Source organism: Alphaproteobacteria bacterium (genome assembly GCA_005883305.1).
Taxonomy (GTDB): domain Bacteria; phylum Pseudomonadota; class Alphaproteobacteria; order Sphingomonadales; family Sphingomonadaceae; genus Allosphingosinicella.
In genome coordinates this window covers 1,556,624-1,783,326 of record VBAC01000001.1, presented here as the reverse complement: position 1 = coordinate 1,783,326, position 226,703 = coordinate 1,556,624, and the positions used below count along the sequence as shown (strand labels likewise).

215 protein-coding genes, 1 tRNA gene and 2 pseudogenes (2 of these 218 running past the window's edge) are annotated in these 226,703 nt (G+C 67.6%); 134 read left to right on the top strand and 84 right to left on the bottom strand.

Going from position 1 to position 226,703, the window contains the following annotated elements; translation table 11 throughout:
- Together kduD and E6G92_08945 are read left to right on the top strand one after the other, a co-directional pair.
- Nucleotides 1–142: the end of a 2-dehydro-3-deoxy-D-gluconate 5-dehydrogenase KduD gene (kduD, locus tag E6G92_08950; protein ID TMJ19877.1), read on the top strand. Its footprint begins 614 nt before the window's first position; only the last 142 of its 756 coding nucleotides appear in the window; its start codon lies beyond the left edge, outside the window; the stop codon is at nt 140–142.
- The gene (locus tag E6G92_08945) at nt 127–1,575 is read left to right on the top strand and encodes a carboxylesterase/lipase family protein (protein TMJ19876.1); all 1,449 of its coding nucleotides are present in this window, start codon (nt 127–129) and stop codon (nt 1,573–1,575) included. The genes kduD and E6G92_08945 overlap by 16 nt, the downstream gene beginning before the upstream one ends.
- On the opposite strand, the gene E6G92_08940 is transcribed toward E6G92_08945, so the two are convergent.
- Nucleotides 1,572–2,918, bottom strand: a complete 1,347-nt coding sequence (locus E6G92_08940) for a pectate lyase (GenBank protein ID TMJ19875.1) — start codon at nt 2,916–2,918, stop codon at nt 1,572–1,574. The genes E6G92_08945 and E6G92_08940 overlap by 4 nt on opposite strands.
- 251 nt (nt 2,919–3,169) lie before the next feature.
- Here E6G92_08940 and E6G92_08935 point away from each other — a divergent pair, with 251 nt between their 5' ends.
- The 7 genes from E6G92_08935 to E6G92_08905 all read left to right on the top strand — a co-directional run bounded on the left by E6G92_08935 (nt 3,170) and on the right by E6G92_08905 (nt 13,653).
- Nucleotides 3,170–6,184, top strand: a complete 3,015-nt coding sequence (locus tag E6G92_08935) for a TonB-dependent receptor (protein ID TMJ19874.1) — start codon at nt 3,170–3,172, stop codon at nt 6,182–6,184.
- Nucleotides 6,185–6,206: 22 nt separating this feature from the next.
- Nucleotides 6,207–7,532, top strand: coding sequence for a pectate lyase (locus E6G92_08930; GenBank protein ID TMJ19873.1), 1,326 nt, complete (start codon nt 6,207–6,209; stop codon nt 7,530–7,532).
- Nucleotides 7,529–8,521, top strand: coding sequence for an alpha/beta hydrolase (locus E6G92_08925; protein TMJ19872.1), 993 nt, complete (start codon nt 7,529–7,531; stop codon nt 8,519–8,521). Before E6G92_08930 ends, E6G92_08925 begins: the two co-directional genes overlap by 4 nt.
- Nucleotides 8,518–10,086, top strand: coding sequence for a pectate lyase (locus tag E6G92_08920; protein TMJ19871.1), 1,569 nt, complete (start codon nt 8,518–8,520; stop codon nt 10,084–10,086). Before E6G92_08925 ends, E6G92_08920 begins: the two co-directional genes overlap by 4 nt.
- A 307-nt stretch (nt 10,087–10,393) precedes the next feature.
- Nucleotides 10,394–11,044 carry a porin family protein gene (locus E6G92_08915; GenBank protein TMJ19870.1) on the top strand — a complete coding sequence of 217 codons (651 nt, stop codon included), beginning with the start codon at nt 10,394–10,396 and terminating at the stop codon, nt 11,042–11,044.
- A 54-nt stretch (nt 11,045–11,098) separates the two neighbouring features.
- The gene (locus tag E6G92_08910) at nt 11,099–12,106 is read left to right on the top strand and encodes a sugar kinase (protein TMJ19869.1); all 1,008 of its coding nucleotides are present in this window, start codon (nt 11,099–11,101) and stop codon (nt 12,104–12,106) included.
- Nucleotides 12,107–12,282: 176 nt separating this feature from the next.
- Complete coding sequence (locus E6G92_08905; protein ID TMJ19868.1) at nt 12,283–13,653, top strand: DUF839 domain-containing protein; 1,371 nt, start codon at nt 12,283–12,285, stop codon at nt 13,651–13,653.
- A gap of 6 nt (nt 13,654–13,659) precedes the next feature.
- Here the strand turns inward: E6G92_08905 and E6G92_08900 are convergent, their stop codons facing one another.
- Complete coding sequence (locus tag E6G92_08900) at nt 13,660–14,301, bottom strand: VUT family protein (GenBank protein TMJ19867.1); 642 nt, start codon at nt 14,299–14,301, stop codon at nt 13,660–13,662.
- A gap of 2 nt (nt 14,302–14,303) precedes the next feature.
- Here E6G92_08900 and E6G92_08895 point away from each other — a divergent pair, with 2 nt between their 5' ends.
- From E6G92_08895 to E6G92_08880, 4 genes are read left to right on the top strand one after another with little or no spacing between them, the layout of a single operon-like run.
- Entirely contained in the window at nt 14,304–15,368 is a 1,065-nt protein-coding gene (locus tag E6G92_08895) for an adenosine kinase (GenBank protein ID TMJ19866.1), read from the top strand.
- Between the two features lie 25 nt (nt 15,369–15,393).
- The gene (locus E6G92_08890; GenBank protein ID TMJ19865.1) at nt 15,394–15,963 is read left to right on the top strand and encodes a TIGR00730 family Rossman fold protein; all 570 of its coding nucleotides are present in this window, start codon (nt 15,394–15,396) and stop codon (nt 15,961–15,963) included.
- Between the two features lie 55 nt (nt 15,964–16,018).
- Nucleotides 16,019–17,338, top strand: coding sequence for a NupC/NupG family nucleoside CNT transporter (locus tag E6G92_08885; GenBank protein ID TMJ19864.1), 1,320 nt, complete (start codon nt 16,019–16,021; stop codon nt 17,336–17,338).
- A gap of 52 nt (nt 17,339–17,390) precedes the next feature.
- A complete protein-coding gene (locus tag E6G92_08880; GenBank protein ID TMJ19863.1) occupies nt 17,391–18,341 on the top strand; it encodes an isopenicillin N synthase family oxygenase in 951 nt (316 codons plus the stop codon).
- Here the strand turns inward: E6G92_08880 and E6G92_08875 are convergent.
- The 4 genes from E6G92_08875 to E6G92_08860 form a co-directional block, all read right to left on the bottom strand.
- The gene (locus E6G92_08875) at nt 18,338–18,832 is read right to left on the bottom strand and encodes a cytidine deaminase (protein TMJ19862.1); all 495 of its coding nucleotides are present in this window, start codon (nt 18,830–18,832) and stop codon (nt 18,338–18,340) included. The two genes, E6G92_08880 and E6G92_08875, sit on opposite strands and share 4 nt — an antisense overlap.
- 38 nt (nt 18,833–18,870) lie before the next feature.
- Nucleotides 18,871–21,660, bottom strand: coding sequence for a TonB-dependent receptor (locus E6G92_08870; GenBank protein ID TMJ19861.1), 2,790 nt, complete (start codon nt 21,658–21,660; stop codon nt 18,871–18,873).
- A 166-nt stretch (nt 21,661–21,826) separates the two neighbouring features.
- Complete coding sequence (locus tag E6G92_08865) at nt 21,827–23,302, bottom strand: AMP nucleosidase (protein TMJ19860.1); 1,476 nt, start codon at nt 23,300–23,302, stop codon at nt 21,827–21,829.
- A 57-nt stretch (nt 23,303–23,359) separates the two neighbouring features.
- Nucleotides 23,360–23,866: a hypothetical protein gene (locus E6G92_08860; GenBank protein TMJ19859.1), complete on the bottom strand. Its 507-nt coding sequence runs from the start codon at nt 23,864–23,866 to the stop codon at nt 23,360–23,362.
- Between the two features lie 177 nt (nt 23,867–24,043).
- Here E6G92_08860 and E6G92_08855 point away from each other — a divergent pair, with 177 nt between their 5' ends.
- From E6G92_08855 to E6G92_08760, 20 genes are all read left to right on the top strand, one after another.
- Nucleotides 24,044–24,733 carry a DUF1013 domain-containing protein gene (locus E6G92_08855; protein ID TMJ19858.1) on the top strand — a complete coding sequence of 230 codons (690 nt, stop codon included), beginning with the start codon at nt 24,044–24,046 and terminating at the stop codon, nt 24,731–24,733.
- Nucleotides 24,708–25,811 carry an MBL fold metallo-hydrolase gene (locus E6G92_08850; protein ID TMJ19857.1) on the top strand — a complete coding sequence of 368 codons (1,104 nt, stop codon included), beginning with the start codon at nt 24,708–24,710 and terminating at the stop codon, nt 25,809–25,811. Before E6G92_08855 ends, E6G92_08850 begins: the two co-directional genes overlap by 26 nt.
- Before the next feature lie 33 nt (nt 25,812–25,844).
- Nucleotides 25,845–26,090, top strand: a complete 246-nt coding sequence (locus E6G92_08845; GenBank protein ID TMJ19856.1) for an exodeoxyribonuclease VII small subunit — start codon at nt 25,845–25,847, stop codon at nt 26,088–26,090.
- A complete protein-coding gene (locus E6G92_08840) occupies nt 26,087–26,971 on the top strand; it encodes a polyprenyl synthetase family protein (GenBank protein TMJ19855.1) in 885 nt (294 codons plus the stop codon). Before E6G92_08845 ends, E6G92_08840 begins: the two co-directional genes overlap by 4 nt.
- Nucleotides 26,972–26,990: 19 nt before the next feature.
- Nucleotides 26,991–27,503, top strand: coding sequence for a pantetheine-phosphate adenylyltransferase (coaD, locus tag E6G92_08835; GenBank protein ID TMJ19854.1), 513 nt, complete (start codon nt 26,991–26,993; stop codon nt 27,501–27,503).
- Nucleotides 27,504–27,605: 102 nt separating this feature from the next.
- Nucleotides 27,606–28,376: a peptidylprolyl isomerase gene (locus tag E6G92_08830; GenBank protein ID TMJ19853.1), complete on the top strand. Its 771-nt coding sequence runs from the start codon at nt 27,606–27,608 to the stop codon at nt 28,374–28,376.
- Between the two features lie 169 nt (nt 28,377–28,545).
- Nucleotides 28,546–28,770, top strand: a complete 225-nt coding sequence (locus tag E6G92_08825; protein ID TMJ19852.1) for a hypothetical protein — start codon at nt 28,546–28,548, stop codon at nt 28,768–28,770.
- 54 nt (nt 28,771–28,824) lie between these two features.
- Nucleotides 28,825–33,048, top strand: coding sequence for an RHS repeat-associated core domain-containing protein (locus E6G92_08820; GenBank protein ID TMJ19851.1), 4,224 nt, complete (start codon nt 28,825–28,827; stop codon nt 33,046–33,048).
- Nucleotides 33,049–33,627: 579 nt separating this feature from the next.
- Nucleotides 33,628–34,497 carry an RHS repeat-associated core domain-containing protein gene (locus E6G92_08815; GenBank protein TMJ20768.1) on the top strand — a complete coding sequence of 290 codons (870 nt, stop codon included), beginning with the start codon at nt 33,628–33,630 and terminating at the stop codon, nt 34,495–34,497.
- Complete coding sequence (locus E6G92_08810) at nt 34,494–34,766, top strand: hypothetical protein (protein TMJ19850.1); 273 nt, start codon at nt 34,494–34,496, stop codon at nt 34,764–34,766. Before E6G92_08815 ends, E6G92_08810 begins: the two co-directional genes overlap by 4 nt.
- A gap of 1,266 nt (nt 34,767–36,032) precedes the next feature.
- On the top strand, nt 36,033–36,257 hold the full coding sequence (locus E6G92_08805; protein ID TMJ19849.1) for a hypothetical protein: 225 nt from the start codon (nt 36,033–36,035) through the stop codon (nt 36,255–36,257).
- Between the two features lie 69 nt (nt 36,258–36,326).
- Nucleotides 36,327–38,279 (top strand): hypothetical protein, encoded by a 1,953-nt coding sequence (locus E6G92_08800; protein ID TMJ19848.1) that lies wholly within the window; start codon nt 36,327–36,329, stop codon nt 38,277–38,279.
- Nucleotides 38,276–40,849: an RHS repeat-associated core domain-containing protein gene (locus tag E6G92_08795; protein TMJ19847.1), complete on the top strand. Its 2,574-nt coding sequence runs from the start codon at nt 38,276–38,278 to the stop codon at nt 40,847–40,849. Before E6G92_08800 ends, E6G92_08795 begins: the two co-directional genes overlap by 4 nt.
- Before the next feature lie 5 nt (nt 40,850–40,854).
- The gene (locus E6G92_08790) at nt 40,855–41,211 is read left to right on the top strand and encodes a hypothetical protein (protein TMJ19846.1); all 357 of its coding nucleotides are present in this window, start codon (nt 40,855–40,857) and stop codon (nt 41,209–41,211) included.
- Nucleotides 41,212–41,265: 54 nt separating this feature from the next.
- On the top strand, nt 41,266–41,553 hold the full coding sequence (locus E6G92_08785; GenBank protein TMJ19845.1) for a hypothetical protein: 288 nt from the start codon (nt 41,266–41,268) through the stop codon (nt 41,551–41,553).
- Nucleotides 41,550–41,954: a hypothetical protein gene (locus E6G92_08780; protein TMJ19844.1), complete on the top strand. Its 405-nt coding sequence runs from the start codon at nt 41,550–41,552 to the stop codon at nt 41,952–41,954. The genes E6G92_08785 and E6G92_08780 overlap by 4 nt, the downstream gene beginning before the upstream one ends.
- Nucleotides 41,945–42,376 carry a hypothetical protein gene (locus tag E6G92_08775; protein ID TMJ19843.1) on the top strand — a complete coding sequence of 144 codons (432 nt, stop codon included), beginning with the start codon at nt 41,945–41,947 and terminating at the stop codon, nt 42,374–42,376. Before E6G92_08780 ends, E6G92_08775 begins: the two co-directional genes overlap by 10 nt.
- Nucleotides 42,366–43,394: a tRNA preQ1(34) S-adenosylmethionine ribosyltransferase-isomerase QueA gene (queA, locus tag E6G92_08770; GenBank protein TMJ19842.1), complete on the top strand. Its 1,029-nt coding sequence runs from the start codon at nt 42,366–42,368 to the stop codon at nt 43,392–43,394. Before E6G92_08775 ends, queA begins: the two co-directional genes overlap by 11 nt.
- Before the next feature lie 69 nt (nt 43,395–43,463).
- Nucleotides 43,464–43,712 (top strand): AbrB/MazE/SpoVT family DNA-binding domain-containing protein, encoded by a 249-nt coding sequence (locus E6G92_08765; protein ID TMJ19841.1) that lies wholly within the window; start codon nt 43,464–43,466, stop codon nt 43,710–43,712.
- A complete protein-coding gene (locus E6G92_08760; GenBank protein ID TMJ19840.1) occupies nt 43,705–44,091 on the top strand; it encodes a type II toxin-antitoxin system VapC family toxin in 387 nt (128 codons plus the stop codon). Before E6G92_08765 ends, E6G92_08760 begins: the two co-directional genes overlap by 8 nt.
- A gap of 57 nt (nt 44,092–44,148) precedes the next feature.
- On the opposite strand, the gene E6G92_08755 is transcribed toward E6G92_08760, so the two are convergent.
- Nucleotides 44,149–44,493, bottom strand: a complete 345-nt coding sequence (locus tag E6G92_08755; GenBank protein ID TMJ19839.1) for a hypothetical protein — start codon at nt 44,491–44,493, stop codon at nt 44,149–44,151.
- 246 nt (nt 44,494–44,739) lie between these two features.
- Between E6G92_08755 and E6G92_08750 the strand changes: the two genes are divergently transcribed.
- The 8 genes from E6G92_08750 to E6G92_08715 all read left to right on the top strand — a co-directional run bounded on the left by E6G92_08750 (nt 44,740) and on the right by E6G92_08715 (nt 52,383).
- The gene (locus E6G92_08750; GenBank protein ID TMJ19838.1) at nt 44,740–45,027 is read left to right on the top strand and encodes a hypothetical protein; all 288 of its coding nucleotides are present in this window, start codon (nt 44,740–44,742) and stop codon (nt 45,025–45,027) included.
- Between the two features lie 105 nt (nt 45,028–45,132).
- Nucleotides 45,133–45,555 carry an aldehyde-activating protein gene (locus E6G92_08745; GenBank protein ID TMJ19837.1) on the top strand — a complete coding sequence of 141 codons (423 nt, stop codon included), beginning with the start codon at nt 45,133–45,135 and terminating at the stop codon, nt 45,553–45,555.
- 158 nt (nt 45,556–45,713) lie between these two features.
- Nucleotides 45,714–46,676, top strand: a complete 963-nt coding sequence (locus E6G92_08740) for a hypothetical protein (GenBank protein ID TMJ19836.1) — start codon at nt 45,714–45,716, stop codon at nt 46,674–46,676.
- 177 nt (nt 46,677–46,853) lie between these two features.
- On the top strand, nt 46,854–47,999 hold the full coding sequence (locus tag E6G92_08735) for an ATP-binding protein (protein TMJ20767.1): 1,146 nt from the start codon (nt 46,854–46,856) through the stop codon (nt 47,997–47,999).
- A 63-nt stretch (nt 48,000–48,062) separates the two neighbouring features.
- A complete protein-coding gene (locus tag E6G92_08730; GenBank protein TMJ19835.1) occupies nt 48,063–49,418 on the top strand; it encodes an NAD(P)/FAD-dependent oxidoreductase in 1,356 nt (451 codons plus the stop codon).
- A 223-nt stretch (nt 49,419–49,641) separates the two neighbouring features.
- The gene (tgt, locus tag E6G92_08725; GenBank protein TMJ19834.1) at nt 49,642–50,769 is read left to right on the top strand and encodes a tRNA guanosine(34) transglycosylase Tgt; all 1,128 of its coding nucleotides are present in this window, start codon (nt 49,642–49,644) and stop codon (nt 50,767–50,769) included.
- Nucleotides 50,770–50,896: 127 nt separating this feature from the next.
- The gene (locus E6G92_08720; GenBank protein ID TMJ19833.1) at nt 50,897–51,853 is read left to right on the top strand and encodes a hypothetical protein; all 957 of its coding nucleotides are present in this window, start codon (nt 50,897–50,899) and stop codon (nt 51,851–51,853) included.
- Nucleotides 51,850–52,383 (top strand): hypothetical protein, encoded by a 534-nt coding sequence (locus tag E6G92_08715; GenBank protein ID TMJ19832.1) that lies wholly within the window; start codon nt 51,850–51,852, stop codon nt 52,381–52,383. The genes E6G92_08720 and E6G92_08715 overlap by 4 nt, the downstream gene beginning before the upstream one ends.
- Before the next feature lie 231 nt (nt 52,384–52,614).
- Here E6G92_08715 and E6G92_08710 read toward each other — a convergent pair whose 3' ends face one another.
- Nucleotides 52,615–54,009, bottom strand: coding sequence for a DEAD/DEAH box helicase (locus tag E6G92_08710; protein ID TMJ19831.1), 1,395 nt, complete (start codon nt 54,007–54,009; stop codon nt 52,615–52,617).
- Nucleotides 54,010–54,146: 137 nt separating this feature from the next.
- On the opposite strand from E6G92_08710, the gene E6G92_08705 reads away from it, so the two are divergent.
- Together E6G92_08705 and E6G92_08700 are read left to right on the top strand one after the other, a co-directional pair.
- The gene (locus tag E6G92_08705; GenBank protein TMJ19830.1) at nt 54,147–54,413 is read left to right on the top strand and encodes a hypothetical protein; all 267 of its coding nucleotides are present in this window, start codon (nt 54,147–54,149) and stop codon (nt 54,411–54,413) included.
- A complete protein-coding gene (locus E6G92_08700) occupies nt 54,410–54,802 on the top strand; it encodes a type II toxin-antitoxin system VapC family toxin (GenBank protein ID TMJ19829.1) in 393 nt (130 codons plus the stop codon). The genes E6G92_08705 and E6G92_08700 overlap by 4 nt, the downstream gene beginning before the upstream one ends.
- Before the next feature lie 5 nt (nt 54,803–54,807).
- On the opposite strand, the gene E6G92_08695 is transcribed toward E6G92_08700, so the two are convergent.
- A complete protein-coding gene (locus E6G92_08695; protein ID TMJ19828.1) occupies nt 54,808–55,257 on the bottom strand; it encodes a hypothetical protein in 450 nt (149 codons plus the stop codon).
- Nucleotides 55,258–55,349: 92 nt separating this feature from the next.
- On the opposite strand from E6G92_08695, the gene E6G92_08690 reads away from it, so the two are divergent.
- The 4 genes from E6G92_08690 (at nt 55,350) to E6G92_08675 (ending at nt 58,203) form a co-directional block, all read left to right on the top strand.
- Nucleotides 55,350–56,789: an FAD-binding oxidoreductase gene (locus E6G92_08690; protein ID TMJ19827.1), complete on the top strand. Its 1,440-nt coding sequence runs from the start codon at nt 55,350–55,352 to the stop codon at nt 56,787–56,789.
- Between the two features lie 64 nt (nt 56,790–56,853).
- Complete coding sequence (locus tag E6G92_08685) at nt 56,854–57,642, top strand: SapC family protein (protein ID TMJ20766.1); 789 nt, start codon at nt 56,854–56,856, stop codon at nt 57,640–57,642.
- Between the two features lie 100 nt (nt 57,643–57,742).
- Complete coding sequence (locus E6G92_08680) at nt 57,743–57,994, top strand: hypothetical protein (GenBank protein ID TMJ19826.1); 252 nt, start codon at nt 57,743–57,745, stop codon at nt 57,992–57,994.
- Nucleotides 57,991–58,203 (top strand): DUF2283 domain-containing protein, encoded by a 213-nt coding sequence (locus E6G92_08675; protein TMJ19825.1) that lies wholly within the window; start codon nt 57,991–57,993, stop codon nt 58,201–58,203. Before E6G92_08680 ends, E6G92_08675 begins: the two co-directional genes overlap by 4 nt.
- Nucleotides 58,204–58,391: 188 nt before the next feature.
- Here the strand turns inward: E6G92_08675 and E6G92_08670 are convergent, their stop codons facing one another.
- Together E6G92_08670 and E6G92_08665 are read right to left on the bottom strand one after the other, a co-directional pair.
- A complete protein-coding gene (locus E6G92_08670; GenBank protein TMJ19824.1) occupies nt 58,392–58,610 on the bottom strand; it encodes a hypothetical protein in 219 nt (72 codons plus the stop codon).
- Between the two features lie 20 nt (nt 58,611–58,630).
- Nucleotides 58,631–59,593, bottom strand: coding sequence for an N-formylglutamate amidohydrolase (locus E6G92_08665; GenBank protein ID TMJ19823.1), 963 nt, complete (start codon nt 59,591–59,593; stop codon nt 58,631–58,633).
- A gap of 11 nt (nt 59,594–59,604) precedes the next feature.
- Here E6G92_08665 and E6G92_08660 point away from each other — a divergent pair, with 11 nt between their 5' ends.
- From E6G92_08660 to E6G92_08650, 3 genes are all read left to right on the top strand, one after another.
- The gene (locus E6G92_08660) at nt 59,605–59,982 is read left to right on the top strand and encodes a response regulator (protein TMJ19822.1); all 378 of its coding nucleotides are present in this window, start codon (nt 59,605–59,607) and stop codon (nt 59,980–59,982) included.
- A 356-nt stretch (nt 59,983–60,338) separates the two neighbouring features.
- Nucleotides 60,339–61,214 carry a serine hydrolase gene (locus E6G92_08655; protein ID TMJ20765.1) on the top strand — a complete coding sequence of 292 codons (876 nt, stop codon included), beginning with the start codon at nt 60,339–60,341 and terminating at the stop codon, nt 61,212–61,214.
- A gap of 359 nt (nt 61,215–61,573) precedes the next feature.
- Nucleotides 61,574–61,930 carry a hypothetical protein gene (locus E6G92_08650; GenBank protein ID TMJ19821.1) on the top strand — a complete coding sequence of 119 codons (357 nt, stop codon included), beginning with the start codon at nt 61,574–61,576 and terminating at the stop codon, nt 61,928–61,930.
- 9 nt (nt 61,931–61,939) lie between these two features.
- Here the strand turns inward: E6G92_08650 and E6G92_08645 are convergent, their stop codons facing one another.
- Together E6G92_08645 and ygiD are read right to left on the bottom strand one after the other, a co-directional pair.
- Nucleotides 61,940–62,941: a hypothetical protein gene (locus E6G92_08645; GenBank protein ID TMJ19820.1), complete on the bottom strand. Its 1,002-nt coding sequence runs from the start codon at nt 62,939–62,941 to the stop codon at nt 61,940–61,942.
- Nucleotides 62,942–63,020: 79 nt separating this feature from the next.
- Nucleotides 63,021–63,872, bottom strand: coding sequence for a 4,5-DOPA dioxygenase extradiol (gene ygiD, locus E6G92_08640; GenBank protein TMJ19819.1), 852 nt, complete (start codon nt 63,870–63,872; stop codon nt 63,021–63,023).
- 217 nt (nt 63,873–64,089) lie between these two features.
- Here ygiD and E6G92_08635 point away from each other — a divergent pair.
- The 3 genes from E6G92_08635 (at nt 64,090) to E6G92_08625 (ending at nt 66,851) form a co-directional block, all read left to right on the top strand.
- Nucleotides 64,090–64,164 (top strand) — tRNA-Val (locus tag E6G92_08635).
- Nucleotides 64,165–64,282: 118 nt separating this feature from the next.
- Nucleotides 64,283–66,322: a 3-hydroxyacyl-CoA dehydrogenase gene (locus E6G92_08630; protein TMJ19818.1), complete on the top strand. Its 2,040-nt coding sequence runs from the start codon at nt 64,283–64,285 to the stop codon at nt 66,320–66,322.
- Nucleotides 66,323–66,452: 130 nt separating this feature from the next.
- Nucleotides 66,453–66,851: a nuclear transport factor 2 family protein gene (locus tag E6G92_08625; GenBank protein ID TMJ20764.1), complete on the top strand. Its 399-nt coding sequence runs from the start codon at nt 66,453–66,455 to the stop codon at nt 66,849–66,851.
- Here E6G92_08625 and E6G92_08620 read toward each other — a convergent pair.
- From E6G92_08620 to E6G92_08580, 9 genes are all read right to left on the bottom strand, one after another.
- Nucleotides 66,763–68,688 (bottom strand): acyltransferase, encoded by a 1,926-nt coding sequence (locus tag E6G92_08620; GenBank protein TMJ19817.1) that lies wholly within the window; start codon nt 68,686–68,688, stop codon nt 66,763–66,765. The two genes, E6G92_08625 and E6G92_08620, sit on opposite strands and share 89 nt — an antisense overlap.
- Nucleotides 68,689–68,818: 130 nt before the next feature.
- Entirely contained in the window at nt 68,819–69,874 is a 1,056-nt protein-coding gene (locus E6G92_08615) for an alpha/beta fold hydrolase (protein TMJ20763.1), read from the bottom strand.
- A gap of 52 nt (nt 69,875–69,926) precedes the next feature.
- Nucleotides 69,927–73,292 carry a PAS domain S-box protein gene (locus tag E6G92_08610; GenBank protein TMJ19816.1) on the bottom strand — a complete coding sequence of 1,122 codons (3,366 nt, stop codon included), beginning with the start codon at nt 73,290–73,292 and terminating at the stop codon, nt 69,927–69,929.
- A gap of 122 nt (nt 73,293–73,414) precedes the next feature.
- A complete protein-coding gene (locus tag E6G92_08605; GenBank protein ID TMJ19815.1) occupies nt 73,415–73,786 on the bottom strand; it encodes an ArsC family reductase in 372 nt (123 codons plus the stop codon).
- Nucleotides 73,780–74,181, bottom strand: a complete 402-nt coding sequence (locus E6G92_08600; protein ID TMJ19814.1) for a type II toxin-antitoxin system VapC family toxin — start codon at nt 74,179–74,181, stop codon at nt 73,780–73,782. Before E6G92_08600 ends, E6G92_08605 begins: the two co-directional genes overlap by 7 nt.
- Nucleotides 74,138–74,440, bottom strand: a complete 303-nt coding sequence (locus tag E6G92_08595; protein TMJ19813.1) for a type II toxin-antitoxin system prevent-host-death family antitoxin — start codon at nt 74,438–74,440, stop codon at nt 74,138–74,140. Before E6G92_08595 ends, E6G92_08600 begins: the two co-directional genes overlap by 44 nt.
- A 49-nt stretch (nt 74,441–74,489) precedes the next feature.
- Nucleotides 74,490–75,065: a hypothetical protein gene (locus tag E6G92_08590; GenBank protein ID TMJ19812.1), complete on the bottom strand. Its 576-nt coding sequence runs from the start codon at nt 75,063–75,065 to the stop codon at nt 74,490–74,492.
- A 20-nt stretch (nt 75,066–75,085) separates the two neighbouring features.
- Nucleotides 75,086–76,645, bottom strand: a complete 1,560-nt coding sequence (gene guaA / locus E6G92_08585; protein TMJ19811.1) for a glutamine-hydrolyzing GMP synthase — start codon at nt 76,643–76,645, stop codon at nt 75,086–75,088.
- Nucleotides 76,646–76,814: 169 nt separating this feature from the next.
- Nucleotides 76,815–77,450, bottom strand: a complete 636-nt coding sequence (locus E6G92_08580) for a DUF4337 domain-containing protein (GenBank protein TMJ19810.1) — start codon at nt 77,448–77,450, stop codon at nt 76,815–76,817.
- A gap of 121 nt (nt 77,451–77,571) precedes the next feature.
- On the opposite strand from E6G92_08580, the gene E6G92_08575 reads away from it, so the two are divergent.
- Genes E6G92_08575 through E6G92_08565 form a run of 3 tightly spaced genes read left to right on the top strand, consistent with a single transcriptional unit; the run spans nt 77,572 to nt 78,820 of the window.
- Complete coding sequence (locus E6G92_08575; GenBank protein TMJ19809.1) at nt 77,572–77,916, top strand: winged helix-turn-helix transcriptional regulator; 345 nt, start codon at nt 77,572–77,574, stop codon at nt 77,914–77,916.
- Nucleotides 77,913–78,404 (top strand): polyketide cyclase, encoded by a 492-nt coding sequence (locus E6G92_08570; protein TMJ19808.1) that lies wholly within the window; start codon nt 77,913–77,915, stop codon nt 78,402–78,404. Before E6G92_08575 ends, E6G92_08570 begins: the two co-directional genes overlap by 4 nt.
- Nucleotides 78,401–78,820 carry an SRPBCC domain-containing protein gene (locus tag E6G92_08565; protein TMJ19807.1) on the top strand — a complete coding sequence of 140 codons (420 nt, stop codon included), beginning with the start codon at nt 78,401–78,403 and terminating at the stop codon, nt 78,818–78,820. Before E6G92_08570 ends, E6G92_08565 begins: the two co-directional genes overlap by 4 nt.
- Before the next feature lie 342 nt (nt 78,821–79,162).
- Here the strand turns inward: E6G92_08565 and E6G92_08560 are convergent.
- Nucleotides 79,163–79,480 (bottom strand): annotated as a pseudogene (locus E6G92_08560) (hypothetical protein).
- A gap of 153 nt (nt 79,481–79,633) precedes the next feature.
- Nucleotides 79,634–81,766 carry a S9 family peptidase gene (locus E6G92_08555; protein TMJ19806.1) on the bottom strand — a complete coding sequence of 711 codons (2,133 nt, stop codon included), beginning with the start codon at nt 81,764–81,766 and terminating at the stop codon, nt 79,634–79,636.
- Between the two features lie 425 nt (nt 81,767–82,191).
- On the opposite strand from E6G92_08555, the gene E6G92_08550 reads away from it, so the two are divergent.
- The 15 genes from E6G92_08550 to fghA all read left to right on the top strand — a co-directional run bounded on the left by E6G92_08550 (nt 82,192) and on the right by fghA (nt 95,472).
- A complete protein-coding gene (locus E6G92_08550; GenBank protein ID TMJ20762.1) occupies nt 82,192–82,425 on the top strand; it encodes an AbrB/MazE/SpoVT family DNA-binding domain-containing protein in 234 nt (77 codons plus the stop codon).
- Nucleotides 82,422–82,829 (top strand): type II toxin-antitoxin system VapC family toxin, encoded by a 408-nt coding sequence (locus tag E6G92_08545; GenBank protein TMJ19805.1) that lies wholly within the window; start codon nt 82,422–82,424, stop codon nt 82,827–82,829. The genes E6G92_08550 and E6G92_08545 overlap by 4 nt, the downstream gene beginning before the upstream one ends.
- A 212-nt stretch (nt 82,830–83,041) precedes the next feature.
- Nucleotides 83,042–84,721, top strand: coding sequence for a M28 family peptidase (locus E6G92_08540; GenBank protein TMJ19804.1), 1,680 nt, complete (start codon nt 83,042–83,044; stop codon nt 84,719–84,721).
- Between the two features lie 231 nt (nt 84,722–84,952).
- On the top strand, nt 84,953–85,207 hold the full coding sequence (locus tag E6G92_08535) for a hypothetical protein (protein TMJ19803.1): 255 nt from the start codon (nt 84,953–84,955) through the stop codon (nt 85,205–85,207).
- Nucleotides 85,208–85,296: 89 nt separating this feature from the next.
- The gene (argC, locus tag E6G92_08530) at nt 85,297–86,316 is read left to right on the top strand and encodes an N-acetyl-gamma-glutamyl-phosphate reductase (protein TMJ19802.1); all 1,020 of its coding nucleotides are present in this window, start codon (nt 85,297–85,299) and stop codon (nt 86,314–86,316) included.
- On the top strand, nt 86,313–87,473 hold the full coding sequence (gene argJ, locus E6G92_08525) for a bifunctional glutamate N-acetyltransferase/amino-acid acetyltransferase ArgJ (protein ID TMJ19801.1): 1,161 nt from the start codon (nt 86,313–86,315) through the stop codon (nt 87,471–87,473). Before argC ends, argJ begins: the two co-directional genes overlap by 4 nt.
- Complete coding sequence (gene argB / locus E6G92_08520) at nt 87,470–88,336, top strand: acetylglutamate kinase (GenBank protein TMJ19800.1); 867 nt, start codon at nt 87,470–87,472, stop codon at nt 88,334–88,336. Before argJ ends, argB begins: the two co-directional genes overlap by 4 nt.
- Before the next feature lie 163 nt (nt 88,337–88,499).
- Nucleotides 88,500–89,366, top strand: coding sequence for an ornithine carbamoyltransferase (argF, locus tag E6G92_08515; protein TMJ19799.1), 867 nt, complete (start codon nt 88,500–88,502; stop codon nt 89,364–89,366).
- A gap of 99 nt (nt 89,367–89,465) precedes the next feature.
- On the top strand, nt 89,466–89,999 hold the full coding sequence (gene argR, locus E6G92_08510; protein ID TMJ19798.1) for an arginine repressor: 534 nt from the start codon (nt 89,466–89,468) through the stop codon (nt 89,997–89,999).
- Nucleotides 90,000–90,106: 107 nt separating this feature from the next.
- Complete coding sequence (locus E6G92_08505) at nt 90,107–91,336, top strand: argininosuccinate synthase (GenBank protein TMJ19797.1); 1,230 nt, start codon at nt 90,107–90,109, stop codon at nt 91,334–91,336.
- Nucleotides 91,337–91,483: 147 nt separating this feature from the next.
- The gene (locus E6G92_08500; protein TMJ19796.1) at nt 91,484–92,158 is read left to right on the top strand and encodes a type 1 glutamine amidotransferase; all 675 of its coding nucleotides are present in this window, start codon (nt 91,484–91,486) and stop codon (nt 92,156–92,158) included.
- Entirely contained in the window at nt 92,134–92,919 is a 786-nt protein-coding gene (locus tag E6G92_08495; protein ID TMJ19795.1) for a 7-carboxy-7-deazaguanine synthase QueE, read from the top strand. Before E6G92_08500 ends, E6G92_08495 begins: the two co-directional genes overlap by 25 nt.
- Before the next feature lie 53 nt (nt 92,920–92,972).
- On the top strand, nt 92,973–94,085 hold the full coding sequence (locus tag E6G92_08490) for an S-(hydroxymethyl)glutathione dehydrogenase/class III alcohol dehydrogenase (protein TMJ19794.1): 1,113 nt from the start codon (nt 92,973–92,975) through the stop codon (nt 94,083–94,085).
- A gap of 12 nt (nt 94,086–94,097) precedes the next feature.
- Complete coding sequence (locus E6G92_08485) at nt 94,098–94,472, top strand: VOC family protein (GenBank protein ID TMJ19793.1); 375 nt, start codon at nt 94,098–94,100, stop codon at nt 94,470–94,472.
- A 166-nt stretch (nt 94,473–94,638) separates the two neighbouring features.
- Complete coding sequence (gene fghA / locus E6G92_08480) at nt 94,639–95,472, top strand: S-formylglutathione hydrolase (GenBank protein TMJ20761.1); 834 nt, start codon at nt 94,639–94,641, stop codon at nt 95,470–95,472.
- Here the strand turns inward: fghA and E6G92_08475 are convergent.
- Nucleotides 95,469–96,623 (bottom strand): acetyl-CoA C-acyltransferase, encoded by a 1,155-nt coding sequence (locus tag E6G92_08475; protein TMJ19792.1) that lies wholly within the window; start codon nt 96,621–96,623, stop codon nt 95,469–95,471. The two genes, fghA and E6G92_08475, sit on opposite strands and share 4 nt — an antisense overlap.
- A gap of 11 nt (nt 96,624–96,634) precedes the next feature.
- Nucleotides 96,635–97,390 carry an SDR family oxidoreductase gene (locus E6G92_08470; protein TMJ19791.1) on the bottom strand — a complete coding sequence of 252 codons (756 nt, stop codon included), beginning with the start codon at nt 97,388–97,390 and terminating at the stop codon, nt 96,635–96,637.
- Here E6G92_08470 and E6G92_08465 point away from each other — a divergent pair.
- Complete coding sequence (locus E6G92_08465; protein ID TMJ19790.1) at nt 97,379–97,558, top strand: hypothetical protein; 180 nt, start codon at nt 97,379–97,381, stop codon at nt 97,556–97,558. The genes E6G92_08470 and E6G92_08465 overlap by 12 nt on opposite strands.
- Here the strand turns inward: E6G92_08465 and E6G92_08460 are convergent.
- From E6G92_08460 to E6G92_08450, 3 genes are all read right to left on the bottom strand, one after another.
- On the bottom strand, nt 97,500–98,276 hold the full coding sequence (locus E6G92_08460; GenBank protein ID TMJ19789.1) for an SDR family oxidoreductase: 777 nt from the start codon (nt 98,274–98,276) through the stop codon (nt 97,500–97,502). The genes E6G92_08465 and E6G92_08460 overlap by 59 nt on opposite strands.
- A 159-nt stretch (nt 98,277–98,435) precedes the next feature.
- Nucleotides 98,436–99,680, bottom strand: a complete 1,245-nt coding sequence (locus E6G92_08455; GenBank protein TMJ19788.1) for an acyl-CoA dehydrogenase — start codon at nt 99,678–99,680, stop codon at nt 98,436–98,438.
- A 204-nt stretch (nt 99,681–99,884) separates the two neighbouring features.
- Nucleotides 99,885–100,106, bottom strand: coding sequence for a hypothetical protein (locus tag E6G92_08450; protein ID TMJ19787.1), 222 nt, complete (start codon nt 100,104–100,106; stop codon nt 99,885–99,887).
- Nucleotides 100,107–100,329: 223 nt separating this feature from the next.
- Here E6G92_08450 and E6G92_08445 point away from each other — a divergent pair, with 223 nt between their 5' ends.
- Nucleotides 100,330–100,749 carry a 50S ribosomal protein L17 gene (locus E6G92_08445; protein ID TMJ19786.1) on the top strand — a complete coding sequence of 140 codons (420 nt, stop codon included), beginning with the start codon at nt 100,330–100,332 and terminating at the stop codon, nt 100,747–100,749.
- Nucleotides 100,750–100,801: 52 nt separating this feature from the next.
- Here the strand turns inward: E6G92_08445 and E6G92_08440 are convergent, their stop codons facing one another.
- Genes E6G92_08440 through E6G92_08430 form a run of 3 tightly spaced genes read right to left on the bottom strand, consistent with a single transcriptional unit; the run spans nt 100,802 to nt 103,113 of the window.
- Entirely contained in the window at nt 100,802–101,293 is a 492-nt protein-coding gene (locus E6G92_08440) for a hypothetical protein (GenBank protein ID TMJ19785.1), read from the bottom strand.
- Complete coding sequence (locus tag E6G92_08435) at nt 101,290–101,661, bottom strand: hypothetical protein (GenBank protein ID TMJ19784.1); 372 nt, start codon at nt 101,659–101,661, stop codon at nt 101,290–101,292. The genes E6G92_08440 and E6G92_08435 overlap by 4 nt, the downstream gene beginning before the upstream one ends.
- Nucleotides 101,662–101,667: 6 nt before the next feature.
- Nucleotides 101,668–103,113 (bottom strand): glycerol-3-phosphate dehydrogenase, encoded by a 1,446-nt coding sequence (locus E6G92_08430; GenBank protein TMJ19783.1) that lies wholly within the window; start codon nt 103,111–103,113, stop codon nt 101,668–101,670.
- Between the two features lie 125 nt (nt 103,114–103,238).
- Here E6G92_08430 and glpK point away from each other — a divergent pair, with 125 nt between their 5' ends.
- Nucleotides 103,239–104,750, top strand: a complete 1,512-nt coding sequence (glpK, locus tag E6G92_08425) for a glycerol kinase GlpK (protein TMJ19782.1) — start codon at nt 103,239–103,241, stop codon at nt 104,748–104,750.
- A gap of 19 nt (nt 104,751–104,769) precedes the next feature.
- Nucleotides 104,770–105,150, top strand: a complete 381-nt coding sequence (locus E6G92_08420) for a hypothetical protein (protein TMJ19781.1) — start codon at nt 104,770–104,772, stop codon at nt 105,148–105,150.
- Between the two features lie 104 nt (nt 105,151–105,254).
- On the opposite strand, the gene mmsB is transcribed toward E6G92_08420, so the two are convergent.
- From mmsB to E6G92_08385, 7 genes are all read right to left on the bottom strand, one after another.
- A complete protein-coding gene (mmsB, locus tag E6G92_08415; GenBank protein TMJ19780.1) occupies nt 105,255–106,202 on the bottom strand; it encodes a 3-hydroxyisobutyrate dehydrogenase in 948 nt (315 codons plus the stop codon).
- Between the two features lie 108 nt (nt 106,203–106,310).
- Nucleotides 106,311–107,084, bottom strand: coding sequence for an enoyl-CoA hydratase (locus E6G92_08410; GenBank protein ID TMJ19779.1), 774 nt, complete (start codon nt 107,082–107,084; stop codon nt 106,311–106,313).
- A gap of 44 nt (nt 107,085–107,128) precedes the next feature.
- Nucleotides 107,129–108,193 (bottom strand): enoyl-CoA hydratase/isomerase family protein, encoded by a 1,065-nt coding sequence (locus E6G92_08405; GenBank protein TMJ19778.1) that lies wholly within the window; start codon nt 108,191–108,193, stop codon nt 107,129–107,131.
- A 153-nt stretch (nt 108,194–108,346) separates the two neighbouring features.
- Nucleotides 108,347–110,083 carry a class I poly(R)-hydroxyalkanoic acid synthase gene (locus E6G92_08400; protein ID TMJ19777.1) on the bottom strand — a complete coding sequence of 579 codons (1,737 nt, stop codon included), beginning with the start codon at nt 110,081–110,083 and terminating at the stop codon, nt 108,347–108,349.
- Entirely contained in the window at nt 110,080–111,222 is a 1,143-nt protein-coding gene (locus E6G92_08395; protein ID TMJ19776.1) for an acyl-CoA dehydrogenase, read from the bottom strand. Before E6G92_08395 ends, E6G92_08400 begins: the two co-directional genes overlap by 4 nt.
- Nucleotides 111,223–111,277: 55 nt before the next feature.
- The gene (gene gstA, locus E6G92_08390; GenBank protein ID TMJ19775.1) at nt 111,278–111,883 is read right to left on the bottom strand and encodes a glutathione transferase GstA; all 606 of its coding nucleotides are present in this window, start codon (nt 111,881–111,883) and stop codon (nt 111,278–111,280) included.
- 6 nt (nt 111,884–111,889) lie between these two features.
- Nucleotides 111,890–113,386 (bottom strand): CoA-acylating methylmalonate-semialdehyde dehydrogenase, encoded by a 1,497-nt coding sequence (locus E6G92_08385; GenBank protein ID TMJ19774.1) that lies wholly within the window; start codon nt 113,384–113,386, stop codon nt 111,890–111,892.
- Between the two features lie 165 nt (nt 113,387–113,551).
- Here E6G92_08385 and E6G92_08380 point away from each other — a divergent pair, with 165 nt between their 5' ends.
- On the top strand, nt 113,552–114,559 hold the full coding sequence (locus tag E6G92_08380) for a fumarylacetoacetate hydrolase family protein (protein ID TMJ19773.1): 1,008 nt from the start codon (nt 113,552–113,554) through the stop codon (nt 114,557–114,559).
- 110 nt (nt 114,560–114,669) lie between these two features.
- Here E6G92_08380 and E6G92_08375 read toward each other — a convergent pair whose 3' ends face one another.
- Nucleotides 114,670–115,557, bottom strand: coding sequence for a nuclear transport factor 2 family protein (locus E6G92_08375; protein TMJ19772.1), 888 nt, complete (start codon nt 115,555–115,557; stop codon nt 114,670–114,672).
- A 140-nt stretch (nt 115,558–115,697) separates the two neighbouring features.
- Here E6G92_08375 and E6G92_08370 point away from each other — a divergent pair, with 140 nt between their 5' ends.
- The 5 genes and pseudogenes from E6G92_08370 (at nt 115,698) to E6G92_08350 (ending at nt 120,619) form a co-directional block, all read left to right on the top strand.
- Nucleotides 115,698–117,128 carry a M28 family peptidase gene (locus tag E6G92_08370; protein ID TMJ19771.1) on the top strand — a complete coding sequence of 477 codons (1,431 nt, stop codon included), beginning with the start codon at nt 115,698–115,700 and terminating at the stop codon, nt 117,126–117,128.
- 92 nt (nt 117,129–117,220) lie between these two features.
- Nucleotides 117,221–118,918, top strand: a pseudogene (locus tag E6G92_08365) (RNB domain-containing ribonuclease).
- A gap of 156 nt (nt 118,919–119,074) precedes the next feature.
- Entirely contained in the window at nt 119,075–119,734 is a 660-nt protein-coding gene (locus tag E6G92_08360; protein TMJ20760.1) for an RNB domain-containing ribonuclease, read from the top strand.
- A 33-nt stretch (nt 119,735–119,767) separates the two neighbouring features.
- Nucleotides 119,768–119,995: a hypothetical protein gene (locus E6G92_08355; GenBank protein ID TMJ19770.1), complete on the top strand. Its 228-nt coding sequence runs from the start codon at nt 119,768–119,770 to the stop codon at nt 119,993–119,995.
- A gap of 39 nt (nt 119,996–120,034) precedes the next feature.
- Nucleotides 120,035–120,619, top strand: coding sequence for an NAD(P)H-dependent oxidoreductase (locus E6G92_08350; protein TMJ19769.1), 585 nt, complete (start codon nt 120,035–120,037; stop codon nt 120,617–120,619).
- Nucleotides 120,620–120,773: 154 nt separating this feature from the next.
- Here the strand turns inward: E6G92_08350 and E6G92_08345 are convergent, their stop codons facing one another.
- Entirely contained in the window at nt 120,774–121,328 is a 555-nt protein-coding gene (locus E6G92_08345; GenBank protein ID TMJ19768.1) for a dCTP deaminase, read from the bottom strand.
- Between the two features lie 60 nt (nt 121,329–121,388).
- Nucleotides 121,389–121,892, bottom strand: a complete 504-nt coding sequence (locus tag E6G92_08340; protein ID TMJ19767.1) for a UPF0262 family protein — start codon at nt 121,890–121,892, stop codon at nt 121,389–121,391.
- Nucleotides 121,893–122,153: 261 nt separating this feature from the next.
- On the opposite strand from E6G92_08340, the gene E6G92_08335 reads away from it, so the two are divergent.
- Both E6G92_08335 and E6G92_08330 read left to right on the top strand, forming a co-directional pair.
- Nucleotides 122,154–123,641, top strand: coding sequence for a replicative DNA helicase (locus E6G92_08335; GenBank protein ID TMJ19766.1), 1,488 nt, complete (start codon nt 122,154–122,156; stop codon nt 123,639–123,641).
- The gene (locus E6G92_08330; GenBank protein ID TMJ19765.1) at nt 123,610–125,769 is read left to right on the top strand and encodes a S9 family peptidase; all 2,160 of its coding nucleotides are present in this window, start codon (nt 123,610–123,612) and stop codon (nt 125,767–125,769) included. Before E6G92_08335 ends, E6G92_08330 begins: the two co-directional genes overlap by 32 nt.
- A gap of 131 nt (nt 125,770–125,900) precedes the next feature.
- On the opposite strand, the gene astD is transcribed toward E6G92_08330, so the two are convergent.
- Both astD and E6G92_08320 read right to left on the bottom strand, forming a co-directional pair.
- Nucleotides 125,901–127,340, bottom strand: coding sequence for a succinylglutamate-semialdehyde dehydrogenase (gene astD, locus E6G92_08325; protein TMJ19764.1), 1,440 nt, complete (start codon nt 127,338–127,340; stop codon nt 125,901–125,903).
- A 33-nt stretch (nt 127,341–127,373) separates the two neighbouring features.
- Nucleotides 127,374–128,738, bottom strand: a complete 1,365-nt coding sequence (locus E6G92_08320; GenBank protein TMJ19763.1) for a YdiU family protein — start codon at nt 128,736–128,738, stop codon at nt 127,374–127,376.
- Between the two features lie 36 nt (nt 128,739–128,774).
- Here E6G92_08320 and E6G92_08315 point away from each other — a divergent pair, with 36 nt between their 5' ends.
- Genes E6G92_08315 through E6G92_08295 form a run of 5 tightly spaced genes read left to right on the top strand, consistent with a single transcriptional unit; the run spans nt 128,775 to nt 133,033 of the window.
- Nucleotides 128,775–129,644: an alpha/beta hydrolase gene (locus E6G92_08315; GenBank protein ID TMJ19762.1), complete on the top strand. Its 870-nt coding sequence runs from the start codon at nt 128,775–128,777 to the stop codon at nt 129,642–129,644.
- 14 nt (nt 129,645–129,658) lie between these two features.
- A complete protein-coding gene (locus E6G92_08310; GenBank protein ID TMJ19761.1) occupies nt 129,659–130,783 on the top strand; it encodes a glycosyltransferase family 4 protein in 1,125 nt (374 codons plus the stop codon).
- A 52-nt stretch (nt 130,784–130,835) separates the two neighbouring features.
- A complete protein-coding gene (locus E6G92_08305) occupies nt 130,836–132,242 on the top strand; it encodes a nitronate monooxygenase (protein TMJ19760.1) in 1,407 nt (468 codons plus the stop codon).
- A gap of 15 nt (nt 132,243–132,257) precedes the next feature.
- The gene (locus E6G92_08300; protein ID TMJ19759.1) at nt 132,258–132,743 is read left to right on the top strand and encodes a hypothetical protein; all 486 of its coding nucleotides are present in this window, start codon (nt 132,258–132,260) and stop codon (nt 132,741–132,743) included.
- Nucleotides 132,740–133,033 carry a hypothetical protein gene (locus E6G92_08295; protein ID TMJ19758.1) on the top strand — a complete coding sequence of 98 codons (294 nt, stop codon included), beginning with the start codon at nt 132,740–132,742 and terminating at the stop codon, nt 133,031–133,033. Before E6G92_08300 ends, E6G92_08295 begins: the two co-directional genes overlap by 4 nt.
- Nucleotides 133,034–133,196: 163 nt before the next feature.
- Here E6G92_08295 and E6G92_08290 read toward each other — a convergent pair whose 3' ends face one another.
- Together E6G92_08290 and E6G92_08285 are read right to left on the bottom strand one after the other, a co-directional pair.
- Complete coding sequence (locus E6G92_08290; protein ID TMJ20759.1) at nt 133,197–133,652, bottom strand: GNAT family N-acetyltransferase; 456 nt, start codon at nt 133,650–133,652, stop codon at nt 133,197–133,199.
- A gap of 55 nt (nt 133,653–133,707) precedes the next feature.
- Nucleotides 133,708–134,166, bottom strand: a complete 459-nt coding sequence (locus E6G92_08285; protein ID TMJ19757.1) for a hypothetical protein — start codon at nt 134,164–134,166, stop codon at nt 133,708–133,710.
- Between the two features lie 185 nt (nt 134,167–134,351).
- Here E6G92_08285 and otsB point away from each other — a divergent pair, with 185 nt between their 5' ends.
- From otsB to otsA, 3 genes are read left to right on the top strand one after another with little or no spacing between them, the layout of a single operon-like run.
- The gene (gene otsB, locus E6G92_08280) at nt 134,352–135,077 is read left to right on the top strand and encodes a trehalose-phosphatase (protein ID TMJ19756.1); all 726 of its coding nucleotides are present in this window, start codon (nt 134,352–134,354) and stop codon (nt 135,075–135,077) included.
- Nucleotides 135,074–136,852, top strand: coding sequence for a glycoside hydrolase family 15 protein (locus E6G92_08275; GenBank protein TMJ19755.1), 1,779 nt, complete (start codon nt 135,074–135,076; stop codon nt 136,850–136,852). Before otsB ends, E6G92_08275 begins: the two co-directional genes overlap by 4 nt.
- Nucleotides 136,853–138,259, top strand: a complete 1,407-nt coding sequence (gene otsA, locus E6G92_08270) for an alpha,alpha-trehalose-phosphate synthase (UDP-forming) (GenBank protein TMJ19754.1) — start codon at nt 136,853–136,855, stop codon at nt 138,257–138,259.
- A 37-nt stretch (nt 138,260–138,296) separates the two neighbouring features.
- On the opposite strand, the gene E6G92_08265 is transcribed toward otsA, so the two are convergent.
- Nucleotides 138,297–138,851, bottom strand: a complete 555-nt coding sequence (locus E6G92_08265; GenBank protein TMJ19753.1) for a glycine zipper 2TM domain-containing protein — start codon at nt 138,849–138,851, stop codon at nt 138,297–138,299.
- A 163-nt stretch (nt 138,852–139,014) separates the two neighbouring features.
- On the opposite strand from E6G92_08265, the gene E6G92_08260 reads away from it, so the two are divergent.
- Entirely contained in the window at nt 139,015–140,466 is a 1,452-nt protein-coding gene (locus tag E6G92_08260; GenBank protein ID TMJ19752.1) for a serine 3-dehydrogenase, read from the top strand.
- 260 nt (nt 140,467–140,726) lie between these two features.
- Here E6G92_08260 and E6G92_08255 read toward each other — a convergent pair whose 3' ends face one another.
- The gene (locus E6G92_08255; protein TMJ19751.1) at nt 140,727–141,635 is read right to left on the bottom strand and encodes a hypothetical protein; all 909 of its coding nucleotides are present in this window, start codon (nt 141,633–141,635) and stop codon (nt 140,727–140,729) included.
- Nucleotides 141,636–141,802: 167 nt separating this feature from the next.
- Here E6G92_08255 and E6G92_08250 point away from each other — a divergent pair, with 167 nt between their 5' ends.
- Nucleotides 141,803–142,654: an FRG domain-containing protein gene (locus tag E6G92_08250; protein TMJ19750.1), complete on the top strand. Its 852-nt coding sequence runs from the start codon at nt 141,803–141,805 to the stop codon at nt 142,652–142,654.
- 45 nt (nt 142,655–142,699) lie between these two features.
- Here the strand turns inward: E6G92_08250 and aac(3)-I are convergent, their stop codons facing one another.
- Nucleotides 142,700–143,167 (bottom strand): AAC(3)-I family aminoglycoside N-acetyltransferase, encoded by a 468-nt coding sequence (gene aac(3)-I, locus E6G92_08245; GenBank protein ID TMJ19749.1) that lies wholly within the window; start codon nt 143,165–143,167, stop codon nt 142,700–142,702.
- 365 nt (nt 143,168–143,532) lie between these two features.
- Nucleotides 143,533–144,732, bottom strand: coding sequence for an acetyl-CoA C-acyltransferase (locus E6G92_08240; protein TMJ19748.1), 1,200 nt, complete (start codon nt 144,730–144,732; stop codon nt 143,533–143,535).
- Between the two features lie 213 nt (nt 144,733–144,945).
- Here E6G92_08240 and E6G92_08235 point away from each other — a divergent pair, with 213 nt between their 5' ends.
- Nucleotides 144,946–146,097, top strand: a complete 1,152-nt coding sequence (locus E6G92_08235; GenBank protein ID TMJ19747.1) for an isovaleryl-CoA dehydrogenase — start codon at nt 144,946–144,948, stop codon at nt 146,095–146,097.
- A 117-nt stretch (nt 146,098–146,214) separates the two neighbouring features.
- On the opposite strand, the gene E6G92_08230 is transcribed toward E6G92_08235, so the two are convergent.
- Entirely contained in the window at nt 146,215–148,263 is a 2,049-nt protein-coding gene (locus E6G92_08230) for a M13 family metallopeptidase (protein TMJ19746.1), read from the bottom strand.
- 143 nt (nt 148,264–148,406) lie between these two features.
- On the opposite strand from E6G92_08230, the gene E6G92_08225 reads away from it, so the two are divergent.
- The 9 genes from E6G92_08225 (at nt 148,407) to E6G92_08185 (ending at nt 156,248) form a co-directional block, all read left to right on the top strand.
- Complete coding sequence (locus E6G92_08225; protein ID TMJ19745.1) at nt 148,407–148,685, top strand: hypothetical protein; 279 nt, start codon at nt 148,407–148,409, stop codon at nt 148,683–148,685.
- A gap of 151 nt (nt 148,686–148,836) precedes the next feature.
- A complete protein-coding gene (locus E6G92_08220) occupies nt 148,837–150,432 on the top strand; it encodes a methylcrotonoyl-CoA carboxylase (GenBank protein TMJ19744.1) in 1,596 nt (531 codons plus the stop codon).
- A complete protein-coding gene (locus tag E6G92_08215) occupies nt 150,429–150,920 on the top strand; it encodes an endonuclease domain-containing protein (GenBank protein TMJ19743.1) in 492 nt (163 codons plus the stop codon). Before E6G92_08220 ends, E6G92_08215 begins: the two co-directional genes overlap by 4 nt.
- Nucleotides 150,917–151,312 carry a hypothetical protein gene (locus E6G92_08210; GenBank protein ID TMJ19742.1) on the top strand — a complete coding sequence of 132 codons (396 nt, stop codon included), beginning with the start codon at nt 150,917–150,919 and terminating at the stop codon, nt 151,310–151,312. Before E6G92_08215 ends, E6G92_08210 begins: the two co-directional genes overlap by 4 nt.
- Nucleotides 151,281–151,772 (top strand): nuclear transport factor 2 family protein, encoded by a 492-nt coding sequence (locus tag E6G92_08205; GenBank protein TMJ19741.1) that lies wholly within the window; start codon nt 151,281–151,283, stop codon nt 151,770–151,772. Before E6G92_08210 ends, E6G92_08205 begins: the two co-directional genes overlap by 32 nt.
- Complete coding sequence (locus tag E6G92_08200; protein ID TMJ19740.1) at nt 151,769–153,655, top strand: acetyl/propionyl/methylcrotonyl-CoA carboxylase subunit alpha; 1,887 nt, start codon at nt 151,769–151,771, stop codon at nt 153,653–153,655. Before E6G92_08205 ends, E6G92_08200 begins: the two co-directional genes overlap by 4 nt.
- A 171-nt stretch (nt 153,656–153,826) precedes the next feature.
- Complete coding sequence (locus E6G92_08195) at nt 153,827–154,279, top strand: MaoC family dehydratase (GenBank protein TMJ19739.1); 453 nt, start codon at nt 153,827–153,829, stop codon at nt 154,277–154,279.
- Nucleotides 154,280–154,424: 145 nt separating this feature from the next.
- Nucleotides 154,425–155,276 carry a CoA ester lyase gene (locus E6G92_08190; GenBank protein ID TMJ19738.1) on the top strand — a complete coding sequence of 284 codons (852 nt, stop codon included), beginning with the start codon at nt 154,425–154,427 and terminating at the stop codon, nt 155,274–155,276.
- A 282-nt stretch (nt 155,277–155,558) separates the two neighbouring features.
- A complete protein-coding gene (locus E6G92_08185) occupies nt 155,559–156,248 on the top strand; it encodes a hypothetical protein (protein ID TMJ19737.1) in 690 nt (229 codons plus the stop codon).
- A 154-nt stretch (nt 156,249–156,402) separates the two neighbouring features.
- On the opposite strand, the gene E6G92_08180 is transcribed toward E6G92_08185, so the two are convergent.
- Nucleotides 156,403–156,882: a hypothetical protein gene (locus tag E6G92_08180; GenBank protein TMJ19736.1), complete on the bottom strand. Its 480-nt coding sequence runs from the start codon at nt 156,880–156,882 to the stop codon at nt 156,403–156,405.
- Between the two features lie 59 nt (nt 156,883–156,941).
- On the opposite strand from E6G92_08180, the gene E6G92_08175 reads away from it, so the two are divergent.
- The 4 genes from E6G92_08175 to E6G92_08160 all read left to right on the top strand — a co-directional run bounded on the left by E6G92_08175 (nt 156,942) and on the right by E6G92_08160 (nt 163,466).
- Nucleotides 156,942–160,652 carry a 5-oxoprolinase gene (locus E6G92_08175; protein TMJ19735.1) on the top strand — a complete coding sequence of 1,237 codons (3,711 nt, stop codon included), beginning with the start codon at nt 156,942–156,944 and terminating at the stop codon, nt 160,650–160,652.
- A 129-nt stretch (nt 160,653–160,781) separates the two neighbouring features.
- A complete protein-coding gene (locus E6G92_08170) occupies nt 160,782–161,522 on the top strand; it encodes a DUF969 domain-containing protein (GenBank protein ID TMJ19734.1) in 741 nt (246 codons plus the stop codon).
- Entirely contained in the window at nt 161,519–162,469 is a 951-nt protein-coding gene (locus E6G92_08165) for a DUF979 domain-containing protein (GenBank protein TMJ19733.1), read from the top strand. The genes E6G92_08170 and E6G92_08165 overlap by 4 nt, the downstream gene beginning before the upstream one ends.
- A gap of 1 nt (nt 162,470) precedes the next feature.
- A complete protein-coding gene (locus tag E6G92_08160; protein TMJ19732.1) occupies nt 162,471–163,466 on the top strand; it encodes a DUF2891 domain-containing protein in 996 nt (331 codons plus the stop codon).
- A 60-nt stretch (nt 163,467–163,526) separates the two neighbouring features.
- Here the strand turns inward: E6G92_08160 and E6G92_08155 are convergent, their stop codons facing one another.
- On the bottom strand, nt 163,527–163,814 hold the full coding sequence (locus E6G92_08155) for a hypothetical protein (GenBank protein ID TMJ19731.1): 288 nt from the start codon (nt 163,812–163,814) through the stop codon (nt 163,527–163,529).
- Nucleotides 163,815–164,145: 331 nt separating this feature from the next.
- Between E6G92_08155 and E6G92_08150 the strand changes: the two genes are divergently transcribed.
- The 7 genes from E6G92_08150 to E6G92_08120 all read left to right on the top strand — a co-directional run bounded on the left by E6G92_08150 (nt 164,146) and on the right by E6G92_08120 (nt 169,069).
- Nucleotides 164,146–164,466, top strand: coding sequence for a hypothetical protein (locus E6G92_08150; GenBank protein ID TMJ19730.1), 321 nt, complete (start codon nt 164,146–164,148; stop codon nt 164,464–164,466).
- Between the two features lie 88 nt (nt 164,467–164,554).
- The gene (locus E6G92_08145; GenBank protein TMJ19729.1) at nt 164,555–166,693 is read left to right on the top strand and encodes a TonB-dependent receptor; all 2,139 of its coding nucleotides are present in this window, start codon (nt 164,555–164,557) and stop codon (nt 166,691–166,693) included.
- A gap of 106 nt (nt 166,694–166,799) precedes the next feature.
- Nucleotides 166,800–167,051 (top strand): hypothetical protein, encoded by a 252-nt coding sequence (locus E6G92_08140; protein TMJ19728.1) that lies wholly within the window; start codon nt 166,800–166,802, stop codon nt 167,049–167,051.
- A 389-nt stretch (nt 167,052–167,440) separates the two neighbouring features.
- Nucleotides 167,441–168,103 carry a phage shock protein PspA gene (locus E6G92_08135; GenBank protein ID TMJ19727.1) on the top strand — a complete coding sequence of 221 codons (663 nt, stop codon included), beginning with the start codon at nt 167,441–167,443 and terminating at the stop codon, nt 168,101–168,103.
- Complete coding sequence (locus E6G92_08130; GenBank protein TMJ19726.1) at nt 168,100–168,447, top strand: hypothetical protein; 348 nt, start codon at nt 168,100–168,102, stop codon at nt 168,445–168,447. The genes E6G92_08135 and E6G92_08130 overlap by 4 nt, the downstream gene beginning before the upstream one ends.
- On the top strand, nt 168,444–168,794 hold the full coding sequence (locus E6G92_08125; GenBank protein ID TMJ19725.1) for a PspC domain-containing protein: 351 nt from the start codon (nt 168,444–168,446) through the stop codon (nt 168,792–168,794). Before E6G92_08130 ends, E6G92_08125 begins: the two co-directional genes overlap by 4 nt.
- Nucleotides 168,795–168,835: 41 nt before the next feature.
- Nucleotides 168,836–169,069: a hypothetical protein gene (locus E6G92_08120; GenBank protein TMJ19724.1), complete on the top strand. Its 234-nt coding sequence runs from the start codon at nt 168,836–168,838 to the stop codon at nt 169,067–169,069.
- Between the two features lie 118 nt (nt 169,070–169,187).
- Here E6G92_08120 and E6G92_08115 read toward each other — a convergent pair whose 3' ends face one another.
- From E6G92_08115 to E6G92_08105, 3 genes are all read right to left on the bottom strand, one after another.
- Entirely contained in the window at nt 169,188–172,370 is a 3,183-nt protein-coding gene (locus tag E6G92_08115) for a hypothetical protein (GenBank protein TMJ19723.1), read from the bottom strand.
- Nucleotides 172,370–173,587 carry a cytochrome P450 gene (locus E6G92_08110; protein ID TMJ19722.1) on the bottom strand — a complete coding sequence of 406 codons (1,218 nt, stop codon included), beginning with the start codon at nt 173,585–173,587 and terminating at the stop codon, nt 172,370–172,372. Before E6G92_08110 ends, E6G92_08115 begins: the two co-directional genes overlap by 1 nt.
- A gap of 115 nt (nt 173,588–173,702) precedes the next feature.
- Nucleotides 173,703–174,263, bottom strand: a complete 561-nt coding sequence (locus tag E6G92_08105) for a histidine phosphatase family protein (GenBank protein TMJ19721.1) — start codon at nt 174,261–174,263, stop codon at nt 173,703–173,705.
- A 39-nt stretch (nt 174,264–174,302) separates the two neighbouring features.
- Here E6G92_08105 and E6G92_08100 point away from each other — a divergent pair, with 39 nt between their 5' ends.
- The 3 genes from E6G92_08100 (at nt 174,303) to E6G92_08090 (ending at nt 178,148) form a co-directional block, all read left to right on the top strand.
- On the top strand, nt 174,303–175,571 hold the full coding sequence (locus tag E6G92_08100; GenBank protein TMJ19720.1) for a 3-methyl-2-oxobutanoate dehydrogenase (2-methylpropanoyl-transferring) subunit alpha: 1,269 nt from the start codon (nt 174,303–174,305) through the stop codon (nt 175,569–175,571).
- A 5-nt stretch (nt 175,572–175,576) separates the two neighbouring features.
- Complete coding sequence (locus E6G92_08095; protein TMJ20758.1) at nt 175,577–176,581, top strand: alpha-ketoacid dehydrogenase subunit beta; 1,005 nt, start codon at nt 175,577–175,579, stop codon at nt 176,579–176,581.
- A 121-nt stretch (nt 176,582–176,702) separates the two neighbouring features.
- Nucleotides 176,703–178,148 (top strand): 2-oxo acid dehydrogenase subunit E2, encoded by a 1,446-nt coding sequence (locus E6G92_08090; protein TMJ19719.1) that lies wholly within the window; start codon nt 176,703–176,705, stop codon nt 178,146–178,148.
- A 202-nt stretch (nt 178,149–178,350) separates the two neighbouring features.
- On the opposite strand, the gene E6G92_08085 is transcribed toward E6G92_08090, so the two are convergent.
- The 3 genes from E6G92_08085 to E6G92_08075 all read right to left on the bottom strand — a co-directional run bounded on the left by E6G92_08085 (nt 178,351) and on the right by E6G92_08075 (nt 183,729).
- The gene (locus E6G92_08085) at nt 178,351–179,826 is read right to left on the bottom strand and encodes a hypothetical protein (GenBank protein ID TMJ19718.1); all 1,476 of its coding nucleotides are present in this window, start codon (nt 179,824–179,826) and stop codon (nt 178,351–178,353) included.
- A 79-nt stretch (nt 179,827–179,905) separates the two neighbouring features.
- The gene (locus E6G92_08080; protein TMJ19717.1) at nt 179,906–181,687 is read right to left on the bottom strand and encodes a hypothetical protein; all 1,782 of its coding nucleotides are present in this window, start codon (nt 181,685–181,687) and stop codon (nt 179,906–179,908) included.
- A 233-nt stretch (nt 181,688–181,920) separates the two neighbouring features.
- Complete coding sequence (locus E6G92_08075) at nt 181,921–183,729, bottom strand: calcium-binding protein (protein ID TMJ19716.1); 1,809 nt, start codon at nt 183,727–183,729, stop codon at nt 181,921–181,923.
- A gap of 245 nt (nt 183,730–183,974) precedes the next feature.
- Between E6G92_08075 and E6G92_08070 the strand changes: the two genes are divergently transcribed.
- The 3 genes from E6G92_08070 to E6G92_08060 all read left to right on the top strand — a co-directional run bounded on the left by E6G92_08070 (nt 183,975) and on the right by E6G92_08060 (nt 187,219).
- Nucleotides 183,975–184,448: a hypothetical protein gene (locus E6G92_08070; protein TMJ19715.1), complete on the top strand. Its 474-nt coding sequence runs from the start codon at nt 183,975–183,977 to the stop codon at nt 184,446–184,448.
- A 31-nt stretch (nt 184,449–184,479) separates the two neighbouring features.
- Complete coding sequence (locus E6G92_08065) at nt 184,480–186,810, top strand: transketolase (GenBank protein TMJ20757.1); 2,331 nt, start codon at nt 184,480–184,482, stop codon at nt 186,808–186,810.
- 172 nt (nt 186,811–186,982) lie between these two features.
- Entirely contained in the window at nt 186,983–187,219 is a 237-nt protein-coding gene (locus E6G92_08060) for a hypothetical protein (protein TMJ19714.1), read from the top strand.
- Here the strand turns inward: E6G92_08060 and E6G92_08055 are convergent.
- The 5 genes from E6G92_08055 to E6G92_08035 form a co-directional block, all read right to left on the bottom strand.
- Nucleotides 187,179–189,188 (bottom strand): penicillin-binding protein, encoded by a 2,010-nt coding sequence (locus E6G92_08055; protein ID TMJ19713.1) that lies wholly within the window; start codon nt 189,186–189,188, stop codon nt 187,179–187,181. The genes E6G92_08060 and E6G92_08055 overlap by 41 nt on opposite strands.
- Complete coding sequence (locus E6G92_08050; GenBank protein TMJ20756.1) at nt 189,122–191,233, bottom strand: penicillin-binding protein; 2,112 nt, start codon at nt 191,231–191,233, stop codon at nt 189,122–189,124. The genes E6G92_08055 and E6G92_08050 overlap by 67 nt, the downstream gene beginning before the upstream one ends.
- Nucleotides 191,234–191,318: 85 nt before the next feature.
- Nucleotides 191,319–192,491 (bottom strand): FAD-binding oxidoreductase, encoded by a 1,173-nt coding sequence (locus tag E6G92_08045; protein ID TMJ19712.1) that lies wholly within the window; start codon nt 192,489–192,491, stop codon nt 191,319–191,321.
- On the bottom strand, nt 192,415–193,524 hold the full coding sequence (locus E6G92_08040; protein ID TMJ19711.1) for a UDP-N-acetylglucosamine 2-epimerase (non-hydrolyzing): 1,110 nt from the start codon (nt 193,522–193,524) through the stop codon (nt 192,415–192,417). Before E6G92_08040 ends, E6G92_08045 begins: the two co-directional genes overlap by 77 nt.
- A 58-nt stretch (nt 193,525–193,582) precedes the next feature.
- Nucleotides 193,583–193,939 (bottom strand): hypothetical protein, encoded by a 357-nt coding sequence (locus tag E6G92_08035; protein ID TMJ19710.1) that lies wholly within the window; start codon nt 193,937–193,939, stop codon nt 193,583–193,585.
- Between the two features lie 113 nt (nt 193,940–194,052).
- On the opposite strand from E6G92_08035, the gene E6G92_08030 reads away from it, so the two are divergent.
- On the top strand, nt 194,053–194,781 hold the full coding sequence (locus E6G92_08030) for a 3'(2'),5'-bisphosphate nucleotidase CysQ (protein ID TMJ19709.1): 729 nt from the start codon (nt 194,053–194,055) through the stop codon (nt 194,779–194,781).
- On the opposite strand, the gene E6G92_08025 is transcribed toward E6G92_08030, so the two are convergent.
- Nucleotides 194,772–195,266, bottom strand: a complete 495-nt coding sequence (locus E6G92_08025) for a DNA-deoxyinosine glycosylase (GenBank protein ID TMJ19708.1) — start codon at nt 195,264–195,266, stop codon at nt 194,772–194,774. The two genes, E6G92_08030 and E6G92_08025, sit on opposite strands and share 10 nt — an antisense overlap.
- Nucleotides 195,267–195,268: 2 nt before the next feature.
- Here E6G92_08025 and E6G92_08020 point away from each other — a divergent pair, with 2 nt between their 5' ends.
- Nucleotides 195,269–195,658: a GFA family protein gene (locus E6G92_08020; GenBank protein ID TMJ19707.1), complete on the top strand. Its 390-nt coding sequence runs from the start codon at nt 195,269–195,271 to the stop codon at nt 195,656–195,658.
- Nucleotides 195,659–195,820: 162 nt separating this feature from the next.
- Here E6G92_08020 and E6G92_08015 read toward each other — a convergent pair whose 3' ends face one another.
- The gene (locus E6G92_08015) at nt 195,821–196,303 is read right to left on the bottom strand and encodes a DUF4281 domain-containing protein (GenBank protein ID TMJ19706.1); all 483 of its coding nucleotides are present in this window, start codon (nt 196,301–196,303) and stop codon (nt 195,821–195,823) included.
- Nucleotides 196,304–196,451: 148 nt separating this feature from the next.
- Here E6G92_08015 and E6G92_08010 point away from each other — a divergent pair, with 148 nt between their 5' ends.
- The 3 genes from E6G92_08010 (at nt 196,452) to E6G92_08000 (ending at nt 200,143) form a co-directional block, all read left to right on the top strand.
- On the top strand, nt 196,452–198,053 hold the full coding sequence (locus E6G92_08010; protein TMJ19705.1) for an MHS family MFS transporter: 1,602 nt from the start codon (nt 196,452–196,454) through the stop codon (nt 198,051–198,053).
- Nucleotides 198,054–198,238: 185 nt separating this feature from the next.
- On the top strand, nt 198,239–199,273 hold the full coding sequence (gene alr, locus E6G92_08005; protein TMJ19704.1) for an alanine racemase: 1,035 nt from the start codon (nt 198,239–198,241) through the stop codon (nt 199,271–199,273).
- A gap of 30 nt (nt 199,274–199,303) precedes the next feature.
- Nucleotides 199,304–200,143, top strand: coding sequence for a metallophosphoesterase (locus E6G92_08000; protein ID TMJ19703.1), 840 nt, complete (start codon nt 199,304–199,306; stop codon nt 200,141–200,143).
- On the opposite strand, the gene E6G92_07995 is transcribed toward E6G92_08000, so the two are convergent.
- From E6G92_07995 to E6G92_07980, 4 genes are all read right to left on the bottom strand, one after another.
- A complete protein-coding gene (locus E6G92_07995; protein ID TMJ19702.1) occupies nt 200,140–200,436 on the bottom strand; it encodes a hypothetical protein in 297 nt (98 codons plus the stop codon). The genes E6G92_08000 and E6G92_07995 overlap by 4 nt on opposite strands.
- 77 nt (nt 200,437–200,513) lie before the next feature.
- The gene (locus tag E6G92_07990; protein ID TMJ19701.1) at nt 200,514–201,296 is read right to left on the bottom strand and encodes a DUF1206 domain-containing protein; all 783 of its coding nucleotides are present in this window, start codon (nt 201,294–201,296) and stop codon (nt 200,514–200,516) included.
- A gap of 238 nt (nt 201,297–201,534) precedes the next feature.
- A complete protein-coding gene (locus E6G92_07985; protein ID TMJ19700.1) occupies nt 201,535–202,710 on the bottom strand; it encodes an acetyl-CoA C-acetyltransferase in 1,176 nt (391 codons plus the stop codon).
- A 201-nt stretch (nt 202,711–202,911) separates the two neighbouring features.
- A complete protein-coding gene (locus E6G92_07980) occupies nt 202,912–203,988 on the bottom strand; it encodes an alpha/beta hydrolase (GenBank protein TMJ19699.1) in 1,077 nt (358 codons plus the stop codon).
- On the opposite strand from E6G92_07980, the gene phaR reads away from it, so the two are divergent.
- Nucleotides 203,987–204,529 (top strand): polyhydroxyalkanoate synthesis repressor PhaR, encoded by a 543-nt coding sequence (gene phaR / locus E6G92_07975; protein TMJ19698.1) that lies wholly within the window; start codon nt 203,987–203,989, stop codon nt 204,527–204,529. The two genes, E6G92_07980 and phaR, sit on opposite strands and share 2 nt — an antisense overlap.
- Before the next feature lie 21 nt (nt 204,530–204,550).
- Here the strand turns inward: phaR and E6G92_07970 are convergent, their stop codons facing one another.
- Nucleotides 204,551–205,390, bottom strand: a complete 840-nt coding sequence (locus tag E6G92_07970) for a class I SAM-dependent methyltransferase (GenBank protein TMJ19697.1) — start codon at nt 205,388–205,390, stop codon at nt 204,551–204,553.
- A gap of 50 nt (nt 205,391–205,440) precedes the next feature.
- Between E6G92_07970 and E6G92_07965 the strand changes: the two genes are divergently transcribed.
- A complete protein-coding gene (locus tag E6G92_07965) occupies nt 205,441–205,632 on the top strand; it encodes a hypothetical protein (protein ID TMJ19696.1) in 192 nt (63 codons plus the stop codon).
- Between the two features lie 28 nt (nt 205,633–205,660).
- On the opposite strand, the gene E6G92_07960 is transcribed toward E6G92_07965, so the two are convergent.
- Nucleotides 205,661–207,196, bottom strand: a complete 1,536-nt coding sequence (locus E6G92_07960) for a CpaF family protein (GenBank protein TMJ19695.1) — start codon at nt 207,194–207,196, stop codon at nt 205,661–205,663.
- A 170-nt stretch (nt 207,197–207,366) separates the two neighbouring features.
- Here E6G92_07960 and E6G92_07955 point away from each other — a divergent pair, with 170 nt between their 5' ends.
- Nucleotides 207,367–207,711, top strand: coding sequence for a hypothetical protein (locus tag E6G92_07955; protein TMJ19694.1), 345 nt, complete (start codon nt 207,367–207,369; stop codon nt 207,709–207,711).
- 42 nt (nt 207,712–207,753) lie between these two features.
- Here the strand turns inward: E6G92_07955 and E6G92_07950 are convergent, their stop codons facing one another.
- The 6 genes from E6G92_07950 to E6G92_07925 all read right to left on the bottom strand — a co-directional run bounded on the left by E6G92_07950 (nt 207,754) and on the right by E6G92_07925 (nt 213,382).
- Nucleotides 207,754–208,011 (bottom strand): ATP synthase F1 subunit epsilon, encoded by a 258-nt coding sequence (locus E6G92_07950; GenBank protein TMJ19693.1) that lies wholly within the window; start codon nt 208,009–208,011, stop codon nt 207,754–207,756.
- 5 nt (nt 208,012–208,016) lie between these two features.
- Nucleotides 208,017–209,465 (bottom strand): F0F1 ATP synthase subunit beta, encoded by a 1,449-nt coding sequence (gene atpD / locus E6G92_07945; GenBank protein TMJ19692.1) that lies wholly within the window; start codon nt 209,463–209,465, stop codon nt 208,017–208,019.
- A 95-nt stretch (nt 209,466–209,560) separates the two neighbouring features.
- On the bottom strand, nt 209,561–210,439 hold the full coding sequence (locus tag E6G92_07940) for a F0F1 ATP synthase subunit gamma (GenBank protein TMJ19691.1): 879 nt from the start codon (nt 210,437–210,439) through the stop codon (nt 209,561–209,563).
- Between the two features lie 151 nt (nt 210,440–210,590).
- Nucleotides 210,591–212,120 (bottom strand): F0F1 ATP synthase subunit alpha, encoded by a 1,530-nt coding sequence (locus E6G92_07935; protein TMJ19690.1) that lies wholly within the window; start codon nt 212,118–212,120, stop codon nt 210,591–210,593.
- Between the two features lie 13 nt (nt 212,121–212,133).
- Nucleotides 212,134–212,688 (bottom strand): F0F1 ATP synthase subunit delta, encoded by a 555-nt coding sequence (locus tag E6G92_07930; GenBank protein ID TMJ19689.1) that lies wholly within the window; start codon nt 212,686–212,688, stop codon nt 212,134–212,136.
- A gap of 121 nt (nt 212,689–212,809) precedes the next feature.
- The gene (locus E6G92_07925) at nt 212,810–213,382 is read right to left on the bottom strand and encodes a hypothetical protein (GenBank protein TMJ19688.1); all 573 of its coding nucleotides are present in this window, start codon (nt 213,380–213,382) and stop codon (nt 212,810–212,812) included.
- Between E6G92_07925 and E6G92_07920 the strand changes: the two genes are divergently transcribed.
- Nucleotides 213,381–213,842: a DUF1203 domain-containing protein gene (locus E6G92_07920; protein TMJ19687.1), complete on the top strand. Its 462-nt coding sequence runs from the start codon at nt 213,381–213,383 to the stop codon at nt 213,840–213,842. The genes E6G92_07925 and E6G92_07920 overlap by 2 nt on opposite strands.
- Nucleotides 213,843–213,844: 2 nt before the next feature.
- Nucleotides 213,845–214,933 (top strand): bifunctional DNA-binding transcriptional regulator/O6-methylguanine-DNA methyltransferase Ada, encoded by a 1,089-nt coding sequence (ada, locus tag E6G92_07915; GenBank protein ID TMJ19686.1) that lies wholly within the window; start codon nt 213,845–213,847, stop codon nt 214,931–214,933.
- Here the strand turns inward: ada and E6G92_07910 are convergent.
- From E6G92_07910 to E6G92_07900, 3 genes are read right to left on the bottom strand one after another with little or no spacing between them, the layout of a single operon-like run.
- The gene (locus E6G92_07910; GenBank protein TMJ19685.1) at nt 214,930–216,513 is read right to left on the bottom strand and encodes a hypothetical protein; all 1,584 of its coding nucleotides are present in this window, start codon (nt 216,511–216,513) and stop codon (nt 214,930–214,932) included. The genes ada and E6G92_07910 overlap by 4 nt on opposite strands.
- Nucleotides 216,514–216,568: 55 nt before the next feature.
- Nucleotides 216,569–218,083 (bottom strand): trypsin-like peptidase domain-containing protein, encoded by a 1,515-nt coding sequence (locus E6G92_07905; GenBank protein ID TMJ19684.1) that lies wholly within the window; start codon nt 218,081–218,083, stop codon nt 216,569–216,571.
- Nucleotides 218,084–218,092: 9 nt separating this feature from the next.
- Nucleotides 218,093–218,569 (bottom strand): hypothetical protein, encoded by a 477-nt coding sequence (locus E6G92_07900; GenBank protein TMJ19683.1) that lies wholly within the window; start codon nt 218,567–218,569, stop codon nt 218,093–218,095.
- A 214-nt stretch (nt 218,570–218,783) separates the two neighbouring features.
- Here E6G92_07900 and E6G92_07895 point away from each other — a divergent pair, with 214 nt between their 5' ends.
- From E6G92_07895 to E6G92_07885, 3 genes are read left to right on the top strand one after another with little or no spacing between them, the layout of a single operon-like run.
- A complete protein-coding gene (locus E6G92_07895; GenBank protein ID TMJ19682.1) occupies nt 218,784–219,782 on the top strand; it encodes a hypothetical protein in 999 nt (332 codons plus the stop codon).
- The gene (locus tag E6G92_07890) at nt 219,779–220,222 is read left to right on the top strand and encodes a hypothetical protein (protein ID TMJ19681.1); all 444 of its coding nucleotides are present in this window, start codon (nt 219,779–219,781) and stop codon (nt 220,220–220,222) included. Before E6G92_07895 ends, E6G92_07890 begins: the two co-directional genes overlap by 4 nt.
- Before the next feature lie 4 nt (nt 220,223–220,226).
- Nucleotides 220,227–220,724 (top strand): hypothetical protein, encoded by a 498-nt coding sequence (locus tag E6G92_07885; GenBank protein TMJ19680.1) that lies wholly within the window; start codon nt 220,227–220,229, stop codon nt 220,722–220,724.
- A gap of 19 nt (nt 220,725–220,743) precedes the next feature.
- Here the strand turns inward: E6G92_07885 and E6G92_07880 are convergent, their stop codons facing one another.
- The 3 genes from E6G92_07880 to E6G92_07870 all read right to left on the bottom strand — a co-directional run bounded on the left by E6G92_07880 (nt 220,744) and on the right by E6G92_07870 (nt 226,136).
- Nucleotides 220,744–222,924, bottom strand: a complete 2,181-nt coding sequence (locus E6G92_07880) for a primosomal protein N' (GenBank protein ID TMJ19679.1) — start codon at nt 222,922–222,924, stop codon at nt 220,744–220,746.
- A gap of 53 nt (nt 222,925–222,977) precedes the next feature.
- Nucleotides 222,978–224,489, bottom strand: a complete 1,512-nt coding sequence (locus tag E6G92_07875; GenBank protein TMJ19678.1) for a hypothetical protein — start codon at nt 224,487–224,489, stop codon at nt 222,978–222,980.
- Nucleotides 224,490–224,621: 132 nt separating this feature from the next.
- Entirely contained in the window at nt 224,622–226,136 is a 1,515-nt protein-coding gene (locus tag E6G92_07870) for a hypothetical protein (GenBank protein ID TMJ19677.1), read from the bottom strand.
- 216 nt (nt 226,137–226,352) lie between these two features.
- Between E6G92_07870 and E6G92_07865 the strand changes: the two genes are divergently transcribed.
- On the top strand, nt 226,353–226,703 hold the 5' portion of the coding sequence (locus E6G92_07865) for a DUF1801 domain-containing protein (protein ID TMJ19676.1). Its footprint extends 120 nt past the window's final position; the window shows 351 of its 471 coding nt (coding positions 1–351); it begins with the start codon at nt 226,353–226,355; the stop codon falls past the right edge of the window.

Below are 226,703 nucleotides of genomic sequence, written 5' to 3'. Positions count from 1 at the left end.
CCAGATCCTCGAGCGAATCCCGGCCGGACGCTGGGGCGATCCCAAGGACATTGCCGGCGCCGCGGTGTTCCTCGCCTCCCCGGCGGCGGACTATGTGAACGGCCATATCCTCGCGGTGGACGGGGGATGGCTGGGCCGCTGATCGACCGGCGCTCGGCGATCGCCGGGCTTGCCGCGGCGCCGCTGCTGATGGCGCAGCGCGCGCCTGGCGGGGTCGAGACGTTCCTCGGCATTCGCTATGGCCGGGCGGAGCGCTTCCGGGCGCCCCGACGCGTCTCCGATCCGCCGCTCGGCGCCTACGGCCCCTCCTCGCCGCAGCAAGGTCAGGCCGGAGGCGAGGATTGCCTGTTCCTCAACGTCTGGACTCCGGAAGGAGCGGCCGGATCACCGGCAAACGGCCGCGCCCCACGCGCCCGTTTACCGGTGATGGTCTACTTCCACGGCGGCGCCTATTCGAGCGGCAGCGCGAACAGCCCGTTGCTCGACGGCAGGCATCTCGCGGCGCGGGGCGATGTCGTTGTGGTCACGGTCGGGCACCGGCTCAACGTCTTCGGCTATCTCTATCTCGCCCGGCTCGATCCGCGCTTCCCCGACAGCGGCAATGCCGGGCAGCTCGACCTGATTCTGGCCCTGCAATGGGTGCGCGACAATATCGCCGCTTATGGCGGCGACCCGGGCAAGGTGACGGTGTTCGGCCAATCGGGCGGCGGCGCCAAGATCGCGACTCTGATGGGCACGCCGGCGGCGCGGGGCCTCTTCCATCGCGCGGCGACGATGAGCGGTCAGCAGGTGACGGCGTCGGGGCCGCTGCACGCAACCGAGCGGGCGCGCGTGTTCATGGCCGCCGTTGGCGCTCGGACCGCCGACGATCTGCTCGCCATGCCGGCCACACGCTTGGTCCAGGGGCTCGCCGCGACCGACCCCTATCTCGGCGGCGGCATCTACATGGGGCCGGTGCTCGACATGAAATGGCTGCTCCGCCATCCCTTCTGGCCGGACGCCAATCCGCAGGGCAACGCGATCCCGATGATGCTCGGCAACACGCATGACGAGACGCGCGCTTTCTATCGCCCGGATCACCCGAAGATCGCCGGCCTGTCGTGGGACAATATCGCCGAGCGCATCGGCCCGGAGCTGCGCATCGACGCGCTGCCGGAATGGGTGGTGGCCGAATATCGGCGCCTGTTTCCCGCCTATCGGCCGGAGGAGATCTTCTACGGGGCGACCACGGCGGGGCGGAGCTGGCGCGGGCAGGTGATCGAGGCCGAGGCGCGCGCCGAGGCGGGCGTCCCCGCTTATGTCTACCAGCTGGACGAGCCCTCGCCCGCGCCGCACGGCTCGGACATCCCGCTGGTCTTCGGCACTTATGCCGATCCGCGCGCCCGGCCGGTCAGCGAGGCGATGATGGCCGCTTTCCTGCGCTTCGCCCGGACCGGCAACCCGGGCTGGCCGGCCTACACCTTGCCGGCGCGGCGAACGATGATCTTCGGCCGCAATCCGCACGTCGCGGGCGACCCCCGCCGCGCCGAGCGCGAGCTGTTCGCGCGCATCCCCTACATCCAGCCCGGGACCTAGCGCCGCATCTCCGCGTCGCGCGCCGTGGTCGGCTGCTGGATGAAGTCGTCGCGCTGGCCTGGATAGCGGCCGGAGCGCGGCTCCATGGTGTCGAGGTTCCAGTCTGCCTCGACGAACGGGGCGCGCGTCACCTCCTGGTGCGGGTAGCCGCCGACCTCGCTGTCGTCGTCGATGATGTGCCCGCGGCCCTCGGCGACGTCGAAGATGATCCGGATGTCGTGCGCATCGCGGTCCCACGGGCGGGCGCCGGCGAAACGCAGCACGTGGGTCTCGACCTGGTTGGCGGGGAGGACGGCGAGGCCTTCAGGCCAGACCGGGGGCCGGGCCGTCTCGATGATCCGCGCCCTGCTGGTCGTGTAGCGCCCGATCATCGGCAGGGGCCGGCCCTGGCGGTCGACGGCGATGTTGTCGCGGCCGTGATAGATGAGGTCTCCGACTCCGCCGATGGTCAGGAAGGCGATGTCGTCGCGGGTCGAAAAACCGCCGCGCAGCACGTTGCCGACCGCGCTCAGCATCCCGTCCTGGTGCGGATGGTCGCCCCATTCGAGGTCCATCAGATTGTAGTGGATCGCCTGAGCGCCGGGATCGAAGATCAAATTGTTGACCACCGCCGCCTGGACTCCGCCCTTCAGCAGCGGGGAGCGCTCCATATTATGGGCGTAGACATTGCGGTAGATGAGGATTCCGGTCGCGTTGTCGTGGATCAGCGAGCCTTTGCTGTGCTCGCCCTTGGGATGGCTCGAATCGGCGAGGCCCTCGGCCAGCAGATTGTAGGAAAAGGTGATGTCGTGGCTGGTGCCGCGCCGCCATTCCTCCGGAGTCGCGCCGGTGAAGCGCGGACCCGAGGCGGAGAGGTTCTCGTCCAGCGCCCAAGTCATCGTGCAATGATCGACGATCACGTTCCACGCGCCGACCGTGGAGAGGGCGTCGGCCTCCCAGCCGCTGCGCCGGGCGCGGCCCGAGGCTCCGGTTCGGATTCGGATGTGGCGGACGACGACGTCGTGGGTGCGGATGTCCATGCCGCCGCGGATGAAGGTGATTCCGGGCGACGGCGCGGTCTGGCCTGCGATGGTGAGGAAGGGCTCGGTGATCTCCAGCGTGGCCAGCCCCATGTCGATCACCCCGCCGACCTCGAACACGACAATTCGCGGGCCCCGCGCCTCGACGGCGGCGCGGAACGAGCCGGGGCCGCTCGAATCGAGGTTGGTCACGCGGATGATGCGCCCCCCGCGGCCGCCCGCAGTTTGCGCAGCCCAGCCCGCGGCGCCGGGAAAGGCCTGGGCGAAGCATGGCGCGGCGCACAGCCCGCAAATGACCAGAATCAGGACTTGCAGGCGGGACATCGGAACCTCCGGATCGGCTGTCTTGACACGAGGATGACAAGCGCTCAAAGTCTTATGACACCGGTTACTCTACTGGGGAACCGAAAAGGCGACTGCGGCAAACGCGGCACCGGGGAGAGGGAAAAGGCGGGTCATCCGATCGGTTCACTCCTCACACGTGCTCTTTGTGCGCGGGCTTTTTTCGGCTCGTTTAGACACCGGTGTCAGACAATGGGGGGAGCGCCTCTGCGCTCTGTTTGGAAGGACCGGACATGACTTCGAGACTGGATATCACGCAGCGCAAGCGAATCATTGCCGGCCTGTTCGGCGCCGCATCCGTGCTCGCGATCGCCGGCGCGCCCCAAGCCGCTTCGGCCCAGGAGACGCTGGCCCAGAACGACAGCGCCCAGCCCTCAACGACCCCGCCCGCTCCGGACGCGCAGACCGCCGAGAACGAAGAGCCGGCGATCGTCGTCACCGGCTTCCGCCAGTCGCTTCAGGCCGCGCTCGGCGCCAAGCGCAACGACAACGGAATCGTCGACGTGATCGTCGCCGAGGACATCGCCGATTTCCCGGACACCAATTTGGCCGAGTCGCTCCAGCGCATCCCCGGCGTGGCGATCGACCGCGACGCGGGCGAGGGGCGCCAGATCACCGTGCGCGGCCTCGGCGGCGACTTCACCCGGGTCCGCCTCAATCAGCTCGAGGCTCTGGCGACGACCGGCGGCACCGACAGCTCGGGCGGCGCGAACCGAAGCCGCGCCTTCGATTTCAACATCTTCGCTTCCGAGCTGTTCAGCCGGCTGACGGTTCGCAAGAGCCCGTCGGCGGAGGTCGACGAAGGGTCGCTCGGAGCGACCGTCGACCTGCAGACCGGCCGCCCGTTCGACTATCGCGACGGCTTCGTCATGTCGATGAGCGGCCAGATGGGCTATAACGATTTGTCGAACAGCTGGGACCCGCGCGGCGCCTTTCTGATCGCGGACACCTTCATGGACGGCCGGCTCGGAGTCCTCTTCTCGGCCGCCTACAGCAAGCGCAGCCTGCTCGAGGAGGGATTCAGCTCGGTCCGCTGGGACGCCGGCACCAGCGTCGGCGGCTTCTGCTCGCCGGTCGGCCACGTTCCGCTCAACCCGACGACGGGCGGCGCCAATTGCGGCAACGCTCCCAACATTCCCGGCTTCACCGCCGGCACGCGCCTGCCCAACACGCCGACCAACCAGGCCGAATATGACGAGGCGAGCCTCGCCACCAACGTCCATCCGCGCCTCCCACGCTACGGCCGCCTGACTCACGAGCAGGAGCGGATCGGCCTCACCTTCGCTCTCCAGGCCGAGCCCTGGGAGGGCGGACGCTTCACCGCCGACGTCCTCTACGCCGATCTCAATTCGACCCGGCAGGAGGACTTCCTCGAGGCGATCTCGTTCAGCCGCACGGCGGCGCAGGGCGGCAAGCCCCAGACCAGCGTGGTCCAGGCGGAATATGATTCCAACGGCCAGCTGCTCTACGGCGTCTTCAACGGCGTCGACATCCGCTCCGAATCCCGCTTCGACGAGCTCGAGACGACCTTCTGGCAATATCAGCTTCAATGGGACCAGCAGCTCACGGACCGGCTGCGCTTTTCCTGGCTGGCCGGCCATTCGAGCTCCGACTTCAACAATCCGGTCCAGACGACGACGACGCTCGATGCGCCGAACGTCAACGGCTACACGATCGACTTCCGCCAGAGCCGCGGCCAACCGACCATCACCTATCCGTTCGATCCGACCAGCACGGGCGGGCCGCTGACGATCATCGGCACCCCGCCGGGAGTCACTCCGGCGCAGATCACGCCGTCGGAAATCCGGATCCGCCCGCAAGGGGCGAGGAACGAGTTTACCACCTTCCGCGGCGACGTGGCCTGGGATTTCGTTCCCGACCGGTTCACCGTGAAGGGCGGCTTCTTCTACCGCAATTACGATTTCAGCACGTTCGAATTCCGCCGCGTCAACCAGAGCGACACCATCCTGGCGCTTCCGGCGGGTACGTCGCTCGCTTCGGTGACCAGCCTGGTCACCGGCTTCGGCAGCGGTCTCGGCCTCCACGGCGGCACGCCGACCAGCTGGCTGATCCCGAACCTCCCGGCGATCGCCCAGCTCTACAACATCTACTGCAACTGCCTTCAGTCCGGCGCCGCCGGCGGCCCGGGCGATTTCACGCTGTCGAGCGTCACCAACGGCAATGCGCGCGGCAACAACCGCGCCGTCCGCGAGGAAGATACCGGCGCCTACGCCCAGTTCGACTTCCGCACCGAGCTGTTCGGCCGGCCGCTGCGCGGAAATCTCGGCCTGCGCTACGTCAGCACCGACGTTCGCGCCGCCGGCTACCAGGCGCTGGGCGGCGGCACGCTGACGGTCGTCAATCGCAGCTACGACGATTGGCTCCCGTCGGCGAACGTGGCGATGGACGTCACCCACGATTTCGTCATCCGCCTCGCCGCCGCCAAGGTGATGGCGCGCCCGCAGCTCGGCAACCTCTCGCCGGGCGGCTCGATCAACACCACCGGCCAGCTGTCGATCACCACCGGCAACCCGCTGCTCGATCCGTTCCGCGCGACCACGCTCGACGCCAATTTCGAATGGTATTTCGCTCCGGAATCTTTGCTGTCGGTCGGCCTCTTCTACAAGGATATCGGAACCTACATCCAAACGCTGAGGACCGAGATCCCCTTCAACCAGACCGGCCTGCCGCTGAGCCTGCTGCCGGCCAACTTCACCGGCAACGAGCTGTTCCTGGTCACCGCTCCGATCAACACCGACGGCGGACCGCTCAAGGGCTTCGAGGTCAATCTCCAGGCGCCCTTCCGCTTCCTTCCGGGCCTGCTTCACAATTTCGGGACGATCCTCAATTTCACCTATGTCGAATCGTCGATCGATTATGTCGCGTCGGCCACCAGCGCGACGATCATCCACGACGACCTCGTCAACCTGTCGCCGCGCAGCTGGAACGCCACGCTCTATTATGACGACGGCCGCTTCCAGATCCGCGGCTCGCTCGCCTATCGCAGCGACTATCTCCAGCGAGTGCCGGCGCAGAACGTCGTCAACGACGTCGAGGGCAAGAACTCGACGCTGAACGTCGACGCATCGGCCTCGTACCAGATCACCGACGCGATCACTCTGACGGCCGAGGCGATCAACCTGACCGACGAGTTCAATGACCAGTTCGTGGATCGCGACCGCAACAGCCCGTCGGTGATCCACCATACGGGCCGGCAATTCTACATCGGTGCGCGCGTCCGCTTCTAGGGCGGGCGCCGGGGGAGGGCGCATGCGCACCGCGTTCTCCCTCATACCCCTGCTTCTCGCCTGCGCGCCCGCGGCGGCGCAGACCCTTGCCTTTCCGGGGGCGGAAGGCGCGGGGCGCTTTTCCGCCGGGGGACGCGGCGGGGCGGTGCTTCGAGTCACCAGCCTCGACGACAGCGGGCCGGGGAGCCTGCGCGCGGCGGTGGAGGCGCACGGCCCCCGAACGATCCTGTTCGACGTCGCCGGCACGATTCGGCTCGCCTCGGACCTCGTCGTGCGCGAGCCGCGGGTCACCATCGCCGGCCAGAGCGCGCCGGGCGGCGGAGTCGCGATCGCCGACGCGACCCTGATCGTCGACGCCGACGACGTCGTCATCCGGCACCTGCGCGCCCGCCGCGGCGACCGGACGCCGGGCGAGGGCGATTCGATCTGGGTGCGCGGCGGGCGGCGGATCGTCCTCGATCACGTTTCGGCCAGCTGGTCGATCGACGAGACTCTCTCGGCCTCGGCGCGCTACGACAATGGCGGCGGCTATTACGATCTTACCGTGCAATGGTCGCTGATCGCCGAATCGCTTCGCCGCTCCCACCACGCCAAGGGCGATCACGGCTATGGCAGCCTGATCCGGGGAGGGCGCGGGGCGCGGATCAGCTTCCACCACAACCTTTGGGCGCACCATGTCGCGCGCATGCCGCGTCCGGGCAACTATGCCGGTCCGGAGGCCGACCCCGAAGGGCCGCTGATGGAGTTCCGATCGAACCTCTTCTACAATTGGGGCCGCGGCTTTTCCGGCTACAATGAGGACGAGGCGACGCTGATCCGCTATTCGTTCATCGACAATGCCTATGTCGCCGGGCCGGACAGCGCGGGCGCGCTCGCCTTCCGAGAGAACGACCGCCTGGCCCGCGCCTGGTTCGCCGGAAACAGCATGAACGGGACGATTCCCGCCGATCCCTGGTCGCTCGTCGGGGGCCATATTCCGGACGGCTATCGCCTCGATGGACCGGTCGACGTCGCGGCGGTCGCCTCCGATCCGGCCGCTTCGGCCTATGAGCATGTGCTGACCCAGGCCGGCGCCTGGCCGCGCGACGCCGCCGACGCGCGCGTCGTCGAGAGCGTTCGCAGCCGCTCGGGCCATCACATCGACAGCCAGGGGGAGGTCGGCGGCTGGCCCGTTCTCGCGCCAGGCCGCGCCGAGCCGGACGGCGACGGCGACGGCATGCCCGACGCCTGGGAGCGGGGCCACGGCCTGGATTCCGCCCGAGCCGACGGCAATGCCGACCGCGATGGCGACGGCATGACCAATATCGAGGACTGGCTCGCCGAGCGGGCGGCCATGGCGATGCGATGAGGCGGCGCGATCTGCTCCTGGGCACGCTCGCCGCCGGCTTCGCCGCGAGGGCCGCGGGGCAGACTCCGCCGCCGGTCGCGCCGCGCGGGCGCGGCCTCGTTTTTGCCGAACCCGATCTGACGATCGATCTTTGGCCGGGAGGAGCGCCCGGCGCGCCGGCGGTGCCGCTGGTCGAGGAGGTGCGCGAGCGAAGCGCCGATCCGGCCTATAACGATCGCCTCGTTCTCAAGATCGCGCGTCCACGCATGGCCGTCTTCCGGCCCGCCAGGCCCAATGGCGCGGCGGTGCTGATCACGCCCGGGGGCGGCTATTCGTGGGTGGTGGTCGACAAGGAGGGCTATGAGATGGCCCGCCTCCTCGCCGCTCAGGGCATTACCGCCTTCGTGCTTTTCTACCGGCTGCCGGGCGAGGGCTGGGCTTCCGGACCCGATACGCCGCTCGCCGACGCCCAGCGCGCGATGCGCCTGATCCGCTACGGCGCGAGCGCCTTCGGAGTCGATCCGGAGCGGATCTGCGCGATGGGCTTTTCCGCTGGCGGCCATGTCTGCGCCGATCTGCTGACTCGCTTCGCCGCCTTGGTCTATGCGCCGGTCGACGAGGCCGACCGCCTGACCGCGCGTCCTGATGCCGCCGCGCCCATCTATCCCGTCATCTCGATGAGCGCGCCGACGGCCCACGCGGGCTCGCGGCGCAACCTGATCGGCGAGAATGCGGCGCCGGAGCTGGAGCGCGCCCATTCGCCGCACCTCAACGTGCCGGCCGATGCGCCGCCCTGCTTCCTGCTCCACGCCGAGGACGACAATTCGGTTCCGGTCGCCAACACCCTGATGCTCCGCGACGCGCTCAGGGCACGGAGCATCGCCACCGAGACCCATCTCTTCCCCGACGGCGGCCACGGCTTCGGCCTCAGGCTGGCGCGCGGGAAATCCGTCGAACACTGGCCCGACCTCTTCCTCGCCTGGGGCCGCTACCGGGGACTGTGGACATGATCCTTCGCCTGCTCGCCTTGCTCGCAATGCTGCTTCCGGCCGCCGCGCAGGCTCAGGACCGCGCCGAGATCGAGCGGACGATGCACCGTGCGACCCGGTTCATGGTCGAGCGCGTCGCCAATCATGGCGGCTATGTCTGGTCCTATCTGCCGGACATGTCGCGGCGCTGGGGCGAGATCGAGGCGCGGCCGTCGATGGTCTGGGTCCAGCCGCCGGGCACGGCGACGATGGGCCACCTGTTCCTCGACGCCTATCATGCGACCGGCGACGATTATTACTACCGTGCCGCCGCTTCGGCCGCGGACGCGCTGATCCGCGGCCAGCACCGCAGCGGCGGCTGGAACTATTTCATCGACTTTGCAGGGCCCCGCGACGCGCAGCAATGGTACGCCACGGTCGGCCGCAACGCGTGGCGGATGGAGGAATTCCAGCATTATTCGGACAATGCGACGTTCGACGACGCCGGCTCGTCGGAAGCGATGCAATTGCTTCTGCGCATGTATCTCGAGCGGCGCGAGGCGAAGTATCGCGCCCCGCTCGACCGCGCCATCGGCTTCGTCCTCAACAGCCAATATCCGATCGGCGGCTGGCCGCAGCGCTGGCCGCACGACGACCGCTGGCCGGGCTATGGCGACTACATCACCTTCAACGACGACGTCGCCGCCGAGAATATCCGCTTCCTGCTGATGGTCTATCAATCGCTCGGCGGGACGCGGGTGAAGGATTCGATCGTCCGGGCGATGAACGTCTTCCTCGTCACCCAGCAGGGCCAGCCGCAGCCGGGCTGGGGCCTGCAATATACGCTGGACCTCAAGCCCGCCGCCGCGCGCAGCTACGAGCCGCTGGCGCTCGTCACGCATACGACGGCGGCCAACATTCGCCAGCTGATGAACTTCTACCGCCTGACCGGCGACACCAAGTTCCTCGCGCGGATTCCCGAGGCGCTGGACTGGCTGGAATCGTTGCGCCTTCCCCCCGATCCGGCGCGGCGGGGCCGCGATTTCCCGACCTTCATCGAGATCGGCACGAACCGGCCGCTCTACGTCCATCGCCGCGGTTCGAACGTCGTCAACGGCGCTTATTATGTGGATTACAGCCCGGCGGGGACACTCGGCCATTACTCGGCCTACCGCTCGATCGACATCCCGGCGCTCCGCCGCGAGCTGGCCCGGCTTCGGGCGACCGACGCCGCCGCGCTGCAGCGCGCCTCTCCGCTGAACGCTCCGGGCAACGCGCCGCTGCCGCGCTATTTCGTCACCGAGCTGGACGCAGGATCGGACCTGAACGCCGCGGGGGGAGGCACGCCGGCGGAGGTCATCCGCGCGCTCAACGCGGAGGGCTGGTGGCCGACGCCTTTGCGCGCGACGAGCAATCCCTATATCGGGCCCGGCCCCTCGACGCCTATGCCGGGCGACTTCCGCTCCACCCATGTCGGGGATTCGAGCGACACCTCGCCCTACACGACCGACCGTCCCGTCACCGGCATCTCGACCGCCACCTACATCGCCAACATGGCCCGGCTGATCCGCGCGCTGGGGGAGCCGGGTCGGGTCGGGGAGCACTAGCCCGCCACACCCGTTCCCCGGCGAAGGCCGGGGCCCAGGAGCCGGAGGCTCTTTGCGAGGCTTTCGCCGCCGCAACCCGGCGAGCGCCGGGCCTGGACCCCGGCCTTCGCCGGGGCACGGTCGCGTCCGGCCTGGCGCCGGCGCGTGTCTTTCCGGCAACACCGGCAATATCGAGCGACGAATCGTGGCTCGGCAGCGACGGCGGAGAGCGCCCCTAGGGAGTTTCGGCCGGGGCCTCGGGACATTCACCGATGCGCTTGCGCGCCGCCAGCGTGGATCACTGCCCCACCATTAGTGGGGAACACAGATGAAAACGATCCTTCTGGCTTCGGCCGCACTGACTGCCTTCGCCGCGACCCCGGCCGCCGCACAAAACAACTTTTCGGGTTTCCGCGTCGAAGGGCGCCTCATGTACGATACGGTCTCGATCGAAGGAGACTATGCCGACACCGCCGGCGCGCTCCACGGCGAGAATGACGAGGACGGCTTCGCCTTCGGCGGCGAGCTTGGCTACGACTTCGCGCTGGGCCCGAACTTCACGCTCGGCGCCTATGCCGGGGTCGACTTCTCCGACGCCGATTTCTGCCAGAGGTTCAACGCCTACGACCAGGCCTGCATGGAGCTGAAGCGCAATTTGTATGTCGGCGTGCGCGCAGGTTACCAAGTCGGCAGCAGCACTTTGATCTACGGCAGGACCGGCTGGTCGAACGGCTCGGCCCATTTCGAGTTCAACGACGTCGACAACATCATTCCCGACACGCGCGACTCCGACAGCCAGAACGGCTGGCACTTCGGGCTGGGCATCGAGCAGAATTTCGGGAGCATGTTCTACGGCAAGCTCGAATATAACCGCACGGTCTACAGCGACGCCGACTTCACCAGCACGGCGCCGCCCTTCGCCTTGACCATCGACGGTTCGCGTTCGCAGTTCATCGGCGGCGTCGGCCTGAGATTCTAGCTTTTGCCCGCCCTTCCGCTTGTCTGGCGCTCGTGCGCCGGGCAAGAGGGAGGGATGGGGCGGATCCTTTGCTTCGGGGAATTGCTGCTGCGGCTGACGGCGCCGGGGCGCGAGCTGCTGCTGCAGAGCGGGCGGCTCGACGTCCATGTCGGCGGCGCCGAGGCGAACGTGGCGGTGGCCCTCGCGCGCCTCGGCCACGAGACGGCGATGGCCGGCCGCCTGCCCGACAATGCGCTTGGGGAGGCCGCCGCCGGCTATCTGCGCCGCCACGGGGTCTCGACCGCCGGCATCTCCACCGGTCCCGGCCGCATGGGCCTCTATTTCCTCTCGCCGGGCGCCGGCCTCAGGCCCTCGGACATCGTCTACGACCGCGAGGGCAGCAGCTTCGCGCTCGCCGGCTCCGGCGACTTCGATTGGAACGCGCTGCTCGAGGGCGTGGACCTTCTCCACCTCTCCGGAATCACGCCTGCGCTGGGCGAGAACAGCGCGAAGGCGGCGATCGCCGCGGCCGAGGCGGCGAAGGGCAGGGGCGTCGCAATCTCGTTCGACGGCAATTACCGCGCCCAGCTTTGGCAGCGATGGGACAGCGACCCGCAAGGCACTCTGACCGAACTGGTGGAAAAGGCCGACATCCTGTTCGGCAACCACCGCGACATCTCCCTGCTGCTCGGCCGCGACTTCAGCGGCGAGGGCGAGGCTCGGCGGCGCGAAGCCGCCGACGCGATGTTCGACCGTTTCCCCGGCCTCGACCTGATCGCCTCGACCGCGCGCCACGTGGCCGATGCCGACACCCACCGGATCTCGGCGCGAATCGATGGGCGGGGTGGCTCGGCGCAGACCGAGGAAGTCGTGGTCGCCGGCATCGTCGACCGGATCGGGGCGGGCGACGCCTTCGCGGCCGGCATTTTGCACGGCATGCGCACCGGGCTCGATCTCGAGGCTACCGTGAGGTCCGGCCTCGCGCTGACTTGCCTCAAGCACAGCCTCGCCGGCGACGCGAGCCTGTTCGGCCAGCGCGACATCGACGCCTTCCTGGCCGGGGAGCTCGACGTCCGGCGCTAGGCTGGATCGAGCTCAGCTTTCCAACCCCTCCCCCTGAGGGGGAGGGTAGGGTGGGGGTTTACGGCATCCGTGATTGTTCGACCACGCCCGAACCCCTCACCCCAACCCTCATGGGAGAGGGAGCAGTAGCGCATCAGCCCATTGACCGCCGGGCCGCCGGGGAGCCATGTTCACCCATGATCGACAGACGGCAATTCGGCAGCGGCGCCGTGGCCCTCGCACTCCTGGGCCTCGCCAGGCGCGGCCTCGCGCAAGCGCCCGGGGGAATCCCTCCCTATCGCAGCGAAGTTCCGGGCTACGGGTCCCTGGTCCCTGACCCCGCGGGCTATTTCGATCTGCCCGCCGGCTTTCGCTATTCGGTCGTTTCGACGCAGGGCGAGACGATGGACGACGGCTATTTCACGCCCGGCAAGTTCGACGGCATGGCCTGCTTTCCTCTGTCCGCGGGGCGCGTCGCTCTGGTCCGCAATCACGAGCTTGGCGTCGACGACCATCCGATCGGCCCGGCCCGCGGCCTCGCCAGCCTCGGCGAGCGGCTGAGCCGGTCGGCCTTCTACGACCGCGGCATCGACGGCTGGGTCCTTCCCGGCGGCACGAGCACGATCGTCTACGACACGAGGCGCGGCCGGCGCGAGCGCCACCATCTCAGCCTGGCCGGGACCGCGGTGAACTGCGCGGGCGGTCCCACGCCCTGGGGGAGCTGGCTGAGCTGCGAGGAGATCGTGATCGGCCGCGATCGCGCCGGGCAAGAGCATGGCTGGGTGTTCGAGGTGCCGGCCGCCGGCCGCGGCCTCGCGGAGGCCCGGCCGATCCGGGCGCTCGGCCGCTTCAAGCACGAGGCCGCGGCGATCGATCCGGCGACGGGCATCGTCTACCTCACCGAGGACCAGCCGGACGGGCTCTTCTACCGAATGATCCCCGAAATTCCGGGCCAGCTTCATCGCGGCGGGCGCTTGCAGGCGCTCGCGCTTAGCGACCGGGCCGGCGCCGACACGCGCAACTGGACGGACCCCTGGTTCCGGCGGGGCGAAACGCTGGACGTCCGGTGGGTGGACCTGGAGGAGACGGAGAGCCCGAACGACGATCTTCGCCAGCGCGGCCACGCCGCCGGCGCCGCCATCTTCGCCCGGGCGGAGGGCGTCCATTTCGTGCGCGGCGAGATCTATTTCTGCTGCACCTCCGGCGGCGCCGCCCGGATCGGCCAGATCATGCGCTACCGGCCGGGCCAGGCCGACGGCTCCCGCGACCGGCTCGAGCTGTTCGTCGAATCGGCCGACCGGGCGCTGCTGGACTTCGCCGACAACCTCACCTCGACGCCCTGGGGCCATTTGATCGTCTGCGAGGACAAGGAGAGCCCGCCGCGGATCAATCATCTGAAGGGCGTGACTCCGGAGGGCCGACTCTACACTCTGGCGCGGCTCAACGCGCGGACCGAGCTTGCCGGCGTCTGCTTCTCGCCCGACGCGACCACCATGTTCGTCAACGTCTACAATCCGGGCCGGACCCTCGCGATCACCGGGCCCTGGCGCAGCTTCCGCAGCGCCTGAGCGCGCTTATGCGCGGTCAAGCCGGCGGCCGATGGCGACGCAGCCGACGATGATGAGCGGGACCAGTACGGCGGAGAGCACGACCTTGGCCAGCGCCTGCCCGAGCATCAGATCCCAAATCGGCCTCACGCCGTAGAAGGAGACGGTGATGAAGATCAGCGTGTCGACGATCTGCGACAAGGCCGCCGCGATGAAGCCGCGAAGGGCCGCGAAGCGCCCCGTCGCCGCGGTCAGCCTGGAGAAGATCCAGATGTTGAGCGAGACGGAGATGCCGTAGGCGACGATCCCCGCCGCCATCATCCGCCAGCTTTGGCCGAGGATGATCGGGAAAGCCTCCTTAGCGGGCGGATACATTCCCTCGTCGGTGGGAAGCTGGAGCACCAGGAAGCTCAGCGCGATCGCCCCGATCAGCGGCGCGAAGCCCCAGCGCACCAGCCGGTTGGCCGTGTCCTTGCCGTGAAGCTCCGCGACGGCGCTCGAAATCGCGACGAGGATCAGGAAGGGGAAGATGCCCGCCTCGACCGCGAGGCTGCCGAACAAGGCGACCTGCTTGGCCCCCAGGACTCCGGCGATGGTGACCATTCCGCCGTAGAAGACGGAAAAGGCGAAGAGGGAGCGGCTGATCGCCGGCGCGGGTGCGGTGCTCATGCATGACGCGTAACCGGTTTCCCGGCCTTCAAAAAGGGCTTTCCGCGCAGTCAATATCCCGCCATCAGACGGCGGTGTCTGAAACCCGCCTGGACGTGCTCGCGATCGGCGATGCGGTGGTCGACGTGATCGCCGAGGCCGAGGATTCGTTCCTCGAGCGGGAGGGCCTCGTGAAGGGCTCAATGCAGGTGCTCGACGCCGACGGCGCGACCGCGCTCTACGCGCAGATGGGCTCGGCGCGCGAGACGAGCGGAGGCTCGGCGGCGAACACGATGGCCGGGATCGCCGCCTTGGGCGGCCGCGCCGGCTTCGTCGGCCAGGTCTCCGACGACCAGCTCGGCGAGATTTTCGCCCACGACATCCGCGCCCACGGGGTCGAGTTCCTCACCCCGCCCAAGTCCGGCGGCGAGCCGACCGGGCGCTGCCTGATCCTCGTCACCCCCGACGCGCAGCGGACAATGAACACCTTCCGCGGCGCCGCGCACCAGCTCGACGCCGGAGCGCTGGACGCCGATCAGATCCGGGGCGCGGCGATCCTCTACCTCGAAGCCTATCTGTGGCGCTCGGCCGGCCCGCGCGCCGCGATGGAGCAGGCGATGGCCATCGCCCATGAGGCGGGCCGCAAGGTCGCCTTCACCCTGTCGGACATCGCCTGCATCAAGCCGCACCGCGCCGAAATGATGGCGATGATCGAGAAGGGCGCGATCGACCTTCTCTTCGCCAACGAGAACGAGATGTGCGCGCTGGCGAACGAGGCCGACCGCGACCGCGCGATCGCCGCGTTGCAGGACAAGGTTCCACTGATCGTCGTCACCTGCGGGGCGGAAGGGGCGCTTGCGGTCGAGAAGGGCGTGCGCACCGCGGTGCCGATCGCGCGCATCGGGCGCGGCGTGGTCGATACGACCGGAGCGGGCGACCTGTTCGCCGCGGGCTTCCTCGTCGGACAGGTCCAGGGACGAAGCATCGGGGAGTCCTTGCGGATCGGCTCGATCGCGGCCGCCGAGGTCATCTCCCATTTCGGCGCCCGCCCCGAGGCGGACCTCAGAGCGATGGTGGCAAAGCTGTGAAGCCTCTCCTCGCCGGGGAACGGAAGTGAAGCGCCTCGCGGTCTATTGCGGCGCGAGCATGGGCGCCGATCCGGCCTTCGCCGCGACCGCGAAGGCCTTGGGCGAGGAGATGGCGCGGCGCGGCATCGGCCTGGTCTATGGCGGCGGCCGGCTCGGGCTGATGGGGGTGGTCGCCGACGCGGTGATGTCGAACGGCGGCGAGGCCTATGGCGTGATCCCGCAGGCGCTGATCGACCTCGAGGTGGCGCATACCGGCCTTACCGAGCTCCACATCGTCGGCTCGATGCACGAGCGCAAGGCGAAGATGACCGAGCTGACCGACGCCTTCGTGGCCATTCCCGGCGGCATCGGAACGCTCGACGAATTGTTCGAGGCGTGGAGCTGGAACGCGCTCGGCTATCACGCCAAGCCCTTCGCCCTGCTCAACGTCTCCGGCTTCTGGGACGGGATGATCGCCTTCCTCGACAGCGTCACGGCGAGCGGCTTCATGTCGCCTGCGCGGCGCGGCCAATTGCTGGTCTCCGACACGATTGCCGACGCGATCGGCCGGCTCGACGCGGCGATCGAAGCGGCCGAGCCGAAAATGGTTTGGTGATTCCGCGCCGCCGCGCGATGGTGCGGCAAAACAAAGCGAATCCGGGGGGGACAGAATGAACTATCTGATCGGGATCGGCGGCATCGCCTTGATCCTCGCCATCGCCGTGGCCTTCTCCTCGAACCGTCGCTGGATTCGCCTGCGCGTCGTCGGCGCCGCCTTCGCGCTCCAGGCGGGGCTCGCCTTGCTCGTGCTCGGCACGCCCTGGGGCCGCGAAGGGATCGGCGCGATGTCGCGCGGAGTCTCGAATCTGCTCGGCTATGCCAAGGCGGGCACCGATTTCATCTTCGGGCCGCTCGCCTCGCCGGAGATGGGCGCGAACAGCTTCGCCATCGCCGCGCTTCCGGTCATCATCTTCTTCGCCTCGCTGATCTCGATCCTCTACTATCTCGGAATCATGCAGCTGGTCATCAAATGGGTGGGCGGCGCGATCCAGCTGATCACCGGAATCACCAAGGTGGAGTCGCTCGGATCGGCGGCGAACATCTTCGTCGGCCAGTCGGAAAGCCCGCTGGTGATCAAGCCCTATCTCGCGAACCTCACGCCCGCGCAGCTCTTCTGCATCATGACCGTCGGCATGGCCGGAGTCGCGGGCACGATCCTCGGCGCCTATGCGAGCATGATCGGCCAGCACCTGCTGCCCTATCTGCTCGCGGCGAGCTTCATGTCCGCGCCGGGCGGCATCCTGATGGCAAAGATCATCATGCCGGACGATCCGGCGGCCAAGGACATCGAGCCCGCGCCGATCGACGAGAGCGAGCATGGCGAGGAAAAGCCGGCCAACATCATCATGGCCGCCGCGCAAGGGGCGCAGACCGGCGTCAAGCTCGCGGTCGCGGTGGCGGCGATGGTGCTGGCGTTCGTGGCGCTGGTCGCGCTCGCCAACGGCATTTTGGGCGGGATCGGCGCCTGGTTCGGCTACCCGGATCTAAGCTTCCAGATGATTCTCGGAACGATTTTCCAGCCGGTCATGTTCATGCTCGGCATCCCCTGGAACGAAGCCGGCGTGGCGGGCGGACTGTTCGGCACCAAGGTGGTGCTGAACGAATTCGTCGCCTTCATCGACTTGAGCCAGGTCCAGGGAACCCTCGCTCCCGCCACGGTCGCGATCGTCACCTTCATGCTCTGCGGCTTCGCCAATTTCAGCTCGATCGCCATCCAGATGGCGGTGACCGGCGGACTCGCGCCCAACCAGCGGCCGACGATCGCCAGGCTCGGCCTCAAGGCGCTGCTCGCCGGCTCGCTGTCCAACCTGATGAGCGCGGCGCTCGCCGGACTCATCCTGGGCGCGACCGGGGCGCAGGTCGCGGCCCCTCCGCCGCCTGCTCCGGCCCCGATCACGGCGCCGGCGGCGGTCAACCAGACCGCGCCTTAAGGAATTTGCCCGCAATTTGTCGGCTTTGGCGAGTTCGGTTAAAGGCGTGCGCATGGATACGCTTTCACCCGCAAAGAAAGTCGCTTCGGTCTCGCTGACCGACGCCGATCGCGACTCCGAAGCCTTTTCGCAAAAGCTCGGCGCCTCGTTCGAGCGCTACGGATTCGCCATCGTCGCCGATCACGGCATTCCCGCCGACCTGATCGAGCGCGCCGAAGAGAAGGCCAGGGCCTTCTTCGCCCTGCCCGAGGCGGTGAAGCGCAAATACCATCTCGCCGGCAAGGGCGGCGCGCGCGGCTACACGCCGTTCGGGATTGAGACCGCCAAGGGCGAGGTCCATTACGACCTCAAGGAATTCTGGCACGTCGCGCGCGATCTGCCGCCGGGCCACAAATACGAAGATTCGATGCCGCCGAACGTCTGGCCGGAAGAGGTCGAGTCGTTCAGGTCCACCTTCCTCGAGCTGTTCGCCGCCTTCGACGCGACCGGCGCCAAGCTGCTGGAAGCGATCGCGCGCTATCTCGATCTGCCGCACGATTATTTCGTCGACACGGTCAAGGACGGCAATTCGATCTTGCGCCTGCTCCACTATCCGCCGATTCCCGGCGACGGGCCTAACGTGCGCGCCGGCGCTCACGAGGACATCAACACCATCACCCTGCTTCTGGGCGCCGAGGAGGCCGGCCTGCAGCTGCTCGACCGCGACGGCGACTGGGTGGCGGTGACTCCGCAGCCCGGCGAACTCGCCGTCAATATCGGCGACATGCTCCAGCGTCTGACCAACAACGTCATGCGCTCGACCACCCACCGCGTGGTCAATCCGCCGCCCGAACGGCGCGGCATCTCGCGCTATTCGATGCCCTTCTTCCTCCACTTCCGCTCGGATTTCTGCATCGAGACCCTGCCCAATTGCATCACTCCGGAGCGGCCGAACCTCTATCCGGAGCCGATCACCGCCGACGAATATCTCCAGCAGCGGCTGAGGGAGATCAAGCTGGTCTAGCCTGCGTCGGCGAGGCTCGCCGGGCCGAAGCCGTAGGGCAGCAATTCCCGGATGGTGCTCGTCACGGTTTCGGTGCCCTCGCCATTGGCCGAGGTCACCTCGACGTCGATCCCGGACAGGTCAGCCGCCTCGTAGATCGCCTGTCGGCAGCCGCCGCAGGGCGTCACCGGGCTCGTTCCCGCCAGCGTTCCGTCCGCGCCGACATGCCCGCCGGCGACCGCGATTCGCGCCACCCTGTCGAGCCCGAACGCCTGGCGGGCGGCGGTCAGCGCCGAAATCTCCGCGCAGATGCCGAGCCGGTGGCAGGCATTCTCCATGTTCGCGCCGAGGACGATCTCGCCGTCGACGGATTCGATCGCGCAGCCGACGCTGAACTTGGAATAGGGCGCGTAGGCCTTGAGCGCCGCGGCGCGCGCCTGCTCGACGAGGGGATTGCTGGTCATCGTTCGCTCATAGCCGAACGGAGGGCAAAAAGAAGGGCGCCGCGGCATTGCCGGGCGCCCTTCATTTCCGGCCGAAGCCGAGTCGCTTATCTGAAGCCGACCACCAAGGTACCGATGATCGCCCGCGGAGCGCCGAGGTTCACGAACGGAACGCTCGTGTTCAGCAACTGGCCGCCGAAATTGCCGACGTAGAATTCGTCGAACAGGTTCGTCACGTTGAGCTGGAAGTAGGTCTCGTCGTTGAGGCCGGCCCAGTTGAGCGGGACGCGGACGTCGAGGTTGACGATGTTGTAGGCCGGAGTCCTGGCACCATAGACCTGGAAGCGGGTCGCCGTCGCCGGGCAGTCGACGACGTTGACGTAGGCATTGCCGCCAGTGGCGTTGGTGCAGAGGTATAGCGGCTGGTTCATGTCGTTGACGTAGCGCCCGCCGGTTTGCTTGAACGACACGCCGATTTCGACCCACGGAAGGTTGTACTGGACGCGGCCGCCGAACGTGTAGATCGGCGCGCCCGATTCGCGATTGCCCGAGGTCGGCGCGAAGATTTGCGTGCCGACGCTTCCCGCCGGGCAGCTGGCGCTGACGGTTGCGCTGCACTCGCCGGCAAGCACGTTCTCGCCGATATCCGACCAGAGGTACGAGCCGTAGGCGTAGAGCTGGAGCTCCGGAGTCGCCTGCCAGGCGATGCTGGCGTCGATACCGTATTTGTCGACGGTACCGAGGTTGCGGAACACGTTCTGGTCGAGATCCGGATCGTAGGCCTGGGCGATACGGTTGTGGAAGATCGTGTACCAGAGCGACGCCTGGGCGACGATGTTGCTTGAGCGGTAGCGGACTCCGAGGTCGAAATTGTCGGTCGTCTCGGGCGTCGGGCTCGCGCGGTCGGAGCCCGCCGGGTAGAAGAAGCTGTTGTAGAGCAGATCGGTGCTTGGGACCTGCAGGCCGCGCGAATAGTTGAAGAAGATGCTGGTGCGCGGAGCGATGTCGTAGACCGCGCCGACGTTGGGCAGGATCTCGCTATAGTTGAACACGCGGCGCTGCGGGCCCTGTACGGGCGCGAGGACGCCGCCGCCGATGTTCACCGTCGGATTGTTGGCCATCCAGGCGGCCAGGCCGGCGGAATTGCTGCCGAAGCACTCGACGAAGCCGCTGGCGCTCGAGGTCGCGCAGAAGTTGTTGAGGTCGCGCTCGAAGAAGGGAGCGCGAATGCCGACGTTCACGGTCAGGCGGCTGTCGAAGAACTCGCCGCGATATTCGCCGGAGATCTGGTGCAGCAGGGCGACCGAGCGGCGATCGCGCTTCTGCAGGATGTTGGCGCCATTGTCGGCGAGCGCGATGTTCACCGGGAAGACGTCGAGCGGCTCGCCGTTGACGTTGAGCAGGCCGGTCTCGCCGGTCTGCCGGTGCTCGCCGCGATCGAAGCTGTAGTTCAGGCGCAGAGTGTGGAAATCGTTGATGTCCCAGCGCAGGCCGGCGATCACGCCGTAGCGGTCGGTCTGGGTCTGGCTCGGCGCGAGCAGGCGGACGGTGTCGAGCAGATCGCCGTCGCCGTTGAGGTCGCGGCCGAAATAGGGCGTGCCGCCGATATAGCCGGTCTGGCAGCTGCGACCCGCGGTGCCCGGGGATTGAACGCACTGTTGCGGCGTGGCGGTATTGGCCGGCCCGCCGACCACCGGACCAGCCGGATTGACGTCGCGGAAGCCTTCCTGGGCAACGACGGTGCCGCCGCCATTGGCCTTCACGTACTGGAAGCTCGGATCGACCGTGAGGACGAGATTGTCCATCAGCGTGAAGCGCGAATTGAGGCGGATGTTACCCGTGTTCGAGGGGTTGTAGCGCTCCTCGAACTCGCCGCCGCAGCCATTGGCGGCGTCGGGATCGACGTAGCCGGCCGCGGTGACCTGGGCGACGGTTTCAAAAACAGCGTTCCGGGTCTGGCAGCGCGCAATCGTGTAATCGCGCTCGTCCCCGTTGAGCGGGTAGCGATTGCCCGCGGCCGAGCCGACCACACGCGGCTGGCTGCACGTCAGGGCCTGAGCCGGGGTCTGGCCCGTAACGGGCTGGCAATTGACCGTATCCTGGCGCAGCGGCAGCGAGCCGCCGAAATTGTTGCGGTTCTGGTTGTAGTGGCCGGCGATCGAGATGAAGTCGCCGTTCGAACCGATCGGCTGAAAGATCATCCCGTTATACTGCTGCTTGTAGACGACGCCGCGGTGGCCGTAGACGAAATCGTTGGTCGCCATGCTGGCCGAGCCGAACGCCCGGGTGCCCCACGAGGTGAGCACGCCGGTATCGATCACCCCGAAGACGCGGAAGAAGTCGCCGCCGTCGAAATCGCCGTACGAACCCTGGATGCGCGCGGCGAAGGTCTCGAACGGGCGGCGGGTGCGGAAGTTGACGGTCGAGCCGGTCGCCGAGGCGGTCGGGCTGTCGACGTCGGTCGAGCCCAGGCTGACGTTGACCTGCTCGATGATCTCGGGATCGAGCATCTGGTTGGAGAAGATCGCGTAATTGCCGGTGTCATTCAGCGGGATGCCGTCGAACGTCTCCGAGATGCGGCTGTTGTCGAATCCGCGAATGATGAGGTTGCCGCCCGACGACCCGAACGGATCGTTGTTGGTGAAGCTGACGCCCGGCAGGTTGTTGATCGTGTCGTTGATCGACTGGCCCGGAACCTGGCGCTGAATGAACTCGGCGTTGAGCTGCTCGCGCGTCTTCGACGTGTCCGGCACGACGATGCCGCCGACTTCGGCGGTGCGGGTGCCGGTGACGACGATGGTGTCCTGTTCGGCTTCGACGGTGCCGGTCGACTGGGCGAATGCCACCCCGGGCATGACGAATGCAGTGGTGGCGCAAAGCAGTGCGATCTTCTTCATGATGATGAATCCCCCGAGGCAGACGTGCCTTCCGATGCCCGGGCTATAGCAAGCCGCATTTTACGGTTCAAAGACTCTTCACGATGTGGAAGAAGAATCTTGTGGATCGTGGCCCCGGCGCTTCAGGTCTCTCGTAAAATCGTCGAAAAGCAGGGCCTTGACGGGCCTAGCGGAACGGCGGCTCGTCGAAGCTGCGAAGCTTGCGCGAATGGAGCTGGGGGCCTTCGCGCTGCAGGATGCGCAGCGCCTCGATACCGATTCGCAGATGCTGGCTGATCGCCCGCTCGTAAAAGGCGTTGGCCTGCCCGGGCAGCTTGATCTCGCCGTGGAGCGGCTTGTCGGAGACGCAGAGCAAGGTGCCATAGGGCACTCGGAAGCGATAGCCCTGCGCGGCGACGGTCGCCGATTCCATGTCGATCGCGACCGCGCGCGACTGGTTGAAGCGCAACGCCGAGAGAGTCAGGCGGAGCTCCCAGTTGCGGTCGTCGGTGGTTACGACGGTGCCGGTCCTGAGCCGGGCCTTGAGGTCCTGCGGATCCTCGCCGGTCACCTGGACGGCCGCGGCGAACAGCGCCTGCTGAACCTCGGCGATCGCCGGCACCGGCACCTCGGTCGGAAGCACGTCGTCCATCACATGATCGTCGCGAAGGTAGGCGTGGGCGAGGACATAGTCGCCGATCGTCTGGCTCGGCCTCAGGCCCCCGCAATGGCCGATCATCAGCCAGGCCTCGGGGCGCATCACCGCCAGATGGTCGCAGATCGTCTTGGCGTTGGAGGGGCCGACGCCGATGTTGACCAGGGTGATCCCTTCGCCGTTCGGAGCGATCAAATGGTAGGCCGGCATCTGGTGCCGGCGCCAGCCGCCTTCGGAGACCATCGCCACCGCGTCGGGCGTGTCCCTGGTCACATAGACTCCGCCGGCCGCCGAGAGGCCCTCATAGGGGCTGTCCTCGGCCTTGAGCTCCTCGACCGCCCAGCGAACGAACTCGTCGACATAGCGGACATAGTTGGTGAACAGGATGTAGCGCTGCGTGTGCTGGGCGGGCGTGCCGGTATAGTGGCGCAGCCGCGCGAGGCTGAAATCGACCCGCGGCCCGTCAAACAGCGAGAGGGGGCGGGCCTCGCCAGGGCTCTGGACCCATTCGCCGTCGGCGACTTCGTCGCCGATATGGGCGAGTTCGGTGGTCGGGAACCACATCGCCAGGTCCGCGGCCTGGGCGCCGTCGAGCCGAAGGTCGTCCGTGCCGTCGAGCACGTAAGGGTAAGGGATTTCGTCCGCTGAACGCCCGACCGACACCTCGACATCATAGTCGCGAAGCAGGCATTCGAGTTGCTCGGTGATATATTTGCGGTGGAGATAGGGGCGCGCGACGCTCGTCGCGTAGCGGCCGGGCTGGTTCAGCCTCGCATAGGCCCGGGGCGGAAAATTGGGCGGGCTGCCGTAGGGATAGTCGAGTCGAAGCTCGGGATAAGCAAAGCGGCCCTCGGCGCGGGCGCCGGGATCGGGGCGCTCGCCGTTCTTGAGATAGCGCGCGAGCGCGGTGCGAAGATTGGCGACCGATTCGTCATATATCTCGCAGAGGCGATCGATGATTCCCGGAATGTCCGCGACCGCCGCTGCGGCATGCTTTTCTTGCTTCATGCCGGCCGTCATTCGGCTCCGGGGCGCTGCATGTCAAACCCGGTGGCGTGCCTGGCCCTATTCGCCGAGCACGCGCGGGTTCAGCCGCCTCGACCCGCACGTGTCGAGAAGCGTGGTAATCGCGCCGCGGGTCTCGCCGATGGCGAAGGCGCTGTCGAACGTGTGGTTCTCGACGTCGCGCGTGCGCAGGACGAGGCGCTGCGAGCGCATCAGCGCGATCAGGAAGGACACCACCCGCCCCTTGTCGTCGAAGCTCGCGGTGCGGTCGCGGACGTGCCACAGGCGGCGATAGGGGCGGCCTTCGTCGAAGCGGTAGGTGATCGGCTGCTGGCCGGTGAAGAGCTGGCCGCGTGCGAGCCAGCGGCGCGAGTGAAATTCGATTCTGACATCCCCCCAATTGGGCGATTCGCACCAGATCTCGATCCGCCCCTCGTCGCCGTGCAACGTCGCCGTCGCGCGCAGGTGGTCGGTGATCGCATCGCGGACGACGGCGATCTCCATCGGCTCGGGCGGCGGTTCGGGCGCCGCCTGCACTGCGAGCAGGGCCAAAGCGATCGGAAACATTCGAAAAAAACTCCTTGGCGCGCGGCATAAGGCGCGGCGCGGCGCGGGGCAACATCGCCGGCGATGCGCTTGCGCGGGGCTAGCTTTGGCTTGCCTTCAACGGCTTGCGGGACTAATGCCCCCGCCAACGCCGGCCGCTCCGTGAAGGGGCGGCCCTAATTGTTTCTGGAGGTCCCTTTGGCCCAGCCGCTCATGCCCCACGCGACCGCTTCCTGGCTGGTCGACAATACCGCTCTCACCTTCCAGCAGATCGCCGAATTTTGCGGCCTGCACATCCTCGAGGTCCAGGCGATCGCCGACGATACGGCCGCGACGAAGCTGACGGGCCGGGATCCGCTGCGCTCGGGCGAGCTCACCCAGGACGAGATCGAGCGCGGGCAGAACGATCCCGCCTACAAGCTGCAGATGCAGAAGGAGCCGGACCAGGCGGTGCGCACCAAGGGGCCGCGCTACACGCCGGTTTCCAAGCGCCAGGACAAGCCGGACGGAGTCGCATGGCTGATCCGCAACCATCCGGAGCTTTCGGACGGGCAGATCGGCAAGCTTATCGGCACCACCCGCTCGACCATCCAGGCACTCCGCGAGCGCAGCCACTGGAACATCGCCAACATCCAGCCCAAGGATCCGGTGACCCTCGGTCTCACCTCGCAGCGCGAGCTCGACGCGGCGGTCGCCAAGGCGGCCAAGGCGAAGGGCGCCGAAGCGCCGCGCGACATGACCTTCGACGAGGACCGCGAAGCGCTGATCAACGAGCTCCGCGCCGAGCGCGACGCCGCCGCGCGCGAGGCGGAAGCCGCGCTCGCCGCGGAGAGCGGTGAAACGCAGGCAGCCGCCGAGCCGAATGCCGAAACCCTCTTCAAGAGCTGAAGAACCCGCGGCGCCGGACGCGTCGCTGGCCGCCGAGCCTGTTTCGCATCGCGGCCTGACCTACCCGCTCGGACGCTCCGGGCCGGCTTATGGCGAGATCGTCCAGCTCGCCGACGGGATCGGCTGGACCCGGTCGCCGGTTCCAGGATCGCTGGGCCACATCAATCTGTGGCTGCTCGACGATTCGGACGGCCTGGCGATCGTCGACACCGGCCTCGACATCGCTCCGGCGCGCGAGGCGTGGGAGGGCCTCTTCGCCGGCGCCCTCGCGGGGCGCCCCGTCACCCGGGTGATCTGCACCCATTTCCATCCGGACCATCTCGGCCTCGCCGGATGGCTCTGCGAGCGCTTCGGCGTACGCCTGTGGATGACCCGCGGCGAATGGCTGTTCGCGCGGATGCTGACGACCGACGTGCGCGACGCGCCGCCGCCGCAAGCCGAGGCCTATCAGCGCGCCGCCGGCTGGAGCGAAGAGCGGATCGCGGAGGAAAAGGCCAAGGGCTGGGGCCGCTTCGCCTCGGTCGTCAGCCCGGTGCCCGTCAGCTACGTCCGGATGCGGGACGGCGATTCGATTCGGATCGGCCGCAGGACCTGGCGGATCGTCGTCGGCAGCGGCCATTCGCCCGAACATGCCTGTCTGGTCGACGACGAGGCCAGGCTGATGATCGCCGGCGACCAGGTGCTTCCGCGGATCACCTCCAACGTCTCGCTGAGCCTCTCCGAGCCCGAGGCCGACCCGCTCGGCGAATGGCTGGCGTCGATCGAAAAGCTGAAAGGGCTCCCTGAGGACCTGCTTGTCCTTCCTTCGCACGGCGAGCCCTTCACCGGCCTCCACACACGCCTCGACGCGCTCTCCGACGGCCACAAGGGCCGCCTCGACGCGCTCGAGGTCCATCTCGCCGAGCCTCGCCGGGCGACCGACTGCTTCATGATCCTGTTCGGACGCCGGATCGATGACGGCTCGTTCGGCCTGGCAACCGGCGAAGCGCTGGCCCATCTGCGGCATCTCGAAGTGGAGGGGCGCGCTGTCCGGGAGGAGCAAGACGGCGTCTTCTGGTATCGCTCCGCCTCGGCTTGACCGCGCGCGCGCCCCGGCTCATTGCACTTCGCCATGGCTCAGGAAGACGAAGTCGCCCAGCTTTCGTTCGAGGCGGCGCTGAAGCGGCTCGAGGAGATCGTGCGCAAGCTCGAAAGCGGCGAGGCGCCGCTCGACGAGGCGATCGATCTCTACAGCGAAGGCGACCGGCTGAAGCAGCAATGCGAGGCCCGGCTCGCGGCGGCGCAGGCGCGGATCGAGAAAATCCAGTTCGGGCCGGGCGGCGCTCCGGAAGGCACCGCCCCCTTCGACGGCGAATGAGCCTCAAGTCAGCGCTCGAAACGGTCGGGGCCGAGATCGACGCGGCCTTCGACCGCCTGCTGGTCATACCGGAAGATGGACGCGGCCGGCTCTACGAGGCCATGCGCTACGCGGCGATCGGCGGGGGCAAGAGAATTAGGCCGATGCTGGTCCTCGCCGCGTGCGACATATTCGCGGTAGATCGCGAGCGGGCGATGCGCGTCGCGCTCTCGGTGGAGTGCATCCACGTCTACTCGCTGATTCACGACGATCTGCCGAGCATGGACGACGACGATTTGAGGCGCGGCAAGCCCACCCTGCATCGCGCGTTCGAGGAATCCACCGCGATCCTCGCCGGCGATTCGCTCCACGCGCTGGCGTTCGAGATACTCGCCGACGAGGCGACTCACGAGGATCCGTTCGTCCGCGCGGAGCTGGTCGCCGAGCTTGCCCGGGCGGCGGGGCCGGCGGGCATGGCCGGCGGGCAGATGATGGACCTGATGGCGTCGGAGGCCGCGCTCGACCTCGCCGCCGTGACCCGGCTTCAGCAGCTCAAGACCGGCGCGCTGATCGGCTGGTGCGTCGAAGCGGGGGCGATCATGGGGCGGGTGCCGCCCGAGGGCCGCACCGGCCTGCGCGGCTATGCCCGCGACGTCGGCCTCGCCTTCCAGATCGTCGACGATCTGATCGACCATGAAGGACAAGAGGAGAAGGCCGGAAAGCGCGTCGGCAAGGATCTGGCCGCGGGCAAGCAGACCTTCGTCTCCCTGCTTGGGTCGGAGCGCGCGCGGCGCCAGGCCGATCTGTTGCTGAACCAGGCGATCGAGCATCTCCAGGGATTCGGCGAGGAGGCGGCGCTGCTCCGGGCCGTGGCGCGCTTTGCGGTGGAGCGCGATCATTGATCGCTCTATGGGGGAGGTCATGAGGACAGGCGTCTATCCCGGCACGTTCGATCCGATCACGCTCGGCCACATGGATATCATCCGCCGCGCGGCGCACCTCGTCGACCGGCTGGTGATCGGAGTGACCACCAATCCCTCCAAGTCGCCGATGTTCTCGGTCGAGGAGCGGCTGGCGACGGTCGGGCGCGAAGTCGCGGGCATTCGCGACGGCGCGGAAATCCGGGTCGTCGGCTTCGATTCGCTGCTGATGGACTTCGCGGTGCGCGAAAATGCCTCGATGATCATCCGCGGCCTGCGCGCCGTCGCCGATTTCGAATATGAGTTTCAGATGGCGGGGATGAACCAGCAGATCAACGACGAGATCGAGACGGTCTTCCTGATGGCGGGCGTGTCGCTGCAGCCGATCGCGTCCAAGCTGGTCAAGGAGATCGCGCGCTACGGCGGCGAGATTTCCCGCTTCGTCACGCCGGCGGTCGCCGCCGAGGTGCGGGCGCGGGTGGAGCGGGACGGGGGCGCCGCGGGCGCCGGTTAAGGCGCCAGTCATGGGGCGGGAGCGAAAGGCGCGATCGGCGCTTGAGGCCGCGGCGAAGCGGCTCTAGACACTTGCCGTTCAGCGAAAAATCGAGGGTTTCACATGCCGCGTCTGCCGTCCCTGTTCCTTGCCCTCGCCGGCCTGTTCTGGAGCGCGCTCGCCGCGGCTCAGAACGCGCCGCAGACCGTTCCGACCGAAGCCCAGGTGCCGCCGCCTCCGCCGCCGCTCGAGGCGGAGAACAGCTGGGTGCTCGATCTTTCGACCGGCGGCCGGGTCGTGATCCAGCTGAGGCCCGACGTCGCTCCGCACCATGTCGAGCGGATCAAGACCCTGACCCGCCAGGGCTTCTACAACGGCCTCACCTTCTTCCGAGTGATCGAAGGCTTCATGGCCCAGGGCGGAGACCCGGAGAATAGCGGCGTCGGCGGCTCGCCGCTGCCCAATCTCGAGGCGGAGATCAACGGCCTGCCGCACACCCGCGGAGCGATCGGCATGGCCCGCGCGCAGGAGCTGAACAGCGCCAACAGCCAGTTCTACATCATGTTCATGCCCAGGCTCCAGATGGACCGCCAGTATACCGTGCTCGGGCGCGTGGTTTCGGGCATGAACTTCGTCGACGCCATCGAGCGCGGCGAGCCGCCCGCGGCGCCGAGCCGGATCGTCCGCGCCTCCATCGGCTCCGACAACGTCCCGCCGATGACCGCCGAGCAGCTGCGCGCGGAAGCGGAGCGGATGGCCGCGGCAGCGCCCCGCGTCGCGGCCGCCAGCCAGACCGCCGGCCCCGCCGAGCCGCCGCCCGCGGCCGGCCCGCACCCGCTCGAGCCGGTGCGCTCGCCCAACGCGCCGCCGCGCCCGCGCCGGCCGCAGCGTTAGGCTTCATCCCCAGGCGACACCAGCAACAGTCGATGCGGCTACCGTGATCCCGCTACGGTAGTTGTACGCGGCAATTTGCCTGGCGATTAAGGACGAATTCCGCTTTCCACCGCCCTCCTTTGGTGATCTATTCGTGCCGCGGCTCGAGGAGCCGCATAAAGGGGGCATCATGCGAAGCAGAGACAAAGTCCTGCTCGGCCTGGCGGTCGCTGCGACCGCCGCCGCGGCGGTCGCTTCGGAGACGATCAGCTACACCTACGACGCGCGCGGCCGGCTGGTGAAGGTCGAGCGCAGCGGGAGCGTGAACAACAACGTCTCGGCCAGCTACGCATACGACAAGGCCGACAACCGCACCAACGTCAACGTCGTCTCGCCCAACTCGCCGCCGCCCTGATCCGGCCCGCCGCTCGCGCGTCGGATCGCACTTGGCAGGTTAAAGGGGGGCATCATGGGCTGCAGGAATTTACGGACGCGCGCGCTCGGCGCCGTCCTGCTGGGGACGACCGGGCTGACGGCGCCGGCGCTGGCGCAGACCGGCGAGCCCGCGCATCGCGCCCTGGACGCCAACGGAGTCGACCTGATCAGCGGCACCTATCCCTTCGTGCTGACCGAAGGAACGATCGGCTCCGGCCCCGGGGCGATCACCATCGAGCGCCACGGCACCGATCCGGGCGGCGTCGGCAACTGGCAGAACATGTGGGCCCACCAATCGATCTCGGGGGGGACGACGACCGTGGTCGTTGTCCTCGGGGACCGTTCGGAGACGTTCACCAGCACGGGCTCGGGCTTCACCCCCGCCCAGGCCAACGGCGCGACTCTGAGCGGAGGGGGCGGAAGCGCGTTCGTCTACACCGCCCCCGACGGCAGGGCGATCACCTTCGGCGCTCCGGCCGACGATCAATATGGCGCCTCCAACCTGTGCGCCCATACCAACGCCAATCAGAGCTCCTGCTGTGCGACCGCGCTCGGCATGGCTCAGCCGGACGGCATGACGGTGACGTTCGGCTGGACCGTGCACGCCAATTGCTCCTCGACGTTCAATTCGGACGGCAGCCTCGACTGCACCTACGCCTGGCGGCTCGACACGGTCGAGAACAGCTTCGGCTACTCCGTCGACTTCGCCTACGTGACGGATTTCGCCTCGCTTCACCAGAATCCGTCCCCCGACTGGTACAAGCGCAGCGGCGAGACGCTGAGCAACGGGACCACCACGCGCACGGTGAGCAACACGTTCGTCTCCTCGACCGTGACCGACATGACCGACGCCGACGGCCGCGTGTGGCGGGTCACCAACGGCACCAACTCGCTCGGCATCCGGCGCCCGGGCTCGTCGTCGGACGATATCACCGTCTCCTTCTCCGGATTCGCGGTGACCCAAATCGTGCGCGACGGCATCACCACGAACTATTCGCGCAGCGTCAGCGGCAACAATGCGACGACGACGATCACCGACGCGGCCAGCCAGGTGACCACAATCGTCGCCGACACCGCGATCGGCCAGATCACATCGGTGACCGATCCGCTGAGCCACACGACCAGCTACACCTATGACGGCAACGGGCGGCTGACGCGCATTACCCAGCCGGAGGGCAATTACACTAATTACACCCGCGACAGCCGCGGCAACGTCACCGAGGTGCGCCAGGTCGCGAAACCGAGCACCGGCCTCCCCGACGTCGTGACCAGCGCAACCTACATATCGAGCTGCATCGACTCGTCCTGCAACAGCCCGCTGACCACCACCGACGAGCGCGGGAACGTCACCGACTATGCGTACGACGGCACCCATGGCGGCGTGCTGACGGTCACCGGCCCGGCGCCGGGGGGCACGGGGACTCGGCCGCAGACGCGCTATTCCTACACGCCGGCCGACGGCGGATATCTGCTCACCGGAATCTCGGCCTGCGCCACCGGAAGCACCGCTTCCCCGACCTGCGTCGACACCGCGGACGAGATTCGCACCGTGATCGGCTATGACGACCAGGGCAATGCGACATCGGTCACCCGAAGGGACGGCGCCGGAACGCTCATCGCGACCAGCACGATGACCTACGACGATTTCGGCAACCTGCTCACCGTGGATGGGCCGATCTCCGGCACGGCGGACACCACGCGCTACCGCTACAATAGCGCCCGGCAGGTGATCGGCGAGATCGGCCCCGATCCGGACGGCGGCGGCGCGCTGCATCACAGGGCGATCCGGGTGACCTACGGTGCCGACGGCCAGGCGACCAAGGTCGAACGCGGCACGGTCGACAGCCAGTCGGATGCCGACTGGGCCTTGTTCAGCCCGCTTCAGGAGATGCAGGCCGAATATGACGCGCACCATCGCCTCGTCGTCCATCGGCTGGTTTCGGGAAGCACGACCTATTCCCTGACCCAGACCAGCTACGACAGCCTGGGCCGCGCCAATTGCGTGGCTCAGCGGATGAACCCCAGCGAGTTCGCCACCTCGTCGCTGCCGTCGGACGCCTGCACGCTCGACACGACCGGAAGCTACGGCCCCGACCGGATCGTCAGGACGAGCTTCGACAATGCCGGCCGGCCGAACCTGGTCCAGACCGGCTACGGCGTCAGCGGCGTGCAGGCCGACGAGGTGGCGACGACGTACACCGCCAACGGCCAGATCGAGAGGGTCACCGACGCCGAGGCCAACCGCACGACCTACGCCTATGACGGGCTCGACCGCCTGACGCGGACCTCCATGCCCTCCCCGACGACCGACAATACGAGCTCGACGTCGGATTACGAGGAGCTGACCTACGTTACCGCGGCGAGCGGCACGCGCTCCACTTCGCTGGTCGCGAGCCGGCGGCTGAGGGACAATAGCAGCGTCGCCTACAGCTACGACGCGCTCGGCCGGCTGACCGCCACGAACGTACCGAACACCGCCTATGCGGAATATGATTCCACTTACGATCACGACCTGCTCGGCCGCCTGACCGCCTCGTCGCACGTCGGCGCCCATTCCGTGAGCTTCACCTATGACGCGCTCGGGCGGAGGGTGGGGGAGACGAGCTACTTCGGCACCAAGACGATGCAATACGACCTCGCCGGCCGCCTGACCCGGCTCACCTGGCCGGACAGCTTCCAGGTCGGCTATTATTACAACGAGACCGACCTGACCGAAATCCGCGAAAGCCCGTCGGGCGCGAACCTGACCCTGGCGAGCTATACCTACGACGATCTCGGCCGGCGCACCTCGCTGACCAGAGGCAACAATGCCGTGACGAATTACACCTACGACGCGGTGGGACGGACGACCCAGATCTTCCACGACCTGGCCAGCACGGCGAGCGACCTGACGCTGGACCTCGGCTTCAACCCGGCCGGCCAGATCGCCAGCACCACGCGCAGCAACGACAGCTACGCCTGGGGCGGCCATTACGCGTTCAACCGAAGCTACATTACCGACGGCCTCAACCAGTACAGCCACAGCGGGCCGGCCGACCTTTCCTACGATGGCCGCGGCAATCTGTCGCAGTCCTCCGTGACGGGCCTGCCGACGTTGAACTTTACCTATACGTCGCAAAATCGCCTGTCGGCGGGGCCGTCCTCTTCCCTGATCGTCTACGATCCGTTCGGACGGTTCCTCCAGGTCTATCACGCCGATTCCGGCGGCGGGCATTACCAGCGCTTCGATTCCCTCGGCGGCACCCTGATCTCGGAGCTGGACACCAGCAACGTCATCACCCGCCGCTACGTCCCCGGCCCCGGCATGGACGAGCCGGTGGTCTGGTACGAGGGCTCGGGGACGAGCACGCGGCGCTATTACCATGCCGACGAGCGCGGCTCGATCGTCGCCGTCAGCGACGCCGGCGGCAATGCCTATGCCATCAACAGCTACGACGAATATGGCATACCGGGGGCGAGCAATTCAGGGCGGTTCCAATATACCGGCCAACTCTGGATGCCCGAGCTCGGCATGTATCACTACCGCGCCCGCTTGTACTCGCCGACGCTGGGGCGGTTCATGCAAACCGATCCGATCGGGTTCGGGGGCGGGATGAACATCTATGGCTATGCGAGGAACGATGCGATCAATTTGACCGACCCACTTGGTCTCGATCCGCCGGCGCCATCGCCCACAGCCGATGACGATGATACTATCACGGTCAACGGGAGGCGCCGCCCGAAGCGGACAAATGGGTGCGAACCCGGCGAGGTCCGGTTAGGCGGCTATTGCATTTCTGGGTTCGATCTGAGGAACATAACTTTAACTGACACGACGATGACGTTAATATCGCTTACTAATCCGAATCAATTGATTCCAGGCTGCAGCGCGAACGGAAGTGTAATTACCTGCCAGGTTAGAGAACCGGACAGTCCGCCTACAAACTACTGCGATAGTGCCTCGTACAAAATTGGCCGAATGTTGGATGACCTTGGTAGATTTGGTCAAAGGGCAGCAATCCTTGCTGCAGTAGTCGGTTTTACTATGGATGGCCCGGGAAGCGCCATGCCGGCATTAGCCGCTTATAGCATAGCGGGTGACGTGCGAATGGTGGGAACTTTGTTGGAATGGTATGGCGGCGCGCCCTTCCCGGCCTATGATATGGGCACCACGATTGCCAGCCGCGGACTTGGAGCGGACCTGGTTTTGCAAACCATCGCTGATATCGCGGGGGGCGCCGTCGGCAGCGTAACTCTTCGACCGGATTCCTGCCCATGAGCTTTCTCAAAGGACATTCTCTGGCAGTTGTTTATTTTGCGCTCTTGTTCGGCTTGATAAACGCCCTGTTTGACCAGAATCGCGTTGGATTCTTCAGCGCCGCCGCTCTGTTTGCGATATCCGCGGTCGCGGCATTTCTGAGCTTACGAAAATTGTCGCCGACAGGGCCTGCGCGCGTCTTTTGCATAACGGTAACCTGCTTATGTGGAATTTCAGGAATGCTTGGCCTTGTTGCGGGGCTCACTCATTCCTGACGACGAGCGATGTCCAGAACCCCTGCGGCAAACGATTGGCGAGCGGCAGCAGCTCGACGACGCCTGCGATCCGCTCGGCCGTCTTTCGCAGTCGTCCGTGACGGGCCTGCCGACGTTGAACTTTACCTATACGTCGCAAAATCGCCTGTCGGCGGGGCCGTCCTCTTCCCTGATCGTCTACGATCCGTTCGGGCGGTTCCTCCAGCTCTATTACGCCGATTCCGGCGGCGGGCATTACCAGCGCTTCGATTCCCTCGGCGGCACCCTGATCTCGGAGCTGGACACCAGCAACGTCATCACCCGCCGCTACGTCCCCGGCCCCGGCATGGACGAGCCGGTGGTCTGGTACGACGGCTCGGGGACGAGCACGCGGCGCTATTACCATGCCGACGAGCGCGGCTCGATCGTCGCCGTCAGCGACGCCGGCGGCAATGCCTATGCCATCAACAGCTACGACGAATATGGCATCCCCGCGGCGGGCAATTCAGGGCGGTTCCAATATACCGGGCAGCTCTGGATGCCCGACCTCGGGGTCTATTATTACAAGGCCCGGCTCTACTCGCCATACCTCGGGCGGTTCATGCAGACCGATCCGATCGGGTTCGAAGCAGGAATGAATATCTATGGGTACACGCAAAATGACCCGATAAATTTCGTGGACTCCACAGGACTTGAGCAGACTTGTTATACATTAACCTATATTGTTGGCAGGGAGGAATATTCCGACGGTGGAGGAGCGAATTTCTTCCGGGTGCAAAGAATTTGCTGGAATATTACGACCGTCGCAGACGTCGCCCATGCGCTGGGTAACATGCTAGATCGGTTTGCCGAAACCAACCTGCGTCCGCCAGAGCCTCGAAGAGAAACTGAGACGGAAGAGCAATGTCAAAACCGGGTTGTGGGGGGGATAGGCCGAGCAGCCGCTGGCAGTTCTTTGCTGGGCGCCGGAGCCCGACTGCTTCCCTATACACGTGGCACGCCCGGCGGTGCTGGGACTTCGCTCATCTCGACACTCGCTAGATCCGTCTTTGGTCCCAATCTTCGAATGGGGAGCACTCGAATTTTTGGGACCAATAGCGTGGGGGGGGCAGTCGGAAGGGGGGGCTCTATCGCATCCGTATACGCAGGATCTGCGATTCTGGGCTATGCCGTAGGAGAACAAATTGGAGCAAGGCAGATATGTCGGAGCCGATGAGCGATGAACTGAAATCAGTGCTGAAATGGGCTCGGTATTTTTCTGGTAAAACTTCAATAATGCCAAACATGTTGGTTTCACAAGATTTGGGCATCTATGGACAAGATTTCATCGATTTTGTCGAGCGACTTGAAGTAGAATTTTGCGTATCGCTCGAGGCGATTTGTCCCAGAGATAGTAATGAAGGATTTGACACATCTCTTGCAAACCTGGCTGGTCTCATCCGATTTGCAACTCCAGGAGCAATACTTGACGACAAGTCGGGGTGACGGCGTCACTTAGGCTGCACTCTGGCTCGCCCGGTGCGGCGGCTGCCGTGGTATCCTACGCCAAGCAGTGCTATTTGGGATGGTGAGGATCAAAGGAATGAATAAACGAGAATCTATAACAGAATTATTTGCCGTTGTCTTCTGCGGCACAATAATTTTCGATTTACTGCTGTCCTACACAATGCCCGGAATAAGAGCTTGGTCCGCGGCGGTATCGGCGTTCCTCTCGATGTCTTTATATTTCTGCTGGCTTTCCTTCAGAAGGAAATTTCGCGGCCGCGATCCGCAGTCTGCAATTCCGGGCAATTCCAAGGACGCAATGCCTCCCTCAGGTGACGCAAACCGCGCGCCGGACTCCCATTGACCGACCACGAATTCCGCGGCGGCAGCGGCGACCGCCGACGCGGCTAATTTTGCCGGGGGGCTTCGACCCGGCTCCTTTGCCACGACTGCGTCTGGGACGCCCATGACCGGGCAGCAGGCCCAAGCTCTTCTAGCGCTTCCCCCGCGCGCAACTGTTCCGGATGCTTATTATCCGGTATCCGTCGATGTCCTGCATCCAGTCGAGGGCCCAAATCCGGTTACGCCAGCAAACGGTCAGCCTGGGGGCGGCGTCGAATATGAGTTCCCTGAGGGTACCCCGCCGGGAAGCGTGGGTCCTCCCGTACCCATTCCTCCGTGTTAGGGCACCGGAAATGAAATGCGAAATAACCCCGATATATGGCAACGGGTGGACAAACGGTTTCCATACGATAGAGACGCCATCGCCATTTTGCCTAGTTAATTTCAAAAGCGAAAGTACGGAAATAGTCAACGGAAATATTGAGTCTGATGATCTTGACTTGAATGGCGCAAAGTTCCAAGCGTCATTGCGAGCACTTGGAGGAAGCACGTATAATTGCCAGATAAACATTAATTCATATAAGGAAGAACACACCAAAGACGGTAAACTGCACGGCTATTGCTACATAAAGGTGTCCTAGTCATTTCCTGAATTTACCTTACGGGTCGTGCTTAGGAGCGCCTCGAGCCCCAGCTGAGAACCAGGGACTGGCGCGTTACCATATTGCGCATTGATCACGGCGCCCGCACCCAGGCTCGGCGCGCTCCCGGAGCTCGCTCTGAACAGATGAATACCGTGATTCCCACTACGGCAGTTGTACGCGGTATCATGCCTGAGCGATTAAGGACGAATTCCGCTTTCCACCGCCCTCCTTTGGTGATCTATTCGTGCCGCTGCTCGAGGAGCCGCATAAAGGGGGCATCATGCGAAGCAGAGACAAAGTCCTGCTCGGCTTGGCGACAGCGGCGATCGCCGCCGCGGCGGTCGCTTCGGAGACGATCAGCTATACCTACGACGCGCGCGGCCGGCTGGTGAAGGTCGAGCGCAGCGGCACGGTCAACAACAACGTCTCGGCCAGCTACGCCTACGACAAGGCCGACAACCGCACCAACGTCAACGTCGTCTCGCCCAATGCGCCGCCGCCCTAGGCGCGAATCGCATCGGGTAGCGCGACTGGCGACCGTTCGGGGGCAAGAATGATCAGGTCCGCATTGCATATGGCAGCGTCAGGTCTCGCGCTCGCCTTTCTGTTCCTTGCCGCGCCCGCGCGCGCGCAATGCTGCGTCGAGCCGCAGCATGAAGTTCCGGAAGGCGGCGGCGAATCGACCGCGTTCACGGCCTCGCCCCCCGCCGAGCGGTTGCTCGTCAGCCCGACCGGCGTCGACCTGCGCACCGGCCGATACGATTTCTCGCAGACCGACCTGTCGATCGGCGAGGCCAGCGAGGGAGGCGGCCTCGCCTTGACCCGCAGCCTTGGCAACGACGCCATCGGCCATATCAATCCCTTCGGCAATTTCTCGCACAATCTGGACATCTTTCTGGACATGCGGCTGATCGAACATCTCAGCCAGGGCGGCGGGAGCGGCACGCAAATCCGGGTCCATTTCGGCGGCCGCTCCCAAACCTTCGAGGAGATCCACGGAACGACCGCCTTCGTCCAGACGTCGCGCAGCGGCTTCGCCACGCTGACGGCTTCGGGCAGCGTCTTTACCTTCACCTCGAACGACGGGACCATCGCCGTATTTCGAAGCACCTCCGGCGAATGCTCGACGATCTTGGGCTGCGCCTTCGTCTCCACGATCACTTATGCGGACGGCACCCGCCTCACCTTCGATTACGATGCCGCCACCACGGCCGGAACGGCGCATTTGCGCTCGGTCACCAGCAACCGCGGCTATGCGCTTAAGCTCAACTACGGCAGCGGCGCGGATTCGAACTTCGTGACCTCCGCCTGCCTCATCAATCTGGCGATCGCTCCGGCGCCCGCTCCCGGGACATGCCCGGCGGGTTCGCCGAGCGCCAGCTATGCCTATGCGACGTTCGGAACCGAGCGGCGCCTCGCCGCTGCGACGGACGCGGGCGGCGCGATATGGGGCTATGCCTATTCGGCCCTTACCAACGGCTTCACCATGGCCTTCACGCGGCCCGGCGAAGCCGCGCCATGGCTGACGAACACGGTGCTGGTCCGGCCATCGATGGACACGCCTCCGACCGAAGTGATCGTTCACCAGAGCTTCGCCGACAACTCGGCTTATGACTTCAGCTACGATCTCTCGCCGCTCGTCGACGGCGAGATCCAGCAGATCGCGGGCGGGCAATATGTCGACCCGGCCGGACATATGGTGAGTGCCGAATATGGCTTCTACCCGACGCCGGGACCCTATGCGCAAACTCCGGACGCGGTCGTCTGGCAGATCACCCCCGGGCCGACCAAGGTCACCGACGCTCTGGGGCGGGTCACGAACTACGATTATTGCGAACGGAGCGCGATGGCGAACCTGCCGTCCTATATCCACAACCGCTGCCTGGTGATGCCGGTGCCGGTGTCCTTCACGGAGCCGGACGGCCGGGAAACGATCCTCGAGTGGGATTTCGCCATGCGCCTGTTGGGACGAAGCACGCGGCATCCGCTGGCCGGCTCGGTGGGCCTTGCGCCGATCGTCACGTCCGCGACCTACAATTGCTCGCCGGCGACGATGGCGATCTGCGCGAGGCCGGTCACCGCCACCGACGCCCGCGGCAACACCACGGAATATGTCTACAGCGCGACTCATGGCGGCCTCCTCAGCGTGACGGGGCCGGAGCCGACCGCCGGCGCGCCGCGGCCGCAGACTCGCCACGAATATGCCCAGCGCTACGCCTGGATCGCGAACGGCACCGGCGGCTACGTGCAGGCCGCGACGCCGATCTGGGTCCGCACCGCCACCAGCGCCTGCCGGACGAGCGCCGCAACCGGCGCGCCCTGCGCCGCCGGCCCGCTCGACGAGGTGCGCACGGTCTACGATTACGGGCCAGACAGCGGCCCCAACAATCTGCTGCTGCGCGGCCAGGCGGTAACCGCGGAGGTCGAGGGCAGCCTCGTCACCCATCGCACCTGCTACGGCTACGACGCGCGCGGCCGGCGGATCAGCGAGACGCAGCCCAACGCCAATTCGGCGAGCTGCCCGTGAGCGCGCCCCGCCTGATCGCGGCGCTGGCCGCCATGCTCCTCCCCGCCGCCGCCTGGGGGCAGGCGGCGCCATCGCCCTTCACCAACGCCCAGCGCTACGACGCGATGGGCCGTGTCACCGGCACGATCGCCGCCGACCCGGACGGGGCCGGCACGCTCCACCATGCCGCCGTGCGCAACCTCTATGACGGCGCGGGCCGGCTGATCCGGGTCGAGACCGGCGAGCTCGCGAGCTGGCAGAGCGAGGCGGTGACGCCGGCGAGCTGGAGCGGCTTCACCGTCTTCCGCACGCTCGAGACCAGCTACGACGCGATGGGCCGCAAGACCCGCGAGCAGCTGCGCGAAGGCGCGGCCGGGGCGGTGCGGACGCTCACCCAGTACAGCTACGACGTCATGGGCCGGCTCGAATGCACGGCGGTGCGGATGAACCCGGCCGCGTTCGCCGCGCCGCCCGCCTCCGCCTGCACGCCCGGCCCGGCGGGCCCCGACGGCCCCGACCGGATCAGCCGCGCCGTCTACGACGCCGCCGGGCAGCGGCTGCAGTTGCGCGAAGGCGTCGGCACCGCCGACGAGGGCGCCGAAGCGACCTGGGACTATAACCTTAACGGCCAGGTCACGACGGTGATCGACGGCAACGGCAACCGGGCCGAGCTGCGCTACGACGGCTACGGGCGGCAGGACCGCTGGACCTTCCCCTCGGCGATCCGCGCGCCCGCGTTCGACGACGCCACGCCGGCCAGCGCGCTGGCGAGCGCCGGAAGCGTCAACGCCGCGGATTACGAGGCCTATGGCTACGACCCGAACGGCAACCGAACCAGCTTACGCAAGCGCGACGAATCGAGCCTCACCTACCATTATGATGCGCTCAATCGGATGACGCTGAAGGTCGCGCGCGCGGGGCTGACCGCAGCCCAGACCCGCGACGTCCATTATGCCTACGATCTCGCCGGCCATCAGATTGCGGCGCGGTTCGACAGCCTGGCGGGGCCGGGGATCGCCAACAGCTATGACGGCTTCGGCCGGCTGGCTTCGACCACCGACGACACGAACGGCACGGCGCGCACGCTCGCCTACCGCTACGACCCGAACGGCGGCCGCACCCGGATCACTCACCCGGACGGCGCCTGGTTCTCCTACGAGCGCGACGGGCTCGGCCGCCCGTTCTACCTCGCCTCGCCGGACGACAGCGCGCGCTATTACAGCTCGTACCGCCCCGACGGCCTGCCCGCGGGGCAGAGCCGCGGCGATGGCGCCTCGACCTGGACGTCGCGCGACGGCGTCGGGCGGCTGAACGGCCTCGGCCATTATTACGGCGCGGGCGGGGCCGCCGACGTGCTCTGGCTCTACGTCCACAATGCCGCCGGCCAGATCCGCTCGGCCAATCGCGACAACGACCTCTACGCCTGGACCGGCCATTATGCGGTGGCCCGGCCCTACGCCACCGACGGGCTCAACCGATATACGGCCGCGGGCGGCGCGAGCTTCGGCTACGACGCCAACGGCAATTTGAGCTCGGACGGGGGGGGGACCTACGTCTACGATGTCGAGAACCGGCTGGTCGGGGCCTCGAACGGCGCGACATTGAGCTACGACCCGCTTGGGCGCCTGTCGCAGGTGACGAGCGGCGCGGGGACCCGGCGGTTCCTCTACGACGGCGACGCCTTGGTCGCCGAATATGACGGCACGGGCGCGATGGCCGCCCGCTACGTCCACTGGGAGGGCGCCGACGTTCCGGTGTTCGGCTATGACGGCGCGACGCTCACCATCCCGCGCTACTTCCACCCCGACCACCAGGGCTCGATCGTCGCCATCTCGAACGCCGCGGGCGCGATCCAGATCAACCGCTACGACGAATACGGCATCCCCGCCGCCAGCAATGCCGGCCGGTTCCAGTATACCGGCCAGATCTGGCTCGCCGAGCTCGGCCTCTATTACTACAAGGCCAGGGTCTACTCGCCGACGCTCGGCCGCTTCCTGCAGACCGATCCGATCGGGTATGAGGGAGGCATCAATCTCTATGGATATGTGGAGAATGATCCGATCGACAGAGCAGACCCTTCCGGAAAAGACTGGCGGGATCGTCTGAATCAGGTGATGGGTGCCGGTGAAATTCTCTTGGGAATCGTCGTTGGCGGCGGCGGCGGCGGCGCTGCTGGAGCGGCGACCGTTGCCTCGGACGGGATAGCCGCTCCGCTGACAATTCCCGCGGCGGAGGCCGCGGTGAATCTCGGCGGAGTCCTTATCGTCGATGGAGCGCGCCGCCTTGTCGGCGAGCCGCCGCAAGGAACTGTATTGGAGAGTCGGGGGCGCAATCATCTAGGGCCGGACCCGAACGCTACCGGAGCCCACTCCACGTTTAGACGAGGACCGGATGGAAGAATCACCAATACCGCGACCTATCGGCCGAATCCCCGTAATCCGTCCGGCTTTCAGGAAACCCGGAGGGTTGACGTTCAAGGCAGGGCGCATCGCAATTCGGACGGTAGCACCGTGCCCACGCCGCATGTACACGAACCAAACGCGCCGGTTCGGCCCGCTCGACCGGACGAGCTCCCACGACAACCAAGGTAGGCATTATGGAGCAGACGCCCCCGCAGAGCGGTGGGAGCTTAGACGCCCCTCTTTCCAAGCTAAGGCAGTGGTATGAGGATCAGTGCAATGGCGACTGGGAGCACCAGTTCGGCATAAAGATCGATACTCTGGATAATCCGGGATGGCTTCTTGAGGTCGACCTCTCCGACACCAATCTCGAAGGAATCTGCCACTCAAGGGCCGAACGGACTTCATCTGAGTCCGACTGGATAGATATTAGGGTCGACGGAACGAAATTTATCGGCACGGGAGATGTAAAAAAATTGGAGCATATAATATTCCAATTCATCTTCTTTGCCGAGAACGGTCATATAGAAGGATTTTCTGATCCAGAGGAATAATCCTTATTATAGGAATTTGAAAAGAGCTGCGAAGCGTCGTGGCGCCTGTCGCAGGTGACGAGCGCCGCGGGGGCGATCCGGCGGTTCCTCTACGATGGCGACGCTTTGGTCGCCGAATATGACGGCACGGGCGCGATGACCGCGCGCTACGTCCACTGGGACGGCGCCGACGTTCCGGTGTTCGGCTATGACGGCGCGACGCTCGCCATCCCGCTCTACTTCCACCCCGACCACCAGGGCTCGATCGTCGCCATCCCCAACGCCGCGGGCGCGATCCAGATCAACCGCTACGACGAATACGGCATCCCGGCCGCGAGCAACGACGGCCGGCGGCTGATATGAGAATCCTCCGATATGCGTTCATCCTCGCCGTCGCGGCCATTATGATCGCGATCACGCTTGGGTTTTCAGTCTTTAGGCCCGCCTTCGATGAGTCGAGGCGTGGGGATGCGTTGGGCTGTTATTACATCGACAATACCATCGTGATGGAGTTGACGCCCGATAACTTGCGATTGCCTGGCGGCGACAGCATGACCTATCATATTTGGACCGACAAGACCGGTTTCGCGGTCGCACCCCACGAGCGTCTCAGGCTGAATCGTGCGCGACATGGAGGCTGGCAGCTGACTCGCGTCCCCGGCCTTGCCGACCTGCTCCGGTTTCAGGGGCGGGCTTGGGATAGGCTCGAGATCGACACGATCGACAGGCAGATTCTAATCGCGCGCAAGCGGGCGTGCACGTAAAGAATGGCGCGACCTCCGGCGGAGCGCATCTGGCCGGCCATTACGCGTTCAACCGAAGCTACATTACCGACGGGCTCAACCGGTACAGCGACAGCGGGCCGGCCGAGCTTTCCTACGATGGCCGCGGCAATCTTTCGCAGTCGTCCGTGACGGGCCTGCCGACGTTGAATTTTACCTATACGTCGCAAAAATCGCCTGTCGGAGGGCCGTCCTCTTCCCTGATCGTCTACGATCCGTTCGGGCGCTTCCTCCAGGTCTATCATGCCGATTCGGGCGGCGCGCATTACCAGCGCTTCGATTCCCGGGGGGCGTCAAGGCGAACGGGGATTGCCTTCGCAACGACCGCGATGGCCGCTAGGGCCGTTTCCATGCGCGTCCTTCGGCAAGCCCAGGATGATCGGACACCACGCCATGCGCGTTGATCTGTTCGACTTCGACCTTCCCGCAGAGCGGATCGCGCTGAGGCCCGCCAGCCCGCGCGATTCGGCGCGGCTGCTCGCGGTGACCGGCGAAGACGTCTCCGATCGTGCCGTGACCGACCTGCCGCGGCTGCTGCGGCGCGGCGACGTGCTGGTGTTCAACGACACGCGGGTCGTTCCCGCCCAGCTCGAAGGGCGGCGGGGAGAGGCGCGGATCGGCGCCACATTGCACAAGCGCGAGGGGCCGCGAGCCTGGCGCGCCTTCGTCCGCAACGCCAAAAGGCTCCGCGACGGCGACCGGATCGATTTCGGCGCGGGGGTGGCGGCGGTTGCGGGCGAGCGGGGGGAGGACGGATCCTTCCTTCTCACCTTCGCCGGCGAAGAGCCGGTCGAGCTGCTGCTCGAGCGCGCGGGAAGGATGCCGCTGCCGCCTTACATCGCCGGCAAGCGCGAAGCGGACGAGCGGGACCGCGAGGATTACCAGACGATGTTCGCCAGGGCGGAGGGGGCAGTGGCGGCGCCGACCGCGGCGCTGCACTTCACGCCCGCGCTGATGGCCGCGCTGGCCGAGGCGGGAATCGCGCACGAGACCCTGACGCTCCACGTCGGCGCCGGCACCTTCCTCCCGGTCAAGGCCGAGGATACGGCGGACCACCGGATGCACGCCGAATGGGGCCGGATCGACGCCGCCACCGCCGAGCGGCTCAACGCCGCGCGCGCCGCGGGCGGGCGGATCGCCGCCGTCGGCACCACCTCGCTTCGGCTGCTGGAAAGCGCGGCTGACGAGGCCGGGCGGGTGCGGCCGTTCGAGGGCGACACGGCGATCTTCATCACCCCCGGCTACCGCTTCCGGGCGATCGACGGCCTGGTCACCAATTTCCATTTGCCGCGATCGACGCTGTTCATGCTCGTCTCGGCGCTGATGGGGCTGGAGACGATGCAGGCCGCCTACGCCCATGCGATTCGGGCGGGGTATCGCTTCTATTCCTACGGTGATGCGAGCCTGCTGCTGCCTACATGACAGGTCGTCCATTTGCTACAGAATTTCAGAAGTTGTATGGTATCGCGGTCTGTAGCGGGGAGCTTCGCAATGAGTGCGGAACGCGGACGACTGGTGAGCGGCGGGCGGCTTCAGATCCCGGCGCGGGTGCGGCGCGAGCTGGGCCTCAAGGACGGCGACGCGGTCATCATGGAAACGGTGAGGGGCGAGCTCAGGGTGCGCCCCTATCGCGACGTGCTGGCCGAGATAACGGCGAGCTTGCGTCAATATATTCCGGAGGGCGTATCGCTTTCCGAGGAACTGATCGCCGACCGCCGCGCGGAGGCGAAGCGTGAGTGAGCATGTGCTCGACGCGTCGGCGCTGCTGGCGGTCATGCTCGATGAACGCGGAGCGGAGAAAGTTCGGGAATTCCTGCCGAGCGCGATGATCGGGACGGTCAATCTGGCCGAAGTCGTGGCGAAGCTGCAGGAGCGCGGCGCGCCCGACGAAGATATCGACCGGAACGTCGCGAGGCTCGGTCTGCCCGTCATCCCGCTCGATGAGGCGCAGGCGATGGCGGCGGGCAAGCTGCGTGGAGCGACGAAGAGCCTCGGCCTGTCGCTTGGCGACCGGGCTTGCTTGGCGCTGGCGATGGCGCGCGGACTGCCGGCGGTGACTGCCGACCGAGGATGGTCGTCACTCGACATCGGCGCGGAGGTAATCGTCGCCGGGGACTGAAGGCAGGCGATTCCGGCGGGGTATCGCTTCCATTCCTATGGGGATGCGAGCCTGTTGCTAGCCGATTAGGCCCCCGAGCCTGTCGTGGGCCACGTCCCACTCGAACACGCCACCGGTGCGTTTCCGGACAGCATACCAGCCGATCAGGGTGCTGCCGCAGATTTCCTCCCTGCACCGACCGCGCAGCGCGAGAATGTAGTAGCCGCGCGGGCTGGCGGCTGCCCTGAGAGGCTCGCAAAACGGGATGCTGGATACAGGGCGGTGAAGACGTGCGGCCACGCGCGCCTTCGCCACCGCGCAAGCCGCTCCGCCGGTCCTGACCGGCGAGGCGTGGACCGATGGAGCGAGGGCCAGGGCCGCTCCCGCCACCAGCATTTTCGCCGCCGCTTTGAAGCCGCTCATCCTGCGATCCTAACCCACCAGCGAATGTCCGCAATGGGTGGAAACCTGACCTTGCCGCAATGCATATCACGCAATACCCTCCGCGAAATGAAAGCACATCGCCTCTCGACAATGGCTATTGCGGGGTGCTTGGTTATGGCCTGTAGTTATCATTCCGAAACTCTCCCGCGCTGCTTCTCGGACAATATCGAGCCAAGTTTGCGCGCTGTGAAACAGGTTACAGACAGCGGAGCCTATCGGAGCGGGATGGTCGAGCTAAAGCACACGTTTTGCAGCACCCATGATGACCGGCTTGCCATAGCCGAAAGACTTCTGACAGCGCGCGGCTTCTCATTCGAGCGCCACATCGCAGAGTTGGGGAACTGCACCGACGTAACGGTGACGTCGGCCCTGACGGCGCAGGCCCTTCGAACACAGGTGACTACCTTCTGTGGAGTAGCGGCTGCTGCGGGCGTCGCTTACTCGCATTGGAGCGGCGGCATCGGAGACCGCTTCCTTTTCGTGTCGGGCAACTACGTCTCGTTCTCGGGGTGAGGCCAACTGCCCAGCCCGAGATAGATGCGGCTGGCGAACGTCCGCGATGGGTCGAAAGCGGAAATGGCGGCTGACGGGCGAGCGGCCTCGCGATATCATGCCCTTATGCTCGATCTCTCCTGCCACTGCGGCCTCGTTCGCCTGACCATCGAACGGCGGCCCGATTATATCCACGAATGCAACTGCACCCTGTGCCGCAAGACGGGCGCGCTGTGGGGCTATTTCCCGTCGGCGATGGTCGGCGTCCAGGGGGCGACCAGCACCTATCGCCGGGCCGACAAGGCCGATCCCGGCGCGGAAATCCATTTTTGCGGGAGATGCGGGGTGACGACGCACTTCACCTTGACCGCGGAGATCGTCGCGCGGTTCGGGCAGGACCTGACCGGCGTGAACATGCGGCTGGCGGACGAGCGCGACCTCGCGGGCATCGAGCTTCGCTATCCCGACGGATCTGCGTGGTCGGGCGCGGGCGCGTTCGGCTATGTGCGCGAGGCGCGGATCATTGGCGAAGGAACGACTTCGGGCTGACGGCTGGGAACCTCCGCAAGGTGACGCTTTGGAGCTGGGACCCGCTTTGCGCGGACGAGGATCTATAAATATCCAATCCTATTTGGTTCACCCTCTTGACTTGCAGGAAATGATCTGGCTTTGTTCCCCATGGGCGAATCGGGGAACGGGTGCGGAACGTGGGCGGAAAGAAGGAAGGCGGGCGGGAGCGGCACGGGAAGCTGAGCGCGGAGGAGCGGGCGCTGTTCCTCAAGGTGCTGCGCGAAACGGGGAATCGGCGCGCGGCGGCCGAGGCGATCGGGGTGGAGGCGCGGCTGATGGACCAAAGACGCCGGCACGATCCCGCTCTGGACCGCGACTGGGAGGATGCGGCGCTGGCGGCGCATTTGCGGCTTTCGAAGGCAAAGGGTCCGTTCGCGGGCGGATCGGGGACGATCCGGCGCGGCAAGAGGGGGCGGCTGCAGCTGGTCGACGCCGGCGAGAAAAGATGGAGCGCCGAGGTGGAGGAGCGCTTCTTCGAGGCGCTTCGGGCGTGCGGCAATGTGCGCTCGGCTGCGCGCTCGGTCGGGTTCACCGAGAGCGCGGTCTGGACCCGGCGGCGGCAATGGCCGGCCTTCGCGGCGGCGATGGAGGCGATGCTGGAGGAGGCCGAGCTGGCGCTGGAGTTTCGCATTGCGAGCATGGGCAATGTCGTCGATTCCGCGTCCGTCATTGCGAGTGGAGCGAAGCGATCCAGTTCCGAGCCAGTGGATTGCCGCGTCGCCGGCGCTCCTCGCAATGACGGGGAGGTAGAGGAGGGCGCCTTCGGCGCACCCACCCCCAACCCCTCCCTTGAAAGGGAGGGGGGAGAAGGGCCGCTGCCGTTCGACATGGATGGGGCGATGCGGTTCCTGAAGTGGCGCGAGGAAAAGAGGCGGGGGCGCGGAAGGCGGGCGCCGGCGGCGGCGCCGCCTTCGATCGAGGCGGTGACCGAGATGATCGTTCGGCGGGTCGAGGCGATCAAGCGGCATCGGGCGCGGGAGTCGGAGCAAATCCCTCCCCCCGAGGGGGAGGGTAGGGTGGGGGTTTACGGAGTTTGTGACTCCACCTCGGACGCCGGAACCCCTCACCCCAACCCTCTCCCCAGGGGAGAGGGGGCATAAGTGGAGGCTCCCGTCGGCAAGCACGCCGTGTCCGCGCTGGAGGGATTGCCGGCCCCGGACAGGCGCATCGCGCTGGAGTCGCTGCCGGAGGCGGCGCGGCGGGTGCTGGCGGCGGACTGGCCGAGCTGGGCCCATCCGGGGCAGGCGCCCCCCGACGACGAGTGGCGCGTGTGGGTGATGCTCGCCGGGCGAGGGTTCGGCAAGACGCGGGCCGGGGCGGAGTGGGTTTCCGCGTTCGCGCGGGCCCATCCGGAGGCGGCGATCGCCCTCGTCGGCGCGACTCCGGACGAGGCGCGCGCGGTGATGGTCGAGGGGCGATCGGGGCTGCTGGCGCTGGCCCGGGCCGAGGAGCGCGGCGCGATGCGCTGGGAGCCGAGCCGGCGGCGGCTCACTTTCGCGAGCGGGGCCGTGGCCTTCCTCTATTCGGCGGCCAATCCGGAGAGCCTGCGGGGCCCCGAGCACCATCTCGCCTGGTGCGACGAGCTCGCCAAATGGCGGCGCGGGCAGGCGGCGTGGGACAATTTGCGGCTCGGCCTGAGGCTCGGGGAGAGGCCGCGGGCGCTGGTGACGACAACGCCGCGGGTGGTGCCGGTGCTCAAACGCATCCTCGCCCTCGACGGGACGGTGCTGACCGGCGGGGGGACCCGGGCCAACCCCCATCTGCCGGAGGATTTCATCCACGCAGTCGAGGCGGCGCACGGGGGGACGCGGTTCGGGCGGCAGGAGCTGGAGGGGGCGCTGCTCGAGGATGTCGAGGGGGCGCTGTGGCCGCGGGAAATGATGGAGAGGTGCAAGGTTCAGGTGGGGACAGTTGCCGGCAACTGTCCCCGGGTGATGGTCGGCGTCGATCCGCCGGCTTCCGAATCCGGCACCTGCGGGATCGTAGTCTGCGGGATGGACCGGGACGGGATCGCTTACGTGCTGGCGGATTGTTCGGCGGGTGGGCTTTCGCCGGAGGGGTGGGCGCGCAAGGTCGCCCAGGCGGCCGAGGCGTGGGGCGCACACCGCGTGGTGGCGGAGCGCAACAATGGCGGGGAGATGGTGGCGTCCGTCCTGCGCGGGGCCGATGCGGGGCTGCCGGTGATCCTGGTCCATGCCGCCGACGGCAAGGCGGCGCGGGCGGAGCCGGTCGCGGTGCTGTTCGAGGCGGGGAAGGCGAAGTTCGCGGGGGCCTTTCCGGCGCTGGAGGACGAGCTGGCCGGATTTACGCCGGCGGGATGGCGGGGCGCGGGTGCGAGCCCGGACCGGGCCGACGCGATGATCTGGGCGATGACGGAGCTCGCGGTGAAGCCGCGCCGGGAGCCGCGGATCCGGGTGCTTTAAGGGCGGCTTTCCGGGGTCCGCCCCGATGCACAGGCGCGATCGACCCGGCGCATTTGGGCGGCGATGGACGTGCTGGTCATCGGCGCCGGGCCGGCCGGCGTGTTCGCGGCGCTTCGGGCGGCGGACCTCGGCGCGCGCACGACTTTGGTCACCAGCGGCGCGTTCGGGGGCATGGCGGCGAACGACGGGCCGGTGCCGGTGCGCACCCTGGCCCACGCCGCGCGGCTGATGCGCGAGGCGGGGCAGCTGGCCGATTACGGGATCAGGGTGGGCGAGCCGCGGCTCGACTATCCGGCGCTGCTGGCGCGGGTTCGCGAGGTGGTCGGCGCAGTGCGCGAGAGCTCGGCGATGCGGCGTCAGCTCGAGGCGGCCGGGGTGCGGATCGTCGAGCAGGCCGGGGCGGCGCGCTTCCTCGACGATTCCACGGTCGAAACGGCCGAGGGGATGCGCTTCGCGGGCGAACGGATCATCCTGTGCACGGGGGGAACCAGCCGGCAGCTGCCGATCCCGGGCTTCCAATATCTCGCGACTCACAGCGATGCGTGGGGGCTCCAGGCGGTGCCGGAGACGATGATCGTCCTCGGCGCCGGGGCGACGGGGCTTCAGGTCGCCTCGATCTTCGCCGCGTTCGGGACGAAGGTGAGCCTCTTCGAGACGGGGCCGCGGATCATTCCGGGCGAGGACGAGGACGTTTCGTCCGCGGTGGCGGAGGGGTTCCGCGCGCGGGGGATCGAGGTGCGCGAGGGGATCGGAGCGGTCGACGCGTTCGAGCCCACCTATGACGGCATTCGCATGATCCATGGCGGCGAAAGCGTAGAGGCGGCGCTGGCGGTCTCGGCGGTCGGCTGGGCGGCGGACGCCGAGGCGCTGAATCTGGGCGCGGCGGGCGTCACGACCAACGCGCGCGGCTTCATCGCCGTCGACGGCGAAGGGCGCACCGCGGCGCGCAACGTCTTCGCCGCCGGCGACGTGACCGGCGGCTTCATGCTCGCGCCGCAGGCGATGCAGGACGGCTTCGTCGCCGCCACCGCGGCGATGGGCGGCGAGACTCGGGTCACCGCCTGCCGGCTGGTTCCGGTCGGCAGCTTCACCGACCCCGAATATGCCCGTGTCGGGATGACCGAGAAGGAAGCGGGGAGCGGGGCGCTCGTCACGCGCGCGGTCTTCGCCGAAGCGACCAGGCCGATCATCGACGGCCGCACCGCCGGCTTCGCCAAGCTGATCGTCGATCCCGGGACTCGCGCGATGCTGGGCTGCGCGGTCGTCGGCGAGCGGGCGGTGGACATCGTCCAGGTCGCTGCGGTGGCGATGGCCGCCGAGATGCGAGTAGACGCTCTGGCGCACTTCCCCTTGTCCTTCCCGACCTATGCCGGGGTGCTGTCGCAGCTCGCCGCGAAGTCCGCCTACGCCTTGCGCTGAACGGCGGAGCGGCCCTGGCCCAAAATCCGCCCGCCGCTTCGGGGCACCCCACAAAGTAATACTTTGTGGGGACCCCTTCGCGGTCGCCCGGAGAAGGCCGCCGGCGGCGTCGGACGGCTGGTCCGGGCAACCAGCCCGGCCTGCACCGCCCTCCTTGCCGGCGGCCTTCTCCGGGCGATCACGACCATTGCGGGGGCCGAGTTCGGACCCTAAGCCGCCGGGCGTGAGCCGCTTCTCGTTCTCCATCGCCGCCACCGACGGCAAGGCGCGCACCGGCACCATCATTATGCGCCGCGGCGAGATCAGAACGCCGGCATTCATGCCGGTGGGCACGGCGGCGACGGTCAAGGCGATGAAGCCGGCGGAGGTGCGCGCCTCGGGCGCCGACATCATCCTCGGCAACACCTATCACCTGATGCTTCGCCCCGGCGCGGAGCGGATCGCCCGGCTCGGCGGCTTGCACCGATTCATGGGCTGGGACCGGCCGATCCTGACCGATTCGGGCGGCTATCAGGTGATGAGCCTGTCGGAGCTGACGAAGGTGAGCGAGGAGGGGGTGGCGTTCGCCAGCCATCTCGACGGCTCGCGGCACATGCTGAGCCCCGAGCGCTCGATGGAGATCCAGACCCTGCTCGGCTCGGACATCGTCATGGCCTTCGACCAGCTGGTGAAGACGACCGACACGGCTGAGGCGCAGGCCGCGGCGATGGAGCGCTCGATGCGCTGGGCGCGGCGCTCGCGCGAGGCCTTCGACGGGCTCGGCAACGAGGGCGCGCTGTTCGGAATCCAGCAGGGCGGGCTCGACGAGGGGCTGCGCGCCGCCTCCGCGGACGCGCTGCGGGAGATCGGGTTCGACGGCTATGCGGTCGGCGGGCTGGCGGTGGGCGAGGGGCAGGAGGCGATGTTCGCCTGCCTCGATTTCGCGCCCGGGCAGCTTCCGCAAGACTCGCCGCGCTACCTGATGGGCGTGGGCAAGCCGGACGACATCGTCGGCGCCGTGGAGCGCGGGATCGACATGTTCGATTGCGTGCTCCCCACGCGCTCGGGGCGGACGGGGCAGGCCTTCACCCGGGACGGCCCGATCAACATCCGCAACGCGAAGTTCGCCGACGATTCGGAGCCGCTCGACCCCGAGTCGCCGACGGCGCAGTGGTCGAAGGCCTATCTCCACCACCTCGTCCGATCGGGCGAGATATTGGGGGCGATGCTGATGACCGAGCACAATCTGTGGTTCTACCAGCGGCTGATGCGGGAGTTGCGCGAAGCGATCGCCGAGGGGCGGCTGGCGGTTTGCGCCGATGCCTTCCGCGCGCGCTATTGCCGCTCGGCCGTTCAAATCGAGGGTCGATAAATTTCCTGCCGCTCGACCGGACCGGCTTGTTCGAATCGACGCTGGACCGACCTTCAATAGTATGAAAGGTTCGCTGATCTTTTTCTGATCGGGGGGCGCGGCAATGCGGATCGGAAGCAGGCGGAAAATGCTCCTGGTTCTGGCGACGGCGGGACTGACGACCGCCGCCTGCACCACGCTTCCCGACACGAGCGGTTACACCGCCGCCAGCCTCGCGCTGAGGCCCGCCGCCGCGGCGGCCGGCACCGCGCTCGGCTCCGAGCTCGTCCGGATGACGGAGCTGCTCCCGGCCGACAGCCGCGCGGAGGCCACCGGAATCGGCAATAGTTTCAACGATGCCTGGGCGACCACCGTCGTCTCGCTCGGCGCGCTCGGGCGCTACGCCGAATCGATCGAGGCGGTGACCAAGGCCGGCAACAGCGGCGCCGCGGCGGCCAACGGCGTGGCGGAAAGCGTCGGGGGGCTCGCCAGCGCGCTCGGAATCGTGCCCGGCGCGGCCCTTCTCGGGGTCGCCACCGACACATTCGCCCTCCTCAACACCCAGATCGCCAACATCCGCGCGACGCGCTCTTTGGAGCGCTCGCTCGAGGCTTCCGAGCCGCTCATCCGGGACATGTCGAACGTCATCGGCGGCCAGGTCACCCGTGCCAGGACGCTGTTCCAGCAGGCGATCGAGATGGAAGGACGCGCGCTCGATCACGACATCGACGACACGGCCCAGCTCGACGCCAGGCTCGAAGCCATGGAACGCGAGGAGGGGTTTCACCTCGCGGCCCTCGCCGAGCAGCCCGCCCGCGATGCCGAGCGGAGCGTTTCGGAGGCCAATTTGAAGCGCATCCGCGACGGCCGCGCGGCGATCGCCCCGCGCGTAACCGCCTACCGCAGCGCCCGAGCGGCGCTCGCCGCGAGGGCCCAGACCGGCAACGACCTGTTCGCCGCGACCGAACATGCGCTCGAAACCTGGCGTGAAAGCCATGCGAAGATGGTGCGGGCGATCCGCGAGCGCCGCCCGGTGAGCTTTGAATCGCTGACCGCGGCGGCGGAGGAAATCCGCGAACTGAGCAGGAGGTGGCGCGCACTATGACCGCAATCATCGGACCGGCCGCGGCCAAATCGGCGTTGACGGCCTTGCTGGCGCAAATCGAGGCGGCACTGAACGCGGCGGGCCCGGCCGCCTACGGCGCCGCGGTCGACAAGGCGCAGCAGGATCTCGAGACATTCTTCAAAAGCACGAGCGCGGCGGATATTACCGATCAGACCGAGGTCGCCGCAGTGCGCGCGATCGACGATCTGGCCTACAACATGCTCGTCAAGCTCAGCCTCGGCGAGATGCAGGCCAATATCCAGATTCTCCTGGCGGGCGCCGACAAGCTCAAGACGCTTGCGGGCCAGCTCGACGCGCAGACGAACACCAACGTCGCTTCGGCCGGGTCGATCGGCCTCAAGGGGGTCAAGGACGCGGTCGACCAAATGACCGCGATCGTCGATCAGGTGAAGGCGCTGAGGGCCGGTCTCAAGGCCGACAATCCGGACGAAAAGGCGATCGCGGACGAGATCGGGAAGCTGGCCGATCAGTTCAAGACGCTGAAGGACAAGGTCGACAAGATCCCCTAGGGTCCGTACTCAATTGGCTTGCCTGGATTGGCGAGCAATTTCAGAGTCATCCCGGCGAAGGCCGGGACCCATGAACGCGGCGTTCGGTGGAAAGACGTAGGTCTGCGCTTCTTCTGGGCCCAAAGTGTCCATAGGTCCCGGCCTTCGCCGGGATGACTCCTTTGAATTCCCATTCAAGGGTGAACCTCCAATTGAGTCCGACCCTAGCGCGCCGCCTTCCGAGGAGGATCTTCAGCCGCCGAAGCCCTTGCCGAGGAAGCTCGGGACCGGACCGTTCCAGCCGTCGTCGGCCGGCTCGAGGTCCGGCGCGCGCTCCTGGCGGGGGCGCGGCGCGCGTTCGCGGCGCTCCGGCTTTTCCGCACGCGGTCCGGGCTTCTCCGCACGCGCTTCGGGCTTTTCGGCCCTGGGCTCGGCCGCCGGCTTCGCGTCCGGCTTGTCCGAGCGGCGCGGGCGGCGCTCGCGGGGCTTTTCCTCGCGCGCTTCGGGCGCTTCCTCGCGCTCCGGCGCCTTCTTGCCGCCCTCCATCTCCGCGATCTTCGTGCCGGTCAGCTTCTGGATGTTGTCGATCGATTCCGCGTCCTCCTTCGTGACGAGGCTGATCGCGGTGCCGGTCTTGCCGGCGCGGCCGGTGCGGCCGATGCGGTGGACGTAATCGTCCGGATGCCAGGGCACGTCGTAGTTGAAGACGTGGCTGACGCCCTTGATGTCGAGGCCGCGGGCGGCGACGTCGGAGGCGACCAGGATGTTGATCTCGTCGGCCTTGAACCGGTCGAGCTCGCGGATGCGGTCCGACTGGTCCATGTCGCCCTGGATCTGGCCGACGTTGAGGCCCGAGCGCTTCAGCGACTGGGCGAGCTCGCGCACCGTCGTCTTGCGGTTGCAGAAGACGATCGCGTTGCGCACCTGCCCGCTGAGCAGGAGGTCGGTCAGCGCCTGCTTCTTGCCGCGCGATTCGACGCGCAGGATGCGCTGGTCGATCAGCAGGTTGGTCTGCGCGGGCCGCGCGACCTCGATCGACTTGGGATCGGTGAGGAAGCGATCGGCCAGCTTCTTGATCGGCGGCGGCATCGTCGCGCTGAACAGCAAGGTCTGCCGGGTCTTGGGCAGCTTGGTGCAGATTTCCTCGATGTCGGGGATGAAGCCCATGTCGAGCATGCGGTCCGCCTCGTCGATGACCAGCAGGCTGCAGCCGTTGAGCATGATCTTGCCGCGGCCGAACAGATCCATGAGGCGGCCCGGCGTGGCGATCAGCACGTCGACGCCCTTTTCGAGCGCCTTCACCTGGTCGCCCATCTGCACGCCGCCGATGAGCAGGGCCATGGAGAGCTTGTGGTGACGCCCATATTTCTCGAAATTCTCGGCGACCTGGGCGGCGAGCTCGCGGGTCGGCTCGAGGATCAGCGAGCGCGGCATCCGGGCGCGGGCGCGACCTTGCGCCAGGATGTCGATCATCGGCAGGACGAAGCCGGCGGTCTTGCCGGTGCCGGTTTGGGCGATGCCGATAATGTCCCGCCCCATGAGGACCGGGGGGATCGCCTGGCGCTGGATCGGAGTCGGGTCGTCGTAACCCGCCTCGTTCACCGCGCGGAGCAATTCGTCTGACAGGCCGAGATCGGCAAAGCTCATCTAAAATCCGGGATTTGGGGCGCTCCTGTTCGAGGCGGCGCTTGCGTCCGCCCGATTGTGCGAAGCGGCCTTCATTGTCAAGCGAAGGTGGGCCCGCGGTCTTGTCGCCACGCTCGCCGAGGCGTATCTTTCCGCAAATGAACGCACGCGCCAAGGTCCTGCCGAGCGGGGATGTCGCCATCCCCAAGGATGTGCGCGACCGGCTGGCGTGGGAACCTGGGACACCGTTGGAGCTGGTGGAGATGGTGGACGGCATCAGCCTCAGACGCCCGACCGGAACCTCGCCGTTCCCACCGATGACGCTGGCTGATCTCGACGCGCTGCCCCGCTACAAAGGCGAACGGCAGCCGATCGAAGCGATCAGTCGGCTGTCCGATCAGGACATCCTGCGCCTCCTCAAATGAAGGCGCTCGACACCAACTTGCTAGTCCGCGTGGTGGCCGGCGACGATGAGGCGCAACGCGTTGCCGCGAGGGCGATCATGGCCGCCGGGGACGTACTCCTCCTCCCAACCGTGCTGATGGAGGCGGAATGGGTGCTGCGCTCCCGTTACGGACTGGGCCGCGTGGACATTGCAAAGGGTTTGCACACCTTGTGCGCGCTCGAGGGGGTTACCGTTGCGTCAGCCGAGGCGGTGGCAAAAGCACTCGGGTCCTATGTGGTGCAGGGAGATTTCGCAGATCTGCTCCACTTTGCTCTCGCCGCGGAACAGGGCGCCACCGCTTTTGCCACCTTCGACCGCAATTTCACCCGGCCGGCGGGCGAGAGCCTCAAGGTGGAAATCATCAAATAGGGAGCTCAGCGCGGCGCGGCGGCCGTAAGCGTGCGGAACCGTTCGATCTGGCATTCGCCGCCGGCGCGCGAGCGGATCGAATCGCGGTCGGCGCAGATCTGGCCGTCGGCGGACATCGGCACGTAGAAGCCGCTGTAGAAATCGAGCGCCGGGCAGCGCCCCTCCAGGCGAGCGCGGATTCGGGTTCGGTCGCGGAAGACGAGGTCGACGCTGTTCTGGCTGAGCCGGGCGGCGCCGAGGATCTGGCGGGCGGAAATGCAGCGCGGGCCGCGATGCTCCTCCCAGCGGACCGTCGGCGACACCCCGGCGCCGACCGGCGCGGCGCCGGGCGCGACGCGGATGATGATCTGCTGGTGGTAGGTGATCGTGCCCCGCCCGCCTGCCGGTTGTCCCTGCTGTTCGGCGCCGTCGCCGAAGGCAAACAGCAGCAGCGCCGCGAAGCCGGCGAGGATCACGTCCAAATCTCCATAGCCGCCCGGAATTCACGGGCGCGCTTGAACATGCGATTAATTTGCCCCTCCCCCCGGCTCGCTTTATCGTTTCGGCGATGGCTTATCCTTCCGAAGACCTGCTGGGCAAGCTGGGCGAGCGTCTCGGCCCCAAGGGCTTCACTCGCGACCCCGAGGCGATGGCCCCTTCGCTCCGCGACTGGCGGGGGCGCTATCACGGCGCGGCGGCGGCGATGCTGAGCCCGGCGACTCGCGAGGAGGTGGCGGCGATCGTCGCCTTGTGCGCCGCCGCCGGCGTGCCGCTCGTGCCGCAGGGCGGCAACACATCGATGGTCGGCGGAGCGACTCCCGATTCGAGCGGCGAGGCATTGCTGCTTTCGCTGAGGCGGATGGACTCGATCCGCGGCATAGATCCACAAGCCGGGATCGCCGTCTGCGAGGCCGGCGTGATCCTCGCCAATCTGCACGAAGCGGCGAACCAAGCGGGCCTGCGCTTTCCGCTCAGCCTCGGCGCCAAGGGCTCGGCGACGGTCGGCGGGCTGGTCTCGACCAATGCGGGCGGCACGCAGGTGCTTCGCTTCGGCACGATGCGCTCGCTGGTGCTGGGGATCGAGGCGGTGCTGCCCGACGGAAGCCTCTACGAAGGCCTGACAGCGCTCAAGAAGGACAATCGCGGCTACGACCTCAAGCAGCTGCTGATCGGCGCGGAAGGCACGCTAGGCGTGGTGACCGCCGCTACCCTGAAGCTGGTGCCGGCGGCCGGGGCGAGGGCGGTGGCCTGGGTGGGGGTCGCTTCGCCGGCGGAGGCCCAGGCGCTGCTGCGCAAGCTCGAAGGCACGCCGGGCGACGCGGTCGAGAGCTTCGAGATCGTGCCGGCGAACGTTCTGGAGCTCGTCCTCGCCCACATTCCGGGGACCAGAGCGCCGCTCGCCCGTCCGGCGCCGTGGAACGTGCTGGTCGAAGCCGTCTCGCCCGTCGGGGCGCCCGAACCCGACTTGGCCGAGGCGCTGACTGGAGCCTCGGTCCTCGACGCCGCAATCGCCGCGAGCGAGGCGCAGGCGGAGGCCTTCTGGCGGCTGCGCGACAGCATCGCCGAGGCGGAAAGGCAGGCCGGGCCGGCGGCGAAGCACGACATTTCCGTGCCGGTGGGGACGATGGGCGCGTTCATGACCGAGGCCGCGGCAGCGGTCGAGGAGCGCTTTCCCGGCACGCGGGTGATCGCCTTCGGCCATCTCGGCGACGGCAACGTCCATTTCAACGTCCAGGCTCCCCCCGGCGCCCCCGGGGCGTGGCTGGAAACGACGGGGGCCGAGGTCACGCGCCTGGTCCACGACCTCGTCACCGCCGCGGGCGGCTCGATCTCCGCGGAGCACGGCATCGGCCAGGCCAGGGTAAGCGAGCTCCAGCGCCTCGCCGACCCCGCCCGGCTGGGCGCGCTTCGGGCGATCAAGCGCGCGCTCGATCCCAGGGGCATCATGAACCCGGGCAAGCTGGTGCCGATTCAGGATATTCTTGCGCCGGAGCCGCTTCCCTCATAGAGGGTGGCGCAGAATTTCCGCGGCCCTGTGCGGCCGCTTTCCGAAACCCATGGAGACTGAAATCATGGCGACCCAGCCGCCTTCCGGCCTGCCGCTCTTCTACAACAACCTTCAGCCGATCTCGCCGAGCATGCACGGCAAGCTCCACACCAAGCCGAGCGACCGCGCGCCCTATTTCGCCGAAGCCAACGCGATCCCGCTGACGATCGACGAGTTCATCACCGCCCAGCGCCACTTCCCGATCGTCTTCTCGAGCGGGGACGTGCCGGTGCCGCTGGGCCTGATGGGGCTGAACGACGGCGTCAACGTGTTCGTCGACGGGGAGGGCAAGGCCTATAATCCGTTCTACGTGCCCGCTTATGTCCGCCGCTATCCCTATCTCCTCGCCAAGCTCAACCAGGAGAGCGAGGAATTGTCGCTCTGCTTCGATCCCGACAGCGGCCTGACCGCGGAGGACGGCGAGGGCCCGGCCCTGTTCGACGGCGACAAGCCGAGCGAGACGCTGACCCAGATCCTGAAGTTCTGCGAGGATTTCGAGATCGCCGCCCAGCGCACCCAGGCGTTCGTCAAGGAGCTCGAGGAGATGGACCTGCTGATCGACGGCGAGGTCACCATCCAGCCCGAGGGCGCCGCCCAGCCCTTCCTCTACCGCGGCTTCCGCATGGTCGACGAGAACAAGCTTCGCGAGATGAACGGCGACCAGCTGAGGAAGATCAACCAGAACGGGATCCTCGCCCTGATCATGGCCCATTTGTTCAGCCTCGCCGCGATCCGCGAGCTCTTCGCCCGCCAGGCGCAGCAGGGCAAGGTGCCCGAGCAGCTCCAGGGAATGGTGCCGGAGACGGCGGCCTAAAGGCGCTTACGAGGCCTCTCGAATAAGGGAAGGGCCGGGGCGGGAACGCTCCGGCCTTTTTCTTCGCTGGCTTGTCCGTTAGCCTCCTTCGGGAGGACGCATGAAGACGACGCGCTATTTCGAGGAGCAGGTGCTGCGCAAGCGGCCCTATGTCGAGCGGGCGTGGTGCGCGGCGGCGATCGCCGATCCGATCCGGAGAGAGACCCAAGAGGACGGACGCATCCGCTTCTGGTCCGCGGTCACTTTGAGGGGCGAAGACGCGCCGCGTGTGCTAAGAGTGGTGACGCTGGAGGACGGCGAGACGGTGCACAACGCCTTTTTCGACCGCAACTTTCGCGAGGAGCCGCGATGAAGCTCAATTATTATGCCGAGACGGACAGTCTCTATATCGAGCTCAAGGCCGGCCCGGGCGCCGAGACGCGGGAGATCGCGCCCGGCGTCAATGCGGATTTCGCGGCGGATGGAACGATCGTCGGTCTCGACATCGACGGGGCGAGCAAGCTCGACCTTTCGACGCTGGAGACGCTCGGCGTCCCGATCATCGCCCTCAAGGCCGCGTGACCGCGCGCGCTTATCGGTCTGCTATTGAAACGGGAAACAGCCTTCCTATCTCGGGTAGGACGCCGCCGTATCCCCCCTTTACGCCGGCGTCACGCGCTCCTTCGAAAGCGGGAGCGCACCTCCCTGAACCTGGGCCGCCTCACGCAAGTGAGGCGGTCTTTTTTGTGCGTTTATATAGGTCCAACCCGCTACAGAAAGTCAGCGACGGACCGCTCCAGTTGAGGAAGATTTTGAGTCAGAGCGTCATGGATGCGCTCGACAGGTTCCACGAAATCGCCGAGCGCTTTCGGACCAAGTGCCGGAGCCTGCTCCAGTGCCGCGCTCGCTCTCGCGAGTAGCGCATGCGTTTTCGCGACAAGTGCGAGCGCATCACCAACCGATTCGGGACGCTCATCGTTAGTGCTCATTCCGGCTTCTCCATCTCTTACTACTCAGCAGCGATCGCCTCCAGCCCGCCCAGCAACCGCGCCTCCAGCGCCCCCGCCACCGCCGCGATCAGCCGGCACACCCCCTCGAACCCGGGCCCGGGGCCGCGCAGGTCGCGGTCGAGGTAAAGCGAGCGGTCGAGCTCGATCTGGAGGGCGTGGATGGAGCGCTCCGGCCGGCCGTGGCGCGAGACGGTGTAGCCGCCGGCATAAGGCGCGTTGCAGGCGGTTCGATAGCCCAGCGCGCGCGCCGCCTCCACGGCGGCGTCGAGCAGGTCGGCGCCGATCGTCGCGCCGTGGCGGTCGCCGAAGATCACGGTGGCGTTGGGCGCGGCATTGACGCCCTGCTGGGGCGGGCGCGGGGGCATCGAATGGCAATCGAGCAGGATCGCTCCGCCGAAGCGATTGCGGGCGTGGACCAAAGCCGCGTCCAGCGCCTCGTGCCAGGGGCGGTGGATCTGCGCGATCCTGCGATCGAGCTCGCTCCGGGCGAGCCGCTCGCGCCAGATCGGGCCCAGGCCGACGATCCGCGAGGGGACGAGGCCGATTCCGCCGCGGGTGCGCGCCGACTGGACCAGGCCGCTGGAGGGCAGCGGCGGGGCGACCGATGCCGGATCGATCTCGCGCTCGTCGCGGTTGAGGTCGATCTCGGCGCGCGGCGAGCGGGCGACGAAGGCGGTGGCGCCGTTGGCGGTCGCCCGCCACACCAGCCGGTCGACGAGCCGGTCCTCGAGGCTCTCCAGAGCCGATTGCGGAAGCCGCGCCGCGCGGATCAGCTCGGGGCGGTAGTCGCGCCCGGCATGGGGGATGGAGAGGACGACCGGCGACACCGGCCGCTCGGGACCGATTCGGAAGAAGGGGGCGTGATCGGGCGCGTTCATCGGCCTCCGACCTAGGCCCGCTATGGGACGGGCGCAATCGAGGGCATTCCCGGACGGCTGGAAAAATTTACACTCTGCGGGCATAACATGGCGCAATGCTCAGGATCCTGCTCGCCGAAGACGACGAATCGATGCGCACCTACCTGGTGCGGGCGCTCGAGCGGGTGGGCTACGAGGTGGTCGCGGTCGACCGCGGGACCGACGCCGTGCCGTTGCTCCAGGCGGCGCGCTTCGACCTGCTCCTGAGCGACATCGTCATGCCCGAGATGGACGGGATCGAGCTCGCCCAGAAGGCCGGCGAGATCCAGCCCGGAATCCGCGTCATGTTCATCACCGGCTTCGCCGCGGTGGCGCTGAAGGCCGGGCGCAAGACGCCCGACGCCAAGGTCCTCTCCAAGCCCTTCCACCTGCGCGAGCTCGTCGCCGAGGTCGAGCGGATGTTCATGACCGAGGACCAGCACGGGCGGCTTTAGCGCGGCTCGACCTTCGTCATCGCCAGCCCAGGCCGGAATACTTCTGCCTTCCCTTTGCGGCTTTGCGTCTTTGCGTGACGGCCTTCCTTTTTTGCTCACGCGAAGCCGCGAAGGCGCAAAGAGGAAAAGGCGGAGCAGCACGACGGGCCCCGTCGCAGGGTCCGGTCCTTCGTTCATTCCTCGACGCTTGCGCCGAGTTGAGCCGGATATGCGGCTGACGCGTGGGCGGACGCATACGGCGCAGTAACAATGTCGGGTGCATCGTGTATCTTCGGACCACGCGGATCCAGTGGGGTATCGAGATGCGGATCATCGGCTTTCTAGTCTGGCTTCTGGCCTTCGTCGCGCAACCGGCTCTGGCCCAGGCGCCGGCGCAGCTGCAATCGCTCGAGCAGAGGCTCGCCGCTTTGGCCACCGAAAATCCCGGCGAATATGGAATCGCCGCGCTCGACCTGACGAGCGGGGCGATGGTCGCCTTCAACGGCGACCGGCCGTTCCCGATGGCCAGCACGGTCAAGGTCGCGGTCGCCGCCGCCTATCTTTCCGAGGTCGACGCCGGGCGCCGCACGCTCGACGATCCGATCGGCGCCTCGACGGCCCGCGTCCTCATGGAAGCGATGATCATCCACAGCGACAACCGGGCGACCGACATGCTGATCGCAACGCTCGGCGGGCCTTCGGCGATCGATTCCTGGCTTCGCGCCCACCGGCTCAGCGGGATCCGCGCCGACCGCACCATCGCCACCCTGCTCAGCGACCGCCGCGACCTCACCGATGTCAGGGATTCGAGCACGCCGACGGCGATGCTCGGACTGCTGCGCGCGATCGACAGCGGCGAAGCGCTGACCCCGCAGAGCCGGGCGCATCTGCTGGACCTCATGCGCCGCTGCGCGACGGGCACGAACCGGATTCGCGGGCTGCTTCCGCCCGAGGCCCGGGTCGAGCACAAGACGGGGACCCTCAACGGTTATACCGGCGATGTCGGCTATCTGACTTACCCCGACGGGCGGCGGATCGCGGTGGTGTTCTTCGCCCGCGGCGGTTCGAACCGGCCCGGAGTCATCTCGACCGCCGCTCGGGCGATCTACGACGGGTTCGGCGGCGGCGGGCAGGCCGCGGGCCTCGCCGCGCAGGCCGGGCGGGTGCAGAACGCCTATGCGCCGATCGAGCGCAGCGCGCCGGCGGGTTCCGCCTGCTCGCTCGGAGGGCAGGCCGTCCAGGCGCAATGCTGAGCGGCCGAGGGTCAAGACTCAATAAGAACTGAGATTTTGGACAAAAAAGGAGTCATCCCGGCGAAGGCCGGGACCCATGCACACCGAGGTATGAATAAGTGTGGCGCAGTCCCGAGCTTCTTCTGGCAAGACAGAGTTCATGGGTCCCGGCCTTCGCCGGGATGACTCCGTAATTAGGCGGAAAACCGCTCAGCTCAGTTAGGTACGGACCCTGAGCCCCGGCGAACTGGGGGCGACTCCCTAAGCATTGCTACCGATATGGCGTCCCCGCCGGCGGCGATAAGACGAGCCGGGCTGCGTCGCGCCGGCTTGCTTCCGAATAGCGCGGTTCCGCACGCCTCATGGAAGGAACAGGGAAAATGAACCTCGCTCGTGTCGCATTCGCCTTCGCCGCGCCGCTGACCTTGTCGCTCGCGGCGGTCTCCGCCCCCGCTTACGCCCAGGGCCATTCGGCCTATGAGCGCGCCGTCCTCGCCGGGCTCGACAGCAGCACCCGCTCCGAAGTGACTCGCCGGGCGGCCGGCGGCGATACCGTGTCCGGAGTCGTCGCGGTGATCCTGCTCAACAATTACCAGGCGGCCGGAGCGACCGCTCCGGGCGAGGCCCTGAGCGTGGTCGCGGTCGATTTCGAGCGGGGGACGGTGGTCCTTCGCAAGGGCGCCGAGGAGCTCGTTCTTCACCGCTTCGATCCGGCGACGCTCAGAATGACTCCGTAGCGGCGGGCCTCAACGCTTCGAGGGGGCTTGCGCGGGCTGCTGCGCCGGTGCGCAGAACATCGCCCAGGTCTCCTCGAAGCTGGCGCTCCAGCGGTTGCGCTCGCCGGGCACGTACAGATCGCGCCGGGCCCAGGCGCCGTCGCGCAAGTCCTGAAACATCACCGGGACGGCGCGCCCGCCGACCTCGAGCTCGCCGCAATAGAAGGGGTAGATGCTCGTCCTTCGGCCCTCGCGCATGGCGACGATCCGGATTTCCCCGTCCGGAAAGCGGGCGCGGGCGGTCTGCTCGATCAGCGTGCCGAGGCCGATGGCCGCATACATGACGGCGTTGGCGAGCTCGGCGCTCGGCCAGCGCGAGCAGATGTCGGATACGAGGCGCGTCTCGCTCCCGCGGCGGATCCGGACCGCGCTGTTGATCGCCCCGTAGCAGGAATCGATCTGGCCGGTGCGAAGCGGCATGTGGAAGGGCGTGTAATCGGGCTGGATGGCGAAGCAGGGATCGGCGAGGACTCGGTCGATCGCCGCCGCCTGCGAGGCGCTCAAGGGGCCGCGGGTGGCGGGGCGCTGCGCGCGCTCGATCTCCTCCTCGGTCATGACCGGCGATCCCGGAGGCAAAGACGGCAACGAGGCGCTGATATGATCGATCCGGTCGACCTGCCACTGGCCGCCCGGCTCGCGCCAGACGAAGGCGGAGGTCGAAGTCGGATATTCCTGGGTCTCGCCGGGGCCGATGGCGATGTCGATGACGATCTCGGCGCGGCCGATATCGGGCAGCGGCCAGGGGCCGCGGATGCGGCGATGCTCGGCGTCATAGTCGTAAGGCGCCGCCGGACGATCGCGCTCCCCTTCCGCCAGCTCGCGCGCGACCCTTCGCCAGTCGACCCGCGCCAGATGCGGGCACTGGCGCAGCTCCGCCGCCGTCGGCACGCGCCGGTCCTCTCCGGTCCGCGCCGGGGCCGGCGAGCCGGCGAGCAACGCAACCATCACCAAAGCTGGCACTGTTGAACGCATACCGGCCCCCTGTTCGGGCAGAACTGCTTGGTTTCAGGGCATGAGTCCAGCGGGCTCGGGTCGAAAAGGGACCTGGAGCCTAGATGTTGCTCTGGTCGCCGGGGACGCCGTCGGGGAGCGTGGCGGCGCGGGCGCCTTCCGCGCAGGGCAGGCCCTCGATGCCGAGGCCGTAGCAGGTCATCGACAGCGAGCCCATCGCATAGCCTTTGAGAAAAGGCGTGGCCGCCTTGCCCTCGGCCGCCGCCAGAGCGGCGGTGTAGAGCAGCGGGATGAAATGGTCCGGCGTCGGCACGGCTAGGCCGTAATCCGGGTGCTCGGCGGCCTTCAGGATATCGCCCGGCGCGGTCGCCATCCGCTCCGCCACGGCGTCGTCGAAGCGGTGCGCCCAGTCGGCCCCGCCGGCCGGGTCCGCCCAGTCGATCCGGCGGAGGTTGTGGACGACGTTGCCGCTGGCGAGGATCAGCACGCCCTGCCGGCGCAGCGGCGCGAGGCGGGCGGCGAGATCGAGATGATAGTCGAGCGGCTTCAGCGCGTTGATCGAGAGCTGAACGACGGGCACGTCGGCCTTGGGGAAGAGGTGTGCGAGCACGCTCCACGTCCCGTGATCGAGCCCCCATTGGTCGCGGTCGGCGCCGATCCAGTGCGGCTTGACGATTTCCGCGATCTCCCCGGCGAGCCCGGGTAGGCCCGGCGCCGGATAATCGAAGGCGAACAGCTCGTCGGGGAAGCCGTAGAAATCGTGGATCGTGCGCGGCCGAGCCATCGCGGTCACCGCGGTCGCGCCGATGAACCAGTGCGCCGAGACGACGAGGATCGCGCGCGGCCGCGGCACGGCCACCCCGAGCCTGCGCCATTCCCGCGTATAGCCGTTCAGCTCGAGCGTGTTCATCGGGCTTCCGTGGCCGATGAACAGAGCGGGCATTTGGTTCATGGCCGCAGCTTGCCCTAAATTCGGGACCGGGGACAGAGGATCGGGTGCGACGGCGGGACCTGCCCCAAGGCCGTCATCGCGAGGCGCGTCAGCGCCGTGGCGATCCAGACGCCGCTGGATTGCCGCGCTTCGCTCGCAATGACAGCGAGGTAATCAATGCGACCGTCCCACGGGCTTGCGAAGGGCGAGGGGGCTCGCTACATCGCGCGCCTTCGGTGGGCGTGTAGCTCAGTGGTAGAGCACTGTGTTGACATCGCAGGGGTCGCAAGTTCAATCCTTGCCACGCCCACCATTTCCCCCTTTTCCAGGACCAGATCGCCAAGGCCGCTTCGGCTCGGCCGCAGAGCGGAGTTGACGTTTACGTAAAGGCGCGCCTATCGACTCTCCGCACTCGAAAAGCGGAGGGGTCGATGAGCCCGATTACCACCAAGCGCCATGGCGACGTCCTGATCGTCACCTCCAACAACCCGCCGGTCAACGCGCTCGGCCATGCGGTGCGCGAGGGGCTGGTCGCGGCGATCGGGGAGGCGGACGCGGACGAGGGCGTCAAGGCGGTGGTGATCGTCTGCCAGGGCCAGACCTTCTTCGCCGGGGCGGACATCAGCGAGTTCGGCACGCCCAAGGCGATGCAGCAACCGGTGCTTCCCCAGGTGGTCGACATCATCGAGAATTGCACCAAGCCAGTGGTCGCCGCGATCCACGGCACGGCGTTCGGCGGCGGGCTGGAGGTCGCTCTGGCGAGCCATTACCGGGTGGCGCTGCCCTCGGCGAAATTGGGCGTGCCCGAGGTCAAGCTCGGCCTCCTTCCCGGCGCAGGGGGCACGCAGCGGCTGCCGCGCGTGGCGGGCGTCCAGAAGGCGCTGGAGATGGCCGCGACGGGCAATCCGATCTCCGCGAAGGAGGCCTTCGACGTCGGACTCGTCGACCGGTTGATCGAGGGCGATCTCGAGCAGCACGCGGTCGCCTTCGCCGAGGAGGTCAAGGACGCGCGGCCGCTGCCCAAATCCTCCGAGCGGCAGGACAAGATCGACGCGGCCGATCCGGGGGTGTTCGACGCCTTCCGCAAGGGCAATGCGCGCAAGTTCCGCGGCTTCGAGGCGCCCGAGAAGAACATCCAGGCGATCGAGGCGGCTGTCGCCAAGCCCTATGCCGAAGGAGTCCAGGACGAGCGCCGGCTGTTCATGGAGCTGATGACCGGCACCCAGGCGCGCGCGCAGCAATATTTCTTCTTCGCCGAGCGCAAGGCGGCGAAGATCGACGGTGTTCCCGAAGGCACGGCCCCGCGCGAGATCCGCAAGGTCGGCGTGATCGGCGCCGGGACCATGGGCGGCGGCATCAGCATGAACTTCCTGTCGGCGGGCGTCCCCGTGACGATCGTCGAGATGGCGCAGGACGCGCTCGACCGCGGCACCGGCGTGATGCGCAAGAATTACGAGGCCAGCGCAGCCAAGGGGCGGATGACGGGCGCGCAGGTCGAGGGCGCGATGGGGCTTCTGACCCCGACGCTGAGCCTCGACGACCTCGCCGACTGCGACCTGATCATAGAGGCGGTGTTCGAGAATATGGAGGTGAAGAAGGAGATTTTCGGCAAGCTCGACAGGATCGCGAAGCCGGGCGCGATCCTCGCTTCCAACACCTCCTATCTCAACATCGACGAGATCGCGGCCAGCACCTCGCGGCCGCAGGACGTGCTCGGCCTCCACTTCTTCTCGCCGGCCAACGTGATGAAGCTGCTCGAGGTCGTGCGCGGGGCGAAGACGGCGCCCGACGTGCTGGTTACCGCGATGCAGCTCGCCAAAAGGATCAGGAAGGTCGCGGTCGTCGCGGGCGTCTGCCACGGCTTCATCGGCAACCGGATGCTGATGCCGCGCCAGATCGAGGCGATGAAACTGCTGCTGGAGGGCGCAACTCCGGAGCAGATCGACCGCGTCCATGTCGAATTCGGAATGCCGATGGGGCCGTTCCAGATGTCCGACCTCGCCGGGGTCGACATCGGCTGGCACCGCGACCCGACCCGGATCGAGAATATCCGCGACGCGCTCGCCGCCGAGGGGCGCTGGGGCCAGAAGAAGGGCGCCGGCTTCTACGATTATGACGAGAAGCGAAATCCCAGCCCGTCTCCGCGCGTCGCCGAGATCATCGAGAATTTCCGCGCCAAGACCGCGACGCCGCAGCACGCGGTAACGTCCCAGGAGATCGTCGAGCGAACGCTCTATACGATGGTCAACGAGGGCGCGCGGATCCTGGAAGAGGGTATGGCCCAGCGCGCCAGCGACATCGATGTGGTGTGGGTCTACGGCTATGGCTGGCCCGTCTATCGCGGCGGGCCGATGTTCTGGGCCGACACCGAAGGCCTGCCGAAGATCGTCGAAGGGCTTGAGCGGCAGGGCTTCGAGGTTGCGAAGCTGCTGAAGGACAAGGCGGCGGCGGGCGAGAAACTCTCGCGCTAGGTCCCATGGGAGAGGGTTTTTGAGGCTCGTTGCTTCCTTAGGGTTCCTGCTCCTGCTCGCCGCCTGCACGCGCCAGCCGGCCTATGATCCCCCTGCCGAGGAAGCGGCGATCCGCCAGGTGATCGCGAACATGGAGGCGGCGTGGAACCGCGGCGATTTTCGCGGCTACATGGCGGGTTTCAAGAACCCGGACGTGATCTTCGTCTCGAAGGGCCGCTTCCAGCAGGGCTGGCAGGGGACGCTCGACCATTATGTCCGCGATTATGGCGGCGATCCGGCGCGGCGCGGCCGGCTCCACTTCTTCGACGTGCGCGTCGAGCTGCTCTCGCCCGACGCCGCCCAGCTGATCAGCCGCTACCGCCTCGAGGGCGGCGGCAGCCCGCAGGACGGGATCAACACGCGGCTGATGCGCAAGGTGGACGGCAGGTGGGTGATCGCGCTCAATCATGTGAGCTCACGGGACGAGGCAACCCGCACGCGCGCAACCAGCGCAACGGCAGCCGCGTTCGGACCAGCGCGCAGGCCATGAGACGACTGCCGTTCAGCGAAAGGTGGTGGCCGTCGAAGAACAGATAACCCCTTCGGTCGCGGATCGTGCAACGCTCCTGACGGCAAATGGCCTCCTCCGGATCGAAGAAATCGACGCCATGGAGGCTGGCGACCTGCGCCGTGATCACGGTTCGAGGCCTGATCTCGGCGACCACGCTGCCATAACGTGATTCATAGATGACCGGATCGTCGAAGAAGAAACGGGGGCTTTGGAGCACGACGGTCACCCGCACGCCTCGGCGGCGGATGACGTCGATCGTATCCTGCATCAGGTCCATCCGGTCCGCGAGCGGATATTCTTCCCAGTTCGCTGCCAGGATCACCTGGTCGAACCGCTCCCGCGCGAGCATCGACGCCACTTCGCTGTTGAACTGCGTGCAGGCCGGCTGGAAGCGAAAGACGAAGCCGAGCACGGGCGGACAGGAGGTCTTGCTCACCTGGACGATGTGAATCCCTGCGCCCCGCGCGGCCAGATCCCGAATGCCGGGCATCAATTGCGCCGCGTGCGAATCGCCCCAAAGCAGGATCCGCGGCGCGCCGGTTCCCGCGCCGCACCGGATCGGCCCCGCCCAATCGGCGATCAGCTGATCCGAATCGAGGTGGCACGGCCCCTGGCGCATCGATTCCACCGCTGCGAAGCGGGTATCCTGGATGGCCACGGCAGTGCCGGACAGGTGGAAAAGCGCAACGAGCGCCCCGCACGCGAAAACCGCCAGGGCCGCGGCGCCGAGGCCGAAAATCTTCCATCGGGAAAAGCGTGCGCTGTCGCGAAACGGCCTCTCGACGAAACGCCAGGAAAGGGAGGCCATCAGGACGGCGAACAGGAATATCGAGACGCGTTCGGCCCCCGTGAGAAAACGGAAGAGATAGAGCTGGGAGAGAACGATCGGCGGCCAGTGCCACAAATAGAGGGAATAAGAGATGAGACCGATGCCGACCAAAGGGCGCGAGGAGAGCAGTCGCGAAACCGGGTGGGAGCCATGGTCCCCCGCTCTGATGATCAGGGCGGCGCCGAGCACGGGCGCCACCGCGCCGATGCCCGGGAAGGGCAGATATTGGTCGTAGAGGGTCACCGCCAGCGCGATCAGGGTGAGGCCGAGAACCCCGGTGGTCGTGGCCGATCGGAATGAAGGCGCCCGCGGGGGCGGTCGCGTGGCAAGCCAGCATCCGGCGAGCAGCTCCCACATTCGGAACGGCAAATGATAGAAGGCTATTTCCGGCTGGGCGGCCGTGAACTCCACGGAAAGCAGGAAGGAGGCCACGCCGAGCCCCGCCAGCACGAGCGGCATTCGCTTGGGGGCCCAGCGCAGCAGCGCGAGCATGAGGAAGGGAAGCAAGACGTAGAATTGCTCCTCCACAGCCAGCGACCAGGTGTGCAGCAGCGGGCGGGTTTCCGCCGTAATGCCGGCGAAATAATCGAGGCGCATGGCGAACAGCGCGTTCGAGGCGAACACGGCCGTGGCGAACACGGACTGGGCGTAGTCGTAATTCTGCAATGGCGAGAAAAGGAGCGAGCAGGCGACCGACACCAGCGCCAACAGCACGACGAGCGCCGGCAGGATTCGGCGAGCGCGTCTCTCATAGAAACCGGCGATGGAGAAGCGCCCGTCAGCCCATTCGTCCAGGATGATCGAAGTCAGCAGGTATCCCGAAATCACGAAGAAAATATCGACGCCGATAAACCCGCCCGAAAATCCCGGCACATCGAGATGAAACATCAGGACGGGAAGCACGGCGACGGCGCGCAAGCCATCGATGTCCCGCCGGTAGCCGCGGACATGGCTGAAGGAGGGAGGCGCCGGCATATCGATTTTCATCGATATTGCGGCGGCAAGCTTGCCGACAAGGCGCCGCGGTCCGCCCGCCCCGCGGTCTCCGCCGACGTCGTCATCAGGACGGCTTTGGCCAAGGGCACAGGCGATCCGGTTCGGTCAAGGACATGGACAGTCAGCGCGCGTCCGTCCGCCGCAGCAGATCGACCAGCTCGTCCTTCCAGAACCGCGCCCAGGTGTGAGTCCCGTGCCCGCGCGTCTCCGCCGTCGCCGGGATCAGCACGAAGCGCACCGTCGGCATCCGCCGCGCGGCGGGCTCGGCGATTCCGAGGTCGGGCGGGTTGATGAAGTCGTCGGCGGAGTTGATCCAGGTCGTCGGCACCCGGATCCGCTCGAGATCGGGCAGGGGATTGTAGGTGCGGCTGGCCTCGAGCTGGTAGATCAGGTCGTTGGCGTCGCGGGTGGCGATGTCGGCCTCGACCCGCTGGTCGATCCAGGCGTTGGCCGCCGCGCCGGTGGGATAGGTCTGCTGGACGTAGATCGGCGCGAGGCCGGCGACCTGGAGCAGCGAGACGGCGGCGCGCAGGCCCTGGATGGGCTCGCTGGTGTAATTGCCCTCGGCCCAGGCGGGATCGCGGCGGATGCCCTCGGCGGCCATGCGCCGCCACATCCGGTTGCGGCCGGCGATCTCGGCGGGAAGGCAGGCGAGCGGCATCATGGCGCGGGCGAAACCGGGGTGCGCCTCGGCCCAGACGAAGCCGTGCATGCAGCCCATCGAGGTGCCCATGAGCAGGCGAAGGCGGGTCACTCCGAGCCGCGCGAGCATCAGCCGCTGCGCCTCAACCATGTCGGCATAATCGTAATGCGGGAAGCGCGCGCGAAGGCCGTCGCTCGGCTTGGACGAGCGGCCGTGGCCGATCCCGTCGGGCAGGATGACGTAGTAGCGCGCGATGTCGAGCGGCTGGCCGGGCCCGTAAAGCTCGCCGGCGAATTGCGGCGCGAGGAACTGGCGGCCCGAGCCGCCGGTGCCGTGGAGGACCATCACCGCATTGTCGATCTCGCCGCGGGCGTTACGGTGCGGCATCCCGAGCGTGGCGTAGTGGATTCGAAGCTCGGGCAGGGTCTCGCCCGAGCGGAAATGGAAATCGTTGAGCGCGACGTCGCCTTCGGTGAGCCGGGAGCCGTAATCGGGCGCGGCCGGCGTCTGCGCAGCGGCGGCTCCGGCGAACATCAGCGCCGACAGGAAAAGGGCCAGCCCCCGCATTGCCAAGTCTCCTTCTCGATCACGACCGGTCGAGCATCTCCCTAACGCGCGCGGCCAGCTCGGCAAAGGCGAAGGGCTTGGCGACCAGCTCGATGCCGGGATCGAGGCGGCCCTCGTGGACGATCGCGTCGCGGGCGTAGCCGGTGGTGTAGAGGACCTTGAGGCCGGGCCGGATCCGGCGCGCCTCCTTCGCCAACTCAGCGCCGCTCATTCCGCCGGGCAAGACGACGTCGGTGAACAAGAGGTCGATCCGCCGCGCCTCCTCCTCGACGATCCTCAGCGCCGCGGCGCCGTCCGCGGCCTCCAGCACCTGGTAGCCGAGCTCGCCGAGCAACTCGACCGTGTACGCGCGAACGTCGTGATCGTCCTCGCAGACGAGGATGATCTCGTCGCCGCCGCCGCGCGGAGCCGCGGCGGCCTCGCTCTGCTCTTCCTCGGGAGATTCCGCCGTGAACCGGGGCAGGTAGATGTGGACCCGGGTGCCTTGCCCCGGCTCGGACTCGATCTTCAGGTGGCCGCCCGACTGCTTGACGAAGCCGTAGACCATCGAGAGGCCGAGCCCGGTGCCCTTGCCCACGTCCTTGGTGGTGAAGAAGGGCTCGATCGCCCGGCTCACGGTGTCCTGGTCCATGCCGAAGCCGGTGTCGGACACGGTGATCACCGCGTAGGTTCCGGCCTCGAGCCCGTTGGCCGCGGCGGCTTCGACGCGCGCGGCCGAGGTCTCGATCACCAGCCGGCCGCCGTCGGGCATGGCGTCGCGCGCGTTGACGGCGAGGTTGAGGATCGCGCTTTCGAGCTGGTGCGGATCGGCCTCGATCCGCCAGATGCCCGCGGAAAGCCGAGTCTCCACCTCGATCGTCTCGCCGATCGTGCGGTGAAGCAGGTCGGTCATTCCCGCGACCAGCGCATTGGGATCGATCGCTTTCGGCGCGAGCGGCTGGCGGCGCGAGAAAGCGAGCAGGCGCTGGGTGAGGGTCGCGGCGCGGTCGGCGCCGACCGAGGCACTGCCGATCGCGCGGACGATCCGCGGATCGGCGTCCGGCCCGAGCCGCCGGGCGACGAGATCGAGGTTGCCGGCGATCACCGTCAGCAGATTGTTGAAATCGTGGGCGATGCCGCCGGTGAGCTGGCCGACCGCCTCCATCTTCTGCGCCTGGCGAAGCGCCTCCTCGACCCGCTCGCGCTCGAGGATCGCGGCCTCGATCCGCGCCTCCAGCGACTGGTTGAGCTCGCGAAGCGCGGCTTCGGCCTCTTTGGCCTCGGTGATGTCGTAGGCGGCGCCGATGAAGCCGATGTGCTCGCCGGCGGCGCCGAAGCGCGGCTGGGAAACCGAGCGCAGCCAGCGATAGCCGCCCCCCGCGCCCTTGTAGCGGCCCTCCAGGACGAAGGTTTCGAGGCTGGCTTCGCCGGCGATCGATTCCGCGACGATCCGCACCCGATCTTCGGGGTGGATGATCGTCCGCCAGTCGAAATCGGCCGCCGCCTCGCGCGGGATTCCGAGGAAATCGACATAGGCCTGGTTCACGAAGTCGCGCTTGCGGTCGAGCCTGGTCACCCACATCGCGACCGGCGTGCTGTCGGCGATCCGGCGGAAGCGCTCCTCGCTCTCGCGCAGCTCCTCCTCGGCCCGTCGCCGTTCGACCAGCTCGCGCTGGGCGGCCTCGAACAGCCGCGCATTGTCGATCGCCACCGCGGCCTGCCCGGCGATTCCGACGAGCAGCTCTTCGTGCCGGGCGGTGAAGCGGCCCGGCAAAGCGTGGCCGAAGAAGAGACCGCCGGTCACCTCGCCGGACCGGGAGACGACGGGCACCGCCAGATAGGACGTGACCGGCAGATGCCCTTTCGGCATTCCCCGATAGGGTTCGCTGAGACCGTAGCGCGGGTCCTTGGTGATGTCGTCCGATCGCACCGGTCCTTCGCCGCCGAACGTGGGCGCGAAGATCGCGGTGTTGCGCGGCATCGGGAATTTGTCGAACTCGGAGCGGTCGACGCCGGAGACGGTGTAGAGCATGTAGCTCTCGCCGGCCGCGTTCAGCACGTTGTAGAAGAAGGCGCCGAACTGCGCGCCCGAAAGCTCGACTCCGGCGTCGGTGACCATCTGCACGACGTTCTGAAGATCGAGCTCGGGCGCGATCTGCGCGCCGATCCGGTTGAGGGTCTCGAGCGATCTCTTGTCCTCGCGAAGCTGCTGCTCGGCCTTACGCGCGTCGTCGATGTCGACGGCGAGGCCGACATAGCCGATCAGTGCTTCCTGGGCGTCGAAGCGCGGCCGGCAGGCGACCCGCATCCAGCGATAGTCGCCGGCGGCGTCACGGAAGCGGGCTTCGTAGCCATAGTCGCTCCTGTCGGCCCAGGCGCGGTCGCGAGTCTCCAGCACGCCGGCGAGGTCGTCGGGATGGATCATCTGCGTCCAGAAGGTCCCGGTCAGCTGCTCGGCCGAGACTCCGGCGACCTCCTCGAATGCCTTGTTGGCGAATTCGATTCCGCCGGGTCCCGTCACCCACACCGGCGAAGGAGCGCTGTCGGCCATCGCCCGGAACCGCTCCTCGCTCTCCCGGCGCGCCTCGTCGGCGAGCTTGAGATCGTGGATGTCGGTGCAGGTGCCGTACCAGCGGACGATCTCGCCGCTCTCGTCGCGCACCGCCTGGGCGCGGCCGAGCACCCAGCGATAGTCGCCCGAACGGTGCCTCAGGCGATATTCGATATGATAGGGCTCGCCGGTCTCCAGGCAGCGGCGCCAGACGCTCCAGGCATTGTCCTGGTCGTCGGGGTGGAACATTCCGTTCCAGGCCTCGCCGTCGGTCGATCCTTCGGGGACTCCGGTATATTCGTACCAGCGGCGGTTGTAATAATCGTGATAGCCGTCGGGCAGGGTCGACCAGATCATCTGATCGACCGAATCCGCCATCGCCTTGAAGCGTGTCTCGCTGTCCCTGGTGCGGCGCTCGCTCTCGACCCGTTCGGTCGTCTCGCTGACGATGCACAGAACGCCTCCCACCGCGCCGCTCTCGTCCGGCACGGGCGAGTAGGAGATGTCGAAATAGACCGTCTCGGGATAGCCGTGGCGCTCGATGTAGAAAGGGCGGTCCCTGGCGAACACGGTCTCGCCGGTCTCGCGCACCCGCCGCAGGAGCGGCTCGAGGTCGTCCCACAGCTCCGCCCAATTTTCCCGCGCCGGCCGGCCGAGCGCGCGCGGATGCTTGCCGCCGATCGTCGGCGCATAAGCGTCGTTGTAGAGCGCGACGAACTCGGGGCCCCAGAACAAGACGATCTGGGCCATTGCGGGAAGGATCAGGCCGACGGTGGTGTGAAGGCTCTGCGGCCATTGCGAAGGCGGGCCGAGAGGGGAATCCGACCAGTCGCGCGCCTCGATGAGGTCGCGCATCGCCCCGCCGTCGCCGGCCGCCGTCGAGGCGGCGGCGAGGGGCGCGGATTCGGCTCCGGAATCCGCGCCTCCTGCTTCAGAGCTTCGCACCAATCCCGCACCCCGCTTTTGGCCCACCGACGTCAATCCTCTTGGGGGCGATTCGTTCCTGCCAGGGCGGTCTCGTAAGACTCCGCGCTGAAGCCCGCCAGCCGCTCCGCGCCGGTGTCGAGGATGGGACGGCGGATCATGGACGGCTGGGCGAGCATCAGAGCGATCGCCTGGTCTTCGTCGAGCCCCTGCTTGTCCGCCTCGGGCAGCTTGCGGAAGGTCGTTCCGGAGCGGTTGAGAAGCCTCTCCCAGCCGAGCTCGCGCGCCCAGCCGCGCAGCCGCCCCTCGTCGATCCCCGCCGACTTGTAGTCGTGGAAATCGTAGGCGAACCCGCGCGCGTCCAGCCACGCCCGGGCCTTCTTGACCGTGTCGCAATTGCGAATGCCGTAGAGCGTGATCACCACAGGGATCGCACCGGATAGGAACGGATCGTCCTGTCGGCGGTGACCAGCGTGAACCCGCCCAGAATGGCGTGCGCGATCATCATCCGGTCCACGGGATCGCGGTGGATATTGGGAAGGGCCTCCGCGACTCGCCAGGCTTCGGCGGGGAAATCGATCACCGAGAAACCGATCAACTCCGCCAGCGAATCGAGCGACTCTTCGACAGGGAATCGTCCCCGCCTCTGTAGGTCGGCAAATTCGAAGGCGACGGGCGCGCTGACATGAAGGCTGTTGTCGGAGAACCGAATGGCGTCGACTGCCCGGTTCGAAATCCTGCGATCGCCAAGCGGTATCCAGACCAGAATCTGCGTATCAAGTAGAAGGCGCACCGAATTTGCGCTGGAAGCGCTCCTCAAGCTCCTCGTCGGTCATCGACGGCGGCACGATCGTGTCCTCGGGGCGCAAATGCGCGTATTTGCGGGCCAGCGCACCGAAGGCGGCCTTGCGTTTTGCGGCGGTCTCCCGGCGCCGCGCTTGCTCGGCTTGTGCGACCGGAACCAGCATCACCTGCGGCGCGCCTGCTTTATCCAGAACGATCTCCTCGCCGCGCAGCGCGGCTGCGACCAGTTGTGAAAGCCGGGTCTTTGCCTCGCCGATGTTTACGTGGATGGTCATGACTTAGCCAAGATAGCTTGGCCAATCTGCCATTGCAACTTCCGACGGCTCAGCAACCGCCCGATGGCGCGCGTTTCCGGCCACAGAGACCCGGATCGCGATCCGGAGGCTCGCCATGCACCCCGGGCGGACCGACACTGGTCAACCAGGCGGCGAGCCGCTCGGGGTCGCCGAGCAACAGGCCGTTGACCCGGTGATTTCGGCCTCTCGGCGCGACGTGGATCAATTGAGGCGGTAAGACCTGCGGCCCATCGCCGAAATACCAGCTTCGCTCCGGATCGAAGATCAGCACCGAGCCCGACTGGTCCTTTCTGATGTCGTCCGGGCTATGGTGATATTCGGGACGAAGACGCTCGAACATGCCATCCGGCTTTTGCCTGTAAAGTGCATCGGCGCGGCCCCTGAACTCTCGTTCGTAGTCGCCGATGGACACTGAGCGATGCACTCGGCCGGCCCAGGCGACCGCCCCGAGTTCCGCCGGTGCGCCATGACAGCCCAAGACCCAGTCGCCCGGTCGCGCGCAACGTCGGATCACGGGTTTGCACGTCGCGAGCGAAATCATTCCCTGATCGGGGCATGGTGCGATTCCATCGTCGCTCGTCATGACATAGCGATAGATCTCCATGCCGAAGATCCTGCGCCGGTTCACTCCCACTCGATCGTTCCCGGCGGCTTGCTCGTATAATCGTAGACCACGCGGTTGATGCCCTTCACCTCATTGACGATGCGCGTCGCCACGCGGCTCAAAAAGGCCGCGTCGAAGGGATAGACGTCGGCGGTCATGCCGTCGGTGCTGGTGACCGCGCGCAGAGCGCAGACGTGGTCGTAGGTGCGGTGGTCGCCCATCACGCCGACGGTGCGGACGGGCAGGAGGACGGCGAACGCCTGCCAGATCGCGTCGTAGAGGCCCGCATTGCGGATCTCCTCCAGATAGATGGCGTCCGCCTTGCGCAGGATGTCGCAGCGCTCCTTCGTCACCTCGCCGGGAATTCGGATGGCGAGGCCGGGGCCGGGGAAGGGGTGGCGGCCGACGAAGGCTTCGGGGAGGCCCAGTTCGCGGCCCAGTTCGCGGACCTCGTCCTTGAACAGCTCCCTCAAGGGCTCGACCAGCTTCATGTTCATCCGCTCGGGCAGCCCGCCGACATTGTGGTGGCTCTTGATCGTCACCGAAGGGCCGCCGGTGAAGCTGACGCTCTCGATCACGTCGGGATAGAGCGTGCCCTGGGCGAGGAAATCCGCGCCGCCGATCTTGCGCGCCTCTTCCTCGAAAATCTCGATGAAGGTCTTGCCTATCAGCTTGCGCTTGGATTCGGGCTCGTCGAGCCCGGCGAGGCCGCCGAGAAACTGGTCGGAGGCGTCCACGTGGACCAGCGGGATGTTGTAGTGATTGCGGAAGAGGCTGACGACTTGCTCCGCCTCGTTCGCCCGCATCAGCCCGTGGTCGACGAACACGCAGGTCAGCTGGTGGCCGATCGCCTCGTGGATCAGAACCGCGGCGACGGCGCTGTCGACCCCGCCGGAGAGCCCGCAGATGACTCGGCCGCTGCCGACCTGGGCCCGGATCTCGGCGATCTTGGTCGCGCGATATTCGGCCATCGTCCAGCCGCCCGGGAGGCCGCAGACGTGGCGGACGAAATTGGCGAGCAATTTGCCGCCGTCGGGCGTGTGGACCACCTCGGGATGGAACATCAGCGAGAAGAATCGGCGCTGCTCGTCGGTGGCGATGGCGTAAGGCGCGCCTTCCGAGGCCGCGACGACGCCGAAGCCCTCGGGCAGGGCCTCGACGCGGTCGCCGTGGCTCATCCACACCTGGTGAGTCTCGCCCTTCTTCCACAGGCCATCGAACAACATGCTCTCGCCGGTGATCTCGATGAACGCGCGGCCGAACTCGCGCTGGTCGGACGGCGCCACGCGGCCGCCCAATTGATGGGCCATGGTCTGCTGGCCGTAGCAGATGGCGAGCATCGGCAGGCCGGCGTCGAAGAAATGCTGCGGCGCGCGCGGACTGTCGTCCCGCATCACCGAGGAGGGGCCGCCCGACAGGATGATCCCCTTCGGCTTCAGCCGCTTGAACGCCTCGCCGGCGCGGTTGAACGGAGCGATCTCGCTATAGACCCCGGCCTCGCGCACCCGCCGCGCGATCAGCTGGGTCACCTGACTGCCGAAATCGACGATGAGGATGCAATCGCTGGGGCGCGCCGTCATGGCCGGGCGATAGGCAGCGGGGTAGCGAGTGTAAAGCGGCTCCCTCTCCCATGGGGAGAGGGTTGGGGTGAGGGGGTCGGATGTCCGAGGAAAACCCCAAATGCCGTACCCCCTCACCCTACCCTCTCCCCCCCGGGAGAGGGTTTTTCTGAGTGAGCTGCCAGGCAGCCTAGAACGGCAGCGGGAACAGCAGCAGGAAGCCGTTGGCCGTCAGCAAAGTGCCGAGCGCTCCGAGCACGGTGGCGAGGCCGAGGATCATCCGGTTGAGGGCGAGGATCGCGACCGAGCCGAGCACCAAAGCGAGCTGGAGGAAGACCTCCGCCATGTCGAAATTGTCGTCGCGGGCCGAAGCCTGCTCGCGCGCCGCCTCGAACGCCTGGGCCTGGGCGCGGAGCTGGGCCTTGCCCTCGCCGCGGAGGGGGTCGTTCGGCGCCGCTTGGTCCGGCTCGCTCTCGTAGCGGGTGACGGTCGCGCGATAGTCGGCGAGCTGGGCGGCCATGCGCGCGCGGGCCGCGGGGTCGAGGCCCGGCGCGGCGAGCTGCGCCTCGATCTCCGCCGCGCGCAGCTCGTAGGCCGTCTGGCGCACGTTCTTCGCCTGATAGAAAGCCCAGGTGTCGCTGGCGCGGACGTTGTTGTAGATCATGTCGTCGGTGGCGTTGCCGCCGCCCAGGCCGCCGACCGCGAGCACCGCCGCGAGGCAGGCGATCAGCAAGGCCGCGCGGCTCCGGAAGCGCTCGGCGCGGGCATTGTCGGCGCGGTCCTCGTGAAGCTCGGCGATCAGCTCCGCCGCGTCGTTGCTGTCCATGATGTCCCCCGTTCGGAATAAAGCTTGCGGCCCAGTCCGTTAGGCAGCGGCCGCGAGCCTGTAAAGTTAAGCACGTGCTAAACTGTATTGCCCAGCAGGTCGGATCGCGATACTTAAGCCCATGCTTAACGAATCGACCCGGCTCGATCTCGCCTTCCAGGCTCTGGCGGACCCCAGCCGGCGCGGCATGCTCGCGCGGCTGAGCCGCGGCCCGGCGAGCGTGTCGGAGCTCGCCCGCCCGCTCAGCATCAGCCTTCCGGCGGTGCTCCAGCATGTGCAGGCGCTGGAGGCGAGCGGGCTGGTCAGATCGGAGAAGAAGGGACGCGTGCGCACCTGCCGGCTGGAGCCCAAGGCGCTCGGCGCGGCCGAGGCCTGGATCGCCGAGCAGCGCGCCCTGTGGGAAGGCCGGCTCGACCGGCTGGAGGATTTTCTGGTGGAGATGCAAGCGAAGGAGAAAGCCAGGTGAGCGACCATGACCTCGTGCTGGAGCGGGTGCTCGACGCGCCGCGCGAACTCGTCTGGAAGGCGCTGACGACGCCGGAGCATATCCGCAAATGGTGGGCGCCCCGGCCCTATCGGACGACCGACATCGCGCTCGACCTCGTTCCGGGGGGGATTTTCCGGATGCGCATGGTCGGCCCCGACGGCTTCGACACCGGCACCGGCGGCACCGGCTGCGTGCTCGACGTCGCCGAGGGGACAAGAATCGTCTGGACCTCCGCGCTCGGCCCGGGCTGGCGGCCGAACGATCCGGGGCCTGCCGCCGATTGCGGCGGCTTCCTGTTCACCGCGATCATGAGCATCGAGGACGCACCCGGCGGCAAGACGCTCTACCGCGCCGTCGCCATGCACAAGAGCCTCGCCGACGCCGAGACCCACGCCAAGATGGGCTTCCACGAAGGCTGGGGCACCTGCGCCGACCAGCTCGGCGAGGTGGCGGGGACCCTCGCATGAGTGCGACGGTGACCGTGGAGCGGCGCTTTGCTGCGCCGCCGGAGGCGGTGTTTGACGCCTGGCTCGACCCTGCCGCCGCGAGTCGGTTCCTGTTCGCGACCCCGGGCGGGGTGATGGAGAAAGTCGAGATCGATCCGCATATCGGCGGCGGCTTCACGGTGATCGAACGGCGCGGCGAGACCCAAGCCGAGCATCATGGCGAATATGTCGAGATCGACCGGCCGCGCCGCCTGGCCTTCGATTTCTGGACAAGCTTCAGTGCCGAGCGGACCCGGGTCTCGATCGACATCGAACCCGACGGCGGGGGATCGCGTGTCACGCTTACGCACGAGGGCGTTGGGGCGGACTGGACGGAGAAGACCCGCCAGGGCTGGACGACGATCCTCGACGGGCTCGCCCGAACCCTGGAGAGCTAGACTGTATCTACCCCTCCCCCTGAGGAGGAGGGTAGGGGTGGGGGTTTACGGCGCCGGTGATTGTCCGGCCACGCCAGGACCCCTCGCCCCAGCCCTCTCCCGATGGGAGAGGGGGCTGAATGTGGGTATGGCCTGGGCGGCTCAGCAGGCGGTCGCCGCGCTGCCGACGAGGGCGCCGAGAGCGCCGCCGATGATCGCGCCTTCGACGCTGCTGCCGTGGCCGTAATGGCCGCCATGACCGTAATAGCCGCCGTGATGTCCGCTGCTGTGGTCGATCGCCGCGCCGAGCGCCGCGCCGGCCGTCCCGCCGACCACCGCGCCGGCCGCCGGATCACAGCCGTGATAATAAGCGCCCTGGCCGTAATAAGCGGGCCCGTAAGCGGGCGGATAATAGCCGGGCGCGTAGCCGTAGGGCGGGTAATAAGCGCCGTAATAAGGCGTGTAATAGGCGCCGATCGCGATCCCCGGATAGGCATAGCCGTAGCCGTAAGGATTGCCGCCATAATAGCGGCCGTAGCCGCGGCCATAATGTCCGCCATGGCCGTAATAGCCGCCGTGGCCGCCATGATAGCCGCCATGGCGCCCGCGCTGCGCCTCAGCGGTCGAGGGCAGCATGGCCAGCGCGGAGGCGGCCGCAACCAGGAGGATTTTCTTGAGCATGATACGTCGCTCCCTGATCAGAAATTCGACTCGAACGCACTGGCCGATAGCCAGCGCTTTCAACCACCTAGGCTTAGCCGAAGCTGAACGCGGGCGAAACGGGGCCGCCTTTATTTCAGGCGCGGGCGCTGACCAGCCCACCTGCCTGCCCACTCATCGCGCCGCCACCCGCAGCCCCGTATAGTGCGCGATAAACGCGTACATGTCGGTATATTCGGCGATCTGCTTGTCGGTCGGCTTGCCCGAGGCGTGGCCGGCGCGGGTCTCGATCCGGATCAGGTGGGGCGCGCCGTTCGGGTCGGCGTTCTGGATCGCGGCGATATATTTGAAGCTGTGCCCGGGAACGACGCGGTCGTCGGTGTCGGCGGTGGTCACCAGCATCGGCGGATAGGCGGTGCCCGCACGGATGTTGTGATAGGGCGAATAGGCCCTGAGCACCCGGAAATCGGCCTCGCGGTTGGGGTAGCCGTAATCGTCGACCCAATAGCGCCCGGCGGTGAAGCGGTCGAAGCGGAGCATGTCCATCACGCCGACGGTCGGCAAAGCGGCGGCGAACAGGTCCGGCCGCTGGTTGAGCACCGCGCCGATCAGCAGGCCGCCGTTGGAGCGGCCCTCGATCGCCAGCTGGCGGCTGGTCGTGACGTGCTCGCGGATCAGGTATTCGCCGGCGGCGATGAAGTCGTCGAACGTGTTCTGCTTGTTGGCGAGCCTTCCGGCGTCGTGCCAGGCCTCGCCATATTCGCCGCCGCCGCGAAGGTTGGCGACGGCGAGGATCCCGCCCATGTCGACCCAGGTCATCCATTTGGGCTGGTAGCGCGGAAGCTCGGTCGCGTTGAATCCGCCATAGCCGTAGAGCAGGGTCGGCTGCGGCCGGCTCCGGTCGAGGTCGCGGCGGTGGACGAGGAACATCGGCACCCGCGTCCCGTCCTTCGAATTGTAGAAGACCTGGCGGACCTCGTAGCGCGCCGGATCGAAGGCCAGGCGCGATTCGGCGAAGACACTCGTCCGGCCGGTGGCGCTGTCGTAGCGGTAGATCGCGCCCGGGCTGTTGAAGCTCGCGAAGCTGTAGAAGGTCTCGGCCGAAGACTGGTCGCCGCGGAAGCCGCCGGCGCTGCCGATGCCGGGCAGGCGGATGAGGCCGGTGCGCGTCCCCTCGAGGTCGAAGGTGCGCACCTCGCTCTTGGCGTCGGCGAGGTAGCGGACGATCAGCTGGCGCCCGACGATCGAGGCGCCCTGAAGGGTCGCCCTGTCCTCCGGCACGATCTCGCGGATCGCCAGCTGCGGGCGGGAGATGTCGGTGGCGACGATGCGCTGGCGCGGCGCGCCCTTGTTGGTGCTCCAGTAGAAGACGTTTCCGCGGTTGCCGAGATAGGACCAGTCGTTCTCGAACCCGGCTATCAGCTGGCGCGGCGCCGCCTCCGGCCGGGCGAGGTCGATCAGCGTGATCTCGTAGCGCGCGTCGGTGCCCTCGGAGCTTGAGACGATCAGCCAGCGTCCGTCCTCCGAGACCTCGGCGGTGTGGCCGAGCCGCGGCCGGTCGGGCGTGGCGTAGACCAGCCGGTCCTCGCTCTGCGGCGTTCCGAGGCGATGGAAATAGACCTTCTGATTCTCGTTGAGCGACTGGAACTGGGTCCCCGTGGCCGGCTCGGCGAAGCGCGAATAATAGAAACCCGATCCGTCCCTGGCCCAATCGAGGTTGGAGAATTTGACCCAGCGCACCTCGTCGCTCGTCGGCCGGCCGGTGGCGACGTCGAGCACGCGCACGGTGCGCCAGTCGGTGCCGCCGTCCTGCACCGAATAGAGCAGGTGGCTGCCGTCGTGCGAAGGATCCCATTCGGCGAGCGCGGTAGCGCCGTCCTGCGACCATGTGTTGGGATCGATCAGCACCCGCGGAGCGCCGTCGATCCCCTCGCGGACGTAGAGCACCGCCTGGTTCTGAAGCCCGTCGTTGCGGGTGTAGAAATAGCGGCTTCCGGCTTTCTCCGGCAGGCTGAACCGCTCGTAATCGTAGAGCTCGGTCATCCGCGCCCGGATCGCGTCGCGCCCCGGAAGCGCGGCGAGGAACGCCTCGGTGACCCGGTTCTGCGCGGTCACCCAGGCGCGCACCGCCGGGTCCTGCCGGACGTCGTTCTCGAGCCAGCGATAGGGATCGGCGACCCGCTCCCCGAACTGCTCCTCGGCCACCTCGCCGCGCGCCGTCTCGGGATAGGCGATCGGCGTGGAGGCGGGCTGGGCAAGCGCGGAAGCGGCGGCGAAGGGGAGCAGCAGGGCAGGGAGAAGACGCATCGGGACAGCTCTTTCGATGTGCGGGACGACGGAGGGTCTAGTTCATCCGGTGACGAGTTTAAATCACGACCGCTCATCCTGAGGAGGGACTGAGCCCGTGCTTCGATATGGCATTTCGCCAGGCTCAATGCCTACTCAGCATGAGCGGAAAGGAAAGAACGCTCATCCTGAGTAGCGGCTGAGCTTGTCGAAGACGCGTATCGAAGGACAGGCTCACCGGCTCCTCAGGATGAGCGAGAAGGTAAGCGGGGATGAGCCTAGCAGCCCCGTGCGCGGCGGCAAGCCGCGTCCGCCCCAAGCCCGCCACCCTGACTTGTTTCAGGGTCCAGGTCTCCGCCACCCCCGGGGCTCGTCCTTGATGTCCCGAGTCTCGACATAGGCGGGTGCATGTGGCATATGCCATGTAATATGCCACGGAGACCATGATGGGCGCGGAGCGTCATGTGAAGCTGTTCAAGAACGGAAGAAGCCAGGCGGTCCGGATTCCGCGCGAGTTCGAGCTTCCGGGCGAGGACGCCATCATGCGCAAGGAAGGGGGGCGGCTGATCATCGAATCGGCGCCGCCGCGCTCGTTGCGCGCGATCCTTGCGGCGATGGCCCCGATCGAGGAGGATTTCGGTCCGATCGACGATCCCGCGCCCGAGCCGGTCGATTCGTGACTCGCTACCTGCTCGATACGAACATCGTCTCCGATCTCGTCCGCAATCCGCAGGGCGCCGCCGCCGCGCGCCTCGTGGGCATCGACGAGCGCGCGATCGGCACCAGCATCATCGTGGCGGCGGAGCTTCGCTACGGCGCGGTCCGGCGGGGCTCGGCCCGGCTGACGGCGCAGCTGGAGAAGATTCTCGGCGCGATCGAAGTGCTGCCGTTCGAGGCGCCGGCCGAGCGGGTCTATGGCGAACTGCGTTGCAGCCTCGAGGCGGCGGGGAGGCCGACCGGCGCGAACGACCTGCTCATCGCCGCGCACGCGCTCGCGCTCGGCCGTAGCCTCGTCACCGACAATTTGCGGGAATTCTCGCGGGTGGCGGGACTGCCGCTGGAGAACTGGCTTCGGGACGCCTAGGTCTTATCGACATTTGGCTTTCTACCCCCTCCCCCTGAGGGGGAGGGTAGGGTGGGGGTTTACGGAGTCGGCGGTTGTTCGATCACGCCGGAACCCCTCACCCCAACCCTCTCCCCATGGGAGAGGGAGCTCGATCGTGCTGAATGTGCTTCGTCCTGGAGGCCCGGCGCGCGTTCGGGCGTTTGAACGTCGCCACGTTTCGGGAGTCACTCATGCGCTGGACCCTTCTTCCCCTCGCCCTGATCGCCGCCGCGGCCGTCCGCGCGGCTCCTCCCGCGGACCCCGGCTCGCCCGCCTCCTACGCCCCCGTCGATCCGCAGCGCCTGTCGCAATGGACGCGCGCCTTGGCCGCCGACGAGATGCAGGGCCGGGCGCCCGGCACCGAGGGCGAGACCCGCGCGGTCGCCTGGCTCTCGCAGCAATTCGCGGCCCTCGGCCTCCAGCCCGGCGGCGAGAATGGCGGCTGGACCCAGCGCGTGCCGCTGATCCACACCCAAATGCCCGCCTCGGCCCGTTTCGCCATCGCCGGCCACGGGGAGACGATCGCGCTCGAATCCCCGCGCGACATCTACGTCAGCACCGCTCGCGAGACCGACCGGGTGCGGATCGCCGCCGCTCCGATGGTCTTCGTCGGCTACGGAGTCACCGCCCCCGAACGGGGCTGGGACGATTTCGGGGATGCCGACCTCAACGGCAAGATCGCCGTCTTCCTCGTCAACGATCCGGATTTCGAGGCTTCGGCCGGCGAGCCCGCCGCCGGGCGCTTCGGCGGCCGGGCGATGACCTATTACGGCCGCTGGACCTACAAGTTCGAGGAAGCGGCGCGGCGCGGGGCGATCGGCGCCCTGGTGATCCACGAAAGCGAGGCGGCCGGCTATGGCTGGAACACCGTCCAGGCGCCGGGCGGGGAGAATTACAACGTCGTCCTCGCCCCAGGCGCGCGCCGTCCGGTCCTCCTCCAGGGCTGGATCCAGCGCGACGTCGCCGCCGGCCTCTTCCGCCGCGCCGGGCTCGATTTCGAGGCGGCGAAGCGCCAGGCGCGCAGCGGCCGCTTCCGCCCGGTCGATCTCGGCGCCGCCTTCTCCACCGATCTGCCGGTCGCCGTCGCGCGGGTGGAGAGCCACAACGTCATCGGCCGCCTGCCCGGCAGGCGCCGCCCGCAGGAGACGATCCTCTTCTCCGGCCATTGGGACGCCTACGGCACCGGCCCGGCCGACTCGCGCGGCGACACGATCCGCAACGGCGCCCACGACGACGCTCTGGGCCTCGCCGGGGTGCTCGAGATCGCCCGCCTGTTCCGCGCCGGCCCGCGCCCGGAGCGCACCTTGCTCTTCGCCGCCTGGACCGCCGAGGAGCGCGGCCTGCTCGGCTCCGAATATGGCGCGGCCAATCCGCTCTATCCGGCGGAGACGATGGTCGCCAGCATCACTCTGGACACGCTCCAATCGGCCGGCCCGGCGCGCGACGTGGTGCTCATCGGGCAGGGCCAGAACAGCCTCGAGGACCTGATGGCCGCCGAGGCCGCGGCGCAGGGCAGGGCGGTGACTCCCGACGCCCAGCCGCAGCGCGGCCTGTTCTACCGCGCCGATCATTTCCCCTTCGCCAGGCGCGGCGTTCCGACTCTCCTGCTGATGGCGCTCGGCGGCGGAGTCGACCTGGTCGATGGCGGGCGCGAGGCGGGCGACCGCTGGGTCAGCGAGTTCACCGCGCATTGCTACCACCAGACCTGCGACCAATGGTCGGTGGACTGGGATCTGCGCGGCGCGGCGCAGGACGTCGCTCTCGCCTACCGCATCGGCCGCCGCCTCGCTTTCTCGCGCGACTGGCCGGTGTGGCGCGAGGGCTCGGAATTCCGCGCCGTGCGGGAACGATCCGAGGAGCGCCGCCGCTAAGCCGCCCGTCTCCGCCCCGGACCGCGAATCAAGTTGCGGGCAGCATGCCGGCAAGTAACGAAAAACGCGGAGAAGTTTTCGGCTGCGAAACATGGAGACAATTTTGTCGTGGATTTGGAACGCAACCATGGCTAAGGGGTTGCGGTTCTGGCCAAACCCCGTGCGTATGATCGGGGGGCCCGAATTCGCTGTCCCGCTGTCCCGTGCGGATAGCAACCCAAGGAGGTTGTAATGCTTTCGAAAAAACTGGCTGCGGTCGCCGCCATCTCGATGATCACCGCCAGCAGTGCTGCGGTGGCTCAGTCGGCTCAGCCTTTGAGCCTTGCCAGCCCGAGCGCCCCGCGCGCGGGCGCTCCCACCGCGGGCGAGAGCAATCTCGATCGTGGCGGCTACGGCATCTACATCGTCGGCGCTGTCGTGCTCGCCCTCATTATCTGGGGCATCATCGAGCTCACCGACAACGACGACGGCCCGCACAGCCCGTAAGCTGAGCACAGGGGATTCCCCGGAAGGTGCGCTCCGAGAGATCGGGGCGCATTTTCTTTTGGGCGACGGTTGCATAATTATGCAAGGATATGCATAGACCCCGCATGTCCGTTCCTGTCGCCATCTTCGGAGCCTCGGGTTTCGTCGGCGCCGAGCTTCTCCGGCTCTGCGCCGCGCATCCGGCGCTCGATCCGGTCCATCTCTACGCCGACAGCCAGGCCGGAAAGCCCCTCGCCGAGGTGCACCCCCACCTTGCTTTGGCCTACCCCCGGCATGTTCTGGAGCATGCTCCCGCGCGGATTCCGGGGGACTCCCGGGTGGTTTTCGCGGCGCTCCCGCACGGCGAATCGCAGAAAATCGCCCCCGCCATCCTCGATTCGGGGGCTTTGTTCGTCGATCTGGGCGCGGATTTCCGCCTTTCCGACGCCGCCGCCTACGAGCGCTGGTACCACGAGCCGCACAGTGCGCCGGACCTCCTGGGCCGCTTCGTCTACGGCATCCCCGAGCTCCACCGCGAGGCGATCGCCGGCGCCAGGGCGGTCGCCGCAGCCGGCTGCTATCCCACAGCCGCGATCCTCGCCCTCAAACCCCTGCTCGGCCTGATCGACCCCGACACGATCGCCGTCGACGCCGCCTCGGGAGTCAGCGGCGCCGGCAAGGGGCTCAAGGAGGCCACCCACTTCAACAGCGTCGACGAGAGCATGACCGCCTACGGCCTGCTCCATCACCGGCACACCGCGGAGATGGAGATGGCGCTCGGCGGCAAGATCCTCTTCACGCCCCACCTCGCGCCGATGAACCGCGGAATCCTCGCCACCTGCAGCGCGATCGCCAAAGGCCCCTGCGACCCGCTCGACGCGCTTCGCAGCGCCTATGAGGGCGAGCCGTTCATCCATGTCTCGGAGCGCCCGCCCTCGACCAAATGGGCCCTGGGCTCGAACGCGGTCCACCTCACCGCGCGCTACGACGAGCGCACCGGCCGGGTGCTCGCCATCGCCGCGCTCGACAATCTCGTGAAGGGAGCCGCGGGCCAGATGATCCAGTGCGCCAATCTCATGCTCGGCCTCGACGAGAGTGCCGGGCTCAGCACGGTGGGAGTGTGGCCGTGAGCGTCACCGCCGCCTTGGGCTTCGTCGCAGCCGGCTGCCACGCCGGGATCAAGCGGCGCCGCTACGACATGGCGCTGGTCGCCACCGACGACCGCCGGCCGGCGACCTGCGTCGCGGTCTTCACCCAGAACAAGTTCGTCGCGCCCCCGGTGGTGCTCGACCGTCAGCGCCTCGCCGCGAACGGCGGCAAGGCGGCGGCGATCGTCGTCAATTCGGGCAACGCCAATGCCGGCACCGGGGCCCGCGGCATGGCCGACGCCGAGGCGATGAGCGCGGCCGCGGCCGAGGCGCTCGGCATCGACAAGGCCCACGTGCTGGTCTCCTCGACCGGAATCATCGGCACGCCGCTGCCGATGGACGTGATCCTCCCCGCCGTTCCGAAGCTCGCCAGGAAGCTCTCCGCCGAGGGCGGCGAGGATGCCGCGCGGGGAATCCTCACCACCGATCACCGGGCCAAGGAGGCGGTGGTGGAGGGCTCGACCTTCACCCTCGGCGGCATGGCCAAGGGCTGCGGGATGATCGCTCCGAACATGGCGACCATGCTCGCCTATCTGACGACCGACGCGGAGCTTCCGCAGGGCGAGCTGCAGGCGATCCTTCGCGAGGCGGCGGACCGGACCTTCAACACGCTCAACGTCGACGGCGCGACCTCGACCAACGACACCGTCATCCTGCTCGCCAACGGCCGGCGCGGCCCCGCCGACCGCGCCGAGTTCGCCGACGCGGTCCACCGCCTGTGCGAGGACCTGACTATGCAGATGGCGCGCGACGCCGAAGGGGTGACCAAGGTCGTCCGGCTCAAGGTCACCGGCGCAGCGAGCGATTCCGAAGCGCGCGCGGCGGCCAAGAACATCGCCGAGAACAACCTCGTCAAATGCTCGTGGCACGGCGGAGACCCCTATTGGGGGCGCCTTTTGGCCGCCGCGGGGTCCGCAGGCGTCGAATTCGAGCCCGGGAGGTGCTTCGTCGCATACGGGGGCACCGTCGTTGCGCGCGCGGGAGCACCCGTAAAACATGCGGGAGGCACCGTAAAAAAGCACATGGAGCATGACGAAATCGAGATCGAAGTGGGCCTCGGAGCGGGCTCCGGAAGCGCCCAGGTCATCGGAATCGACCTCGGTCCGGGCTACATCAAGGAAAATGTGAAAACGTCATGACCCCGACCGAGACCGCGCGCATACTTATTCAGGCGCTGCCCTACATCCAGCGCTTCCGCGGCAAGACAGTGGTCGTGAAGCTCGGGGGGGCGGCGATCGACGCCGAGCTCGACCGGGCGCTGGCCCAGGACGTCCTGCTCCTCAGGAGCGTCGGCGTGCGCTGCGTGCTCGTCCACGGCGGCGGCCCTCAGGTCGACGCGCTGATGAAGCAGATGGGCAAGAAGCCCGAATTCCGCGACGGCCTGCGCGTCACCGACGCCGAGACGCTGCGGATCGTGCGCATGGTCCTGGTCGGCGAGGTCAGCCGCAACCTGGTCGCGACGATCAACAAGGAATCCCCCGCCGATCCGGTCGCCGTGGCGGTCGCCGGCGAGGATGGCGGCCTGCTGATCACCAGGCCGCGCGATCCCGCGCTGGGCTTCGTCGGCGACGTCGCGGAGGTCCGCGCCGAGCGCCTCCACGGCCTGCTCGACCAAGGGCTCGCTCCAGTGGTTTCCACCGTCGGCGCCGATCCCTCGGGCCAGCCCTACAACATCAACGCCGACGAGGCGGCGATGGCCATCGCGGTGGCGATGGACGCGGAGAAGATCGTCTACCTCACCGCCGCACCCGGCCTGCTCGAGGACCCGAAGGACGAAAGCACGCTCGTCCAGCGGCTGAGCTCCGACGCGCTTCGCGAGCGGATCGAGCACGAAAGCGTCAGCGCGGGAATGATCCCCAAGCTCAAGGCCTGCGCCGACGCTGTCGACGGCGGAGTCGGCTCCGCCCACATCATCGACGGGCGCGTGCCCCACGCGCTGCTGATCGAAATCCTCACCGATCAAGGCATCGGCACGATGGTCACCCGGGAGAAAGCTGCATGACCGCTAGCCCTTATAAGTCATCCCGGCGAAGGCCGGGACCCATGAACACAGGGGTCTCAGGTGAGGCGGAGTCGACCGTGCGCGACCTCAGCCACTTCGGTTCATGGGTCCCGGCTTTCGCCGGGATGACTCCATTTTCATCTCCGTTTGGGGAGACCGCCCGATGACCGACCTGCTGACCATCGCCGGCCTGCCCGACGGCGCGCTGGCGGAGATCCTCGCTCTGTCCGAGCGCGACGATCTCGGCGCGCCGCTCGCCGGCAAGGGCGTCGCTTTGGTCTTCCAGAAGCCCTCGGCGCGGACCCGCAACTCGATGGAGATGGCGTGCGTCCAGCTCGGCGCCCACCCCGTCTACATCCAGAAGGACGAGGTCGGCCTCGGCACCCGCGAGAGCGCCGAGGACGTGGCGCGTACGCTCGCCTGCTACCATTCGGTCATCGCCGCGCGGGTGATGGACCATCGCGATCTCACCGCGATGGCCGACGCGGTCGAAACTCCGGTGCTCAACCTGCTCTCCGACAGCGATCATCCGCTCCAGGCCTTCGCCGACCTGCTCACGGTCAAGCAGTTGCTCGGCCGGCTCGAAGGGGCGCGGATCGCCTATGTCGGCGACGCCGACAACAATGTGGCCCGCTCCCTCGCCCAGGCCTGTGTCGCGGTGGGAGCCGAACTGACCCTCGCCAGCCCGGCCGCTTATGCGCTGAAGGATGCGCCTTACGGCGTTCGCCGGGTGGTCGATCCGGCCGAGGCCGTCGCCCGCGCCCAGATCGTCTACACCGACGTCTGGGTCTCGATGGGGCAGGATTCCGAAGCCGACGCCCGGCGCAAGGCCCTCGCCGCCTATCAGGTCGATGCCGCGCTGATGGCCAGATCGAGCGACGCCTGGTTCCTCCACTGCCTGCCGGCCCGCCGCGGCGAGGAGGTCACCGACGAGGTGATGGAAGGTCCGAAGAGCGCGGTCTGGCGCCAGGCCGAAAACCGAATGCACACCGCCCGCGGCGCGCTCGCCTGGCTGGCGGGGGTTCGGTGATGTTTCCCAATGAGTCATCCCGGCGAAAGCCGGGACCCATGAACATGGCGATCGAGGGAATGCGATGACGACGTCGCCAACCTTTATAGTCTTCGGTTCATGGGCCCCGGCTTTCGCCGGGGTGACTCCGAGGGGGATGCGGGGAGCACGTCCATGACCGACACCCGCTCGCGCCGCCTGCGCACGCTCGCCGACCTCATCCGCGCCGACGCGCTCGCCAGCCAGGAGGAGGTGACCGAGCGTCTTCGCTCGTTCGGCTTCGACGTCACTCAGGCGACGGTCTCGCGCGACCTCGACCAGATCGGCGCGATCAAGGTGAAGAGGGGCGGCGTGCTCTCCTACGCTCTGCCCGACCAGATCGGCGCGGCGGACTGGGGCACCGACCGCCTCCAGCGGATCCTCGCCGAATGGGTGACCGGAATGGAGGTGGCCGGCCAGCTGATCGTCATCAAGACTCCGCCCGGCTCCGCCCATCTCGTCGCCTCGGCGATCGATCAGGCGGCGATGCCCGAGATCGCCGGCACCGTCTCGGGCGACGACACGATGTTCGTCTGCTGCCGCGACCAGGTCAACGCCCACGCGATCCTCACCCGCTTCAAGCGGATGATGGGGCAGAAGGTCAGCTATGCGTGACTGGCACCTTTTTTTGCTCCCCGGCGAAGGCCGGGGCCCAGGAGGGCCCCAGCCCTGGACCCCGGCCTTCGCCGGGGAACAAAGGCGGCGTCTGCTAAGGATTTCAAATGACCGATAAACCCAAAAAGGTCGTCCTCGCTTATTCGGGCGGGCTCGATACCTCGATCATCCTCAAATGGCTTCAGACCGAATATGGCGCGGAGGTCGTCACCTTCACCGCCGATCTCGGGCAGGGAGAGGAGGTCGAGCCTGCGCGGCGCAAAGCCGAGCTGCTCGGGATCAAGCCTCAGAACATCTTCATCGACGATCTCAGGGAGGAGTTCGTCCGCGACTACGTCTTCCCGATGTTCCGGGCGAACACGGTCTATGAGGGCGACTATCTGCTCGGCACCTCGATCGCCCGGCCGCTGATCGCCAAGCGCCAGATCGAGATCGCGAGGCAAGTCGGCGCCGACGCGGTCTGCCACGGCGCCACCGGCAAGGGCAACGACCAGGTCCGCTTCGAGCTCGGCTATTACGCTCTGGAGCCCGACATCCGGGTCATCGCCCCCTGGCGCGAATGGGAATTCGCCAGCCGCGAGCAGCTGATCGACTTCGCCGAGAAGCACCAGATTCCGATCGCCAAGGACAAGCGCGGAGAATCCCCTTTCTCGGTCGACGCCAACCTCCTCCACTCCTCCTCGGAAGGAAAAGTGCTCGAGGACCCGGCGGTCGAGGCGCCCGAATATGTCCACCAGCGCACCATCTCGCCCGAGGACGCGCCGGATAAGCCCACGATCGTCACCATCGCGTTCGAGAAGGGCGATCCGGTCGCCATCGACGGCGAGCGGCTGTCGCCCGCGGCTTTGCTGACCGAGCTCAACCGGCTCGGCCACGACAACGGCATCGGCCGGCTCGATCTGGTCGAGAACCGCTTTGTCGGAATGAAGTCGCGCGGAGTCTACGAGACTCCCGGCGGCACCATCCTGCTCGCCGCCCATCGCGGGATCGAGAGCATCACGCTCGACGGCGGAGCGATGCACCTCAAGGATTCGATCATGCCGCGCTACGCCGAGCTGATCTACAACGGCTTCTGGTTCGCCCCCGAGCGCGAGATGCTCCAGGCGCTGATCGACAGGAGCCAGGAGCATGTCTCGGGAACGGTGCGGATGAAGCTTTACAAGGGTAACGCCACCGTCATCGGCCGGGAGAGCCCGCTGTCGCTTTACGACCAGGATCTGGTGACCTTCGAGGAAGGCCTGAGCGGCTACGACCACCGCGACGCCGCGGGGTTCATAAGGCTGAACGCGCTGAGGCTGAGGACGTTGGCGAAGCGGGCGGGGCGGGGGAAGGTCTGAAGGAACGTGGGAGTCATCCCGGCGAAAGCCGGGACCCATGAACACTGGTGCTTGAGGGTGAGGCGAATGCGTCGTCGCCATACATCATGCGCTTCGGTCCATGGCCCCGGCTTTCGCCGGGGTGACTCAATAGCTAAGCTCCCGGCCATGAACCTCGCCATCCTCGAAACAGGAACCCCGCCGGGGCCGCTGGAAGAGCGGTTCGGGCGCTATCCGGCGATGTTCGAGGATCTGCTCGGCATGAAGGCGACGAGCTACGACGTCGCCGCCGGCGCCCTGCCTCCCGACGTCGGCCGGCACGGCGCTTATCTCGTCACGGGCTCGCCGGCCGGCGTCTATGACGATCTGCCGTGGATCGCGCCGCTCAAGACCTTCCTTCGCGCCGCGCACAAGCGGGCGAAGCTCGTCGGCATCTGCTTCGGCCACCAGATCATGGCCGAGGCGCTGGGCGGGCGGGTCGAGAAATCGGCCAAGGGCTGGGGCGTCGGGCTCCAGAGCTATCCGATCGTCCGCCACGAGCCGTGGATGGACACTGTCCCGCTCGTCTCGGTCCCCGCCTCGCACCAGGACCAGGTGGTCGAGCAGCCCCCGCGGGCCGAGGTGATCGCCTCGTCGGTCTTCACGCCTTATGCCGGGCTCGCCTGGAGCGACGGCCCGTCCATCTCCTTCCAGTTCCACCCGGAGTTCGACCCCGCTTTCGCCAAGGCGCTGATCGCCGAGCGCTACGACCGCACGCCCGATCCCGAAGCCGCGATCGCCACTTTGGACTCGCCCAACGACAATGCGCGGGTCGGCGAGTGGATCAGGCGCTTCCTGTCGTGACCTCGCTCTGGCTGGCGTGCGAAGCGCCCGGGAAACCGGAGATCTTTCGCTCGGTGCAGGGCGAGGGGCCTCGAACGGGCCGGCTGCGGACCTTTGTCCGGCTGGCCGGCTGCAACCTGCGCTGCACCTGGTGCGACACGCCCTATACGTGGAACTGGAACGGCACGCCTTGGCCGCACGATCGCGACCGCGAAGGCGTTCCCCACAAGTTCGATCCCGCGGCGGAGACGATTCGGTTGCCTCTCGAGGAGGTCGCCGAGCGAATCCTCGCTCTGCCGGCGCCCGGAATCGTCGTCACCGGCGGCGAGCCCCTCATCCAGATGGAAGAACTGATCGCGCTGGCCGAGGCGCTCAGCGCGCGCAAGCCGGGCCTTGCGATCGAGATCGAGACCAACGGAACGATCGTGCCCGGCGCCCGCCTGGCACGGCTCGTCGACCTGTTCGTGGTCTCCCCGAAGCTCGGCCACTCCGGCAACGAGCCCAAGGCGGCGCTCCGGCGGCGGACGCTCGCCGCGCTGGCGGCGCTGCCGGCTGCGATATTCAAGTTCGTCGCGCGCGGGCCGGAGGACGTGGAAACGGTTCGGGCCCTCGCCGCGGACATCGGCCTGCCGCCAGGCCGGGTGTTCGTCATGCCCGAGGGCACGACCAGCGCGGAATTGACCGCGCGCGGCGCCTCGTTGATTGACTCGGTGATGGCGGCGGGCTTCAGCTATTCCGATCGCCTGCACATCCACCTGTTCGGCGCCGGGCGTTCGACCTAGGGCGTGAATGAGGCTCCAGCCGGAAGCCCGGCCAGCCGAGGAGACGAGTTCCGATGAAGACCCGCGCCGCCATCGCCTTCGAGGCCAGGAAGCCGCTGGAGATCGTCGAGGTCGACCTCGAAGGGCCGAAGGCCGGCGAGGTGCTGGTCGAGATCATGGCCACGGGCATCTGCCATACCGACGCCTATACGCTGGACGGGCTCGACAGCGAGGGGCTGTTCCCCTCGATCCTGGGGCACGAGGGCGCGGGGATCGTTCGCGAGGTCGGCGCGGGGGTGACGAGCGTGGCGCCCGGCGACCATGTCATCCCGCTCTACATCCCCGAATGCCGGCAATGCAAAAGCTGCCTCTCGGGCAAGACCAACCTGTGCACCGCGATCCGCGCCACGCAGGGGAAAGGCGTGATGCCCGACGGGACGAGCCGCTTCTCCTACAAGGGCCGGGCGATCCACCATTATATGGGCTGCTCGACCTTCTCGAACTTCACCGTCCTGCCGGAGATCGCCGTGGCGAAGATCCGCGAGGACGCGCCGTTCAAGACCAGCTGCTATATCGGCTGCGGGGTGACGACCGGGGTCGGCGCGGTGGTCAACACGGCCAAGGTCGAGCCCGGCGCGAGCGTCGTCGTGTTCGGGCTCGGCGGGATCGGGCTCAACGTGATCCAGGGCGCGAGGCTGGCGGGGGCGGGGCCGATCGTCGGCGTCGACATCAACCCGGACCGCGAGGAATGGGGCCGCAGGTTCGGAATGACCGACTTCATCGACGGCCGCGGCAAGTCTCGCGACGAAGTGATCGCCGAGATCCTCGCTTTGACCGACGGCGGCGCCGATTATACGTTCGACGCGACCGGCAATACCGAGGTGATGCGCACCGCATTGGAGGCCTGCCATCGCGGCTGGGGCACGTCGGTCGTTATCGGAGTCGCGGAATCGGGCAAGGAGATCGCGACGCGGCCGTTCCAGCTGATCACCGGGCGCAGCTGGCGCGGCACGGCGTTCGGCGGCGCCAGGGGGCGAACCGACGTTCCGAAGATCGTCGACTGGTATATGTCGGGCAAGATCGCGATCGACCCGATGATTACCCACGTTTTGACGCTGGAAGAGATCAACAAGGGCTTCGACCTGATGCACGCGGGCGAGAGCATCCGCAGCGTCGTCATTTACTGAGGAGGCAACACCATGTTCAGCCACATGATGGTCGGATCGAACGATTTGGGCCGCTCGAAGCGCTTCTACGACGCCTTGTTCGAGAAGGACGCTAGGCCCGACGACAAGGGGCGGCTCAGCTACGGCCGCCGGGGCGCGGTGTTCATGGCCACCAGGCCGATCGACGGCGAACCCGCTTGCCATGCCAATGGCGCGACGATCGGCTTCGCCTATGACAGCCCGGAGGAGGTTGATGCCTGGCACGCGCGCGGGCTCGCCGGCGGCGGCACGGCGATCGAGGACCCGCCGGGGCTGCGCAGCGGCGCGTTCGGGTCGCTCTACCTCGCCTATCTGCGCGATCCGGACGGCAACAAGCTCTGCGCGCTCCATCGCCCGACACCCTCGTGAGGAACCGCTCGCCGAACCCCTCGTTCTGCCCCCGTGACGAACGATCGCGGAGCATAGAAGATGGGAAAAGGACTATTGTTGTGGCTGATCGGCGTGCCGATCCCGGTCATCATCCTTCTCTGGCTGATCTTCGGCCATTGATCGCGGCGGGCGGCGGCGCCTCGTGATCGAGACGCTGTCGCAAGCCCGCGCCTTCGGGGGCATTCAGGGCGTCTACCGCCACCCGTCCACCGCGACCGGCACGGACATGACCTTCTCGGTCTATCTGCCGCCCCGGGCCGAGACCGCGCCCTGCCCGGTGGTCTGGTATCTCTCCGGCCTCACCTGCACCCATGCCAACGTCACCGAAAAGGGCGAATATCGCGCGGCGTGCGCCGAGCTCGGCCTGATCTTCGTCGCGCCCGACACCTCGCCGCGCGGGGAGGGCGTGCCCGACGACGAGGCCTATGATTTCGGGCAGGGCGCCGGGTTCTACGTCGATGCGACTCAGGCGCCCTATGCCGCCAATTATCGTATGTATTCCTACGTCACCACTGAGCTGCCCGATCTCGTCGCGGAGATTTTCCCGGCCGACATGGTCCGGCAGGGGATCATGGGCCACTCGATGGGTGGCCACGGCGCGCTGACGCTTAGTCTGCGCAACCCCGGAACCTACCGCAGCGTCTCCGCTTTCGCGCCGATCGTCGCGCCGTCACAGGTGCCGTGGGGAGAGAAAGCGCTCGGCCGCTATCTCGGGGACGATCGCAGTGCCTGGCGCAAGCACGACGCGGTCGCGCTGATCGAGGACGGGGCGCGCATAGCCGAGCTGCTGGTCGATCAGGGCGGGGCCGACAACTTCCTCGCCGAGCAGTTGCGGCCGGAGCTTCTCGAGGCGGCCTGCGCCAAGGCCGGCATCCCGCTGACCCTTCGGATGCAGCCGGGCTACGACCACAGCTATTATTTCATCTCGACCTTCATGGCGGAGCACCTGCGCTGGCACGCGGAGCGGCTGGGCGCCTAGAGCGCCTCGACGATCGTCACGTTGGCGATTCCGCCGCCCTCGCACATCGTTTGCAGCCCGTAGCGCAGCCCCCGTGCGCGCAGCGCGTGGACGAGCGTGGTCATCAGCTTCGCCCCGGAGGCGCCGAGCGGATGGCCGAGTGCGATCGCCCCGCCGTTGACGTTGAGCCGCTCCGCGTCCGCGCCGACATGGCCGAGCCAGGCGAGCGGCACCGGGGCGAAGGCCTCGTTGACCTCGTAAAGGTCGATGTCGGCGATGGTCATGCCGGCCCGCCTCAGCGCCCGGTCGGTGGCGAAGAGCGGCTCTTCGAGCATGATGACGGGATCGCCGGCGGTGACGGTGAGGTTGTGGATCCGCGCCAGCGGGGTCAGGCCGTGCGCCTTCAGCGCGGCTTCGGAGACGATCATCACCGCCGCCGATCCGTCGCAGATCTGGCTGGCCGAGGCGGCGCTGATCGCCCCGTCCTCCTTGAGCAATTTGACCGCCGCGATCCCCTCGATGCTGGCGTCGAAGCGGATGCCCTCGTCGACCGAATGGACCGTGCCGTCGTCGAGCGTCACCGGCACGATCTCCGCGCCGAACGCCCCCGCCTCGGTCGCGGCCTTGGCGCGCTGGTGGCTTCGCAGCGCATATTCATCCAGCTTTTCGCGTGAATATCCATATTTGCGGGCGATCATCTCGGCGCCCATGAACTGGCTGAACATCGGCACGCCGTATTTGCCGGTGACGCTCGGCGGGAACGGGTTGAAGCCCTTGTCGGCGACCACCGACAGGCCCATCGGCGCGCGAGTCATGCTCTCGACCCCGGCGGCGATCACCACGTCCTGAGTTCCGCTCATCACCGCCTGCGCCGCGAAGTGGATCGCCTGTTGCGAGGAGCCGCACTGGCGGTCGATGGTCGCCGCCGGAACGCTCTGAGGCAGCAGCCTGGACGCCAGCACCGCGTTGCGCCCGACGTGGAGCGATTGCTCGCCCGCCTGGGTCACGCAGCCCATGATCACGTCGTCGATCGCCGCGGGGTCGATGCCGGAGCGCTCCGCCGCCGCGTCGAGCGCGATCGCGGCGAGGTCAACCGGGTGAACGCCGGCGAGCCGCCCGCCCTTGCGGCCCCCGGCGGTGCGCGCCGCGCTGACGATATAGGCTTCGGGCATGCGTCAGTTCCCTAGAACGAGGTCCGGCCGTAATCCTGGCGGTAGAAGGGGTGGGAGCAGGAAAGGCCGCCGTCGACGACCAAAGCGTGGCCGTTGACGTAGCTCGCCTCGTCCGATGCGAGGAACAAGGCCGCGTTGGCGATCTCGATCGGCACGCCGCCGCGCTTCAGCGGGTTCAAATGGCCGATCTGGTCCTCCTTTCCGGCCGAGCGCGCCATGTCGTACAGCCCCCTGGTCATGCCGGTTTCGATCAGGCCCGGGCAGATCGCGTTGACCCGGATGTTGGCGCCGCACAACTGGGTCGCGGCGACCCTGACGAGCTGGATCACCCCCGCCTTGGACGCGGAATAGGCCGGGCCCCCGGCGCCGGCGCGAAGCCCGGCGACGCTGGCGGTGCAGATGATCGAGCCCGCGCCGCGCTCCTTCATCGCCGGCGCGCCATGCTTCACCGCCAGCCACGGCCCGATCAAATTGACTCGGAGAATCTCCTCCCAGTCCGCCACCTCCTGCTCGAACAGCGAGGCGAGCCCGCCCGAAATGCCGGCATTGGCGAAGAAGATGTCGAGGCCGCCATGTTCTCGGCAAGCGAGCTCGACAAGCCCGCGCACGTCCTCGTCCCGCCCCGCATCGGCGGCGACCACCCCTTCGGACGCGGCGACATCGGCGGCGATCACGATCGCCCCCTCCTCGCGAAACCGCGCCGCGGTCGCCCTGCCGATCCCCGACGCGGCGCCGGTGACGATCGCGACCTTGTTTTGGAGTCTCATTCGCTCTTCTCCGTCATTCCCGCGAAAGCGGGAATCCAGCTGCCTTCTCTACCCGGCCTCCGAAAGAGAAGCTGGATCCCCGCTTTCGCGGGGATGACGTGGAGGGGAGTCACAGTCCCACTCCCACCGTGCTCCCCCCGTCCACCACGATCGCCTGCCCGGTCATGAAGGTCGAGGCCGGCGAGGCGAGGAACACGGCGGCGCCGGCGATCTCGTGCGGCTCGCCGATCCGCTGCAGCGGCGTGTGCGCGGTGACCATCTTCAGCGTGTCGGGATTTTCCCACAGCGCCCGGGCGAAATCGGTCCGCACCAGCCCCGGCGCGATGCAGTTCACCCGCACCTGCCGAGGCCCGAATTCCTGGGCGAGGTTGCGGGCGAGCTGGAAATCGGCGGCCTTGGAGATGTTGTAGGCGCCGATCACCGGCGAGCCTTTCAGGCCCCCGATCGAGCTGACGATGACGATCGAGCCCTCGCCGCGCTCGAGCATTTCCGGCACGGCCATCTGGATCAGCCAGTGGTTGGCGATGACGTTGTTGTCCAGGATCTTGCGGAACTGCTCGTCGCTGATCCCCGCCATCGGTCCGTAATAGGGGTTGGACGCGGCGTTGCAGACCAGCACGTCGATCCGCCCGAGCTGGCGGCGGGTCTCGTCGACGAGGTTCTGAAGCTGCTCCTTCGAGGAGATGTTCGCCGGGACGACGATCGCCGCGCCGGGATGCCGCGCGTTGATCCCGTCGGCGGCCTCCTGGCACGCCTCGGCCTTGCGGCTTGAGATCACCACCTTCGCACCATGATCGGCCAGCGCCTCGGCAATCGCCCGCCCGATGCCGCGCGACGATCCGGTGACGATCGCGACCTTGCCGGTGAGATCGAAGAGAGCAGTCATGCATGTCTCCAGTTGGCAGGAACGCGGTTCCCAAGTCCGTTCGTCCCGAGCGAAGTCGAGGGACCCCGCCGAGCGAAGCCGAGGCTCATTTCTCGGCTGCGCTCGAAAGGGTGTCTCGACTTCGCTCGACACGAACGGTTTTTGTTTGCGGCCACCGCTTCAGCCCGCCGGCGCATGCTTGGCGAACTCCAGCCGCGCGATGGCCCTATTGTGCACCTCGTCCGGCCCGTCGGCGAGCCGCAGCGTCCTTATCCCCGCCCAGCTCGCCGCCAGCCCGAAATCCTGGCTCACCCCCGCGCCGCCATGCGCCTGCACCGCGTCGTCGATGATCCTCAGCGCCATTTGCGGCGCGTGGACCTTGACCATCGCGATCTCGGCCTGGGCGGCCTTGTTGCCGGCCTTGTCCATCAGGTCGGCGGCCTTGAGGCACAAGAGCCGCGACATGTCGATGTCGATCCGCGCCCGCGCCACGCGCTGCTCCCAGATCGAATGCTCCATCAGCTTCTTGCCGAAGGCGACGCGCGACTGCAGCCGAAGGACCATCGCCTTCAGCGCCTCCTCGGCCGCGCCGATCGTGCGCATGCAATGGTGGATTCGGCCCGGCCCCAGGCGCCCTTGCGCGATCTCGAAGCCGCGCCCTTCGCCCAGCAGAAGGTTCGTGGCCGGAACCCGCACGTCCTTCAGAGCGATCTCCATATGGCCGTGCGGCGCGTCGTCGAAGCCGTAGACGGTGAGCGCCCGCTCGACCGTCAGGCCCGGCGCGTCGAGCGGCACGAGGATCATCGATTGCTGGCGGTGCCTGTCGGCCGATCGGTCGGTCTTCCCCATCAGGATGGCGACCTTGCAGCGCGGATCGCCCGCGCCCGAGGACCACCATTTTCGGCCGTTGATCACATAGTCGTCGCCGTCGCGGGCGATGTCGCATTCGATGTTGGTCGCGTCGGACGAGGCGACCGCCGGTTCGGTCATCAGGAAGGCCGATCGGATCTCGCCGTTCATCAGCGGCCTGAGCCACTCCTCCTTCTGCTCGCGCGTTCCGTAGCGGTGGAGCACCTCCATGTTGCCGGTGTCCGGCGCCGAGCAGTTGAACACCTCGCTCGACCACGCCAGCCGCCCCATCTCCTCGGCGCACAAGGCATATTCGAGGTTGGTCAGCTGAGTCCCCTCGAACTGGAAGCTTTCGTCGACATGGGGCAATGCATGGCCCGGCGGCATGAACAGGTTCCAAAGGCCCTCGCCGCGAGCGACCGGCTTCAGCTCCTCGATGACCGGGATGGGCTGCCAGCGATCCCCCTTCGCGAGCCCCGATTTGTAATCCCCATTGCGCGGCCGAATCCGAGTCTCGATGAAGTCGCGCACGCGATCCCGGTAAAAAGCCTGCCGTTCCGTAAGGTCAAAATCCATGGAGGCGCAATCCCTTCGTCCGGCGGGCTGGCGATGCTGACCAGCGTGCCAGAAAGAAGGGGAGCGGGGCAAGCGTTAGGACCGGCCAGGGAAAATCCGAGACTCTCGATCAAGGAGAACGTAGGCGGGCCCGCCGCGGCGGACCCGCCCCGCGGGGCGCGACGTTGCCCGGGACCGGGGCGCCCAGCAATGGATTAACGCAGTTTAGGAGTGAAGGTTCAGTTCGGCCATCGCCCGCTGCCGACGCGCCGGCAGCGCGTCGATGCGCGCGACCTTGCGGCCGGAACGCCACAGCTCGCGCGGATAGATTTCCTCCTGCTGCTGAAGCGCATGGACCGCGGCGACGTCGTCGGACGCGTGCAGCTGCTCCGCCCGTTCGATATGACCGGTATAAGGATCCATGTGATAGAGTTGGTAGGAGGGCATGGCCGAAGCTTAGCCGATCGGCCCGGAGTCGCAATAACATGCGTTTACACGCGGATGGCCCGACCGCGGCGGCTTGACTCGGGCGGCCCGATCCGCTCTAGGACCGCGCGCAGGGGGACGGGCCGGGCGCCCGTTCTTTTCATTTGGGGTTGGGGCCTTCCCCCGTTCGAGGGCCTGGCCGGATGTACCTGAAACGGCATCCGGACGAACGAAGGAAGTTGAAATGCGCCATCGCGTCGGCGGCCGCAAGCTCGGCCGCACCTCCAGCCACCGTATCGCCATGTTCCGCAACATGGCCGCCGCGTTGATCAAGCACGAACAGATCACGACGACTTTGCCGAAGGCGAAGGAGCTTCGCCCCTATGTCGAGAAGCTGATCACGCTGGCCAAGAAGGGCGGCCTTTCCAACCGCCGTCTGGCCCATGCGCGCCTGCTCGACGACGCCCAGCTGGTGAAGCTGTTCGACGTGCTGGCCAAGCGCTACCAGGAGCGCGAGGGCGGCTACACCCGCGTGCTCAAGGCCGGCATCCGCGCCTCGGACGCAGCGCCTATGGGGATCATCGAACTGGTCGACCGCGACCCCGCCGCCAAGGGCCAGGATTCGGGCCCGGTGATGGGCGAGGAAGAGTTCGAGGCGGCGTAAGCGGCCTCGGCCCTCGGCAAGGGCGAAAGGCCGTCCTTCGGGGCGGCCTTTTTCATTCCGGAGTCGCCGGCTGGCGGAGCGGAAAGTAGCGGGCGAGCGCCTTCAGCGTCTGCCGCGCGCTCTTGTGGTGGACGAAGATTCCTCCAACCTCCTCCCACAGGTGGGCATGCCTGAGCTGGTCGTCGACCAGGACGTCGCCCTCTTTCGCGTGGTCGCGCTTGTCGCGGGCCATGGTGGTGATGATCTTCGTTCCCGGGAAATATTCGGCCGCCCAGCGCACTTTCTGGTCCGCGGCCCAATTGCCGCGCGGAAGGCCGGTCAGGATGATCGGGTCGAGGTGCCTGACAGCGTCGAACAATTCCATCGCGTCGGGCATCAGCGGCAGGCCGAAATAGAAGTCCGGCGCGGAGGCCAACTTCTGCCAGAAGCGGCCGAGGCCATGGCGCGCCTCGTAGGCGCGCGGCGGCAGGCCGAGGATCGCCGTCGCGCCCCTGTCGAAGTCGGCGAGCACTCCGTCGCAGTCGAGATAGAGCCGGCGGGTCACGGCCAGCGTGCCGGTGCGAGGCGGAGCGGCATCGGGAGGTCGATCGGCGTCCAGCCCCCGGCGGCGATGACGTCGTTGCTTTCCTTGGCGCGGCGGCCTTCCGCGAGCGACCAGGTGATGTGGTAGGTGGAACCGTCGGGACGGTCGGTGGCGCCGTTCAGGCGCACGACCATCGCCTCGACGCCCGAGCCGTCGTCGGCGCGGCCGACGATCTCCGCGTCGGCTTCGGCCGGCAGCGGCGCATCGGGGCCGACGCCGCTTTCGAGCGTGACATGGTCGGCCACGGCGTTCGGATAACGAGGCGGAAATTGCAGCAGCAACTCGGTGCGCTGGTCGGGATCGAGCTTCCAGCCGGTGGTTCTACGCATGAGCGGTCAACGGCGCGAATTCGCCCGCGTTCCGATCCAGTCCGCCAATTCCTTCCGTTCGGCGGGGCTCATGGCGAGGCCGAGCTTGGTCCGGCGCCAGAGGATGTCGTCGGCGGTTCGGGCGAATTCGGTGTCCATGAGATAGCGCACCTCGGCTTCGTAGAGGCCCGCGCCGAAATGACGGCCGAGATCGGTGAGCGCCTCGGCCTCGCCGATTACCGCGTCGATCCGGGTGCCGTAGGCGCGGGCGAGGCGGAGCAGGATGTCGCCCGGGAGCCAGGCGGAAAGCTCCGAGAGGCGGCGGTTGAAACCCTCGCCGACGTTGCCGCCGGGCAACGCCGAATTGGTCGTGAACTTGAGGCCGCCGACGCCGAGCCGGTCGAGCGCCTCGATCGCCAGCGCGCGCGCGGTGGTGATCTTGCCGCCGAAGACCGAGAGCAATTTCGCGCCGGGCGCCGGGTCGAGCTCGAGATGATAGTCCCGGGTGATGTCCTTTGGGCGGCTTGCCCCGTCATCGTAGAGCGAGCGGACTCCTGCATAGGCCCAGATGACGTCGGCGGGCGACGTGTGCCGGACGAAATAGGCATTGGCGGCGGCGCAGAGATAGGCAATCTCCTCCGCCGAGGCGACCGCCTCGCCGGGCGTGGCGACGGAAATGTCGGTGGTGCCGATCAGGCTGTTCTCGCCGTAGGGCAAGGCGAAGACCACCCGCCCGTCCGCTTCGTTCTGGAGGATGTAGGCCTGATCGCCCTGCCACAGCCGGGGCACGAGGATGTGGCTTCCCTTGACGAGACGGACCCGGCTTTCGCTTCGCGCGCCGAGGCGCTGGTTGAGCACTTCGGCGACCCAGGGGCCGGCGGCGTTGACGATCGTGCGCGCGGTGACGGTGCGACCGTCCGACAGCCGGGCGATCCACGTTTCGCGGTCGCGGCGCGCCGAGATCAGCTCGGTGCCGACGGCGATCTCGGCGCCGCGTTCGGCCGCGTCGAGGGCGTTGAGGACCACCAGGCGGGCATCGTCGACCCACGCGTCGTAGTAGAAAGCGCGCGTGAAGCCGAGCTTAAGCGCGGGATCGGCTGCCGTCTCACGGCGCGAACGGGGAAGCTCGTCGCGGCCGCGCAGCAGATCGTAGAGCAGCAGGCCGAGGCGCAGCAGCCAGAAGGGGCGGCCGCCCGGCGGATCGGGCAGGACGAACTTGAGCGGGCGGACGATATGGGGCGCCGTCCGAAGCAGGATGGCGCGCTCGTGCAGGGATTCGCGCACCAGGCGGAACTCGTATTGCTCGAGATAGCGAAGGCCGCCGTGGATCAGCTTGGACGAGGCGGAGCTGGTGTGGGCGGCGAGATCGTCCTTCTCCACCAGCAGCACGTCGAGCCCGCGCCCCGCCGCGTCGCGGGCGATCGCCGCCCCGTTGATTCCGCCGCCGACGACGAGGAGATCGAAGGAGTCCATCTCCACCCCCTAACGTCATTCCCGCGAAAGCGGGAAGGGGTGTCAGGCTGGCGCTGAAAAGGGGCGAAGAAGAAAAAGCTGGATTCCCGCGTTCGCGGGAATGACGATGGGGGCGGAGGCGCGGGATGGCCGGCGACAATATTCTGGTGATCGATGCGGGGACGACCAGCACGCGCGCGATGCTCTTCGGGCTCGACGGCACCTGCCACGGTGTCGCGCAGCGGGAGCTAAGCCAGCAATATCCCCGGGCGGGCTGGGTCGAGCACGACGCCGACGAGATCTGGCGGCTGTCGCTCCGCTGCGCGCAGAGGATGGCAGTCAAGGCGGGCGGTTGGGAGCGGATCGCGACGATCGGAATCACCAACCAGCGCGAGACGATCGTCTTCTGGTCGAAGCGCACCTTGAAGCCGCTGGCCCCGGCGATCGTGTGGCAGGATCGGCGCACGGCCGATTTCTGCGCCAGGCTGAAGGAGCAAGGCGAGGAGCCCGCGCTGCAGGCCAAAACGGGGCTGCTGCTCGATCCCTATTTTTCGGCGAGCAAGATCGCCTGGGCGCTGGAGCATTGGCCGCAGCTCCGGGAGTCGGGCGACGACCTCGCGGTCGGCACCGTCGAGAGCTGGCTGATCTACAAGCTGACCAAAAGCGGGCGTCACATCACCGACGCGACCAACGCCTCGCGCACCGCGCTGATGGACATCCACACGGGGCGTTGGGATGAGGGATTGTGCGACCTGTTCGGCGTGCCGCTCAAGGCGTTGCCGGAGATCGTCGACTGCGCCGGGGACTTCAGCGGGACTCGCCAGCTCGGCGGGCCGATCCGAATCTCAGGAATGGCCGGGGATCAGCAGGCGGCGGCGATCGGCCAGGGCTGCTTCGCTCCGGGCGAGACCAAGGCGACCTACGGAACGGGCGCGTTCGTGCTCACCCATACCGGCACGCAGGCGCCGGTGTCGCAAAACCGCCTGCTGACCACCGTCGCTTGGCAGATCGGGGGGGAGCGGCGCTATGCGCTGGAAGGATCGGTGTTCGTCGCGGGCAGCCTGTTCCAGTGGCTTCGCGACTCGCTCGGCCTGATCGCCCATTCCGCCGAGAGCGAGGAATTGGCGCGCAGCGTGGAGGGCAACGAAGGGGTCTATCTGGTTCCTGCGCTTTCCGGGCTCGGCGCGCCGCACTGGCGGCCGGACGCGCGGGCGGCGATTTCGGGCCTCAGCTTCTCCGCGACCCGCGCCCATGTCGTGCGCGCGGCACTGGAGGCGCAGGCGCACCAGACGCACGATCTGATGACCGCCTTCGCCGGCGACGGCGCGGCGTGGGAATGCCTCAGGATCGACGGGGGCATGGCGGCCAACGACTGGCTCGCCCAGGATCTCGCCGACATCCTCGGCCTGGAGGTCGAGCGGCCAGCGTTCATCGAGACCACCGCGCTCGGCGCCGCGATGCTCGCCGGGGTGGGCGCTGGTCTGTTCGGCTCGCTCGAGGAGGCCGCGGCGATGCGCGGGGCGGTCGCGAGTTTCGCTCCGGCCATGGAAGAAAAGGCGCGCGCGCAGCGGCTTGCCGGTTGGCGCGGGGCGGTCGCGGGCGTGCTGGATTCCGGCTTGGCAAGGGCTTCGCAAAATCCTACAAATTCAACGGCCTAATCCTTGGTGGGAAAAAGTGATGAAGAATCTGACGATTGCGGCGCTGGCCGCCGCGACTCTCGCCGTTCCGGCGTCCGCGATGCAGGCGCAAGCGCCCGCTCCGACCCGGGCAGCGCCCGACGTCGTCGCGGGGCGGATGATGATCTACAACCAGACCAATTTTAACGGCGAGGACTATGAGGTCGACGCGGCCAAGCGCATGTTCGAGTGGGATTACCACCCGCGCAGCATCGCCATCCACCCCGGCGACCGCTGGCAGATCTGCGCCCGGCCGCGCTTCGCCGAGTGCATCGTGCTCGACCGCTCGATCCCCGATACGACGCTGATCGGGATCCCGGTGGGCTCCGATTTCGGCTCGGTGCGCCCGGCGCCGGCCGACGCGGCATCGCCGGGGAACTAAACACCGCTTCGTCATTGCGAGCGTAGCGAAGCAATCCAGTTGGGCCCCGCCGTCCGTCTGGATTGCTTCGTCGCTTCGCTCCTCGCAATGACGATTAAGCTGTCCTAGATCGCCGGCCTTTTCCAGCTGTCGTCGATCATCTTGATGATCGCCGAAAAATCCTTGCCGCCCCCGCCCAGGCTTTCGGCAAAGCGGGCGTAGAGCGTCTCGGCCTCCGCGCCCATCGGCGTGTAGGCGTCGACGCTCTGGGCCGCCTCCATCGCCAGGCGCAGGTCCTTGAGCATCAGGGTGGCCGCGAAGCCGCCCTCGTAGCCGCGGTCGGCCGGAGTCTCGGGGCCGACTCCCGGGACCGGGCAATAAGAGGTCATCGACCAGCTTTGGCCCGAGGCTTTGGAGGAAATGTCGTAGAAGGTCTGCAGATCCAGGCCGAGCCTCTTCGCCATGGCGAAGGCTTCGCAGGTGGCGACCATCGTCGCGCCCAAGAGCATGTTGTTACAGATCTTCGCCGCCTGGCCCGCACCGCCGTCGCCCGCGTGGATCACCGCCTTGCCCATTTGCTCGAGGAAAGGTCGGGCCCGCTCGAACGCCTCGCCGGAGCCGCCGACCATGAAGGTGAGGGTGCCGGCTTCCGCCGCGGCGATCCCGCCGGAGACCGGGGCGTCGACCATGTCGTAGCCGGCGGCCGTCGCCTTTTCGATCTCCTCGCGCGCGGTGGCGACGTCGATCGTCGAGCAATCCATCAGGATCGCGCCGGCGGGGGCGTGGCCGATGATCGAGGTCTCGTAGACCTCGCGAACGTGGCGTCCGGCGGGGAGCATGGTCACCACCGCCTCGGCGCCCACCACCGCTTCCTGCGCGGAGGCGGCTCGGGCGGCGCCGCGCGCCTCGGCGCGGAGGAGGGCATCCTCGCTGAGGTCGAAGGCGGCGACGTCGTGCCCCGCCTTGGCGAGGTTCGCGGCCATCCCGCCGCCCATATTGCCGAGCCCGATGAATGCTACTTTCGCCATTTCGAAGTCCTTCCAACCCGTTCGTGTCGAGCGAAGTCGAGACATCCCTTCGAGCGGAGCCGAGAATGTGAAGCCTCGGCTTCGCTCGGCCGGGCCCCTCGACTTCGCTCGGGGCGAACGGCAAAGGGCTTGGGCGTCTCTATTTCCAGCGCTCTATCTTCCCTTCCACTCCGCAGCGCGCTTGGCGACGAAGGCGCTCATGCCTTCCTTCTGGTCCTCGGTGCCGAACAGGCCGTGGAACAGGCGGCGCTCGAAAGCGATGCCCTGGGCGAGGCCGTTCTCGAAGGCGGCGTTGACCATTTCCTTGTTGGCCATCGCGGCGACCGGCGACATCGAAGCGATCGTCTCGGCGGTCTTAAGCGCCTCGTCGATCAGCTCGGCGGCGGGGACGACCCTGGCGACGAGGCCCGAACGCTCCGCTTCCTCGGCGCCCATCATTCGCCCCGTCAGGCACATCTCCATCGCCTTGGCCTTGCCGACCGCGTGGGTCAGGCGCTGCGAGCCGCCCATGCCGGGCGTGACTCCGAGCTTGATCTCGGGCTGGCCGAACTTGGCTGTATCGGCGGCGATGATGAAATCGGCCATCATCGCCACCTCGCAGCCGCCGCCCAGCGCATAGCCCGCGACCGCGGCGATCCACGGCTTGCGGGTTGCCGTGACCTTCTCCCACCCGGCGAAGAAATTGGAGGAATACATCGAGGCGAAGCCCTGGTCCGACATCTCCTTGATGTCCGCGCCCGCGGCGAAGGCTTTCTCCGAGCCGGTGAGGACGAGGCAGCGCTGGCTTTCGTCCGAGTCGTAGGCGGCGAAGACGGCGATCAGCTCGGCGAGCACGGTCGAGTTGAGCGCGTTCAGCGCCTGCGGGCGGTTGAGCGTTACGAGCGTGACCGCGCCGCGCTGTTCGACCAGGATCGTCTCGTAAGTCATTTCCTTTGTCCTCAAACCTTTAGCTAAATAGGGACTGTCCCCAATTAATCTCCCTCGGGGGGCAGCGGGCTCCACGCCTCGCTCTGCGGCAGGGGCTCGAAGAAGGCGTCGACCATGGCGGGCGTGACCTCCCCGGGCGCTGCCGGGTCCCAGCGCGGATTGTTGTCCTTGTCGATCAGCAAAGCGCGCACGCCTTCGTAGAAGTCGCCGTGGCGGAACATTCGGGTGACGATGGCGAACTCCATCCGCATCTCGTCGAGAAAGTGCGGCTGGTGCGGGCTCTCGACCAGCATGCGCACGGAGACCTTGCAGGCGGTCGGCGACTTGGCCGCGAGTCCTTCTAGCTGCGCCTTCGCCCAATCGCCGGCGTCGGCGCGGAGCGCGGCCAGGATCTCCTCATAATCGTCCGAGGCGAACAGGCGGTCGATCAGCGGCAGGACCTCGGCGATCTTGGACGGCGGCGCAGGAACCGCGGCCCCGGCGAGGAGGCTTTCCGCTTTCTGGGGCTCGCGGCAGAGCTGCGCCTTGAGCGCTTCAAGCCGGTCCGAGGGAATATAGAAATTGGCGAGGCCGAGCGCGACGCAGTCGGCGCCGTCGATCCGAGCGCCCGTCAACGCCAGATATTGCGCGATCCGGCCGCGCAGGCGCGAGAGGTAGCGGCCGCCGCCGACGTCGGGGAACAGGCCGATCGTGGTTTCCGGCATGGCGAAGATGGTCCGCTCGGTCGCCACGCGATAGCGGCAGGGGCAGGCGATGCCGACCCCGCCGCCCATCGTGATCCCGTCCATGAACACCACGCCGGGCTTGGCGTAGGTGTACATCAGGTGGTTCAGCCGATATTCCTCGAAGAAGAAGGCGCGGCCGGCCTCGCTCTGCCCTTGCGCGCTCTGCGCGATGCTCACCACGTCGCCGCCGGCGCAGAAGCCGCGCCCCTCGGCATGGTCGATGATGACGAGGCGCACGCTGCGATCGTGGCGCCAGTCGAGCAACGCGCGGGTCATCTGGCGGACCATCGGCAGGTTGAGCGCATGGAGCGCCTTTGGCCGGTTGAGCCTCAGGCGGCCGGCGCGGCCGTCTATGTAGGTGAGCGTGTCGTCAATATCGGTCATTCGGTCCCACCCTGCTCCCCGGCGAAGGCCGGGGTCCAGGCCTTAGAAAAACAGCGCGCGGTAGCGCGTTCGGCGCTCCGCGCCGCCTGGGCCCCGGCCTTCGGGGTCCCCGCAAAGTAGTACTTTGCGGGGTGCCCCTTCGCCGGGGAGCAATTAATCATGCACCACCCTCACATAGCTTCCCGGCGCCGGCTCGATCGGATTCTTCGGCTTGCGCGCCTTCACCTTGCCGGAGCTGTGGGCGTCGAGCCAGGCGTTCCAAGCCGGCCACCACGTGCCTTCGTGGCGGGTGGCGCCCTCCAGCCATTCCCCGGCAGAGGCGGGCCTGGCTTCGCTGGTCCAGTAGCCGTGCTTGTTGGCGGCCGGCGGGTTGATCACGCCGGCATTGTGGCCAGAGCCGCCGAGGATGAACTGGACCGGGCCGCCGAACAGATGCGTGCCGTCATAGACCGCTTCCCAGGCCGAGACGTGATCGTCCTTGAGGGCGATCACCGTCACCGGAGTTTTCACCGCCGAAAGGTCGATCGCCACTCCGCCGACCGTGAAGCCGGTGCCTTCCTTGAGCGCGTTGCTGGCGAGCAGCCCGCGATTGTAGCTCTTGAGGAACGCCTCGGGGATGCGGGCGCCGTCCTCGAACCAGTGGAGAAGGTCGGAGGCGGGGGCGGGCTTGTCGAGGAGGTAGTGGTTGACCACCGACGACCAGATCAGGTCGTTCGAGCGGACCGCGGCGAAGAGCTGCTGGAGCTCGGTCGAGTCGATAAAGCCGCGTTTGGCGAGATGGTCCTCGAGTGCCTCCAAATGCGCCTCGTGGACGAAGGCCGACCAGTCGCGCATGTCGGCGAAATCGACCATCGAGCCGATCAAAGTGGCGCTGGCGACCTCGCTTGCCCGGCCCTTCGCTTCGAGCCAGGCGAGGGCGATCGCCACGAGGGTGCCGCCGAGGCAGAAGCTGAACAGGTCGAGCTTGTCCGCATTCGCGGCCTTGCGCGCCGCGCCGATCGCCTCGACGATGCCCTGGAGCACATATTGCTCGACGCCCATGTCGCGGTGGCGCTCGTCGGGATTGACCCAGGAGATGACGAATACCGTCCGGCCCTGGTCGACCAGCCATTTGACCAGGCTGGAGCGGGGCTGGAGATCGATCATGTAATATTTGTTCACCAGCGGCGGCACGTAGAGCAGGGGCTCGGCCGCGACGTCCGAAGTCGCCGGGTCGTACTGGATGAGCTGGAACAGCTCGTTCTGGAAGACGACCGCCCCGGGGGTTGCGGCGAGCGTCTCGCCGACGACGAAATCGCTCTCCGTGCGCCGGCGAACGATGCCCTTGCCGCTCGCCACATCCTCGAGCAAATGGGCGAAGCCAGCGGCGAGATTGGCGCCGCCGGTCTCGACCGTGCGCTCGACCACCGCAGGATTGGTCATCGCGAAGTTGGTCGGCGCGACCGCGTTCAGATATTGGTCGACCAGGAAGTTCATCATCGCCGCGTCGGGCCCGTCGCCGCCCGCCGCCTTGACGCCGCCGCGAAGCTGCTTCGAGGCGAGCAGATAGGCGTCGCGAAGCGTGCGATAGGGCTGGGTCTCCCACTCGGGATGGGCGAAGCGCCGGTCGCGCGGCTTCGCCTCGGCGGGCTCGCCCGGCGACCAGGCCTCGGCCCAGAAGCGTCCCCATTCGCGCGCCGCCTCGATCTGGACCTGGAGCAGCTGATCGGGTCGGAAGCCGGCTGCGAAATCGGCCATCGTCCGGAACAGGGCCAGCGGATCGTAGGGCCGCGTGCCGGCGAGGCCGGGACCCGCGGCGAGCGCGGACTGCGCCGCTTCCGAAAGCCGCGCCATCGCCGATGTCCACTGCCCGGCGATGCCCTCGCCGGCGTCCGTCGCTGCGTCGGTCACTGGCGGGTCAGCTCCCGCCCGACGATCATCCGCATCACCTGGTTGGTGCCTTCGAGGATCGAATGGACCCGAAGGTCGCGCCAAAAGCGCTCGATCGGATAATCCTGGAGATAGCCGTAGCCGCCGTGGAGCTGGAGCGCGCGGTCGACGATCGACGAGCCCGAATCGGTCGCGAGCCGCTTGGCCATCGCCGCGAATTTGGTCTTGTCGGGCGCGTTCTCGGTGACCTTCACCGCCGCGGCGTAGAGCAGCATCCGCGCGGCCTGTAATTCGGTCTCCATGTCGGCGAGCATGAACTGCGTGTTCTGGAAATCGGCGATGGCCGAGCCGAACTGCTTGCGCTCCTTGGTGTAGCTGACCGCCTCGTCGAGGCAGCGCTGGGCGCCGCCGAGCGAGCAGGCGCCGATGTTGAGCCGGCCGCCGTCCAAACCCATCATCGCGATCCGGAAGCCCTCGCCCTCGCCGCCGACCAAATTCTCGGCCGGAACGCGGACCTCGTCGAAATTGACCTGGGCGGTCGGCTGCGAATGCCAGCCGAGCTTCTTTTCCTGAGCGCCGAACGAGACGCCCGGCATGTCCTTTTCGATCACCAGACAGGAAATGCCCTTGGGGCCGTCGACGCCGGTGCGGACCATGGTCACGTAGATTTCATTCTCGCCGCCACCGGAGATGAACGCCTTGGAGCCGGAGACGACATAGTGGTCGCCGTCCTTGACCGCGCGGGTCTTGAGCGCGGCGGCGTCGGAGCCGGAGCCGGGCTCGGTCAGGCAATAGGAGCCGATCCGCTCCATCGTCACCATCGAGGGGAGATATTTGTCCTTGACCGCCTGTCCGCCGAACCGGTCGATCATCCAGCTCGCCATGTTGTGGATCGAGATGAAGGCGCTGGTCGAGGGGCAGCCATAGGCCATCGCCTCCATGATCAGGGCCGCCTCGAGCCGCCCGAGCCCGATGCCGCCGGAATCCTCGGACACGTAGATGCTGCCGAAGCCGAGTTCGGCCGCTGCACGGATCGTCTCGCGCGGGAAGATGTGCTTCTCGTCCCATTCGCTCGCGTGGGGGGTGATCGCGTCCGCGGTGAACGCTCGCGCCATCTCCTGGATCTGGCGCTGCTCGTCGGTGAGGTCGAACTGGCTCATGCTGGCCCCATAGCGCGGAGATTCGTCAGGCTGAACCTGAATCGCAGCGCCTCTGTCACTTCGGCGCGAAGCCCTCGGCGTGCAGGGCCTCTCGCACTGATTCGCGCTCCAGCAGGCGCGCCCGGAAGGCGGCGAGGGCCGGCCAGCGGGCGAGATCGATGTGGAAGATTCGGGTCCAGCCGAGGATCACGAACAGGTACAGATCGGCGACGCTGAGGTCCGCGCCGGCCAGATAGGGGCCGTCGCCGAGCCGCGCGTTCACATAATCGAATTTCGCCGAGAGCTGCTCGATGACGTGGGCGCGCGGTTCGCCGGTCGGGTGGAAGAGCGGCGCGAAGCCCTTGTGCAGCTCGGTCGCGATATAGTTCAGCCATTCGAGCGCGCGGTAGCGCGCCAGCGTGCCGACCGGCGGGATCAGGCGCGCTTCCGGCGTCCGATCCGCGATATATTGGAGGACGACAGCGTTCTCGGTGAGCAGCGTGCCGTCGTCCAGCGCGAGCGCCGGCACCGCGCCCTTGGGATTGATCGCGGTGTAATCCTCGCCCGTCTCCAGCCGCTTGGTCTTCAGATCGACCTTCACCGCCTCGAACGGCAATCCGGTTTCCAGGAGCGCGATGTGCGGCGCCTGCGAGCAGGCTCCCGGGGCGAGGTAGAGCTTCATCCCGGCTCAACCCATCGTCGGGATGACGAAGGCATTTTCGCCCGTCGCCGAGCCGTCCGGCCAGCGCTGGGTGACCTTCTTGTTCTTGGTCCAGAAGCGCACGCCCTCGGGGCCGTGCTGGTCGATGTCGCCGAAGCCCGAGCGCTTCCAGCCGCCGAACGTGTGGTAGGCGACCGGGACCGGGATCGGCACGTTGATCCCGACCATGCCGACGTTGACCCGCGCGGCGAATTCGCGCGCGGCGTGGCCGTTGCGGGTGAAGATGGCGACGCCGTTGCCATATTCGTGCTCGCTCGGAAGGCGCACCGCCTCCTCGAAGCTGTCGGCGCGGACCATCTGGAGGACGGGGCCGAAAATCTCCTCCTTGTAGGAGCGGAAGCTCGGTTTCACATGATCGAAGAAGGTCGGGCCGATGAAGAAGCCCTCCTCATGGCCCTGGAGGCTGAAGCCGCGACCGTCGATCACCAGCTCGCCGCCCTCGTCGGCGCACATCTGGATGTAGCTTTCGATCTTCGCCTTGTGCGCGGCGGTGACGACCGGGCCGTAATGGGCCTCGGCGTCGGTGGAGATGCCGACACGCAGGGCGCGAATGGCGGGGATCAGCTTCTCGCGCAGCGCGTCGGCGGTCTTGTCGCCGACGGGGACGACGACCGGAAGGGCCATGCAGCGTTCGCCGGCGCTTCCGAAGGCGGCGCCGGCGAGGTCGTTGACCACCATGTCGAGGTCGGCGTCGGGCATGACGATGCCGTGGTTCTTGGCGCCCCCGAAGGCCTGGACGCGCTTCCCGTTCGCGGTGCCGCGGCCGTAAATGTACTGGGCGATGTCGGACGAGCCGACGAAGCTGATCGCGTGGATGTCCTGGTGATCGAGGATCGCGTCGACCATCTCCTTGTCGCCGTGGACGACCTGGAGGATTCCGTCGGGAAGGCCGGCTTCCTTCATCAGCTCGGCGAGGCGGACCGGGACGGAAGGGTCGCGCTCGGAGGGCTTGAGGATGAAGGCGTTGCCGCAGGCGATGGCGACGCCGAACATCCACATCGGGATCATCGCCGGGAAGTTGAACGGGGTGATGCCGGCGACGATGCCGAGCGGCTGGCGCATCGAATAGACGTCGATGCCCGGGCCCGCGCCCTGCGTGTACTCGCCCTTCAGCGCGTGGGGGATGCCGCAGGCATATTCGATCACTTCGAGGCCGCGCTGCACGTCGCCGCGCGCGTCGGCGATCACCTTGCCGTGCTCGCTGGAGAGCATCAGGGCGAGGTCGTCCATATTGGCTTCGACCAGCGCCTTGAAGTTGAACATCACCCGGGCGCGGCGCTGCGGGTTGGTCGCGGCCCAGCCGGGGAAGGCCTCGCGCGCGGCGGCGACCGCCTTTGCGAGATCGGCCGCAGTGCCGAGGCGCACCTGGGCCTGAACGCCGCCATTGTTGGGATCGAAGACGTCGCCGTGCCGCTCGCCCGACGCATAGGCGCCGCCCGCGACGAAATGATCGATATTACGCATGATTTCCTCGTGACTCGGATGGTTTGATCGGCTGCGGCCCTAGCCAAGGCCAAGCGGAAATGCCAGTTGCTGTCGTCATTGCGAGCGCAGCGAAGCAATCCAGTGCGGCGCGACGGCGGTTCTGGATTGCTTCGTCGCTTCGCTTCTCGCAATGACGGAGAAGCAATGAAACTCGGTTCCCTGAAATCCGGCCGCGACGGGCGGCTCGTCGTCGCCAGCCGCGATCTCGCCTGGTGCGCGGAGGCCGGCCACCTCGCCCCCACGCTTCAGGCCGCGCTCGACGACTGGGAGCGGATCGCGCCGCAGCTGCAGCTGCTCGCCACCGACCTCGAACATGGGGTCATCCCGCGCGACCGCTTCCACGAGCGGGCCGCCGACGCGCCGCTGCCGCGCGCTTACCAGTGGGCCGACGGATCGGCTTACGTGAACCATGTCGAGCTGGTGCGGAAGGCGCGCGGCGCCGAGATGCCCGAGAGCTTCTGGACCGACCCGCTCATGTATCAGGGCGCATCCGACGAAATGTTGGGTCCGCGCGACCCGATCCCGCTCGCCGACGAGGCCTGGGGCTGCGACCTCGAGGCGGAGATCGTGGTGGTGACCGACGACGTGCCGCGGGGCGTGTCGCGCGACGAGGCGCTGGAGCATATCAAGCTGGTCGGGCTGGTGAACGACGTCTCCCTGCGCAACCTGATTCCGGCCGAGCTGGCCAAAGGCTTCGGCTTCCTCCAGTCCAAGCCTGCCTCCGCCCTGTCGCCGGTGTTCGTGACGCCCGACGAGCTGGGCGAGGCCTGGGCGGACGGCAAGCTGCGCGGCGTGCTCAGCGTCGATCTCAACGGCCAGCCCTTCGGCCGGGCCGATGCGGGGCAGGACATGACCTTCGATTTCGGCACCCTAGTCGCCCACCTCGCCAGGACCCGCAATCTGGGCGCGGGCACGATCCTTGGCTCCGGCACGGTATCCAACAAGGGCGTGGATGGCGGCCCAGGCAAGCCGGTCGACCGCGGCGGGAGCGGCTATTCCTGCCTCGCCGAACTGCGCACAGTCGAGACGATCCTCGACGGCGCGGCGGCGACGCCCTTTCTCAAGGTAGGCGACAGGGTGCGGATCTGGATGGAGGACGGCGAGGGCCACTCGATCTTCGGAGCGATCGAGCAGGAGGTGGTCGCGGCTTAGTCCTCCCCGGAACGGGGAGGGGGACCATGCGAAGCATGGTGGTGGGGCCGACAGCCTCCGACCCCCCACCCGCCTCCGGCAGGTCCCCCTCCCCGTTCCGGGGAGGATTTTCATTCGGCGATGTACCGCCACGGCGCGCCGGGCCTGTCCCTCCGCCACACGGTGAAAAAGGGGAAATCCGCGCCCTGGCCTTCCGGCACCGGGCCGTTGGCGTGGATCGTTCCGATCGAGACTCCGAGGTCGCCCGAGGAGGCGACGAAGCTTCGCTCGGTGCTCCAGCGCAGCGGGCTGGTCGTCGCGTTTTCAGGGAAATGGGCCGTGACGGCGGCGAGGCCGACGGCGAAGCCCGGGCCATCCGACATGTTGACCGCATCGGCGCGGCCGAACTCGAGGAAGGCGGCGCGCAGGCCGACCTGCTGGGCGCGGTCGGAGAAGGCTTGCTCGGCGGCCGACAGGCTAGCCCGGAGCGACGCGATGTGGGCGGCGTTGGTGGACGGCGCGGCCGTGAAACCGGGGAGCGAGGGTTCGAGCAGGTCGGTCGAGACCTCGCCGGGTGCGCGCGGAAGCAGGCGGTAGGCGACGATCCGCCAGCCTTGCGGACGCCGAATCCAGTAAGCGAGATATTTGCGGTTGCGGCGTTCGGGAGGGCCGGCGCTGACGTTGAGATAGCCGAGCGTGAAGCCCTGCGTGCCGTCGGCGGAGATGCCGCCCCGTATCGGAGCCCAGGAGATCGTGCCCTCGCGGAACGACGTGCTGGCGCGATAGGCCTCCATCACGGCGTCGCGGCCGATCAGATGGCCGCGGCCGGGGATGGGCACCACCACTTGTTCGTCGAACATCGCCGCGAAGGCGTCTGGGATGCTCGGCGCGTGGGCAGCGGCCGCGGAGAAGGCGCGGTCCGCGGCGAGCAGAGCCTCGACATTGGCCCTGGCGCTCTGCGCGTGGAGCGGTCCGGCGAAGACGAGCAGGACGATCGCGGCGAGGACGTTACGGATCACGGGACACCCCTTTAAGACTGCAGGGAGGAATGGCCGGCCTCGCCGGAAGGCGCATCTCGCGTTCGACGAAGGTCGGCCTTGCTTTCGATCAAAGTGGTCCCCCTTGCCTTTCGGGCGCGAACGGGTTCATCCGAAGCGCCATGAAGAAGCTGCTCATCCTCGCCGCGCTCGCGGCCGCGCCCGCGCTGTCCCAATCCCGTCATTCCGCCCCGCCCGCCGCGCCGCCGACTCTGCGCGCGCTCGCCGACCAGGTGTCGCAAGACAATATGCATGCGACGGTCGAGCGGCTGGTGGCCTTCGGCACGCGCCACACTTTGTCGGTGCGCGACAATCCCATGCGCGGCATCGGCGCTGCGCTGAACTGGACGGAGGCGCAATTCCGCGGCTTCTCGCGCGCCTGCGGCGGCTGCCTCGAGATCGTCCGGCCGTCGGACACGGTGACCAACCGGCGAATCCCGACGCCGACGCTGGTCGAGGACGTGGTCGCGATCCAGCGCGGAACGACCGATCCCGACCGCGTGATCGTCATCACCGGCCATATCGACAGCCGAGTCACGGACCCGCTCAACGCGACCTCCGATGCGCCCGGCGCCAACGACGACGGATCGGGCACCGCGGCGGTGATCGAGGCGGCCCGGATCCTCTCGCGCTACCGCTTCCCGGCGACGATCGTCTACGGCGTCGTCTCGGGCGAGGAGCAGGGGCTGAACGGCAGCACGATCCTCGCCCAATATGCCAAGGATCATCACTGGCGGGTCGAGGCCGAGCTCAACAACGACATCATCGGCAACAGCTGCTCGTCGGACGGCGTCTGCGACGATTCGCACGTCCGGGTGATTTCGGAGGGGGTGCGCGCCGACGCGACGAGCGAGCTGATCGCCGCCCAGCGCAGCCTCGGCGGCGAGAACGACGCGCCCTCGCGCAACCTGTCGCGATTCGTCTCCACGCTGGCGGACGATCTCGCGCTCGGCCTCGACGTGCGTCAGATCTGGCGCACCGACCGCTTCGGCCGCGGCGGCGACCATATCCCGTTCCAACGCCTCGGCTTCCCCGCCATCCGCTTCTCGGTGGCGATCGAGAATTACAACTGGCAGCACCAGGATCTGCGGACGGAGAACGGAATCGTCTACGGCGACACGATCGATCACATGGATTTCCCCTATCTGCGGAAGGTGACTCAACTTAACGTCGCCGCGCTGGCGGCGCTGGCGCGGGCGCCGATGCCGCCCGAGCCAAGAGTGGAAGGGGCAGTGTCGACCGATACGACGATCATCTGGGAGCCGGTTGCCGAAGCGAACACATATGTCGTTCGTTGGCGGCGAACGGATGCTCGTCATTGGGAGCATAGCCGCCGCTATGTCGCCGCCTACAATTGCCCCGACGATGATTGCCTGAGGGTGCTCGACAACTCCACTGCCCGACGGGCCACCCTGCCCGGCGTGCGCGTCGACGATTGGGTGTTCGGCGTCTCCTCGGTGGCGGCGGACGGATCGGAGAGTCCGGTCGCCTCGGCGGTGCCGGGCGGGGCGTTCAGGCCCTGGACGAACCCGCCGCCGGCGCAGAATCCGTAGGCCGTCATTGCGAGCGAAGCGCGGCAATCCAGGCGGAACCTCCGCATTCCTGGATTGCTTCGTCGCTACACTCCTCGCAATGACGGATTGAGATGCCACGCAAACCGAGACAGGCCGGCCTTCCCAGCCGCCAGCAGATTCTGGAGTTCATCGCCTCCTCCGGAGACCCGGCGGGCAAGCGCGAGATCGCGCGGGCGTTCGGGCTCAAGGGCAATGAGAAGATCGCGCTCAAGGCATTGCTTCGCGACATGGGCGACGAGGGGCTGATCGACGCCGGGCCGGGCCGCGCCTTCCACAAGATGGGTGGGGTGCCGAAGGTCACCGTGCTTCGAGTCGCCGACATCGACGATTCGGGGCGCGCCTTCGCGGTGCCCGAGCGCTGGGAGGCGGACGGGCCGCCGCCGCGGCTGCGCGTCATGGAGCGCAAGGGGCGCGGGGCCGCGGCGCTCGGCGTCGGCGACCGCATTCTCGCGCGCAACGAAGAAGGGCGCGACGGCTGGATCGCGCATCCGATGAAGAAGCTGCTGAAGGGCAGCGAGCTGGTGCTCGGAGTCGTTCACAAGGAGGGGGAGGGGCATTGGCTGCGGCCGGTCGAGAAGAAGGAGCGGCGCGAGCTTCCGATATCCGACCTGGGAGAGGCTGAGGTCGGCGATCTGGTGCTGGCCGAGAAGGTCGGGCGGCCGCCGCGGCTGGCGGCACGGGTCGACACGATCCTCGGCGACCCGTTCGCACCGCGCAGCTTCAGCCTGATCGCGATCCACAAGCACGGCATCCCGCACGAGTTTCCCGACGCCGTCACCGATGAAGCTGAGCGGGTGGCGAAACTCCCAATCCTCCCCGGAACGGGGAGGGGGACCAGCCGCAGGCTGGTGGAGGGGCCGACCGCCTCCGACCCCACCACCGCCTTCGGCGGTCCCCCTCCCCGTTCCGGGGAGGATTTGCGTGAGGACCTGACCCACATTCCGATCGTCGCGATCGATCCGGCCGACGCGCGCGACCATGACGACGCGGTCTGGGCGGCGAGCGACGACGATCCCGCCAATGCCGGCGGCTGGAAGGCGATCGTCGCCATCGCCGACGTCAGCTTCTACGTCCGCCCCGGCTCGGCGCTCGACAAGGAGGCGAGGAAGCGCGGCAACAGCGTCTACTTCCCGGACCGGGTGGTGCCGATGCTGCCCGAGATTCTTTCCGCCGAGGTCTGCTCGCTGAAACAAGGCGAGGACCGGGCGGCGCTCGTCTGCCATCTTCAGGTGACCAAGGCGGGCGCGCTCAAGAGCTGGCGGTTCAGCCGGGCGCGGGTGCGAATCGCGGCCAACATCGCCTATGAGGACGCGCAGGCGGCGATCGACTCGGACGAGCCGGTCGAAGTCTCCTCCTCGCCGTGCTCGATGCCCGAGATCGAGGGTACGATCCTCGACCAGCTGCGCCCGCTCTGGGATTGCTGGCGGGCGCTCTACGCGGCGCGGGTCAAGCGCGCCCCGCTCGAGCTCGACCTGCCCGAGCGCCGGGTGACGCTCGACGAGAAGGGGCGGATCCTCTCGGTCGCTCCGCGCGAGCGGCTCGATGCGCACAAATTGATCGAGGATTACATGATCGCCGCCAACGTCGCCGCGGCCAAGGCGCTGGAGGCGAAGAAGGCCGGCGTCATGTACCGCGTCCACGAGCCGCCGAGCCGCGAGAAGCTGGTTGCCCTGCGCGACTACCTCAAGACCTTCGGCATCGAGTTCGCGCTCGGCCAGGTCGTGCGGCCGGCGACGTTCAACCACATCATCGAGCGGGTTCGAGAGGCAAAAATCCTCCCCGGAACGGGGAGGGGAACCAGCGCAGCTGGTGGAGGGGTCGCGAGCGAAGCGAGCCGGCGCACCGGCCCCGCCACCACCCGCTCCGCGAGCGGTCCCCCTCCCCGTTCCGGGGAGGACCAGGAATCCCCCATCCTTCCCCAGATCATGGAGCAGATCCTGCGCACCCAGACGCAGGCCTATTACGGCCCGCACAATCACGGCCATTTCGGGCTCGCGCTCGGCTCCTACGCCCATTTCACCTCGCCGATCCGGCGCTATGCCGACCTCGTCGTCCACCGCGCCCTCGTCCGCGCCTACCGGCTCGGAGAAGGGGGGCTGACCGACGAGGAGGCGACGTCGATGGACGTGATCGGCGAGCTCATCTCCAACCTCGAGCGCCGGGCGATGGTGGCCGAGCGCGAGACGATGGACCGCTACGTCGCCGCTTACCTTTCCGAGCAGGTCGGCGCGCTGGTCAAATGCCGGATCACGGGCGTTCAGCCGTTCGGCTTCTTCGCGACGGTCGAGGAGCTGGGCGGCGATGGCCTGGTGCCGGCGGCGACGCTCGGCCGCGAATATTTCCGCTACGACGAGGCAAGCCAGACCCTGGCCGGCGACGAGAGCGGCGAGACCTATGCGCTGGGCCAGCGCCTGACTCTTCGACTCGCCGAGGCCGATCCGGTGAGCGGGGCGTTGCGCTTCGAGCTTCCCGACGCCCCGCGCGGCGCCGGCCGGGCGCCGAAGCCGCGCGAAGAGCGGGGCGGCAAAAGGCAGCAGGGACGCCGCGGTCGCCCGGGCAATATCCGCCACCAAGGGCGGCGCTAGGAACCGAAGTCCATTTCGCGTTTTTGCTTCCGCATGCGCGCAGCTTCAACCTTCAAGGGCCTCGGCTATCTCGTTTCGTCCCTCAGCGTCGTTCTGCTCGGGATCGTCGCGTGGAAAAGCGCGTCCGAGCAGCCTTTGCTGTTCGCCTGCCTGATCGGCGGAATGATCGCCTCGATCCTCGGCATGACGATGCGCTGGATCTCGCATCGGATCGAGCAAAGGGACAAGGACCGCATTGAAGCCAAGGCCGACGGGGGCTAGGGCGGGAGCGCGGGGGGCTGCCGCAAAAGAGGAGCGTCGATGGCCCGCTACAAGATCGCGATCGTCGTCGGCAGCCTGAGGCGCGCCTCGATCAACCGCAGAGTGGCGCGCTCGCTCTGCGCCTTCGCCGGCGACCGGCTCGACTGCGACATCGTCGAGATCGGCGATCTGCCGCTCTACGACCAGGATTACGATTCGGGCGAGCAGCCGGCCGCCTATACGCGTTTCCGCGACGAGATCCGCGCCGCGGACGGAATCCTCTTCGTCACGCCCGAATATAATCGCGGCGTTCCGGGCGTGCTCAAAAACGCGATCGACGTCGGCTCGCGGCCCTATGGCGCCAGCGTCTGGAACCGGAAGCCGGCGGCGATCGTCAGCGCCTCGCCGGGGAGCATCGGCGGCTTCGGCGCCAACCACCAGCTCAGGCAGGCCTGCGTGTTCCTCAACATGCCGGTGATGCAGCATCCCGAGGCTTATCTGGGGCACGTCAGCGACGGCAGCTTCGATGAAAGCGGCTGCCTCGTGGAGGGGCCGCTCAAGGAGCTGGTCGTCGGATTGGCGAAGGCCTTCTCCGACTGGGTCCACCTGATCCACGAGGCCCGCGCGCTGCTCGCGCCGAAATAGGCGGAAGCACTCGGAATTCCCTCCCGCTCATCCTGAGGAGCCATTGAGCTTGTCGAAATGGCGTCTCGAAGGATCCTTCGAGACGGGCCTTCGCCAGGCCCAGTCCCTCCTCAGGATGAGCGCATATTGTGGATTTCCGGAACTCTTCAGAGTCCTACAGCTTGGGCAGCGTGACGCCGCGCTGCCCCATATATTTGCCGGCGCGGTCGGCGTAGCTCGTCTCGCAGGGCTCGTTGCCCTTGAGGAACAGGAACTGGCAGGCGCCCTCATTGGCGTAGACCTTGGCCGGGAGCGGCGTCGTGTTCGAGAATTCGAGCGTCACGTGGCCTTCCCAGCCGGGCTCCAGCGGGGTCACGTTGACGATGATCCCGCAGCGCGCATAGGTCGATTTGCCGAGGCAGATGACGAGCACGTCGCGCGGCACCCGGAAATATTCGACCGTCCGGGCAAGCGCGAAGCTGTTGGGCGGGATGATGCAGCAATCGGTCTTGCGGTCGACGAAGCTGTTCGCGTCGAAATTCTTGGGGTCGACCACGGCGCTGTCGACATTGGTGAAGATCTTGAACTCGTCGGCGACGCGAGCGTCGTAGCCGTAGGAGGAAAGGCCGTAGGAGATGCAGCCCTCGCGCCGCTGCGATTCGACGAACGGCTCGATCATGCCGTGGGCCTGGGCCCGCTCGCGAATCCATTTGTCGGAAAGGATGCTCATGCCCTGTCGATGCGGGCGCGGTGGAGGCGCGTCAATGGCCTTCGCGCCAGCGCGCGCGCTTCATCCGGCGTGCGCCACGTGGCCGCCGAAGGCCGCCGCCGGCTGCTTGATGTGGAGGACGCAGATCAGGGTGAAGAGGCGCCGGGCGGTGTCGAAATCCACGTCGACCTTGTCCGCGAGGCATTCCTTCAGCAGCTCGGCGCCTTCGTTGTGGAGCGCGCGGCGGGCCATGTCGATCGCTTCGATCCCCTTGGCCCCGTCATTGCGCACCGCTCGGAAATAGGAATCGCAGATCTGGAAATAGTCGCGGATCGGGCGGCGGAAGCGGCCCAGGCTCATTCGGATCGGCGCGATCGGCCCGGCTGCGCCCTCCAGCTCAATGGCGAGCCGCCCTTCCTCGACCCTAAGCGTGACGCGAAACGGGCCGTCATGGCCGGTGACATCGAAGCGATTGTTCTCGAGCAAGTCGAAAATGGCGATCCGCCGCTCCTGCTCGATGTCGGCGTTGCGCTTGAGGATCGAGCGCTCGTCGAGCTGGATGTCGATGATGCGGGGATCGGCCATAAGAGAGTGTTAGCCGGGGCCGCTGTTCCTCGCCAGTCGTCATCCCCGCGAAAGCGGGGATCCAGCTTCCTTCAATTCTTCGCGCCTTCGCGTGAGCCCGATCTCATTTTTTCACGCGAAGCCGCGAAGGACGCGAAGAAGAAAAGGTGGATTCCCGCTTCCGCGGGAATGACGGTGAAGCCGATCGCGGCCTTATCCACATCGATTCCACAGAGTTAATGCGGGTTGTGAGGCCGGGCTTATCGGTCCAGAGATTCCCTCATGATCCATCCGCTGCCCGTAAACGACACCGCGCCGCCCGCGGCCCAATCCCTGCCTCACAATGTCGAGGCCGAGGCCGCCCTGCTCGGCGCGCTGATGATCGACAACCGGCTGGCCGAGGATATTCAGCTCAAGCTCCGTCCCGAGCATTTCTTCGAGCCGCTGCACGGGCGAATCTACGAGCAGATCCTTCGCCTGCTCGATCGCAACATGATCGCCTCGCCCGTCACGCTCCGTCCCCTGTTCGAAGCCGACGAGGAAATGAAGGAGCTGGGCGGCCCCTCCTATCTCGCCCAACTGACCGGGAGCGGCGCGGCGATCATCGGCGCGCGCGACTTCGCCGAGCAGATTTATGACCTCGCTTTGCTGCGCGCCCTGGTCGGCGTCGGCCGCGAGATGGTCGAAAGAGCCCTCGACACGTCCGAGGAGGTCGAGCCCAAGGGCCAGATCGAGGAGGCCGAGGCCGCACTCTACCGAGTCGCGGAGGAAGGCGGCGGGGAGGGCTCGGTCAAGACCTTCGCGGTCGCCACCCGCATGGCCGTGCAGATGGCGGAGAAGGCGCTGAACACCGGGGGCGGCCTTTCCGGCATCACCACCGGCCTCGAGACCATCAACGCCAAGACCGGCGGTCTCCATCATTCCGATCTCGTCATTCTCGCCGGCCGCCCGGGCATGGGCAAGACCGCGCTTGCGACGAACATCGCCTTCAATACCGCGCGCCGCTACCTCCAGGACATGGAGGACGGCATCGCGCCCGAGAAATCGGCCGGCGCCGGAGTCGCCTTCTTCAGCCTCGAAATGTCGGCCGACCAGCTCGCCACGCGTATCCTCGCCGAAAATAGCGGAATCAGCTCGGAAGCGCTGCGCATGGGCAAGATCAGCCAGCACGATTTCCGCAACCTCGCCCGGGCCGCGGCCGAGCTGGAGACTCTGCCGCTCTACATCGACGACACGCCGGGCCTGACCATCGCCGCGCTTCGCACGCGCGCGCGGCGGATGAAGCGCCAGCGCGGCATCGGCCTCGTCGTGGTCGACTATCTCCAGCTTCTCCAAGGCACCGGCAAGAGCAGCAACGACAACCGCGTCAACGAGATTTCGGAAATCAGCCGCGGCCTCAAGACGCTCGCCAAGGAACTTGGCGTGCCGGTGCTGGCGCTTTCGCAGCTGAGCCGCGCCGTCGAGCAGCGCGAGGACAAGCGCCCGCAGCTTTCCGACCTTCGCGAATCCGGCTCGATCGAGCAGGACGCCGACATGGTCTGGTTCGTCTATCGCGAGGAATATTATCTGGCCGCCAAGCAGCCGGCCGACGATCATCCCGACCTTCAGAAATGGCAGGAGGATATGCAGCGGGCCTACGGCCTCGCCGAGATGATCGTGGCCAAGCAGCGGCATGGCGCGACGGGCAAGGTGAGGCTGAAGTTCGAAGCGAAGATCACACGCTTCTCCGACCATGCCGATGCCGACTATCTGCCGGAGATCCGCGGCTGAAAATCGTGAGGGGGAGGAGTCTGTGGGCGTTCGTGCATGGCTCCTGGCAGGGTTGCTGGCGGTGACCGGAGCCGCAATCGCGCAGGACTCGCCTCCCGCCGACGATCCCTTCACCTGGCTCGAGGAAATCCAGGGGCAGCGCGCGCTTGCCTGGGCGCGCGGCGAAAACACACGGACTCTCGGCGCGCTCCAGAGCGATCCGCGCTACCAGCTTTACTACGATCGGGCGCTCGAAATCCTCGAGGCGCGCGACCGCATCCCGGGAGTCACCATCCGCCCGGACGGGCTCTACAATTTCTGGCAGGATTCCGATCATGTCCGCGGCCTGCTGAGGCGCACCACCCTCGCCAGCTTCCGCACCGATTCGCCCGAATGGGAGACCGTTCTCGATCTCGACGCGCTGGCGCGGGCCGAAGCCAAATCCTGGGTCTATCAGGGCATGCTCTGCCTCGGCCCCGAGGAGCGGCGCTGCCTGCTCTACCTTTCGGACGGCGGCCGCGACGCCCATTACGTCCGCGAGTTCGATCTGCGCGACGGCCGCTTCGTCGAGGGTGGATTCTCCCTGCCCGAAGGCAAGCAGATCATCTCCTGGGAGGACCGCGATACGTTGCTCGTCGCCCGCGAATGGGGGCCGGGGACGATGACCGCGTCCGGCTACCCCTTCGTGGTCAAGAGACTGCGCCGGGGGCAGGCGCTGGCCGAGGCGGAGGAGGTTTATCGCGGCACGGCGGAGGACGTGCGCGTCGCCCCCTTCGTGCTTCGCGACGCCGAGGGCGTCGTGCACGGCATCGGCGCCTATCGCGGAATCGATTTCTTCCACCGCGAATATGTCCTGTTCCGTCCGGGCGGCCCGTTGACCGTGCCGATTCCGCGCCGCGCCTCGATCGCCGGGATGGTCGACGGGCGGCTTCTGGTCAGCACTGACGAGCCGTGGGATTTCGGCCCAGGGCGCCGTTTCGCGGCGGATTCGCTCGTCTCCTACGATCTGGCCGCCTGGGAGCGCGACCCGCTTCGCGCCCGGCCGACCCTGATCTGGGCGCCGGGCCCGCGGCAGACGCTGGGCGGGATCGCCACCACCCGGGGCAAGCTCATCCTCGGCGTGCTCGACAATGTCCGCGGCCGGGCGTTCGCGCTCGATTATGTTGGCCGCCGCTGGCGCGCTCAGGAGCTGCGACTGCCGGCCAACGCGACGATCAGCCTGACGAGCGCGGCCGACCATAGCGACGAGGCGCTGCTCAGCGTCACCGACTATCTCTCGCCCACCTCGCTCTGGTATTTCGACGGCGCGAGCGGGACGCTGGAGCGGATCAAGTCGACGCCCGCACGGTTCGATGCCTCCAACCATATCGTCGACCAGCTCGAGGCCGTCTCGCGCGACGGGACTCGGGTCCCCTATTTCCTGATCCGTCCGCGAAACATGGCGATGGACGGGACCACGCCGACCCTGCTCTACGGCTATGGCGGCTTCCAGTCCTCGCAGCTGCCCGCTTATTCGGGGACGATGGGACGGCTGTGGCTCGAGCAGGGCAACGCCTATGTCGTCGCAAACCTGCGCGGCGGCGGCGAGTTCGGCCCCGATTGGCACCAGAGCGCTCAGGGCGAGCACAAGCAGCGCACCTGGGACGATTATATCGCGGTCGCCGAGGATTTGATCCGGCGCCGGGTCACCAGCGCGCGCCGGCTCGGCCTGGTCGGAGGGAGCCAGGGCGGCCTGCTCGTCGGCACGGCGATCACCCAGCGGCCCGAGCTGTTCCGCGCGGCGATCATCCAGGTGCCGTTGTTCGACATGCTTCGCTTCCACCTGATGGGCGCGGGCGCGTCGTGGATCGGCGAATATGGCGATCCGCGCATTCCCGAGCAAAGGGCCTGGATCGCGCCCTATTCGCCCTACCAGCACCTCACCGCAGGGCGCGACTATCCGATGCCGCTGATCGAGACCTCGACCGCCGACGACCGGGTCCATCCGGGGCACGGCCGCAAGGCGGCCGCCCGCCTCGCCGCGCTCGGCCAGCCTTATTATTATTACGAGAACATGGAGGGCGGCCACGCCGCGGCGGCCAATTTGCAGGAGACCGCGCGGCGCCTGGCGCTGGAATATACCTACGCGGCAAGAAGGCTGGTGGATTAGCCTGAATCCTCCCCTGCATTTGCAGGGGAGGGGGACCATGCGAAGCATGGTGGAGGGGCTCTCTCGTCGCAAGAAGCCCCCTCCACCGCACTTCGTGCGGTCCCCCTCCCCTCGAAATCGAGGGGAGGATTTTACCCCTCCAGATTCTCCGCCCGCGCGGCCTTCGGGTCCGCCAGCCCGATGCCGATCGTGGCGCGCGGCGCCTCGGCCTCCGAGCTGGTCACCGGATAGGCGCAATAATCCGCCGCGTAATAGGCGCTCGGGCGGTGGTTGCCGGAAAGGCCGATGCCGCCGAACGGGGCGTTGGAGGGCGCGCCGTTGGTCGGCTTGTTCCAGTTGATCACCCCGGCGCGGACGTTCGCCCAGAAGCGGTCGTAAAGCTCCGGCGCTCCGCCGATCAGCGAGGCGGAAAGGCCGTAGCGGGTGGCGTTGGCCTCGGCGATCGCGGCGTCGAAATCGGGCACCCGGACGATCTGGAGGACCGGCCCGAACAGCTCCTCGTCGCTGCGCCGCTGGACCTCGGTCACGTCGATCAAGGCCGGCGTGAGGAAGGGCTTGGTGTCGTCGCGCCGGTCGAGGCGGCGGTGCGCGCGGCCGCCCTTGCCCATCAGGTCGAGGAACGCCTCCTGGAGATGGTCGGCCGCCTGGTTGTCGATTACCGGGCCCATGAATGGCGCGGGCGTGGCGTGGGGATGATCGACGATCACCCGGTCGATCAGGCCGAGGATCGTTTCGACCAGCTCCTCATGGCGCCCGTCCTGGACGATCAGGCGCCTCGCCGCGGTGCAGCGCTGGCCCGCGCTCATGAAGGCCGATTGGACGGCCATCGCCGCGGCGGCGTGGATGTCGCGCGCCTCCCAGACCACGAGCGGGTTGTTGCCTCCCATCTCCAGCGCCAGGATCTTGTTCGGCATGTCGGCGAACTGGCGGCTGAGCGCGAGACCGGCGCGGGCCGATCCGGTGAAGAGCAGCCCGTCTATGCCCGGGTGGGCGGCGAGCGCCCGGCCCGTCTCGGCACCGCCCTGGACGAGGCGGACCACGCCTTCGGGCACGCCCGCCTCGTGATAGAGCCCGGCCAGATATTCGCCGACCGCCGGAGTCTTCTCGCTCGGCTTGAAGACGATCGCGTTACCGGCGATCAGCGCCGGGACGATGTGGCCATTGGGCAGGTGCGCCGGGAAATTGTAGGGGCCGAGCACCGCGAGCACGCCGTGCGGCTTGTGGCGCACCGCGACGCGGGTCCCCATCGCCCCTTCGAGCCGGCGCTGCGCGGTCCGCTCGGCATAGGCCGAGACCGAGATGTCGACCTTGGCGACCACCGCCTCGACCTCGGTCCGCGCCTCCCAGAGCGGCTTTCCGGTCTCCCGGGCGATAATGTCGGCGAAGGGCTCAAGCTTCCCCCGCGCGATGTTCACGAAGCGCCGCAGAGTCTCGATGCGGTAAGCGAGCGGGCGCGAGGCCCAGCCGGCCCAGGCGGCGCGCGCGGCGGCGACCTCGGCCTCGACGTCTCCCGCCTCGCCCGTCCAGAGCGTTGCGCCGGTCGCGGGTTCGATCGAGGTCAGGCTGGCCATTGCCGGACTCTCATGCCGGGACGCGCGGATTTTTCAAGCATTTGCATTTAGCGCCTCGCCCATGCGGCGAATGGCGGCGATCTTGGCGTGGAGTGGCGCCCAATCGTCGCGCTCGTCGATCGCCGACCAGATCGCCTCGACTTCGTCGATATGCATCGCGCAGGGCTTGGGATCGGACCAATAGGGATGGTCGCGCGCACCGGGCGCGGACTCGCGGCGGGCGATCAGGGCCGCGAGGTCGTCGAAGCCTTCATAGCCGTCCTCCGGCGCGCGTCCGCCGCGCCAGTCGAAGAAGAAGCGGTCGATGGTCACCGTCTTCCTCGCCAGCGCCTCCTCGATCGCCACGACGAGCTTCATATCCTCGTCGAGCGCGCCCGGGAGCAGGCCGAGCCTGGCGAACAGGGCGTCGCGCAGCGCGTGCTGGAACAGGTCCGGGAAGCGCTCCAGCGCTGCCGTCAGAGGCGCGGCCTCCTCGATCTCGCGCAGGGACCGCGCGAGCTGGACGAGGTCCCAGTGGATCGCCTCGGGCTGGCGGCCGAAGCTGTAGAGGCCGGCATGATCGAAATAGGCGGCGGTGAAGTGGCCGTCCCAGTAGGGCGTCCAGCGCCACGGGCCGTAATCGAAGCTCTGCGCGGTGATCGCGATATTGTCCGAATTGAGCACGCCGTGGACGAAACCGGCGGCGATGTAGGAGGCGGCGAGGCGGGCGGCCTGGACCGTCACATGACCGAGCAGCATGGCGGGGTCGCCGCTGTCGTCGGCGTAGTAATGGCGCAGGCAATAAGCGGTGAGCTTGCGCAGATTGTCCGCCTCGCCGAGCGTTGCCAAACGCTGGAAGGTGCCGATGCGGATGTGGCTGTGCTGGAGGCGGACGAGGACGGCCGAGCGGGTCGGGGAGGGCTCGTCGCCCCGCTCCAGCGGCTCGCCGGTTTCGATCAGCGAGAAGGTCCTGGAAGTGTCGACTCCGAGCGCTTCCACCATCTCGGTGGCGAGCAACTCGCGCACGCCGCCTTTCAGGGTCAGCCGGCCGTCGCCGAAGCGGCTGTAGGGCGTCTGGCCCGAGCCCTTGGTTCCGAGATCCAGCAGCCGTCCGTCGCCGTCCCGCAGCTGCGCGAACAGGAAGCCGCGCCCGTCGCCGATATCGGGATTGTACACGCGGAATTGATGGCCGTGATATCTGAGCGCCAACGGCTCCGGGAGGTTGTCCGGAAGGGGCGTGAAGCGTCCGAAGTGGCGAATCCACTCCGCGTCGTTCAGTCCATCCAGCCCGATCGTCGCCGCGGCGCGGTCGTTGCGGAAGCGCAGGATCGTCTGCGGAAAATCCGCCGGCTCGACCGGATCGTAGAAATCGCCACCGAGCTCGAGGATGGCGGGGGCGGGTTGCGGAAGCGCCGCCATCAGACGATAGGGAAAGCGGGCGACAGGGGTAAACGCATGGTCTTATGGTCCGATGGCTATTGGTTGTCGAACGATGGCCTGAGGCTGCACTACCGCGATTATGCAGGCCCGGCGAGCCGCCCCCCGATCCTTTGCATTCCGGGCCTGACCCGAAACGCGCGCGACTTCGAAGGGGTTGCCGAGCGCCTCGCCGGAAAGTGCCGGGTGATCTGCGTCGAGCTCAGGGGCCGGGGCGAAAGCGCCTACGCCAAGGACCCGATGTCCTATGTGCCGCTGACCTACCTCCAGGACATCGAGGCGCTGATCGCGGAGCTGAAGCTCGGCCGCTTCGTCCTGTTCGGCACCTCGCTCGGCGGGCTCATGACGATGCTGCTCGCCGCCTCGGGCCGGGATCGCATCGCCGGGGCGTTGCTCAACGACATCGGGCCGGTGATGGAGACTCGCGGACTCGAGCATATCCGCTCCTATGTCGGCCGCTCGCAGAACTGGCCGACCTGGCTCCACGCGGCGCGGGCGATCGCCGAGGCGCAGGGCGATCGCTATCCGGACTGGACGATCGATCAGTGGCTCCGCTACGCCAAGAGGCTCGCCAGGCTGACCCAGTCGGGCCGGATCGTGCTCGATTACGACATGCGCATCGCCGAGCCGTTCAAGCTGCCGCAGGGTGAAGCGGGGTTCGACCTCTGGCCCGCCTTTCGCGCGCTCGAGGGTATTCCCTCGCTGGTCGTCCATGGCGAGATTTCGGACTTGCTCAGCGCGGAGACGGTGGAGCGCATGAAAGCCGAGGTTCCGAGCCTCGAGAGCGTTACAATTCCCCATGTCGGACACGCGCCGACGCTGGACGAGCCCGAGGCCATCGAGGCCATCGACCGGCTGCTGAAGCGGGTCGCAGCGCGCAAGAAATGACGCGATAAGGCCCCATGGTCCTGCGCATCCTCCACTGCCATTCGACCTTTTCGCTCGGCGGCAAGGAGGCGCGCGCGGTTCGGCTGATGAACGCGTTCGGCGATGCGGCCGAGCATGTCGTGCTGAGCGCCATGCCGGATCGGCTCGGCGCGCGGGGTGCGATCGATCGGGGCATCAAGGTCGCGTTTCCCGCCGACGCGCCGTCGCTCACCGGGCCGCCCGCGCCGCTCAGGCTCTGGCGGCTGGCGCGCTACATGCGCCGGTTCGATCTGGTGCTGAGCTACAATTGGGGCGCGTTCGACGCGGTGATGGCGAAACGCCTTTTTGGCGGCCCACCGCTGGTCCATCACGAGGACGGGTTCAACGAGGACGAGCGCGAGCGGCTGAAGCCAAGCCGCAACCTCTACCGCCGGACCGGGCTCGGCGCGGCCTACCGGTTGGTCGTTCCCTCGGCGCGGCTCGAGAAGATCTCGCGATCCGAATGGGGCATTGTGCCGGTGCGAATCCCGAACGGGATCGACGTGGCGCGCTACGCGCTCGCGCCGACGCAGGCGATTCCCGGCCTCAAATCCGTCAAAAACGAGGTCGTGATCGGAACGGTCGCGGGGCTTCGGGCAGTCAAGAATCTGCCCCGGCTGGTGCGCTGCTTCGCGGCGATGGGGAAATCGACCGCCCGGCTGGTTATCGTCGGCGAGGGGCCGGAGAGCGAGCGGATCGCCGACGCGGCGCGCGGGGCCGGCGTGGCCGCCCGGGTGCTGATGCCCGGCTTCCTTGCCGATCCCGCGCAATGGATCGGGCATTTCGACATCTTCGCCCTCTCCTCGCACAGCGAGCAATTCCCGATCTCGCTGGTCGAGGCGATGGCCGCAGGGCTGCCGGTGGTGGCGACCGCGGTCGGCGACGTGCGCGCGATGGTTTCGGAGGACAATGCGCCGCTGATCGTCGAGGCCGAGGATGAAGCCGGCTTCGCCGCCGCGCTCGCAAGCCTGGCGGAGCAGCCGCACCTCAGGAAGGCGATCGGCGCGGCCAACCGGGAAAAGGCCGCGCGCCTCTACGACGAGCGGACAATGATCGCGGCCTATGCAGAGCTTTACGGCGCCGCTATCGGCCGCCCCGGCGCATTCGCCGCGAATACATGACTTTTCGCGCGTCCCAGCCTATAGGCTGGGCAACAGGGTCTCCGGAGGAACGATGTTCAAGGGTATCAAACCGATCCTCTATGCGGGCCGCGAAGTGCTGCCCCTGATCGAGGGCGGCAAAGGCGTTTCGGCGACCAACGGCATGAGCTCGGGCGCGTGGGCGGCGGCGGGAGGCATCGGCACCGTCTCTGCGGTCAACGCCGACAGCTACGATCCCGAAGGCCGGATCATTCCCCAGATCTACCACGCGCTGACCCGCCGCGAGCGCCACGAAGAGCTGATCCAATATGCGATCGACGGCGCCGTCGCGCAGGTGCAGCGCGCCTACGAGATCGCGTCGGGCCGCGGCGCGATCAACATCAACGTGCTTTGGGAGATGGGCGGCGCACAGCGCGTGCTCCACGGGGTGCTCGAACGGACCAAGGGCCTCGTCTCCGGCGTCACCTGCGGCGCCGGGATGCCCTACAAGCTGAGCGAGATCGCCGCGTCCTACGGCGTCTCCTATTTGCCGATCATCAGCTCGGCGCGCGCCTTCTCGGCACTGTGGAAGCGCGCTTATTCGAAGGCGGCGGAATGGCTGTCGGCGGTCGTCTACGAGGATCCCTGGCTCGCCGGAGGGCATAACGGCCTCTCCAACGCCGAGGATCCGCTGCAGCCGCAGGATCCCTATCCGCGGGTCGCGGCGCTTCGGCAGACCATGCGCGAGGGCGGAATTCCCGATTCGACGCCGATCGTGATGGCCGGCGGCGTGTGGAACCTCAAGGAATGGGAGAATTGGATCGACAATCCGGAGCTCGGCCAGATCGCCTTCCAGTTCGGCACCAGGCCGCTGTTGACCAAGGAGAGCCCGATCCCGGAGGCGTGGAAGGAGCGGCTGATGACGCTCGAGGAAGGCGACATCCTGCTCCACCGCTTCTCGCCGACCGGCTTCTACAGCTCGGCCGTCCGCAACCCGTTCCTGCGCAATCTCGAGGCGCGTTCGCATCGCCAGATCGCCTTCACCAAGGAGCCGCTCGGCGATCACGCCTTCCAGCTCGACGTCGGGGTGATGGGCAAGAAGAATTACTGGGTGACCAAGGGCGATCTCAATCATGCCCGCACCTGGTACGCGCAAGGGTTCACCGAGGCGCTCAAGACTCCGGACGAGACGCTGGTCTTCGTCACGCCCGAGGAGAAGCACGACATCCGCAAGGATCAGGCGGACTGCATGGGCTGCCTTTCGCAGTGCGGCTTCTCCTCCTGGGCCGACAACGAGAAGAATACCACTGGCCGTCTCGCCGATCCGCGCAGCTTCTGCATTCAGAAGACGCTGCAGGACATCGCTCACGGCGGGCCGACCGAGAACAATCTGATGTTCGCCGGCCACTCCGCCTTCCGCTTCAGGCAGGACCCGTTCTACTCGAACGGCTTCGTGCCCACGGTGAAGCAGCTCGTCGAGCGCATCCAGACCGGCGACTGAGTGGACGGCGTGAGGATGATCAAGCGCGGCCTGGCGTTGTTGCTGCTTGCGGCGAGCCTGGTCGCCGGGGCGGCGGCGGCGCAACAGCAGCGTGCGACGCCTTATTGGGCCTCGATCGCTTCGGGGCGGGCGATGATGCGCACCGGGCCGAGCCAGAATTACCCCGCCACCTGGGAGTATCGGCGCGCCGATCTGCCGATCCGGGTGATCGAGGTATACGAAAGCTGGCGCAAAATTCAGGATCCGGACGGAACGACCGGCTGGATGTCGGCGGTGATGCTCGCCGACCGCCGAACCGCGCTCGTCAGGGGTGACGGTCCGCGGCCATTGCACGAATCGCCCGATGAAGGCTCGCCGGTCCGCTATCGGGCCGAACCCGGGGTGGTCGGCCGCATCTCGCACTGCGCTTCAGGCTGGTGCCGGCTCGACGTCCATGGCCGCGCGGGCTACATCCGCTCCACCGACATATGGGGCGTCGATCCGGACGAGGTGCTGCGATGATGGAAGTGGAACGTCCGATCACCGTTGGCGACTTCGCGCCCCGCGTCGGCAAGACCTTCGCGGTGCCCGTGCGCGGCCATCGGCTGGAGATGCGGCTGGACGCCGCGCAGGAGCTGCCGGGCTCGTCGCGCATCGGGGGCGGCTTTCGCCTGGAATTCATCGGGCCGCTCGATCCGGTATTGGCGCAGGGGATATTTCCGTTCGAGATTGCCCGCGATCGCTACGAGATCTTCGTCGTCCCCATTGCCCGTGACCAGAGCTGTACCCGCTACGAGGCGGTGTTCTTCTAGGGCGCATCGACATTCAGCGTAATTCGCTTGTTTAGCTTCGAATATTCCCCTTGCTCGTCACCCCGCGAAAGCGGGGGTCCAGCTTGTTTCTTCTCCCAGGCGATTGAAGAAGCTGGATTCCCGCTTTCGCGGGAATGACGATGAAATGGAATGTCGATCCGTCCTAAGCCCCGCCGGCGCGCCAGCGCATCGCTTCATAGGCGCCCGCATTGCCCTCGCCGACGAAGCCGAGGCGGAGATAGAGGCGCCGCGCCCGATTGTTCGGCTCGACGAACAGCGACATCGATTTGCCCGCTTCCCCGCCGGCGCGCTCGATCAGGTCGCTCATGATCGCCCGGCCGATGCCGGCGCCGCGGCAAGTCTCCGCCAGCGATATGTCGATCAGGTGAAGGTCCGATGGCGTTTCATGGAAGTAGAGCCGGCCGATCGGCTCGCCGCCGCGCTCGAGGATCAGCCAGGCCGCGTCCGGATAATGGGTGCGATAATGGTGGTGCTGGGCGCGGTGCTGCTGATCGAAGAAGGCGGCCTGCATTTCCTCGGGCCAGCCGCTCATCGCCAGCTCCGCGGCGCGTACCGAACGATAAAGCGCAGCGACGAACGGCAAGTCTTCGTCGGTCATTGGGCGCGCGGTCACGCCGAGCGTGGCCGCGCGCCGCAGGCTGAAGGTCATAGGCTCAGTTGAAGACCGCGTGCATCCGGCCCGGATTTCGCGCGTCGCCGGCGGCCGTCAGGAACATCTGGAACGGGCCAGACTCGGGGTGGCTGACCATATAGGTCTGGTCCCCGGCGATCCGACCGCGCCCGACGATTTCGAACTCCGCGAGAAAGGCGCGGTCGCGCGCTCCGGCGGGGCGCCGGCCGGAGGATTCGAGCGGCCGCACTTGGGCGAGGGTCAGTCCCTGGGCTCCGGCGACGGCGAAGGTCGAGCCGACCTGCGCCGCCCATTCGTCATGGCCCGCGCTGGCCAGCGGCCGCGCGCCGGAGAGACGGCGCTGAGTGCTCGATTGGGTGCGAGCGCGTGGACTGGCCGTCGCGCCCGATGGAAGGGCGATCGACGCCCCGAGAGCAGCGACCGCGCCCCCGCCCGCGATCAGCATGTTACGCCGGGAAAGAGTGCCGCGTGTGTCTTCCATTTGAAAAATCCCCCAAAAGGAGCGGCGTGTTGGAGCGTTGGCCGTCGTCTGGAGCGCCGCTCGCGCCCGCAGGAGTATGGCCTAAACGCCGGCTCGTGGAAACAGCTTTGTTATGCAGCCGAAATGCTGTCACGGAGTGGACTCCGCGCTTGAGCTTTGCTGCGCGCCTTGCCAACGGGAGCCCCATGCCGGAGCTTGAGCCGCCCCCCGCTTTGCCCGAGAACGCCGCCTTGTTCCTCGATTTCGACGGGACCCTCGTCGATCTCGCCGATACGCCGGATTCGATTCGCGTGCCCGCTGGGCTCGCCCCGTTGCTGGAGCAACTGCGACAGCGCCTGCGCGGGCGGCTTGCGATCGTCAGCGGGCGGTCTCTCGCCGACCTCGATCGGCACTTGCCGGCGTCGGGCATCGCCTTTTCGGGGTCCCACGGACTCGAGCTCAGGCTCGCCGACGGAGCGCGCGTTCCGCTCAGCGTGCCGATCGGCCTCGATAACGTGAACGACGAGGTGCGCCGCTTCGCCGCGGAGATTCCAGGCCTCATCGCGGAGGAAAAGCCCGCCGGAATCGCGCTCCATTATCGCCTCGCTCCCGACGCTGAGGAGCATGTCCAGGGGTTCATGGAGGATCTGGCCGAAAGGCACGGCTTTTCGGTCCAGCGCGGCTCGATGGTGATCGAGCTTCGCACGCTGGGAGCGACCAAGGGCGATGCCCTGCGCGCGTTCATGACGGAACAACGCTTCGCCGGTGCGCGTCCTTGGTTCGTGGGAGACGATCTGACGGACGAGCACGGTTTCGAGGCCGCCGCCGACCTTGGCGGCGTGGGCATCCTGGTCGGGCCCCCGCGCCAAACCGCGGCGCGGTTCCGCCTGGCGTCGGTCGCTGCGGTGCGCCGCTGGCTGGAGGCGGCATGAGGACTCTCGATCTCTGGCCGATCGGCAATTGCCAGGTCAGCGCGCTGATCGACGCCGCCGCCGGGTTCGTCTGGGCCTGCCAGCCCCGAGTCGACGGCGATCCCTTGTTCTGCTCGCTGCTCGACCCGGCGGGGACGCCTGGCGAATGGCGCATAGAGCTCGACGACCAGGTTTCCGCCACCCAGCGCTACCTCAAGAACACGCCCGTGCTCGTGACCCGTTTGACCGACGCCAATGGCGGCGTGGCCGACGTCTACGATTTCTGCCCCAGGCTCGAACGGCGCGGCCGGATGTACCGCCCCGTGGCCTTCATTCGGATCGTGCGGCCGCTGGTCGGAGTGCCCCGGATCAAGGTCGCCCTTCATCCCGCCGCGGGGTGGGGCGCCCGCCCGGCGCAGCGCACCAGCGGCACCAACCACATTCGTTTCCTCACGGAGCCCCAGCCGCTTCGCCTCACCACCGACGCCCCGGTGATCCATTTGCTCGAAGGCCGCAGCTTCCGGCTCGAGGAATCGCTCCACTTCTTCCTCGGCCCGGACGAGCCGTTCGTCGGCAACGTGCGCGAGACGCTCGCCGGGATGCTCCACCAGACGGTCGATCACTGGCAGGCATGGGTGCGCGGGCTCGCCATCCCGCTCGAGTGGCAGGAGGTCGTCATCCGCGCGGCGATCACGCTCAAGCTCTGCCAGCACGAGGAGACCGGGGCGATCGTCGCGGCGATGACCACGTCGATCCCGGAGGCCGCCAATTCGGGCCGCAACTGGGACTATCGCTACTGCTGGATCCGCGACGCCTATTACACCGTCCAGGCGCTCAACCGGCTCGGCGCGCTCGACGTGCTGGAGAATTATCTCTCCTACCTCAGGAACATCGTCGACCAGGCCGAGCACGGCGAAGTCCAGCCGCTCTATGCCGTGTCGGGCGAGCCGAGGCTTGAGGAGGGCGCCGCCGATAGCCTGGCCGGCTATCGCGGCATGGGGCCGGTGCGGGTCGGCAACGCGGCCTACACCCAGGTCCAGCACGACGCCTACGGCCAGATCGTCCTTTCCAATGCCCAGGCCTTCTTCGACCGGCGCCTCTTTCGCCCCGCGACGGGCGACGATTTCGCCGCCCTCGAGAAGGTCGGCGAGCGCGCGTGGAGGATGCACGACAAGCCCGATGCGGGGCTGTGGGAATTCCGCACGCGCACCAGCGTCCACACCTACAGCGCGGTAATGAGCTGGGCCGCCTGCGACCGGCTGGCGAACATCGCCGCGGTGCTCGGTGAGAAGGCGCGCGCCCGGGTCTGGCGGCAGCGGGCCGACAAGGTGCGCGCGACGATCGAGCAGCGCGCCTGGCACGAGGGTGAGAAGCGCTTCGCCGCGACCTTCGGCGGCGACGAGCTGGACGCCAGCCTGCTCCAGCTGGTCGACATGCGCTTCCTCGAGCCCGGCGACCCGCGCTTCCTCGCCACCTTCAACGCGGTCGAGAAGGGCCTGAGGCGCGGCGAGCACATGCTCCGCTACGCCGACGAGGACGATTTCGGGCTGCCCGAAACGGCCTTCAACTTCTGTACCTTCTGGCTGATCGAGGCCCTCCATCTAGTCGGCCGGACCGACGAGGCCCGCGCGCTCTACGAGAAGATGCTCGAACGCCTGACGCCGGCCGGTCTCCTCTCTGAAGATACGGACTTCGAAACGGGCGAATTGTGGGGCAACTATCCGCAGACTTATTCGCTTGTTGGGCTGATCAATTGCGCCGGGCTCCTGTCCCGGCCGTGGAGCTCTGTCCGATAGATGACCAGGTTGATCGTCATTTCCAATCGCGTATCGGTGCCGAAGGGCAGGGATGGAAGCGGGGCGCAGGGCGGACTCGCTCCGGCCCTCGAGGCGGCGCTGAGGGAATCGCGCGGCATCTGGTTCGGCTGGTCGGGCGAGAAGACCGACGAGTTCACCGGCCATATCGATCTTCAGCGCCGGCACGGCGTGACGACGGCGACGATCGACCTTCAGGAGCAGGACGTCGACGAATATTATAACGGCTACGCCAACCGCACCTTGTGGCCGCTGTTCCACTACCGCATCGACCTTGCCGAGTACGACCGCAGCTTCGGCGCGGGCTACGAGCGGGTCAACGAGCGCTTCGCCGAGACGGTGACCCCATTGATCGAGCCCGACGACCTCGTCTGGGTCCACGATTACCACCTCGTGCCGCTCGGCCAGCAATTGCGCCAGCGCGGGGTGAAGAACCGGATCGGCTTCTTCCTTCACATCCCCTGGCCGCCGCACCGGCTGATGGTCTCGCTGCCCTATCACCAGCGGCTCGTCCGCTCGATGCTCGCCTACGACCTGATCGGCTTCCAGACCGAGGAGTGGCTGGAGAGCTTTCATCACTATATCGAGCGCGAGCTCGGCGGGACGGTGGAGGCGGACGGGACGATCCGGGTCGGCGACCGCGTCACGCGCGCCGCGGCCTTCCCCATCGGCATCGACGTCGCCGAGTTCGACGAGCCGCTCGCCGCCGCCGACGCGCGCAACGCCTACGAGACCCTGCGGCGAAGCGCCGAGGGCAAGAAGGTGATCATCGGAGTCGACCGGCTCGATTACTCCAAGGGCATCGCCGAGCGCTTCGAGGGCTATCGCCGGTTCCTCGAGGAGCATGAGGATATGCGCGGGCGGGTCTCGCTGCTGCAGATCGCTCCGCCCTCGCGTGGCGAGGTCCACACCTATTCGCACATCCGCGCCGAGCTCGACGAGCTGTCCGGGCGGATCAACGGCGAGTTCGCCCATGTCGACTGGGTGCCGATCCGCTACGTCAACCAGGGCTATCCCCGCGCGGCCCTTTCGGGCTTCTACCGCGCCGCGGACATCGGCCTGGTCACTCCGCTTCGCGACGGGATGAACCTCGTCGCCAAGGAATATGTCGCCTCGCAGGACCCGGACGATCCGGGAGTCCTCATCCTCTCGCGCTTCGCCGGGGCCGCGCACCAGATGAGCGAGGCATTGCTGGTCAACCCGTACAGCAAGGACGAGATTTCCGACGCCATCCGCAAGGCGCTCGACATGCCGAGGCGCGAGCGCGCCCGGCGCTGGGAGCAGCTGATCGAGGGGGTCAGGCGCGACGACGTGCAGGCCTGGCGCCGCGCCTTCGTCGAGGCGCTCGGGCAGGCGATGCCCTCGACCGCGGAGCCGGTGCCGGCCTGAGCGCGCGCCCAGGCCGGCGAGTGAGCATACCCAGGGCTCAGCGGCAGCGGACCGGCTGGCTGTTCTGGTCGATCGAGCGGCCGAGCAGGGCGCCGAGCGCGCCGCCGATCAGGGTGCCGCCGACGCGGTTGTGGCCGCCATCGACCATGTTGCCGAACAGGGCGCCGCCGGCGCCGCCGATGATCAGGCCGGTCGTGCCGTCGTTGCGGCGGCAGTAATAGCGGCCGTCCGAGCCGCGATAGACCTGGTCGTTCGCGGTCAGCACGCGCTCCTGGTAGCGCGGATCGTCGCGATAATATTGGGTCGCGTCGTAATCGGTCTGATACTGGCTGTAATCGTCGCGATAGGCGCCGGCGCCCGCGGCGCCGCCGTTATTGTAGGCGTTGTTGTAGCCGTTATTGTAACCGCCGCCATAGCGCCGGCGGGCGGCTTCGTAGCGCTGGCGCTCCGACTCGTAGATCGAGCGCTCGTTTTCGAAGCGCCGCTGCGCCTGCTCCCAGCGCGCCTGATCGGAGCGGGGCTGGGCAACGGCGGGGACGGCGAAGGTGGTGGCGGCGAGAGTCGCCGCCAAGGCGATAAGGCTGATTTTCATTAGGTGAACTCCCTTTCTGTGGGTGTCGGTCGCACGTATTACATGAGCGAGGGATGAAGGGGAAACGGGCGAGCGAGCGCAATGGGCCCGCCCCGCGCGAGACTATTTGACGGACCGGCGCGAAGAGCGCAGGATCGTCCGCGCGTTTTGAGTAAGGATTACAATGCGAAAGCCCTTGCGACAGGCCGAAGCGGAGCGCCTCGCGGCAGTCCCCGACCTTGGCGAGGACGTTTTTCGCCATGGCGTGCTCGCGCCCAACGGAAAGCCGATCCTCGACCTTCCGCAAGTCATCCAGAAGCTGACCGCCAGCCACCAGGCGTGGGACGGCGCCCCGGGCCACCCGATTCCCCATGCGGGCCTCGGAACGGTCACCTACGCCTTCTTCAATAGCTCGGCCGAGGTCTATTCCTCGGAAAAGACCCAGTTCCAGCCGCTGAGCGAGGCCCAGCGAATCGCGGTGCGCGACGCCTTCGCCATCTGGGGCGAGATCGCCGGCATCACGTTCGTCGAGGGAACGGTCGCCACCGCCGACATCAACATCGGCGGCATCGATCCGGACGTGGATTATTACTCGGCCTACGCCAATTATCCCGGCTTTTCCGCCGCCGCGGGCGACGTCTGGATCCGGTCGGACGTGCCGACCAACGTCAACGAGGTCGGGCTGTCGCAGGCGGGATTCCGGACGCTGCTGCACGAAATCGGCCACGCGCTCGGCCTGTCCCATCCGGGCGCCTACAACGCGACCGAAGGAGTCGAGATCACCTACGCCCAGAACGCGGAATATTACCAGGACAGCCTCGAATATACGATCATGTCCTATTTCGCCTCGAGCTCGACCGGAGCGACCAGGACCAGCTTCGCCGCCACCCCGATGGCCCACGACATCGCCGCGATGCAGAGCCTCTACGGGCCGAACATGAACACGCGCGCCGGCGACACCCATTACGGATTCAACAGCGACGCCGGCCGCGCGGCGTTCGACTTCGCCCTGAACACCGCCCCGGTGGTCGCGATCTGGGATGCGGGCGGGCGCGACACGCTCGATTTTTCCGGCTGGAGCGGCCCCTCGCGGATAGACCTCAACCCCGGCGCTTCGAGCGACGGCGGAGGGCAGACCCGCAACGTCCAGATCGCGTTCGGCGCGACCATCGAGAACGCGATCGCCGGCGGCGGCGACGACAGCCTGACCGGCAACAACGCCAGCAACCTGCTGATCGGCAATGGCGGCAACGACGTTATTCTGGGCGGCAAGGGCACCGACCGGATCGAGGGCGGCGCGGGCGGCGACGTCTTCGCCTTCGGCGGGCCCGGCGACAGCATGGACTACACCTACCGATCGGACGGCAAGAAGCTGAGCCCGGACATCATCACCGATTTCGTCTCGGGCACGGACAAGATCGACCTCAGCGCGATCGACGCCGATGCCGGCACCGAGGCCAACGACGCCTTCGCCTGGATCGGGGCGGGCGCCTTCACCGGGGTTGCGGGGCAGCTTCGCGCCGAGGTTCTGGAGGACCATGTCCATATCCTTGGCGACATGAACGGGGACGGGCGGGCGGACCTGCACATCATCGCCGGCGGGACGGTGATTTTGGCCAGCGATTTCGTTTTCTAGGTGGTTTCGACAGTCAGCGCGTGAAAGCTCCCGCTCCCATGGGGAGAGGGCGGGGGTGAGGGGTCCAGACATCCGGGATAGCTCGCCGACACCGTAAACCCCCACCCAACCCTCCCCCTCAGGGGGAGGGCTAGAAGGCTGAACATCCATATGACCCAGCGTGAGCGGCCCCGTCGCGGCGAAGCCGCGCCGTCGATCGGGTTCGGCGATGCCGACCCGTCGGCCGTGCGGGCGCCGACTCCGTGAATAGCGTGGGCTATTCACGGGCGGCTCCCGCCGGAAGTTTCATAAGTTTCAGGTCCCCTGGGCGAAAAAAATTCGCCTTCGATCCCGCCCTCGAAACCGAAAAAGAGGTCACGGCGGGCGGCGGTGCGGGGGTTAAGCGCGGCCTTCTCTTGGGCCTCCCCGGCGAGTTGGGACTCGATGACGGCCAACTCGGCTTCGCTCAGCGTCCGCTTGTAGCCGAACGCGCCCGGCTCGCGCTCCTCGATGCCGTCGAAGCCCGCGGGCGGCGGGAAATCGGTCCACCATTCGCCCCCGGATTGCCAGACCTCGCTGCCGTCAAAGCCATCCTCGTCCACCCCGAAAGGCGGCGACGGTGGCCGGGCGGTCTCCGGCTCGGGCTGGGGGGGCGCGGGAAGACCCTGCTCGATCGCCTCCATCCAAGGGTCCCAATTGTCGGCGACCGCATCGGCCTCGGGCTCCGGCGCGAGCTGGCTGTCGAGCTTGCCGAGCAGGTAGATCAAGAGGCGGTTGTCGAAGATCCTTTCCTCGCTCTTCAGCTCGCCATGATAATAATGGCGCTTGATCGTGCCCTCGATCGCCCGCTCGAACGCGATCGAGCGGACGCGGCGGGCGCAGAAGCGCAAAGCGCCCTCGCAGGCGCGGTCGAAGGCGCGCGCGTCGGGCCGCCGCCGGGCGCGGGCGACCGCCTGCTCGGACACCCCGATCCGCGCGGCCGCCGCCTTGGCGACGCCGGTATCGGCCAGCGCCTCGACATATTCGCGCTGCTTGTCGGGCGTCAGCCCGTCGCGGCGATAGCGCAGCGGGACCGGATCGAAATCGATCAGCGCGTCGGTCGCGCTGGAAGGGGTGAAGGGGGAGGCGGGCTCATCGGCCGCCGCCTCCGGAGCGGATGCACCGTCAGATGCGAATCGGTTCTCTGCCATTTAGCCATATGAACCATAAAGGTTGGGTGTAGGAAAGAGTTTTCTTACACTGGGCATTTTGAATGCACGATTCGAAGCCCCGGAAATGTTGAATCTTGCTCGCCGCGTGCCTAGAATCGAAGAATGGGGTGGTAGGGGCGAGCACTGTGGGAAGTATCAGAGCCGACTTGCGCACTAAGATTGCTGCTGCGGAGCCGATTCGGTCTGTGGGGGAGGCCGTGGCCTTCTTTTCTAGTATCCCCAGCGACACGGAAGAATTTTTGATATTTCGAGGCCACGCCGACTATGATTGGCGGATGAGTCCTCCAATAAACCGATCAAGTGTAACTGTTCGTGAAAGAGAAAATGAACTAGTACGCGAAATCGTGTCTGTCGCGCCCCGTGAATTTCAATTTGATCAGACAATGTTTGATAGATTAGTCAGAATGCAGCACTTCGGCATACCCACTAGACTCCTCGATACAACGTCCAATCCGTTGGTGGCCCTATATTTCGCTACGGAGGCAACTCCAGAGGACGACGATGGGGCTGTGGTGGTCGTTCGGGGCAAGCGGAGTGAGCGAAAATTTTATGACAGTGACACTGTTAGCTGCCTCACGAATTTGGCCAATCTGACCGTCGAGGAAAGAGCTACTATCGAGGGAACGACGGCGAGAAATGTTGCAGAGTTCAATAAACTTCAGGCAACCGATCGTCTCATTCAATTCATTAGATCAGAGAAGCCATCATTTCGCGCGAGAGTTAGGCACGCCGACCTTTTCTCGCGCGTTCATGTCGTTCCTAAAATGAGCAATCCGAGGATCGTGGCACAATCCGGATCATTTGTTGTTTTCGGGCTAGACCGGACCAAACTCCCTAGCACCTCGGTCACTATGGAACTCGATCGCCTGCGGGTAGACGCCGGAGCGAAGGGAGCGATCAGGCAAGAGCTAGCTAGTCTCGGCGTCACCGAAAGCGCATTGTTTCCGGAACTCGATAAGGCAGCATCGTATATTGTTCGCCGAATGTCTGAAGCTTAGATTCCAAAGCTGTCTGCCGGTATCCTTGGGCGTTGCAAAATGCGGTCAGCCGTCCGCCCGCCCCGGCACCGCAATATCGAAATGCATCACGTCCTCCCGCACCCCGAGCTTGGTGTAGAGCGCCACCGCCGGGGCGTCGCCATAATCGGCCTGGACGTAGATCACCCACGCGCCGCGCTCGGCGGCGATTTGCTGCAGCTCCGCGATCAAAGCCGTGGCGATGCCTCGGCGGCGGTGAGGGGCGGCGACTGCCAGGTCGTAGATGTAGATTTCGCGCCGCTCCTGCTCGAACTTGTCGAGCATGTAGGCGGCCAGCGCTCCGGTGACCGCGCCTTGCTCGACGGCGGCGAGGGCGATGAACGCCTCGCCTCCCAGGAGCCGCCGCGCCCAGGCGGGGGAGGGGCGGGCGGCGCTGTACGCCTCGGGGGCGTCGAAGGCCTCGGCGAAGAGATCGAGGATCGAGTCGAGGAGGGGGAGGTCTTCGGCGGTGAGGTGGCGGATTTCGTGGGGCATGGGCTTCGCTCCCTTCCTCTTCGTTCCAGCGGAGCTGGAATCCACCTTGTCCGGCGGATGGAACGTCAAGGGCGGTCCGGAATCAAGTCCGGAGTTACGATTGGACGGGACATCTTTGCGTCTTCGCGGCTTTGCGTGAGCCATTGCGGCGGATTTTCTCACGCAAAGACGCGAAGACGCAAAGGCGCCGGCGTATCCCTCGTCATTTCAGCGAAGGCTGGAATCTCACTTCTCTGGTCGCTCGCCACGAGGAAAAAGAGATCCAGCTTCGCTGGAATGAATGAAGAGCTCGCTTCGCTCGTGGCCCCTCCACCAGCCTTCGCCTTCGGCTACGGCTGGTCCCCCTCCCCGTTCCGGGGCGGATTTTAGATTAGCTCCACGGCCATGGCCGTCGCTTCGCCGCCGCCGATGCACAGGCTCGCGATTCCGCGCTTGCCGCCGGTGCGTTCGAGGGCGGAGATGAGCGTGGCCAAAATCCGGGCGCCGCTGGCGCCGATCGGGTGGCCCATGGCGGTGGCTCCGCCGTGGATGTTCACCTTGTCGTGCGGGATTCCGAGATCGTGCATCGCGAACATGGTGACGCAGGCGAAGGCCTCGTTGATCTCGAACAGGTCGACGTCGCCGACCTTCCAGCCGGTCTGGGCGAGCAATTTCTCGATCGCGCCTACGGGCGCGGTGGTGAACTGGGCCGGCTCGCGGGCGTGGGCGGTGTGGGCGACGATCCGGGCGATCGGCTTGAGGCCCTTGGCCTCGGCGGTCGAGGCGCGGGTGAGGACGAGGGCGGCGGCGCCGTCGCTGATCGAGGAGGCGTTGGCGGCGGTGATCGTGCCGTCCTTCGAGAAAGCGGGGCGAAGGCCGGGGATTTTCGTCGGGTCGCCCTTCAGCGGCTGCTCGTCCTTGTCGACGGTCTCGGAGCCCTTGCGGGTCTTGACCTCGACGGCAGTGATCTCGCGGTCGAACCAGCCGCTGCGCTGGGCGGCCTGGGCGCGGGTCAGGCTCTCGACCGCATAATCGTCCTGCGCGCCGCGGGTCAGCTGATAGTCGCAGGCGGTCGCCTCGGCGAAGGTGCCCATGGCGCGGCCGGGCTCGTAGGCGTCCTCGAGCCCGTCGAGCATCATGTGATCGTAGGCCGTGTCGTGGCCGATGCGCGCGCCGGCGCGGTGCTTCTTCATCAGGTAGGGCGCGTTGGACATCGATTCCATGCCGCCGGCGACGATCACGTCCGAGCTGCCCGCGGCGATCGCGTCGGCGGCCATCATCGCCGCCTTCATGCCCGATCCGCACATCTTGTTGATGGTCACCGCCTCGGTGGATTTCGGCAGCCCGGCGCCGAGCGCGGCCTGGCGCGCGGGGGCTTGCCCCAGGCCGGCGGGGAGGACGCAGCCCATGTAGCAGCGCTCGACGTCCTCCGGCGCGACCCCGGCGCGCTCGACCGCGGCGCGGACCGCGGCGGCGCCGAGCTCGGTGGCGCTGGCGCCGGCGAGGCTGCCCTGGAAGCTGCCCATCGGGGTTCGGGCGTAGGAGAGGATGACGACGGGATCGGTGGCGGTGGATTGCGTGCTCATGACGGCTCCTGAACTGATCCCTCCCCCCTTGTGGGGGAGGGTAGGGAGGGGGGTGCGGTCCGAAGGACCGCGCGCGGCTCGCGCCGCGCACCCCCACCCCTCGGTCCCCTCCCCACAAGGGGGAGGGGAGGTGGTGCCGGGCACATAGGGCGGCTCCCGCGCTTGTTCAAACCCGCCCGGCGCATTAGTCGGCCCTCAACGGGAGAATATGACATGTCCGGGCTGGGCCTCGATTTCGAGCTGGGCGAGATGGCCGAGGCCATTCGCGACACGACTCAAAGGTTCGCCAGCGAGCGGATCCAGCCGCTGGCGGCGCGGATCGACGCGGAGGACTGGTTTCCCGCCGAGCTGTGGCCCGAAATGGGCGCGCTCGGGCTTCACGGGATCACCGTGGCCGAGGAGGATGGCGGGCTCGGGCTCGGCTATCTCGAGCATGTCATCGCGCAGGAGGAGGTGGCGCGGGCCTCGGCCTCGATCGGCCTTTCCTACGGCGCGCATTCGAACCTCTGCGTCAACCAGATCCGGCGCTGGGCGAGCGCGGAGCAGAAGGCCAAGTACCTGCCGAAATTGATCTCCGGCGAGCATGTCGGGAGCCTCGCCATGTCCGAGGCGGGGGCGGGCAGCGACGTGGTGTCGATGAAGCTCAAGGCCGAGAAGGTGCAGGGCGGCTACGTGCTCAACGGCACGAAGTTCTGGATCACCAACGCGCAATATGCGGACACTTTGGTGGTCTACGCCAAGACGGGCGAGGGGAGCCGCGGGATCACCACCTTCCTGATCGAGAAGGGGATGAAGGGGTTCTCGATCGGCCAGAAGCTCGACAAGATGGGCATGCGCGGCTCGCCGACGGCCGAGCTGATTTTCGACGATTGCGAGGTTCCGGAGGAGAATGTGATGGGGCCCGTGAACGGCGGGGTCGGCGTGCTGATGAGCGGGCTCGATTACGAGCGCACCGTGCTCGCCGGAATCCAGCTCGGCATCATGCAGGCCTGCCTCGACGTCGTGCTGCCCTATGTCCGCGAGCGGAAGCAGTTCGGCAAGGCGATCGGGAGCTTTCAGCTGATGCAGGCCAAGGTCGCCGACATGTACGTCGCGCTCAATTCGGCGCGGGCCTATGTCTACCAGGTGGCTCGGGCCTGCGACGCGGGCAAGACGACCCGCTTCGACGCCGCCGGGGCGATCCTCTACGCGAGCGAGAATGCGGTGCGGGTGGCGGGCGAGGCGATCCAGGCGCTGGGCGGGGCGGGCTATACCAAGGACTGGCCGGTCGAGCGCTACTTCCGCGACGCCAAGCTGCTCGACATCGGCGCGGGGACGAACGAGATCAGGCGGATGCTGATCGGGCGGGAGCTTATCGGGGCGTAATTCCCTCCCCCTTTGTGGGGGAGGGCAGGGTGGGGGGTGCGGGCCTTAAGGCCCGCGCGCGACAAGGTCGCGCACCCCCACCCCCAACCCCTCCCCACAAGGGGGGAGGGGCTTTTGTCACCAAACCCTGACCCTTTCCGCCGGCGGCAGGTACATCGCCTGCCCCGGCCTCACCCCGAACGCCGCGTACCAGGCGTCGATGTTGCGGACGGTCTCGGCGCGATACTGGTCGGGCGCGTGCTCGTTGGTTGCGATCTGCGAGCGCATCGCCGCCTCGCGGGCCTTGGCGCGGTGGGCCTGGGCGTAAGCGAGGAAGAAGCGCTGGTCGCCGGTCAGGCCGCCGATCACCGGCGCCTCGCGGCCGTCCAGCGAGGCGTGATAGGCGTCGTAGGCGGCGGCGAGGCCGGCGAGATCGGCGATGTTCTCGCCGAGCGTCAGCTGGCCGTTGATGTGGACTCCGGGGAAGGGCTCGTAGGAATTGTACTGGCGGACGAGCGCCTGGCCGGCGGCGTTGAAATGGGCGAGGTCCTCGGGCGTCCACCAGTTCCTCAGGCGTCCCTCGGCGTCGAAGCCGGCGCCGAGATTGTCGAAGCTGTGGCTGACCTCGTGGCCGATCACCGATCCGATCGCGCCATAGTTGAAGGCCGGATCGGCGTCCGGATCGTAGAAAGGCGGCAGAAGGATCGCGGCCGGGAAGGTGATCGCGTTCTGCAGCGGCATGTTGATCGCGTTGACCGTCTGCGGGAACATCCACCATTCGCCGCGGTCGACCGGCCGGCCGATCTTCGAAAGCTGGTGGCGGTATTCGTAAAGCTGCGCGCGCCAGGCGTTGCCGAACGCGTCGCCGGCGCGGATGTCGAGGCCCGAATAATCGCGCCACACGTCGGGATAGCCGACCCCGACCCGGAGCGTCTCGACCTTGCGGCGAGCCTCGGTGCGGGTCGCCGGGTTCATCCAGTCGATCGCCACCAGGCGGCGATCGAAGGCCTGGACGATGTTGCGGACCATATTCTGAACGTCGGCCTTGGCCGCGGCGGAGAAGTGTCGCTGGACGTAGATCTGGCCGACCGCGTCGCCGAGCGCGCCCGAGGTGGCGAGAAGGGCGCGGCGCTCGCGCGGGCGCTGCTGCTGCTGGCCGGAGAGAGTCGTGCCGTAGAAGGAGAAGCGAAGATCGTCGAAGCGCTTCGGAAGGACCGAGGCCATCCGGCTTGCGGTGTGGAAGGCGAGCCAGTCCTTCCACACCTCGATCGGCTCGGACGCGACCAGCGCGCTGAGGTCGCGGATCGGCGCCGGATGCCAGGCGAGGAAGTTCGGCTGGCTGGAAAGCTGCGCCGCCTCGAAGAAGGCGTCCCAATCGATCCCCGGCGCCCGGCGCGCGAAATCGGCCCGGGCCCAATTTTCGACCGCGCCGGCATTCTGGGCGTCGACGGCGCCGACCTGGGCGCGGGCGATCTTCGTTTCGAGATCGAAGATGCGCTGCGCGCGGGCCTCGGCCTCGGGCGTTCCGAGCAGGCCGAGCATCGCGGCGATGTAGGTGCGGTAGGCTGTGCGGATTCGCACCATGTCGGCGTCGTCGGAGAGGTAATAGTCGCGCTCGGGCATGCCGAGGCCGCCCTGGAGCAGATAGGGCATGGTCCGGCTCGGGTCCTGAAGGCCCTGGGTCACGAACAGGCCGAACAGGTTCTCGGTCCAGAAATTGGTCGCGTTGAGCGGATCGACGTCGGCGCGAAGGCTGGCCCCGAGCGCCGCCGAGAGATCGCGGCGGCTGGAGACGGCGGCGATCCGCTGGAGGACCGGCTGGAGCGGGGCGAGGCCGCGCTGATCGATCGCGGCCACATCGAGATAGGCGGCGTAATAATCGGCGATCTTGCGCTCCTCGCTGCCCGGCGCAGGGTTGCGCGCCGCGGCGCCGGCGATGATGTCGACGTTGCGCGCGTCGACCATGTCGGCGACTCCGACGAAGGATCCGATCCTTGTGCGGTCCGCCGGCATTTCGGTGCGGGTGCGCCAGCCTTCGTTGGCGTAGCGGTCGAAGCTGTCCCCGGGGGCGACGGAACGGTCCATTCCTGCGACGTCGACTCCGATGCCGTTATGGGCCGGCGGCTGGGATGGGGCGGAGGCGGCGGCGAGGAAGGTGGCGGCGGCAAGCAGCGCGAAGCGGGTCATGGGCGATCTTCCGAAAGCTGTGTTGGCTGAACCGGACGGCCTTAGGCCGCCGGGCCCGTGCCGCCTAGAGCCTTCGGCCAACCGCCACTTCCCATCGACGGGCGACGCGGCTAACCGGTTTTGAAAGCTTCGAGGGGAGACGGATGAGCGAAGGCCTGCTGAATGCGCTCCAATATTACGGGGCCGCGGCCGGGGCGCTGGCGGCGCTGATCGTCAGCCTCGATCTCGGGCGGAGGCCCACGGGGTGGGCGTTCGTCATCTTCGTCACCTCCTCGCTGGCGCTGATCTTCTGGGGCTTCCTCAACGACGAGGGCGAAGGAATCGGGACCCAGAACGTGGTGCTCCTCATGATCAACGTGATCGGGGTGTATCGCTACCTGATCCGCAAGAAGCCGGTTCATGCCGAGGGGGCGAAGGCGTGAGGGTCGGGATGCGCTCTTTCATAATCCCTCCCCCTTGTGGGGAGGGGCTGGGGTGGGGGTGCGCGGCGTCGCCGCGCGCGGGCCTCATGGCCCGCACCCCCCACCCTACCCTCCCCCACAGGGGGGGAGGGACGTTCCGGGGCCGGCAAACATGACAGTCCTGACCTCAAAGCTCGACGACACCAGCGACTCCTTTCGCGCCAACGCGGCCCACAACCGCGCCCTGGCGGATGAGCTGCGCGCGCGGGTGGCGGAGGCGGCGCTCGGGGGCAACGAGACGTCGCGCGAGCGCCACGTCTCGCGCGGCAAGCTGCTTCCGCGCGAGCGGGTGGAGCGGCTGCTCGATCCGGGCTCCCCCTTCCTCGAGATCGGCCAGCTCGCCGCCTGCGACATGTACAAAAGCGAGGTTCCGGGCGCCGGGGTGATCGCCGGGATCGGCCGCGTTTCCGGACGCGAGACGATGATCGTGTGCAACGACGCGACGGTGAAGGGCGGCACTTATTATCCGATGACCGTGAAGAAGCATCTGCGCGCCCAGGAGATCGCGCTGCAGAACCGGCTTCCGAGCGTCTACCTGGTCGATTCGGGCGGCGCCAACCTGCCGCACCAGGCCGAGGTCTTCCCCGACCGCGAGCATTTCGGGCGGATCTTCTACAACCAGGCGCAGATGTCGGCGGAGGGGCTGGCGCAGATCGCCTGCGTGATGGGCAGCTGCACCGCGGGCGGGGCCTACGTGCCGGCGATGAGCGACGAGAGCGTGATCGTCCGCAATCAGGGCACGATCTTCCTCGGCGGGCCGCCGCTGGTGAAGGCGGCGACGGGCGAGGTGATCAGCGCCGAGGATCTGGGCGGCGGCGACCTTCACGCGCGCAAATCGGGCGTGGTCGATCACCTGGCCGAGAATGACGAGCATGCGCTGACCATCGTTCGCGACATCGTGGCGCGGCTGAACACAGCGAAGGCGATCGACATCGACCTTGCCGAACCGGCGCCGCCGAAATTCGACCCCGAGGGGCTCTACGGCGTGATCCCGGACGACGTGCGCACGCCCTACGACGTGCGCGAGGTGATCGCCCGGCTCGTCGATGGCTCCGAGTTCCACGAGTTCAAGGCGCTTTACGGGAGCACGCTGGTCTGCGGCTTCGCCCGGATCTGGGGGATGCCGGTCGCGATCCTCGCCAATAACGGCATCCTGTTCAGCGAGAGCGCGATGAAGGGCGCCCATTTCATCGAGCTCGCCTGCCAGCGGCGAACGCCCCTCTTGTTCCTCCAGAACATCTCGGGCTTCATGGTCGGCGGCAAATACGAGGCCGGCGGAATCGCCAAGGACGGCGCCAAATTGGTGACGGCAGTGGCGACAGCGAGCGTGCCCAAGATCACCGTTTTGATCGGCGGCAGCTTCGGCGCGGGCAATTACGGCATGTGCGGGCGGGCCTACAGCCCTCGATTCTTATTCAGCTGGCCGAACAGCCGCATCTCGGTGATGGGCGGCGAGCAGGCCGCATCCGTACTCGCCACCGTGCATAAGGATGCGGAAGGCTGGAGCGCGGAGGAGGCCGAAGCCTTCAAGGCCCCGATCCGCCAGCGCTACGAGGACGAAGGCAACCCCTACCACGCCACCGCGCGGTTGTGGGACGACGGGATCATCGATCCGGCCCAGACCCGCGACGTTCTCGGCCTCGCCTTTGCAACGACGCTGAACGCGCCCATTCCGGAGCGGGCGAAGTTCGGCGTGTTCAGGATGTGATCGTGGGAAGCGCTGCACCAAATCCTCCCCGGAACGGGGAGGGGGACCAGCCGAAGGCTGGTGGAGGGGGCCCGCGCGTCCTTCGGGCGCCGATCAAGACGGTCAAGCTCGCCCGCAAGCTGCGCAAGGAGATGAGCCCGCCCGAGCGGATGCTCTGGCGCGCGCTGCGTGAGCGGCCGGGCGGGTTTCGGTTTCGCAAGCAATGTCCACAGAGGCCGTTCTCGATCGACTTTGCCTGCCTGGCCGTCCGGCTTGCCATTGAGGTCGATGGCGAAGCGCATGATCGGGCCGGCCAGCCGGAGCGCGATGCGGGGCGGGATCGCTACCTTGAGGAGTTGGGGTTCACGATGATGCGGATTCCTGCCCGCGAGGTGTTTCGCAATTTGGAGGGTGTGATCCTCGGAATTGTGAGCGGGTGTCAAAGGCTGGGCCCCCTTCACCGTCCTTCGGACGGTCCCCCTCCCCGTTCCGGGGAGGATTTGCAGTGATCGGCGCGTTTATTGCCATGCTACTCGCGATGGCCGCGGCCGAGCCCCCGATGCCCGGCATGCTGTCGATCGACGACGCCGCGCCGGTGCGGGTCGCGTCGGCGGCGGCGGTGCGCCGGGCGCTCGCGCGGTGCGCGCGGCCGGGGGGCTGCGCGAGCGTCATGATCGAGACCTGCGACCGCTGCATCCTATCGGCCGAGGCGCGGGGCGGCGGCTTCGTCATTCGTTCGCGGCTCGGCCCGCCGGGTCCGGAATATCTGCTGTACGACAACCGGCCCATGCACGAAGGGAACGAAACCTTTTCCGCCGAAGAGCTGATCGAGATTTTCGCGGGCTACATTTCGGGGCCGCGGCCCGGCTATGTCGGCGCGGTCCAGGCGGTCGAGGAGTAGAAGCGCGATGACCATATTCTCTGCCTTGCTGCTCGCGTCGGCCGTCCCGGCCGCGGAGCCGGCCCCGGCCGACCGCGCGGCGGTGATGGCGCCCCTGAATGCTCTGTTCGCTGCTTTCGAGGCGGGCGACTCGGCGGCGATGCTGGCCCAGGTCTATCCCGACGGGCGCGTAACCGCCTCGGGCCTGCGCGGCGACGGGGCGTCGAATGTGCGGCAGATGAGCTGGACCCAGTTCGCCGGGCGGGTGACGCCGCAGGGCGCTTTCCAGGAGCGGATTTCCGGCCCCAGGGTGGCCGTCGACGGCGACATCGCGATGGTCTGGGCGCCGTTCGTCGTCCGCGCTGGCGGGCGGGTGGTCAATTGCGGCTACGATCACTTCGATCTGGTGCGCGAGAATGGGAACTGGAAGGTCATGAACCTGACCTTCTCGTCGCACACCAGCGGATGCCCCACGCAATGATCAAGTCCCTGCTCATCGCCAATCGCGGCGAGATTGCCTGCCGGATCATTCGCACCGCGCGGCGGCTGGGGGTGCGGACGGTGGCGGTCTATTCGGATGCGGACGCCAGGGCGCTGCACGTGCGCGAGGCGGACGAGGCGGTGCATATCGGGCCTTCGCCGGCGCGGGAGAGCTATCTCGTGGGCGAGAAGATCATCGCCGCGGCGAAGGAGACCGAGGCGGAGGCGATCCATCCTGGGTACGGGTTTCTGTCCGAGAACGCCGGCTTCGCCCAGGCGGTGATCGACGCGGGGCTGATCTGGGTCGGGCCGCGACCGGCAAGCATCACCGCGATGGGGCTCAAGGACGCGGCCAAGAAGCTGATGGACGAAGCGGGCGTGCCGACAACGCCCGGCTATCTCGGCGAGGATCAGTCGCCCGAGCGGCTGCAAAAAGAGGCCGACGCGATCGGCTATCCGGTGCTGATCAAGGCGGTCGCGGGCGGCGGCGGCAAGGGGATGCGCAAGGTCAATGCGACCGGCGAGTTCGAGGAAATGCTGCTTTCGTGCAAGCGCGAGGCGGTCTCCTCGTTCGGCGACGACCGCGTCCTGATCGAAAAATATGTCGAGCGCCCGCGCCATATCGAGGTGCAGGTGTTCGGCGATACGCACGGCAATGTCGTCCATCTGTTCGAGCGCGACTGCTCGCTCCAGCGCCGCCACCAGAAGGTGATCGAGGAGGCGCCGGCGCCGGGGATGGACGAGGCGACGCGGGCGGCGGTGTGCGGGGCGGCGGTCAAGGCGGCCAGGGCGATCGACTATGTCGGCGCGGGGACGATCGAGTTCATCGCCGACGCGAGCGAGGGCCTGCGCGCCGACCGCATCTGGTTCATGGAGATGAACACCCGCCTCCAGGTCGAGCATCCGGTGACCGAGGAGATTACCGGGCAGGATCTGGTCGAATGGCAGCTTCGGGTGGCGAGCGGCGAGACGCTGCCGAAGACGCAGGACGAACTCAGCATCAACGGCTGGGCGATGGAGGCGCGGCTTTATGCCGAGAACCCCGCGACGGGTTTCCTACCGAGCACGGGCCGGCTCGACATTTTCCAGCCCTGCGGCGACGCCCGTGTCGATACCAGCGTGGAAGAAGGGGCCAGCATATCGCCTTTCTACGATCCGATGATCGCCAAGGTGATCGTCCACGCGCCGAGCCGGATGCAGGCGTTAGATGCCCTTGCCAGCGAACTCGAGTACACCACTGTCTGGCCTGTCAAAACCAATATTGCCTTCCTCGTTCGCCTGCTCCGCGATCCAGATGTCAAGGCGGGCGATGTCGATACCGGGCTGATTGCGGGCCGAGGCAAGGCGATCTTGCTCGATCCACCGCCAACCGCGCGCGACCTGAGTGATGCCGCAATGTGGTTCGCGCGCCAGTCGATGGACTACTCGCCCATGACGGCGCCTCTCTTCGGCTTCCGCCTGAATCGGGAACGCGAGCGGCGCCTGGCGCTCGATGTAAATGGCGAGCGTACCGCGTTTGACTTCCAGCCTAACAGACCGGGCCGATACGAGGGCAGCTTTCGCGAGCTCGGACCCAAGGCGCAGCTCATGCAAAAAAAGGGCGCCCAGTATCTGATCGCGATCAGCCGCACGGACGGCGCCGCCGGCGCCGCCGCGGGCGACGGCGCGATCGTCTCGCCGATGCCGGGCAGGATCATCGCGCTGGCGGTGAAGCTGGGCGATACGGTGACCAAGGGGCAGAAATTGCTGACGCTCGAGGCGATGAAGATGGAGCATAGCCTGGCCGCGCCGTTCGACGGTATCGTCGCCGAGCTGAACGCCGAGGAGGGCACCCAAGTGAGCGAGGGCGCGATGCTGGCGCGGATCGAGAAGGGGGAGGGATGATGGCAGGCTCGAAAATTCCCCTCCCCCTTGTGGGGAGGGGATCAAGGGGTGGGGGTGCGCTCGCCCGGCGAGCGCGCGGCGCGCAGCGCCGCACCCCCTCTCCAAGCTTCGCTAGACCGCTTTGCGGCCAAGCTGCGCTATCCTCCCCCCACAAGGGGGGGAGGTAGAAACATGCCCGGGCGCTATTACGAGCAATGGACCCTGGGTGACCGAATTCGGCACCAGCCGCACCGGACGGTGACCGAGACCGACAACCTGCTGATCTCGGCGCTGACGCACAATCCGCAGCCGCTCCACCTCGACGAGACCTATGCCGAAGGAACCGAATTCGGGCGGATCGTCGTCAACGGCACCTTCACCTTCGCGCTCCTCGTCGGCCTTTCGGTCGGCGACACCACGCTCGGAACGCTCGTCGCGAACCTGGGCTACGACAAGGTGCGGATGCCGAAGCCCGTGTTCATCGGCGACACTTTGCGCGCCGAGACCGAGGTGGTGGGGCTCAAGGATTCGGGCTCTCGACCCGAGGCCGGGATCGTCACCTTCGAGCACCGGATGTACAACCAGAAGGAGGAGCTGGTCTGCGTGACCGAGCGGACGGCGCTGATGCAGAGGCGGCCGGGATGAGGTCTCGCCTATCAGACTCCCTCCCCCTTGATGGGGGAGGGTTGGGGTGGGGGTGGAGTCAACGGAGGGCGGCGCCTTCACGAAGAGTCCACCCCACCCCAACCCCTCCCCATCAAGGGGAGGGGCTTTCGGTCCGGGTCTCCCAATGAGGCTCCGTTCCCTCCTGTTCGTGCCCGGGGACCGGCCGGACCGGATGGAGAAGGCGCTCGGCGCCGGGGCGGACGCGCTGATCCTCGACCTCGAGGATTCGGTCGCGCTCGCGGCCAAGGCGGTGGCGCGGCGCGAGGTGGCGCATTTCCTCAACGGCCATCAGGGCGCGCAGATCTGGGTTCGGGTGAACCCGCTGGGGACGCCCGACTGCGACAGGGACCTTTCCGCGGTGCTTCCTTCGCACCCGAACGGGATCGTCCTGCCCAAGGCGGAAGGGGGCGCTTCCGTCGCCGAGCTGGCGCGGCGGATGACCGGGCTCGGCAACGCGGCGGCGCAGATCCTGGCGATCGCCACCGAGACTCCCGCGGCGATCTTCCAGCTCGGCACCTATGGCGGCGCGAAGAGGCTCGCCGGCCTCACCTGGGGCGCGGAGGATTTGCCGGCGGCGATCGGCGCCGCGACCAGCCGTGAGGAGGACGGCCGCTATACCGCGCCCTACGAGCTCGCCCGCTCGCTCTGCCTGTTCGGCGCGGCCGCGGCGGGCGTGGCGGCGATCGACACGGTCTATCCGGCCTACAAGGACCTGGATGGGCTCGCGGCCTATGCCGCGCGGGCGCGGCGCGACGGCTTTGCCGGCATGATGGCCATCCATCCGGCCCAGGTGAGCGTCATCAACGATGCGTTCACGCCGAGCGACGCCGAAATCGCCCATGCGCGCGCCGTGGTGGCGGCCTTCGCGGCCGATCCGCAGGCGGGGGCGCTCTCGCTCGAGGGGCGGATGATCGACCGGCCGCACCTCGTCCAGGCCCAGCGAATCCTCGCGCTGGCCGGCCCCGGCCCCTCCTGACGCGTTCACCCTGATCATTCAGCCTCTGTCCAGCTTATCGCGGCTATGAGGAGCGCTTAAGGGCGGCGCTTTCCCTAGAGGCGCCGCCCGCCCCGTTTCCGGCGCTCCGCCAACGGCTCGTCGCAGCACCGGAAGCGCCGAATCGAGCGCCATTTCTGACGGGGCGACCCGTTTTCAGGATAAAAAGCGGCCGGCGATCCGTTTGTCTCCCCGTAAGGCGGCGTGGGGCTTGAGCCGGTTTGCGCCTCGTCGGCGCGGGCCGGGAGAGCACGGAGATTCGTCATGAAACAGGTCTATATCGGGGCGGCCGCGCTGCTCCTCGGAACATCGACTCTCGCCTGGGCCGGCGGCAAGCCGGCCGACTTCGCCGACAAGGGCGCGAAGGCCATGGAGGTCGGCGCCAAGACGGTCGACTCCAAGGCCGAAATGGCGAAGCCGCTGGACTGGTCCAAGGCGGCGCAGCCGGCGGCGAGCTGGGGCTGGTCGAAGGCCGGCAAGGACGAGCCCAAGATCGAGCAGGCCTCCGCGACCTGGACGGCGAACGACGAGGCGCTGATCTTCGCCAAGAAAGGCGAAGGCGATCCCGACCTCGACCTCGCCGTGAAGCCGGACATGACCCAGCCCGAGCAGGTCTCGACCGGCATGGGCGGCCCGCTCGAGGAGGTCGACACCGCCGCCGTCTCCCCCGCCGACCTGGCGCCGCACCCGGCGACCCATTCCTATCCGCCATGCAGCCCGGGGCCGGGCGACGACAATTGCATCCAGCTCTACGAGCGCGGCGTTCGCGACCGGCTGGCCAGCTGGTCGCCGCCCGCCGAAACCGGCGTCGGCGGCCCCTATGAGCCGATCGACATGCCGGCCGGGGCCTCGGCGGACACGAAGAGCGAGACCAAGATGGCCGGCGACGGCAAGGTCGACGGCGCGCTCGGCGAGGTCATGGGCGACGAGCCCGGCGGCTCGGCCGTCGGTTAGCTGTATCGACCATCCGCTACGACAGACTCCCTCTCCATGGGGAGAGGGTTGGGGTGAGGGGTTCCGGCATCGGCGGAAAACCGCGGACTCCGTAAACCCCCACCCTACCCTCCCCCTCAGGGGGAGGGGCAGAAAAGCTGCAGGTTGATACGCTCTAGGATTCGGTCGAATCCTCCGCGGGAGGCTCCGGTTCGGCGGGGCCTCCCGTTTTCACGCCGCCGTTCGCCAGCCACTCGTGCAGCCTGGCGATGGTCCGCTCCAGCGCGGCGACCACCGCCTGGACCTCCTCGCGGCTCGAATCCTGGGTGGCGATATCCGACAGCCACCAGGTTTCGGATAGCCATTCCCGGCCGCTGTCGCGGTCGGCGACCGACAGGCCGAGAAAGGCCTCCTCGGCCTCGACCCATCCCTCGCCCTCGCCGCGCATCGTGTGCAGCCGGACATGCGCCTGCTCGAAATCGGCGGTGCAGACGGCGCGCGCCGAATCGAGCAGCGGCTCGACCAGGTTCCACGGCATCTTGGTTTCGGCGAGCGTCGCGAACAGCGCGTTCATGATCTGCTTCTGCGCGAGGCCGTGGAAATCGGCGGAGGTCATCCCCGCCGCCTCGTTCTTCTCGGGATAGTGATCGCTCATGCCCTTGCGCTGTCCCAAGCCGCTGGCCGGGTCAAGCGGCCTTTGCTAGGCGGGCGGCCATGCATGGCGCCTGGACCTTCTCGATCGACCGGGGCGGCACCTTCACCGACATCGTCGCCCGGTCGCCCGATGGCCGGCTGATCGTTCGCAAGCTGCTGTCGGACAATCCGGAGCGCTATGCCGACGCCGCGGTGGCCGGGATCGGCGCCATTCTGGCGGAGGAGGGCGGCGGCACGGTCGGCTCGGTCAAGATGGGGACGACCGTCGCCACCAACGCGCTGCTCGAGCGCAAGGGCGAGCCGGTCGTGCTGGCGATCACCGCCGGGCTCGGCGACGCGCTCAGGATCGGCTATCAGTCGCGGCCCGATATCTTCGCGCGGCGGATCGTGCTTCCGGAGCCGCTTTACGCCCATGTGATCGAGGTCCAGGAGCGGGTCAGCGCCGAGGGGGAGGTGCTGCGGCCGCTTGATCGCGAGGGGGCCAAGGTTGGGCTTCAGGCCGCGTTCGACCGGGGCTTTCGCGCGCTGGCGGTCGTATTGATGCACGGCTGGCGCTGGACCGCGCACGAGGCGGCGGTGGCGGGGATGGCGCGCGCGATCGGCTTCACCCAGGTCTCCGCCAGCCACGAGGTCGAGCCGCTGATCAAGCTGATCGGCCGCGGCGACACGGCGGTGGCCGACGCCTATCTCTCGCCGGTGCTGCGGCGCTATGTCGACAAGGTTGTGGCGGGGCTAACCCGCCAACCGTTCGTGTCGAGCGAAGTCGAGACACCTTTTCGAGCGCAGCCGAGAACCAAGGGCCTCGGCTTCGCTCGGCTGGGTCCCTCGACTTCGCTCGGGACGAACGGGGATAATGGCCAGTGTCTCCGCCTCTTCTTCATGCAATCGAACGGCGGCCTCACGGACGCGGCGACGTTCCGCGGCAAGGATGCGGTGCTCTCCGGCCCGGCCGGCGGGATCGTCGGCATGGCGAAGACCGCGGCCGAGGCGGGCGAGGGCCATGTCATCGGCTTCGACATGGGCGGCACCTCGACCGACGTCTCGCACTTCGCCGGCGCCTATGAGCGGACCAGCGAGCGGGCGGTGGCGGGCGTCCGCCTGCGCGCGCCGATGCTGGAGATCCACACCGTCGCCGCGGGGGGCGGATCCGTCTGCCACTATGACGGGCGCCGCTTCCGGGTCGGGCCGGACAGCGCCGGAGCGGTGCCCGGGCCGGCCTGCTACCGGCGCGGCGGGCCGCTGACGGTGACCGACTGCAACGTCGTGCTGGGCAAGATCAGGCCCGAGCATTTTCCGCAGGTCTTCGGGCCCGAAGGGGACCAGCCGATCGACGTTTCCGCCGCGCTGGCGCGGTGCGAGGAAATCGCCTCGCGCGCCGGGATGGATGCGCGCGACGTCGCCGAGGGGTTCATCCGGATCGCGGTCGACAACATGGCGGGTGCGATCAAGCAGATCTCGATCGCCCGCGGCCACGACGTGACCCGCTACACGCTGCAATGCTTCGGCGGCGCGGGCGGCCAGCATGCGTGCCTGGTCGCCGACGCGCTGGGCATCGGCAAGGTCATGATCCACCCGCTCGCAGGAGTGCTCAGCGCCTATGGCATGGGCTTGGCGGACATGGTCGAGCTCAGGCAGCGCACGCTGGCCGGGGCGGCTTTGGACGCGGTGCTTGCCGAGCTCGAGAGGGAGGCCGTGGCGGCGCTGAGGGCGCAGGGCGTGGATGCGCCGGAGGTCCGGCGCCGCGCCGCGCTTCGCTACGAGGGGAGCGATTCGACGCTGGAAGTGGCGGTGTCGGGGCGGATGCGCGAGGATTTCGAGGCCGCGCACCGGCTTCGCTTCGGCTTCGACGCGCCGGAGACCGAGGTCGTGGTGGAAACGGCGATCGTCGAGGCGGTGGGGAAGGGCGAACATTCCTCCCCGGAACGGGGAGGGGGACCGCGCGCGGAGCGCGTGGTGGAGGGGTCGGGGCGCCTCCACCTCTCGCGGCCCCACCACCAGCCTTCGGCTGGTCCCCCTCCCCGTTCCGGGGAGGATTTGTACGACCGCGCCTCCCTCTTCCCCGGCGACATCGTCACCGGCCCCGCCCTCATCATCGATCCCTCGCAAACCACCGTCGTCGAGCGGGGCTGGCGGGCGGAAGTGGACGCTCTCGGCAACCTCATCCTCACCCGCGCCAGCCCGCGCTCCTCGGTCCCCGCGATGGGCACCGAGGTCGATCCGGTCCAGCTCGAGGTGATGGGCAACCTCTTCATGGCCATCGCCGAGGAGATGGGCGTGGCGCTGCAGAGCACGGCCTCGTCGGTGAACATCAAGGAGCGGCTCGATTTCTCCTGCGCCCTGTTCGACCGCGACGGCGCCCTGATTGCCAACGCGCCGCACATCCCGGTCCACCTGGGATCGATGGGCGATTCGATCCGGACCGCGATCGAGGCGCGGGGCCCAGATGCAACCGGAGCTCCGCGCGACGGAAGGGGGATGAAGCCCGGCGACGTCTACGTGCTGAACGCCCCCTATCGCGGCGGCACCCACTTGCCCGACATCACGGTGATCATGCCGGTGTTCGTCGAGAGCGATTCCGCGCCCGCCTGGTACGTCGCTGCACGCGGGCATCATGCGGACATCGGCGGGATCGCTCCGGGATCGATGCCGCCCGACAGCCGCGACGTCGGCGAGGAGGGGGTGCTGATCGACAATGTGCTGCTGGTCGATCGGGGGCGTTTCCTCGAAGCCGAGATTCGCGCGCTGCTCGGCTCGGGCGAATGGCCGGCGCGCAATCCGGACCGCAACATCGCCGACCTGAAGGCGCAGGTCGCCGCCTGCGCGCGCGGCGCGAACGAGCTGCGCAGGGTGGCCGCGGAGCAGGGCCGCGAGGTCGTCGACGCCTATATGGGCCACGTCATGGCCTATGCCGAAGAGGCGGTGCGGCGGCTGATCGGGCGGCTCTCGGACGGGGAATTCCGCTACGAGATGGACAATGGCGCGTTCGTTCAGGTTTCGATCCGGGTCGACCGGGAGGAGCGCTCGGCGGTGGTCGATTTCGCCGGGACGAGCGATCAGCAGCCGAACAATTTCAACGCCCCTCATTCGATCTGCCGGGCGGCGACGCTCTACGTCTTTCGCACCCTGGTCGACGACGCGATCCCGCTCAACGACGGCTGCATGCGGCCGATCACGCTGAAGGTGCCGGAAGGCTCGATGCTCAACCCGCATTTCCCCGCCGCGGTCGTCGCCGGCAATGTCGAGACCAGCCAGGTGATCACCGACTGCCTCTTCGCCGCCTGCGGAGCGCTCGCGCCGAGCCAGGGGACGATGAACAATTTCACTTTCGGCAATTCGGACCATCAATATTATGAGACGATCGCGGGCGGCGCCGGGGCCGGGCCGGACTTCGACGGGGCGAGCGCGGTGCAGACTCACATGACCAACAGCCGGCTGACCGACCCCGAGATATTGGAAACGCGCTATCCTGTGGTGCTGGAGCGGTTCGCGGTGCGGCACGGCTCGGGCGGCGAGGGCGCGCGGCGCGGCGGGGACGGCGTGGTTCGGCAGATCCGCTTCCTGGAGCCGATGACCGCCTCGATCCTCTCCAACCGCCGCCGCGTGCCGCCGAGCGGGCTTGCGGGCGGCAGGGACGCGGCGCCGGGGGTGAACAAGGTGGTGCGCGCGGACGGGCGCGAGGAGATGCTGGGCGCAACCGACGCGGCGGAGATGGCGGCGGGCGACGCCTTCGCGATCGAGACTCCGGGAGGAGGGGGCTATGGCGAGGGGTAAAAATCCTCCCCGGAACGGGGAGGGGGACCGCACGCGGAGCGCGTGGTGGAGGGGTCGAAGCGCCTCCACCTCTCTCGGCCCCACCACCAGCCTTCGGCTGGTCCCCCTCCCCGTTCCGGGGAGGAATTGATGCTCCACTACCTCCCCCTGCTCGGCGTCCTCATCGTCGTCCTCGGCTTCGCGCTGAGGCTCAATCCGATGCTGGTGGTGACGGTCGCCGCGCTGGCGACCGGGCTGCTCGGCGGGATGGGGGCGGTCGAAATCGTCTCCACCTTCGGCAAGGCGTTCAACGACAACCGGATCATCGCCATCGTGTGGGTCGTGCTTCCGGTGATCGGGCTGCTCGAGCGCTACGGGCTTCAGCAGCGCGCCGGCGCGGTGATCGCGGGAATCCGGGCGGCGACGGTCGGGCGGCTTCTGATCGTCTACCTGCTGTTCCGCCAGGCGACCGCCGCCCTCGGGCTGATCTCGATCGCCGGCCATCCCCAGACGGTGCGGCCGCTGGTCGCCCCGATGGCGCTCGCGGCGGCGAAGAACCAGCTCGGCGAGACCGACGAGGAGAGCGAGGAGATTGTGAAGAGCTACGCCGCGGCGACCGACAATGTCGGGGTGATCTTCGGCGAGGACATCTTCATCGCCATCGGCTCGATCATCCTGATCCAGCAGACGCTCGCCACCTACGGCTACATGCTTGCGCCGCTGGAGCTTGCGGTGTGGGCGATCCCCACGGCGATCGCCGCCTTCCTGATCCATGGGACGAGGCTCCTGCTGCTGGACCGCCGGCTCTCCCGTCATTCCCGCGAAAGCGGGAATCCAGCGACGGCCGAACTGGATCCCCGCGTTCGCGGGGATGGCGGGGAACCGTCATGATCACCCTGCAATGGACGTTCGGCATCGTCGGCACCCTGTTCGCGGCTTACGCGATCCTCAGCGCGTTCGACCGCAGCAACGCCAAGCGCTTCGGCAATGCCGCCTTCTGGGGCTTGATGGCGCTGAGCCTGCTCGCCGGAAGCCGGCTCGGCGATTTCGCCAACGGCCTGCTCGTCCTCGGCCTCGCGGGCCTCGCCGGCTTCGGCGCGCTCGGCCGCAGCAATCCGCCGACGACGAGCGCGGGCGAACGGCTGGCCTGGTCGGAGCGGCTCGGCAATCGCCTGTTCCTGCCGGCTCTTATCATCCCCGCGGTCGCTCTGGTCGGGACCCTGGTGTGGAGCCACACGTCGCTGGGCTCGCTCGGCTGGATCGAGCCGAAGCGCGAGACCTTCGTCTTCCTCTGCCTCGGCGCCCTGATCGCGCTGGCGGTGTTGTTCGCGTGGCTGAGACCGCCGGCGCTTGCACCGCTTCAGGAAGGACGGCGGCTGATCGACGCGATCGGCTGGGCGGCGGTGCTTCCGCAGATGCTCGCCGCTTTGGGCGTGGTCTTCGCCGCGGCCGGGGTCGGAACGATCATCGGCGAGGCGACGCGGGCGGTGATCCCGGAAGGCAGCGTCTTCCTCACCGTGCTGGTCTTCGGCCTCGGAATGGCGCTGTTCACGATCATCATGGGCAACGCCTTCGCCGCCTTCCCCGTAATGGCCGCGGCGATCGGCGTGCCGCTGCTGATCCAGGCCTATCACGGCGATCCGGCGGTGATCGGGGCGATCGGAATGCTCGCTGGCTTTTGCGGCACGCTGATGACTCCGATGGCCGCCAACTTCAACATCGTGCCGGCGGCTTTGCTCGAGCTCAAGGACCGCAACGGCGTGATCAAGGCCCAAGCCGGCACCGCGCTGCCTTTGTGGGTGGTCAACGTCGCTTTGATCTACTGGCTGGCCTTCTAATATGACCCACAACCTCACCGCCGATACCGCCAACCGCTTCGCGGAGATCGCGCTCGGCCATGTCCGCCGCGAATATCCGCACAAGCTGGACCAGGTGCTCGAAGGCCCGGAGGACCTGCTGGCCCCGAGCGCGCTTCACCCGATCTTCTTTGGCAGCTTCGACTGGCACAGTTGCGTCCACGGCTACTGGCTTCTGATGCGAACGCTGCGGCTCTACCCCGAGATGGACGCCGCGCCGCGCGTTCGCGCGCTGCTGGACGAGATGCTGACGCCCGAGAATGTCTCCGGCGAGCGCGCTTATCTCGACCGCGCCTATACCGGCGGGTTCGAGCGGCCTTACGGCTGGGCCTGGCTGCTCGCGCTCCATGCCGAGGCGCAGCGGCACGAGGCCGAATGGGCGGACAACCTCGCGCCGCTCGCCGCGGCTTTCGCCGAGCGGTTCGCCCTTTATCTGCCCAAGCTGACCTATCCGATCCGTACCGGCACCCATTCCAACACCGCCTTCGCCCTGATCCTCGCGCTCGACTGGGCCGAGGCGAACGACGCGCCGCTCGCCGGGCTGATCCGCGAGCGGGCGGCGGATTATTATGCCAAGGACAGAGATTGCCCCGCCTGGGAGCCCGGCGGAGACGACTTCCTTTCGCCCTCGCTCACCGAGGCGCTGCTGATGCGCCGGGTGATGGCGCCGCCGGAATTCGCCACCTGGTTCGGCGCCTTCCTGCCAGGCCTCGCGGGCGGGACGCCGGCCAGCCTGTTCGCGCCCGCCTTCGTCTCGGACCGCTCGGACGGCAAGATCGCCCATCTCGACGGAGTCAATTTGAGCCGCGCCTGGTGCTGGCGCGGAATCGCCGACGCGCTGGAGGGCGCGCTCGCGGCGCTTGCGCTGAAGGCCGCCGATGCCCATCTCGACGCCAGCCTGCCCCACGTCGCGGGCGACTATATGGGCGAGCACTGGCTCGCCACCTTCGCCCTTCTCGCGCTCGAAGCGGCGGATTGAGCGTGGCCGTCGCTCCGACGCGCGGCGGCGACTTCGCGACGGAGGCCCCCGCCTGAGCGTTCAGATGGCCGATATGCCGAGCAGAAACTTGACCTGAGTGTCCTGCGGCACCTCGACCAGCCACAGGACGTCCGAGCCGGCAACCGTCACGACCTGATCCGGCGGGATTGGTGTGTAGGATCCGCCGCTATCGGTCGAATAGCCGGCATAGACCTGCGAAGGGCCGCTCGTCGTCAGGTAAAAGGCGACCGTCTCTCCCCATAGATAGCCACTTACGGTCCCACCGACTTCGGGCCCAATTTGCGCGACCCAATTTATGCCCTGGTTTTGAAGGTCGTCCGGAATCATGGCGATGTCTCCTTATGACGGAGATTTCATTCATATACGCCGATTGCGATTCTTCAATCGCTCGGATTGTTACTTCGGAAGCCGGGCGCTCGGACGGCATCGCCGGGACCGCGCCGACCGCCATGGCGGGATCGGCTCGCTTTGGTCGACCGGTCGCTGCCGGAGGGCTGCTCCGTCGTCACGTCTTCAGGTGTCGCGCAACATATGCGGGAGGGTCCGCGATTTATGTCACATGAGCGTTGAGCCGCTCGGCGGCGCTTGCGCGCCGGGCGGCGGGCGCCCATCTGAGCGGGGGGCGCCGCATGCCGGGGCCGGCCGCACTGGAGACATCATGACCGATCAGCGCAACGAGAAGATCGACATCGCCTGCCTGGCGCTCGGCCGCTTGATCGCGGCGCAATGCCCGCCGGGCTTCGAGAAGGCGGTGATGGCGCTCGATCTGCACCAGGGCCGCTCGCTGGTCCGGATCGTCGCCACTCAGGACAACGGCTGGGAGGCCCAGGTGCCGCTCAGCGAGGAGCCGGTCCAGAACATGCTGGAGACGTTGCGCACGATCCAGAAGGAGATGGCCGAGGAGGATCCGCGTCCCTGGAAAGGCTGCACCGTCACTTTGCGCAAGGGCGGTCATTTCGATCTGGACGTGACCTATTAAGATGCTAGGGCGGCGGGCCGATTGAGGCCGCAAGTCCTTCCGCGAGAAGGACTTTCGCCTGAACGATGCGGATGAACAGGGGGGCGAGTTGCGCCGGTTATTGTTGCTTTCCGGCGCGGCCTTCGCGCCGTTTTCGCCTGTCTTCGCTCAGGCCAGCCCGGCCCCAGCCCCGGCTCCCGCGCCGCCGGCGAGCCCGGCCGGTGGCGAGGAGATCGTCGTCCGAGCGCAGCCCGAGCAGCGCACCGCGATCGACCGCGACACCTACACGGTGCGCGACACCGCCGAAGCGCGATCGTCCAACGCGCTCGATATTCTCGGGCGGATTCCGGCCGTCACCGTCCAGCCCGACAATTCGATCCGCCTGCTCGGAACGTCCGGGGTCACCGTCCTGGTCGACGGCCGCCCGTCCCCGAACCCGAACATCCTGCGCGACCTTCAGGGCTCGGAAATCGCGCGGATCGAGGTCGTCTCCAACCCCAGCGCCCAATTCTCCGCCTCGGGCACCGGCGGGATCATCAACATCATCACCCGGCGCAACGCCCTCAACGGCCTGCGCGGCTCGGCGACCGCCAGCGCGAGCCGCTACGGCGGCACCGAGCTCAGGGCCTCGCCGACCTGGACCCATGGCGACTGGACCCTTTCCGGGAACCTCGGCTGGACCCGCGACGTCCGCCTCGCCGAAGTGACGCGCGAGCGCCTCAGCCTCGATCCGGCCGGCACCGCGCCCGACACGATCGAGACTCAAGACTCGCGCAGCCGCTTCGAGTTCGTCAACGGCAACGGCCAGATCAGCTACCGCCCGACGGACAAGCGGACGATCACGTTCCAGGGCGGCATGATCACCGCCGACGCCCGAACGACGATAGATTCGGTAACCGTCTCGTCGGCCAGTCCGGGCGCTCCGCTCGCTCAGCGCATCACCAGCGATTTCGATTACGACGCCTATAATGCGTCGCTGGAATATCGCGAGGAGGGAAGCCGGCAAGGAGAGCTGCTGACGACCTCGATCCAGCAATACCGCTTCGATCCCACCAGCGAAGTGACGACCGATTTCGGCGCCGGCGAATTCCGGTTCCACTCCGACGCCTTCACCCGGGCGCGGATCTTCAAGCTGGACTATGTCCGGCCCTTGCGCGGCAGGCAGCGCCTCCTCGTCGGCGGCTCGATCAACGACACGCACGACTTCAACAGGCTGGAGCAAGGCGGCGACCTGCCGCTCGGCGGCAATCCGTTCCCCCCGGTCTCGACGATCGACGGTACGACGCTCGAGGTCGCGTCCTATGCGAGCTTCCAGTTCCCGCTGCTTGGCGGAACGATGCTCGCCGGGCTCAGGATCGAGAGCCGCGACTATGATTTCGCCGATCCGAGCCTGGGCGAGGGGCCGAGCGACGCCCACCTCTTCCCCAGCATGACGCTCGAGCGCCGCCTCGCGCGCTGGCTGACGGGAACGCTGAGCTATTCCCGCCGAGTCGCCTGGCCCGCGATCCAGCAGCTCAGCCCGGCGCTTCGCTTTTCCGATGCCACCACCGCCAATGCCGGCAACCCCGCGCTCCGCCCGGAGCTGACCGACGCCATCGAGGCGAAGCTGCGCGCCGAGACCGAGGGGCAGACGATTTCGCTGACCCTGTTCCATCGCCGGACCGACGATCTGTTCTCGTTCCTCAACACGCTGACCGACGACGGCGTGCTGGTGTCCCAGCCGGTCAATGTCGGGCAGCGCACCGATCGCGGCGCGGCCCTGGCCGTCCAGGGGCCTATCGTCCGGGGCTTCACCTATTCGATCAACGCCAATCTGATCGACCGGCGGATCGAGCGCGATTTCGGGATTTTCAGAGTCCAGCACAGCACCAATTATTCCGGGACGGCCCAGATCGACTATCGCGACGGCTCGGACGGCCGCCGCGGGGCGGACCGGATCACGGTGACCGCCAACTATTCCGGCCCCTACAATGACGGGCTCGTCAGCAACGATTCCTACTTCCGCGCGAGCGCGTCCTGGTCGCACGCGATCACCGACCGGCTGTCGAGCGTCGTGACCGTCGACGACATTTTCGGCCCGACGGAATTCCGCAGGAGCACCATCTCCGACACGGCGCTTACCCGAACGACGAACGTCTCGGATGGCCCGCGCTTCAAGCTGGCGCTGACCTACAGCCTCGGCCGCCCCGGCCAGCCGCAGCCGCCGGCGCCCGCGGGCCCGTCGGTGCCGGTGCCGGGCGTTCCCTAGGGCCTTCCGGGCGCGAAAGCGTCGGCATGGTTTACAAATCCTTACCCGTTAAGGATCGCCTTTCGCGGAAATCCGCCATTGGCCCGCATCTTGCTCTCTTTCGTGCATGATGAGAAAGATCGCCCGCCTGTTCGTCATCAAGACCCGTTTCGAAGCCTGCGCGGTGATCTACGCGCTCGGGCTCGGGGCATCGGAGCGGGGCTTCCATTATCTGCAAACCTATCCCGGCGTCGGCGGCTGGCTGCTGTTCGCGGCCTGCACCGGCGCGGTCTTCATGGCCGGCGCCCGCCTGCTCGAAATCACGCGCAAGGACGCCGGCCCGCGCCGCCGCAAGACGGACTTCATCATCGTCCGCTAAGAATTGGTAATTTCCGCCAAGTCGCGGCGCTCCCTGATTTCCTGAACCCACGCCGCATTCGCCGAAAACGGCGGATTTCCGCGGAAAAATCCGTTTGGCACGGCTGATGCAATCCTTTGGGGCATCAGGTTCACGATTTCGAATTTCAGGGAGACTTCAAATGTTCAACATCAACATGCCCCAGACGGTCACCGCCGCGATCGGCGCCATCGTTCTTTCCACCATGTTCGTCAGCTCGGCGATCGGCCCGGTCCAGGCCGGCCAGATCGCCCAGGTCCAGACTTCGGTTCAGGCCAACGCCTGAACCGCGGCGGAGGGCCGGGTCGAAGCCTGCCCCCCGGCTTCCCCACCCGGCCCCCGCCAATATTTTCCGACCGGAGCGCATTTCAATGAGCATCTTTTCCAGGACCCGCGACATCATCGCCGCCAACGTCATCGATCTGACCAACCGGTCGGACGACCCCGCCAAGACGATCCGGGTGATCATCATGGAGATGGAGGAGACGCTGGTGGAGGTGCGCGCCGCGGCCGCGCGGTCGATCGCGGACCAGAAGGAAAAGCGCCGCCAGACGCAGCAGCTCGGCGCATTGCAGGCGAGCTGGACCGAGCGCGCCGAGCTTGCGCTTTCCAAGGGCCGGGACGACCTCGCCCGCCTCGCTCTGGTCGAGAAGGAGAAGCTCACCGACCTCGGCGAGGAGATCGCCGACGAGATCGCTCTGATCGACCGGACCCTGCGCGCCTACGAGGCCGACATCGCCAAGCTCCAGGCCAAGCTGCGCGAGGCCCGCGCCCGCCAGTGCGCCATCGCCACCCGGGTCGAGACCGCCCACAACCAGATCCGGATGCGCGAAATGTATGCCGGCGGCCGAACCCAGGACGCCTTCGCCAATTTCGAGCTGCTCGAGCGCGAGGCGGATTATGCGGAAGGCCAGGCCGAGGTGCTTGCGCTCGCCGCCCCCCGCTCGCTCGAGGACGAGATCGCCGAGCTTCGGGTCGCCGAGCGCGTGGACGCCGAGCTCGAGGCGATGAAGCAGCGGAGGATCGCGGCATGAGCATCCATCTCAACGGAACGGACATCGGCGAGATCGTCGGTATCGCGACCACTGTCGGCAGCATCGTCGCCACGTTGATCGCGGGGCTCATCGTCTACCTGCTGGTCCGCCCGCCCAGGCATGTCCGCGAGCGGCGCGCCAGGGATCGCGAGGAGCGGCCGGGCGAGCTCGAGGAGATGTGGCGGCTGATGGACCGGATGGATTCGCGGCTCGAGGTGCTCGAGCGCGCCGTCTCCGCCGAGGAGCGGGCGCCGCGGATCGCGCGCCGCCCGATAGCGGACGATTTCGAGGACGGGCTTTTGTCGCCGGCCGGGGAAGGCCGGGAATCAGGAGGGACGAAATGAATATCCGTGGCCACAGCTTCGAGGTCGACCGCAAGAACCGCAAGGTCGCCGGCGTCTGCGCCGGGATCGCGGGCCGGACCGGGCTCGATCCCCTCATCGTCCGGGCGGCGTTCGTGATCGCTGCACTGCTGACGCACTTCACCTGGGTGCTGATCGCCTATGGCGTGCTCGCCGTGATCGGCACCCCGCGCGGCGGCGCCAGGCGCGAGGCCGCTCCCGGCCGCGTCGCCGCCCGCGAGGAAGCGCGGGAAAGGATGCGCGCCATCGATCTCAGGATGCAGGCGATCGAAAGCTACGTGACGAGCTCGAACAGCAGGCTCGCGCGCGAGATCGAGGAGCTGCGCTGAGGGGAGCGCAGGAGGCAAATCTGTCGAAGGGAGGAAGAAAGATGACCGACGCAGCGACGATGCTGACCCTGGCGAGCTTCGGCCTCGCGGGCCTCGGCATAACCACCATGGCCGGGCTCAAGGGATGGGCCGGCTGGCTGGAGATCCGCAAGCTGGAATTGGCCGGGGCCGTGCGCCACGAGAGCCGCAGCCCCGCCGGCGAGATGATCGAGATGGCGGACCTCAAGGAGCGCGTGCGCAAGCTCGAATCGATCGCCTCGTGCATCGATCTGTAGGATGCATTCCGGCCGTCATTGCGAGCGAAGCGAAGCAATCCAGCTGCTCCTCCGAGGCCCACTGGATTGCTTCGTCGCTGCGCTCCTCGCAATGACGACCGAGGGTTGACGATCGACTCTAAACCCCGCCCAGATAAGCGAGAAGCGCGCGTCCCGGCATGAAGAAATAGCCGCCGCCGAGCGTGGTCACGAATTGCGGCAACGGTTCCAGCCGCACCGGCCCGTCGAGGGACGGGACGACGAAGCCCGTGCCCTCGCAATTGCTGGTCAGCGGATCCTGCTCGCCGGCCAGGCCGTGGAAGGTCGGGCTGACCAGCCAGGTCTGCTGGATGAACTCGAACTGCCGCTCGATGTCGCCGTTGAGGCACATGAAGAGCAGGCCCGGGTCGCGCCCCGGCTCCGGCTTGTAGAGCCGGCCGACTCGGAGCAGCCGGTGGCGGTTGGAAATCGAGACCTGGTCCATCGATCCCGGCGACAGGCTGTCGCGCGGATTGGCCCTGCGGATATGGGCTCCGAAGGGGCAGCGCAACGCCTGCGGATCCTCGACCCCGAACAGGAAGTCGTTGTCGCTGTAGCGGACCGGCGATTTCTCCTCGGGCGGCGGCTCGCCCTTTCTTTCGGCGGCCTTTTCCGCCGCGGCCGCGCTTGCCGCAGCGTCGGCAGCGGCGGTCTTCGCCTTCGCCCCCGTCGCCTGGAGCGCCGCGCCCGCGACGCCCGGTCCGTCCGCCACCGCGGGGGCGGCCGCGGCGGTGGCGGCCATGCCGCTCAGCGGCGGCGCGGCGATCGCGGCGCCGTCGGGCGGGTTGCTGTCCGGCCGGACCGTTTCCGAGCCGACCGGCTCGCCCGAGGCGGCGACCGCGGTCGTCTCGTCATAGCCTGCCGCATTCTTGAGGTTCGCGCGCCGCTCGACGCGTTTCTCGTGCTCCGTCGGGAAGGGATAATAAGGGTTTCGGACCAGCGACGATCCGTCGCGCCAGCGGCCGACCAGCTTGGCCGCGATATAGGCCGGGCGCATGTCGTAGGGCGCGGGCAGGCGGTCCTTCAGCCGGCGGGCCTCGCGCCGGCAATATTGCCAGAAGCCGCCGACGTCCTGCTCGAGCTGGCGAATGACGAGATAGGTGCCGTTGCGCCCGACCGCTCGCGGCGCCTCGACGATGGTGTTGCCGAACTCGCGGCTCCTGTCGGCGACCGGCAGCCGGTTGTCGGGATCGGCCAGCGCGTTGAGCTCGGGCTCGGGCGGGAAATTGTCGCGATTGTCGGGATAGCCGATGATGAACTCGCCGGGCTCGACGAGGTGGATCGGATCGTTCTTGCGAAAGCTCTGGTATGAGCCGCGGATGATCGGCTGCGAAATGCCGTCGACGAAGCCGAAGGGCTCGATCGCCGGCTTCTTGGTCTCGATCAGCGGGATCCGGTGCGGCTCGCCGAGGCCGTTCGCGTCGGCGAGCTCGGCCAGCCGCTTGCACAGCGCGCGGACGGATTTCTCGTCCCTGCCATAGACGAGCAGGGCGAGGTCGAAAGGATCGCGGCCCCAAAGCCAGTTCTTCGGAGCGTTCTTGCCGATATCGCCGAGAATGCGGTTGCGCCCCTCGATGCTCATCCCTTCGAGGAAGGCGGGAGCGAAGCCCTTCACGCATTCGTCGGGAAGGCCGAGCTTCTCGAGCGCTCGGGGGCCGAGCGCGACGGTGACGATCGCGTCGTGCCTGAGCTTGCGGCCGTCGCCGAAGCCGACATCCGGATAGATGCCGCGCATGAAGGCCCGCGCCTTCTCCCGGTCGTCCGGCAAATCGTAGAGGACGACCGAGCCTTCCTTCATGAAGCCGAGCCCGCCGAAGACGAGGCTCTGGATCTCGCTGGTCTCGAGCTTCGAATCCGGCCGCGCGCCGGAGCCGAACAGGGCCAGCCACTGCTTCGCTTCATCGTTGGTGAGCGCGCTCGCCAGGCCCCGGCGAAGCGCCGCGTTGCACCGCACGTTGTCGGTGGTGAGATCGGGATAGGCGCTGTACCAGAAGAGGGTCGGCTGCATGCTCGCCCGCGCGTAGCGCTTGAAGCGCTCGCCGTCGGTGGCGCCGTCCTGGAACAGGTTCCTGGCGCGCGGGAAGCCGATCGAGTTGGACCAGACGGCGGTCAGCCCCTCGTGCGCGCGGGTGATGAAATCCTCGAGATAGCTCTCCCAGCTTCCGCCGAAATTGGAGAAGAAGACCAGGGTGCGCGTGCCGGGGATGGTGATCCAGCGGGCGGCGTGGATCGTCGAGATGCCGCCGAGGAAGCCCTCGCGATAGACCCTCGTCGCGAACATCCCGATGATCCAGAAGGCGAAGCGAAGCGTCAGGGAGCGCACGAAGCCGGGCTTGCGCTCGGTGACCGAGACCATGTGGTTCTGGGCGCAGAAATTCTCGCGCTTGCGGATTTCGGCCAGGGTGGCGAGATCGGGTGCGCGCGCGTCGGTCCAGTCGCTTTTCTCCTGGCTGCGGAGCCTGGAATAGATGCAGGCGGCGACGGCGAGGAGGATGAGGAGGGTGGCGCCGGCGCCGAACGCCAGCACCTTGATCGAGTCCCAGATCGCCGCCGGCCAGGCCGGTTCGAGATCGGGCCGGATCAGCATCCACCCGACCGCAAGCGCGGCGATCAGCACGAACAGGAACGGCCACAGATAGGCGCGCACGAAGGGCCCGGCGAGGGCGGCGGCGAGGGCGAGCGGGTTGCTGGTCCCCGCCGCGCGGCCCGGCGCGGGCGGCGGCGTGAGCGCCCATTTGAATTCGTCCTTGCCGGCGACCGCGAGACGAACCGTCGCGAGCCGGTCGATCGGCCGCACGTCGGGCCGGACGTCCTCGTCGATGATCGACGAGACGAAGCGCGCCAATGCGGCTTCGTCGAGGATCCGCCTGACGCTCATATGCGGAGTGCCGGCGAAGCACAGGCCGGGCGGATCGGAAAAACCCGCGCCCTCCCTGATCCGGTGATTTTCGAGATAGGCGGCGAGGCCGACATTGTCGCGCCAGTCGCGGGCCATCGCGAAGACCGGCGCCAGATCGGCGCCGATGGCCGCGTCGATCCGGTCGATCGCCGTCCTGGCGTCGCCGTCCGCGGTAAACTCGAAGACGATATGCGCGTCGCCGTCGCCGGCGCTGGCGATGGCGTGAAGGCTCATGAAATGGGTCCCGCTGCCATCCGGGTCGCGCCGGTCGAGCGCCTTGCGGATCCGCTCGCAGCAGGGATTGCCGAGCGCGTCGATCGTCGCGTTCAACGCCTCGATGTCGCCGCGCCGGATCGGGGCTACAATGGTGATCATCGAATCCATCAGCTCTGCCCCTCCCCGAGGATCGCCGCAAGGCGGTGCGGGAACGGGCCGGCCCAGCGGACCCGCCCGACCCTGACCAGATCGCGCCGCACCAGGCCGGCGACCAGCAACGGGATCTGGAAGCGGTTTACCGGCCGGCCCGAGCAGGGGTGAAGGCCGGCGCCCAGGTGGAGATAGGCGGCCGGGTCGCGGTCCGGGCGGAGGCGCTTCGGCTCGGGAAAGACGCTCGGATCGCGCATCGCGGCGATGGTCATGGCCAGGACGCTGTCGCCCTTCTTGACCGCGCAGCCGGCAAGGTCGCAATCGGCGATCGCGTGGCGCACGACCAGCGGATTGTGCATCCACCAGCGCAGCGCCTCGTTGCACCAGCCGTAGAGCCGCTCGATGTCGCCCAGATCGCGGCGAATGCCGATCGCGAGGTCCTGGTCGCGGCCGGCGAGCCAGACTATCTTGGCGACGCACGTGGCGGTCGTGTCGACGCTTCCGACCAGCATTCCGCCGAGCGTCCGGCGCGCGCCGTCGTCGTCGACGATCCCCTGGCGAAGCAAATGGCCCATCATGTCCTCGCCCGGCTTGCCGCTCTTGCGGCGGCGGGCGATCTCGTCGCGAAGCCAGCCGGACATGTAATGGCCGGCGCGGATGGCGCGCTCGCGCACCTTCTTGTCGTTCGCCTGGTTGAGGAAGGTGTGGCCGAAGACCGAGCGGGTCACCTCCATGAACATGGCGTCGTTGGGGCCGGTGATTCCGAACAGTTTTTGAGCGGTATGGGCGGCGACCGGCCGGGCATAGGCGCCGACGACGTCGATCTCGCCGCCGGACGGGATCGCGGCGAGGCGCTCGTCGATCTCCGCCTCGGCCGCGCGGCGAAGGGCGTCCATGTCGACCGCGGAGAGCGCCTCGTAGAGCGCCCGGCGCTCGCGCTCGAGCAGCTCGGAGCGGTCCATGCCGAGGATGAACGGCCCCTCGTTGACCTCGACGATCTTGGTCTCGTTGATCGCGGCGATGCCGAAATCGAGGTCGCGGCGCAGGAGCTCGCTCACATGGGCGTGGCGCGCCGCGATCACCCTCTTGCCGAGCCTCAGCGGCTTGTTTCGGCAGGCCATTCCGAGAAAGGCGGCGACGCCGTTCCAGAAGCGCGGCCCCTGAAGAAAGACGGCGATCGGGCCGGGCGAGCGCACCGGCGTGATGATATTCTTGTCGACTTCTTCCCCGCCCATAAGTCGTCCATCCTTGCCGGAGGCGACGAGCGATTGCTCCCGCTTCGAGGATGGTGACTCAATAGTGGGCCCGAGTCCAGTTGACCGCGCGAAATCCCAAGAAAAAGGGCGCGCTTTACTCGGGCGGCGACTGATCGATTCTGGAGCGGGTCGTCCTCCCGTCCGGAGCGACCCGCCAGAGATCGCCGAATTGCGTTTCCGGAATGTCGGCCGGGCGCGCGCCGCCGAGCGCCGCGACGATCTCGGGCACGGTGTTGCTGTGGCCGACGATCAGGACCGTCCCGGTTTCGGCCCTGACCCGGGCGATCAGGGCCGGCGTGTCGCGTGGATCGTAGGTCTTGGGCGAGAGCCCCAGGGAGATGGCGAGCGGCTGGGCAGTCTCGCGCGCCCGGCGGGTCGCGCTGACGTAGATGGCGCCGGGCCGGGCCCCGCCGAGCAGCGCCGGGAGCCGCGCGGCGTTGCGCCTGCCGAGCGGGGACAGAGCCGGATCGTTCCCTTCCGCCTTCTCGAGGTGGCGCATGACGTAGACCGTCGGCTGGGCGAGGGCCGGCACGGCGGCGAGCGCGGCGAGCGCCGCGATCAGCAGGAGCTTGAAGCTGTTCATCATCGGGAGCGTCTCCCATCCTCGCGGCGAAATGGCAATCCACCGGAGAAATTGACTAGACGCCTCGTTCATACCAAGGGAGGCGCGCCGCTAAAAGGACGCAGACTGAGGATGACAAGCGACAAGAAGCGCCGCAACCAGCCTGCGCTTTCCCTTCACGTTCCCGAGCCCGACGCGCGCCCCGGCGACGAGGTGGATTTCAGCGGCATCGCCATTCCCGCGGCGGGCAGCGCGCCCCGGCCCGACATCGCCGCCGCGCCGGGCGACACCCATCCGCTCTGCTTCACTTTGGTCCGTGTGCTCGACGAGGACGGCAAGGCGGTGGGACCTTGGGACCCGAAGCTCGACGCCGAAAAGCTGCGGCGGATGCTTCGCGACATGGCTCTGGTCCGCGTGTTCGACGAGCGGATGTTCCGCGCCCAGCGCCAGGGCAAGACCAGCTTCTACATGAAGTCCCTCGGCGAGGAGGCGGTGGCGGTCGCCGCGGCGCACGCGCTCGATGCCGAGGACATGTGCTTCCCGACCTATCGCCAGCAGGGCCTGCTCGTCGCGCGCGATTATCCGCTGGTCGAGATGATGTGCCAGATCTACTCGAACCAGGGCGACAAGCTGAAGGGCCGCCAGCTCCCGATCATGTATTCGGACCGGGGGAAGGGCTTCTTCTCGATCTCGGGCAATCTCGCGACCCAATATCCGCAGGCCGTCGGCTGGGCGATGGCCAGCGCGATCAAGGGCGACAGCCGGATCGCCGCCGGCTGGATCGGCGACGGCGCCACGGCCGAAGGCGATTTCCATAACGCGGTGACCTTCGCCGGAGTCTATCGCGCGCCGGTCATCCTCAACGTGGTCAACAACCAGTGGGCGATCTCCAGCTTCTGCGGAATCGCCGGCGGCGATCTCACCACCTTCGCCGCGCGCGCCGTGGGCTACGGAATCGCCGGCCTCCGGGTCGACGGCAACGACGCGCTGGCGGTCTATGCGGCGACGCGCTGGGCCGCGGACCGGGCGCGCTCCAACCTCGGGCCCACTTTGATCGAGCTGTTCACCTACCGCTCGGAGGGTCATTCCACCTCGGACGACCCGACCGCCTACCGGCCGAAGGACGCCGGAGCGAAATGGCCGCTCGGCGACCCGATCGCCCGGCTGAAGGCGCACCTGATCGGCCTCGGCGAATGGGACGAGGAGCGGCATTCGGCGCTCGAGGCCCGGCTCGGCGAGGAGGTCCGCGCGGCGCAGAAGGAGGCCGAGAAGCAGGGCACGCTCGGCAACGGCCATTATGAGGACGTCGATTCGATGTTCGACGACGTCTTCGCCGACCCGCCCTGGCACCTCGCCGAGCAACGCGCCGCCGCCAGGGCCGAAATGAGGCGCGGCAAATGAGCGTCATGAACATGATCGAGGCGCTGAACGACGCCCACGACGTGATGATGGCGCGCGATTCCGACATCGTCGTGTTCGGTGAGGATGTCGGCTATTTCGGCGGAGTCTTCCGGGTCACCGCGGGGCTTCAGAAAAAGTATGGCAAGACCCGCGTGTTCGACGCTCCGATCGCCGAGGGCGGGATCGTCGCCGCGGCGATCGGCATGGGGCTTTACGGGCTCAAGCCGCTGATCGAGATCCAGTTCGCCGATTACATCTTCCCGGGCTTCGACCAGATCTTCTCCGAGGCCGGCCGAATCCGCTACCGCACCGCCGGCGAATGGTCGGTGCCGATGGTCGTCCGCTCGCCCTATGGCGGCGGAATCTTCGGCGGGCAGACGCACTCGCAGTCGCCCGAGGCCTTCTTCGCCCACATGCCGGGGGTCAAGACCGTCATCCCCTCCAATCCCTATGACGCCAAGGGCCTGCTGATCGCCGCGATCGAGGATCCGGACCCGGTCGTCTTCTTCGAACCCAAGCGAATCTACAACGGCCCCTTCGACGGCTTTTACGAGCGGCCGGTGACGCCCTGGGCCAGGGACTCGCGCGCCGAGGTGCCCGAGGGCCATTACACCGTTCCGCTGGGCAAGGCCGCGGTCGCGCGGGCGGGGGAGGCGGTGACGATCCTCGCCTACGGGACGATGGTCCACGTCGCCATCGCCACCGCGGAGGCGGAGGGGATCGACGCCGAGGTGATCGACCTCAGGACCATCGTCCCGGTCGACATCGAGACGATCGAGGAATCGGTGAGGAAAACCGGCCGCTGCGTCGTCCTCCACGAGGCGACGCGGACCGCCGGCTTCGGCGCCGAGCTTTCGGCGCTGGTGCAGGAGCGCTGCTTCTACCATCTCGAAGCGCCGGTCGTGCGCGTGACCGGCTACGACACGCCCTATCCGCATTCGATGGAATGGACCTATTTCCCGGGCCCGGGGCGGCTCGGCCCGGCGCTCAAAGCTGTTCTGAAGGACTGACGATGATCGCTTCCCACCCCCGTCATTGCGAGGAGCGAAGCGACGCGGCAATCCAGCGGCGTCCGAGTTCCGCACTGGATTGCTTCGCTACGCTCGCAATGACGGTCTAGAGAGGACACTCATGGCCCGCTACGAATTCAAGCTGCCCGACATCGGCGAAGGCATCGCGGAGGCGGAGATCGTCGCCTGGCACGTCAAGGTCGGCGACGATGTCGCCGAGGACCAGCAGCTCGCCGACATGATGACCGACAAGGCGACGGTCGAGATGGAGAGCCCGGTGGCCGGCAAGGTGCTGGAGGTCGCGGGCGAGGTCGGCGACATGATCGCCATCGGCTCGGTGCTGGTGGTGATCGAGACCGAGGGCGCTGCGGCTGCCGCCGCTGTCGAGGAGCCGATCGCCGACGGCATGGCCGAGGTGCCCGAGGCGCTCGACGACATGGTCCCGACCACCGACGCTATGGCCGCGGAACGGCGCGCTACCGGCGAGCGGCGGCAGGAGAATATGCCGGTCGAGGCCGACCGGAGGGAAGGGGAGTGGAGAGCAGCTCCTGAACCGTTCGTGTCGAGCGAAGTCGAGACACCCCCCCGAGCGCAGCCGAGGGCGGAATCCGATGAAAGTCTCGGCTCCGCTCGACAGGGCCCCTCGACGGAGTTTACCCAGAGCGCCGCCGCAGGCGGCGTCGAAGGGCTCGGGGCGAACGGGAGTGGGAAGGTGCTGGCCTCCCCCGCCGTCCGCGCCCGCGCGCGCGATCTCGGCATCGACCTCGCGCAGGTGAAGACCGCCGGCGACCGCGTCCGCCACGCCGATCTCGACGCCTGGCTGCTCTACAATGGCGGCAGCGTGTCGCACGGCCCCGCCGCGGCGCGCCGCCAGGACGAGCAGGTCAAGGTGGTCGGCCTCCGCCGCAAGATCGCCGAGAACATGGCTGAGGCGAAGCGCCGGATCCCGCATTTCACCCTGGTCGAGGAATATGACGTGACCGCGCTGGAGCAGGCGCGCGCGATGATGAACGACGACCGCGGCGACCGGCCGAAGCTGACCATGCTTCCGTTCCTGATCAGCGCGCTCTGCCGGACGCTGCCCAGCTATCCCCAGATCAACGCCCGCTACGACGACGAGGCGAACGTCATCCACCGCTCCGGCGCGGTCCACATGGGCATGGCCACGCAGACCGACAACGGTCTTTCGGTGGCGGTGATCCGCGACGCCGACGGCCGCGACCTCTGGTCCCTCGCCACCGAGATCAAGCGCCTCGCCGACGCCACCCGCGCCGGAAAGGCGAGCCGCGAGGAGCTGTCGGGCTCGACCATCACCATCTCCAGCCTCGGCCCGATGGGCGGAATCGCCTCGACGCCCGTGATCAACCGGCCCGAGGTCGCGATCATAGCCGTCAACAAGGTCAAGGAGACGGTCGTCGTGATCGAGGGCGAGCTCGAGATCCGCAAGATGATGAACCTTTCCCTCTCCTGCGATCACCGGGTGGTCGACGGCTGGGACGCGGCCCTGTTCATGCAGGACCTGAAAAGCCTGATCGAGAACCCGCTCAGGCTGCTCTCGATGCGCTGAGGGCATTGGGTAATCGGTTTGAGTCTCCACCGCTCATCCTGAGGAGCCGTTGAGCTTGTCGAAACGGCGTCTCGAAGGACGGGTCGCCGGACGGTCCTTCGAGACGGGCCTTCGCGGGCCCCATGAAAGTATTACTTTCATGGGAACCCTCCCAAGCTCAGTCCCTCCTCAGGATGAGCGGACAAACCAAATCCAGACCGATTTAGAGGACGAAGTCGCTGGCCTGGACCGCCGGCGCGGCGACGATCAGCGACAAATCGGCGCGGCCGTCCCCGTCGAGGTCCGCGAAGACGTGCGCGAAGGCGCCCTTCATTTCGTAGCGCAGCTCGCCGGCATGGCTGGTGAAGGCCGCCTGGCCGAGGAAGGCGAACGCTTCGTTGGCCGGCGTGCCCGCCACGGCGTCGATCGCGGAAAGGTCGATCCGGTCCTGGCCGGGCGTGAAATCCTCCAGCATGTCGGGAAGATATTTCTTGCCGTCGGAGCGGATCGCGGAGAGCGGGCTGTCCGACGCGTCGGCGAACTGGAAGAGATCGTTTCCGCCGCCGCCGGCCAGCCGGTCGGAAGCGGCGCCGCCGGCGACGATATCGTCTCCGGCATCGCCCGCGATCCGGTCGCGGCCGTCGCCGCCGCGCAGCGTGTCGTTGCCGGCCCCGCCCTGGATGCGGTCGTCGCCGGCCAGGCCGGTCAGCACATTGGCATGGTAATCGCCGTAGAGTAGGTCCGCCGAGGCGGTGCCGGTGAGATCGGGCTGCGTGTCGATCAGCTCGAACAGCGGCAGCCCGTCATAGCTTTTGACCTTGTGGCCGAGGTCTTCCAGCACGGCGAGGTCGATCCGTCCGATGTCGAGCCGGTTGAGGCTGTAATTGCCGAACTGATACATCAGGCCGCGGCCCGGCACGATCGTGCTGCCCGAGACGCCGTAATGGTCCGTGCCGGCCGCGAATGGCAGCGCTCCGCCGAGAAGCGCGCCACTGCTCGGGCCGGAGAAATAGGAGATGCCGCCGTCGGTGGTGACGTGATTCCCCCAATCCCGCGTGGCGGCATAGAAGCCGAGCGCATGGACGATCTCGTGCGTGTAGATGCCGATGAAGTCGTGTGCCCCGCCGGGCACCGCGGCGCTGGTGTCGAAGCGCGGGTCGGGATCGAACCAGACCGGCGCGCCATAGTTGCGGATGGTGCCGTCGGCGGCGAGATAGATGGTGCAGCCGGCGTCCGGCCGGGCCGGATCCGCGTCGGTCCCGGTGAGGCATTCGGCGAGCGTCTGGTTGACCCAGCCGCTGCCGTCCCACGCGATCTGCGCGACGGAGGGCAGGATGCCGTCGACATTGGGATAGGGCGATTGCGAGGCGGGCCTGATGTCGACCACGAAGTCCACGACGCCCTGCCACGTCAAATAGCGCGAGATGAGGCCTATGACATAGTGGGCATTCGCCGCGATCTGGGCCTCCACCGACGCGGAAATGAGGTTGCCGCCGTCGGTGAGCGTGAAGGTGTAAAGGTTGCCCGGATTGCCGGCCGGGGCCGGGCTCTCCGCGGCGGCGGCCAGCGGCGCGGGGGCGAGCCTGAAAGGATCGCCGGCCGCGATGCGGCCGATGCTGGTGTCGGCCGGACCTTGTCGCCAATCGAGCGATTCGCTCTGCCTTACGGCGCGCGGGGCTTGCGCCCTTCCGACGATCACTGATTCACTCCCCTGAGCGGACAGCCCGGGTTAGCGCTATCTCCCTGACCGCGCACCAATAATCTATTCGTCAGACGCCTCAGATCACCGTGAAGTCGCTTGCCGTGATCGTCGGGTGGCCGACGAGCGTCGCGAAAAGGACCGCCGCGCCGGCACCGCTGCCGTCGGCGTCGTAATAGAGGTTGCCGGTGGCGCTGTCGTAGACGATCCGGTCGGTCGAATCCTGGGCGGTCGTGCCGACGACGAAGGCATTGGCATTGAGCGCGCCCGCCGGGAGCGCGGCGAACACCGCGTCGTCGAGCAGGATCGTGTCGGCCGCCGCGTTGAAATCGGCGATCTGGTCGATATTGCCGCCGCCTAGCGCGGTAGTGAAGGCGAAGTTGTCGGACCCGCCATAGCCCATCAGATAGTCCGCGCCCGCGCCGCCGTTCAGCGTGTTGGCGCCGGCATTGCCGTAGAGCTCGTTGTCCAAGGCGTTGCCGGTGAGATTGATCGCGGTCGTCGCCCCCGACGAGATGGTCGAAAGCACCTCGACAGACGAGCCCGCGCCCAGCGCCCAGCTCGCCTTGGCGTAGACGACGTCGCGGCCTTCGCTCGCGGCCTCGGCGACGACGTCGCCGGCGGCATCGACGATATAGATATCGTCGCCGCCGAACGCCGCGAGATAATCCGCGCCGCCGCCGCCGTCGATGAAGTTGGCGCCGGCATTGCCGTAAATCTCGTTGACCAGCTCGTTGCCGATCAGGGTCATGGCGGTGGCCGCCGCCTGCGAGATGGTCGACAGGACCTCGATGTGCGAGCCGGCCGCCAGGCTGTAGTTGACGGAGGCGTAGACGACGTCGCGGCCCTGCCCCGACGCTTCGACGGTCACGTCGCCGGCATTGTCGACGATGAAGATGTCGTCGCCGCCATTGCCGCTCAGCGTGTCGGCTCCGGCGCCGCCGTTCAGATAGTCGTTGCCGCCGAGTCCGGAAATCTGGTTCGGCCCGTCGCCGCCGGCCAGATTGTCCGCGCCCGCGGTCGCCGGATAGGCGAAGGTGCCGAGTGAATTGTAGCCGGTGTTGGGCGCGGTGTAGAGGATGCCGCGCGACCAGGCCTGGTCGTAGGTGAGCGGCGCCGGCGTGACCGATTGCAGGATCAGGAGCGGCTCGCCCGCGAAATAGGTGGCGAAATGATCGAGCGCCGCGGTGCCCTGATTCTCGATCAAATGAAAATCGACGTCTGCGCGATAGGTCGCCACTTTGGCGCCGAAGCCGCCGCCCGAACTGTCGGTGCCGATATAGGGATTGGTATTGGTAACGACTACGGCATTGGGGTTGACCGCAGTGATCGCCGTTCTGACGGCGTGGATCAGGTCCATCATCCTGTCGGCCATGAGCGCAGTGTTGCCCATGACTTCGCCGACGCGGAAATAGATCCCGACATTATCGAGATAGACCCCGGAATAGCCCCGCTGGACCAAGGCGACCGCCTGGTCGATTACGATCTGTTGCCAGGCGGGATCCCAATATTCGACGATTAGCGCGTCCTGATGGTTATCAAGGTCGAAGTCGAGCGGCACCGCCTGATCCAGCCAGCTCGGCGCCTGACCCTGGATCGGCGTGCCGGTATCGTGGCCGTTGCTGGTCCAGCTCGAATTCCAGTAATAGCGCGCGTCATCGGTCACGGCGACGTTGACATAGCCGACGACCGTTCGCCCTTGCCCGCGCAGTTGAGCGACTTGCGTGTCGGTGATCGCGGGAAATCCGCCCCCGGGCGCCAGCGGCGCGCCCTCGGTGATGAACAGATCGAAGGTCGAGGTGGAAATCGCCGTGAAATTGACGGTCGAGAGCTGCAGTGCATAGCTGGAAATCGTGGGCATGAAATCCTCCTCCGCCCCCCGGCGCGAATCCCAAAATAGCCCCTCAACTCGCTATTGTCGTGCGAAAGTGAAGCGGCGATGACAATGAGGTGAATTTCGTGCCGAAGTGAATTCGGCCCGGCCGCCGCATCTAGAGCATTCTCTAGTGAGGTGGAATCATCTGGCGACTCGGAGAATGCGGAAAACAAACAAGAACTAGAGCATTGGGCGATTCAGTCTAATCGCCCGATGCTCTAGAACGCGAAGAAGTCGCTCGCGCTTAGATTGGTCCCGGCCGCCAGGGTCGCGAACAGAACCGCGGCGCCGGCGCCGTTGCCGTCGGAATCGAAGAAGAGCTGGCCGGTGGCGCTGTCGTAGACGATCCGGTCGTCGGCGTCGTGGGCTTGGGTGCCGGCGGCGAAAGCGCCGGCGTCGAGCGCGCCGGGCGAAAGACCGGTGAACGCGGCGCTGCCGAGCAGGATCTTGTCGATGCCCGGGACGAAGTCCGCGATCTGATCGACATTGCCGCCGCCGAGCGCGGCGGTGAAGGCGAAGCCGTCGGCGCCGCCGAAGCCCATCAGGTAGTCGGCCCCGCCGCCCCCGTTCAATACGTTCGCCCCTTCATTGCCGTAGAGCTCGTTGGCGAAGCCGTTGCCGGCGAGGTCGATCGCGCTCGCCCCCACGTGCGACTGGGTAGAAAGGACCTCGATCTCCTGGCTGGCATTCAGGGCATAGCTGGTTCTGGCATAGACGACGTCGCGGCCGGCGCCGAGATTCTCGAAGACTCCGTCGTCGGCGCTGTCGACGACATAAATATCGTCACCGAGGAGGCCGGAGAGGAAGTCCGCGCCGCCGCCGCCCTCGATGAAGTTGGCCCCGGCATTGCCGAATATCTGCTGGTCCAGGGCGTTGCCGATCAGCTCCATCGCGGTGGTCGCATCCTGGCTGATCGCCGACAATATCTCGACCTGAACCCCGGTTCCGAGCGTATAGTTCGAACGCGCATAGGCCACATCGCGGCCGCCGCCGGCATTCTCGACGATCTGGTCGCCAGGATGGTCGACGACGAACGTGTCGTCCCCGGTCCCGCCGGACATCTGATCGGCCTCGGCGCCGCCGTCGATGAAATCGTTGCCGATGCCCCCGGAAATCTGGTCCCGGCCGTCGCCGCCGTCGGTGGAATCGTCACCGGCGCCGCCGAAAATCTGGTCCTGGCCGGCACCGCCGTCGATATAGTCGTTCCCCGCGCCGCCGTCGATCAGGTCGTCGCCGTCGAGGGCGTAGATCCGGTTCGGCCCGTCGCCGCCGGTCAGCGTGTCCGCGCCCGCGGTCGCCGGGTAGGCGAACGCGCCGAACGCGTTGAAACTCCAGTTGGGCGTCGTGTAGAGGATGCCGCGTGTCCAGGAGTCCGCATAGGATTCCGGCGATCCGGGCAAATCCGCGATCAGGAGAGTCTCGCCGGCGAGCGCAGTCCGCACATAATTGGACGTGCCCCCTCCCAGGAGAAGATGCGCGTCGACCGCGTCGAGATAGGCGGCGTAGGCCTGCGCCCCCGCCGCGTCGGGGGTAAGGTCGAAACCGAAAAAGGGGTTGTTGAAGGCCACGACATAGGCGTTGGGCCTGACCGCGGTGATCGCGTCTTCGATGCGGGCGACGAACAGGGCCATCTCATTCGCCATCTGCCGGATGAACACTGTGGTGGGGCGCCCCGGCGGGTAGAAGGGCGGGAGGTAGTTGTAAGCGCTCAGCCCCGTGAGACAGACTCCGGAATAGCCGCGCCGCACGAGATCGACGGCTTGGCTGATGACGCTGTTCTGCCACCCGGAGTCGGCGAAATGGGCGACGATACCGAAGTGTCCAAGGTTGGGGTCGAGGTTGACGTAGCCGACCACTCTTCTGCCCTGCGCGACCAGCTCAGCCACTTGCGAATCGCTGAGCTGCGGAAGGCCGGAGTTCGAAATGCTGCCATTTCCATCGGTAATGAAAAGATCGAGCGAAGATGCCGCAATCGTCGAAAAGGCGACGTTAGACCATTGCAAGGCGTAGCTGGAGACGGCCGGCATCGGGCCCTCCTGTTTAGCGCTTATTTAGCGCCTGTTTCGCGGCAACGGCGCGCTGGCGTGATCTTTGCCCCGCGATATTACCGCTTTAATATCATTTAGTCTCGTATAATCCGCCCCAATGTGTGGCGCGGGCGACCCGCCGGGCGTTCAGTGAACCTTGGCAGGCGTCGAAGGAGCTCCTCGGGATGAGCGGTTTGCTCTATCCCCCTGTTCACAATATGTTCTGATCGTGCTACGATCGCCCCATGCCCACGCCGCCGGTCATCGCCTTCACGCCCGTGCCGCTGCGCCGCCGCGCCGACGGCTGGACGCCCGAGCTGCAGCTCGGCTTCATCCTGGCCTTGTCGCGGGGGCTCAGCCCGGGGGAGGCGGCGCGGTCGGTGGGGAAGAACCGGCAAAATGCCTATGCGTTGAGGAAGCGGGAGGGCGCTGAGAGCTTCGCGGCGGCGTGGGACGCGGTCGTGGCTCACGTGCGGCAAATCCGGGCGGAGGGACGGCTGCCCTGCCGCCGGGCCGATTCATCATCGCCGCGGCCGCGGGGCGCCGAGGCCGAAGCCATTGCCGAGCGCGGCGCGGAGGCGATGAGTCGCGCGCGCACTCCGGCCGATTCCCGCCGCGCCCTCGATGAGATGCTCGACGCCCTCTATGGGCCGAAGAGCGACAACAGCGACAATTCGGAAGGGGGAAAAATCTCGCTCATGGGAAGCCGAAACTTGTGAAACTAAAGTGTCGCCCTTGTCGCTTTTCGCTATGGCCGGCGCGATGCTGAAGAAGACCTCCACGCCCGATTTCGACGCCCTTCGACTGATCGACGAGCGGCTGCGCTGGCTCTCGGCCTGGACGATCCATAACGCCAACCATCTGCGCGAGAGCGCGGACGGGCTGAAGGTCGGCGGGCACCAGGCGAGCTGCGCGTCGATGACCGCGCTGATGGCCGCGCTCTATTTCCATGCGCTGGGTCCGAACGACAAGGTGGCCGTCAAGCCGCATGCCGGCCCGGTGCTCCACGCGATCCACTATCTGCTCGGCTCGCAAACCCGCGCGCAGCTCGAGGAGTTTCGCGGCTTCGGCGGGATGCAATCCTATCCGAGCCGGACCAAGGACAGGATCCCGGTCGATTTCTCGACCGGCTCGGTCGGCCTCGGAGTGGCGATCACCGCCTTCGCCAGCCTGGTGCAGGATTATCTCGTCGCCCACGGGATGATGGATTCGGCCGAGGCCGGGCGGATGGTTGCCCTGATGGGCGACGCCGAGCTCGACGAGGGCAATATCTACGAATGCCTGATCGAGGCCTACAAGCACGACATCCGCAATTGCTGGTGGATCGTCGACTATAACCGCCAGTCATTGGACGCGACCACCGCCGAGCGCATGTTCCGCCGCTTCGACGAGATTTTCGCGAGCTGCGGCTGGCGCGTGGTGACCCTGAAATACGGGCGGGCGCTCGAGGCGGCGTTCGGCGAGAAGGGCGGCGCGGCGTTGAAGGCCTGGCTCGAGGACGTCTCAAATGCCGATTATGCGGCGCTGACCTATCTCGGCGGCGCGGCGTGGCGCGAGCGGTTGCTCAAGGACGCGCCGGCGGCGAAGCCGATCCTCGATGCGCGCGACGACGACTCGCTGCACGCGCTGATGACCAATCTCGGCGGCCACGACATGGAGGCCCTGGTCGAGGCGTTCGACGCCTGCCAGGACGACGTGCCGACCCTGTTCATCGCCTACACCATCAAGGGCTTCGGCCTGCCCTTCGCCGGCCACAAGGACAATCATGCCGGGCTGATGAACCCGGGCCAGGCCGCTGCGCTGCGCCAGTCGATGAACATCGCGGAGGGCGAGGAATGGGAGCCCTGGGCCGGGCTCGGCGGCAACAGCGCCGAGGCGGCCAAGGCGCTGGTCGAGCGGGCTCGGATCGCCCGGGAGAAGCGCTCGCGGCCGTGGCACGTCGCCCAGGTGCCGGCGATCGTACCGCCGTCGGGCGAGGAGCAATCGACCCAGGCCGCGTTCGGCAAGATCCTGCTCGATCTCAGCCGTGCCGGCGGGGCGCTGGCGGATCGCATCGTCACCACCTCGCCGGACGTCACGGTGTCGACCAATCTCGGCGCCTGGGTGAACCAGCGCGGCCTCTTCCGGCGGAAGGAAGTGGCCGACGTGTTCGCCGCGGCGAAAATCCCTTCCGCCCAGAAATGGGGCGGGCACGAAGCGGGGCAGCATATCGAGCTCGGAATCGCCGAGAACAACCTGTTCCTGATGCTCGCCGCCCTGGGCCTCGCCGGCGACCTGTTCGGCGAGCGGCTGTTCCCGATCGGCACCGTCTACGATCCGTTCATCGCCCGCGGCCTCGATGCGCTGAACTACGCCTGCTACCAGGACGCGCGCTTCATGCTCGTGGCGACTCCGTCGGGCGTGACTCTCGGCCCGGAGGGCGGCGCGCACCAGTCGATCAACCCGCCGCTCATCGCCCTCGGCCAGCCCGGCCTCAGGCATTACGAGCCCGCCTTCGTCGACGAGCTGGCGGCGATGATGGAGGAGGGCTTCCGCCTGATGCAGGCGCCGGACGGCGAGAGCGTCTATCTGCGCCTCACCACACGGACGATCGCCCAGGCCGATCGCTCCGGCGACGGCTGGAAGGCCGGCGCGCTCGCCGGCGGCTATTGGTTGCGCGAGCCGGCGCGGGGCGCCGACGCTGCTTTGGTCTATTGCGGCGCGATCGCGCCCGAGGCGATCGCCGCCTGGGAGGCGCTGAAGGACGACGTGCCCGGCCTCGGCCTTCTCGCAATAACGTCGCCCGATCTGCTCCACCGCGGCTGGAGCGCGCGCCGCGCCGGCCGCTGGAGCGGGCAGGGGGCGGCGCCGTCGCACGTCGAGACCCTGCTCGCGCCGCTCTCGCCCGGCGCCGGCCTCGTCACCCTGATCGACGGCGCTCCCGCCTCGCTCTCATGGCTGGGCGGAGTCGCCGGGCACAAGGTCAGCCCGCTCGGAATCGAGCGCTTCGGCCAGACCGGCAACCTCCCCGACCTCTACCGCGCCTACCGCCTCGACCCCGGCGCGATCGTCGAGGCGGCGGCCGAGCTGTTCCTGGATTGACCGCAGCGCAGTCGCGCCTGAGCCGTCATTGCGAGGAGCGCAGCGACGAAGCAATCCAGCGAGCGGCCGCGCAGCACTGGATTGCTTCGCTTCGCTCGCAATGACGACGAAGCCAGGAACCAAAGCGGCCCCTGCCGCGCTCTAGCGCAAAGGAATTTTCCAGGAGGCACAGATGATTGGCAAGATTCTCGGAGCGATGGTCGGCGAACGCATCGCGGGGCGCAATTCGGGCATGAGGGGTGCGATGCTCGGGGCGGCGACGCCCTGGCTGATGCGCCGCGCCTTCACTCCGCTCGGAGTCGCCGCGCTCGGCGCCTGGGGCGCGAAGAAGCTCTGGGACCGGCGCCGCGCGTCTCGCGACGGCCGGGTCACTGCGTCGGCGGCGGCGGCTTCACCTCAGGTGTCGTAGGCGGCGGCGCGGCGATTTCGGGTACCGGCACGGGCTGGGGCTCGTCGGGCTCCGGCTCGGGCTGGGGCGCCGGCTCCGGCGCGGTCGTCGAGGCATTGGCGTCGGGTTCCTGATCGGCGCGATAGAGCGGAACGGAAGGCGCGGGCCTCGCCGCGGCGGTGCCCAGCGCCTCTTCCATGAAGCTGCGCCAGATCCGCGCCGGCGTTCCTCCGCCCGAGGTGCCGGGCAGCGGCCGATTGTCGTCATTGCCGATCCACACGCCGACGACGAGGTCGCCCGCGAAGCCGATGAACCAGGCGTCGCGGTAATCGGACGTCGTTCCCGTCTTACCGAAGGTCGGGACGGAGAGCGCCGCCGCCCGCCCGGTGCCGCGCTGAACGACGGCGTAAAGCACGTCGCGAAGCATCGGGAAGGCGCGATCGCGGTTGACCGCGTGGTTGGCTCCGCCGCCTCCGAACCAGCCGCTGCTTTCCGGCGGCAGGCCGTGGGGACGGATCGGGTAGCGCCCGGCGGCCACCGCCGCATAGGCCGCCGTCAGCTCGAGCAGGGTGACGTTGTTGACGCCCAGCGGAAGGCTCGGATCGGGCCTGAGCGGCGTTGTGATGCCGAGATCGCGCGCGGCGCGGATGACATTGGCCCGCCCGATGCGCTCGGTCACCTGGACGGCGACGCTGTTGCTGGAATAGGCGACCGCGTCGCGCAAGGGCTCGGGGCCGCGATAGGAATCGCCGTAGTTGCGCGGCTGCCAGTCGCCCACCCGGATCGGGCCGTCGTTGACCGGGGTGCTGGGCGTCAGGCCTTGGCGGAAGGCGGCCAGATAGACGAACAGCTTGAACGCGGATCCCGGCTGGCGCCGCGCCTGCACCGCGCGGTTGAACGGGCTTCGGGCATAATCCTTGCCGCCGACCATCGCGACCACGCGCCCGTCCAGCCGCATCGCCACCAGCGCCGCTTGCGCTCGGCCGAGGCCGGCGCGGCGGATCGCGCGGACCGCGGAGCGCTGCAGATCGCCCTCCAGCGTCGTCTGCACGAGGCGCTGGCCGTAGCCCTCGTCGGTGATGTCCGTCGCCTGCGGCATCACCCAGTCGGCGAAATAGGTCCCGCTCGGGACGTCGTCGCCGCGACCGCGGCGGACTCGCGCCGGGCGGGCGTCCGCAAGCTGGCGCTCGCTGATGAAGCCGATCTCGCGCATGGCGCGGAGAACGAGGCGGGCGCGCTCCCGCGCGGCCTCGAGATGACTGGTCGGGGCGAGCCGGCTCGGAGCGTTGACGACGCCGGCCAGCATGGCGGCCTGGGCGAGCGTGAGATGTTCCGGCTCGACGTTGAAATAATGGCGGGAGGCGGCCCTGAGGCCGTAGACGTTGTCGCCGAAAAAGACGTTGGAGAGGTAGCGGCTGAGGATCTCCGTCTTGGACAGCCGCGCCTCGAGCCACAGCGCGATCAGCGCCTCCTGAAGCTTGCGGGTGGCGGTTCGGTCCGGACTGAGGAAGCTCGTCTTGGCGAGCTGCTGGCTGATCGTCGAGCCGCCCTCCCGGACCCGGCCGGCGCGAAGGTTGCGCGCCATCGCTCTGCCCATTCCCCAGGGATCGATTCCGACATGGCGGAAGAAGCGGCGGTCCTCGATGGCGATGAACGCCTGGCCGACATGCGGCGGAAGCGCCATCACGTCGACCGGCTCGCCGATGATCGCGCCGCGCCTGGCGATCGGCTCGCCCTCGGCGGAGAGGATGGTGATGCTCGGCGCCGCCACCGGCCCAAGCGAGCGCGACAGCGGCGCGGTGACGATCAGCCAAAGCAGGGCCGCCGCGAACAGCAGGGCGGCGATCTTGAGGATTCGCTTGACCAGGCGGACCCGCGACAAGGGTGGCTGCGGTAAAGCGGCCTCGCCGGTGGCGGAGACGGCTATTCCGTCACGCCCAGGTCCCGAAGCACCCGGCCGATCGTCTCCCCCAGGCTGTCGTCCTTCCACTCGTCTTCATCCTCTTCAGGCGGCTTGCGCGGTCTCGGCGGCTCGGAGAGGCGGAGCGCCTCCATCATGAAGCTGCGCCAGATCCTCGCGGGCAACCCGCCGCCGGCGACATTGTTCATCGGCCGGTTGTCGTCATTGCCGACCCAGACGCCGACGACAAGGTCTCCCGCGAAGCCGATGAACAAAGCGTCGCGCGAATCCTGCGTCGTGCCGGTCTTGCCGAAGGTCGCGACCGGCAGCGCGGCTGCCCGCCCGGTGCCGCCCGCGACGGCAGAGCCGAGCATCGCGCGCATGTCGGCAAAGGCGGGGTCGGAGCGCATGGGAGGCGATCGGTGAAGGAGGGCGGCGAGGAAATCCTGGTCCTCGCCTTGCTGCTCGTCCAAGCCCTGCGCGGTCACCGGGTAGCGCCCCGCAGCCACGGCGGCATAAGCGGCGGTCATCTCGACCAGGCTGACTCCGGAGGTGCCGAGCGCGATGCTCGGGTCGTTCGGGATCGGCGCGGTGACTCCGAGGTCGCGCGCGGTGCGGATCACGTTGCCGATGCCGACCTGCCGGGCGAGCCGCACCGCGGCGACATTGCTCGACATGGCGAAGGCGTCGCGCAGGGGGATCTTGCCGCGATAGGTGCCGCTCGCGTTTCGCGGCGTCCAACGGCCGATCGTGATCGGGCTGTCCTCGATCGGCGAATCGGGGTTCATGCCGGAGCGCAGGGCGGCGAGATAGACGAACAGCTTGAACGTCGATCCGGACTGGCGCCGCCCCATCGTCGCCCGGTTGTAGGGGCTGCGCGCATAATCGCGCCCGCCGAGCATCGCCACGATCCGCCCGTCGGGCCGCATCGCCACCAGCGCCGCCTGGCGCGAACCGAGCCCCGCGCGGCGAAAGGCGTGGATCGCGCTGCGCTGGAGCCGGCGGTCGAGCGTCGTCGCGATCCGTCGCTCGCCATATTCCTGCTGGTCGGCCTGTTCGACTTTGGCGAGGATCCAGTCGGCGAAATAGGTGCCGGTGGGCAGATTATCGCTGGGCGCGAGGCGAAGCTGGGCGCCGCGCGTGCGCCGCGCCCGATCTTCGCCAACATAGCCAATATCGGCCATCGCCTGGAGCACGAGGCGGCCGCGGCGCTGGGCGCCGGCGAGATTGCGGTTCGGCGCGAGCCGGTTGGGCGCGTTGACCAAGCCGGCCAGCATCGCCGCCTGGGCGAGCGTCAGCTGCTCGGGACGGACGCTGAAATAATAGCGGGCGGCGGCACGCAAGCCATAGATATTGTTGCCGAAATAGACGTTGGAGAGATAGCGGCTGAGGATCTGCTCCTTGCTCAGCCGGGCTTCGAGCCACAAGGTGATCAGCGCTTCCTGCGCCTTGCGGCCCATCGTCCGCTCGCCGCCGGTGAAGCTGGTCTTTGCCAGTTGCTGGCTGATCGTCGACCCGCCCTCGCGAACGCGCCCGGAGCGCCAGTTGCGGAACAGCGCGCGGCCGACGCCCCAGGGATCGATGCCGACATGGTGGAAGAAGCGGCGGTCCTCGATGGCGACGAACGCCTGGCCGACATGGGGCGGCAGCTTCATCACGTCCACCGGCGCATCGCGCACCGCGCCGCGCCGGGCGATGGGCTGGCCGTCGGCGGCGAGGACGAGGAAGCTCGGCGCGGCGATCGGCTGGAGCGATTGCGAGAGCGGCGCGGTAACCGCCAGCCAGCCGACGAGCAGGATGAAAGCGGCGGCCGCGACGCGCAGGACGGCCCCGGTCGCCTTGCGGATGATCCGGCTGGCGCGGTCATGGCGGCGGCGGTGAAGCGCGACGATGGTCTCGACGACGCCGGGGCTGCCCCCGTCGAGATCCTCCGGCGTCAGCGAAACCGGGCGGACCCGGTCGTAGGCGCGATTGAGATAATAAGCGCGCACCGGCGGCTCGACGGCGTCCCAGGCCAGTCCCTGGCCGCCGAAGGCGCGTTCTGTGTCGTCGCGAAACTGCGCCTCGGCGAGCCCGCGCACCTTGGCCAGCTCGTGCGCGGCCTGTTCGATCCGCGCGCGGTCCTTCGCGGACATGGTCGTCCAGGTGTCGGGCGAGATGCCGAGATCGGGGGGAGGGCTGGTGGACAAGGCTGGCGCGCGGCTCGTTCTGGCTTGAAGATTAGGTGCTTCGTCCCGGAGCGACTTGTTCCACTAATACACCTCGCCGCGCAAGTCCTTTCGGCCACGGCACGCCCGCGATCAGCGCCTCGGCGATCTCGGCCATGGCGGGTCCGGTCTGGAAGCCGTAGCCGCCTTGGCCGGCCAGCCAGAAGAAGCCCGGCGCGTCCGGCGCGAAGCCGGCTGTTGGAACGCGGTCGTGCGTGAAGGTGCGAAGGCCCGCCCAGCGGTGGACGATCCGCTTCGCGGCGATGGTCGTATAGTGTTCGAGCCGGTCGGCGGCGAGGGCGACGTCGTAGTCGTCGGGCCGGGCGTCGCAGGGATCGTCCGGCACCTCGTCGACGGGCGAGACGAGCAATCGGCCCGCCTCTGGCAGCAGGTAGAAATCCCCGGCGACGCTGTGCGCGAACGGCCAGCTCGACGCTTCCGGCGGCGCCTCGACCACGATGATCGTTCGCCGGCGGGGGCTGAGGCCGAGCGGCGCCACTCCGGCCAGAGCGGCGATGCGATCGGCCCAGGCGCCGGCCGCGTTGACCAGGACCGGCGCGGAAAATTCGACTCCGTCCTCGGTTCTAACGGTCCAGCCCGGATTGATGCTCGCGGCTCGCTTGCCCTTCAGGACCTGGCCGCCGCCGCTCCGAATCTGTCTGGCGAGATGCTGGAGGATGAGATCCGCGTCGAGCTTCAGCCCGGCAGGATCGAGCAGCCCGCGTATCGCGCTCGGGCGCAGCGGCGGGAACAAACGGGCCATTTCCGGGACGTCGACGACTCGAATGGCATCCGTCACCCGGGCCATCCCCGCGGCCAGCGTCTCGAGCCTCTCCAGATTTTCGATGTCCGCGAAGTAGAGCGTGGGGAAGGCCGCGGCGAATGGCGGCGTGAAGAAATCGCGGCTGTGGGCGGTGAGCGCTCGGACCGTGGCGGCGCCGATTCCGTAATGGCTGAAGGAAACGCTTCGGCCCGAGCTGTGATAGCCGATCGCATCCTCGGCCTCCAGCACCACGACTCGGCCGTGGCGGGCGAGCCGGGCGCCGGCCGACAGGCCCGCGATGCCGCCGCCGACGATCAGGAAATCCGCGCCCGTCACCGGGCAGGCGCTAGCCGAATTGGAGCAGCGGGTCACGGGCCGGGACCTCCGGCGCGAACTCCTCGATCGGCCTGCCGAGCAGGGCATCCACTATTCGCCGCGCCGCGTGTCCGTCCCCGTAGATTTCGGAGGGGCGGCTGGGCTGCGCGGCGCGGTCGAGAACGGCCTCGGCGGCTCGGACGATGCGGTCGGGATCGCTGCCGACCAGAATGGCGGCGCCGGCCGACAGGCCCTCCGGCCGCTCGGTCCCTTCGCGAAGCACGACGACCGGCTTGCCGAGCGTCGCCGCCTCTTCCTGGATGCCGCCGGAATCGGTCAGAACGAGATCGGCCCCGCGCATCAGCCGGACGAAATCCGGCAGGTTTTGCGGCGGCAGGTTGCGCAGCCGGCCGGCGGCGCCGTCGAGGGCCGGATTGGGATGGCGCGGAAAGACGATCTCCACGTCCCCGCGCTGGGCGAGCCGCTCGATCGCCGCGCAGATCGACGCGAAGGGCAAGCCGAAGCTTTCGCGCCGGTGACAGGTGACGAGGATCGTCTTGCGGCGCGGCTCCGCGGGCGCCTCCTCGTCGCCGAGCCGGGCCAGCACCAGCTTGAGAGCGTCGATCCCGGTATTGCCGGTGACGAACACCTCGCCCGTGAGGCGCTCGGCCATGAGATTGGCCTTGGCGGCCGGGGTCGGGGTGAAATGCAGGTCGCTCATTAGCGCGATCGCGCGCCGGTTGACCTCCTCGGGAAAGGGCGCCGTCCTGCGGTATGTCCGAAGCCCCGCCTCCACATGGGCGACCGGGATGCCGCGCTGGAAGGCGGCCCAGGCCCCCGCAAGCGCGCTCGATGTGTCGCCCTGGACGAGGATCCAATCGGGCTTCGCCGCATCGATCACGCTGTCGATCCCTGCAATCAGGCGGGCGAGGAGCGCGTTCAGGCTTTGACCGGGCTCCATGGCCCCGAGATCGAAATCCGGAACGATCGAGAAATAGTCGAGCACCTGATCAAGCAGCGCCCGGTGTTGGCCGGTGACGCAGACGATCGATTCAACAAATAGCTCCAAATCGAGCGCCAGTAGGATCGGCGCCATCTTCACGGCTTCTGGACGCGTTCCGAAAATCGACAGCAATTTCATGCCGAGCCCCCCAGGGACTCAGATAAACACAACTCGTTGTCGTCGAAAAGAGGGAAATCTAGCGCGCGCTTCCACCCGACCTGCGCGCGTCGGCACGGCCCGCAAGGTAGGCGGCGCAGCTTGCGCGAAGCGAGGCGCTGTCGTCGCCGCTGAGGCCGTAGGCGCTGCTCAGGCGGCCGACGAACTCGCCGGGGTTCGGCTGGTCGCCCGCCGCTCGGCATATCGTCGTGATCTGAGCGAGATCGAGAGCGTTGCCTCCAGAGGCGCGGCGAGGCGCGGGCCGGCGGACCGGCTGCGCGGTGCGGGCGCGCTCGCGGGGCTGCAACGCCTCTGCGCGCGCCTGCACGTCGAGGTTGTCGCGATCGATGTGCAGCTTCGAACCGGCCAGCAAGGCCGCGGTCAGATAGATAATCATCTCAAATCCCCCCGGGAAATGATCCCGCGGGCACAGTAGTTATACGGGATATGGTAAAGAAGCCGTTAACCCTGTTTAACGCGGCCGACTACGGAGCCTGAAGGAGCGGCCTTTTGACCGACGAAGATCTGGCGGCGCATCTGGCTGAGGAAGCGGGCCGCCTGCTGATCGAGCAGCGGCGGAGCGGCCTGCTCGCCGGGGCGGGGCTCGGCCATATCGCGGACAAGGTCGCCAACGCCTTCATCCTCACGGGCCTGGCCGAATGGCGGCCGGCCGATGCGGTGCTCTCGGAGGAAAGCCTCGACGACCGGAGGCGCCTCGAACGATCGCGCGTGTGGATCGTCGACCCGCTCGACGGCACCCGCGAATATTCGGAAGGGCGAAGCGACTGGGCCGTGCATGTGGCGCTTGCGGTGGACGGCGCGCCGCGGATCGGCGCGGTGGCGATGCCGGCGCTCGGCAAGCTGTTCCGCTCCGACCGCGTGGTTTCGCCCACGTTCGGTCAGGGCCGGCCGAAGCTGCTGGTCAGCCGGACTCGGCCGCCGGTGGAGGTGGAGGAGATAGCCGCACTGCTCGGCGCCGATCTGGTGCCGATGGGCTCGGCCGGAGCGAAGGCCATGGCGATCGTCTCGGGGGACGCGGATCTCTATTATCATTCGGGCGGGCAGCACGAATGGGACAATTGCGCGCCGGCCGCGGTAGCGCTCGGTGCGGGCCTCCATGCGAGCCGGCTCGACGGCAGCCCGTTCGTCTACAACCAGGCCGACACGTCGATTCCGGACCTTCTCATCGGCCGGCCGGATCTGGCGGCGAAGGTGCTCGACTTCCGCCGTCAGAGATAGGCGCGCAGGGCGAGCCAGGCCTCGCGCTTCCGCTCGAAGGGCAAGCTGGCATAAGCCGGGCTGCTCGAGGGCAGGTCGATCAGGGCGATGGAAGGGACATCCGCAAGCCGGCTCCGCCCGATCCGCGCCGAAGTGCCGCCGTTGAAACCGATCGCCTGGAGCCTGGGCAGGGTTGCCACCAGCCCCGCGAGGTCGCTCGCCTCGTGCAGCCGGATGTCGGCGTCGAGGCTGCCCTCCCGCGTGGCCGCCGCGACCGTGTCCCACAGCCCCACGCCCGCGTCGAGCAACGCCTCCAGCCGCGCCTCGTAGGAAAGGGGCCCCAGATCACGCTGGATCACCGCCCCGATCAGCCGCCAGAACTGATTCTGCGGGTGGGCGTAATAACGCTGCCGAGCGAGCGAGACCGCGCCCGGAAGGCTCCCGAGAACCAGGAGGCGCGTGTCGGGGCGGGTGACGGGCGGGAAGCAATGGTGCATGAGCCCCATCTATGAAGATCGCGGGCGGTTGTCATTGCAGGGCGGTGCGGTTCGAGGCGGAGGTGGCCGAGGCGGTGACCGTGCTCGATTGCAATTGCTCGATCTGCGCGGCGACCGGATTCCTCCACCTGATCGTGCCGCATGGCGATTTCCAGCTCCTGTCGGGCGGGGAGGTTCTGACCAGCTACCGCTTCGGCACGGAAGCGGCCGATCACCTGTTCTGCTCGGTCTGCGGCATCAAGAGCTTCTACCAGCCCCGTTCGCACCCCGACGCGTGGAGCGTGAACCTCAACGCGCTCGACGACGCCTCGGGCCTCCACGTGACCGTCCAGTCCTTCGACGGTCGCGATTGGGAGCGAGCAGCGGATATGCTCGATGAGGCTCGAACCGGATTGGCTTGAGACGTTCCCCGGCGAAAGGGCCCCCATCAAAGTACTACTTTGATGGGACCCAAGGTCGGGGCCCAGGCCCGGCGCTCGCCGGGCTCGGGACGCCACTGCAAAAAGCCTTGGGCTCCTGGACCCCGGCCTCCGCCGGGGAACAGCGCCCGGTCGAATTCCGCTCTAGATGGCGGGCCTGGGCCGAAGGGCGAAGCGCAGGACGATGTAGAGCAGCAGGCCGGCCGGGGCGAGCATCATGATCAGCGGCAGAAGCAGCAAGAGCAGCAGCCTCGGCATGCCGCGCTCCAGCCCGTCGCGCACGATCAGAGTCGCGGCGAAGAGATCGAGCGCGAGGAAATGAAGCCAGCCGGCGTTGAGGGCGCTGAAATTCCGATAGAGGCAGCTCACGCCTTCGAGCCTGAAGAAGGTCAGAGCGCCGAAATCGTCGAAGCCGCCGCGTCCGTCCCAGACCATGAGCAGGTAAAGGAGGCAGAGGAGGGCCGGGAGCACGAACTGGGTCAGCTTCCACAGGGCCGGCCGCCAAGCAGGCGCGAACAGGCTCGCGGCGAGCAGCAGCCAGCCGGGAATGACGATCATCTTCGACAGGTCGTAAACCGTCGCCGTGAACGCGGGAACGGCGTCGGCGATCTGGATCGTGCAGGGCATCGGCTTCGTCCCCCCGGCCGGATCATGGGCGATGGGCGCGCGATGTCAATCAAAGGCCGAACCATTGCGGCGCCGGTCGAAGACGCTCCGATGGACCTTGCTCCGGCGAAGCTTCACCGCCTAAGCTCGCGCAAAAGGGAGGGACGGGATGACGGACGCCGCGGCGGACGATTATGTGGTCGACGCGAAGCGCGACCGGCTGGTGATCGTCGCGTCCTCGCTCGGCACGGTCTTCGAATGGTATGATTTCTTCATCTACGGCACGCTGGCGCCGGTCATCGCCGCCCATTTCTTTCCCACCGCCAACCCGACCGCGGCGCTGCTGCTGACGCTGGCGACGTTCGGCGCGGGCTTCGGCGTCAGGCCGATCGGCGCGATCCTGTTCGGAGTCCTCGGCGACAGGCTGGGCCGCAAATATACCTTCCTGATCACCATCACCCTGATGGGCATCGCGACCGCCGCGGTCGGGGTGCTGCCGACCTACGCCCAGGTGGGACTGGCGGCGCCGGTCATGCTCGTCACCTGCCGCCTGTTGCAGGGGCTCGCGCTCGGCGGCGAATATGGCGGCGCCGCGATCTACGTGGCGGAGCACGCGCCGCGCCACAGGAGGGGCCTTTACACCAGCTTCATCCAGGCGAGCGTGATCGGCGGCTTCCTGCTGAGCGTGGCGATGGTGCTCGGATCGAACTGGCTGGTGGCGCCGGAGGCCCGCGAGCAATGGGCCTGGCGTCTGCCGTTCCTGATCTCGATCCTGCTGCTCGCCATCTCGCTTTGGGTGCGCCTCAAGCTCAAGGAGAGCCCGGTCTTCCAGGCGATGAAGGCTGCGGGCAAGACCGCGCGCAACCCACTCAGGGAAAGCTTCCGCGGGCGCCACCAGCTGAAGATGATCTTCGTCGCTTTGTTCGGGATCGCCGCCGGGCTCACCGTGATCTGGTACACGGCCCAGTTCCAGGCGCTCTATTTCCTGCAGAATTCGCTGAGGATCGAGGACACCTCCGCGCGCCTGATCATCGGCGTCGCGGCGATGTTCTCGATGTTCTGGTTCGTCCTGTTCGGCTGGCTGTCGGACAGGATCGGGCGCAAGCCGCCGATCGTCGCGGGATACGCGTTGACCATCGTCCTCATGTTCCCCTTGTTCTACTGGATGGCGAACGCCGCCAATCCGGAGCTGGCAGAGGCGAGGGATCGCAATCCCGTCACCGTTCAGGGGACGAACTGCTCCTACGATCCCTTCGCCCAGCGCCAGGCGACGCCCTGCGGCCGCGCGCTCGATGCGCTGACCCGGCGCGGAATCTCCTACAGGCTGGTCGCGGCGCCCGGCTGGAGCGGCGATTCCTACCAGCTGAGGGTCGGAGCGGCGGTGGTCAGCGCGGACGATTCCGCCGCGCTCGACGCCGCGCTCGCCCGCGCAGGCTACAAGCTCGAAAAGACGAGGCCGACTCTTTCGAGCGCTCTCCAGGTCGTTCTGGCGATCATCGTCATCGGAATGCTTTCGGGGATGACCTACGGGCCGGTCGCGGCGCTGCTGGTCGAGATGTTCCCGGCGCGGATGCGCTACACCTCGCTCTCCATCCCCTACCATATAGGAACGGGCTATTTCGGCGGCTTCCTGCCGTTCATCAGCCAGTATATCGTCGCCCGGACGGGCGATCCCTTCTCGGGCCTGTGGTACACGATCGCCGTCGTCGCCATGGCGCTGTTCGTCACCTTCTTCTGGCTGCCGGAGACATCGGGAAAGAATTTGGATTGAGCTTTCAGGAGTCATCCGGGCGAAGGGGCACCCCGCAAAGTATTACTTTGCGGGGACCCCGAAGGCCGGGATCCATGAACGCATGCCTTGGCGACAAGGCTCGGTTCTCATTCGTCGGCTCCGCGTTCATGGGCCCCGGCCTTCGCCGGGGTGACTCGGGGGGGCGGCCACGCTAGGCGCCGGAAATGGTCCACCTCCCGAACCGGCTGACGCTCGACGGCGACGCACTCGTCGCCAACTGGCGTTGGCTCGCCGAACGAAGCGCCGGCGCGGCATGCGGCGCGGCGGTCAAGGCGGACGGCTACGGGCTCGGCGCGCGCGAGGTGGCGAAACGGCTGCAGGCCGCGGGCTGCCGCGATTTCTTCGTGGCCACCTGGGCCGAGGCCGAGGCGTTGGGCCCGTGGCCTGCAGAGCTGGGCCTGTCGGTGCTCCACGGCGTGCTAGCCGATGACATGGCGGCGGCGCTGAAATCTCCGGCGCGCCCGGTGTTGAACAGCCGCGAGCAGGTGGAGCGATGGCGGGAAACGGGCCGGCCTTGCGACGTGATGATCGACACCGGCATCAACCGGCTCGGCCTCTCCGCCGCGGATGCCGCCTCGGGCCTGCTCGACGGCCTTCGCATCGAGACGCTGATGAGCCACCTGGCCTGCGCCGACGAGGATTCCGGCGCGAACGAGGCGCAGTACCGGGCGTTCGCGGCGGTGGCGGGAAAGGTCAAGGCGGCGCGCCTGAGCCTCGCCAACAGCGCCGGCATCTGCCTGGGACCGCATTATGCCTTCGGCCTCACCCGCCCCGGCCTCGCGCTCTACGGCGGCGTCCCGCGTACCGAGGCGGAGGGGCACATCCGGCAGGTCGTGCGGGTCGAGGCGCAGGTGCTCCAGCGCCGCCGGGTCGAAGCGGGAGAGCGAGTGGGTTATGGAGGGACCTTCGTCGCCGAACGGACGACCGAGCTGGCGATCGTCAATGCCGGCTATGCCGACGGCTATCTGCGCGGCTTCTCCGGCAGCGGCCGGGCGCTCATCGGCGGCAAGCAAGCGGCCGTCGTGGGGCGCGTTTCGATGGATCTTACGGCGATCTGCGTCGATGAGGCGCCGGAGATTGGCGAGGGCGACTGGATCGCGCTCGATTATCACCTTCCCGCCGCTTCCGCCCAATCCGGCCTCAGCCAGTACGAGCTGCTGACCACCCTCGGCTCCCGCTTCGAGCGAGTCTGGCGCTGAACCCTTCGCGCGCCGGCTCGTTCAGGGGCCATGGCGCGGCTCGCCCATCTTTCCGACGTGCATTTCGGCGCCCACGATCCGGCGGTGGTGGCCGGCGCCGAGGCATGGCTGGCGCGGGAGCGGCCCGACCTCGTCGTCATCAGCGGCGATTTCACGCAAAGGGCGCGCGTCCATCAATATCGCGAGGCCGGCGCCTTTCTCGACCGGATCGAAGCGATGGGCCTCAAGACGCTGGGCGTTCCGGGAAATCACGACGTGCCGCTCTACGACGTCGTCCAGCGCTTCACCCGCCCGCTCCACCGCTACCGCCGCTATATCGAGGACGACCTCTGCCCCTGGTTCGAAAGCGATCGGCTGGCCGTGCTCGGAATCAACACCGCGCGGTCGCTGACCTTCAAGGACGGACGGATCAGCCACGAGCAGATGGCGATCATCCGCGTCCGCTTCCAGGACGTGCCGGCCGACAGGACGAAGATCCTCGTCACCCATCACCCGCTGTTCGAGATGCCGATCGGCGAGCCGGGCGAATTGTCGGAGGCCGTCGGCCGGCAGCGCGAGGCGCTCGACGCGGTCGCCGATGCGGGCGTGCATATCCTCCTCGCCGGCCATTTCCACCGCAGCTTCACCGAAAGCGCTCGGCGGATGGTCAAGAATGCGGGGCCGTCGCTCGTCATCCAGGCGGGCACGGCGACCTCCACCCGCCTTCGCAACGGCGAGACGCAGAGCTTCAACCTGATCGACACCCACAAGGATCGCGAGGTCGAGGTGCAGGTGATCGGCTGGGACGGCGCCGCCTTCGTCGGCGGCAGCCGGGCGCGCTTCGTCTTCGACGGAGACAATTGGTCGGCCGCGGAACCGGCCGCGGCTTAGCCGAGCACCTCATATTCGCCGATGCGATGCTCGCTGAGCGTCCAGCTTTCGGTGCTTCGATCGAGCGCCTGATAGTCCTCGCCGAACGCGGCCATGAAGGCCTCGAAATCCTCGCGCGAGCGCCATACGTCGAGCGTCAGGTATGATCCGTCCTCGGCCTTGAATAACTCGGTCCCGCGAAAGCCGTCGCCGCGTGCGAAGAGCTGCGCCCAGGCCCCGGTGGGGCCGTAGGTCGTCTCGAAGGCGGCGCGCGCCTCCTCCGGCACTTCGTAACGCCAGATCAGTGCGATCATTCGGCCATTCTACGGGCGCTGCGGGGAATCGTCCAAGGCCGGGATAGGCGCGCCAAGTCCCATAATGGGGCGTGGGGTCAGGCGGGCTTCAGCCTGGCGCGCGAAACCTGGTCGGGTGCGTCGATGCGCCGGAAGCGCGCCTCGACCAGGCTGAACAGGCCGAACAGCACCACGCCCGCGGCGACTCCCATCTGCAAGGGCCGGGGAAGCGAGCCCAAGGCATCGTCGATGCCGCCCGCCGCCGCCGAACTGTGCGACCGCGCGGCTTGGAAGAACAGCCATGCGCTGAGCGCGAAGATCACGCCACGGGCGGCATAGCCGAGCCGGCCGAGCCAGCCGATCCACGCCTGGCCGGCGGCGCGGGTCTCGAGATGGCGGAGGAATTTGGGCCGCAACGCCTTGCGGAACTGGGCGATTCCGACGCCGAGCAGGATCCCGGCGGCGAAATAGAGGAGGAGAGCGCCGCCCGGCAGATGAAGCGCGGTCGCGGCCGCCGCCTTAAACGAATCGCCATGGTCGTGGCCGCCCGCGGCGAGCCGGGCCGCAACGACCGCGAAGCCCAAATGGACGAGCCCGGAGCCGACTCCGGCCAGCCGGACTCCGATCCCTTTCCGGTCCGATCCGTGTCCCTCGGAATCGATCCAGGCCTCGAGCAGCCGCCAAGCGCCGTAGGCAAAGAAGCCGGCGGCCATGCCCGCGACCAGCAGGCGCCCGGCGGTGCTCGCGAGATATTCCATGACCCCGCCCGGATCCTCGGTGCGGCCGTTGCGCAGCGTCAGATAGCCGATCAGCGCATAGACCAGCCCGCGCGCGGCGAAGCCGAGCCGGGTGACGATCCGGAACGTCGTTGCGCCGATCATGGACGGCCTCCCTTCGCGGCCTGAACCCTCGCGAAGCACGACCGTTCCGCGACGCCAATGTTAGCACGCTGTATCGACCTTCAGCTTTCTAACCCCTCCCCCTGAGGGGGAGGGTAGGGTGGGGGTTTACGGCGTTGGTGATTTTTCGATCACGCCCGAACCCCTCACCCCGCCCTCTCCCCATGGGAGAGGGAGTCTCCAGGCCGGGAATGTCGATACAGCCTCGCGAATGAAGCGCTCAGTCGCGCTCGATGCAAAGGGCGATGCCCATGCCGCCGCCGATGCACAGGGTCGCGAGGCCCTTCTTCGCGTCGCGCTTCTGCATTTCGTAGATGAGCGTGGTGAGAACCCGCGCGCCCGAGGCGCCGATCGGGTGGCCGATGGCGATCGCTCCGCCGTTGACGTTGACCCGGTCGCTCTCCCAGCCGAGCTCCTTGCCGACCGCCAGCGCCTGGGCGGCGAAGGCTTCGTTGGCCTCGATCAGGTCGAGATCGCCGATCGTCCAGCCGGCCTTCTCCAGCGCCTTTATGGACGCCGGAACGGGGCCGATGCCCATGATCGAGGGATCGACTCCGGCCGAGGCCCAGCTCGCCACCCGGGCGAGGATCGGCGCGCCGCGCTTCTCTGCCTCCTCGCGGCTCATCAGCACGAGCGCGGCGGCGCCGTCGTTGAGGCCCGAGGCGTTGGCGGCGGTGACCGTGCCGTCCTTCTTGAAGGCCGGACGAAGGCCGGAAACCCCCTCGAGCGTCGCTCCGGCGCGGATATATTCGTCGTCCTCGACGATGGTCTCGCCCTTGCGCGTCCTGACCGTCACCGGCGCGATCTCGTCCCTGAAGCGCCCCTCGGCGCGGGCCTTCTCGGCCTTGTTCTGGCTGGCGACGGCGAACTCGTCCTGCTCGCCGCGGGTGACCTGATATTGCTCGGCGAGATTCTCCGCCGTGATCCCCATATGATAGCCGTTGAAGACGTCGGTCAGTCCGTCCTTGATCATCGTGTCGACCAGGCCGAGATCGCCCATCTTGGTTCCGCCGCGCAGATTCTGGGCGTGGTTGGAAAGGCTCATGCTCTCCTGGCCGCCGGCGACGACGACGGTCGCGTCGCCGGTCTGGATTGACTGGGCGGCCAGCGCCACGGCGCGAAGGCCCGAGCCGCAGACCTGATTGACTCCCCATGCGGGCACTTCCCTGGGGATTCCGGCGGCCATCGAGGCCTGGCGGGCCGGGTTCTGGCCCTGGCCGGCGGTCAGCACCTGGCCGAGGATGACCTCGCTGACATCCTCGCCGGAGACTCCGGCCTGGGCCAAGGCGGCCTCGATCGCGACGCGGCCGAGCTCATGCGCGGGAGTGGCCGCGAAAGCGCCGAGAAAGGCGCCCACCGGGGTGCGCTTCGCGGCGGTGATGACGACGTCGGTCATGGGATTTTCTCCTCGACAGCACCTCCGCTCATCCTGAGTAGCCCCTTCGACTGCCTGCCGAGGCAGGCGCTCAGGGTAAACTTGCGAGCTTGTCGAAACGGCGTATCGAAGGACGGTTCCGGACGATCCTTCGATACGGGCCTTCGCCAAGCTCAGTCCCTACTCAGGATGAGTGGGAAGGGATGGAATGTGCGGGCGCCCCTAGCAGCTTGCTGCAGTGCGTGAAAGCCAGGCGTCCAGCGGTTCCCAGACCGCGGCCCGGGCGCGCGAGCCGACGATCATCCCGACATGGCCGAGATCGAGGTCGAGCCTTTCGCCGGTCCCGTGGGCCGTCGCCGCCGGGACGATCCGATCGGTGGTCGAGACGATGTCGAGCACCCGGCAGGGCAAAGCGGGGGGATCGACCACGCGGCCCGCAACGCACCACCGGCGGGTGCCGGTAACATCCGCGCCGAGCAGATCCTCGAACATCTCGCGCCCGGCGGCCGCGGATATCGGCGGCCCGTCATTGGCCCAATCCTCGAGCATGACGAAGGTGCGCGCCTCTTCGCCCTCCAGGTCGGCGAAGGCCTCGAACTTGGCCACCGTGCGCCCCGGATCGAGGCTCCAGAAGGCCGATTGCAAAAGCTCCATCGGCAGCAGGCCGAGCGCCTCCACCGTCGGCCGGGCGCCGTCCCACAACTCGATCAAGCCCTGCCGCGACCCCGCCGGGAAGCCATGGAAATGCCAGGGTGCGGCGATCGTCGCCACGCCCGGCGCCCCGCTCGGGCCGGCGGCGGCGAGCGCCATGGTCCCGCCGAGGCAATAGCCGGCGAGAATCGCGCGCTCGCCCAGGGCCGCGAGCAGCGGCAGCAGGATCTGCTCGACATGACCGGCGACCGACATCTCGCGCCGCTCAGGCCCGGGCCAGCCCCAGTCGAGCAGCAGTACGCGTCGTCCCCGGCCGCTCAGCCAGCGAAGCAGCGAGCGGTCGCCCATATCGAGCACATTGGGCGGGTTGATCAGCGAGGGGACGAACACGGTCGGGACTCCGCTGCCGCCATAATCGCGGAGCGCCGCGCCGTGCGCCTGCGCCAGCGCGGGCATCGGCTCGCCGGGGTCTCGGCGCGACGCTTCCTGATACTTGCGAAGGCCCTCGAGCGCCGTCTTCATCCGCTCCGGATGCGCTGCGGTTTCGCTGCGCAGCAACTCCAGGAACAGAGGCAGCGGGCGGGGGCGATGTTGCGGTGCGGCATGCCTTGGTGCTAGAGCCGAGGGTGCAGCAAAGGAGCGGTTCATGGCGGCATCCCGGTCGGACGATGACGTGGTCATCATCAAGAAATATGCGAACCGGCGCCTCTATGATACCGAAAGCTCTTCCTACATCACGCTCGAGCGGCTGGCCGAGATGGTCCGCCAGAAGCGCCAGTTCAAAGTGATCGACGCCAAGACCGGCGACGACCTCACCCGCGGGGTCCTGACCCAGATCATCATGGAGGAGGAAGCGCGGGGGACGACCATGCTTCCGGTCAATTTCCTGCGCCAGCTCATCTCGATGTACGGCGATCAGATGCAGGCGGTCGTTCCGCAATATCTCGAGGCCTCGCTCGACCAGCTCCAGCGCAACCAGAGCAAGTTCCGCGAGGCGCTTGCGGGGGCGCTGGCCGCCAATCCGTTCGCCGAAATGGCGCGGCGCAACATGGAAATGTTCACCGCCGCGGCCGCCAAGGGCAACCCGCTGACGGGCGCGATGGGGGCCGACGAGCCGAGGCGGACCGAGCTCGACGAGCTGAAAGCCCAGCTCGCCGCGCTCCAGGAGAAGCTCGACAAGCTGTCCTAGACCCTCGCGTCCCGGGGACGATCACTCGGGCTTCACGAACCTCAACGTCATCCTGTCGCTCTCGCCAATGGCGAGATATCGCTCGCGATCCACGTCCCCCAGGCGAAGCGCGGGCGGAAGGGTCCACACGCCGTTCGGCCAATCGGCCGTATCGCGCGGGTTGGCGTTGACCTCGGAGGCCGCGACGAAGCGGAAGCCCGCCGCTTCTGCGAGCCGGCGAATGGTCGAGACCTTGATGTAGCCGCTGCTGCGCTCGCGCTCGGCGTCGGCGTTCTCCGGCAGTCGGTGATCGACCACGCCGAGCGTCCCGCCCGGCCGCAGCATGGCGAAGATCTGGCGGAAGGCCTCGCCGCTATAATCCTGCCGGTCCTCGCGCTGGTAGCCCATCCGCCAGTTGTGGACGTTGCGGAAGGTGAGCACGACGTCCGCCGAGCCGTCGGGCACGCGCGCCGCTGCGCTGTCGAAGGCGGGGAAGACGGCGGGGCGGATCGCCCCGTAGAGCGCGGAGTCGCGGGCGCGGATTCGCCCGATGCCCTCCTGCTGGCCGGGCAAGGCGGCCGCGTAATAAGTGCCGCCGCCGCTGCGCAGATAGGGCGCGAGGATCTCCGTGTACCAGCCGCCGCCCGGCCAGATTTCGACCACCGTGTCGGACGGCCGAACGCCGAAGAAGCGCAAGGTTTCATAGGGATGGCGGTAGCGGTCGCGGGCCACGTTGGTCGCGGTGCGGCTGGGGGCGGCGATCGCCGTCTTGAGCGCGTCTTCGTGGCCGTCCCCGCTCGGGGCCTGGCTGGCGGCGATGCCCGCGGTTCCGGCGGCGATGGCGAGGGCGAGAAAAATCGAGCGTACGGGCTGGCGGATCACTGATCTCTCCCTAGATCGGCGCGTGGAGCAACGCGCATGGAACAGATCGGATGACGGTGCAACAATGGCTGTGGGGCGCCGACGGAGCAGCGCTTGCGCTGGTGCTCGTCGCGGGCCTCGCCGAATCGCGGCGCGGCAAGCGCCGAACGCTTGACGCCCCGGGCTGGGTGCCGTGGCGCGGGCTTCAGGTGGCGGGCTTCTTCGCTATGCTCGCCTTCACAATCTTCGCGCTGAAGGCTTAGCGGGCAGTCGCGTTCACCCCGCCTGCCATCAGAGGCAGGCTTCGAGATAGGGCTGGTCGAAGCCGAACATCTTGGCCTTTTCGAGCGTGTAGGGCCTGAGACCCATGCTGCGATACTCGCCGATGATCTTGCCGTCTGGAGTCTCGTCCAGATATTCGAACTTGAACAGCTCCTGCGTCACGATCACGTCGCCTTCCATGCCGATGACCTCGGTGATGTTGGTCGTTCGGCGCGAGCCGTCGCGCAGGCGCTTGACCTGGACGATGAGGTCGACCGAATCCGCGATCTGGCGCGAGATCGCCTCCTTCGGCACCTTGATGTCCGACATCATCACCATGTTCTCCATGCGCGCGAGGCACTCGCGCGGGGAGTTGGAGTGGAGCGTGGCCATCGAGCCGTCGTGGCCGGTATTCATCGCGGCGAGAAGGTCGAAGCATTCCGGTCCGCGAATCTCGCCGAGGATGATCCGGTCGGGCCGCATGCGCAGGGCGTTGATGACGAGGTCGCGGATGGTGATCGCGCCCTGGCCCTCGAGGTTCGGCGGGCGCGTTTCGAGCGGCAGCCAGTGCGGCTGCTGGAGGCGAAGCTCGGCCGCGTCCTCGATCGTCAGAACGCGCTCGCCCGGGTCGATCAGCTTGGACAAGGCATTGAGCATGGTCGTCTTGCCCGAGCCCGTGCCGCCCGAGATGATGATGTTCATCCGGCAGGCGCCGGCGATCTTCAGCACCGTCGCCATCTTCTCCGACATCGAGCCGAAGCCGCGCATCATGTCGACGGTGATCGGCTTTTCGGAGAATTTACGAATCGAGATGGCGGTGCCGCGAAGCGAGAGCGGCGGGATGATGACGTTGACGCGGCTTCCGTCCTGAAGGCGGGCGTCGGCGAGCGGCGTCGTCTGGTCGACCCGGCGGCCGACCTTGTTGACGATCCGCTGGGCGATCTGGAGCAGATGCTCCTCGTCGCGGAACTGGATCTGGGCGAGCTCGAGCTTGCCCTTGCGCTCGACGAAGGTCTGAAGCGGCCCGTTGACCATGATGTCGCTGATCTCGGGGTCGTTGAGCAGCTCCTCGAGCGGTCCCAGACCGAGCAATTCGTCAACCAGCACCTTTTCCAGCGCGAACTGCTCGCGCCGGTTGAGGTTGATCTTCAGCTCTGCGAGCACCTCGCCGATGATCGGGCGGAATTCCTCGGCCAGCTCGTCCTTGCTGAGCGTCGCCGCTGCCTCGGGGTCGACACGCTCCAGCAGGCGCGGAAGCACCTGCTCCTTGATCCGGTGGATCGAGGCCTCGAAACCTTCGTTGCGCGAGCTGCCCTGCTCGCCCGATTGCGCCTGGCGGTCGGCGAGGCGGGCCATCGCGTCGCCGCGGTCGACCGGGCCGGAGGGCGCGGCGAAGCTGTCGTCGTCCGCGCCAAGAGTCTCCGGCTCTATCGGCGGAAACTGGCTGCCGCCCTGGCCGGGCTGGACCGGCGCGGGGCCCTTCATCGGCTGCGCGATGCCGAATTGCGGGCGACCCGCCGTTCCGTTGCCACCACCACCGCCGCTGCGTCGACCGAATGCGCTCATAGTCTCTCAGGTCCGTGCTCCAAGGAGAGGTGGTGAATAAGCGGGAAACTTTGACAATTGCCTAACCGGTCAGCGGCCGGCGCTCGCGGGCGGCGCGGGGCAGGGCCGGCAAGCTTGTCTTGGCGGCGGAGCCGTGCAAAAACAGGCGATTGGCATGTTGGAGGGGTAGAATGCGTAAGATCGCCATCCTTTCGCTCCTGATGGCGGCGCCGGGCCTCGCGCCCGCTGCCGCATCCGCTCAATCCTCCGTCACCGGGCCGGACATCACGGTGACCGGCGACGACCGGATCATCTGCCGCCGGGTCACTCGCACGGCGACTCGGATGCGGACCGGCCGCATCTGCCGGACGCAGGCGGAATGGGCGCACGCGCCGCGGGAGCGCAACGCGACTCAGGTCAACGCCAACGACACGATCGATGGCGCCGCCGACAATCTGGATGTGCTCGGCGAGAAGGTCTCGACCAACTGCGTCGGCGGGATGCCGGGCCATAGCGGAGGCTCCGGACCCTATTAGGCCGCTCGGGGCAGCCGAGCCTCTCAGCCCGACTGGGCCGCGTCAGCCTTCGGCGGACTCCGCGAGGACGGTCAGGCCCTTCTCGCCGACCTCGGCGAAGCCGCCGCTGAGGGCGATCCGCTCAGGCTCGCCCGGGAAGGTGCGGTAGATGGCGAGCTCGCCGTCGCGCAGCGTCGACATATAGGGCGCATGGCCCTCCATCACGCCGAAATCGCCCTCCGTGCCCGGGACGACGACCATTTGGACGTCGTCCGAGCGGAGCAGCTTCTCAGGCGTGACGAGCTCGAAATGCAGGGCCATGTGCCTTACGCCTCCTGGGCCAGCTTCTCGGCCTTGGCGACCGCTTCCTCGATTCCGCCGACCATGTAGAAGGCGCTCTCCGGAAGGTGGTCGTACTCGCCGTCCACGACCGCCTTGAACGAGCGCACCGTGTCCTCGATCTGGACGAACTTTCCGGGAATGCCGGTGAAGACCTCGGCGACGTGGAACGGCTGCGACAGGAATCGCTGGAGCTTGCGCGCGCGGTTGACGGTGAGCTTATCCTCTTCGGAAAGCTCGTCCATGCCGAGAATGGCGATGATGTCCTGCAAGCTCTTGTAGCGCTGCAGGGTCTCCTGGACCCGGCGGGCCGTGTCGTAATGCTCCTGGCCGACAGTGCGGGCGGTGAGCACGCGCGAGGTGGAGTCGAGCGGATCGACCGCCGGGTAGATGCCAAGCTCCGAAATGGCGCGCGACAGCACGGTGGTGGCGTCCAGGTGGGCGAAGGAAGTCGCCGGCGCCGGATCGGTGAGATCGTCCGCGGGCACGTAGATCGCCTGGACCGAGGTGATCGAGCCCTTGTTGGTCGAGGTGATCCGCTCCTGCAACGCACCCATGTCGGTGGCGAGCGTCGGCTGGTAGCCCACGGCCGAAGGAATGCGTCCGAGCAGCGCCGACACTTCGGAACCCGCCTGGGTGAAGCGAAAGATGTTGTCGACGAAGAAGAGCACGTCCTGGCCCTCCTGGTCGCGGAAATATTCGGCGATGGTCAGGCCGGAGAGGGCGACCCGGGCGCGGGCGCCCGGCGGCTCGTTCATCTGGCCGAACACCAGGGCGACCTTGGAGCCCTCGGGCGTCGGCTTGCCCTCCGAATCCTTGGCGATAACGCCCGCGTCGAGGAATTCGTGATAGAGATCGTTGCCCTCGCGGGTGCGCTCGCCGACGCCGGCGAATACCGAGGTCCCGCCATGGCCCTTGGCGATGTTGTTGATCAGCTCCTGGATCAGCACGGTCTTGCCGACTCCGGCGCCGCCGAACAGGCCGATCTTGCCGCCCTTGGCGTAAGGCGCGAGCAGGTCGATGACCTTGATGCCGGTGACGAGGATCGCGGTCTCGGTCGACTGGTCGACGAACAGCGGCGCCTCGGCGTGAATCGGGGCGGTGTCCGTGTTGCCGATCGGGCCCTGCTCGTCGATCGGCTCGCCGATCACGTTCATGATGCGGCCGAGCGTCTTCGGGCCGACGGGCATGCGGATCTGTGAGCCGGTGTCGGTCACCTCCTGGCCGCGGGTCAGGCCTTCGGTCGCGTCCATCGCGATCGTGCGGACGGTCGATTCGCCGAGGTGCTGCGCGACTTCGAGGACGAGGCGGTTGTCGCCGTTCCTCGTCTCGAGCGCGGACAGGATCGGCGGCAGCTCGCCGTCGAACGTCACGTCGACGACGGCGCCGATCACCTGGCTGATGCGGCCGACATTGTTGGTGGTGGCGGTGGCCATGTTCTTACCTCTTTGCCTTCTTTGTTCCCCGGCGAAGGCCGGCGTCCACTGTTCAACTTCGTCCTGGGCCCCGGCCTTCGCCGGGGAACGGGACATCAGAGCGCTTCGGCGCCCGAGATGATCTCGATAAGCTCTTTCGTGATCGCGGCCTGACGGGTGCGGTTATACTCGATCGTTAGGCGGTTGATCATGTCGCCGGCGTTGCGCGTGGCATTGTCCATCGCGGTCATCCGGCTGCCCTGCTCCGACGCCGCATTTTCGAGCAAGGCGCGGAAGATCTGGACGGCGACGTTGCGCGGCAGGAGATCGGCGAGGATCTCCTCCTGGTCCGGCTCGTACTCGACCGCGGCGAGCGTGGCCGGAGCGGCCCCCGCCTCCACCGGCGGCACCGGGATGATCTGCTGGCCGACCGGCTCCTGCACCAGCGCCGAGCGGAAGCGGGCGTAGAACAAGTGAACGACATCGATTCCGTCGGTCATGTAACGGTCGACCACGTCGCGCGCGATCTCCTGCGCATCGGCGAAGGCGACCTGCTTGATCGCGCTCGTATCGTGCTGGTGGATGATCTGCTTCGGATAGAGCCGGCCGATCACCGCCTTGCCCTTGCGGCCGACGAGGTAGAAATAGACGGTCTTGCCCTCGGCCATCAGGCCTTCCGTCTTGCGGCGGGCGGCACGCACGATGTTCGCGTTGAAGCCGCCGGCGAGGCCGCGATCCGAGGTGCAGATGATCAAAAGGTGCGTCTGGTCCTTGCCGGTGCCGCCGAGCAGCTTGGGGCTCTCGGGGCCGATCGTGACCTTGGAGACGACGCTGGTCACCACCGCCGCCATGCGCTCGGCATAGGGGCGCGCGGCCTCGGCGGCGAGCTGCGCCCGGCGCAGCTTGGCCGCGGCGACCATCTTCATCGCCTTGGTGATCTTCTGGGTCGACTTGACCGAGGAGATCCGCATCTTGAGCGCCTTAAGAGAGGCCATTTTCTTTCCTTCTCCCTCTCCCCGCTGGGGAGAGGGTCGGGGAGAGGGGGAGTCCGAGGACTCGCTCTACCCTGTTCAACTCACTGGAGAGGCACTGCCCCTCTCCCTTCGCCGCTGCGCGGCTCTTCCCTCTCCCAGTGGGGAGAGGAGACTAGGCAAACGTCTTCACGAAATCGCCGATGATGCTCTTCAGCTTGGCCGAAGTGTCGTCGTCGAGCGCCTTGGTGTCGCGGATCGTGCCGAGCACGTCCCCATGGTCGCTTCGCATGTGCGCGAGCAAGGCGCTCTCGAAGCGGGTCACCGCGTCGGTCGGCACCGTGTCGATGAAGCCGTTCACGCCGGCGAAGATCGAGACGACCTGCTCCTCGATCGGCATCGGGCTGTATTGCGGCTGCTTGAGCAGCTCGGTCAGCCGGGCGCCGCGGTTCAAGAGGCGCTGGGTCGAGGCGTCGAGGTCGGAGCCGAACTGGGCGAAGGCGGCCATCTCGCGATATTGGGCGAGCTCCAGCTTGATCGAGCCGGCGACCTTCTTCATCGCCTTGGTTTGCGCGGCCGAGCCGACTCGGCTGACCGAGAGGCCGACGTTGATCGCCGGGCGGATGCCCTGGAAGAAGAGCTCCGTCTCGAGGAAGATCTGGCCATCGGTGATCGAGATCACGTTGGTCGGGATATAGGCCGAGACGTCGCCGGCCTGGGTCTCGATGATCGGCAGCGCCGTCAGCGAGCCGTTGCCGTTGGCGTCGTTCATCTTGGCCGCGCGCTCGAGCAGGCGGCTGTGGAGGTAGAAGACGTCGCCCGGATAGGCCTCGCGGCCCGGCGGGCGGCGAAGCAGAAGCGACATCTGGCGGTAGGCGACGGCCTGCTTGGAAAGGTCGTCATAGACGATGACGGCGTGCATTCCGTTGTCGCGGAAATATTCGCCCATCGTGCAGCCGGTATAGGGCGCGAGGAACTGGAGCGGCGCGGGCTCCGACGCGGTCGCGGCGACGACGATGGAATATTCCATCGCGCCGTTCTCCTCGAGCGCGCGGACGATCTGGGCGACGGTCGAGCGCTTCTGCCCGACCGCGACGTAGATGCAGTAGAGCTTCTGGCTCTCGTCGTCGCCGGCATTGGCGGGGCGCTGGTTGATGAAGGTGTCGATCGCGACGGCGGTCTTGCCGGTCTGGCGGTCGCCGATGATCAGCTCGCGCTGGCCGCGGCCGACGGGGACGAGCGCGTCGAGCGCCTTGAGGCCGGTCTGGACCGGCTCGTGGACCGACTTGCGCGGGATGATTCCGGGCGCCTTCACTTCGACGCGGCGGCGCTCGGCGGCGTCGATCGGGCCCTTGCCGTCGATCGGGTTGCCGAGGCCGTCGACGACGCGGCCCAGCAGGCCCTTGCCGACGGGGACGTCGACGATCGTCTCGGTCCGCTTGACGGTCGAGCCCTCGCTGATGGTGGAGTCGGAGCCGAAGATGACGACGCCGACATTATCGGCCTCGAGGTTCAGCGCCATGCCCTTGATGCCGCCTTCGAACTCGACCATCTCGCCCGCCTGGACGTTGTCGAGGCCGTGGATTCGGGCGATGCCGTCGCCGACGCTCAAGACGGTGCCGACTTCGCTGACCTGCGCGTCGGTGCCGAAGCTCGCGATCTGCTCCTTGATGACCTTGGAAATTTCTGCGGCGCGGATGTCCATTTTCAGCCTTTCATCAGCCCTTCATCGCGAGGGCGAGATTGTTCAATTTGGTGCGGATGGAGCCGTCGATCATTCGGCTGCCGATCTTGACGACGAGGCCGCCCAGGATCGCGGGATCGATGCGGAGATCGACCGCGATATCGGTTCCGACGCGCTGGCGAAGGTTCTTGCGAAGCGCCTCCACTTGGCCGTCGTCGAGCGGATGGGCTGAGACGACCTCGGCGCTGATCTCGCCGCGGTGGCGGGCGGCGAGCATGTCGAACGCGCGGATCACGTTGCCGAGCTGGGCGAGACGGCGGTTCTTCGCCAGCACGCCGAGGAAGTTGGCGGTCACCGGATCGAGCTTCATCGCGCCGGCGGTGGCCGCGACGGCGCGCACGGCTTCGTCGCGGCCGATCAGCGGGCTCGTGGTCAGAGCGCGCAATTCGTCCGATTCGGCGAGCGCCTGCTTGACGGCGGCGAGGCTCGCGCCCACCGCCTCGAGCTGCTTGCGCTCGTTGGCGAGCGAGAACAGCGCGAGGGCATAGCGCCCCGCCAAGCTAGCCTGAATACCGCCGGAAATATCCACGCGCGTCGCAACTCCTGAATCGGATTTTCGCCCCGGGCGAGTGCTGAGCGCGAGCGCGCTCCCGCCGGGTCGCGGGCGCCCTAGCAGGGGGTTTGCTGCGATGCAAGGTGGCGATCCGGGCTTAGCCCGAGCAGCCGCTCTCGTGCCGACGCCGGGCCTCGGCGACCCGGGTTCGCTCTTCGGCATCGCTGCAGGCACCATACATATGTTGAGTGGTGACGCAGCGTTGGTTGGGGCCTTCGGGCCCAAAACAATCGGTGGAGGTGGATTCATCCGCGCACGCCGTGGACCAGCCACCATGTTGCCCGAAGCGACCGACACTTTGATGGTAATCCGCCCAGCATTGGGCGTCCCAAGGCGCGCCTCGCGCGCGGCCGCAGAGGCAGGCTGCATCGGCCTTGATCTGGAGGTCAGCCAGTTCGCTCGGCGTCGGAATGGTCCCGGTTGCCACGCTGCCCCCGAGGCTATTTTCGGGCGCCGCAAGGTCCCGGAGCGGATTGGCCGTATGCTCGGAGACCGCGACCCAAAGGCCGGTGCCTGCAAGAACCAGAAGCACCGCCCCGCCACCGAAGTTGATCCACTTCTTGCCGGCCATAAAGGCATTTTCATCTGACCGCACTTTGAAAGCAAGCTTCGGGAAGCAGGGCCGTTGCGGAACGGGCAAGAGCATCTCCGCAGGCAAGGAGATTCGCATGACCTACAGGATCGAAGGACTGGCGCCGCAGCCGTTCGCGCCGCTGTTCGCGATGAGCGACGAAGCGCTGGCGGAGCGCAATGCGCGGCGAGCGGTGGCGGACGGGCCCGGCTATCCCTGCCGGATCACGCTGGAGGACGCCGAGACGGGCGAGGAGTTGATCCTGGTCAATCACGTGTCGCAGGACGCGCCGACGCCGTTTCGCGCCTCCCACGCCATCTACGTCCGCAAGGCGGATGTACCCGCGTCCTTCGTGGACGCGGTGCCGCCCATCTTCGGCACGCGAACGCTCGGCCTTCGCGCCTTCGATGCCGAGGGGATGCTTCGCGGCGCTCTGCTGGCGCTGCCGGGCGAGGCGGATGCCGGGATCCGCGCTCTCCTCGAGCGGCCAGATGTCGCTTCCATCCACGCCCACAATGCCGCGCTCGGCTGCTTCCTGGCGCGGATCGGGAGGAATTGACCATGGCCAGCCTTGCAACCGAGCCTCGCGCGCTTACACCCAGGGCCGTGAACGACGCACGCCCGATCCCGGACGCCGCCGCCTGGGCGGCCGTGCTCTCCCGCGACCGCGCGCAGGACGGACGGTTCGTGACCGGAGTCATGACCACCGGAATCTATTGCCGGCCGTCCTGCGCCGCCCGGCATCCGAAGCGGGAGAACGTCCGCTTCTTCGCCGCGCCGGCACAAGCGCGCGCGGCCGGCCTGCGGCCCTGCCTGCGCTGCTCTCCCGACGACGTGAGCCGGGAAGAGGCGGCGCTGGAAAGGGCCTACCGGCTGCTTGGGGAAGCGGAGGAGGCGCCCTCGCTCGAGGCGCTGGCCTCGGCGGCGGGCTATTCGCCGCACCACCTCCATCGGCTGTTCAAGCGCGCCACCGGAGTGACGCCGGCCGCTTACTATCGAAGCCTCAGGGCGAAGCGGGCCGAGGCGGCGCTGGCGGAGGGCGGGCGGATCACCGACGCGATCTACGATTCCGGCTATTCGGGACCGGCGCGTTTCTATGCCGACGCCAAGGGGCGGCTCGGAATGACTCCGTCGGCATGGCGCGATGGCGGACGAGGGGAGACGATCCGCTGGGCGACGGCGCAGACCGACCTCGGCACGATGCTGGTCGCGGCGACCGCCAAGGGCATTTGCCGGCTGTCGTTCGACGAGGATGAAAGCGCACTGAGGCGGCGCTTCCCCAAGGCCGAGATCGCTCATGGCGGCGAGGAAATGGCCGCGCTGGTCGAGCGCACCGTGGCGGCGGTGAACGCGCCGGAGAAGCCCCACGATCTGCCGCTCGACGTCCACGGCACCGCCTTCCAGGAGGCGGTCTGGCGCGAGCTTCAGCGGATCCCGGCGGGCGAGACCCGCAGCTATGCCCAGATCGCCGCAGCGGTGGGCAAGCCGAAGGCGGTTCGGGCGGCGGGGACGGCGAACGGCGACAACAATGTCGCGGTCCTCATCCCCTGCCACCGGGTGATCCGCACCGACGGAACGCTCGGGGGCTACGCCTATGGGCTCGAGCGCAAGACGAAGCTGCTCGAGCGCGAGGGACGCGGCGGCGCCTAGTGCGCCGGCCGCGGCGGCGCCCCGGCAGCCGCCGCCGGCGTCGCCGTGGCGGTGCCGGCAAGGCGCGTCTGGAGCCGGTTGTACAATTCCAGCGCGGTCTCGTGGCGGACGGTGCCGGCCTGGCGGAAGCGCTCCTCCCGACGCTCCCGCTCGGCCCGCTCGCTCTCCGATTCTCCGCGCCGCACGCGCGTCTGGAAGGCGCTCGGCCGGATGATGGCAACCGCTTCCCGAACCAGATTGCGGCGATCGAAGTCCAGCGCCAGCTTATAGCTGATCTCGTCGTCGCTCGGCGCGAGATCGTGCGCGACGTAGAGCGCGTTCTGGGCAGTGTCGGGGGGCATCACTCCCTGGGCCGTGAAGCTGTCGTAATAAGCGAGATGCGGCAGCGGATCGTTCGGCGCGAGGTCCATGGCGCGCAGCAGATAGCGGCGCGCCCCATCCCACGCCCGCTGATCGGTCGAGTGATTGGCCTGGAGAAGAGCGACCTCCAGCGAACCCTTGCGCATCTGGGCGCGAGCATTGTTGGGCGCGACCTCGAGCAAATGGTTCGCGGCCGTCATTGCCGCGGGCAGGTTGCCCGCGAGCTGCTCGGCTTCGGCGACGAGGGCGAGGGCGTAGGGGTCGTTGGGGAAACGAGCGGCGATCGAGCGGATCGTCGCTGCACGCTCCGCGATCTCGGTAGCCCGAACGCCCTGGCTGAGCTTGACCTCCTGCTCGAGCAGCGCCTGCTCGGCGGGGCCGAGGGTGCGAACGGTTATCTGCCCGACGTCGAGCGTGCGGAACGGCAGCCGGACCACATCGTAATGGCCGCGACCGGCGAAATCGAACAGCTCGCTGTTGAGCCGGCCGACGTCTCCGAAGGCATGCTGGGCGGCCTGATCGTAGGGCGTGCCGGCGTTGATCTCGCGCAGATATTGCTGGAGCTGGGTGCGCCGCTCGGCATTTTCGAACATGTAGCGGTTGAGCAGCCAACCCTGGGTGTAGATCAGGTCGACGTCGGGGATGTCGGCATAGGCGCGGGCGGTCAGCAGCCGGCTCAGCGGCACCCACCGGCCCTGGACGAGCGACCGGAACCGGCCTTCCTGATAGCCGCCGATCTCGACCACGTTGTCGGGCAGGAACTGGATCGTGCCCCAGAGCTCGGCATAGCCTTCCGAATACCAGACCGGATAGGTCGCCGGGAAATACTGGAACATGAAATGGTGGACATATTCGTGAAACAGGATCTGTTCAGGGCTCAACTGACGGTGCGTGGCGGCGTGCTGGGTTCCGACGAACATCAGCGCCCGGGCATCCGGGATGTAATAGCCCGCGATGCCGCTGGCGTCGGCCATGTGCTGGACCGCGCTGATGCTGTCGAGAAGGAACACGCGGAAGCGGGGCACCTGCGCCGGCTCGCGCACATTGTGGTAGCGGCGAAGCACGTAGTTGAACTTCTCGAGCTTCGCAGCGAAGTCGCGCGCCTCTTGCTCCGTCCCTTCGGTATAGACGACGAAATTGTTCGACGTGGCTTCGCGCCATTCGGCCTGCGCGGCCGTTGAAAAGAACAGCCCGACGGCGATCAACAGATTGCGAATCATGAATAATTTCCCCACCAAGGCGGCGGCTTATAAAGGCTGACGCCTGCTTTCGCAACTAAGGCGGGCCGGCCGCGGCCGCCGCGCGATGCTCGCAGGCGTAGACGAGCCGCTCGTTTGGCAGGTGCGGCAGGACCGCGCCGATGTCGCGCAGTTGATCGGCGAGCACGGTGCGCGCCTCCGGATCGGCGGTGCAGGACTTGACCTCCACTCCCTGGCGAAGCGCGCGGACCCGGGCCATGGCCTGGGCGTCGAGCAGGTAGCGGGTGACGACATATTCGCCGGTGCTCGGGCGGAACTGGAGCACCGAGACGGCCTGCTCGCCATTGGGGACGAGAATCCGGGTCCAGGTGTCGCCGTTGCGCGCATATTGGGTGCGCTCGTTCACGCAGCCATTCTCGTTCCAGTCCAGCGGCACGTCGGCGGTCGGCGAGACGGTGACCCGGCTGCGCTCGGCAACGAGGCGGCAGTTGTTGGCCCCGGCGAAGCGGGCGGGGGCGGACGCCGAGCCGGCCGCTGCCGCGGGCGCCGGCGCTTCGGCCGCGGCGAGGCTCGGCCGGGCGAGGAAGGCGACGATCGCCAGCAAGAGGAGCGCAGCGCCGGCCCCGCCCAATATCTTCGCCGGCTTCGTCCGGTCCTTGATCAGCATGATGCCGGCCCCGCCGAAGGCGACGAGCGACAAAGCGAGGCACAAGATGGCGAGCGCCAGGCGGTTCTCCCGGCTCTCCTCGACCTGGGCGATCGTGCGCTCGCGTTCGTCGCGGGCCTTGAGCGCGGCGCTGGCCGCCGCCGCCTCGCGGGCGCGGGCCTCGGCGTCGCCGCGCTCCGAATCCTGCCGCAGCCGATCGGCCATGGAGACGCATTCGGTGGTCACCGCCTGGAACGGCTGGCGCGCCTCGCGGAGGAAGGCGGTGAGCTCGCGGTTGGCGACGGCGAAGGCGAAGGGCGAATCGCCGCTCTCGTTGCGGGTGATGAGCGTGTTGACGCCCAGCACCCGCCCGCATTGATCGAGCAACGGCCCGCCCGAATGGCCGCGGGCGATGTTGGCGGTGTGCAGCAGGGTCGTGATTCCGTTGATCGGGCGGACGTTGGAGAAGATGCCGACCGAGCGGGTCGGCGGCAGCGGCTGGATGTAATCGTCGGCCGAGCGGGCGGTTGCGAGATCGACGTTGCCGGGATAGCCGAGCGCAGCGACCGGCGTTCCGTCGTCGAGCGGCCCGGTGAACAGCGGGATCGGCGGAAGCGAGCCTTCCTCGACCTCCAGAAGCGCGAGGTCGCGCGCCGGATCGACGGCGACGATTCGCGCCCGGCTGGCCTTGGCGCCTTCCGACGGGACGACCCCGATCGCCACGTCCGCGCCCTCCGCCGCCTGGGCGACGACATGGGCGTTGGTCACCACCCGGTTCGGAGCGACCGCGAAGCCCGAGCCGTGGCCGAAGCCCGACACCTCCCCGTCCTCGAAGGCGATGACGACCACGCGGACGACCGAGCGGCCGGCCGCCGAAATGTCGTCGGCGCGCGCCGGTGCGGCCAGCGCGGCCAGAGCGACGAGGAACGCAAGCAGCCGGCGCATCGTCACTTTCTATGGGGCGCGATCGCCCGCCGGCTGGCGGACCCGGCCGAACGGGCTGCCGCCCTCGACGAAGCGGGAATATGTTGAGGAAGTTGAGGCTTCTCCCCCGCGCGCGATGGCCCCGCGCATTCGGGAGTCGACCAGCGCCGATTCCTCGTCCGTCAGGCCCGGCAGCGGAAGCGGGCGGGCGGCCTTCCTGGGCGCGGCCTGCGCCCGGCGCGACGGGGCGGGGCCGGCCACCACCTTGTCCCAGGCGCGGCGGAAGCCGGCGGCGCCGGAGCGGCGGTACAGGCGGTAGGCGCTGCCGAGCGACATGCCGACCCGCGCCGCGGCGGCGCGCGGGCAGCCGCTTTGGGCCAGGGCGGCGATGAACGCGATCTGCCGCTCGGGCGTCCAGGGATCGCCGCACGGGCGCGGCGGGACCGGATCGAAACGGGGGATGGAAAGCGGCGACTCGGGGTCGCGGGAGGGAGGATTGCGGCGCATGACGCCAGTAGAACATGGATGGAATAAGCGGGAAAGCCCCCAGCGGGGAGGACGATGCCGTTTGCCGTCGTGCCCGGGCCCGCCGGAGCGATCAGAGAAATAACCTGGATATACTCCGATCGTCTTGATCCGGCGAAATCTGTTCAGTTAAGTCAAGTAATCGATTCGCCGCTTATGAATAGACGGCGAACGCTCGACGAACAGAGAGAAAAAGGTGATCCTTCTCGATGCCGCGCCGCTGATGGAAAGCAACGCCTTCGTGCCGGACGCCGCCGGCTCCGGCGGAGCGCCCTTCGCGGCCGGCACGCTGGAGGCGGCGATCGGGCGGTTGGGAGCAGCCGGGGCTGGCGCGGCGGAAGCGGAGCGCGGCGACATGCTGTTCGATCTCTTCGTCGACTCGCGCGCCGGCTACCGGGCCGAAGGCGCCGAGCGGACGGGGGAGGACATCCTCGCGGCGACGAGCTGGCGCGGCTTGCTGATCCATGACGATTCGGGCGCCGGTTCTCACAGCCCCGAAGGCCATGGCACGAAGGATATCGCGCTGCGCGCGGCGTTCGACGACATCGACGGCGACGGCAAGGAGGACGATCCGATCGTCGTCAAGGGCGAAAGGCCGAAGACCATGGACGATGACAGCGGCGGCGACATCGGTGGCGGGTATGGCGACGGAAGCTACCCTGGCGGTACACCCGGAGGAGGAGGCGGGGGAGGCCAAAGTGTGACGATAAGCCAAGAGACGGAGGACGCCAAGGATACTCCCTGCGTTGATGAGGTTCCCGCAGGCGTGGACAAGGAGCACCTCAATGATCTGGCGAAGCACGCTGGAACCGTCCTCGCGGGTCTCCAGGATTCTACGGGATGGGAATGGGGTGCGTTCATCTATCGAGGGTCTGATGGGCAATTATTTATCTCGGAGGCCTTTACAGCCCGCCATCAGGACGACCTCATCGGCGCGACGGTCCAACCTCCAGCTGGAGCGGTGATCGTCGGATGGATTCATACTCACCCAATAGACAGCGGCGATGACCAGCGAAATCTTTCGGTCGATGATCGTGATTTCGTTGCTACGTTGGTCTCTACGGGACGCGCTGATGCAAACATGCTGTCTTACGTGACGACCAAAGACAGAGACCTCGGCAGTTATGACAATTATTCCACATATGTTTATGACAAATCGAAGAGAAATTCCACTTCGCCAGGGTGCGATTTATGATTAATGTCGTGATCGCATTGTTGATGGTTTCCCCGCCTTCGGAATCAACCCCAATACGAATCGACATTCGGGAGATGAGCGGTCTTCGCCACAGCGATGAAGTCGTACGCGGGACGTGTGATGAGCGCCCGGTTTCTTTGACGATCACCAAAGCCTATCGAGATGCTCCGGGACGCCTGGTGCTTCGGCTTGGAAGGCGGACGCAAGAAATTCCGGTCAGTTTTCTTAACGGCCAGCTGGTTCAGGAAAGCCTTCAATCCGTGGGCTTGGCATGTGACGGCCGGCGTCTTCAGGTGCGCGCAATCGTTGCACGGGCCGATAGCGGCGGAGATATAGTCCTGGATGTGCAGCAGGCCACGCTCGACATCGCGACCGGGAGCCTCGTTATTGGTGCTCTCAGAACCTTGAGTCCCGCCGAGACGCGGAGCGAGCTACGATGAAGCCATGTTGAGCTTTCTCGCGGCACTGGTCGCCTGGCAATCGTTCCCGGAGCTGCCGCCGTCCTTGACTCTCGACGGCCATTTCATCGCCCCCCAGATCGAGGGCGCCTATCGCTTCGACTGCGGCTTCGGCCGCGCGGAGATCCGCTGGCGGCAGGAGCGGTTCGATCCCGACAGTTCGCCTTCGCTGAGCGATGCACTGCGCGTGACCTTGCTTCAGTTCTCGGTGCCGGAGCGTGGCGTCTCGCCCGCCGACCTCGGCCGGATACGGGCGATGCTGGAGCGCATGGCGTGGATCGAAAGCGCGACGGCGTGGTGCTATCCGGACCGCAGCATCGACGTGTGGCTCCGCGCGATGCCCAAGCGGGATTGGGTCCGCCATATCGAACGCGGCGACGCTGCGGCGCCGCGACCCGAGCCCTATCTCCATGTGATCAAGATCGCGGCGGATGGAACGATCCGGCTCGAACAGCCCGAAGAGGACACGCCTCCCTCCCGCTAAAAGGCGAATAGGGCCGGCCTCAGAGAAAGCTGTAGGGATCCACATCCACCGCCACCCGCACGCCGCGCGGCCAGGCCAGCGCGCCGAGCCATTCGCGGATGACGTCCTGCACCGGAACGGCGCGGGCGGCGTGGACCAGGAGGCGGTGGCGGTGGCGGCCGCGGAGCATCGCCAGCGGGGCGGGGGCGGGGCCGAAGACGGCCATGTTGTCGATGCGCGGCGCGGCGCGGCCGATCATCCGCGCGGCCTCGGCGGCCTCGGCCTGGTCTTCGGAGCTGACGATGATCGCGGCGAGGCGGCCGAAGGGGGGCATTGCCGCCTCGCGGCGAGCGTCGGTCTCGGCGGCGTAGAAGCCCTCCGAGTCGCCGCTCACCAAAGCCTGGATCACCCGCGCCGAAGGATCGTGGGTCTGGACGAGGACCCGGCCGTGGCGCTCGCCGCGCCCGGCGCGGCCCGAGACCTGCCGGATCTGCTGGAAGCTTCGCTCGGCGGCGCGCAGGTCCCCGCCAGACAGGCCGAGGTCGGCGTCGACCACGCCGACCAGAGTGAGATTGGGGAAGTGATAGCCCTTGGTCACGAGCTGGGTGCCGATGACGATGTCGATCGCGCTGGGCTGATCGTGGGGCGCCTCCATCCGCGCGACGAACTCGGCCGCTTTCGCGGGCGACCAGATGGTGTCCGAGGTGACGACGATCGTCCGAGCGTCGGGGAAGAGCGCCTTGACCTCGTCGGCGATCCGCTCGACCCCGGGGCCGCAGGCGACCAGGCTGTCCTCCTCCTTGCACTCCGGGCAGGCCTGGGGCGCGGGCATGACGTGGCCGCAATGGTGGCAGGCGAGGCGGCGGGTGAAGCGGTGCTCGACCATCCAGGCGGTGCAATTCGGGCACTGGAAGCGGTAGCCGCAATGGCGGCACAAAGTGAGCGGGGCGTAGCCGCGGCGGTTGAGGAAGAGCAAAGATTGCTCGCCGGCCGCGAGATTGTCCTCCAGCGCATCGACCAGCTCGGGCGCGAGCCAGCGGCCGCGCGGCGGCGGATCGGCGAGCATGTCGATCGCCGCCATGTCGGGCATTCGCGCGCCGCCGAAGCGGTCGGGCAAAGCGAGCGAGCGGTAGGTGCCGATCTCGGCCATGTGCCGGCTCTCGATCGCCGGCGTGGCCGAGGCGAGGATGACGGGCACCTCCTCCAGCTTGGCGCGCATCACGGCGACGTCGCGGGCGTGGTAGGGGACGCCTTCTTCCTGCTTGAAGCTCGTCTCGTGCGCCTCGTCGACGACGATCAGGCCGAGCCTGGGATAGGGGAGGAAGAGCGAGGAGCGGGCGCCGACGACGACCTTCGCCTCGCCGGTGGCGATCGCCCGCCAGGCGCGGCGGCGCTGCGATTGCCTGAGGCCCGAATGCCAGGGCACGGGATCGCAGCCGAAGCGGGCGGCGAAGCGCTTGAGGAAGGGCTCGGTCAGGGCGATTTCGGGGAGGAGGACGAGCGCCTGCTTTGCCTTCCGGATAGCCTCGGCGATGGCCTCGAAATAGACTTCGGTCTTGCCCGAACCGGTGACCCCGTCGAGCACGAAGGGTGCGAATTCGCCGGCCGCGACGGCCGCGCGCAGCTCGGCCGCGGCCTCCGCCTGGGCGGTTTCGAGCGCGGGGGGATCGTGATCCGGATCGGGATCGGGGAAGGGATCGTCGATCGCCACCTCGACCGGCTCGATCGCTCCGGCCTTGACCAGGCCGCGGATCACGCCGTCGGAGACGCCGCCGACGATCGCCAGCTCGCTGACCAGCCCCTGGCGTTCGCCGATCCGCTCCAGCGCCTGGGCGCGCTGCGGGGTCAGGCGCTCGGGTACATGGCCGGTCGCGCGATATTCGGTGATCGACCGGGCGCCGTCGAGAGCGCCCGAAGAGGGGAGCGCCATGCGCAGCACCGCGGCGATCGGCGCGAGATAATAATCCGCGGTCCATTCGATCAGCCGGCGCAAGGGTGCGGCAAGCGGGGGCAGGTCGTAAGCGTGGATCAGTGGGCGCAGGCGGTTGTCGCCGACCTCTTCGGTGGCGAGCCGCTCCGGCTCCCAAACCGCGCCGATCAGTTGGCGCGGCCCGAGCGGCGCGACGACGATCGAGCCGGGCTCGACCGCCATGCCGTGCGGCACCCGGTAATCGAGCGGGCCCAAAGCGGCGTTGAGGACGATGACACGGGCGCGGGACATTGCCCCCGCCATATCGCGATTGCGCGGCGATCTGGGAAGGGCGGGCGGAGCGCTCAGCCGCTCTTGACGTAGCGGGCCTTCTTCAGAGCGCCGTGGATGATCTTGATCTGGTCGACCGCCGCTGCGGCCCGGCCGGCGAAGCCCAGCACCACCGCGCCGGGGCCCGGCCTCCAGTCCGTGGGGACGCCGCCGCCGCCGCCCGCCGAGGTCGAACGCCCGTCGTCGAGCTGGATCTCGATCGCGTCGACATAGGTTCCGTGATGGATTCGCAGCAGCGACGGGAACTGGCCGTCCTCGAGAAAGAATTTCTCGCGGCTGTTTCCGTCCTGGCCGTGGATCCGCGTCCAGCGCCCCTTTTCGGAGGCATATTCCACCTCGATTCGGCGGATGACGTGGTGATCGTTCCATGTGCCGTCGGCAAGCCGGATCGAGGCGATCCGCACCCGGTTGCGGAACGCGTCCCCGACCGACATGAAGTCGAAGGTCCCGCCGCCCTCGTTGCCGAACGAGGCGGGCTGGCCGGCGGCGAAGTCCAGCACCGGCTCGCCGGACGCCAGCGAAGGAAGCACCGGCTTGGCGAAATTGCCGGTCGGATTGTCGCGCCAGGCGTCGACCTGGTCCTCGACCGTCTCCAGATCGGCCTCCACCTTCGCGCGAAGCGCGTCGAGCTCGGGATCCTCGAACCTGTAGCAGGCGTAGATGTCGTTCAGCCGCCTGATCTGGTGCTCCACGCCCTTGAGTCGAGCGAGGCTGGCGAGCACGCCCCTCGCGCCGAGGAAGTGGCGGCGGTTGGCGGTCACCTTGCCGAAACCGTCGCCGAAGCCGGGGATGTTCTCGTAATATTGGATCGCGAAGCCGGTCGTCACCGGCGCGTTCATCGTCTTCGACGAGAAAGCGAGCGCGAATTCGATCAGCTTGTCCTCACCCGGCAGGGCGACGCCGGTGATTCCGGTCATTTCCTGCTTGAGCGTCCAGTCCACCGACGTTTTGGACACGAAGCTCGAGATCTTCGCCTGCACGTCCGCCTTGGCGGTCATGCCGCTGTAGATGCCTTCCGCCTTGAGCGCGCTGGTCAGGCTGCTCTGCTCTTTCTGGGTCGCCGTTCGGAAGGTGTAGACCGCATAATATTCCCCGCCCTGGGTCGCTTCCTTGATGAAGGAATCTCCGTAGGAACGGACGAAGCGGGCCGCCGCCTTGTCGTCGGTCGGCGGCTCGATTCCCGCCTTGAGGCTGGCGTCGGTGACCCGCCAGGTGCCCGTTTCCTGGGCGGCATAGACGACGATGGTGACGCTCTTCTCCGTCACGTTGAGGCTTTTCATGAACTTCATCTTGGCGGTGACGTTCACCGCCTTGAGGTAGCTGACCGAGAGCGAACCATCGATCTCAAGCGCCTCCGCCAGCTCGCCGACGCTCTCGCAGACCTGGATGTTGAGAGCGTTGCGGCCGCCGCCATGCTCGTGGTCGCCGAGGACCGCGCTCGACGACAGCATGCCGCTCCCGACGCTGTCATAGCCGCTGAAAAGCCTGTTCGGCGTGTCGCCGGCGCCCGCGCTCGTCTGCGTCATCGCGATCTCTCCCCCCGGCCCGAAAAGGGCGAGTCGGGATAACATGGCCGCCTGGACCGGCAAAGGAGCGGAGCGCGCGCCGCCGGCGGAATGAATCGACTATGGACCGAACGTCGGATGGGGCGTGCGAGCCTATGTCGCGTAGCTGCAGGGCAGCAGCTTCGCCCAGACGACCTGGAGCGTGTTGATGTCGACGCCGCCGGTCCCCTGGAAGCCGAGGATGACCCGGCCGTCCGTCGCCTCGAAGCCGTCGGGCTTCCCGCCATCTCCGCCGGCCCAGGTCCTGACGCCGCGCGTGGTGACGATCTCCAGCCGGTCGATGATCTCGCCGCGGCGAACCGCGACCGTCTTCACGAACTCGTCGGAATCGAGGGCCAGCTTGTTCTGCGGGATGCCGCCTCCGCCGTCGCCGCCGATATGCCGCTCCTCGCCGTCGCCGTGGCCGTCGCGATAGAACATGGTGATCTTGTCGGCATGGTCGGACCCGCGAAGCTGGAGCCATTCGAGCCGCAGCCGCGCCTGCAAGGCCTGCTCGACCGGGGGATAGTCGCACACCCACGAGCCGGTGCTCGTCCCCCATTGATCCGTGATCCCCTTCTCGTATCGAAGGCGGGGCGGGCCCTTGGTCAGCGAGGTCAGCGCCGGGCGCTTGAGCGCCTGAAGGGGGTTGTCGCGATAGTCGACCAATTGCCTGCCGATCGCCGCGCGATCGGCGGCGACCTCCTGCTCGAACGCGGCGAGCGCCGTATCCCTGAAGCCGTAGCATTCGTGGATCTTGCGGACCCACTCGGCCTTGTTGCGCCGCGCCGCGAGCTGGACGAGCGCCCGCGCCAGCCCGCCCTCTTTCGCCAGGAAATAGTCGCGGTTGTCGGCCACCGGTTTGAAGGCGGCGCCGGGGAAGTCGGGGAGATTTTCGTAATGCGCGGTCGATCGGTCGATCACCACGGGACGGTTGAAGTTCATCTTCGGAAAGCGGCGCACGAAATCGGCCATGTCCTCGCGCTTGGGCATCTCCTCGCCGACGCCGGTCAGCCGTTGATCGAAGGTCCAGGCGATCCTGCTGTTCCTCGCGAATTCGTGGAGGTCCGCCACCACCTTGCCGTCGACCGAATTACCGCCCTTGGTGACCTTGGCCTCGAGCTCACCCTTGAGGCTTTTCTGCTCCTCGCTGGTCTGGGTCTGGAACGTGTAAACAGCGTGATATTCGCCGCCCATCGAGATCGAATCGACATAGGAATCGCCGTGAGCCCGGACGAACTCGACCAGCTTCGCGGGATCGAGCGGAGCCTCCAGCCTCGGCTTTTTGGCAGTGAGCTGCTTCTCCCGGTGGCGCGCATGGACGACGATCGAGATGCTCTCGGTGGTCGCTTTCTGCTTGCGGACGAATTCCAGCTTCTCGTCGGCCTTGCCGATGTCGCCGAACTCGATCGCCAGCGACTGATCGATGTTCAGCGCCTGGGTCAGCTCGCTCATACCCTCGCACACCGCGATATGAGAGGAATCGGCGCTCCCGCCCTCGTCGGTGCCGGAAGGCGTCAGCGCCGCGCTGCGCAATTCCCCCGCGATGCTGTCATAACCGTCGAGCAGCATCGCCGACGGCGCGCCGCCCTTCGGCGGCCTTGCTTCATGTTCCGAATTCCCGCCCATAACCCCCTCCCCGCCATGCATAGGCGAAGTAGAAGATGCGTTTTTCGCCTTCGCCCCTGCGATCAGGACCCGGGCTCCTCATCGATCAGGTCCGAACAAGGCCTACCAAAAATGACGATTTCGGTGAAGCGGCGGAATGGTCCGACTTGGGGATTTCTTCGCCGCACTGTCGATTCAGGCGCGGCTCGTGCTATCGTGGCCGGGGAGGCGCGGCACATGATTGCACGCCAGGATACGACTGAGGCCCAGGAACGGCTCGACGGCTTTATCGACAAGTTCACGCCGCAGGTGGCGGCGCTGACCCGCGCCCTGCTGGCCAGGGCACGGGCGCGGATTCCGGGGGCGCAGGTGCTGGTCTACGACAATTACAACGCGCTCGCGATCGGCTTCGCCCGCGGCGAGAAGGCCGGCGAGGCGATCCTGTCGCTCGCGGTGATGCCGCGCTGGGTGACGCTCTGCTTCCTGTGGGGCAAGACTCTGCCCGATCCGCACGGCCTGCTGAAGGGCGAGGGGAGCCGGGTGCGCCACGTCCGGCTCCACGCGCCGGAGGATTTCGACGATCCGCCT

Coding starts and splice junctions, on each gene's coding strand:
- E6G92_08945 (TMJ19876.1), top strand. CDS start 127: ATGGCTGGGCCGCTGATCGACCGGCGCTCGGCGATCGCCGGGCTTGCC.
- E6G92_08940 (TMJ19875.1), bottom strand. CDS start 2,918: ATGTCCCGCCTGCAAGTCCTGATTCTGGTCATTTGCGGGCTGTGCGCC.
- E6G92_08935 (TMJ19874.1), top strand. CDS start 3,170: ATGACTTCGAGACTGGATATCACGCAGCGCAAGCGAATCATTGCCGGC.
- E6G92_08930 (TMJ19873.1), top strand. CDS start 6,207: ATGCGCACCGCGTTCTCCCTCATACCCCTGCTTCTCGCCTGCGCGCCC.
- E6G92_08925 (TMJ19872.1), top strand. CDS start 7,529: ATGAGGCGGCGCGATCTGCTCCTGGGCACGCTCGCCGCCGGCTTCGCC.
- E6G92_08920 (TMJ19871.1), top strand. CDS start 8,518: ATGATCCTTCGCCTGCTCGCCTTGCTCGCAATGCTGCTTCCGGCCGCC.
- E6G92_08915 (TMJ19870.1), top strand. CDS start 10,394: ATGAAAACGATCCTTCTGGCTTCGGCCGCACTGACTGCCTTCGCCGCG.
- E6G92_08910 (TMJ19869.1), top strand. CDS start 11,099: ATGGGGCGGATCCTTTGCTTCGGGGAATTGCTGCTGCGGCTGACGGCG.
- E6G92_08905 (TMJ19868.1), top strand. CDS start 12,283: ATGATCGACAGACGGCAATTCGGCAGCGGCGCCGTGGCCCTCGCACTC.
- E6G92_08900 (TMJ19867.1), bottom strand. CDS start 14,301: ATGAGCACCGCACCCGCGCCGGCGATCAGCCGCTCCCTCTTCGCCTTT.
- E6G92_08895 (TMJ19866.1), top strand. CDS start 14,304: ATGACGCGTAACCGGTTTCCCGGCCTTCAAAAAGGGCTTTCCGCGCAG.
- E6G92_08885 (TMJ19864.1), top strand. CDS start 16,019: ATGAACTATCTGATCGGGATCGGCGGCATCGCCTTGATCCTCGCCATC.
- E6G92_08880 (TMJ19863.1), top strand. CDS start 17,391: ATGGATACGCTTTCACCCGCAAAGAAAGTCGCTTCGGTCTCGCTGACC.
- E6G92_08875 (TMJ19862.1), bottom strand. CDS start 18,832: ATGCCGCGGCGCCCTTCTTTTTGCCCTCCGTTCGGCTATGAGCGAACG.
- E6G92_08870 (TMJ19861.1), bottom strand. CDS start 21,660: ATGAAGAAGATCGCACTGCTTTGCGCCACCACTGCATTCGTCATGCCC.
- E6G92_08865 (TMJ19860.1), bottom strand. CDS start 23,302: ATGAAGCAAGAAAAGCATGCCGCAGCGGCGGTCGCGGACATTCCGGGA.
- E6G92_08860 (TMJ19859.1), bottom strand. CDS start 23,866: ATGTTTCCGATCGCTTTGGCCCTGCTCGCAGTGCAGGCGGCGCCCGAA.
- E6G92_08850 (TMJ19857.1), top strand. CDS start 24,708: ATGCCGAAACCCTCTTCAAGAGCTGAAGAACCCGCGGCGCCGGACGCG.
- E6G92_08845 (TMJ19856.1), top strand. CDS start 25,845: ATGGCTCAGGAAGACGAAGTCGCCCAGCTTTCGTTCGAGGCGGCGCTG.
- E6G92_08840 (TMJ19855.1), top strand. CDS start 26,087: ATGAGCCTCAAGTCAGCGCTCGAAACGGTCGGGGCCGAGATCGACGCG.
- coaD (TMJ19854.1), top strand. CDS start 26,991: ATGAGGACAGGCGTCTATCCCGGCACGTTCGATCCGATCACGCTCGGC.
- E6G92_08830 (TMJ19853.1), top strand. CDS start 27,606: ATGCCGCGTCTGCCGTCCCTGTTCCTTGCCCTCGCCGGCCTGTTCTGG.
- E6G92_08825 (TMJ19852.1), top strand. CDS start 28,546: ATGCGAAGCAGAGACAAAGTCCTGCTCGGCCTGGCGGTCGCTGCGACC.
- E6G92_08820 (TMJ19851.1), top strand. CDS start 28,825: ATGGGCTGCAGGAATTTACGGACGCGCGCGCTCGGCGCCGTCCTGCTG.
- E6G92_08815 (TMJ20768.1), top strand. CDS start 33,628: ATGGACGAGCCGGTGGTCTGGTACGACGGCTCGGGGACGAGCACGCGG.
- E6G92_08810 (TMJ19850.1), top strand. CDS start 34,494: ATGAGCGATGAACTGAAATCAGTGCTGAAATGGGCTCGGTATTTTTCT.
- E6G92_08805 (TMJ19849.1), top strand. CDS start 36,033: ATGCGAAGCAGAGACAAAGTCCTGCTCGGCTTGGCGACAGCGGCGATC.
- E6G92_08800 (TMJ19848.1), top strand. CDS start 36,327: ATGGCAGCGTCAGGTCTCGCGCTCGCCTTTCTGTTCCTTGCCGCGCCC.
- E6G92_08790 (TMJ19846.1), top strand. CDS start 40,855: ATGGAGCAGACGCCCCCGCAGAGCGGTGGGAGCTTAGACGCCCCTCTT.
- E6G92_08780 (TMJ19844.1), top strand. CDS start 41,550: ATGAGAATCCTCCGATATGCGTTCATCCTCGCCGTCGCGGCCATTATG.
- queA (TMJ19842.1), top strand. CDS start 42,366: ATGCGCGTTGATCTGTTCGACTTCGACCTTCCCGCAGAGCGGATCGCG.
- E6G92_08765 (TMJ19841.1), top strand. CDS start 43,464: ATGAGTGCGGAACGCGGACGACTGGTGAGCGGCGGGCGGCTTCAGATC.
- E6G92_08755 (TMJ19839.1), bottom strand. CDS start 44,493: ATGAGCGGCTTCAAAGCGGCGGCGAAAATGCTGGTGGCGGGAGCGGCC.
- E6G92_08750 (TMJ19838.1), top strand. CDS start 44,740: ATGGTCGAGCTAAAGCACACGTTTTGCAGCACCCATGATGACCGGCTT.
- E6G92_08745 (TMJ19837.1), top strand. CDS start 45,133: ATGCTCGATCTCTCCTGCCACTGCGGCCTCGTTCGCCTGACCATCGAA.
- E6G92_08735 (TMJ20767.1), top strand. CDS start 46,854: ATGCTCGCCGGGCGAGGGTTCGGCAAGACGCGGGCCGGGGCGGAGTGG.
- E6G92_08730 (TMJ19835.1), top strand. CDS start 48,063: ATGGACGTGCTGGTCATCGGCGCCGGGCCGGCCGGCGTGTTCGCGGCG.
- E6G92_08720 (TMJ19833.1), top strand. CDS start 50,897: ATGCTCCTGGTTCTGGCGACGGCGGGACTGACGACCGCCGCCTGCACC.
- E6G92_08715 (TMJ19832.1), top strand. CDS start 51,850: ATGACCGCAATCATCGGACCGGCCGCGGCCAAATCGGCGTTGACGGCC.
- E6G92_08710 (TMJ19831.1), bottom strand. CDS start 54,009: ATGAGCTTTGCCGATCTCGGCCTGTCAGACGAATTGCTCCGCGCGGTG.
- E6G92_08705 (TMJ19830.1), top strand. CDS start 54,147: ATGAACGCACGCGCCAAGGTCCTGCCGAGCGGGGATGTCGCCATCCCC.
- E6G92_08700 (TMJ19829.1), top strand. CDS start 54,410: ATGAAGGCGCTCGACACCAACTTGCTAGTCCGCGTGGTGGCCGGCGAC.
- E6G92_08690 (TMJ19827.1), top strand. CDS start 55,350: ATGGCTTATCCTTCCGAAGACCTGCTGGGCAAGCTGGGCGAGCGTCTC.
- E6G92_08685 (TMJ20766.1), top strand. CDS start 56,854: ATGGCGACCCAGCCGCCTTCCGGCCTGCCGCTCTTCTACAACAACCTT.
- E6G92_08680 (TMJ19826.1), top strand. CDS start 57,743: ATGAAGACGACGCGCTATTTCGAGGAGCAGGTGCTGCGCAAGCGGCCC.
- E6G92_08675 (TMJ19825.1), top strand. CDS start 57,991: ATGAAGCTCAATTATTATGCCGAGACGGACAGTCTCTATATCGAGCTC.
- E6G92_08670 (TMJ19824.1), bottom strand. CDS start 58,610: ATGAGCACTAACGATGAGCGTCCCGAATCGGTTGGTGATGCGCTCGCA.
- E6G92_08665 (TMJ19823.1), bottom strand. CDS start 59,593: ATGCCCGCAGAGTGTAAATTTTTCCAGCCGTCCGGGAATGCCCTCGAT.
- E6G92_08660 (TMJ19822.1), top strand. CDS start 59,605: ATGCTCAGGATCCTGCTCGCCGAAGACGACGAATCGATGCGCACCTAC.
- E6G92_08650 (TMJ19821.1), top strand. CDS start 61,574: ATGAACCTCGCTCGTGTCGCATTCGCCTTCGCCGCGCCGCTGACCTTG.
- E6G92_08645 (TMJ19820.1), bottom strand. CDS start 62,941: ATGCGTTCAACAGTGCCAGCTTTGGTGATGGTTGCGTTGCTCGCCGGC.
- ygiD (TMJ19819.1), bottom strand. CDS start 63,872: ATGAACCAAATGCCCGCTCTGTTCATCGGCCACGGAAGCCCGATGAAC.
- E6G92_08630 (TMJ19818.1), top strand. CDS start 64,283: ATGAGCCCGATTACCACCAAGCGCCATGGCGACGTCCTGATCGTCACC.
- E6G92_08625 (TMJ20764.1), top strand. CDS start 66,453: ATGGAGGCGGCGTGGAACCGCGGCGATTTTCGCGGCTACATGGCGGGT.
- E6G92_08620 (TMJ19817.1), bottom strand. CDS start 68,688: ATGAAAATCGATATGCCGGCGCCTCCCTCCTTCAGCCATGTCCGCGGC.
- E6G92_08615 (TMJ20763.1), bottom strand. CDS start 69,874: ATGTTCGCCGGAGCCGCCGCTGCGCAGACGCCGGCCGCGCCCGATTAC.
- E6G92_08610 (TMJ19816.1), bottom strand. CDS start 73,292: ATGCGCGACCTCATCGAGGCGCGCGACTGGTCGGATTCCCCTCTCGGC.
- E6G92_08595 (TMJ19813.1), bottom strand. CDS start 74,440: ATGACCATCCACGTAAACATCGGCGAGGCAAAGACCCGGCTTTCACAA.
- E6G92_08590 (TMJ19812.1), bottom strand. CDS start 75,065: ATGGAGATCTATCGCTATGTCATGACGAGCGACGATGGAATCGCACCA.
- guaA (TMJ19811.1), bottom strand. CDS start 76,645: ATGACGGCGCGCCCCAGCGATTGCATCCTCATCGTCGATTTCGGCAGT.
- E6G92_08580 (TMJ19810.1), bottom strand. CDS start 77,450: ATGGACAGCAACGACGCGGCGGAGCTGATCGCCGAGCTTCACGAGGAC.
- E6G92_08575 (TMJ19809.1), top strand. CDS start 77,572: ATGCTTAACGAATCGACCCGGCTCGATCTCGCCTTCCAGGCTCTGGCG.
- E6G92_08565 (TMJ19807.1), top strand. CDS start 78,401: ATGAGTGCGACGGTGACCGTGGAGCGGCGCTTTGCTGCGCCGCCGGAG.
- E6G92_08555 (TMJ19806.1), bottom strand. CDS start 81,766: ATGCGTCTTCTCCCTGCCCTGCTGCTCCCCTTCGCCGCCGCTTCCGCG.
- E6G92_08550 (TMJ20762.1), top strand. CDS start 82,192: ATGGGCGCGGAGCGTCATGTGAAGCTGTTCAAGAACGGAAGAAGCCAG.
- E6G92_08540 (TMJ19804.1), top strand. CDS start 83,042: ATGCGCTGGACCCTTCTTCCCCTCGCCCTGATCGCCGCCGCGGCCGTC.
- E6G92_08535 (TMJ19803.1), top strand. CDS start 84,953: ATGCTTTCGAAAAAACTGGCTGCGGTCGCCGCCATCTCGATGATCACC.
- argC (TMJ19802.1), top strand. CDS start 85,297: ATGCATAGACCCCGCATGTCCGTTCCTGTCGCCATCTTCGGAGCCTCG.
- argB (TMJ19800.1), top strand. CDS start 87,470: ATGACCCCGACCGAGACCGCGCGCATACTTATTCAGGCGCTGCCCTAC.
- argF (TMJ19799.1), top strand. CDS start 88,500: ATGACCGACCTGCTGACCATCGCCGGCCTGCCCGACGGCGCGCTGGCG.
- argR (TMJ19798.1), top strand. CDS start 89,466: ATGGGCCCCGGCTTTCGCCGGGGTGACTCCGAGGGGGATGCGGGGAGC.
- E6G92_08505 (TMJ19797.1), top strand. CDS start 90,107: ATGACCGATAAACCCAAAAAGGTCGTCCTCGCTTATTCGGGCGGGCTC.
- E6G92_08500 (TMJ19796.1), top strand. CDS start 91,484: ATGAACCTCGCCATCCTCGAAACAGGAACCCCGCCGGGGCCGCTGGAA.
- E6G92_08490 (TMJ19794.1), top strand. CDS start 92,973: ATGAAGACCCGCGCCGCCATCGCCTTCGAGGCCAGGAAGCCGCTGGAG.
- E6G92_08485 (TMJ19793.1), top strand. CDS start 94,098: ATGTTCAGCCACATGATGGTCGGATCGAACGATTTGGGCCGCTCGAAG.
- E6G92_08475 (TMJ19792.1), bottom strand. CDS start 96,623: ATGCCCGAAGCCTATATCGTCAGCGCGGCGCGCACCGCCGGGGGCCGC.
- E6G92_08470 (TMJ19791.1), bottom strand. CDS start 97,390: ATGAGACTCCAAAACAAGGTCGCGATCGTCACCGGCGCCGCGTCGGGG.
- E6G92_08460 (TMJ19789.1), bottom strand. CDS start 98,276: ATGACTGCTCTCTTCGATCTCACCGGCAAGGTCGCGATCGTCACCGGA.
- E6G92_08455 (TMJ19788.1), bottom strand. CDS start 99,680: ATGGATTTTGACCTTACGGAACGGCAGGCTTTTTACCGGGATCGCGTG.
- E6G92_08450 (TMJ19787.1), bottom strand. CDS start 100,106: ATGCCCTCCTACCAACTCTATCACATGGATCCTTATACCGGTCATATC.
- E6G92_08445 (TMJ19786.1), top strand. CDS start 100,330: ATGCGCCATCGCGTCGGCGGCCGCAAGCTCGGCCGCACCTCCAGCCAC.
- E6G92_08435 (TMJ19784.1), bottom strand. CDS start 101,661: ATGCGTAGAACCACCGGCTGGAAGCTCGATCCCGACCAGCGCACCGAG.
- E6G92_08430 (TMJ19783.1), bottom strand. CDS start 103,113: ATGGACTCCTTCGATCTCCTCGTCGTCGGCGGCGGAATCAACGGGGCG.
- glpK (TMJ19782.1), top strand. CDS start 103,239: ATGGCCGGCGACAATATTCTGGTGATCGATGCGGGGACGACCAGCACG.
- E6G92_08420 (TMJ19781.1), top strand. CDS start 104,770: ATGAAGAATCTGACGATTGCGGCGCTGGCCGCCGCGACTCTCGCCGTT.
- mmsB (TMJ19780.1), bottom strand. CDS start 106,202: ATGTCTCGACTTCGCTCGACACGAACGGGTTGGAAGGACTTCGAAATG.
- E6G92_08410 (TMJ19779.1), bottom strand. CDS start 107,084: ATGACTTACGAGACGATCCTGGTCGAACAGCGCGGCGCGGTCACGCTC.
- E6G92_08405 (TMJ19778.1), bottom strand. CDS start 108,193: ATGACCGATATTGACGACACGCTCACCTACATAGACGGCCGCGCCGGC.
- E6G92_08395 (TMJ19776.1), bottom strand. CDS start 111,222: ATGAGCCAGTTCGACCTCACCGACGAGCAGCGCCAGATCCAGGAGATG.
- gstA (TMJ19775.1), bottom strand. CDS start 111,883: ATGAAGCTCTACCTCGCCCCGGGAGCCTGCTCGCAGGCGCCGCACATC.
- E6G92_08385 (TMJ19774.1), bottom strand. CDS start 113,386: ATGCGTAATATCGATCATTTCGTCGCGGGCGGCGCCTATGCGTCGGGC.
- E6G92_08380 (TMJ19773.1), top strand. CDS start 113,552: ATGAAACTCGGTTCCCTGAAATCCGGCCGCGACGGGCGGCTCGTCGTC.
- E6G92_08370 (TMJ19771.1), top strand. CDS start 115,698: ATGAAGAAGCTGCTCATCCTCGCCGCGCTCGCGGCCGCGCCCGCGCTG.
- E6G92_08360 (TMJ20760.1), top strand. CDS start 119,075: ATGGAGCAGATCCTGCGCACCCAGACGCAGGCCTATTACGGCCCGCAC.
- E6G92_08355 (TMJ19770.1), top strand. CDS start 119,768: ATGCGCGCAGCTTCAACCTTCAAGGGCCTCGGCTATCTCGTTTCGTCC.
- E6G92_08350 (TMJ19769.1), top strand. CDS start 120,035: ATGGCCCGCTACAAGATCGCGATCGTCGTCGGCAGCCTGAGGCGCGCC.
- E6G92_08345 (TMJ19768.1), bottom strand. CDS start 121,328: ATGAGCATCCTTTCCGACAAATGGATTCGCGAGCGGGCCCAGGCCCAC.
- E6G92_08340 (TMJ19767.1), bottom strand. CDS start 121,892: ATGGCCGATCCCCGCATCATCGACATCCAGCTCGACGAGCGCTCGATC.
- E6G92_08335 (TMJ19766.1), top strand. CDS start 122,154: ATGATCCATCCGCTGCCCGTAAACGACACCGCGCCGCCCGCGGCCCAA.
- E6G92_08330 (TMJ19765.1), top strand. CDS start 123,610: ATGCCGACTATCTGCCGGAGATCCGCGGCTGAAAATCGTGAGGGGGAG.
- astD (TMJ19764.1), bottom strand. CDS start 127,340: ATGGCCAGCCTGACCTCGATCGAACCCGCGACCGGCGCAACGCTCTGG.
- E6G92_08320 (TMJ19763.1), bottom strand. CDS start 128,738: ATGGCGGCGCTTCCGCAACCCGCCCCCGCCATCCTCGAGCTCGGTGGC.
- E6G92_08315 (TMJ19762.1), top strand. CDS start 128,775: ATGGTCTTATGGTCCGATGGCTATTGGTTGTCGAACGATGGCCTGAGG.
- E6G92_08310 (TMJ19761.1), top strand. CDS start 129,659: ATGGTCCTGCGCATCCTCCACTGCCATTCGACCTTTTCGCTCGGCGGC.
- E6G92_08305 (TMJ19760.1), top strand. CDS start 130,836: ATGTTCAAGGGTATCAAACCGATCCTCTATGCGGGCCGCGAAGTGCTG.
- E6G92_08300 (TMJ19759.1), top strand. CDS start 132,258: ATGATCAAGCGCGGCCTGGCGTTGTTGCTGCTTGCGGCGAGCCTGGTC.
- E6G92_08295 (TMJ19758.1), top strand. CDS start 132,740: ATGATGGAAGTGGAACGTCCGATCACCGTTGGCGACTTCGCGCCCCGC.
- E6G92_08290 (TMJ20759.1), bottom strand. CDS start 133,652: ATGACCGACGAAGACTTGCCGTTCGTCGCTGCGCTTTATCGTTCGGTA.
- E6G92_08285 (TMJ19757.1), bottom strand. CDS start 134,166: ATGGAAGACACACGCGGCACTCTTTCCCGGCGTAACATGCTGATCGCG.
- otsB (TMJ19756.1), top strand. CDS start 134,352: ATGCCGGAGCTTGAGCCGCCCCCCGCTTTGCCCGAGAACGCCGCCTTG.
- E6G92_08275 (TMJ19755.1), top strand. CDS start 135,074: ATGAGGACTCTCGATCTCTGGCCGATCGGCAATTGCCAGGTCAGCGCG.
- otsA (TMJ19754.1), top strand. CDS start 136,853: ATGACCAGGTTGATCGTCATTTCCAATCGCGTATCGGTGCCGAAGGGC.
- E6G92_08265 (TMJ19753.1), bottom strand. CDS start 138,851: ATGAAAATCAGCCTTATCGCCTTGGCGGCGACTCTCGCCGCCACCACC.
- E6G92_08260 (TMJ19752.1), top strand. CDS start 139,015: ATGCGAAAGCCCTTGCGACAGGCCGAAGCGGAGCGCCTCGCGGCAGTC.
- E6G92_08255 (TMJ19751.1), bottom strand. CDS start 141,635: ATGGCAGAGAACCGATTCGCATCTGACGGTGCATCCGCTCCGGAGGCG.
- E6G92_08240 (TMJ19748.1), bottom strand. CDS start 144,732: ATGAGCACGCAATCCACCGCCACCGATCCCGTCGTCATCCTCTCCTAC.
- E6G92_08235 (TMJ19747.1), top strand. CDS start 144,946: ATGTCCGGGCTGGGCCTCGATTTCGAGCTGGGCGAGATGGCCGAGGCC.
- E6G92_08230 (TMJ19746.1), bottom strand. CDS start 148,263: ATGACCCGCTTCGCGCTGCTTGCCGCCGCCACCTTCCTCGCCGCCGCC.
- E6G92_08225 (TMJ19745.1), top strand. CDS start 148,407: ATGAGCGAAGGCCTGCTGAATGCGCTCCAATATTACGGGGCCGCGGCC.
- E6G92_08220 (TMJ19744.1), top strand. CDS start 148,837: ATGACAGTCCTGACCTCAAAGCTCGACGACACCAGCGACTCCTTTCGC.
- E6G92_08205 (TMJ19741.1), top strand. CDS start 151,281: ATGTCGGCGCGGTCCAGGCGGTCGAGGAGTAGAAGCGCGATGACCATA.
- E6G92_08200 (TMJ19740.1), top strand. CDS start 151,769: ATGATCAAGTCCCTGCTCATCGCCAATCGCGGCGAGATTGCCTGCCGG.
- E6G92_08195 (TMJ19739.1), top strand. CDS start 153,827: ATGCCCGGGCGCTATTACGAGCAATGGACCCTGGGTGACCGAATTCGG.
- E6G92_08190 (TMJ19738.1), top strand. CDS start 154,425: ATGAGGCTCCGTTCCCTCCTGTTCGTGCCCGGGGACCGGCCGGACCGG.
- E6G92_08185 (TMJ19737.1), top strand. CDS start 155,559: ATGAAACAGGTCTATATCGGGGCGGCCGCGCTGCTCCTCGGAACATCG.
- E6G92_08180 (TMJ19736.1), bottom strand. CDS start 156,882: ATGAGCGATCACTATCCCGAGAAGAACGAGGCGGCGGGGATGACCTCC.
- E6G92_08175 (TMJ19735.1), top strand. CDS start 156,942: ATGCATGGCGCCTGGACCTTCTCGATCGACCGGGGCGGCACCTTCACC.
- E6G92_08170 (TMJ19734.1), top strand. CDS start 160,782: ATGCTCCACTACCTCCCCCTGCTCGGCGTCCTCATCGTCGTCCTCGGC.
- E6G92_08165 (TMJ19733.1), top strand. CDS start 161,519: ATGATCACCCTGCAATGGACGTTCGGCATCGTCGGCACCCTGTTCGCG.
- E6G92_08160 (TMJ19732.1), top strand. CDS start 162,471: ATGACCCACAACCTCACCGCCGATACCGCCAACCGCTTCGCGGAGATC.
- E6G92_08155 (TMJ19731.1), bottom strand. CDS start 163,814: ATGATTCCGGACGACCTTCAAAACCAGGGCATAAATTGGGTCGCGCAA.
- E6G92_08150 (TMJ19730.1), top strand. CDS start 164,146: ATGACCGATCAGCGCAACGAGAAGATCGACATCGCCTGCCTGGCGCTC.
- E6G92_08140 (TMJ19728.1), top strand. CDS start 166,800: ATGATGAGAAAGATCGCCCGCCTGTTCGTCATCAAGACCCGTTTCGAA.
- E6G92_08135 (TMJ19727.1), top strand. CDS start 167,441: ATGAGCATCTTTTCCAGGACCCGCGACATCATCGCCGCCAACGTCATC.
- E6G92_08130 (TMJ19726.1), top strand. CDS start 168,100: ATGAGCATCCATCTCAACGGAACGGACATCGGCGAGATCGTCGGTATC.
- E6G92_08125 (TMJ19725.1), top strand. CDS start 168,444: ATGAATATCCGTGGCCACAGCTTCGAGGTCGACCGCAAGAACCGCAAG.
- E6G92_08120 (TMJ19724.1), top strand. CDS start 168,836: ATGACCGACGCAGCGACGATGCTGACCCTGGCGAGCTTCGGCCTCGCG.
- E6G92_08115 (TMJ19723.1), bottom strand. CDS start 172,370: ATGGATTCGATGATCACCATTGTAGCCCCGATCCGGCGCGGCGACATC.
- E6G92_08110 (TMJ19722.1), bottom strand. CDS start 173,587: ATGGGCGGGGAAGAAGTCGACAAGAATATCATCACGCCGGTGCGCTCG.
- E6G92_08105 (TMJ19721.1), bottom strand. CDS start 174,263: ATGAACGAGGCGTCTAGTCAATTTCTCCGGTGGATTGCCATTTCGCCG.
- E6G92_08100 (TMJ19720.1), top strand. CDS start 174,303: ATGACAAGCGACAAGAAGCGCCGCAACCAGCCTGCGCTTTCCCTTCAC.
- E6G92_08095 (TMJ20758.1), top strand. CDS start 175,577: ATGAACATGATCGAGGCGCTGAACGACGCCCACGACGTGATGATGGCG.
- E6G92_08090 (TMJ19719.1), top strand. CDS start 176,703: ATGGCCCGCTACGAATTCAAGCTGCCCGACATCGGCGAAGGCATCGCG.
- E6G92_08080 (TMJ19717.1), bottom strand. CDS start 181,687: ATGCCCACGATTTCCAGCTATGCACTGCAGCTCTCGACCGTCAATTTC.
- E6G92_08075 (TMJ19716.1), bottom strand. CDS start 183,729: ATGCCGGCCGTCTCCAGCTACGCCTTGCAATGGTCTAACGTCGCCTTT.
- E6G92_08070 (TMJ19715.1), top strand. CDS start 183,975: ATGCCCACGCCGCCGGTCATCGCCTTCACGCCCGTGCCGCTGCGCCGC.
- E6G92_08065 (TMJ20757.1), top strand. CDS start 184,480: ATGGCCGGCGCGATGCTGAAGAAGACCTCCACGCCCGATTTCGACGCC.
- E6G92_08060 (TMJ19714.1), top strand. CDS start 186,983: ATGATTGGCAAGATTCTCGGAGCGATGGTCGGCGAACGCATCGCGGGG.
- E6G92_08050 (TMJ20756.1), bottom strand. CDS start 191,233: ATGTCCGCGAAGGACCGCGCGCGGATCGAACAGGCCGCGCACGAGCTG.
- E6G92_08045 (TMJ19712.1), bottom strand. CDS start 192,491: ATGCCCTGCTCGGCAGGCCGATCGAGGAGTTCGCGCCGGAGGTCCCGG.
- E6G92_08040 (TMJ19711.1), bottom strand. CDS start 193,524: ATGAAATTGCTGTCGATTTTCGGAACGCGTCCAGAAGCCGTGAAGATG.
- E6G92_08035 (TMJ19710.1), bottom strand. CDS start 193,939: ATGATTATCTATCTGACCGCGGCCTTGCTGGCCGGTTCGAAGCTGCAC.
- E6G92_08025 (TMJ19708.1), bottom strand. CDS start 195,266: ATGGGGCTCATGCACCATTGCTTCCCGCCCGTCACCCGCCCCGACACG.
- E6G92_08020 (TMJ19707.1), top strand. CDS start 195,269: ATGAAGATCGCGGGCGGTTGTCATTGCAGGGCGGTGCGGTTCGAGGCG.
- E6G92_08015 (TMJ19706.1), bottom strand. CDS start 196,303: ATGCCCTGCACGATCCAGATCGCCGACGCCGTTCCCGCGTTCACGGCG.
- E6G92_08010 (TMJ19705.1), top strand. CDS start 196,452: ATGACGGACGCCGCGGCGGACGATTATGTGGTCGACGCGAAGCGCGAC.
- alr (TMJ19704.1), top strand. CDS start 198,239: ATGGTCCACCTCCCGAACCGGCTGACGCTCGACGGCGACGCACTCGTC.
- E6G92_08000 (TMJ19703.1), top strand. CDS start 199,304: ATGGCGCGGCTCGCCCATCTTTCCGACGTGCATTTCGGCGCCCACGAT.
- E6G92_07995 (TMJ19702.1), bottom strand. CDS start 200,436: ATGATCGCACTGATCTGGCGTTACGAAGTGCCGGAGGAGGCGCGCGCC.
- E6G92_07990 (TMJ19701.1), bottom strand. CDS start 201,296: ATGATCGGCGCAACGACGTTCCGGATCGTCACCCGGCTCGGCTTCGCC.
- E6G92_07985 (TMJ19700.1), bottom strand. CDS start 202,710: ATGACCGACGTCGTCATCACCGCCGCGAAGCGCACCCCGGTGGGCGCC.
- phaR (TMJ19698.1), top strand. CDS start 203,987: ATGGCGGCATCCCGGTCGGACGATGACGTGGTCATCATCAAGAAATAT.
- E6G92_07980 (TMJ19699.1), bottom strand. CDS start 203,988: ATGAACCGCTCCTTTGCTGCACCCTCGGCTCTAGCACCAAGGCATGCC.
- E6G92_07965 (TMJ19696.1), top strand. CDS start 205,441: ATGACGGTGCAACAATGGCTGTGGGGCGCCGACGGAGCAGCGCTTGCG.
- E6G92_07960 (TMJ19695.1), bottom strand. CDS start 207,196: ATGAGCGCATTCGGTCGACGCAGCGGCGGTGGTGGTGGCAACGGAACG.
- E6G92_07955 (TMJ19694.1), top strand. CDS start 207,367: ATGCGTAAGATCGCCATCCTTTCGCTCCTGATGGCGGCGCCGGGCCTC.
- E6G92_07950 (TMJ19693.1), bottom strand. CDS start 208,011: ATGGCCCTGCATTTCGAGCTCGTCACGCCTGAGAAGCTGCTCCGCTCG.
- atpD (TMJ19692.1), bottom strand. CDS start 209,465: ATGGCCACCGCCACCACCAACAATGTCGGCCGCATCAGCCAGGTGATC.
- E6G92_07940 (TMJ19691.1), bottom strand. CDS start 210,439: ATGGCCTCTCTTAAGGCGCTCAAGATGCGGATCTCCTCGGTCAAGTCG.
- E6G92_07935 (TMJ19690.1), bottom strand. CDS start 212,120: ATGGACATCCGCGCCGCAGAAATTTCCAAGGTCATCAAGGAGCAGATC.
- E6G92_07920 (TMJ19687.1), top strand. CDS start 213,381: ATGACCTACAGGATCGAAGGACTGGCGCCGCAGCCGTTCGCGCCGCTG.
- E6G92_07925 (TMJ19688.1), bottom strand. CDS start 213,382: ATGCGAATCTCCTTGCCTGCGGAGATGCTCTTGCCCGTTCCGCAACGG.
- ada (TMJ19686.1), top strand. CDS start 213,845: ATGGCCAGCCTTGCAACCGAGCCTCGCGCGCTTACACCCAGGGCCGTG.
- E6G92_07910 (TMJ19685.1), bottom strand. CDS start 216,513: ATGATTCGCAATCTGTTGATCGCCGTCGGGCTGTTCTTTTCAACGGCC.
- E6G92_07905 (TMJ19684.1), bottom strand. CDS start 218,083: ATGCGCCGGCTGCTTGCGTTCCTCGTCGCTCTGGCCGCGCTGGCCGCA.
- E6G92_07900 (TMJ19683.1), bottom strand. CDS start 218,569: ATGCGCCGCAATCCTCCCTCCCGCGACCCCGAGTCGCCGCTTTCCATC.
- E6G92_07890 (TMJ19681.1), top strand. CDS start 219,779: ATGATTAATGTCGTGATCGCATTGTTGATGGTTTCCCCGCCTTCGGAA.
- E6G92_07885 (TMJ19680.1), top strand. CDS start 220,227: ATGTTGAGCTTTCTCGCGGCACTGGTCGCCTGGCAATCGTTCCCGGAG.
- E6G92_07880 (TMJ19679.1), bottom strand. CDS start 222,924: ATGTCCCGCGCCCGTGTCATCGTCCTCAACGCCGCTTTGGGCCCGCTC.
- E6G92_07875 (TMJ19678.1), bottom strand. CDS start 224,489: ATGACGCAGACGAGCGCGGGCGCCGGCGACACGCCGAACAGGCTTTTC.
- E6G92_07870 (TMJ19677.1), bottom strand. CDS start 226,136: ATGGGCGGGAATTCGGAACATGAAGCAAGGCCGCCGAAGGGCGGCGCG.